We start from the raw sequence: 220,552 nt of genomic DNA on the forward strand, positions 1-220,552 counted from the left end.
CGCCGGCCGGGCTGCCCGCGATGGCGCTCGGCACCGGCTCGGCGGCCGGCCGAACGCGCAGAGCGCCGTGCGCCTGCAGCACTTCTTCGATCACCTCGGCACGGCTGGCCACCCAGAGGCGCAGCTTTTCGTTCCACGCCAGCGGTGGGCCGTTGCGCAGGCTGGCGTAGAAGGGGTAGGGGTCGGCATGCGTCGCGGCCGCGACCGGGTCGAGAGTCGCGTCGGGAGGGGTGGGGCTGTTGTTCCGGTCCATGGCCGCAGTGTGCGATCGGCGGCGCCGCCACACTTCGTCCGCGGCCGAAGTGTCGGATGCCGAGCCGTCTTACGATGAGGCGCATGGACACCCTCGATTCGACCGCCGATTTCCAGCTGGCCCGCGTAGCCGGCGCCATCGCCGAGCCGGCGCGCGCCCGCATGCTCAGCTGCCTGATGGACGGCCACGCACGCACCGCCACCGAACTCGCCACCGTGGCCGAGGTGGCCGCGTCCACCGCGAGCGCGCATCTTGCGCGGCTGAAGGAAGAGCGGCTGGTCGAACTGCTGGTGCAGGGCAAGCACCGCTACTTTCGCCTGGCCAACGACGACGTGGCCGCCGCGCTCGAAAGCCTGATGGTGATCGCCGGCACGCCGCGCGCGGCGGAGTTCAAGCCCAACACGCCGAGCCGCCTGCGCAGCGCGCGCACCTGCTACGACCACATGGCGGGCACGGCCGGCGTCGCACTGCACGACCGGTTGCATGCGCAAGGCTGGCTCAGCGGCTTGCAGAGCGGTTCCTACGAGCTCACGCCCGACGGCGCGATCGCGCTCGAAAGCCTGGGCGTGGAGGTGGACGCGGTGCGCCGCTCGCGCCGGCGCTTCGCCTGTGCCTGCCTCGACTGGAGCGAACGCCGGCCGCACCTGGGCGGCGCGCTCGGGGCCGCGTGGCTGCAGCTGTCGCTGCGGCGCGGATGGGTGCGGCAGGAACTGGACGGCCGCGCGCTCACGCTCACGCCGAAGGCGCAGCGCGAGATGCCGGAGCTTTTCGCCTGAGCGCCGGCAGGGTCCGACTTCAGGCCTTCAGCTTGAGCAGGTAGATCAGCGGGCCGGCCATCGCGGTGTCCAGCTCCAGGAAGCTCTCGAAGTCCTTGCCCGCCATCCAGTACGGGTCCCAGTTGTTGCGCTTGATGGTCTTCGCCCACAGGTCATGCGTGGTCGCGCGGCGCACCGCGTCGAGCAGCACGGCCTTGCGGTAGGGCGGCACCTTCTTGCCGGTCATCACGCCGCGCCAGTTGGCGAGGTCGGCGTCCACGCCCTGCTCGCGCACCGATGCGATGCCCTGGAACGGCTGCTTCGACGACACGCCGATGGCGCGCAGCCGGCCGCTGGCCAGGCTGTCGCTGAATTCGCTGAAGCCCGAGATGCCCGCCACCGCCTTGCCGCTCTCCAACGCCTCCACCACCTGCGCGCCGCCTGGGTGCGGCTGGTAGACCAGCGAGGAGGAAGCGCCCGCCACGCGCGCCAGCATGCCGGCGTACATGTGGTCCACGCCGCCGGCGGAGCCGCCCGCGACCACTGTATTGGCCGCGTCCGTGCGCAGCTGGGCGATCAGGTCCTTCGGCGTCTTGATGGGAGAGTCGGCCTTGACCGCCACCACTTCATAGTCGCTGGTGAGGCGTGCCACCGGCGACACGTTGCTCAGGGTCACGGCCGGCTTCTGCAGCGCCACGGCACCGACCATCACCATGCCGCTGACGAGCAGGGCCTCCGGGTCGGCGTCGTATTTCTCGACGTACTTGGCCAGGCCGATGGTGCCGCCCTTGCCGCCGATGTTCTCGTAGACCACGTTGCCCACCGCGCCCGAGGCCAGCAGCGCGGCGCCGAGCGCGCGGCCGGTCTGGTCCCAGCCGCCGCCTTCGTTCGCGGGAATCACGATGCGCAGCTTGCTGCCCGCCGGTGCGTCGGCCGCCCTGGCGACGCCGGGCCACAGCGCGGCGCCCCCTGTGCCTGCAGCTGCGGCCGATGCCGCGATCCATGCCGAGAAGTTGCGGCGCGAGAGAGTGACGGAAGGCGACTGGGGCATCTTGTTTCCGGTTTTCTGTGGGGAAACCGAATGATGTCCGCGAAAAGCGCCGATCCCGCCCGTGCGCGGGCAGGGACAAACCCGGATGCACGCCGGGCGCCCTTGCTTTACTGGAAGGCCACCTCGGCAAAGCTGCGCAGCTTGCGGCTGTGCAGGCGCGTGGAGCCTTCCTCGCGCAGGATGTCGATGGCCCGCATGCCGATGCGCAGGTGCTGTTCCACCCGTTCGCGATAGAAGTGGTTGGCCATGCCGGGCAGCTTGATCTCGCCGTGCAGCGGCTTGTCGCTCACGCACAGCAAGGTGCCGTAGGGCACGCGGAAGCGGAAGCCGTTGGCCGCGATGGTGGCGCTTTCCATGTCCAGCGCCACCGCGCGGCTCTGGCTGAAGCGGCGCTGCGGCTGGTTGCCGGGCAGCAGCTCCCAGTTGCGGTTGTCGGTGCTGGCCACCGTGCCGGTGCGCATGATCTTCTTGAGGTCGGGGCCCTCGTAGCGCGTGACGTCGGCCACGGCCTTCTCGAGCGCGAGCTGGATCTCCGACAGCGCCGGAATGGGCACCCACAGCGGCAACTCTTCGTCGAGCACGTGGTCCTCGCGCACGTAGGCGTGGGCCAGCACGTAGTCGCCCAGCTGCTGCGTGTTGCGCAGGCCGGCGCAGTGGCCCAGCATCATCCAGGCGTGCGGGCGCAGCACGGCGATGTGGTCGGTGATGGTCTTGGCATTGGCCGGGCCGACGCCGATGTTGACCATGCTGGTGCCGCTGCAGTCCTCGCGCACCAGGTGGTAGGCCGGCATCTGCGGCAGCCGCGGCGGTGCCGTGCCCTGGCTGCCGTCGAGCAGGTGGCCGAAGTTCTGGCTGCCGCCAGCGGCCAGGCCGCGGCGGCGCGTGACCACGTTGCCGGGCTCGATGAAGGCGATGTACTCGCTGTTCTCGTCGGCCATGGCCTCGTGGCCCAGCCGCACGAATTCGTCGATGTAGAACTGGTAGTTGGTGAACAGCACGAAGTTCTGGAACCAGTCGGGCGCGGTGCCGGTGTAGTGGCGAAGGCGGTGCAGCGAGTAGTCCACCCGCGCGGCCGTGAACAGCGACAGCGGTTGCGCCTCGCCGTCGCGCGCCTCGAAGGTGCCGTTGGCAATGCCGTCGTCCATCACGCCCAGGTCGGGCAGGTCGAACACGTCGCGCATGAGGGCGCGGCGCTCGGCGCTCATGGTGCCTTCGATGTGGTCGTTCTCGGCAAACGAGAAGTGGATGGGAATGGGCTGCGTGCTGGTGCCGATCTCCAGCTCGACCTGGTGGTTTTCCAGCAGCAGGCGGAACTGGTCGAAGTAGTAGCGCGAGAACAGGTCGGGCCGCGTCAGCGTGGTCTCGTAGCGGCCGGGGCCGGCCACGAAGCCGTAGCTCAGGCCGGCGTTGGCCGGCGGCGTGTGGCGCGAGACGGTGTGGGTATGCACCCGCACGAAGGGGTAGCAGGCCCGCACCCGGCCCGGCAGCGCCTCGCCGGCAACGAAGCGCAGCATCGATTCGCGAAGATGGGCCAGGCCGCCGTTGTAGATGGCCTTGACCTGTTCGAGTGCGGCGGCGGCATCGGCGAAGCGGGCGGGAGCGACGAAGGTGGGCATGTAGGGCATGGCGTCATTGTGCAATGCTTGTTTGAGGGCGTTGTTCGGGGTGCGCTCACGCCGCCGTCGTGAGCGTTCAGAGCACTTGTTGATCGAGCGGCACAACGGCAGCGCTCGTCGTGCACAGGGCGCCGGGTGCTCCCCGCAGCGAAATAAAGGAGGAGGCCGCAGGCCGGGGGACATTCGCGGAGGGGAGTACCCGGTGGCCTGTGCACGCACCCTGAACGAAAGCACCCAAACCTCAGCCCAGCAAGCACTCCAGCACCTTCGCAAGCATGTCGTTCACATCGACAGCCTGCACAGCCCCGGGCAGCGCCACATCGCCGTGCATCACGAACACCGGCTTGCCCCACTTCAGCCCCATCGCCATCTCCGACAGCGTGCCCATGTTGCCGCCGATGGCCACCAGGCACACGCCGCTGCGCGCGATGATGCCGTTGCGCATCTCGCCCATGCCCGTGGGAATGGCCACGCTGAGCCACTCGTTGGCGTTGCGGTCGTCGTCCTCCGGCAGGATGCCCACGGCGATGCCGCCTGCTTCCACCGCGCCGCGCGAGGCCGCGGCCATCACGCCGCCGCGCCCGCCGCACACCACCGACATGCCCGCGCGGGCCAGCGCATGCGCCACCGCATGGGCGGCCTCGCACTCGGCCGGGCCGCCGTCGCCGGGGCCGATCATCGCCACCGGCTGGCGGTGGCGCGACGGCCCCCGCTGCTTCTGCGCCAGGCGCGCCAGCGCCTCAGTGACCGGCGCCGACAGCACCGCGCTCGCGCCTTCGCGTAAAGACATCACCCACTCCCATCACGATCACACACACCACCATCAGCACCAGCGACAACGCCGCCGCCACCGCGAAATCGGAACCGCCGTCGCCCACCTGCGCCAGCAGCATCAGCGGCAGGATGTTGAGCTGCGTGCCCACCAGCGCCAGCGCCGTGCCGTAGGTGCCCATGGCAATCGCGGCGACCATGCAGGCGTTCGACAGCACCGAAGGCAGCACCTCGGGCACCACCGTGTCCCGGAAGGCGCGGGCTTTCGACGCGCCCAGCGTGCGCGCCGCCTGCGCCGGGCGCAGGTCGAGGTTCGCGAACACCGGGTACAGCGACAGCGCCACGCGCGGGATCAGGTAATAGGCATAGGCGAAGCCCAGGCCCGACACGCTGTAGATCCAGCTGCCCAGGGCCGCCGGGTCCGCGCCCAGCCCCGCGAGCAGCTGCGTCACGAAGCCGGCGCGCCCGAAGGCCAGGATGAAGCCGTAGGCGATCACCAGCCCCGAGAAAGCCAGCGGCAGGCCCAGCAGCGTCATCATCCACTGGCGCCGCGACGCCGGCTGGCGCGCCAGCTCGATCGCGATGCAGGTGCCCACCAGCGCCGACACCGCGCCCGCCGCCAGCCCGAGCGCCAGCGTGTTGCGCAGCGCGCCGAAGAACAGCGGGTTGCCGAACAGCCGCCCGAAGGCGCTGCCGCCTTCGCCGAAGGCCTCGGGCAGCAGCGCCGCCAGCGGCACCGCGAAGAACAGCGCCATGAAGGCCCAGGCGGGCCAGGCGCCAAAGCGTCGCATCACGGCTGACCGATCACTTGCCCAGGGCAGCCTGTGCCCACAGCTTGTCGATCTCGGCCTTGCGCTCCGAGGCCTTCACCACGTCCAGCGGCTTGATCTGCGGCGCGGGCGGCATCTTGGCGGCCACGTCGGCGCTCAGCTGCGTGCCCGGCACGGCCGGCCGCACGAAGCCCTGCGCGAACAGCGACTGGCCGGCCTCGCTCATGATGAAGTTCAGCCACAGCTTGCCGGCGTTCGGGTTCGGGCCGTTCTTCACCAGGCTGATGGCGTAGGGCGCGGCCACGCTGGCTTCCTTCGGAATGACGACTTCCATCGCGTCGCCCATGCCGTCGACGTGCTTGGCCTTCAGGCCGTCGTTCTCGTAGCTGATCCACACGGGAATCTCGCCCTTGAGGAACTTGGCGTAGGGCGTGGTGCCTTCCACGCGCAGCACGTTGCCGGCCGAATGCAGCTTGCCCAGGTAGTCGATGCCGGGCTGCACGTTGTCGACGCTGCCGCCGTTGGCGTAGGCCGCGGCGAAAGTCAGCACCTGGCCGATGCCGGTGGAGCGCGGGTCGAGGTAGACCACCGTGTTCTTGAACTCGGGCTTGAGCAGGTCGGCCCAGCCCGTGGGCACGTTCTTCACCAGCTTCTTGTTGACCAGGAAGGCGATGTTCAGCGTGTGGATGGTGAACCAGCGGCCTTCGGCCTCGCGGAACACGGGCGGCAGCTTGTCGAAGTTGACGGGCTTGAAGGGCGCGACCACGTCCTTCTTCGCGGCGTCGACGGCCGAGGCGGCGAAGTAGTAGGCGGTGTCGGCCTGCGGGCGGCGCCTGGTCTTCTCGAGCGCGACCACGGTGGCGGCGGAACCGATGTCGTTGTAGGTCAGCTCGATCTCGGGGTAGCGCTTCTTGAAGTCGCGGAACAGCGACTTCCAGTTGGCCCATTCGGGGCCGGTGTCGAAGGAGACGCACAGGCCTTCCTTCTGCGCCTCGGCGTACAGCGCCTTCTCGCCCGCATACAGCTCGGGGCCGTCGAAGGCGAAGGCGGTGCGGGCCGCGAGGGTGGCCAGCGGCAGTGCGCCGGCGGCTTGGATCAGTTGTCTGCGTTGCATGGTGGCTCCTTGAGGAAAGGGTTCAGTGGTCGAGTAAACGGATGTGCCCGGGCGCGATGGCGATGGCCTCCACGGCCGGCGCGGGCGATTCGGCAAGGAAGGGCCTGGCCGCGCCCGGCACCTCGAAGTCGTAGCGCGTGAGCGCACCCAGGTAGCGCTGCGCGCGGGTGCTGCCCGCGAGACGGTTCACGGCGTCGGCTGCCGGGTCGGCGCGGATGTGCTCGGGGCGCACCAGCACGTGCACCGCGGTGCCGAAGGCGCGCTGGCCGGTGTCGGCGAAGAGTTCGGCAAAGCCCAGGTCCAGCCGGCCCGGCGCGGCCACCTTGGCGGGCAGGATCGTCGAGAGCCCGACGAACTCGGCCACCGCGCGGCTCGCGGGGTTCTCGTAGATGTCGCGCGGCGTGGCGATCTGCAGCAGCCGGCCGTCCTTGAGCATGGCGACGCGGTCGGCCATGACCAGTGCTTCTTCCTGGTCGTGCGTGACCAGCAGCGTGGTGGCGTTGAAGCGCTGCTGTATGGCGCGGATCTGGTCGCGCAGGTGGCCGCGCACGCTGGCGTCGAGCGCCGACAGCGGCTCGTCGAGCAGCAGGGCGCGCGGGTCGATGGCCAGGGCGCGCGCCAAGGCCACGCGCTGCTGCTGGCCGCCCGAAAGCTGCGCCACGGCGCGCTGCGCAAAGTCGCCCAGCCCCACGATGTCGAGCAGCTCCTGCGCGCGCTGGCGTCGTTCGGTGGCCGCCACCTTGCGCAGCTTGAGCCCGTAGGCCACGTTGTCGAGCACGCTCAGGTGCGGGAACAGCGCGTAGCTCTGGAACACCATGCCGATGTTGCGCTGGTGCACGGGCGTGCGCGACATGTCTTCGCCGTCGAGCGCGATGCGGCCGGTGTGGCCCGTCTCCAGGCCCGACACCAGCTTCAGCAGCGTCGACTTGCCGGAGCCGCTGGGGCCGATCACCGCGACCAGCTCGCCGGTGCGCACGTCGAGCGACACGTCGTGCAGGCCGTGCGTGCTGCCGGGATAGTTGTAGTTGACGTTGTCGAGTAGGAGGCTCATGGCGTATCGGTCAGGCGCGTTGCTTCACGAGGGAAGAGGAAAGAAGCGCCGACGCGCTCGCCAGCACAAGAAGGATCACCGTGGCCGCGCAGGCGAAGCCCGTGGCGCCGTAGAAGGCCTGCAGCAGCACCACGGGGTAGGTGCGGTTCTGGAAGCTCGTGAGCAGGTTCGACACGCCGAACTCGCCCACCGAGATGGCCGCCACCATCACCAGCCCGCTGATCAGGCTCTGGCGCAGGCTCGGCAGCACGATGCCGGTGAACTGCTGCCAGCCCGAGGCGCCGAGCGTGGCCGCCGCCTGCTCGAGCCGGCCGAGGTCGAGGTGGCGCAGGTCGGTCAGCAGCGTGTTGGTGAGGTAGGGCAGGGTGAGGATCGCGTGCGCGGCTATCAGCAGCGGCATCGAGCCCAGCCAGGGCGCGAGATCGGTGTTGAACACGATCATGTAGCCGAAGGCCAGCGTGATGGCCGGCACCGCCACCGGCGTGGCGCTCACGATGCGCGCCGCCAGGCTGCCGCCGCGCTGCGCGCCGTGGTACAGCGCATAGGCCAGCGGCAAGGCCAGCACGGTGTTGATGGCGCAGGCCGACATGGCGACCACGAGGCTGCTGACGAAAGCCTTGCGGAACGAGGTGTCGAGCCACAGGTCGACGTACCACTGTCCGGTGATGCCGGTGGGCAGCAGCGTGTTGGTCCAGTTGCCGCCCACGCTGCCGATCATCAGCAGGGCGATGGGCAGCAGCAGGTACAGGCCGTAGATGAGCGAAATGCCGCGAACCAAGGTTGTCTCCAATGTCATGGACACCCGGCATACTTTCCGGATGCGCTACTGTCAGCGCCGGGCATGCCGCCGCGTTGCCCCGAATTCTAGGAACCGCGTGCGTACTTATGGGTGAAAGTTGGATGACGACACTTGAGCAATCAGAAAGCGTTTTTCACGCAGCTTTCATGAAGCGGAGCGATGCATGAAGCGCGACTGCCCCACCATCCAGGAGCTGCTGGCCTTCGACGCGGTGGCGCGCCACCAGAGCATCACGCTCGCGGCGGGCGCCCTGTGCATCACCGTGAGCGCGGTCAGCAAGCAGATCGCCGGGCTCGAGGCTTTCCTGGGCCGCGAGCTGCTGCAGAAGAACGGACGCGGCGTGCAGCTCACGCCGCAGGGCCGCGTGTACTGGCAGAAGATCTCGGGCGGGCTGCGCGCCATCGAGACCGCGACCTTCGAGGCCCGCTCGGGCGACGCGGGCGCGGGGCTCCTCACGCTGGCCAGCGTGCCCACCTTTCTCACCAAGTGGCTCATTCCGCGGCTGCCCGCCTTCAGCCAGAAGAGCCGCCACGTGATGCTGAGCTTCAGCCGCCACCTGGAGCCCAGCGACGGCATTCCGGCGGGCGTGGACGCCGCCATCCGCTACGGCCCCGACGGCTGGCCCGGCGTGGTGTCCGAGTACATCGCGGGGCGCGAGTTCGTGCTGATCGTGGCGCGCTCGCTGGTCGAGGGGCGCCACCGCATCGCGCAGCCCGCCGACATCACCGGCCACACGCTGCTGCATCACGAAGGCGCGCCCGGCGCGTGGCGGCAATGGGCCGCGCAGCACGGCGTGCCGGAAGTGCAGACGGTGGCGGGGCCGCGCTTCGCGCAGTATTCGGCGCTGATCCAGGCGGCGCTCAACGGACTGGGCATCGGCCTCGTGCCCAGGCTGCTGGTGCAGGAAGAGCTGGCCGAAGGCGCGCTGCTGAGCCCCTGCGGCACGCCGGTGAGCGTGAACCAGGGCCACTACCTCTGCTACCGGCCCGACCGGCTCGACCTGCCGGCCTTCGTGGCGTTCCGCGAATGGCTGCTGGCCGAGGGCGCGGCCTCGCGCGGCGCCGAGGCCGAGGCATGATCCCCGCAACATCCAAGGAGTCGCATCGATGAAAGTCGCAGTCATGGGCGCCGGCGCGGTCGGTTGCTACTACGGCGCCATGCTGGCGCGCGCGGGCCACGAGGTGGTGCTGATCGGCCGGCCCGCGCATGTGGAGGCCGTCAACGCCAACGGGCTGCGGCTGGAGACCCGGGCCTTCGACGAGCAGGTGCGAATGGCCGCGAGCACCGAACCCGGCGCGGTGCAGGGTGCCGACCTGGTGCTGTTCTGCGTCAAATCCACCGACAGCGAATCGGCCGCCGCGCAGATCGGGCCGCACCTGGCGCCGGGCGCGCTTGTGCTCACGCTGCAGAACGGCGTGGACAACGACGAGCGCGTGCGCGCGGTGCTGCCGGCGTCGAACGAAGTGGCCGCCGCCGTCGTCTACGTGGCCACCGGCATGGCCGGCCCCGGCCACGTGAAGCACAACGGCCGCGGCGAGCTGGTGATCGCGCCGTCGCGCCGCAGCGAAGAAGTCGCGCGGCATCTGGCGGCGGCCGGCGTGCCCACGCAGATCTCGGGCAACGTGCGCGGCTCGCTCTGGGCCAAGCTGATCCTCAACTGCGCCTACAACGCGCTCTCGGCCATCACGCAGCTGCCCTACGGCGTGCTCGTGCAAGGCACGGGCGTGAGCGACGTGATCCGCGACGTGGTGGCCGAGTGCCTCGCGGTGGCGAAGGCCGAAGGCGTCGAAGTGCCGGGCGACACCGACGCCGCCCTGCGCGGCATCGCGCAGACCATGCCCGCGCAGTATTCGTCGACCGCTCAGGACCTGGCGCGCGGCAAGCTCAGCGAGATCGACCACCTCAACGGGCTGGTCGTGCGGCGCGGCGAGGCGCTGGGCGTGCCCACGCCGGCCAACCGGGTGCTGTTCGTGCTGGTGAAGCTGCTGGAGGGCAAGCCGCAGCAGGCGGCACAGGCCTGATCAGCCGGGCATCGGCTCGCGCATGGTCACGAACTCTTCGGCGGCCGTGGGGTGGATGCCGATGGTGCTGTCGAACAGCGCCTTCGTCGCGCCCGCGCGCATCGCCACGGCAAAGCCCTGCACCACTTCCCCGGCATCCGCGCCCACCATGTGCAGGCCCACCACGCGGTCGGTGGCCTTGTCGACCACCAGCTTCATGAAGGTGCGCTCGTTGCGGCCCGACAGCGTGTGGCGCAGCGACTTGAACTCGCTCGAGAACACGGTCACTTCGCCGAACTTCGCGCGCGCTTCGATCTCGCCGTAGCCGCAGGTGCCGATGTTCGGGTGCGTGAACACGGCGGTGGGAATGAACTCGTAGTCGAGCCGGCGCTTGCCCTTGCCGAAGAGCTCGTCGACCACCACCATCGCCTCGGCCAGCGCCACCGGCGTGAGCTGCACGCGCGTGGAGACGTCGCCCACCGCGTAGATCGACGGCACCGAGCTGCGGTAGTGCGCATCGACCGCGATCGCGCCTTTCTCGTCGAGCTTCACGCCCGCGGCCTCCAGGCCCAGGCCCTGCGTGTTGGGCACGCGCCCGGTCGCGAAGAGCACCGTGTCGGCCTCGATCTGCTGGCCGCGTGCCAGCGTGACGGTGAGGCCGCCTGCGCCGCGCGCGACGGAAACGGCCTCGCAGTTGAGCCGCAGGTCGACACCCGCCTTGCCCATCTCGCTGGCGAGGAACTGCCGCACGTCGTCGTCGAAGCCGGTGAGCAGGTGCGCGCGGCGATGCAGCTGCGTCACCTTGGCGCCCAGGCCGTTGAAGATGGAGGCGAACTCGCAGGCGATGTAGCCGCCGCCCACCACCAGCAGGCGCCTGGGGAACGGGTCGAGGTCGAACATCGCGTCGGAGGTCACGATGTGCTCGCGGCCCGGAATGTCGGGCACGAAGGGCGTGCCGCCGGTGGCTACCAGCAGGTGGCGCGCCGTGTGGCGCTTGCCGTCGATCTCGACCGTGTGGGCATCGACCAGCTGGGCCCAGCCGGTGACGAGCGTCACGCCGGCGTTCTTCAGCAGCGAGCCGTAGATGCCGTTGAGCCGGCCGATCTCTTTCGCGCGCTGCGACTTGAGATGCGCCCAGTCGAACTGCGGGGCCTGCGGCAGCTTCCAGCCGTAGCCCGCGGCCTCCTCGAAGGATTCGGCGTAGCCGGCCGCGTAGCTGTAGAGCTTCTTGGGTATGCAGCCCACGTTGACGCAGGTGCCGCCGAGATCGGCGGCCTCGGCCAGCCCGACGCGCGCGCCGGTTTGCGCCGCCATGCGCGCGGCGCGCACGCCGCCGCTGCCGCCGCCGATGACGAAGAGATCGAAGTCGAATGTGGGCATGAAAAGCTCCTTGGCCGCCGACTTTAGCGGCCGGTGGATTGGCGGAGCTTTCGGCGGGGCTTCCGGCGCCCCGTGCCCGGAAGAGTCAGCGAGAGTCCGGCGAGGTCCAGAGCCGCTTCAGGTCTTCGCCCTGGCCTTGTTGCTGCTGCGGCGTTGCGGCAGGGCCGCGTTGCTGTTGCTGCTGTATCGCACGAAGCTGCGCTTCCTGGGCCTGGCGCAGTGCGTTCTGCTGCGCCGCCTGCTGGGCCTGCACCTGCTGCTGCATCTGTACGGCGCGCAGTTGCATCTCCTGCTGCTGGCGAAGCTGCAGTTGCTGCTGCTGGACTTGCGCCGCCTGCTGCGCCGCGCGCTGTTGCTGTTGAAGCAGCTGCTGTTGCTGCTGGGCCTGCGCCTGCGCGGCGCGCAGCTGCATTTCCTGTTGCTGGCGCAGGGCCTGCTGTTGCTGCTGCTGGAGCTGCAACTGCATCTGCTGTTGTTGCTGCTGTTGCCGCCAGCGGTCCTGCTCGGCGCGATCGTGCCACTCGCGGCGCTGCTGCCATTCGCGCTGCTGGCGCCATTCCTGGTCGCGGCCCCAATCTTCCTGCTGGCGGAGTTCCTCCTGCTGCTGGCGCCACTCCTGCTCGCGCTGCCAGGCCAGCTGTTGCTCCTGCTGCGCCCTGTAGTCGGGCTCGTAGCGCACCTGCGGCGGCGGCACGGCCACCACCGCCGGTTGCACCAGCAGGCCGGGCGGCTCGAAGTGTGCGGTGCCGGAGTAGCGGTCCTCGTTCCGGTCGCGCTCGGCCACCCAGGCGTCGAAGCCGGCGTTCTGCACCCGCTGGGTCTGCACGACCGCCAGGTCGCGTCCGGACACGGTCGTCTGCTGGCGGTCGGTCAGCAACTGCGAGGCGCCGTTCCTTCCGTACAGCGTGAGCCGGCCCGACGCCACCGCCACCCAGGTGGTGGAAGTGGCGGTGTCCGCGGCAAAGCGGTATTCGCCCGGCGCGGTGATCACAGCCTGCAGGTTGCCGGTGTGGATCTTCAGGCGCTGGCCCGCCAGGCCGTCGCGCACGCGCAGCTGCAGCTCGCCCTGGGTGGTGGTGATGTCCACGAAGTTGCCGTCGAGTCCCGAGAACTCCACCTGCGTCTGGCTGCCCAGCCGCAGCGCCACCGGGCCGATGTAGAACTCGGCGCGCGCGTTGCGGTCGGTCCAGACGCGGTCGCCGACCGACAGCGTGCTGCCTTGCCGGGCCGCCTGCCAGCGGTCCTGGCCGGCGGGCGCGATGCTCACGGTGCCCTGTTGCTGGTTCAGGCGTGCGATCTGGCCCTGTGGGCCGGGCTGGGCGCCGGCCGCGATGCCGGCGCCCAGGAGCGCCAGGCCGAGCAGCCACTGTTGCAGCGGGCGACGAATGCGCCCGGGTGTCTTGCGGTTCATGTGTTTCCTCTGATCCCCGGATGTACGAAGCGGTCCGGTCGCTTGGTTTGCCTGTTTGTAACGCGCGAGAATCCGCTGCCGCTGTCAGCGCCGTCCCCTTGCTTGGTGAAGCGCAGGTGCATTCGGCAACCAGCTGTAAGGAGGGAACAGAGGTGAAGAACGAAAACAACGCGCGCCTTGAGGGCGAAATGTGCTTCCACAAGAGATGGCCGGCGCTGCTGGCGCTGTGCATCGCCGCCACCGCGGCGGTGCCGGCCGCCGCCCAGCTCGCGCGCAAGCCTTCTTACTATCAGCAACAGAACCAGCAGGGCCCGGTCCAGCCGCAGGGGGCGCGTCCGGCGGTGCCGTCGTCGCTGCCGGCGCTGCGCAGCCAGGGCGACTTCGACCAGCTCGCGCGCGTCTACGACGCCGGCACGCCGATGCAGCTGGCTCACGTGCTGTTCGTCGTCGACCTGAAGGCGAAGCCGGCGCCGCGCATGTACTACATCGACACGCCGCGCTACCAGCTGCACGTGCGGTTCCTGCGCGGCACGCGGCTGGCGCCCGACACCGCCAAGCGCGAGATCGATCGCAACTACCTCGTGCCCGACCGCCGCTTCCTGTTCGGCACGCTGAGCTGGCAGCAGAACATCGGCGCCTTCAGCTACGAATTCTGGGAAGGCGACCGGCTCACCGCGCCGCTGCTGCGGCAGGCCGATGCGCAGGTGAAGGCCAGCTTCTTCGCGCCCGTGAAGTTCAAGACCAACTCCACGCTGCACGAGCGAATTGCCATGGAAACCGGCATCGACTATGTGAGCCAGGAGGCGCTGATCCGCGAGCAGCCCTATCTGCCGATGAACGTCGGCACCGCCACCGGCCGCGTGCGCGTGGTGGAAGACGAGTCGGGCATCAACGCACTGCTGCCCGACGACATCGCGGTGCTGCGGCAGGTGCCCCTGAGCCTGCCGCCGGTGGCGGGCGTGCTGACCGAGCGGCCGTCCACGGCGCTGTCGCACGTCAACCTGCTGGCCAAGGGCTGGGGCATTCCGAACGCCTATGTGCGCGACGCGGCGACGGTGCTGAAGGAGCACGCGGGCCAGTGGGTGGCGCTGAAGGTCGCGGCCTCGGGCTACCAAGTGCGCCGCCTCACGGCCGATGAGATCGCGGCGCTGCCGCCGCGCGCGGTGCGCACCGCGTCCGCCGGCGCCACGCCCGGCGGTGCGAAGGCCATCAACCCCGACCTGCGCGAGACCCGCCTGCTGCCGCTGGCCTCGCTGCGCGCCCGCAACAGCGCGCAGTGCGGCACCAAGGCCGCCAACCTCGGCGCCATGCAGGCCGCACGCATTCCGGGCACGTCGGTGCCCGACGGCTTCTGCGTGCCCTTTGCCCACTACGACCGCTTCATGCGTGCCAACGGCCTGGGCGAGCGCATCGCGCGCATGCAGCAGCAACCCGGCTTCGCGAGCGACCCCAAGGTCCGCCAGAAGGCGCTGGCGCAGCTGCGCGACGAGATCGTTCAATGGCCGGTCGATGCGGCCACTGCCGCTTCATGGCGCGCGGCATGGCAGTCGCAATTGGGCGGGGGGGGCGTGTTCGTGCGCAGCTCGTCCAACTCCGAAGACCTGCCCGGCTTCAGCGGCGCGGGGCTCTACACCACCGTGCCCAACGTCAAGACCGGCGACGCGCTCGAGGCCGCGGTCAAGAAGGTCTGGGCTTCGGTCTTCAACCCCGAGGCATGGGAGGCGCGCGGCGCCGCGGGCTTCGGCGCCGAGTCGGTGCTGATGGGCGTGTTCGTGCAGACCGCCATCGACTCCACCAACGCCGGCGTGCTGATCACCCGCGACCCCTTCGACGCGGGGCATGCGCATGTCACCTACATTTCGGCCAAGCGCGGCATCGGCATCCGCGTGGTCGAGGGGCAGCGGGTGGCGGAGCAGGTGATGTATTCGAGCTGGTCCAAGGCCATCCAGGTGCTGAGCCGCTCGGCCGAAGACACGGCGTTGCAGCTCGACAAGGACGGCGGCGTGAAGGAAGTGCCGCTGCAGGCCGGGCGCAACGTGCTGACCGACGAACTGGTGGTGCGCCTGGCCAATGTGGGCGCGGCGGTGAAGCGCACCTTCAACGCGGTCGACCAGGACATCGAATGGGCGACGGTGGGCGACAGGATCGTGCTGCTGCAGGCGCGGCCTTATGTGGAGCGGCGGCGCTGAGACAGGGCCGCGAACCTTCAACCCTTTGCCTTGCCAGCTCAGCACAACGGGTAATAGATAAAAAAACGCCACCCCCAAACCGCGAGCAAGGCAATGGCAATCCAAAGGGAGTAATGTATTTTTCTTTCTCTGATTGACTGGATTGCTGCAAAGACAAAGAGTGGAATTAAAAAGGCGGCAGAGAAAAATCTGGTGCTGATGTCATTGTCAATAGGCAATCCACAAAAAGTCAGCCCGTCGGATTTTGCACTCGGCTCGTCCAACATCCATTCATACTTGTTCATGGGCATGAGAAGCATCAGGGCAATGCAAAATAATGCATACGCCGATACAACTGCCAGGCCTATTCTTTTCATCGTCAGACTTTTTCGAGAAGCATTGAGATATGGTCACGCTGCTCCAGCATTCTGCGCCCATATTCGGAAAATTGCCTGCCTTGGCTCCCAGGGGGGAGCTTTATTGAATCTATAAATTCATTCAACGCACGCTCGATGCCTCGGTTATAGCGAGAGCCTGCGACGATGAATTGTTCATCAGTGAGATTTGAAGTATCGGTGCCTGGGTAGTCGTACAGGATCAGATTTTTCAGATGCAGGGCAACGACGTTCAAATTGAACGTGTCGGTCTCAAGGCACGCAATCAGGTTCATTCGATCGGAGTACGACAACAGTTCGATCGGTATGCCTAGCTCTTTGGAGGCAACCCGCAGCTGGATGCTGACCGCGCCAACCGATGTTTCTTCGGGCGGCTTTCCAAATTTGACGGGTCTGCCAGCCAGTGTTCGCTGCAACGTGCGTCCTTGGAATACCGGTCTTTTAATGCCGTCGGGTTTGCCGCCCACTTCGGCCCAAGCGACGCAGCCGAGCATCGCAGGAGGGATTCGGTATTGCTCCGCCGCATCTTTTATACGGAATTTATTGTAAACGACCCAACCGTCTTTGTACGCTTGCAGATATGCTCGCCCGCCACCCATTTTTTCCGATAATACGCGCCATTTGAAAACGTCCCAACTTTTCCATTTGGGATGATTTGAATTGTCCGGCGCGCAAAACTCCCTGCCGCTCATGTGCCACTCCCTTTTTAATTTGAGGCATCATGGTAGGGGCGCTCGGCTCAGTCTGCTATGTCTCAAGTAGCAGCCTGAGAATTTCTGCACGCTTGAGCATATATTTGCTCATAGGAATGCGGTTCATGCGGGAGCAGGTCGCAAAGGCGGCTCGGCTCTTTATCGTCAATGGAACCGCGCCGGAGTGGACGCAGAGCGCGACGACATTGCTCTACTTGTAGAGCAGCTGCGGCAGCCACAACCCGATCTGCGGCCATGTGTACAGCAGCACGATCGCCAGCACCTGGATGCCCATGAAGGGCAACATGCCCAGGAAGATCTGGTTGAGCGTCACGTGCGGCGGGCTCACGCCCTTCAGGTAGAAGGCCGCCATGGCCACTGGAGGCGACAGGAAGGCCGTCTGCAGGTTCAGCGCCACCAGCAGCCCGAAGAACAGCGGGTCGACGCCGAAGTTGTCGAGCAGCGGGATGAAGATGGGCATGAAGATCACGATGATCTCGGTCCACTCTAGCGGCCAGCCCAGCAGGAAGATGATGACCTGGCTCAGGATCAGGAACTCCACCTTCGTGAGGTTCATGCCCAGCACCCACTCTTCCACCAGCGCCTGCCCGCCCAGCAGCGCGAATGCGGCCGAGAAGATGGCCGAGCCCACGAAGAGCCAGCACACCATGGCCGATGTCTTGGCCGTGAGGAACACCGACTCCTTCAGCACCGTGAGGTTCAGCCGCCGGTAGGCCGCGGCCAGCAGCATGCCGCCGAGCGCGCCCATGGCGGCCGCCTCGGTCGGCGTGGCAAGGCCCAGCACGATGGAGCCCAGCACCGAAAGGATCAGCAGCACCAGCGGGAAGAACGACGCCAGCAGCATCTTGAAGATCTCGAGCCGCGCGAAGCTCAGGAACAGGTAGAACAGCGTGACGATGGCGCCGAAGATCGCGAAGGTGACCCACCACCAGGTGGGCGCGGGGCGCTCGGTGGCGGCTTCGGCGGCACTTTCGGCGGCGCCTCGTGCTGCTTCTGCCGGCTCGGCCAGCGGCGCGGAGGCCGCGGCGGGCTCCGGCGCCTGTTCACCGCCGGGGGGCTCCTGCAGGCCTTCTTCGCGCGGCGGCTCCTGCAGCCCGCCCTCGGACGGCGGTTCCTGCAAGCCGCCCGCGGCGGGTGCGCTGCGCACGGCGCCGATCTCCTCGATGTCGTAGCGCGCCTGCGCCTCCACTGTGGTCACGGCCTTGTAGCTGAAGGCCGCCAGCAGCAGGAAGATCACGCCGGGCATCGCGACGATGCCGAGCTGCTTCAGTACATGCGAGAGCGGCACGCCGGCGTTGCGCCGCCCCTTGACCAAGCCCACCAGCGCATGCGCGGCGGGGCTTTCGGCCAGCCGCTGCGACAGCGGCGGCAGCGGCACCACGCGCTCGGCCTGCGACAGCGGCGGCGCCCACTGCGGCTTGATCCACGCGATGATGATCACGTACAGCACATAGAGCGAAGCCAGCATCAGCCCCGGAAAGAATGCGCCCGCATACAGCTGCACCACCGAGACCCCGGCCGTCGCGCCGTAAACGATCAGCAGCACCGACGGCGGAATCAGGATGCCCAGGCAGCCGCCCGCCGTGATCGCGCCCGCGGCCAGCGGCACGCTGTAGCCCGCGCGCAGCATGGCCGGCAGCGCCAGCAGGCCCATCAGCGTGACCACCGCGCCCACGATGCCGGTGGCCGTCGCGAATATGGTGCAGGTGACCAGCGTCGCCACCGCGAGCGCGCCCGGCAGCCGCGCGAGCGCCAGGTGCAGGCTCTTGAACAGCGATTCGATGAGGTTCGCGCGCTCCACCAGGTAGCCCATGAACACGAACAGCGGCACCGCGATGAGCACGTCGTTGGCCATGGTCTTGAAGGCCGACTGCACCATCAGGTCGAGCGTTCGGTGCCAGTCGCGGTCGTAGGCGAGCCAGGTGAAGATCATGCCCATGCCCATCAGCGTGAACGCCGTGGGAAAGCCCAGCATGATGGCCACGACCACCAGCGACAGCATCAGCAGCCCGAGGTGGCCGTTGGTGATGGTGGGCGCATTGGCCAGCACGGTGCCGGCGCCGATCACGATCAGCGCCATGAACGACAGGCCGAACCAGAGTTCGCGGCGGATCATCGCGCGCCCCCGGTGGCTGTCTGCCCCACCACCACGCGGTCGAGCGCGGCGATGTCCTCGTCTTTCACGTGCACCATTTCCTTGAGCTTCTCGACGTCGACCTCTTCCACGTCCTGCTCGCGCGAAGGCCATGCGCCCTGCCGGATGCACTGCACGCAGCGGATGATCTCGACGATGCCCTGCAGCAGCAGCGTGAAGCCCGCGAGCGGGATGATGTACTTGAAGGGGTACAGCGGCAGCGGCTCGGCCGAGAAGGTCTGCTCGCGGATGGCGAGCGACTCGCCCGCGTAGATCCAGCCGGCCCAGGTGAGCGCGACGATGCCCGGCAGGAAGAACACGATGTACAGCGCCAAGTCGACCGTCGCCTGCGTGCGCGGACGAAAGAAGCCGTAGAGCACGTCGCCGCGCACGTGGCCGTTCTTCGAGAGCGTGTAGGCGCCGGCGGTCATGAACATCGCGCCGTACAGCATGATCTGCGCGTCCAGCACCCAGGCGTGCGGCTTGTTGAGCGCATAGCGCGAGAACACCTCCCAGCTGATGAGCAGCGTGAGCAGCAGCGCGCACCAGGCGAAGGTCTTGCCGATCCATGTGGAGAACCGGTCGACCGCCAGCAGGAAAGATTGCATCGGAACGAACTCCTCGCCGCGACCCGTGCGCGGCATGCGTGCAGGCATGAAAAAGAGGGCGCCGCCCGGGCGCCCTCGCGTCACATGAATCGCATCAGGCCTTCCTGGCCTGTCGTCCGAAATAGTGGTTGTAGGCCATCTTGAAATCGACCGAGTAGTCGTTCTGCCACTGGCCGGCGCGTTCGGCAAAGGCACGCTGCGAGTCGAGCACCTTCTTGAACATCGGGTTCTCGGCCGACTTCTTCGCGATGGTCTTGTCCCATGAGGCGAGCTGCGCGCGCAGCACCGCGTCGGGCGTCTTGTAGAACTTGATGCCGGACTTCTTCAGCTCTTCGTAGTCCTTCGAGTTGCGGTCGATGGCCTTCCAGCTCATGTCGGCGCTGGCCGCCTGCGTGGCGTATTCGATGATGGACTTGAGCTCGGGCGGCAGCGACTTCAGCTTGCTGCCGTTGAACAGCACCTCGAACTGTTCGCCGCTCTGGTGGAAGCTCTGCAGCATGCAGTTCTTCGCCACGTCGGGAAAGCCCAGCACGCGGTCGCTCGATGCGTTGTTGAACTCGGCCGCGTCGATCAGGCCGCGGTCCAGCGCGGGCACGATCTCGCCGCCGGGCAGCGGGTTCACGGCGGCGCCCATGTCGGTGAACACGTCCACGGCCAGGCCCACGGTGCGGAACTTCAGGCCCTTCATGTCCTCGGCCTTGGCCACCGGTTTCTTGAACCAGCCCAGCGGCTGCGTGGGCATGGGGCCGTAGAGGTAGGAGGCCACGTCGAGGTTCAGGCCCTTGTAGATCTCGTCCATCAGCGCCTTGCCGCCACCGTAGGTGTGCCAGGCCAGGATCATGTTGGCGTCCATGCCGTAGCCGGGGCCCGAGCCCCACAGCGCGAGCGCGGAGTTCTTGCCGTACCAGTACGCGACCACGCCGTGGCCGCCGTCGAGCGTGCCCTTGGCCACCGCGTCGAGCAGCTGGAATGCGGGCACCACCGAGCCGGCCGGCAGCACCTCGATCTTCAGGCGGTTGCCCGCCATGTCATTGACCTTCTTGGCGTAGTCCTGCGCGTACTCGTGGAAGATGTCTTTCGCGGGCCAGGTGCTCTGGAAGCGCAAGGATGCGGTCTGGGCCATGCTGACCATCGGCACGGACATGGCACCGGCGGCCACGGCGGCGCCCTTGAGCAGCCCGCGGCGGCGGGGCAGTTTGCTGTCTGTCATTTGTCTCTCTCCAATTGGCTGTTCTGACTGGGGGAACCCAGGCTGCCGTCTTGGAGTTATGGTTTGACAGGCCCAAGCCGCCATCTTTGGCGCACAGGAACACGCAACAAACAGGGTTTTCACGAAGCGGTGAAAAATTCCGGTCATTGAAAACCCGCATTCCAAGGAAGAAAGCAGATGACTGATCCCGTCGAGAACAAGGGCTACGCCGGCGACGTGACGCCCGAGCAGGCCGCGCAATGGATGGCCGGCGGCCAGGCCGTGATGGTCGACGTGCGCACCGACGCCGAGCGCGAGTGGGTCGGCTACGTGCCCGGCGCCGTGCCGCTGGCCTGGAAGCAATGGCCGGGCATGGCGATGAACCCGGCCTTCGACGACGGCGTGCGCGCGGCGGCCGAGGGCGGCAGGAAACTGGTGATGCTGTGCCGCAGCGGCGTGCGCTCCATCGCTGCCGCGAAGCGCGCGACCGAACTGGGCGTGGAGGCATACAACATCCTCGAAGGTTTCGAGGGCAATCCGGACGAGAACGGCCACCGTGGCCTGACCGGCGGCTGGCGCAAGCGCGGGCTGCCCTGGAAGCAGAACTAGGCGTCGGGGAGGGCGCGCACCGCGCCCCACAAGCCGCAAGCGCGATGAGGTAAACCCCGATGGCCGTGCGGCCAGTGCCTCAATACGATTGCGCAGCGGCGCACAATCGATTGTGCGCCCCGCATCGGCTCACTCCCTGCATTCCCTCTTCTCGTCCCCATGAAGCACGCATTGCTCGGCATCGACGTCGGAACCTACAGCAGCAAGGCCACCCTGACGACGTTCGACGGACGCATCCTCAACACCGCCACGATCCCCCACGACATCAGCCTGCCGCACCCCGGGCACGTGGAGCAGGACGCCGACAAGGTCTGGTGGCACGACGTCGGCGCGCTGTGCAGGAAGGTGATGGAAGGCACCGGCCTGAGCGGGCAGGACGTCGCCGCGCTGGCCGTGAGTGCGATCGGCCCCTGCGTGGTGCCGCTGGATGCCCGGATGCGCCCGCTGCGCCCCGCCATCCTGTACGGCGTGGACGTGCGCGCGCAGGCGGAGATCGCCGAGATCGAGGCGGAGTTCGGCGCCGCGGCCATTCGCGAGTTCTCGCTGATGGACCTCACCAGCCAGGCCATCGGGCCGAAGATCCGCTGGCTTCGCAAGCATGAGCCCGATGTCTGGGCGGCAACCGCGCATCTGGCCACGGCCAGCTCCTACCTGGGCTGGCGCCTCACGGGGCAGCATCGCATCGACCGGCACACGGCCAGTCACTACATGCCCCTCTACAACCCCCGCACGGGCATGTGGGACGAGCGCTTCAATCGCGCCTTCGTGCCGTTGCATGCGCTGCCCCGGCCCGCCTGGTCCGACGAGATCGCCGGCGAGATCACCGCGCAGGCCGCGCAAGCCACCGGCCTTTCCGCGGGAACTCCGGTGGCCGTGGGCGCGGTCGACGCATTGAGCGAGGCGATCAGCGTGGGTGCGGTCGCCCCCGGCGACCTGATGGTGATGTATGGAAGCACCACCTTCTTCGTGCTGGTGCAGGACAGCCCGACGCCCGATCCGCGGGTCTGGACTGTGGCGGGCGCCTACGAAGGGCAATTCAACCTGGCCGCCGGCATGAGCACCACGGGCAGCCTGACGCGCTGGTTCAAGGACGAGCTTGCGCGCGACCTCGCCGAGCCCGGTGGCTACGCCGCGCTTTTCGACGGCGCCGCCAATGTGGCGCCGGGCGCTGGCGGATTGCTGGTGCTGCCGTATTTCAGCGGCGAGCGCACGCCCATCAACGACACGCGGGCCAGCGGCGTGATCGCGGGGCTGAGCCTGTCGCATTCCAGGGAGCAGCTTTTCAGGGCCGTGCTGGAAGGGGTGGGCTTCGGTGTGCGCCACAACCTCGAAGCCTTCGCCGACATCGGCGCGAAGGTCGATCGCGTGGTGGCCGTCGGCGGCGGCGCACAAGGCAACACCTGGCTGCAGATCGTCTCCGACATCGCGCAGGTGGAGCAGGAAGTGCCGGCCGTGACCGTCGGCGCGAGCTTCGGCAATGCCTTCCTGGCGGGCTGCGCGGCGGGCCTCGTGCAGCGCGGCGACATCGGCCGGTGGGTCCGGCCCGGGCGTCGCATCGTGCCGGACCCTTCGCGGCGCGCGCTCTACGACGACATGTACGCCCAGTACCGCAAGCTCTACGACGGCACCCGCGACGTGATGCATGCATTGAAATCCATCGCGGCGGGCCAGGCGGATTCGAGGCCGCAATAGCCGGTCGCCAGGGCTGCACCTCCAACGCTCGAAGGCTCCCCGTGGAAGATCCGTCCCAGGCCCGGTGCGATGCCGTGTTCGAGAGCGAACTGGCGCGGCGCGTCGAGCTGGGCATCGAGCCATCGGGCGGCATCAGTTGCCATACCCATGCAACGCCCTCGCCGCTGGAGCGATGGCACTATCACGACGACTATGAACTCCAGCTCGTCCTCCGGACCTCGGGGCGCACCTACGTCGGAAACCATGTCGGAGAGTTCAAGCCGGGGTCCATCGTCCTGATCGGTCCTCGGGTTCCGCACAACCTGGTCTCCCTCGATGCGCCGGCCAGCGGAACGCGCGAGCGCAGCGTCGTGATCCATTTCCCGGGGGACCTGATGCCCAAGGCGGTGGAGCTCTTCCCGGATCTGCACGACGTGGTGTCGCTGCTGGACCGCGACCGCTGCGGAATCGAGTTCATGGATGCTGGCCGTGAACTGCAGGACGGTTTTCGCCTGGTACAAAACACTTTCGGCGTTGCCCGCTTCAGCGCCCTGGCCGAATTGCTGCAATGCCTGGGGCGGTGGCCCAGGTTTCGGTTGCTCTCCTCGACCTCCATTCCGGGCGCACGAGACGAGCGCAAGACCGTCCTGGACCGGCGGGTCGACAAGGTGCTCGAGCTTGTCTATCAAAACTATGCCGACAGCCTGTCGCTGGCCGACGCCAGCCATTGCGCCGGCGTCGGCCTCAACGGCTTCTCCAGGCTGTTCAAGAGGGCGACCGGCAGTACCTTCACCGACTTCCTGATCAGCGTGCGGATCGCCAGGGCCTGCGAGTTGCTGAGCAGGAAAGACCCGCAGGTCTCCAGCATCTGCTACCTGGTGGGCTTCAACAACATTTCCAATTTCAACCGGCACTTCCGGCGACTGAAAGGCATGACGCCGAGCGAATACCGGATGCACATGTCGGGCCGGTTCGGCGGCGCGCAGCGACTCAGGCTTCGACCAGCTCAGGGCGGATCCGGATGACCTCGGCGGGATCGAAGCGGCCCGAATCGATGATCTCGAAGGCCCTTCCGAGCAGGCCCGGGATGTCCTGCCGCACCATGAGCAATGGAAAGCTCAGGCAGGTCGCAAAAGGATCCCAGTCGTAGCTGCCGATGGCGCATTGGCGGACCTCGTCGAGCGGGACGGTCTTGAGAAACCGCACCACGCCCTCCAGCGCGATGGTCGAGTTCACGAACAGCCCGCGCGGCAGGCCTCCCATGCGCTGGCAGAGCGATCGCACCGAGGCTTCCGCCTGGTCCGCTTCGTAGCCGCAGGCATCGATGTCCGCACGGTCCAGGCTGCCGAACGCGTCGGCGATGGCTTCGGAAAATCCCTCGATCCGCTGCACCGTGTTGTGCTCGCCCGGAATGCCGCCCACGAAACAGAAGCGGTCGCGCCGCCCGGCACGCGGCGCCTTCGATCGCTCGATGAGCTTCGCCGTGAGTTCACGCGCGCCCCAACGGTTGTCTGAAACCACCGAAGGCGCGAGCGTGCCCGGCAGGTCGACATTCAGGTGTGCAATGCCGTGGTGCGCGCAGATCCTGCTCACCGCGTCGGGGTCGGAGGCGCCGGTCACCAGCAGGTATTCGACCTGGTAGGAGATCAGGGTGTGTGCCGTCTCTGCTTCCAGCTCCGGGTCGCGCAGCGTGCTGACCACGATGGGATAGAGATGCCGCTCGCGCGCCAGCCGCTCGAAGGTCTGCGACATGGCGCTGAAGAAGCGGTTGTCGTGCATCGGAATGAGCATGCCGATCAGCCCGGAGCGCTTGCGCCGCAGGCCGCTGGCCTGCCGGTTGAGCGTGTATTTCAGGTCTTTCGCGAGTGCGAGGACGCGTGCCGCAGTTTCCTCGCCGATGCGCCGGCTCTTCCAGGTGCCATTGAGGATCGCGCTGACCGTGGATGCGGAAGTCTCGGCAAGCCGAGCCAGATCGTAGATGGTCGGTTCGCGACGGCTCATCGGTGCCGCCCGGCGGGGCGATCGCACGGCGCCCCGGCTGCGGGGGTGGACGATCGGTTGGCGTCAGGCTTCCACTTCATCGATGGAAGTTTACGCGCCCGTGTACAGCGCCGAGCCTGTCGAGCCGCGGCCCGGCACGTGCCCTTGCCGCGTATGCGACGCACGCGCCAGCATGCCTGGACACAAAGTCGCAATAATCCGGCGCATGGCATCCCCCTTCCTCGCTATCGATATCGGCAACACCCGCCTCAAGTGGGCGCTCTACGATGCGGCCCGCCCCGGCGCCGTGTTGCAGGCGCAGGGAGCGGAATTCCTGGACCACATCGAGCGGCTGGCCGACGGCCCGTGGGCCGACCTGCCCGCGCCCGGCGCCATGCTGGGCTGCGTGGTGGCCGGCGACGCGGTGCGCCGCCGCGCCGAGGAGCAGATCGTCGAGCGCTTCGACTGCACGCCGCGCTGGGTCATGCCGAGCGCGGGCGAGGCCGGCATCGTCAACGGCTACGACCACCCGACCCGGCTGGGCGCCGACCGCTTCGTGGCGATGATCGGCGCGCGCCACCGCATGCTGGCCGAGCAGCCGGGCGAGCCGCCGCGGCCGATGGTGGTGGTGCTGATCGGCACGGCCGTGACGGTCGAGGCGATCGATGCCGAAGGCAAGTTCCTCGGCGGCCTGATCCTGCCGGGCCACGGCATCATGCTGCGCGCGCTGGAGTCGGGCACGGCCGGGCTGCATGTGCCGACCGGCGAAGTGCGCGAATTTCCCACCAACACCAGCGACGCGCTCACCAGCGGCGGCACCTACGCCATCGCCGGCGCCGTCGAGCGGATGGTGCAGCACGTGCGCTCGCACTGCGGCGCCGAGCCGGCCTGCTACATGACCGGCGGCGCGGGCTGGAAGATGGCGCCCGTCATGAACGGGCATTTCGAGCTGGTCGAGAGCCTGATCATGGACGGGCTGCTGGTCATCGCTGAAGCACGCGGCTGAGCCTCGCCGGGCTCAGCGGCGCATCAGCGCCTCGCCCATCGCCTGGAACGCGGGCAGCGTCAGCGGGTCGTTCGCGCCGTTGGCCGCCACCGGATGCGCCGCATAGCGCACGATGACCATCTCGGCCTTCGGGTCCACATAGATGCTCTGGCCGTGGATGCCGCGCGCCATGTAGGCGCCATGCGGGTTGTGCGAGACCCACCACATGTCGCGGTAAGACCAGCCCTGCAGCAGCGGGTAGCCGGCCTTGACGAACTTGGCCGGGTCGCCGCCGCGGCGGATGTCTTCCACCACCGCCTTCGGAATGGCCTGCTGGCCGTTGGACGCGCGGCCGTCGTTGCGCATGGTCTCGCCGAAGCGGGCCAGGTCGCGCAGCACGGTGTTCAGGCCGCCGCCGCCCGACTCGGTGCCGATGCGGTCGACCATGAAGTAGGCGTCCTGCTCGGCGCCGATGCGCCGCCAGATCTTCTCGCTCAGCAGGTCGGCCAGCGACTGGTTGCTGGCGCGGCGAAGAATCCAGGCCAGCACCTCGGCGTTGACGGTCTTGTAGGCGAAGGCATCGCCATGCTCGCCTTCCTTCTTCAGCGTGACCAGGAATTCGTAGAACGACTTCGGTCCGGTGTAGTTCTGGCCCTGGGTGAGCATGCCGCCGGCGCGGGCGTAGTCCCAGATCTCGGCCTTGGGGTCGGCGTAGTTCTCGGAGTAGTGCACGCCCACGGTCATGTCCATCACCTGGCGCACGGTGGCGTCGCCGTATGCCGTGTCCTTCAGCTCGGGGATGTATCTGGTGACGGGCGCGGCCGGATCCAGCCTGCCTTCGTCCGCGAGGATGGCGGCCAGCGTGCCCACGAAGGACTTGGTGACCGACATCGCGATGTGCGGACGCTCGGGCGTGAGCGCGCCGAAGTACTTTTCGTAGACCACCTTGCCGCGGTGCATCACGAGGATGCCGTCGGTGTAGGTGCCGGAGATCATCTGGGCGAAGTTGAGCGTCTGGTCGCTGCCCAGGGGTTTGAACGTGACGGCCTCGATCTGGACCGGCGAGGTCCCCGACGGCAGCGGGCTGGCCGCGCCGGCGCCGCGCCACACGTTGACGGTGGGCACGGTCTCGCGCACGTGCGAGAAGCTCCAGCGGGTGCGCGGAAACACGCCGCCGGCCGGGTTGTCGAAGGTGATGAGCTTGTCGGGCGGGGGCGGGAAGCCCTTCATCCAGCCCATCGCGTCGACCGAAGTGGCCGCGGGGTCCGGCAGCGCGGCGGGCGTGGAGGTCTGGGCGGAAGTGGTGTTCACGGCGAGCAGGGTGAATGCAGCGGCAAGCGCCGTGCGAATGAAGACGGACATGTTGTTTGTTGTTCTGGGTGAAGACGGGGGAATCAGCGGCCGCTGAAGCGCGCGGGCCGGCGTTCGACGAAAGAGCGCACGCCTTCGACCGCGTCCTCGCTGTTCGACAGGCGCTTCTGCGTCTCGATGAATTCCGACACCGCCGCCAGCGGACCTTGCTCCACCGCCTTGATCACGTTGAGCCGCGTGGCCACCACCGCCAGCGGCGCCTGCGCCGCGATGCGCTGGGCGATGGCCAGCGCCGCATCGAGCTCCTGCCCGGCCGGCACCACCTTCTGCACGAAGTTGAGGCGATAGGCCTCGGCGCTGTCGAACTCGTCGGCCGTGAGCAGGTGCAGCATCGCGTTGCCCACGCCCGCGCGCTCGGCCATGCGCAGCGTGGCGCCGCCCGTGGCCATGATGCCGCGCTGCACTTCCATCTGCGAGAAGCGGCAGTTGTCTGCCGCCACCACGATGTCCGCGCCCAGCATCAGTTCGATGCCCACCGTGAAGCAGATGCCCTTGACGGCCACCACCATCGGCTTGGTGCGGCGGCGGTAGCCGGGCAGGCCGAAGTCGTGCGGCTCCACCAGGCCGGCGGGAATGGCCTTCTCGCCACGCTTCATGTACTCGGTGACCGCAGGCAGGTCGAGGCCCGCCGTGAAGTGGTCGCCGAACGCATGCAGCACGCCCACGCGCAGGTCCGGGTCGTCGTCGAGCCGGGTGTAGGCCTCGGCCAGCTGCCTGAACATCGGCGGCGTCCAGCCGTTGCGCTTGGCCGGGCGGTTGATGCCGATCAGCAGCACGTGGCCGAGCACCTGGGTGTCGATGCAGCCTTCTGCGGGCGGGGTGGTGGGGGTCGCGGTCATCGGTGTTGTCTCCGTGTTGTCGTTATGGCTGCGCGGCTCAGTACGTGTACACGCCGCGGCCGGTCTTGCGGCCCAGCTGGCCCGCCGCCACCATTTCCTTGAGCAGCGGGCAGGGGCGGTACTTGGAGTCGCCGAACTGCTCGAGGTAGACCTCCATCACCGCCAGGCACACGTCCAGGCCGATCATGTCCGCCAGCGCGAGCGGGCCGATGGGCTGGTTGCAGCCCAGCTTCATGCCGGCGTCGATGTCTTCCGCCGTGGCGATGCCTTCGGCCAGCACGAAGAAAGCCTCGTTGATCATCGGCACCAGGATGCGGTTGACCACGAAGCCCGGCGCGTTCTTCACCGTGATCGGCGACTTGCCCAGGCGCTCGGCCAGTTCCTTCACCGTGTCGTGCGTGGCGTCGCTCGTGAGGTAGCCGCGGATCAGCTCCACCAGCGCCATCATCGGCACCGGGTTGAAGAAGTGCATGCCGATGAAGCGGTCGGCGCGCGAGGTGGCGGCGGCCAGCTGCGTGATCGAGATCGACGAGGTGTTCGAGGCGATGATGACCTCGGGCGCCAGCATCTCGTCGACCTGCTTGAGGATCTTGAGCTTGAGCGCGTGGTTCTCGGTGGCCGCCTCGATGACCAGTTGCGCGCTCTTCAGGTCTTCGTAGCTGGTGGAGCCCTGGATGAGGGCCAGCGCGGCGGTCTTCTGCTCGGTGGTGAGCTTTTCCTTCTTGATGAGGCGGTCGAGGCTGCCCGACACCGTGGCCAGGCCCTTGTCGACCGCCGCCTGGGCGATGTCGACCATCACCACCTTCACGCCGGCCACCGCGCAGGCCTGCGCGATGCCGTTGCCCATTGTTCCGGCGCCGATGATGCCGACAGTCTGGATAGCCATGAGAGAACTCCTTGAAGAAACGAAAAAGTGGGGTGCACGGGGCGGTCGCCGCGGCAGGAACATCGATTGTGAATCAGCCCCACGGCCCCGCCGTTGCCGCGTGTGACACCTGCGCCGCGCGGGTGGCTTACAGTGCTGCGGTTGCTTTTTTCCCCTCTTTTCCCGATCCCCGACCATGACCACCCTCGGCACCCCCCTTTCCCCCTCCGCCACCCGCGTGATGCTGCTCGGCTCCGGTGAACTCGGCAAGGAGGTGCTGATCGCCCTGCAGCGCCTCGGCGTCGAGACCATCGCCGTCGACCGCTACGAGAACGCCCCCGGCCAGCAGGTGGCCCACCATGCCCGCACCATCACCATGAGCGACCCCGAGCAGCTCAAGGCGCTGATCGAGGCCGAGAAGCCCGCGCTGGTGGTGCCCGAGATCGAGGCCATCGCCACGCCCATGCTGCAGCAGCTCGAAGACGCCGGCGTGGTGCGCGTCATTCCCACCGCCCGCGCCGCCCGCCTCACGATGGACCGCGAAGGCATCCGCCGCCTGGCCGCCGAGACGCTGGGCGTGCCCACCAGCCCCTACAAGTTCTGCGACTCGCTGGCCGAGCTGCAGGCCGCCATCGACGAGGGCATCGGCTACCCCTGCATCGTCAAGCCCGTGATGAGCAGCTCCGGCAAGGGCCAGAGCAAGATCGACGGCCCGGCCGACGTGCAGAAGGCCTGGGACTACGCCATGGCCGGCGGCCGCGTGAGCCATGGCCGCGTGATCGTCGAAGGCTTCATCGACTTCGACTACGAGATCACCCTGCTGACCGTGCGCGCCAAGGATGCCTCCGGCGCCTTGGAAACGAAGTTCTGCGACCCCATCGGCCACGTGCAGGTGAGCGGCGACTACGTCGAAAGCTGGCAGCCCCACCCCATGGCCCCCGCCGCGCTGCAGAAGGCGCAGCAGATCGCGCAGGCCGTCACGGCCGACCTGGGCGGCCAGGGCCTGTTCGGCGTGGAGCTGTTCGTGAAGGGCGACGAGGTGTGGTTCAGCGAAGTGAGCCCGCGCCCGCACGACACCGGCATGGTCACCATGGCCACGCAGTGGCAGAACGAATTCGAGCTGCATGCGCGCGCCATCCTCGGCCTGCCGGTGGACACATCGCTCAAGAGCCCGGGCGCCAGCGCGGTGATCTACGGCGGCGTGGACGCCACCGGCATCGCCTTCGACGGCGTGGCCGACGCGCTGCAGGTGCCCGGCAGCGACATCCGCCTGTTCGGCAAGCCGGAGAGCTTCACCAAGCGCCGCATGGGCGTGGCGCTGGTGCACGCGGGCGACACCGACACGGCCCGCAAGCTCGCCAAGGAAGCCGCCTCGCGCGTGAAGCCGCGCAAGGCCTGAGCGGGGCGTAGCCAGTTTCCGCAAGCCGCGCCGCGATGGCGCGGGCATGGTCGGGCGAATCCACCGGAGACACCATGCTGCATCCCCAGGCTCGCGCCTTGCTCGACCTCATCGAGGCGCGCGGCATTCCGCCGACGCACACCCTCTCGCCCGCCGATGCGCGGGCCTTCTACCGCGATCGGCGCACCGCCACCCAGCCGCTGCCGGCCGAAGTGGCCGAGGTGCGCGACCTCGCGGCCGACGGCCCGCACGGCACCATCCCGGTGCGCCTGTACCGGCCGCTGGGTTCGGGCGCCGGCCCGCTGCCGGTGCTGGTGTACTACCACGGCGGCGGCTGGGTCATCGGCGACCTCGACACGCACGACGTGCTGTGCCGCGAACTGGCCAACGGCGCCGGCTGCGCGGTGGTCGCGGTCGACTACCGCATGGCGCCGGAGCACCGCTTTCCCGCCGCCTTCGACGACGCGCTGGCCGCCACCCGCTGGGTGCGCCGCGAGGCCGCGACGCTGGGGCTCGATGCGAGCCGCCTGGCCGTGGGCGGCGACAGCGCGGGCGGCAACCTCGCGGCCGTGGTGGCGATCGCCGCGCGCGATGCGGGGGACCTGTCCATCGCCTTCCAGCTGCTGATCTACCCGGCCACCGACATGCGCCGCGTGCACCCCTCGCACCAGAGCAACGGGCAGGGCTATCTGCTGACCAGCGACACCATGAGCTACTTCCACGACCACTACATCACCGACCCGGCGCACGACGTCGACTGGCGCGCCTCGCCTCTGCTGCACCCCGACCTGTCGAAGCTGCCGCCGGCCCTGGTGATCACCGCCGGCTACGACCCGCTGCGCGACGAAGGCGCCGCGTATGCCGATGCGCTCACCGCCGCCGGCAACCGAGCGGTGTACGTGTGCTTCGAGCGGCAGATCCACGGCTTCGTGCCGATGGGCAAGGTGCTCGACGAGGCCAACACCGCGGTGGCGCTGTGCGCGGGCGAACTGCGCCGCGCCTTTGCCGCGGCGTAGCGATGGCCTAGGGAAAGTCCCCGCGCAAATCGATGCCGCGCAGACGGCCCGCGCCGCTACGATCCAGCCAACAAAGACGCCACCGCAGAGTGGCAGTCCACCGATGCAGGAGACAAACACCATGCAGCGAACGAGGACGCCGCCGCCAGCGCACACCAGCTTGAGCGGCGCCGCACGGCAGGGCGAACGCCTGATGTGGCTCACGCCGCACCGCGTGTTCTATGCCGGCCTGCTCGGCGCCGCCGCCGAGCGCACGATGGGCGGGCACGGCGTGTACGTGTCGCCCGCCGGCGCGCCGCCGAACCGCATCCGCGTGGGTGGCGGCGCATGGCTCACCGGTGAATTCATCGTCGTGCCGCCGCACGTGCCGCACCAGGTGGAGAGCGCGCATCCGCTGATCTTCAACCTGCTGGTCGAGTCGGAGTCGGTCGACCCCGCGCGCCTGCCGGCGTTCATGCAGCACTGCGGCCCGGTCGATTCGCCGGCCTTCGTGCAGCGCGTGCGCGATGCCCACGCGCACCTGCTGGCGGCTTCGGCGCGCGGCATGAACTTCGAGGGCTTCGACTTCGACGCGCTGTTCTTCGGCGAGGCGCTCGCGCCGCGCGCGCTCGATGCGCGCATCCGCAAGGTGGCCGACGCCATCAACGCAGACCCTGCCGCCGCGATGTCGGCCGAGGAGTGCGCGGCCTCGGTGCACCTGTCGTTCTCGCGCTTCCTGCACCTGTTCAAGCAGGAGACCGGCATGGCCTTTCGGGCATTCCGCGCCTGGAAGCGCGCGCGCAGCCTGCTGCGCTACGTGCAGCAGGGCAGCACGCTCACCGACATCGCACTCGACACCGGCTACCCCGACTCCACCCACTTCAGCCATTCGATCCGCCAGGTCTACGGCCTCAAGCCCAGCGACATCGTGGCAGGCTCGCGCCGCCTCGCGCTGCACGACCTGGCCGGCGGGTTCCGGCAGTAGCGCGGGCGACGGGCATGCAGATCCTTCAACTGCTGCTGTCGGGCATTGCGCAAGGCTGCATCTACGGCCTGATCGCGCTGGGCTTCGTGCTGATCTACAAGGCCACGGAGACGGTGAGCTTCGCGCAGGGCGACCTGATGATGCTCGGCGCCTTCGGTGCGTTCGCGGGCATGTCGCTGTTCGGCATGCCGTTCTGGCTGGCGGCCATCCTCGCGGTGGTGGCGATGGCGGCCTTCGGCGTGCTGCTGGAACTGGTGGTGATCCGGCCGATCCTCGGGCAGCCGCAGTTCTCGATCGTCATGCTGACCATCGGCATCGCCTACGTGGCGCGCGGCGTCGTCACCATGGTGCCCGGCATCGGCACCGAGACGCACACGCTGGCCGTGCCCTACAAGGACCAGATCTGGAAGCTGGGCGAGCTGGTGGTCAACCTGGAACAGCTCGCGATCATCATCGCCACCGCCGTGCTGTGCGGCCTGCTGTTCGCGATGTTCCGCTACAGCAAGCTCGGCATCGCGATGCAGGCCTCGTCGCAGAACCAGCTGGCCGCCTACTACATGGGCATTCCGGTGAAGCGGCTCAACGGGCTGGTGTGGGGCCTGGCGGCGGCGGTCGCGGCCATCGCGGGCATGCTGCTCGCGCCCATCACCTTCGTGCACGCCAACATGGGCTTCATCGGGCTGAAGGCCTTTCCGGCGGCGGTGGTGGGCGGCTTCGGCAGCCTGCCGGGCGCGATCGTCGGCGGGCTGGTCATCGGCATCGTCGAGTCCTTCGCGGGCTTCTACCTGCCCGACGGTTTCAAGGACACGGCGCCGTACATCGTGGTGCTGCTGATGCTGATGATCAAGCCGAACGGCCTGTTCGGCGAGAAGCTGCGCAAGAAGGTTTAGATCTCATATGCGCTTCATCTTCAAAACGAGTTACGACCAGGACATCCGCCTCGCGCGGCACGGCGGCCATGTGTTCTGGTACGGCCTGCTCGTTGCGTTCCTCATCGCCGCGCCATGGGTCATCGACGAGTACTGGCTCGCGCAGCTGACCTTCGTGCTGATCTACGGCATCGTCGGGCTGGGGCTGATGCTGCTGGCCGGCTTCACCGGGCAGTTCTCCATCGGGCATGCGGCGTTCCTGGGGGCTGGGGCCTACACGCAGGGCGTGCTGACGAACCTGGGCGTACCGTTTCCGCTGGCGCTGGTGGCTGCCGCAGGGCTGTCGGCGGCTGTGGGCGTAGTGGTCGCGTTGCCGGCGTTGCGCGTGAAGGGCATCTACCTGGGCATTGCGACGCTGTCCTTCGGCTTCATCGTGGAAGAAGTGTTCGCGCGGTGGGAGAGCGTGACGGGCGGCAACGCGGGGCTGCACGTGAAGTCGCCGCAGCTCTTCGGCTGGTCGCTGGGCTCGGGCGACGGCTTCTACTTTCTTTGCCTGGTGGTGGCGGTGCTGGCCACGCTCGGCATCCTGAACCTGCTGCGCTCGCCGACGGGCCGTGCCTTCGTCGCCATCCGCGATTCGGAGATTTCTGCGCAGAGCATGGGCATTCACCTGGCGCGCTACAAGACGATGTCGTTCGCGATCTCGGCCGCGCTCGCGGGGCTGGGCGGCGCGCTGTATGCGCACAAGCTGAGCTTCATTTCGCCCGACCAGTTCAGCATCCTGCAGTCGATCGACCTGCTGCTGATGGTGGTGATCGGCGGGCTCGGCTCGGTGCACGGCGCGTTCCTGGGCGCGATCTTCCTGATTGCGATGCCGCAGCTGATTTCGATCGGCAAGGACTGGCTGCCGGAGGCCATCGGACAGGCGCCGGGGCTGCAGGGGCTGGTGTATGGGCTCGTGCTGATCGCGTTCGTGCTGTTCGAGCCGCTGGGCTTGTACGGGCGCTGGCTGAAGATCCGGACCTGGCTGCAGCTCTTTCCGTTCTACCGCAAGGGGTTGTTCAAGCGGCAGAAGTCGTTCACCAAGTCGGACCGATTGAGATGAGCAGCGGCGACATTCTTCTTTCCGCGAAGGAGCTGAGCGTGCGCTTCGGCGGCGTGCTGGCGGTCAACAAGGTGAGCTTCGACGTGCGGCGCGGCGAGGTGTTCACGCTGATCGGTCCGAACGGTGCGGGCAAGACGACGGTGTTCAACCTGATCAGCCGCATCTACACGCCGACCACGGGCGAGATCACGTGGCATGGCGAGGCGGGCGGCCCGTTGGCGCTGACGCAGCAGGCGCCGCACGCGATTGCGGCGCTGGGCATTGCGCGGACCTTTCAGAACATCGAGTTGTTCGAGCATGCGACGGTGTTGCACAACCTGCTGATCGGCCGGCACACGCATCGGCATACGGGGTTCTGGAGCGAGGTGTTCTTCACGCCTGCGACGCGGCGTGCGGAGATCGCCGCGCGGGAGAAGGCAGAGCAGGTGATCGAGCTGCTGGACCTGCAGCACCATCGCGATTCGATGGTGGCGGGGTTGCCCTATGGCGTTCGCAAGGTCGTCGAGCTTGCACGTGCCTTGTGCACGGAGCCCAAGCTGCTGCTGCTCGACGAGCCGTCGTCGGGGCTCAATGTCGAAGAGACGGCGGACATGGCTTTCTGGATCCAGGACATCCAGCATGAGCTGGGGGTGTCGGTGCTGATGGTCGAGCACGACATGTCGCTTGTTTCCAAGGTGTCCGACCGGGTGCTTGCGATGAACATGGGGGAGGTGCTGGCTACTGGAACGCCCGGTGAGGTGCAGGCTGATCCGCGTGTTGTCGAGGCCTACCTTGGGACTGTGGACGACGTGAGCAGCTTGAGGAGGGTGGCGGCTTGAATGCCTTGTTCGTTGCCTCTTTGGGGACGCCCGGTGTGCGGTGCGGGGCGGGCGCCCCCACTATGCCGGCCCTTCGGGCTCCCTTCCGGTGCTCGCTTTCCGCGGGGTCCCGCCCAAACTCGCTTCGCTCAAACAAGGGCGGGCCCTTATCCGCGGAAAGCTGCGTTCCTCAGCGGCACAGAAGGGGCGCCCGCCCCGCACCGCACACCGGGCTTGGCCGGGGTTGGAAACTACTTGAGCGTGTCCACGGCGTTGGGGCCCCTGTCTCCGGTGGGCCGTTGAGGCACCGCCGAGCAGCGCAGCGGCGGGCGGATCAGGGCTCGCAGCTGTTTGAGCGAAGCGAGTTCTGCGAGACCCCGCCCGTCGCGAGCAGCGCAGGGAAGCCCGAAGGGCCGGTGACGTCGGCCCGCCGGAGACAGGGGCCCCAACGCCGCTCCCCGAACGCAGGAAGACAAAGATGAGCGACACCGTGCTCCAGTTGCTCAACGTCGAAAGCGCCTACGGCCCCATCAAGGCCATCCGAGGCGTGAGCCTGAAAGTAAGGCAGGGCGAGATCGCAACGGTGTTGGGCTCGAACGGCGCAGGCAAGACCACGATCCTGAAGACCATCTCCGGAATCATCGACCCGAGAAAAGGCAGCATCGAATTCCAGGGCAAGGACATCACCGCCAAGGACCCGGCCTACATCGTCCAGCAAGGCCTGAGCCACGTGCCCGAAGGACGCGAAGTGTTTCCGCTGCTGTCGGTGAAGGACAACCTGCTGATGGGCGCCTACACCCGCAAGGACCGCGACGGCGTGGCGCGCGACATGGAAACCGTCTATGCCTACTTTCCCATCCTGCGCGAACGCGCGACGCAGGACGCGGGCCTTCTTTCCGGCGGGCAGCAGCAGATGCTGGCCATCTCGCGCGCCATCATGGCCGCGCCGCATCTCATTCTTCTGGATGAACCCAGCCTCGGCCTGAGCCCCAAGCTGACGAAGGAAATCTTCGAGATCGTCGTGCGCATCAACCGCGAGCGCGGCACCACCATCCTGCTGGTCGAGCAGAACGCCAACATGGCGCTCAATGCGGCCGACCACGGCTACGTGCTGGAGAACGGCCGCATCGTGATGGAAGACTCCTGCGAACGCCTGAGGGAAAAGGAAGACATCAAGGAGTTCTATCTCGGCGTGAAAGACGACGGCGTGCGCGGCGAGCGGCGCTGGAAAAAGAAGAAGACCTGGAGGTAGCTGCCGCCATGCAAGGACTCTGGGACCTCAATACCTTCGAACCGCGCCTCGACGTCGTCGTGCCCGGCGACACCATTCCCGCGATGTTCTGGAATGCCGTCAAGCAGCGCGGCGACACCGTCTGGATGCGGCAGAAAGAGCTCGGCATCTGGCGCAGCTGGAGCTGGCACCAGACCGCCGACGCCGTGCGCGAGATCGCGGCCGGCCTGCAGGCCATCGGCTTTGCGCCCGGCGAGTGCGCCTCCATCCTGTCGAACACCGTCATCGAATGGGTGCTGGCAGACCTGGCCGTGCTCAGCTGCGGCGGCGTGTCCAACGGCATCTACCCGACCGACGCCGCCTCGCAGGTGCACTACCTGTGCGAAGACTCGCGCACCACCGTGCTCTTCGTGGAAGACGACGAGCAGCTCGACAAGGCGCTCGAAGTGCGCGCCGGCCTGCCGGGCCTGCGCCGCATCGTGGTGTTCGACATGGAAGGCCTGCGCGACCTCGACGACCCGGGCGTGATGAGCCTCGATGCGCTGCGCGAACTCGGGCGCGCGCGCCTGTCGGCCGATCCGCGGGCGGTGGAGCGCACCGTGGCCGCCTGCCGGCCCGAAGACCTCGCCATCCTCGTCTATACATCGGGCACCACCGGCAAGCCCAAGGGCGCCATGCACAGCCACGCGGGGCTGGTGTACACCGCGCGCGGCTACAACACGCTCATCGCGCAGGACGAGAAAGACGAGCGCATGTGCTTCCTGCCGCTGTGCCACATCGCCGAGCGCATGGGCGGTGAGTACTTCGCTATGTACACCGGCTCCATCCTCAACTTCGTCGAGAACCCCGAGACCGTGCCGGAGAACGTGCGCGAGATCGCGCCCACCGTGTTCACCGCGGTGCCGCGCGTGTGGGAGAAGTTCTATTCGGGCGTGATGATCGCGCTGAAGGAAGCGAGCCCGCTGCAGCAGGCCGCCTACAGGTGGAGCATCGGCGTGGGTGAAGCCATCGCGGCGAAAGTGCTGGCCGGCGAGCCGGTCGGCGCGGGGCTCAAGCTCAAGTTCAGGCTCGCGCGGCTGCTGGCGCTGGACAACGCGCGCAAGCTCATCGGCATCCATCGCTCGCGCTTTCTCGTGACGGGCGCGGCGCCGATTTCGCCCGAGCTGGTCAAGTGGTACCTGGCGCTCGGCGTGCCGATGCTGGAGGTGTGGGGCATGACGGAGTCCTGCGGCGCTTCCACCGCGGTGCCGGCGACGCGCATCAAGCCCGGCTCCATCGGGCCGGCCACGGGCTACAACGAGGTGCGCATCGACCCGGTCACCGGCGAGATCCTGGTGCGCGGCCCCAATGTCTTCATGGGTTACCTCAACCTGCCGGAGAAAACGGCCGAGACGATCGACGCCGAAGGCTGGCTGCACACGGGCGACGTCGGCGTGATGGACGAGGACGGGTATTTCCGCATCACCGACCGGATGAAAGACATCATCATCACGGCAGGTGGCAAGAACGTCACGCCGAGCGAGCTGGAGAACGAACTCAAGTTCAGCCTCTACATCACCGACGCCGTGGTGATCGGCGACAAGAAGCCCTACCTCACGGTGATCGTCATGATCGACCAGGAGAACGTCGAGAAGTTTGCGCAGGACAACGACGTGCCGTTCAGCAACTACGAGAGCCTGACGCGCACGAAGGAAGTGCTGGACCTAATACAGGGCGAGATCGACCGCGTCAACGCCAAGTTCGCGCGCGTGGAGCAGATCAAGAAATTCTTCCTGCTCGAGACGCAGCTGAGCGCCGAGGACGAGGAGCTCACGCCCACGATGAAGCTCAAGCGCAAGCTGGTGCAGACCAAGTACGCCGAGCGCATAGAAGCCATGTACCGGTGATCCGTTTTTTTCGTCAACCCGAGGAGACAACCGCATGAAGCTCAAGACTCTGACGACGCTGGCCGTGCTGGGCCTGACCGCGACGCTTGCGTCCGCGCAACAGCAGCAGGGCGTGACCAAGGACGAGATCCGCATCGGCACCATCCAGGACCTGTCGGGCCCGCTGGCGGGCTTCGGCAAGCAGGCGCGCAACGGCATGCAGCTGCGCGTGGACGAACTCAACGAGCAGGGCAACGTCAACGGGCGCAAGCTGAAGCTGTTCGTGGAAGATTCGGGCTACGACCCGAAGAAGGCCGTGCTGGCCGCGCAGAAGCTGGTGAACCAGGAAAAGATCTTCATCATGGCCGGCCACATCGGCACGGCGCAGAACATGGCGGCGATGCCGGTGCAGTTCGACAAGAACGTCATCAACTACATGCCCATCACCGCGGCGCGCGAAATGTACGAGCCGCTGAACCGGCTGAAGTATTCGTTCGCCGCCACCTACTACGACCAGATCCGCCTGGCCTTGCCGAAGATGATCAAGGACAAGGGCGCCAAGAAGGTCTGCACCATCTACCAGGACGACGAGTTCGGCCTGGAGGTGCAGCGCGGCGCCGAGGCGGGCCTGAAGGCCGCGGGCATGGAGCTGGCCGAGAAGACTTCGTTCAAGCGCGGCGCCACCGACTTCAGCTCGCAGGTCGCGAAGATGAAGGCCGCCAACTGCGACCTCGTGGTGCTCGGCACCATCATCCGCGAGACCATCGGCACCGTGGGCGAGGCGCGCAAGACCGGCTTCAACCCGACCTTCCTGGGCTCCAGCGCGGCCTACACCGACCTGATCCACAAGCTCGGCGGCAAGGCGATGGACGGCGTCTACGCCACCATGACGGTGCAGAACCCCTACACCGACGAGCAATCGCAGCCGCTGCGCTTCTGGGCCAACAAGTACAAGACCAAGTTCAACGAAGACCCGACCGTGTTCTCGGTGTACGGCTACGTGATCATCGACTCGTTCATCAAGGCCGCGACCAAGGCCGGCCCGAACCTCACGACCGACAGCTTCATCAAGGCGATGGACAGCATCACCTTCGAGCCCGACATGTTCGGCAGCCCGAAGAGCACCTACACGGCCACCAAGCGCCTGGGCAACGACCAGTCACGCTTGTCGCAGATCAAGGACGGCAAGTGGGTGGTGGTCTCGGACTATGTGACACCATGACGGGACCATGCCCACCCATTCCCCCAGTTTCTGGTTGATGAAATCCGAGCCCGACGAGGTCTCGATCGACGATGCGCTCGCCGCGCCCGACGCCACCGTGGCGTGGACCGGCGTGCGCAACTATCAGGCACGCAACTTCATGCGCGACGGCATGAAGGTCGGCGACGGCGTGCTCTTCTATCACTCGAGCTGCCCGGAGCCGGGCATTGCCGGCATCGCGCGGGTGGCCTCGGGCATCAAGCCCGACCCGACGCAGTTCGACCCGAAGTCGCCCTATTACGACGCGGGCGCCAAGCCGGAAGATCCGCGCTGGCTGCTGGTGGACGTGCAGGCGCTGCGCAAGACGCGGCTGCTGGCGCTGCCCGAGCTGCGCGCCAGGCCCGAGCTGGCCGACCTGGTGGTGCTGCGCAAGGGCAACCGGCTGTCGATCACGCCGGTGGAGCCGGTGCACTGGAAGATCATCGAGAAGATGCTGGCCTGAAGGCTCAGCCGATCTTGTTCAGGATCGGGAACAGCTTGCCCAGGCCGTCGGCCATCACCTCGACCGCGAGCGCCGCGAGGATCAGGCCCATCAGCCGCGTCATGATGTTGATGCCGGTCTTGCCGAGCACGCGCGCGATCGGCTGCGCGAGCGAAAACGCCAGGGCGGTCGCCAGCGCCACCACCACGCCGTAGCCCACCAGGATGGCAAGCTCCCACAGGTGCTGCGCCTTGTCGGCGTAGATCACCACGGTGGAAATGGTGGCCGGCCCGGTGAGCAGCGGAATGGTGAGCGGCACCACGGCAATCGACGCGCCCATCGACGCCTTGACCTCGGTGGCGCGCAGCTCTTCGACGTTGGTCTTGCTCTCGGCCGGCTTGGCGTTGAGCATCGACAGCGAACTCATGAGCAGCAGCAGCCCGCCGCCGACCTGGAAGCTCGCGATCGAGATGCCGAAGAACGACAGCAGCTGCAGCCCCAGCAGCGCGCTCACGGCAATGACCACGAACGCGCTGAAGGCCGACATGCGCACCGTGTGGCGGCGCTGCGCGTCGCTGTAGCCCTGGGTGTAGTGGATGAAGAAAGGCACGATGGCCAGCGGGTTGACGATGGCCACCAGCGTGACCAGCGGCTTGATCAGGTCCATCGATGTGCTCATGGCTCAGCGGCCTCCGGTGACGTCGAGCAATGCCATCGTGGTGTAGCTGGCCTCTGCCGACAGCAGCCATAGGATGGCGCCGGCAATCTCGTGGGCGGTGCCGGCGCGCTTCATCGGGATCTGCGGGCCCAGCGCGGCGGCGCGGTCGGGCAGGCCGCCGGAGGCGTGGATCTCGGTGTCGATCACGCCGGGGCGCACCGCGTTCACCCGGATGCCTTCGTCCGCCACTTCCTTGGCCAGGCCGACGGTGAAGGTGTCGATGGCGCCCTTGCTCGCGGCGTAGTCGACGTACTGGCCCGGCGAGCCCAGGCGCGAGGCGCCGCTGGAAACGTTGACGATGGCCCCGCCCGTGCCGCCGTGCCTCGTGCTCATGCGGCGCACGGCCTCGCGCGCGCACAGGAAGCTGCCGATCACGTTGATGCGGAACATGCGCTCCAGGCGCGCCACGCTCATTTCGTCGACGCGGGCCGTCACGTCGACGATGCCCGCGTTGTTCACCAGCGCGGTGAGGCGGCCCAGTTTGGCGTCGACCTGCTCGAACATGGCGAGCACCTGGGCCTCGTCGCCCACGTCGGCCCGCACCGCCATGGCCGTGCCGCCTTCCGCGCGGATGGCGCGCACCACTTCGTCGGCGGCCAGCGAATTGCTGGCGTAGTTGACGGCGACCGCATAGCCGCGCTTCGCGGCGAGCCGCGCGGTGGCGGCGCCGATGCCGCGCCCGCCGCCCGTGATCAAGAGCACCTGGTCCAAAACCTACCTCCTGCAGAGAAACTGCGCGTCAGTTAAAACCGTCGGCTGATTACATCACCGGGGGCATGCGAATGAGCACGAGCAAGACGATCGACTATTACTTTCCTCCGCAGAGCCCGTGGACGTATCTGGGACATTCCCGCTTCGTGGCGATCGCCAAGGCCGCGGGCGCCACGGTGCGGGTGCGGCCCATCGACATGGGCAGCGTGTTCCCGGTGTCGGGCGGGCTGCCGCTGGGCAAGCGGGCACCGCAGCGGCAGGCCTACCGGCTGGTCGAACTCGAGCGCTTCTCGCGCCACCTGGGACTGCCGCTGAATCCGAAGCCGAAGTTCTTTCCGGTCGCCGGGGACGACGCGGCCCGGCTGATCATCGCGGTCGACCTGCACGACGGCACCGACGCCGCCCTGCGCATGTGCGCGGCGGTGTTCGAAGCGGTGTGGGTGCAGGAGCGGAACATCGGCGACCCGAACGTGCTCGAAGCGCTGGTCGCCGAGTGCGGCCTGCCGGCCAAGCGCGCCGAGCAGTCGCAGAGCCAGGCGGTGCAGGAGCGCTACGAGGCCTACACGCAGGAGGCCATCGACATCCAGGTCTTCGGCGCGCCGAGCTACGTGATCGATGGCGAAATATTCTGGGGGCAGGATCGCCTCGACTTCGTCGAACGGGCGCTGCGCGCGTAGCCCGGCGTCCGTTCATTCATTCATTTATCTGTTTCGATTCACCATCCAGGAGTAACAGCACATGGGCCAATTCATCGATCTCACCGCCAAGGACGGCTTCACTTTTCCCGCCTACGTGGCCGAACCCGCGGGCAAGCCGCGCGGCGCGGTGGTCGTGGTGCAGGAGATCTTCGGCGTGAACTCGCACATCCGCTCGGTGGCCGACGGCTATGCGGCCGAGGGCTACCTCGCCGTGGCGCCGTCGACCTTCCATCGCGTCAAGCCGGGCGTGGAGCTGGGCTATTCGGACGATGACATGAAGAACGGCTTCGGCCTGAAGACGGCGGTCGAGGCGTTGCCCGCGCCCGGCGTGCTGCAGGACATCGAGGCGTCGATCGCCTATGCGTCGAAGGCCGGCAAGGTCGGCATCGTCGGCTACTGCTGGGGCGGCCTGCTGGTGTGGCGCGCGGCCGCGCTGCTGCCGGGCCTGTCGGCGGCGGCGCCGTACTACGGCGGCGGCATGACCACGCCGGAAGAAACCGCTCGCCAGCCCAAGGTGCCGGTGCTCGCGCACTTCGGCAACCAGGACCACTGGATTCCGCTGGACACCATCGAGACCTTCAAGAAGGCGCATCCCGAAGTGGAAGTGCATGTGTACCCGGTCGGCCACGGCTTCAACTGCGACCAGCGCGGTTCGTACGACGCGGACGCTGCCAAGCTGGCGCGCGAGCGCACGCTGGCGTTCTTCGCCAAGCATCTCGGCTGAGCGGGTTGCCGCGCTGAATGAAAAAACCCGGCGCTGCCGGGTTTTTCAATGGCTCTTGCGCGGCGTGCTGCCGGGGCCCACGCGGGTCTGCAGGAAGTCGAGCAGCGCGCGCAGCGCGGCGCTGTTGTGGCGCCGCTGCAGGTAGGCGGCCGAAAGCCACATGTCCTTGCGGGCGTAGTCCTGCAGCACCGGCACCAGTTCGCCGTGGTCCAGGTGCGACTGCACCAGGATCGACGGCAGGTAGATGACGCCGAAACCATGCATCGCCACGCGGATGAGCGGCGCGCCTTCGGTGCAGTCCATGCGGCTTTTCACCGGCACGTCGAGCGGCGTGCCGTTGTCGTCGAAGCGCCAGACCGGCTGCTGGCCCAGCAGCGAGAACGTCAGGGCTTCGTGGCTGGAAAGATCGCGCGGATGCTCGGGCTTGCCGTGCTTCTTCCAGTAGACCGGGGAAGCGCAGACCACCATGTTCATGAGCCGCAGCTTGCGCACGATGAGGTTGGCGTCCTCGACCGGACCGCTGCGCAGCTCGACGTCGATGCCTTCCTCGGCGAGGTCGACGGTGCGGTTGGTCAGCTGCAGGCTGATCGTCACGTCGGGGTAGTAGCGCATGAAATCGGCCAGCAGGTTCGGGAATTCGCCGCTGCCCATGCCGTGCGGGGCCGAGATGCGCAGCCGTCCGCTGGGCTGGCTGGCGCGCTCCTGCAGTTCCGACTGGGTGAGCTCGACCATCTCCAGCATCGGCGTGCTGCGCTCCAGCAGCAGCTGGCCGGCGTCGGTGAGGCTCACGGAGCGCGTGGAGCGGTTGAGGAGACGCACGCCGAAGCGGGTTTCCAGCTCGGCCACATACTTGCTGACCGTGGCCTTCGACATGTCGAGCCTCTTGGCTGCCTGGGAAAAGCTGCCGTGGGAGGCGACTTCCCGGAAGGTTCTGATCAGATCGAGACTGTCCATGTGAATGAGCCCATTGTTTCCGTTTTGGGAACGCGATGGTTCGATTCTCCCGGGTTTTTCCTAGCCGGATTGGGCGACACTTCGGTTACACGCCGCCGCTTGACCGAAGGAACCGACATGAAGACCTCGAACATCATTGCCGCAGCAGCCCTGTCGATGCTGGCCGCCGCCGGTGTGCGGGCCCAGGGCTACGCGCCGGTTCAGCCGCTTCAGGCCACGACCAGCCGGGCCGACGTGGCGGCGGGGGCGGACGCCGCGGCGCGCGCCGGCAACATCTATGGCGACGTGGTGCCGGAGCCCCTGCGCTCGCGGCCCGGCGTGCGGGACCGGGCGTCGGTTCGGGCCGAAGCCGTGGCCGCCGCCCATGCGCCGAACCAGAACCTCGACCGCCGCGCCTTCTTCAACAGTGAAGTGCCGCCGCAGATCGGCACCGGGCGTCCGTAGCCACTGGCGTAGAGGCATTTGCAAGGGGCCGGACCGGTGCGAACCGGTCCGGCCTTTTTGCTTGCATGCCTTCATGTCGTCATTGTTTCAATAGAGGAAACACGGTGTCTCTGATTGGCGCGTTTCGGCCATGTGATTCGCCCCGAAACTCGCTGCACAGGCAAGCGACCATGCAAGCCTGGTGGACAAACGATCCAACGAACATCCAGGAGAAATGAATATGAAGACCTCGCAAATCCTCGCAGCTGCCGCCCTGACCCTGTTCGCCGCCGCCGGCGCGCAAGCAGAAACCTACGAAGGCGTGAACACCGCCGTCTCGACCAAGAGCCGTGCCGACGTGAACGCCGAAGCCGTGCGCACCGCATCGGCGCCGAACCAGAACGTGACCCGCGGTTCGCGCGGCCCGGAAACGGTCGCCGTGTCGAAGGACCGTTCGATCGTCCAGGCAGAAGCCGTTCGCACCGCCTACGCTCCCGACCAGAACGTGACCGGCGGCTCGCGCGTCAACAGCAAGGTCATCTCGACCATGCAGCACCCGATGGACGTTCGCGTTCAAGCCCAGCAAGGTGCTGGCGCAACCGCCAAGTAAGACGGACAAGACGGCCGCCCTTCGGGGCCGCCGGATTGAAAAAGGGGCCACGCGCGCAGCGTGGCCCCTTTTTTCATGGGCGCGGCGATCAGCGCGTGCGGGCGAGGTAGCGCTTGCGCCAGAAAATCAGCACCAGCAGCACGGCGATGACGAGCATCGACGTCATCGCGATCCAGAAGCCGTCCGCCTTGTGTACCAGCGGGATGAATTCGAAGTTCATGCCGAAGATGCCCGCGATCAGGTTCAGCGGCAGGAACACGGCGGTCAGCACCGTCAGCACCCGCATGATGTCGTTGGCGCGGTGGCCCTGGACGCTGAAATGCATCTGCACCGCCGTCTCGGCGTTCTGCTCGAGCCGGTGCACGTGGTGCACCACCCGCTCGATGTGCTCGAGCACGTCGCGGCTGCGGATCATGATGAGTTCGCGCTCGCGCTGCTCCGCCTCGCCCTTGGGCACGGGCAGGGTCTCCAGAGAGTCGATCCAGTCCTGCATGGCGGCGCGCTGGTCCTCGCAGATCTCGTCCAGGTGGTGCAGCGACTGGCGTGCCTCCATCAGCGCGCTCCAGTTGGTGAAGCGGCTGCGCGGGTCGATCAGCTCGGTCTGCCAGTGGTCCAGCTGCTTGGTGAGCTCGCGCCGCAGATCCAGGTAGCTGTCGACGATCTGGTTGATGACGCGAAGCATCAGGTCCGAGGGGCTCGTCGGCAGCCGCGCCGAGGTGGAGCGCACGTCGAGCGCGGGGGCGCCCTGGCCGTCGGGCGAGGCGGCGGCCAGCAGGCGGGCGGCGAAGGCGTCGCGCACCGCGCCGTCTTCGGGGTGCACCGACAGCAGCACGCGGTCGAACACGGCAAAGCCGACCGGGCGGGTGTCGACCCGGCGCAGCACCGGCGGGCCGCTGCGGGGTGCTGGCGGCGGCGCCTCGGTCCCCTTGGCGTTGCCGTTGCCGCTGGCCAGGCGCCGGAACACCAGCACGTCGTACTTCGAGGTGTAGTCGTAGTGCGAGGGCAACTGCTCGTTGAGCAGGTCGGCCACGTGCAGGTCGACCAGCTGCGTCAGGCAGAGGGTCTGCAGGATCTGCTGCACTTCGGCCAGCGAGGCCTTGAATTCCTCGCGCGTGAGCGAGATCCAGAGATAGCCGCCGGCGCCGCACGCGCCCGGCACGGCCAGCGGCGCCAGCGCCGCGTGTTCGCTGACCCGCGAACGGTCGATTTCGAAAATGCGCATGCCCGGTGCCGGCGGGCCGTTACTTCTTCAGGAGGCGCGCGGCGTCGAGCGCGAAGTACGTGAGCACGCCGTCGGCGCCGGCGCGCTTGAAGGCCAAGAGGCTTTCGAGCACCACGGCGTCGTGGTCGAGCCAGCCGTTCTGGGCGGCGGCCTTGAGCATGGCGTATTCGCCGCTCACCTGGTAGGCGAAGGTGGGCACGCGGAACTCGTCTTTCACGCGGCGCACGATGTCGAGGTACGGCATGCCGGGCTTCACCATCACCATGTCGGCGCCTTCGGCGATGTCGAGCGCCACTTCGCGCAGTGCTTCGTCGCTGTTGCCGGGGTCCATCTGGTAGACCTTCTTGTTGCTCTTGCCGAGCGTCGAGGCCGAGCCGACGGCGTCGCGGAAGGGGCCGTAGAAGGCGCTGGCGTACTTGGCGCTGTAGGCCATGATGCGCGTGTGGATGTCGCCCCGGGCTTCGAGCGCCTGGCGGACGGCGCCGATGCGGCCGTCCATCATGTCGCTGGGGGCCACGATGTCCACGCCGGCTTGCGATTGCGTGAGTGCCTGCTTCACCAGGAGCTCGACAGTTTCCTCGTTGAGGATGTAGCCGGTGTCGTCGAGCACGCCATCCTGGCCGTGGCTGGTGTAGGGGTCGAGGGCGACATCGGTCATCACGCCCAGTTCCGGGAAGCGCGCCTTGAGGGAGGCGACAACACGTGGAATCAGCCCGTCGGGGTTGAAGGCCTCGCTGCCGTCGGGCGTCTTGAGGCCGGCGTCGATCACCGGGAACAGCGCCATCACCGGAATGCCGGCCTCGGCGCATTGCTCGGCAACCGGCAGCAGCAGGTCGAGGCTCAGGCGATCCACGCCGGGCATCGACGGCACCGCCTCGCGCCGCTTCTCGCCTTCCTGCACGAAGACCGGGTAGATCAGGTCATTGACCGTCAGGGCATGTTCGCGCACCAGATTGCGGGTGAATGCGTCGCGGCGCAGGCGTCGTGGCCGGCCGGCGGGGAACATGGCCAAAGGTAAATTTGATGACTTCATATGCCCAAAATTGTGCCTGAAGCCACCTTTCGCAGTACTGGCGCTGCGGAGCCGGTTGTCTGACAACTACGGTAATTCGTAGGCCGAAGGTTTTCAAATTTTTGGTTTAAATGTCAAAGAAAGTGCCACAGTCGCTTGAAACCTTGTTTCGTCTTTGTTAAATTCTGAGGCGGGCGGCTTGCCGCTCCCCGCTTTTCCTCCCTGAGCGGGTGCCTTGATGTGTGACAGCAAAAGGGCTTCCCAGCCCGACGTGAAGACGTCGGGCTTTTTTTTGCCCGAAGGTCTTCCAGAGCCTTGTTTCAGAGGGGCAAAAGAGGTGCGCCACTAAACTGCCGCCATGCTCTGGGTCAAATCTCTCCACATCGTTTTCATCGCAAGCTGGTTCGCCGGGTTGTTCTACCTGCCGCGTATCTTTGTTAATTTGGCCATGGTGCCGCCGGAGTCGAAGGCCGAGCGCGATCGGCTTCTGCTGATGGCCCGCAAGCTTCTGCGGTTCACGACCTTCCTGGCGGTCCCGGCGCTCGGCTTCGGCCTTTGGCTCTGGCTGGGCTACGGCATCGGACGCGGCCCGGGCAACGGCTGGATGCATGCCAAGCTGGCGCTGGTGCTGGTGGCCATCGGCTATCACCACGGTTGCGGTGTGCTGCTGCGCCGCTTCGTGGCGGGAGAAAACCGGCGCAACGACCGCTGGTTCCGCTGGTTCAACGAACTGCCGGTGCTGCTGCTGCTGGGCATCGTGATCCTGGTGGTGGTCAAGCCGTTCTGACACCGGCAGGCATGGTGGCCATGGTGGAGAAGCCGCACAAGTCCGCCGCGTTGCCGCTGGCGCTCGCTTATGCGGCGCTGATCGTCTACGCCAGCCTGTATCCGTTCGCCGACTGGCGCGACCAGGGCATCGCCCCCTGGGCCTACCTTTGGGCGCCCTGGCCCAAGTACTGGACGGGCTTCGACTTCGCGGTCAATGTCGCGGGCTACGTGCCCTTCGGGTTCCTGTGCGCGCTGGCGGTGCTTCGAACGCGCGGCGGCGCCAGCGCGTGGCGGGTGGTGCTGCGTGCCACGGCGGCCGGCGCGGCCATCGCCTTTTCGATGGAGACGCTGCAGAGCTATCTGCCGGTGCGGATTCCTTCGAACGTGGACCTGGCCCTGAACACGGCGGGCACGGTCGTCGGCGCCGTGCTGGCGGCGGGGCTGGAGCGGCTCGGCGCCATTGCGCACTGGAGCCGCGCGCGGTCGCAGTGGTTCGTCGAGGAATCCCGAGGCGGGCTGGTGCTGCTGGCGCTCTGGCCGTTTGCGCTGCTGTTCCCGGCGGCTGTCACCTTCGGGCTCGGGCAGGTGTTCGAGCGGCTGGAGGTCGCGATCTCCGAGTGGCTGCTCGACACGCCCTTCATCGACTGGCTGCCGCTGCGCCAGTTCGAACTCGAGCCTCTGGTTCCCGCGGTGGAACTGCTGTGCGTGATGCTCGGGGCGCTGGTGCCTTGCCTGCTGGGCTACCTGGTGGCGCGCTCCGTCGTGCAGCGCGCGATCATGCTGCCGCTGATCCTGCTGACCGGCGTGGCGGCCTCGGCGTTGTCGGCGGCGCTGAGCTACGGGCCCACGCACGCCTGGGCCTGGCTGGACCTGCCGGTGCAGGTCGGCATGGCGGCCGCGCTTTTTGCCGGCATGCTGCTGCTGCTGGCGCCGCGCCGGCTGTGCGCGGCCTTGCTGCTCGCCGGGCTGGTGCTGCAGCTCAGCCTGCTCAACCAGGCGCCGGAGAGCGCGTATTTCGCGCAGACCCTGGCCACGTGGGAGCAGGGGCGCTTCATCCGCTTCCATGGACTGGCCCAATGGCTGGGCTGGGCGTGGCCCTTCGCCGTGCTGGCCTACGTGGTGGCGGCGCTCTCGCGGCGAGGGCGCGGCAGCGGCGATGGCGGGCTGGCCGCAAGGGGCGGTCACTAAAATCGGCGGATGCCCAACTCCTCAACCGCCGCGCCGTCCGGCTATTACGGCCGCCACATCTTCTTCTGCCTCAACGAGCGCAAGAACGGCGAGGACTCCTGTGCCTTGCACAACGCGCAAGAGGGCTTCGACCGCTGCAAGGCCAAGGTCAAGGAAGCGGGGCTTTCCGGGCCCGGCAAGGTCCGCGTGAACAAGGCCGGGTGCCTCGACCGCTGCGCGGGCGGGCCGGTCGCGGTGGTGTACCCGGAGGCCGTCTGGTACACCTTCGTCGACGGCGACGACATCGACGAGATCGTCGAATCCCACCTCAAGAACGGCGAAGTCGTCGAGCGGCTGCTGCTGCCGCCCGACATCGGGCGCTGAACTTTCCGCCGCTCCCTCTGCTCGTACTTTGCGCCAATGAATTCCCAGACAGAAAAGATCACCCTCCAGGGCGCCGCCGGCCGCATCGAAGTGCAGCGGGACCAGCCCGCCGAGACGCCGCGCGGCGTTGCCGTCATCGCCCATCCCCATCCGCTTTTCAGCGGCACCATGGACAACAAGGTGGTGCAGACGCTGGCCAGGGCTTTCGTCGCCGGCGGCTGGACCGCGGTGCGCTTCAATTTCCGCGGCGTGGGTGCCAGCGAGGGCGTGCACGACGAGGGGCGCGGCGAATTGGAAGACATGCTGGATGTCGTCCGCCAGCTGGCGCCCGAAGGCCCCTTGGCAATTGCCGGTTTCTCGTTCGGGGCCTTTGTCGCGAGCGGCGCCGTTTCCAGGCTGTGGGCCGCGCGCGACGTGCGGCAGATCGTGCTGGTCGGCACCGCCGCCGCGCGCAATGTGGTGGCGCCGCTGCCGGTCGAGGCGCACGAGCGCGCGCTGGTCATCCATGGCGAGGCCGACGACACCGTGGCCCTGTCCGCCGTGATGGATTGGGCGCGGCCGCAGTCACTTCCCGTCACAGTCATCCCCGGGGGCGGCCATTTCTTTCACGGACAATTGCCGCTGCTCAAAAGTCTTGTTGCCCGCCATCTTCGCGCGGGCGCTGCGTGAAGGCCTTGCAGGCCTGTCTTCGTCTCTCTCCGAACTCCCGATGAATCGTTTCCTTGGTGCGCTTCGCGCGCTGGTCATTACCGCCGCCGCATCCATCAGCCTGATTGCCGCCGCCCAGGTGCCGGCCCCCCCCGAAATTGCCGCCCGCAGCTACCTGCTGCTCGACGTGACCGCGAACCAGATCCTCGCGCAGAAGGACATCGACAGCCCGATCGAGCCGGCGTCTCTGACCAAGTTGATGACGGCCTACGTCGTGTTCGACGCGCTGCGCGCCAAGAAGATTTCGCTGACGCAGACGCTGCCGGTCAGCCCGCGCGCCTGGAAGATGCCCGGCTCGCGCATGTTCATCGACCCCAAGATGCAGGTGCCTGTGGAAGACCTGATCAAGGGGCTGATCGTGCAGTCGGGCAACGACGCCACGGTGGCGCTGGCCGAAGGCGTGGGCGGCACCGTGGAGCACTTCGTCGAAATGATGAACGCCCAGGCCAAGGTGCTGGGCATGAAGAACACGGTCTACAAGAACCCCGAAGGCCTGACGACGCCCGGCCACACCACCACGGCCCGGGACCTGAGCACCCTGGCCACCCACCTGGTGCGTGACTTCCCCGAGGAGGCCAAGTACTACGCCATCAAGAAGTACCGCTACCCGGGTACGCCGTCGACCAACGAAACCAACCGCAACATGCTGTTGTTCCGCGACCCCACCGTCGACGGCCTGAAGACCGGCCATACCGATGCGGCGGGCTACTGCATGATCGCCACCGCCAAGCGCGACTTCCCCAACCTGACCGGCGGCCGCCGCCTGCTGTCGATCGTTCTGGGCGCCTCGAGCGAGACCGTTCGCGCCAACGAGTCGCAGAAGCTGCTGAACTGGGGCTACACGGCCTACGACGCCGTCCGCCTGTTCGACGCCGGCCAGCCGGCCGCCACGCCTGCCGTCTGGAAGGGCAAGGACAACACCCTGAAGCTGGGTCGTCCGGAAGCCATCGTCGTGGCCGTGCCGGCGGGCAGCGCCAGCAAGATCAAGACGCAGGTGTCGCGGCCCGATCCGCTGGTGGCGCCTTTCACCAAGTTCCAGCCGGTCGGCTCGCTCAAGGTGACGCTGGACGACCAGCCCGTGGCTGACGTGCCGCTGGTGGCCCTGGATGCGGTCGAGCAGGCCGGTGTTTTCGGCCGCGCCTGGGATGCCGTGCGGCTCTGGATCAAGTAGCCCGCACATGTAAGAAAGGGCAAGACCGGCCCGCCGGCGGGATGCCCGTGGCGCCTGACCTTGCCGTTTCAAGCCCGTTTGCTATACTCGTGGGCTTTTCGGAATTTTCCGAAGGGTTTCACGTTTTCGTTATTCCCGGCTCCCTTGCCTTGCGTCACGTCAAGCGCCAGGGCGGTTTCACAGCCAAAGCCGGGTCGTTTTGGGACTAATTCATTCATGCCAACCATCAATCAACTGGTGCGTCAGGGTCGAACGGTCGAAAAGATCAATTCGAAGAGCCCTGCCATGCAGAACTCGCCGCAACGTCGCGGTGTCTGCACCCGCGTCTATACCACGACGCCCAAGAAGCCCAACTCGGCGCTTCGTAAAGTTGCCAAGGTCCGTCTGACCAACGGCTTCGAAGTCATCTCCTACATCGGCGGCGAAGGCCACAACCTCCAGGAACACAGCGTCGTGCTGGTTCGCGGCGGTCGTGTCAAGGACTTGCCCGGTGTGCGCTACCACATCGTGCGCGGTTCGCTGGACCTGCAAGGCGTGAAAGACCGCAAGCAGTCGCGTTCCAAGTACGGCGCGAAGCGTCCCAAGAAGGCTTAAGCCTTCCTGTCGTCAAAAACAAACGGTGTTCGGTTACCTTGGCGGGTACATCGAACGAAGTGACCCAGTGTCGGGTCGAGTAAGTGAGAGTTCCAGCTGGCTCTCGCGGTGCCGGAAACGGTGCCAACTGAAGCAAAGAGGTTAAGAAAATGCCACGTCGTCGCGAAGTCCCCAAACGTGAAATCCTGCCGGATCCCAAGTACGGCAATGTCGAGCTGTCCAAATTCATGAACGTGATCATGGAAGGCGGCAAGAAGGCTGTTGCCGAGCGCATCATCTACGGTGCACTCGACTTCATCGAAAAGAAGAACCCGGACAAGGACCCCCTCGAAGCCTTCACCGTTGCCATCAACAACGTGAAGCCGATGGTCGAAGTGAAGTCGCGCCGCGTTGGCGGTGCGAACTACCAAGTGCCGGTCGAAGTCCGTCCCGTCCGCCGCCTCGCCCTGTCGATGCGCTGGATCAAGGAAGCCGCCCGCAAGCGCGGCGAGAAGTCGATGGCCCTGCGTCTGGCCAACGAGCTGATGGAAGCCACGGAAGGCCGTGGCGGTGCCATGAAGAAGCGCGACGAAGTGCACCGCATGGCAGAAGCCAACCGGGCTTTCAGCCACTTCCGCTTCTAAAAATCAAACTTCGCTTGGGCGTTGGGTGTCGGGTTTCGGGCGTTGTGCCCGTGCCCGGGGCCCAGCGCTCAACGCATTTCAACCCGAAAGTAAATCATGTCCCGCAAGACCCCCATCGAGCGCTACCGCAACATCGGCATCTCCGCGCACATCGACGCTGGCAAGACCACGACGACCGAACGTATCCTGTTCTACACCGGTGTGAACCACAAGATCGGTGAAGTGCACGACGGTGCCGCCACGATGGACTGGATGGAGCAAGAGCAAGAGCGCGGTATCACGATCACGTCCGCCGCCACCACCTGCTTCTGGAAGGGCATGGCCGGCAAGTTCGACGAACACCGCATCAACATCATCGACACCCCCGGCCACGTGGACTTCACCATTGAAGTCGAGCGCTCGATGCGCGTGCTGGACGGCGCCGTGATGGTGTACGACGCCGTCGGCGGTGTGCAGCCCCAGTCGGAAACCGTCTGGCGCCAGGCCAACAAGTACAAGGTGCCCCGTCTCGCGTTCGTCAACAAGATGGACCGTACGGGTGCCGACTTCCTGCGCGTTCGCCAGATGATGGTCGATCGCCTGAAGGCCAACCCCGTCGTGATCCAGATCCCGATCGGTGCCGAAGAGCACTTCCAGGGCATCGTCGACCTCGTGAAGATGAAGGCGATCATCTGGGACGAAGACAAGGGCGTGACCTTCCAGTACGGCGAGATTCCCGCCAACCTGGTCGACGTCTGCAACGAATACCGCGAAAAGCTCGTCGAAGCGGCTGCCGAAGCCAGCGAAGAGCTGATGAACAAGTACCTCGAAGGCGGCGAGCTGAGCGAGGAAGAAATCAAGAAGGCCCTGCGCCAGCGCACCATCGCCGGCGAAATCCAGCCGATGCTGTGCGGCTCGGCCTTCAAGAACAAGGGCGTGCAGGCCATGCTCGACGCCGTCGTCGAATACATGCCCTCGCCGCTGGACATCCCGCCGGTGGCCGGCCTGGACGAAGACGAAGCGCCTGTCGTTCGCAAGGCTGACGACAACGAGAAGTTCTCGGCCCTCGCATTCAAGCTGATGACCGACCCGTTCGTGGGCCAGCTGACCTTCGTGCGCGTCTATTCGGGCGTGCTGACCAAGGGCGACAGCGTCTACAACCCGGTGCGCGGCAAGAAGGAACGTATCGGCCGTATCGTGCAGATGCACGCGAACAACCGCGAAGAAGTGAACGAAATCCGCGCCGGCGACATCGCCGCCTGCGTGGGCCTGAAGGAAGTGACCACCGGCGAAACGCTGTGCGATCCCGAAGCCATCGTCACGCTCGAGCGCATGGTGTTCCCGGAATCGGTGATCTCGCAGGCCGTCGAGCCGAAGACCAAGGCCGACCAGGAAAAGATGGGCATCGCGCTGCAGCGCCTTGCACAGGAAGACCCCTCGTTCCGCGTTCGCACGGACGAAGAGTCGGGCCAGACCATCATCGCCGGCATGGGCGAGCTCCACCTTGAAATCATCGTGGACCGCATGAAGCGCGAATTCGGCGTGGAAGCCAACGTCGGCAAGCCGCAAGTGGCCTACCGCGAAACGATCCGCAAGACCGTCGAAGAAGCCGAAGGCAAGTTCGTTCGCCAGTCGGGCGGCAAGGGCCAGTACGGTCACGTGGTCCTGAAGCTCGAGCCGCAGGAAGCTGGCAAGGGCTTCGAGTTCGTCGACGCCATCAAGGGCGGTGTGGTTCCTCGCGAATACATCCCTGCCGTGGAAAAGGGCGTTGTCGAAGCGCTGACGCAAGGCGTGCTGGCGGGCTACCCCGTCGTGGACGTCAAGGTCACGCTGCACTTCGGTTCGTACCACGACGTGGACTCGAACGAAATGGCCTTCAAGATGGCTGCCATCTTCGGCTTCAAGGAAGGCGCACGCAAGGCCAACCCCGTGATCCTCGAGCCGATGATGGCCGTGGAAGTCGAAACGCCTGAAGACTATGCCGGCAATGTGATGGGCGACCTGTCGTCCCGTCGCGGCATGGTGCAGGGCATGGACGACATGGTCGGTGGCGGCAAGGCCATCAAGGCCGAAGTGCCGCTGTCGGAAATGTTCGGCTACTCGACCACGCTGCGTTCGATGTCGCAAGGCCGTGCCACGTACACGATGGAGTTCAAGCACTACGCTGAAGCTCCGCGCAACGTTGCCGAAGCCATCGTGGCCGCTCGCGCCAAGTAAGTTTTTCAAGAATGCGGGGCCGCGCAGTGCGCGGCCCTCGTTGTCTGCGATCCGGTGCCGCCGCGTTCCCGTGCGAGGCGAACCAGCAATCGGGTGCAGACATAAAACCAATACACGGGAACTGCTCTTTCAAGGATTGAAAAATGGCAAAAGGTAAATTCACCCGCACCAAGCCTCACGTCAACGTGGGCACGATCGGTCACGTCGACCACGGCAAGACCACGCTGACGGCTGCGATCGCAACGGTGCTGTCGGCCAAGTTCGGCGGCGAAGCCAAGGCCTACGACCAGATCGACGCTGCGCCTGAAGAAAAGGCCCGCGGCATCACGATCAACACCGCGCACGTCGAGTACGAAACGGCCAACCGCCACTACGCACACGTCGACTGCCCCGGCCACGCCGACTACGTGAAGAACATGATCACCGGCGCTGCCCAGATGGACGGCGCCATCCTGGTGTGCTCGGCCGCCGACGGCCCGATGCCCCAGACCCGTGAACACATCCTGCTGGCTCGCCAGGTGGGCGTGGGCTACATCATCGTGTTCCTGAACAAGTGCGACATGGTCGACGACAAGGAACTGCTCGAGCTGGTCGAAATGGAAGTTCGCGAACTCCTCGACAAGTACGAATTCCCCGGCGACGACACCCCCATCATCCACGGCTCGGCCAAGCTCGCCCTGGAAGGCGACAAGGGCGAACTGGGCGAAGGCGCCATCATGAAGCTGGCCGAAGCCCTGGACACGTACATCCCGACGCCCGAGCGCGCCGTGGACGGCACGTTCCTGATGCCCGTGGAAGACGTGTTCTCGATCTCGGGTCGCGGCACCGTGGTGACCGGCGCTGTCGAGCGCGGCGTGATCAAGGTTGGTGAAGAAATCGAAATCGTGGGCATCCGCCCGACGGTCAAGACCACCTGCACCGGCGTGGAAATGTTCCGCAAGCTGCTGGACCAGGGTCAAGCCGGCGACAACGTGGGCGTGCTGCTGCGCGGCACGAAGCGCGAAGAAGTCGAGCGCGGCCAAGTGCTGTGCAAGCCCGGCTCGATCAAGCCGCACACGCACTTCACCGCCGAGGTGTATGTCCTGTCGAAGGACGAAGGCGGCCGTCACACGCCGTTCTTCAACAACTATCGCCCGCAGTTCTACTTCCGCACGACGGACGTGACCGGCGCGATCGAGCTGCCCAAGGACAAGGAAATGGTCATGCCTGGCGACAACGTCAGCATCACCGTGAAGCTGATCAACCCGATCGCGATGGAAGAAGGCCTGCGTTTCGCCATCCGTGAAGGCGGCCGCACCGTGGGTTCGGGCGTCGTTGCCAAGATCCTCGACATCTAAGCCGGACGCAAAGGAATCACCATGGCAACCAAGCAAAAAATCCGCATCCGCCTGAAGGCGTTCGACTACAAGCTGATCGACCAGTCGGCAGCCGAAATCGTTGACACCGCCAAGCGTACCGGCGCGATCGTCAAGGGTCCTGTGCCCCTGCCGACCCGCATGAAGCGTTTCGACATCCTGCGTTCGCCGCACGTCAACAAGACGTCGCGCGACCAGCTGGAAATCCGCACGCACCAGCGCCTGATGGACATCGTCGACCCGACCGACAAGACCGTGGACGCGCTGATGAAGCTCGACCTGCCGGCCGGCGTGGACGTCGAGATCAAGCTGCAGTAAGAAAAGCACCACACTCGTCGTGTTTTAACAAGGCCCGCCCGCAGAAATGCAGGCGGGCTTTGTGCTTTTCTGCCCAGGTATGGCATCCTCGCGCGGCGGCAACTCCGGCGTATCGACCGGAGGCTGAAACGAGGGCAGCACCAGTCATGAACTACAAGTTCTTTTTTGCGTTTGCGTCGGCATGCGTTGCAGCGGCGTTGCTGGCTGGCTGCGGCGGGGGAGGCGGTGGAGGAGGGGGAGGCGGTGGCGTGGGCGTGTTGCCTTTTCTGCCGCCGGCGAGCGCGGGGCCAGTTACCCTGACGGGCACGGCCACCTACGAATCCGTTCCCAATCCGAACGGCAACCTCGTGTATGCATCCACGTCCGTCAAGCCGGTGCGAGGCGCGTCGCTGGAGGTGGTCGATGCCGCCACTTCCGCGCAACTCGCGGTCGCCACGACCGACGACAACGGTGCGTATTCGGTGAGCGTGCCGGCGAATGCAACCGTGATCGTGCGCGTGAGGGCCCAGTTGACCCGCACCGCACCGGGCGCGGCCTGGGATGTCAGCGTACGCGACAACACCCAGGGCAACGCCTTGTATTCGATGCAGACGGCGGCGTTCTCGTCGGGCACTGCGTCATCGACCCGTGACCTGCGGGCGGCAACCGGCTGGGACGGTTCCAGGTATGCCTCGCAGCGTGTGGCGGCGCCCTTTGCAATCCTCGACACGGTCTACACGGCAATGCAGAAGGTGCTGTCGGTCGCGCCCGCCACGTCTTTCCCATCGTTGCGCGTGTACTGGAGCCCCAACAACGCACCATCGCCCGGCAACCCGGCGCTGGGCCAGATCACCACCACCTACTTCGTCAACGAGAGCACCGGCCGCGAGATCTACGTGCTGGGCAAGGAGGGCGTCGACACCGACGAATTCGACTCGCCGGTGATCGCGCACGAATGGGGGCACTACTACCAGTCGTCCTTCAGCCGCGACGACTCGCCGGGCGGGGAGCATTCGGGCAGCGACCGGGTCGACCGCCGGCTGGCGTTCTCGGAAGGGTGGGGCAATGCCTGGTCGGGCATTGCGCTGGACCGAAGCACCTACGTGGATTCCCGCGGCCCCGGCCAGGCGACCGATTCCATATCGGTGGACCTGAGGGCCGGTCCATCGACCAACCCCGGCTGGTACCGGGAGGTTTCGATCCAGTCCATTCTCTGGAACCTGAACCAGCAGGTCGGATTCAAGCCGATCAACGACGCGATGACGAGCTTCCAGTTCCGAAGCGCGACGCCCGTCACGTCGATCCACCTGTTCTCCTCGGTGTTCAATGCCGTTGCCCCGGGGAGCGCGCCCGCGCTGAAAACCCTGCTCGCGGGGCAGGGCATCACGTCCACCGATGCCTACGGCGTCGGTGAAACGAGCGATGACAGTGCTGCCGCCACGCCGGTTCCCGACGTGCTGCCGTTGTATACGCCCGTAGCGGTCGGCGTTCTGGCGTCCAACGTTGCCTGCATCTCCAACGTGGCAGGTACCGTCAACAAGCTCGGCAATATTTCTTACCTTGCCTTCAGCGTCAACCCATCCCCGAGCCGCGACTACACGATCCAGGTCTCCGGAGGGAGCGGCCTGCCGAACTTCGACCTCTTCAAGGGCGGATTGATCGCGAGAAGCAGCAACAAGGTCAGCCTGGGCGCCGGTGACTACGTTCTTGCGGTGCGCGACGATGCGCCGGTGTCCGGCGCGAACAATCTGCCGCCAAGGTGTTTCTCCGTTCTCGTTCAATAGGAAGGCTCGCCATGAACATCCGCACCCAATCGACGATGGCGCTGGCATGGCTTGCGCTGGCAACGGCGTCGGCGCCAGTCCTGGCCGATGGCATGCCGGGGTCGCGAGGCGCCAGGCAGTCGGCGGCCCAGCCCGTGGTGACCGCGTCCAGAAAGTCCAACGACTCCGGCGTTACGTTGCAGTACCAATTCAGCGGCAATCCCCAGGTGGGCAAGCCGACGGCCATCACCCTGCAGTTCGATGGCGTCGCCAGCCCCGACGGCGCGACCGTGCGCCTGAGCCCGGACGCCGGGCTGACGTTGTCGGGCAGCAACACGCTGACTTTGTCGCCAGGCGCACGTACCAGCGCCACCGTCACGGTGGTGAGCGACCGCGAAGGCATCGCCTATCTGAATGTCTTCATCGCGCAGGGCAATGCGCGCAGCGCCATCTCCATTCCTGTGCAGACCGGCTCGGACGCGCCCTCCATGAAGCCGGCGGGCGAGGTGAAGGCCGTGCCCGGTGGCGAAAAGATCATCTCGCTGCCCGCTCAATAAGCGGGAAACCTGCGCTCGAGGCCCTGAACAAGGGGCCTGAGCGGCCGCTTGCATGGCCTGCGCATCGCGGGCTATAATCGCTGGCTCTGCCCTTGTTGCGTCCGCAAGGCGCCATGCGGGCAGAGATTTATCAACCTTCTTCCGTAGCCGGAGAAATCTGGCAAACGCTGTTGCCAATTGAAGTGGCAGTGGCGGAAGAGGATTTCCATTTTTGGAGAAAACATATGAGTCTGAGCAACTCCCTCGGGTTGCTGGGCCGCAAGGTGGGGATGATGCGTCTCTTCACCGATGACGGGGACGCAGTTCCTGTCACGGTGGTGGATGTGTCCAACAACCGTGTGACCCAGATCAAGTCCCAAGAGACCGATGGCTACGTCGCCCTGCAAGTGACGTTCGGTTCGCGCAAAGCATCGCGCGTGACCAAGCCCGAAGCCGGCCACCTCGCCAAGGCGGGTGTCGAAGCAGGCGAAATCATCCAGGAATTCCGCGTTACCGCCGATACCGCAGGTCAGCACAAGGCTGGCGGCGTGATCGCCGTGAACAGCGTTTTCACCGTGGGCCAGAAGGTGGACGTGCAAGGCACCTCCATCGGCAAGGGCTACGCTGGCACGATCAAGCGTCACAACATGAGCTCGCAACGCGCGTCGCACGGTAACAGCCGTTCGCACAACGTTCCCGGCTCGATCGGTATGGCGCAAGACCCCGGTCGCGTGTTCCCCGGCAAGCGCATGACGGGCCACCTCGGCGACGTCACCCGCACGACGCAAAACCTCGACGTGTTCCGCATCGACGAAGCACGCCAACTGCTGCTCATCAAGGGCGCGATCCCGGGTTCGAAGGGTGGCTTCGTCACCGTGCGTCCCGCCATCAAGGCCAAGCCGCAAGCGGCTGAAGGAGCGAAGTAATGCAACTCGAACTCCTGAACGAGCAAGGCCAGGCCGCGTCGAAGTACGACGCCCCCGAGACCGTGTTCGGCCGTGACTACAACGAAGACTTGGTCCACCAGATCGTCGTTGCATTCCAGGCCAACGCCCGCCAAGGCACGCGCGCCCAGAAGGACCGCGAACAGGTCAAGCACTCGACCAAGAAGCCTTTCAAGCAAAAGGGAACGGGCCGTGCCCGCGCCGGTATGACGTCCTCGCCGCTGTGGCGCGGGGGTGGTCGCATCTTCCCGAACATGCCTGACGAAAACTTCTCGCAGAAGATCAACAAGAAGATGTACCGCGCCGGCATGGCGTCCATCTTCTCGCAACTCGCTCGCGAAGGCCGTCTGGCCGTGGTCGACTCGATCAAGGTCGATTCGCCCAAGACCAAGCCGCTGGCTGCCCGTTTCAAGGCGATGAATCTCGAGTCCGTGCTCGTGATCGCCGAAGAAGTCGACGAAAACCTGTACCTTGCCTCGCGCAATCTGGTGAACGTTCTCGTGGTCGAACCCCGCTACGCCGATCCGGTGTCGCTGGTTCACTACAAGAAGGTGCTGGTCACCAAGGGTGCCGTCGACAAGCTCAAGGAGATGTTCGCATGAGCCGCGTGAACCCTACCGCCGCTGAACGTACGTTCGAAGAAGGCCGCCTGATGGCGGTGCTGGTCGCTCCGATCGTGTCCGAAAAGGCCACGATGGTCGGCGAGAAGTCGAACGCTGTCACTTTCAAGGTGCTGCAAGACGCCACCAAGCCCGAGATCAAGGCCGCTGTCGAACTGATGTTCAAGGTCGAAGTCCAGGGCGTGTCGGTGCTCAACACCAAGGGCAAGACCAAGCGCTTTGGCAAGTCCATCGGCCGCCGCGACAACGTGCGCAAGGCCTATGTGACCCTGAAGCCGGGTCAAGAGCTCAACCTCGTCGGGGAAGGCGCTTAATCATGGCCGTCATCAAGATGAAACCCACTTCGCCGGGCCAACGCGGCGCGGTGAAGATCTCGCGTGACCACCTGTTCAAGGGTGCTCCTCACGCTCCCCTGCTGGAACCCCAGTTCCAGAAGGCCGGCCGTAACAACAACGGTCACATCACGATCCGTCATCGTGGCGGCGGTGCCAAGCACCACTACCGCGTCGTCGACTTCGTGCGCAACAAGGACGGCATCCCGGCCAAGGTCGAACGCATCGAATACGACCCGAACCGTACCGCCCACATCGCTCTGGTCTGCTACGCCGACGGCGAGCGCCGCTACATCATCGCCCCGCGCGGTCTGGAAGCCGGTGCAACGCTGCTGTCGGGCTCCGAAGCGCCGATCCGCGCCGGCAACACCCTGCCGATCCGCAACATCCCGGTCGGCTCGACGATCCACTGCATCGAACTGCAACCCGGCAAGGGCGCGCAGATCGCTCGTTCGGCCGGTACGTCGGCCACGCTGCTGGCCCGTGAAGGCGTCTACGCCCAGGTCCGCATGCGTTCGGGCGAAGTCCGCCGCATTCACATCGAATGCCGCGCGACCATCGGTGAAGTTGCCAACGAAGAACACAGCCTGCGCCAGCTCGGCAAGGCCGGTGTGAAGCGTCACATGGGTATTCGCCCGACCGTTCGCGGCGTGGTGATGAACCCGGTCGACCACCCGCACGGTGGTGGCGAAGGCAAGACTGGCGAAGGCCGCCATCCTGTCGACCCATGGGGCAACCTGACCAAGGGCTATCGCACCCGTAACAACAAGCGCACGCAGGTCTTCATCGTGTCGCGTCGCAAGAAGTAAGGGATAGCCAATGACTCGCTCTCTCAAAAAGGGTCCGTTCGTCGACCACCACCTCGTGGCCAAGGCCGACAAGGCCGTGACGACCAAGGACAAGAAGCCGATCAAGACCTGGTCGCGCCGCTCGATGGTTCTGCCCGAGTTCATCGGTCTGACCATCGCCGTGCACAACGGCAAGCAACACGTGCCCGTGTACATCACCGACCAGATGGTCGGCCACAAGCTCGGCGAATTTGCGCTCACGCGCACGTTCAAGGGGCACCCCGCGGACAAAAAAGTCCAGAAGAAGTAAGGAACGACCATGTCTGAAACACGTGCAGTCCTCCGCGGTGTCCGCCTGTCGGTCGACAAGGGCCGTCTGGTCGCTGACCTGATCCGCGGCAAGAAGGTCGATCAAGCGCTCAACGTTCTGCAATTCACGCAGAAGAAGGCCGCTGTGATCATCAAGAAGGTGCTGGAGTCGGCTATCGCCAACGCCGAGCACAACGACGGTGCCGACATCGACGAGCTGAAGGTCAAGACCATCTACGTCGAGCAAGGTGCAACGCTCAAGCGCTTCACCGCGCGGGCCAAGGGTCGCGGCAATCGCATCAGCAAGCCCACGTGCCATGTGTACGTGACGGTTGGCAACTAAGAAGGCCTGGAAGAAATATGGGACAGAAAATCCACCCAACCGGGTTCCGCCTTGCGGTTACCCGTAACTGGTCCAGCCGCTGGTACGCAAGCGACCGCGATTTCGCGGGCATGCTGGCCGAAGACATCAAGGTTCGCGAATACCTGAAGAAGAAGCTGAAGAACGCTTCGGTGTCGCGCGTCATGATCGAACGTCCCGCCAAGAACGCACGCATCACGATCTACTCGGCACGTCCGGGCGTCGTGATCGGCAAGAAGGGCGAAGACATCGAGAACCTCAAGCGCGAACTGGGCAAGCAGCTCGGCGTGCCGGTTGCGGTCAACATCGAAGAAGTGCGCAAGCCCGAAATCGATGCGCAGCTGATCGCCGACAGCATCACGCAGCAGCTCGAAAAGCGGATCATGTTCCGCCGCGCCATGAAGCGCGCCATGCAGAACGCCATGCGTCTGGGTGCCCTGGGCATCAAGATCATGTCGGCTGGCCGCCTGAACGGCATCGAAATCGCTCGTACCGAGTGGTACCGCGAAGGCCGCGTGCCGCTTCACACCCTGCGCGCCGACATCGACTACGGCACCTCGGAAGCCAAGACCACCTACGGCGTCATCGGCGTCAAGGTCTGGGTCTACAAGGGCGACACGCTGGGTCGTAACGACCTGCCGGCCGTCGAAACGCCGCGTCCCGAAGAAGAACGTCGTCCGCGCGGTCCGCGCCGTGATGGTCGCCCTGGCGACCGTCCGGGTGGCGACCGTCGTGGTCCCGGCCCCCGTGCCGGCGGCCGCGGCCCGATCGGTGGCAACACCGCTCCGGCCGATGGCAGCGACAAGCCCGCAGAAGCAACCGGCGGTGCCGGTGCAGACTCGAAACCCGCCGTTAAGCGCGTCCGCAAAGCCGCGCCCGCTGCAGCAGCGGACGGTGCCAAGACCGAGTAATCGGTCGCTCCCGGGCACGCAAGTGCCTGGGGCCCTCACGGAGTAATAAAACATGCTGCAACCTGCACGCAGAAAGTTCCGCAAGGAACAAAAGGGCCGCAACACCGGCATCGCAACCACGGGTAACTCGGTTGCGTTCGGTGACTTCGGTCTCAAATGCACCGACCGCGGCCGCCTCACGGCGCGCCAGATCGAAGCCGCTCGTCGCGCGATTTCGCGTCACGTGAAGCGCGGTGGCCGTATCTGGATCCGCGTGTTCCCGGACAAGCCGATCTCGACCAAGCCCGCAGAAGTGCGGATGGGTAACGGTAAGGGCAACCCCGAGTACTACGTCGCTGAAATCCAGCCCGGCAAGATCGTGTTCGAGATCGTCGGCGTGCCCGAAGAACTCGCCCGCGAAGCGTTCCGCCTGGCCGCCGCCAAGCTTCCGCTGCGTACGACTTTCGTCGCTCGCCAGCTCGGCGCCTGAGAGGAGAACACTTATGGCAACCCGTAAGAAGAAAGAAACCGCGGCTCCGGCCAAGGTGACGAAGGCCGCAACCCTGCGCACGAAGGACGTCGCAGGCCTGCAAGCCGAAATCAAGGATCTGCAGAAGGCCCATTTCGGCCTGCGCATGCAGAAGGCCACGCAACAGCTGTCGAACACCTCGACGCTGCGCGTGACGCGTCGCGACATCGCACGCGCCAAGACCATTCTTGCGCAGAAGCAGCAAGAAACCCAAGCCGCCAAGTAAGGAGTGAACATGACGGAAGCTAAAAAATCCCTCAAGCGCACCTTGATCGGCAAGGTGGTCAGCGACAAGCGTGCCAAGACCGTGACCGTGCTGGTCGAGCGCCGTGTGAAGCACGAGCTCTACGGCAAGATCGTGGCCAAGACGAGCAAGTACCACGCCCATGACGAAAAGGGCGAGTACAAGCTGGGCGACACCATCGAGATCACGGAAAGCCGTCCGATCTCGAAGACCAAGAACTGGGTCGTGACCCGTCTGGTCGAGAAGGCCGTCCTGGTCTGATCAATCATTGGTGCCCCCTGGGGCAACCAATCCGGAAACGGCCCACAATGTGGGCCGTTTTTCTTTTTCTGGAGCACATCGAATGATCAAAGTCGGCGACACCCTTCCCGCGGCCACCCTGCAGGAATATTCCGAAGTCGAGGGCGAGGGCTGCAACATCGGCCCGAACGCCGTGGACGTGGCCAAGGCTTCGGCTGGCAAGACCATCGCGCTGTTCGCGCTGCCGGGCGCCTTCACGCCCACCTGCTCGGCCAAGCACGTGCCGGGCTACGTGCAGCACTTCGACGACTTCAAGGCTGCCGGCGTGGACGAGATCTGGTGCGTGAGCGTGAACGATGCTTTCGTGATGGGCGCCTGGGCGCGCGACCAGAAGACCGGCGCCAAGGTGCGCATGCTGGCCGACGGCAGCGCCGATTTCGCCAAGGCCACCGGCCTCACGCTCGACCTGACCGGCCGCGGCATGGGTCTGCGCAGCAACCGTTATTCGATGCTCGTGAAGGACGGCAAGGTCGCGACGCTGAACGTCGAAGCGCCCGGCAAGTTCGAAGTGAGCAACGCCGAGACGCTGCTGGCGCAAGCCCGCGGCTGATCCGGCTAGAGATCCACCTTCAGGTAGTGGGCCCCGGCGACGGGGTTGTGATAGTAGGGCGGCACCTCCGCGAAGCCCAGGTCTTCGTAGAGGGCCCGCGCCGACTCCATGTCGTCGAGGGTGTCGAGCAGCACGCAGCCGTAGCCAGAGCTGCGCGCGGCATCGAGGATTGCCTCGGCCAGCTGCCGGCCCAGGCCCAGTCCGCGGAAACCAGGGCGCACGTACAGGCGCTTCATCTCGGCCGCGTTGGCGTAGTCCGCGCTGTCCAGCGGACGCAGCGCGCAGCATCCCGCCACGTGCGCCAGCGTGCCGTCGGCGCGTTTCAGGGTCGGCGCCTGGCGGCCGGCGTCTTCCTTCACGTTGACCGGATCGACCAGCGCCAGCAGCAGCGTGCCGCGCGGCTCGGCATATTCGCCCGGCAGGCCGGCCAGTTCGCCTTCGAAATCCTGGAAGTCGAGGTCGATGCCGAGCGAGTTCGCATAGTCGCGGAAGATCGCGCGTACGGCATCGATCTCGTGCGCCTCCTCGGGCGTCAGCAGGACGACGGCGGGCATGGCCGCCAGCGGCAGTGGGCGTGAAACGGAAAAGCTCATATGCGCAACGAAGAAATCCAGTAAGCCACGCCCGCGCAGAGCGCGAACACCACGAGGGCAAACGCGCGCGAGGCCGCATCGTCGCGGCTCGGTGCGACATTGCCGCCGGCGCCGGCGGCGATCAGCTTGTCGCCCGTCACCATCGGCCGCACCAGCCGGTGCCGCTTGACGACTGCATGGAACAGCACGGCCATCACGTGCAGGCTCGCGAGCGCGATCACGATCCACTTGCCCCAGGCCTTGTGCCAGCTCGTGGCCAGGCTAACCGTCTCGCTCGAGACAAAGCGCGTGAGCGGTCCGGAGGCCGAAATCTCGTCGTCTGCCGTCAGGCCGGTTGCCACCTGGAGCGCGAGGATGGCCAGCACGGCGAAAACCGACAGGGCGCCCAGCGGGTTGTGTCCGATCAGATGGTCCGGATGCGCCTTCCCGCGCAGGTAGGCGACCACGGAGCCCGGCCCGTAGACGAAGGCCGCGAAGCGCGACCAGCGCCCACCGACGAAGCCCCAGGCCAGCCGGAACAGCAGCAGCGCGAGCACCGCGTAGCCCAGGCGGAAGTGCCATTCCATGATGCCGTTCAGGCCGGTGCCGATCAGGCCGATCACGGCAATCGCCAGCGCCCAGTGGAAAAGGCGCGTCGGCAGGTCCCAGACCCGGGTGGCCGTGCCGGTGCCGAAGGCCGTTCGAGGGGCGGCCACGGAGGAGTCGGTCATCGAAGGAGGCGCGGAGGGCGCAATGCTGCGGAAGGCGCAGATTAGCAAAGTCCGGACCCTCATTCGCTTCGGGTTGTTGCTATGAGCCCGGCGCCGGCGCGACCTACACTCGCGCCGCGCCGCGCCAGACGGCGTTTCCCAACGAGGAGCCCCGATGACCCGATTCGCTTCGTTCGCCGTTGCAGCCGCCTGCGCTGCGATGTCCCTGCCCGCCGCGGCCCAGTTCGCCAAGCCCGAGGACGCCATCAAGTACCGCCAGAGCGGGCTGTTCGTGATGAGCCAGCATTTCAGCCGTCTCGGCGCCATGGCCAACGGCCGTGCGCCCTACGACGCCGCCATGGCCGCCGCCAACGCCGAAGTAGTCGCCGACATGGCGAAGCTGCCCTGGGCGGCCTTCGGCCCCGGCACCGAGGGCGGCAAGGCCAGGCCCGACGTGTGGAAGGAAGACGCCAAGTTCAAGGAACGTCAGCAGAAGCTGGTCGAAGAGACCGGCAAGCTGCTGGTCGCAGCCAAGGCCGGCAACATCGACGCGCTGAAGACCCAGTTCGGCCCGACCGCCGCGAGCTGCAAGGCGTGCCACGACAGCTTCCGCAACCAGTAAAAACAAAAGGCGCTCCTCGGAGCGCCTTTTTCTTGTTGCCGGCCGAAGGATCAGGCTTCGGCCAGGAGTTTCTCGATCAGCTTGTGCAGCTCGGCGAAATCGGGCTCGCCCACATAGCGCTTCACGATCTCGCCGCGCTTGTTGACCAGGTAGGTGGTCGGCGTGAGCTTCACGTCGCCCCAGGCCTGCGCCACGCTGCCGGTGTTGTCGATCGCCACCTTGAACGGCAGCTTGCGCGTTTCGGCGAAATTGACGACGTAGCTCGGCGGGTCGTAGCTCATGGCCACTGCCAGCGTGTCGTAGCCCCGGGCCTTGTATTTGTCGTAGGTGGCGATGACCTTGGGCATCTCGCCGACGCAGGTCACGCAGCTCGTGGCCCAGAAGTTGACCAGCGTGACCTTGCCCTTCAGGTCGGCCGTGCTCTTTTTCGTGCCGTCGAGCAGCACGAAGGTCGAGGCCGGGGCGGCGGTGGCGCCGGAGCCGAGGTACACGCCCACGCCGGTGGCCAATGCGATGACGACGGCGGCAGCGGCGATGTATTTTTTCATGGCAGCGTAGAGAGAAGGGCGGCGCGATTCTAGTTCCGCCCGCCCGATCGTGCTTGCGAAGCCCCGCCGGCCCCGGGCGGCTCGATAATCGCTCCCCCATGCCGTCGTCGCCCTTTCCATCTTCCTGGCTTGCGTTGGTCGCGGCGACCCTGCTCGCCGCCTGCAGCCCCACCTTCAACTGGCGCGACGTGCCGCTCGGCGACGCCGGGCTGGTCGCGATGCTGCCCTGCAAGGCCGACAAGGCGAACCGTGCCGTGCCGCTCGGTGCCGAATCGGTGCAGGTCGACATGACGGGCTGCGAAGCCGGCGGCGCGACCTTCGCCATCGCGCACGCTTCGGCCAGCGGGCCGGCCCAGGCCGAAGCCTGGCTCAATGCGTGGCGCACCGCCACCCGCGCCCAGCTCGGCGGCATGCAGGTGACCGAAACCAGCGCCAGCGTGCAGCGCGCGACCGCCGTGCCGCCGCCGCTGCGGCTGGATGCCCGACCGGCGCAGGCCGGCGCGCCTGTGCAGGTGCTGTGGTTCGCCCAATCGCAGAAAGACGGCACCGTGGCGCTCTACCAGGCCACAGTGCTCGGCAAGCCCTCCGCGGCCGATGCCTCGCAAACCTTCTTCGAAGGCCTGCGCCTCCCGTGAAGCGAGGCTGCTATTGTTTTGATAGCCGCGCGTGCCGCTCGCCCTGGGGCGGCACTGTCCGGTTTGCCGCGCTGCCGCGTTGTGTCATATATCTACATCCACTGGGCGCCCCCGCATAATCGGCGCGTCGTCCTCCGTCCCGCATGAACAGCATCCTCATCATCGCCCACTCACCGTTCGCACATGCGCTGCGGCAGTGCGCGCTGCATGTGTTTCCCGATTGCGAGCAGGCCATCGTCGCGCTCGACGTGTTTCCCAACGTGTCGCCCGAAGAAACGCTGGCCGCCGCGCGCATCACGCTCGCGCAGCAGCTGCACGCGCCCCGCGCGCAGGTGCTGGTGCTGGCCGACGTGTTCGGCGCCACGCCCTGCAACGTGGCGCAGAAGCTGGTGGACGGCGTCCGGTCGCGGCTGGTGGCGGGGGTCAATCTCCCGATGCTGCTGCGCGCCGTCACCTACCGGCACGAACCGCTCGAGACTCTGGTGCAACGGGCCCTGGCCGGCGGCACCGCGGGTGTCATGCAGGTGGCGGCGGCCGCTCCCCAGAACCAGGCGAAGAGAAAGCACAGTGATCAAGAAATCCGTGACCATCAGCAATAAGCTGGGCCTGCACGCACGCGCATCGGCCAAGTTGACCAAGCTCGCAGGCAGCTTTCCCTGCGAGGTCTGGCTCTCGCGCGGCGACCGCCGCATCAATGCCAAGAGCATCATGGGCGTCATGATGCTGGCCGCCGGGCTCGGCTCCACCGTGGAGCTCGAAACCAACGGCCCGCAGGAAGAAGAAGCGATGAACGCCATCGTCCACTTGATGGACGACAAGTTCGGCGAAGGAGAATAAGGACTCTCCCATGACCTTCGCAGTCCACGGCCTCCCTGTCGCCCGTGGCATTGCCATCGGGCGCGCTGTGCTGGTGGTGTCGAGCCGCATCGACGTGGCCCACTACTTCATCAAACCCGAAGAGATCGAGACCGAGATCGACCGCGTGCGCACCGCGCGCAACGCGGTGGCCGACGAGCTCACCAAGCTGCAGGCCAACGTGGCCCAGATGGGCCCCAACGACGCGCCGCACGAGCTGGCGGCGCTGCTCGAGGTGCACCAGATGCTACTGCAGGACGAGGCCCTGAGCGGCGGCGTCAAGCACTGGATCAGCGAGCGGCTCTACAACGCCGAATGGGCGCTGACCACGCAGCTGGAAATCATCGCGCGCCAGTTCGACGAGATGGAAGACGCCTACCTGCGCGAACGCAAGGCCGACCTCGAGCAGGTGGTCGAGCGCCTGCTGCACCGCATGAAGGGCACGGCCGCCGTGCTCGCGCCGAGCCCGCCGCGCCGCAAGCGCGCCGCCGCGCCGGTCGACGACAACGACGAGCACGACGACCCCACCGCGGGCGACGGCATCGACGTGCCGCTGGTGCTGATCGCGCACGACCTGTCGCCGGCCGACATGCTGCAGTTCAAGAAGAGCGTGTTCGCCGGCTTCGTGACCGACGTGGGCGGGCGCACCTCGCACACCGCCATCGTCGCGCGCAGCATGGACATCCCGGCCGTGGTGGGCGCGCGCACCGCGAGCCAGCTGGTGCGCCAGGACGACTGGGTCATCATCGACGGCGATGCCGGCGTGGTCATCGTCGACCCCTCGCCGATCATCCTGGCCGAGTACGGCTTCAAGCAGCGCCAGGGCGACCTGGAGCGCGGGCGCCTCGCGCGGCTGCGCCACAAGCCGGCCGTCACGCTCGACGGCCAGCGCGTCGAGCTGCTGGCCAACATCGAGATGCCCGAGGACACCGTGGGCGCCGTCAAGGCCGGCGCGGTGGGCGTCGGGCTGTTCCGCAGCGAATTCCTCTTCATGGGCCGCGAATCTTCGGCCCGCCAGACGCGCCTGCCCGACGAGGAAGAGCAATACCAGGCCTACAAGCGCGCGGTCGAGGGCATGCAGGGCATGCCGGTCACCATCCGCACCATCGACGTGGGCGCCGACAAGCCGCTGGACAGCAAGTCGGCCAACAAGCAGGAGCACCTGAACCCCGCGCTCGGCCTGCGCGCCATACGCTGGAGCCTGGCCGACCCGGCGATGTTCCTCACGCAGCTGCGCGCCATCCTGCGGGCCGCCGCGCACGGCGAGATCCACCTGCTGATTCCCATGCTCGCGCATGCCAGCGAGATCCGCCAGACCATGTCGCTGATCGACTTCGCGCGGGCCGAGCTCGACAACCGCGGCGCGGTGTACGGCCCGGTCAAGCTCGGCGCCATGATCGAGATACCGGCCGCGGCGCTCACGCTGCGCATCTTCCTGAAGCACTTCGACTTCCTGTCGATCGGCACCAACGACCTGATCCAGTACACGCTGGCCATCGACCGTGCCGACGAGTCGGTGGCGCACCTCTACGACCCGGCGCACCCGGCCGTGCTCAAGCTCGTGGCCGACACCATCGCCGAGTGCCGCCGGCAGGGCAAGGGCGTGTCGGTGTGCGGCGAGATGGCAGGCGACGTGGCGTTCACGCGGCTGCTGCTCGGGCTGGGCCTGCGCAGCTTCTCGATGCACCCCTCGCGCATCCTCGCGGTCAAGCAGGAAGTGCTGCGCGCCGACACCGGCAAGCTCGAGGCGTGGGCCAGGGGCGTGCTCGAATCCGACGACCCGGCCGCCGCGCTCGCGGGCTGAGTCTTTTCGTGGCGCGCGGCACCGCGCATTGCCAAGGGACATCGCTCGCATGACTTCGCCTTCGCCTTCGTCCACGCCCGCCGCGCACGCCGCCCACGCCGCCGACGCGGCGCCTGTCGATCCTCCCGGCCACGGCATGCTGCTCGCCTTCACCGGCGGCTTCGTCGACACGCTCGGCTTCGTCGCGCTGTTCGGCCTCTTCACCGCGCACGTCACCGGCAACTTCGTGCTCATCGGCGCGGCGATGGCGGGCGACGGCCATGCGGATGTGGTCGGCAAACTGCTGGCGCTGCCGACCTTCGTCATCGGCGTCGCGGCCACGCGCCTGTTCCAGCTGCAGCGCGAACGGCAAGGGCGCGACACCGCCGCGCCGCTGGTCGCCATCCAGCTCGCGGGCCTCGTGGCCTTCATGCTCGCCGGCGTGGGGGCCGGGCCCTTCGCGCACGGCGGCGGCATGCACGCCATCGGCGTCGGGCTGATGGGCGTGCTGGCGATGTCGGTGCAGAACACCGCCGCGCGCAGCGTGTTCTCGCGCCTGACGCCCAGCACCGTGATGACAGGCAACGTCACGCAACTGGTGATGGACCTGGTCGACATCGCGACGCGCGCGCCCGGCATGGCGGCGGCCGGTGCCCGCTTGCACAAGGCGTGGCCGCCGGTGGCCGCGTTCGCCACCGGCTCACTGGCGGGCGGATTGGGCTACGCGCATACGGGCTTCTGGGCGCTGCTCGCGCCCTGCATCGCGCTCGCGGTGCTACTGCGGCTGCTGCGAAAGCACTAGCGCCGCAATAAAACGAAACACGCCGAAACTGCGGCGAAAGGACTTGCGGCGGCCCCGCAAGCACGATCAGGCCTTCTCTTCCAACCCCTGAAAGAAAGGCCTGCCAAATGAAGCAATCTCTCTCCCTGACCCAGATCATCGCCGTCGGTTCGTTCGCCATGCTCGCGGCGGCCGGTGCCAAGGCTGAAAGCTACGAGGGCGTGCTGCCCGCCGTGTCGGCCAAGAGCCGCGCCGAAGTCAGCGCCGAAGCCGTGCGCACCGCGTCCGCCCCCGACCAGAACGTGGTGCGCGGCTCGCGCGGTCCGGAGACCGTGGCCGTGTCGACCGAGCGCGCCCGCGTCGTCGCCGAAGCCATGCGCACCGCGGCGGCGCCCGACCAGAACGTGTCCTCGGGCTCGCGCGTGAACAGCCAGGTCATCTCGACCATGCAGAACCCCGTGGACGCGCGCGCCTCGGCGGCCAACGCCAAGAGCAGCCGCCTGTAATCCCTCCAATCAACGATGCCCCTTTTTCAGGGACACCGTGGAACCGGCTTTGCCGGGCCACGGGTGTCGCCCCCGGTAGGGGGTTGGCGGCCACACGAAGTGGGCAAGCCTGGGGGCGAGCAAGGAACAATCATGAAGCACTGGATCAAACGTAGTCTCTTCGGTTTTGCCGGCCTCGCGGTGGTGGCCGGCAGCATCGCCGGCTGTGCCGGCCACCGCCACGGCTGGAGCGGCAACAGCGCCGAATTCCGCGCCAAGATGGTCGAACGCGTGGGCAGCAAGCTCGAGCTCGACGCCAACCAGAAACAGAAGCTCACCGTGCTGGCAGAGAAGATGCAGGCGCAGCGTGAAGCCATGCGCGGCGCAGGCGGCTCGGGCGACCCGCGTTCGCAGTTCAAGGCGCTGTTCGCGGGCAACAAGCTCGACCAGGCCGGTGCCGCACGACTCGTCGACGAGAAGACCGCGGCGGTGCGCGCCGGCAGCCCCGAGATCATCGCGGCCGCCGCCGACTTCTACGACAACCTGAACGCCGCGCAGCAGCAGAAGGTGCGCGACTTCATGGAGCGCGGCGGCCGCCGCTGGAACTGAGCATGGGCTCGCTCCCAGTCTTCGCGCACTTCGTGTCGCTTCGCCTTCCCCCTCTCCGGGGGCGATACCTGCGGCCCGGCGAAGCCGGTTCCGCGGTATCCCGCGAACAGGCCTCTGGCGCCGCGGCCGCGGGTGGCGTGCGTGCGCTGCTGCGCCTCGAGGGCGCGGTGGTGCTTGGCGTGGCGCTTGCCGCGTACGCGCAGTACGGGCTGGGCTGGGGCGTGTTCGCGCTCTGGCTGCTGGCGCCCGACCTCGCGATGCTCGGCTACCTTGCCGGGCCGCGCGCGGGCGCGGCGCTGTACAACGCGACGCACTCGTACGTCGGCCCCTCACTTTTGCTCGCGCTCGGCGTGCTCGCGGCTACGCCGTGGGCGGTGGCCGGCGGGTTGATCTGGTTCGCCCACATCGGCTTCGACCGCGCGCTCGGCTACGGGCTCAAGTACGCCGCCGGTTTCGGTCTCACGCATCTCGGCCGCATCGGCCGGGCCGATCCGTGGTGAGCGCGATCGCCGCCCCCGTGATGCGCCCGCGCACCGCGCGCGCATGGATGCTGGCCGAGGCGTTCACGCTCGGTGTCGCGTCGACGGTGCATGCCGGCTACCTCGTGCCGGGCCATGCGCATGCACAGGCGCGCATCGCCGAGGCGGTGATCGCGACGGTGCTGGTGCTGGCTTCGGTCGAGACCTGGCTGCGTCCCGCGCATGCGCGGCGCGCCGCCATCTTCGGCCAGGGCTTCGCGCTGCTGGGCACGCTGGTCGGGCTGGGCACCATCGTGGCCGGCATCGGCCCCGGCTCCACGGGCGACGTGGTCTACCACGCGCTGCTGCTCGCAATTCTGGTGGCGGGCCTGACCTGGGCGGTGCGATGCCGGCGGGTCTGATGGTGAGCGAAGTCATCCGCCACATGCTTGCCAGGAGGCACAATCCCGCCATGCCGCGCATCCTGCTGATCGACGACGACGAACACCTCGCCGCGCCGCTGACCACCTACTTCGCACGCTTCGGCTGCACGCTCGAAAGCGCCGTGCGCCCGAGCGAAGGCCTCGCCAAGCTGCGCGCCGGCCAATACGACGCCGCCATCCTCGACGTCATGCTGCCCGAGATGGACGGCTTCGAGCTGTGCCGCGAGATCCGCAAGGAAAGCGACATCCCCATCGTGATGCTCACCGCGCGCGGCGAAGTGATGGACCGCGTGGTCGGCCTCGAACTGGGCGCCGACGACTACGTGCCCAAGCCCTTCGAGCCGCGCGAGCTGGTGGCGCGCGTGCAGACCATCCTGCGCCGCCAGCGCAGCGCGCCGCCGGCTGCAAGCAGCACGCAGCAGCGCGTGTTCGACGGCCTGTCGATCGACCTCGACCGCCGACAGGTGCTGCGCCACGGCGAGCGCGTGGAGCTCACCGGCACCGAGTTCGAGCTGCTTGCGCTGCTGGCCGGCGAACCGGGCAAGGTCTTCAGCCGCGACGACATCCTCAACCGCCTGCGCGGCCACGAGGCCGAGCTTTACACGCGCGCGGTCGACATCGTGGTGAGCCGCCTGCGCAAGAAGCTGGAGCCGCTGGACTGCATCAAGACGCTGCGCAATGCCGGCTACGCGCTGGCCGTGGCGCGCAGCGAGACTGCATGAGCTTCAACCGCAGGTTCCCCCGCGAGATGCGGCGCCGCATGGAATGCCGCGACGAAGAATGGCGCCAGGAGTGGCACAAGCAGTGGCATGCGCGCTGGAACGAGAAGGTGCAGGGCAAGCGCCGCTGGCGCCGTTCGCTGCGCGTGCGGCTGGTACTGATGTTCGTGCTGCTGGCCATGGTGATGGCGGTGGTCTTCATGGGCGGCATGAAGCGGGCTTTTTCCACCGGCTGGGCCGAGGCCGCCAGGCCGATGCTGACCGACTACACCGACCGCCTGGTCGCCGACATCGGCACGCCGCCGGACCTGGCGCGCGCGCAGGCGCTGGTGGCGCGCCTTCCCATCACCATCCGCATCGTCGGCCCCACGGTCAACTGGGACTCCAACCCCGGCGGCGCGAACAGCCCCGGCGGCTGGATGCACGACCGCGACGACAGGCCCGGCGGCGACAAGTGGTTCATCCGCTCCACCGCCGATGGGCACCGCGTGATCTTCGGCTGGTCGCCCAAGCTCTGGGAGCTGGCGCCGCGCGTCATCGGCTGGGCCACGCTCGGCGTGCTGCTGTCGTGCGTGCTGCTGGCCTATGCCTACGTGAGCCGGCTGCTGCGGCCGCTGATCGACATCCGAGAAGGTGCGCAGCGCTTCGGGCGCGGCGAGTTCTCGCAGCCCATTCCGGTCCGCCGCAACGACGACCTCGGCGATCTCGCGCAGCGCGTCAACACCATGGCCGACGACATCCAGGCCATGCTCGACGCCAAGCGCGGCCTGCTGCTCGCGCTGAGCCACGAGCTGCGCTCGCCGCTCACCCGCGCCCGCCTCAACGCCGAGCTGCTGCCGGCCACGCCCGAAGGCCAGGCCGAGCGCGAGGCGCTGCTGCGCGACCTGAACGAGATGCGCGACCTCATCAGCGACCTGCTCGAAAGCGAACGGCTGGCGAGCCCGCACGTGGCACTGCAGCGCGAGCCGGTCGACCTGGCCGTGCTGATCCGCGAGACCGTGGCCGAGATGCCCGGCGCGCAGCAGGTGCACCTGGACCTGGCCGACGGCCTGCCGCCGCATGCCGTCGACCGCATGCGCATCCGCCTGCTGGTGCGCAACCTGCTGGACAACGCGCTGCGCTACAGCAACGACGCGCCGCGCCCGCCCTGCGTGTCGCTGCGCGCGGTGCTCGACGGCAAGCAGCAGGGCGTCGAGATCGAGGTGCGCGACCACGGCCCCGGCGTCGACGATGCACAGCTGGAGCGGCTCACCGAGCCCTTCTACCGCACCGACGGCGCGCGGGCGCGGGCCACCGGCGGCGTCGGCCTGGGCATGTACCTGTGCCGGCTGATCGCCGAGGCGCACGGCGGCGAACTCATGGTGCGCAACGCCTCGCCGGGGCTGCAGATCATCGTGCGGCTGGTGTAGCGCGCGGCCGCGCCCGGCTGTCGCCTGCGCTACAGGCGGGGCTACGGAGGGCGCGGGGTGCGCGGCTACGATGCGCCTGCGCGCCCACGCCGGCGCCCGGCCCGTCATTCAAGGAGACACCATGAGCAGCCCTCTCACCAACCACCAGGTCCGCCTTGCCAAGCGCCCCGAAGGCGCCGCCACCCGCGAGAACTGGAAGTTCACCACCGAGCCCGTCGGCGAGCCGGCCGAGGGCGGCGTGCTGGTCAAGACGCTGTCGCTGTCGCTCGACCCGGCCATGCGCGGCTGGCTCAACGACGCCAAGAGCTACATACCGCCCGTGGCCATCGACGAGGTGATGCGCGCCGGCGGCGTCGGCCGCGTGGTGGCCTCGAAGAACCCGAAGTTCGCCGTCGGCGACACGGTGTACGGCACGCTCGGCGTGCAGGAATACATCCTCATCGCGCAGGACGACCTCAAGCGCAACGGCCTGGTGAAGATCGACCTGAGCGTCGGCAGCATCACCCAGTGGCTCAACGTGCTGGGCATGCCCGGCATGACCGGCTACTTCGGGCTGATGGACGTGGGCCAGCCGAAGCCGGGCGAGACGGTGGTGGTCTCCGGCGCGGCGGGCGCCGTGGGCCAGACCGTGGGCCAGCTGGCCAAGATCAAGGGCTGCCGCGTGGTCGGCATCGCCGGCGGCGCCGCCAAGTGCGACTGGGTGGTCAAGGAGCTGGGCTTCGACGCCTGCATCGACTACAAGGCCGGCGCGGGCGCTGTGCGCGAAGGCCTCAAGGCGCATTGCCCGAAGGGCGTGGACGTCTACTTCGACAACGTCGGCGGCGAGATCCTCGACATGGTGCTGGCGCGGCTCGCGCGCAAGGCCCGCATCATCATCTGCGGCGCCATCAGCCAGTACAACAACGCCAACAGCATGCCCTCGGCCGGGCCGAAGAACTACCTGAGCCTGCTGGTGAACCGCGCGCGCATGGAGGGCATCGTGGTGTTCGACTACGCCGACCGGTATCACATCGCCATCGCCGAGATGGCCGGCTACCTGAAGGACGGCCGCATGAAAAGCAAGGAAGACGTCGTCAAGGGACTGGACACCTTCCCCGAGTCGCTCAACAAGCTCTTTGCGGGCGAGAACTTCGGCAAGCTGGTGCTGCAGGTCGCCGAAGCCTGATCGACTGACTGATCGACGGGCGGGGGACGCTTCAGTCGTTTTCGGGGCGCATGGGAATGTCGCCCATCGCCTCGTCGTCCCGCAGGCCGCGCGCGGCCTTCAGCAGCTCGATCGACAGGCCGTCGCCCCGGCCTGCGAAGCCCTTGGCGATGCCTTCGAGCACCGTCGACAGGCCGGCTTCGCCGTCGTCGCGGGCATCCATGCTGATGTTCAGAACGCGGGCCGCCATCTGGCGGTAGGTGACGGCGCCCGCGGTTTCCAGTGCGGCGACCAGGTCGAGGTACAGCGCAAGGTTCATGTCGAACACGAGCTTGGGCGTGATCTCGAAATCACCGTTCTTTTCGTTCATGCGTGGCTCCTTTGTTCCTGAGCCGCCACTCTGCCAGAAAACGCGCGGCGCGCCGTCGGACGCAGGCGCATTCAGCGCGCGCGGGTGCCCATCAGCGCGGCCGAGATGATCAGGATCGCCGCGAGCGCGATGCTCCAGGTCAGCGGCCGGCCGGTCACGGCGAGCAGCAGCGCGGTCGAGGCCAGCGGCGTGATGTAGCTCAGGATGCCGATCTGCCGCGCGTCGCCGCGCTTGAGCGCCATGTCCCACAGGAAGAAGGCCGCGCCCAGCGGGCCGAGGCCGCACAGCACCAGCAGCAGCCAGTCGCGGCCCGACAACACGGCCGGTGTTTCCAGCAGGGCATGGCAGGCCAGCGCCAGCAGGCCCGAGACCAGCCCGAACAGGCCGATGGCGGAAGTGGGGAAGGCTGGCACGCGCTTCGTCCACAGCGAGTAGCTGGCCCAGATCACGGCCGAGGCCAGCGCGGGCAGGAAGCCCCAGTACGTGGTTGCCGGCCCGGAGGCCACGGCCCCCCGCGCCCCGAGGATCGCCGCCGCCGCGCCCGCGAACCCCAGCAGCGCCGCCACCACGTGCACCGGCCGCAGCGACATGCCGGTCAGCAGCACCGGCGCGAGCACCACCATGAGCAGCGGCCACAGGTAGTTGACGAGGTTGGCTTCCACCGGCGGCGCGATCCGCAGCGCCATGAACAGCAGGAAGTGATAGCCGAACAGGCCGTAGATGCCCAGCGCCAGCGTGCGCGGCGGCACCTTCCATGCGCTGCGGTCGCGCAGCACCAGCGGCCAGCTCGGCACGCTGCCGACGATCAGCGCGATACCGGTCGTGAGGAACGGGGGCAGGTGCGACAGCGAGGTGCCCAGCGAGGCGAGCGTCGCCCAGAGCGCAATGGCGAGCAGGGCAAAGAATGTGGACGGCATGGCCGGCGAGGCTACGCGATGCGAGCGTCGCGCAATGACGGACTGTCGTCGCGCAACGACGGTTTGCGGCGGGATCGGCGGTGAAATCAGCGGTGAAATCAGCGGCGCAGCGCGGCGGTCAGCGCCGACGGCGAGCGGTAGCCCGTGCGGCGCGCCGTCTCGGCCACGCCCATGCCGCCGAGCCGCAGTTCGCGCGCATGCGCCAGCCGCAGCGAGCGCAGCCAGTGCATCGGGCTCATGCCCTGTTCTTCGCGGCAGCGCTGCGCGAACTGGCTCGCGCTCAGGCAGGCGACATCGGCCAGGTCGGCCACGCCCAGCGGCTCGTGCCAGCGGGCCCGGGCCCAGTCGGCGAGCAGGGGCCAGTCGATGCGGCGACGGCGCGAATCCGAAGACGCCGGCCCGGGGCTCCAGGCCTCCAGCAGCAGCGCGGGGCCGTGCAGCAGGGCCAGCGCCGACGCCTGCGGCTGCCTGATGCATTGCGCCAGGTAGCGCGCCAGCGTGTGCAGTTGCGGCGCGCCGGTCGGTGCGCGCTCGGTGCAGCGCGCCCATGCCGGCTGCGTGGTGTCGAGCACCAGGCACAGGCTGCCGTGCTTGCGCGCGCTGAAGTCGTGCCGCTCGCCCGGGGCGATCACCTGCGCTTGGCCTGCGCCGATGCCGCGGCCCCGGCCCTCCACTTCGATCTCGAGCACGCCGTCCAGGCCGATCAGTACCTGGAAGTGGTCGTGCGCGTGGCTGCCGTGCGAGTGGCCATAGTCGCGCAGGGCGAGTTCATGGCGGGGCTGGTGGGGCGGCTGGGAGGAAGCGGGGGCATGCATGGGCTGCAGCGGATTGTCCGCGCAGCCCCGGCCGTGCCACAAGCGGGATCGATCAGCCCTCGTCGGCGTCGTCCCGCACGGCCTGTCCGTTGACCCGCACGGCCTCGACCACGCGCCCGTTGCCGGTCGCCAGCGGCTGCGTGCGGCCCTCGGCCCGCACCTTGTCGCCCACTTTCAGGCCCAGGCGCGCCATGCCGTCGGGCTTGGTGTGGACGAAGTCGCCGGTGTCCAGCACCACGCCGTTGGCCTCGCCGTGGCGCGCGTAGTTGAAGCGCACCACCTGGCCGTCGATGCTTGCGGCGGCCTCCGACTGGCGCGGGGCCTTGCCGTCGACCGAGGCCAGCCGTTCGAAGCGGTAGACCGTGTGTTGCGCCTCGCCCTTGGGCGAGGGGCCTTCCTCGATGCCTTCGATCACCAGTGCCTGGCCGGACTTCAGGCCGGCGAACGCGGCCGCGGCGTCTTCGTCGTGGCGCTCGAACACGAACTGCGTGGGCACGCCGTCGGTGTCGATCAGCACGCCTTCGATGCCGCCCTTGGGGCTGTAGATCAGATGCTGGAACCGGCCTTCGACCGACCAGACGTCGAGGGTGTCGTGGGGATGTGGCATGGAATGTCCTTTTTGAGTGTGGTTGTGGAACGGAAAACGCGATCAACCGAGCCGCAGCAGCAGCGCCGATGCCGCGCACACGACCAGGAAGGGAATGCTGATGCGATGGAACTCTCGCAGCCCGTGCGGCACCTTGGCCAGCCGCAGGGCGATGAGGTTGGCCAGCGAGCCCAGCACGCAGCCGAAGCCGCCCACGCTCACGCCCGCCGCCAGCGCGGGCAGGTCGTGCACGTAGCGGTCCAGCAGGATGGTGGCCGGCACGTTGCTGATGAACTGCGAGGTGGCGATGGCCGCGAGGTACGCGCGCCAGCCCTCGGCAATCGGCCACTGGCCCACCAGCGACGCCACCGCCGGCAGTTCGGCGAGCTGTCGCAGGTCGACGAACATCAGCGCGATGATGGCGAGCAGCGCCCAGTCGACACCCAGCAGCACGCGGCGCTGGAACAGCAGGTAGGCGACGAACACCACCGCCAGGCCCGCGAGCAGCCAGTGCCGGTCGAGCGCAACGACGAAGCCCACGAACAGCACGCCCGACAGCGCCAGCAGCCTCGGCTGCACCGGCGCGGCCTCGGCCGCCGGCTTGAGCGCGATGGCCGTGCGCGGCACCAGCAGCCAAACGGCCACGAACAGCCAGAACAGCATGACCAGCACGGTGGGCGCCATCATCAGCATGAAGCCGCCGAAGCTCTCGCCGGTGCGGTGCCACAGGTACAGGTTCTGCGGATTGCCGATGGGCGTGAGCGCGGAGCCCGCGTTCACCGCCAGCGCCTGCAGCACCACCAGCCGCGCCAGCGGCAGGTGCGCCTGCGTGGCCAGCACGCGGGTGAGCGGCACCAGCAGGAACAGGCTCACGTCGTTGGTGACCAGCGCCGACAGCAGGGCCGCCGTGGCGGTCAGCAGCAGCGCCAGCTGGCGCAGGTCGGTGGTGCGCGCCAGCAGCCGCTGGGCGGCCGACTGGAGCATGCCGCTCTTCTCCACGCCCTGCGTGATGGCGAGCAGCCCGGCCAGCGCGCCCACGGTCTGCCAGTCGACCAGCTTGAGCCAGTCCATCGGCGCGCGCGGGCGCAAGAAGGCGAACAGCACCGCCACCGCCACCAGCACCCAGAGCAGGCCGTTGCCGCCGCCTTCGTGGGTTGCGGGCGCGTCGGCGCCGGAAGCGGCGGGCGAGGAGGGTGCGAGGGCGGACACGGTGTCTTTGGTCATGGAGCGGTGATGGTCAGTGCGGAGGCGGCCGGCGCGTTCGCCATCGAACGGCGCCGCTCGCGAGTTTCCGGCATCGCGAGCGCGAACAGCGTCAGCGCAGCAGCCGCGATGCCCGCCAGCATCACGAAGGCCGTGCCGTAGCCGGCCAGGTGCGCGACCGTGCCCGCCACCAAGTTGCTGAGCGCCGCGCCCAGCCCCACGCAGGCCGCGCCGATGCCCAGCGCGAAGTTGAAGTGGCCGCTGCCGCGCGTGAGGTCGCCGATCATCAGGGTCAGCATCACGCCGAAGATGCCCGCGCCGATGCCGTCCAGCACCTGCAGCGACAGCAGCGCGGCCGGGCTGTCGGCCAGCAGGTACAGCAGCCCGCGCACCGGCAGCACCGCGAAGCCGGCCAGGAAGATCGGCTTGCGCGGCAGCCGCGGCGCCCAGCGCCCGACCGCCAGGGCGATCGGAATGGTGACCAGCTGCGTGACGATGACCCCGCCCGAAAGCCACAGCGTGGCCGAGGTGCCGGCCTGCGTGCCGACCTTCTGCGCCACCAGCGTGAGCATGGCGGCGTTGGCCAGGTGGAACAGGAAGGCGCAGGTCAGCAGCACGATGAAGCGGCGGTCGTACCAGCGCGCGGTGGAGTGCGGCGCGCCGGCCTCGTCGTGATCGGCATCGGCGCCGCGCGCCAGCTTCGGATCGACGTCGCGCTTGCGGATCAGCATGGCCGCCGCGATGGTCGGCAGCGCCATCGCCACCGCGTAGAAGAACATGGCACGCGGGCCGAACGCGTGGCCCACCCAGCCGGTGCCCAGCGCCCACAGCACCGTGCCCGCCGCCGTGATCGCGGCGTTGCGGCCGACCCGCGCGTCCAGCCCGGCGCGGCCCACCATGCCCAGGCTGACGGCCGCGATGGCGGGCGCCACCAGCGTGCCCGCCGCGCCGATGAGCGACTGGCCCGCCAGGATCACGCCGTAGCCCGGCCAGTGCGCCATGACCACCAGGCACGCCGCGATGAGCGAAATGGCGCCGGCGATCCAGCGCGGCTTGTGGCGCGCGCTGTCGATCAGCGCCCCGGCCGGCGCCTGAACCAGCAGCCCGACCAGCGCCGAGACGAACATCACGGTGCCGATCCGCTGCGGGTCCCAGGCCAGCGTGCCGGCCATGAAGACGATCAGGAACGGGCCGACGCCGCCCTGGATGTCGGGTGCGAAGAAGGCCAGTGCGTCGAGTGCGCGCAGGCTGCGGCGCGAGGGTGCGGCGGTGGTGGTCATGGCGGGCCGGACAGCAAGATCAGGAGGCCGGTACCGGGGCCGGCGGAGCCATCAGCGGCGCGGGCGGCGTGGGGCCCGCGCCCCTCGGACCGCGGGGACCGCCGGGGCCGCGCGGTGCGGGTTCCAGGCCCGGCCCGCCGAAAACTTCGCGCACCGTGTCCGCGGTCGGGCCGAGGCTGGTGGCTTCCAGCGCCGTGCCCTGCGCGCTGCGCGTACCCCAGCCGCGTGCATGGAGCTGTGCGCCGGGTTGCAGCTGCGCGCCGTACATGGCGCCGATGTGCGGGGGAAAGCGCACCGTGGTCTTGTCGGCGAGCACCACGCCGCGCACGTCGCCGCGGTCGGTGTAGAGCAGGCGTTCGATGCGACCGCCGGCCGACAGCGCGACGAGCGCGCCCGGATCGCGCGGCGGCGGCGGGGCCATGCCGGGCGCCGGAGGCTGGTCTGTCAGGCTGCGGCCGTTGGCGACGAGGGCCTGCATGCGCACCACCGGCACGTTGGGCGCGCGCCAGCCGCTGACCTGCACCGTGTCGCCGGGCTTGAGCATCTGCATCACGGCCGCCGAGAGGTGCGGCGGAAATGCGACCTGCGTGCCGTCGCTCAGCAGCAGGCCGTCGGCTTCGCCGTTGGGGTTGATGAGCCACTGCTGCACGCGGCCGCTGGCGACGGTGCCCGCTTCCGGCGCGGCGGGCGGCATGGGGGCGGTGGCGCCGAGCGGCGGCGGGGGCACCGGGCCGCCGGGTGGCGGCGGCACCTGGGCGAAGGCGGCGCTGCTCGCCAGCAGGCAGGCGGCAGCGAGGAAGGTGATGCGATGTGTCATGGATGGCTCCTTGAAGGGTGGATGCCCAAAGACATCTCACACAACGTGCCAGCCCATGAATCCTTTCAAATCAACAACTTGCGAGCATCACGCTGCTTGGCGCCGCATGATCCGGAGACACCGGGTGTCCGGTTTGCGGACACCCGTGGCTCACTCGAGGCCGTACTGCGCCAGTTTTCGGTACAGCAGCTGCCGGTGGATGCCCAGCCGGCGTGCCGTTTCGGCGCGATTGCCCTGCGTCTGCGCCAGCGCGTGCGCGATCAGCAGGCGCTCCAGCCGCTCGACGGCGGCGGGGAGTTCGCCCTCGAGCCAGTCGGCGGGCAGCGTGGCGGGTGCTTCGCCGGGAGCCGGGGCTCCGAGCGCGAGGTCCAGGTCCGCGCCGCCGATCACGCGGTGCCGCACCAGCGCATGGCAGCGCTCCATCACGTTGCGCAGCTCCCGCACGTTGCCCGGCCACGGGTGGCTCAGCAGCCGCTGCGCCGCCTCGGCCGACAGCGCCTTGGACACGGCATCGGGCGCCCCTTGCGCGGCGGCGCGGCGCAGGAAGTGCTCCGCCAGCGGAATGATGTCCGCCAGCCGTTCGCGCAGCGGCGGCATGCGGATCGACAGCACGTCAAGCCGGTACAGCAGGTCTTCCCGGAACCGGCCTTCGCGCACGGCGGCGGCCAGGTCGCGGTGGGTGGCCGCGACCACGCGCACGTCGACCTTCACCGTCCTGTGGCTGCCCAGCGGCGTGACCTCGCCCTCCTGCAGGGCGCGCAGTATCTTGGCCTGCACGTCCAGCGCCATGTCGCCGATCTCGTCGAGCAGCAGCACGCCGCCGTCGGCCGCGCGAAAGCACCCGGGCCGCTCGCCGGTGGCGCCCGTGAAGGCGCCGCGCACATGGCCGAAGAGCTCGCTTTCGAGCAGCTCCTTCGGAATGGCCGAGCAGTTGACGGCCACGAAAGGCTGCCCGGCGCGGGCCGAATGGCGGTGCAGGGCGCGCGCCACCATTTCCTTGCCGGTGCCCGTTTCGCCGAGCACCAGCACCGGCATCGAATTGGCGGCCGCCAGGCCGATGCGCTTGTGCACCTCGCGCATGGCCTGGCTCGGGCCGATCAGATCGCTGTCGTCGTCCGCTGCCGCCGCGGCGGACGGCAGGGCCGCCGTTTGCTGCTGCAGCGCGCGTTCCAGCACCTCGCGCACCGCCTCGCGGCTGATGGGCTTGGCCAGGTGGTCGAAAGCGCCCAGGCGCATCGCCTCGATGGTGTTGCCCGCGCTCGAAAAGGCCGTGAGCACGATCACCGGCGGCAGCCGCGCCAGGCGCGCCTGCAGGGCGGCGAGCGTCTGCAGGCCGTCCATGCCGGGCATGCGGTGGTCGAGGAACACGGCGTCGAAGCGTTCGCGCGACGCCGTCTCGATGGCCTCGGCGCCGCTGGCGACCGGGACCGTTTCATGGCCCAGGCCCTGCAGCGTCTCGGCCAGCGTGTCGCGGAAGGCGTCGTCGTCGTCGACGATCAGGAGATGCGCCATGGAAGCTCCAGTTCGAATCGGGCGCCCGGCGTCAGCGGCACGTGGCGCAGATCGCCGCCGTGCGCCAGCGCCACCTCGCGCGCCAGCGCCAGGCCCAGCCCGGTGCCGTCGGCGCGCCCGGTGGCAAAGGGCTCGAACAGGCTGGCCTGCAGCGATTCGGGCACGCCGGGGCCGTCGTCGTCCACGCGGATGGCCAGCGTGCGCGCGTCGGGCTGCAGGGCCGAAAGCACCACGTGGCCGCCGCGCGGCGCATGGCGCACCGCGTTGTCGAGCAGGTTGTCGACCGCGCGCGCCAGGTGCACCGGGTCGAAGGTGGCGCTGGTGGGCTGGTCGTGATGCAGCGTGACCTGCACGCCGGCGGCATCGGCCTTGGGCGCCACGGCGGCCACGCGCTCGTCGAGCCAGCGGTGCAGCACCACTTCCACCGGCGCCAGCGCCACCGGCTGCACCAGCGCCAGCAGGCTCTGCACCAGGCCGTCGAGCCGGTCGATCTGGCCGACGATGGCCTGCAGCGCGGCGCCCTGCCGCTCGGGCGTGGCGGCCAGGGCGTTCTCGGCCTTCAGCCGCATGGTGGCGATGGGGTTGCGGATCTCGTGGGCGATGCCGCCCGTCATGCGGCCCAGCGCGGCCAGGCGCTGGTCGCGGCTGCGCTGCTGGGCGGCCGCGCGCAGATGCGTGCGGGCCTCCTCGAAGCGCAGCCGGTAGTGGTTGAAGCCGTCGACGATGCGGTCGAGTTCGCGCACGCCGGTGCGGGGGAGTTCGGGCACGGCGCCGCCGTCGGCGTCGGCCTGGGCCAGCCGGCTTTCCAGGCGCTGCACATGGCGCAGCCCGCGCAGCAGGATGAAGCCCAGCCACAGGCCCGAGGCCAGCACCAGCACCAGCAACACGCCCAGGCCGGTGCGCAGGCTGTCCTGCGCGGCCAGCGCGCCGCCGCTGGTGCGGGTCATGGTCCAGGCCGCCAGGTCATTGCGCGGGGTTGCCAGCGGGCAGGCCGAGACGATCAGCGCCTCGCGGCTGCCGCGCACCACGTCGGTCTGCGGCTGCTGCGTGCGCGCCGCGAGCTGCGCCAGCTCGGCGATCAGCGGCTGCTCGGCGGCGGGCACGTCACGCTTGACGCCGCTGCCTTCGTAGGTGGGGTAGGCGTAGGCCAGGTGGCCGCCGCCGGCCTGCCATACGCCGCCCTCGACATGCGGCGCTTCTATCAGCACCAGCTGCAGCAGCACCTGCAGCAGGTCGACCTGCGGCTGGGCGGTCGGGGGGGCGGTGGCCGAGCGGGCATAGCGCGCCGCGATGGACCGGCACGACTGTTCGGTGGCGGTGCGCCCCGCCGCCACCTGCGCGCCCGCGCTGCTGCGGTACAGCGTGAGCATGACCACCGCCAGCGTGGCGCACATGCCGAACAACAGCACCCAGAAAAAGAGCAACTGACCGCGTAGAGATTTCATCTGCCGCAATCGTGCCCTGTTTTCAGGGCGGCGACGCGTCAGCCGTGATCGCGTTCACGCAATTCGCGCTTCAGTACCTTGCCGATCGCGCTGCGCGGCAGTTCGTCGATGAAGCTCAGCCGCGCCAGCCGCTGGGTCTTGCCGAGCTGGTCGTTGGTCCATTGCAGCAGCGCGGCCTCGGTGGTGGCGTCGCCCTCGCGGCGCACCACGAAGGCCACCGGGGTCTCGCCCCACTGCTGCGACGGCACGCCGACCACGGCCGCGTCGGCCACCGCCGCATGGCCGCGCAGCACCGCCTCGAGGTCGCTCGGATAGATGTTGAAGCCGCCGCTGATGATCATGTCCTTCTTGCGGTCGAACAGCGTGAGGAAGCCCTCGGCGTCGAAGCGGCCCACGTCGCCGGTGCGGATGAAGCGCTTGCCGGTGGCGTCGAACCACTCGGCCTCGCGTGTCTTCTCGGGCTGGCGGTGGTAGCCGGTCATCATGCCGGCCGAGTGGCCCACCACCTCGCCGGCCACCTCGGTGTTGCCGCGCGGCAGTTCGTTGCCCTGCTCGTCGATCAGGCGGATGTCGCTGCCCTCGGCGGGGCGGCCCACGGTGTGCAGCTTGGTCGGATTCAGGTGCGCTTCCAGGATGCAGGTGCCGCCGCCTTCGGTCATGCCGTAGAACTCGACCAGCCCGCCGGGCCAGCGCTTGAGCACGTCGGCCTTGAGCGCGGCGCTGAAGGGCGCACTGGTGCTGAACTTGTGGCGGAAGGCGGACAGGTCGTGCTCGTCGAAGCGCGGGTGCGCCATCAGCCGTTGGTACTGCACCGGCACGAGCATGGTGTGCGTCACGCGGCGCTGCGAGGCCAGCTGCAGGTAGCCGAGCGCGTCGAACTTGGGCATCAGCACCACGCAGCCGCCGAAGGCGATGGTGGGGAAGAACACCACCAGCGTGGTGTTGGAGTAGAGCGGCGTCGACAGCAGCGTGACGGTGTCGGGGCTGTACTCGTACTTGGCGCCGCGCTGCACATGGGCCCAGCGCATGCCGTGGCCCTGCACGATGCCCTTGGGCTCGCCGGTGGTGCCCGACGAATAGATGATGTTGAACGCCCACGCGGGCTGCGCCTCCACGGGCGCGGGCTGCGTGCCCGCCGGCGCGAGCCAGCCTTCGAGGCCGCGGCCCACGGCGGAACCGTCGAGCGCGACGCGGGCGATGCCGCCTTCCCTGGCGGGGCCGATCACCTCGGCCGCCGATGCGTCGCTGAACAGGATGCGCGCCTCGGCGTCCTCGATCATGCGGGCCAGGCTGGCCGGCGTGGAGCCGGGCGCCAGCGGTGCCACCGCCACGCCCGCGCGCAGCGCGCCCAGGAACACCGCCGCATAGTTGACCGACGAAGACGCGCATATCGCGATGGCGTCGCCGGGCTCGAGGCCGTCGCGCTGCAGGCTGGCCGCGATGCGGTCCATCAGCGCATCCAGCGCGCGGTAGTCCAGCGTGTGGTGGGCGTCGGCCAGCGCGGCGTTCCCGGGCGTGTGTTGCGCATGGAGACGGACCAGGTCGGCGATGGCGCCGAAGTTGCGTTCCATCGCGGCTTGAACGGCAGGGTGCGTTTGCAAAGTCATTCCTTCTTCTTGACCAACCAAAGGGCAGGATAGCGAAATGTTCACGCTTTCGGCCAGCGCCTTGGCGACCTCGAGCCTGCAGGGCGCAGCCGTCAGCCAGCGCTCAGGATGGGCGGTCCACGATGCCCTCGTCACCATCAGCAAACAGGGAGCTTCTCGTGCACATCATCTGGACGATCCTGATCGGTTTCATCGCGGGGCTGATCGCCCGCGCCGTCCTGCCGGGCAACAACTCGATGGGGTTCATCCTCACGGTCATCCTGGGCATCGCCGGTTCGCTGGTGGCGACCTATGCAGGACAGGCCCTGGGGCTGTACGCTGCGGGCGCGGGCGCCGGCTTCATCGCCTCGGTGATCGGCGCGGCCCTGCTGCTCGGGGTCTGGCATCTCGTGACCCGCTGACAAGGAGTTCCACATGGGTCTACTCGACATCCTCCAGCAGGCCATCGGCGGCAACAGCAGCCCCGAGGCCCACATCGACCAGGTCACGCAGCACGCTTCCACCGGCGAGGTCGGCGCGGGGCTCGCGGCGGCCATGCGCTCCGACCAGACGCCGCCCTTCGGCGACATGGTCGGGCAGCTGTTCGGCCAGTCGTCGCCGCAGCAGCAGGCCGGCGTGCTCAACCAGATCCTGGCCACGCTCGGGCCGGCGGCCGCCTCGGCGCTGGCGGGCGGCGTGCTCGGCCGCATGCTGCAGCCGGGCCAGACGCAGGTCACGCCCGACCAGGCATCGCAGCTGTCACCCGCGCAGGTGACCGAAATCGCCGCGCATGCCGAGCAGCAGCACGCGGGCATCATCGACGAGGTGAGCCAGTTCTATGCGCAGCACTCGGGTCTGATCAAGACGCTGGGCGGCGCGGCGATTGCCATCGCGCTGGCGAAGATGAAAGAGAACGCCACGCGCGGCTGAGGGCCGCGCGGGCTGCCGGCTCACGCCTGGTGAGTCACGGCCTGCTGGGCCGCATGCGCCTGCTGGTCGGCGTGGTAGCTCGACCGCACCATCGCGCCCACGGCGGCGTGGCTGAAGCCCATCTTGTAGGCCTCTTCCTCGAACATCTTGAAGGTGTCGGGGTGCACGTAGCGGCGCACCGGCAGGTGCGAGCCCGACGGCGACAGGTACTGGCCGATGGTCAGCATGTCGATGTCGTGCGCGCGCATGTCGCGCATGACCTGCAGGATTTCCTCGTCGGTCTCGCCCAGGCCGACCATGATGCCGCTCTTGGTCGGCACGCCGGGGTGCAGCGCCTTGAACTTCTTCAGCAGGTTCAGGCTGAACTGGTAGTCGCTGCCGGGACGCGCTTCCTTGTAGAGGCGCGGCGCGGTTTCCAGGTTGTGGTTCATCACGTCCGGCGGCGCGGCCTTGAGGATTTCCAGCGCGCGGTCGTCGCGGCCGCGGAAGTCGGGCACCAGGATCTCGATCTGCGTCATCGGCGAGAGCTCGCGGATGTTCCTGATGCAGTCGACGAAGTGCTGGCTGCCGCCGTCGCGCAGGTCGTCGCGGTCGACGCTGGTGATCACCACGTACTTCAGGCGCAGCTTGGCGATGGTCTTGGCGAGGTTGAGCGGCTCGTCCTTGTCGAGCGGGTCGGGGCGGCCGTGGCCCACGTCGCAGAACGGGCAGCGGCGCGTGCACTTGTCGCCCATGATCATGAAGGTGGCCGTGCCGTTGCCGAAGCATTCGCCGATGTTCGGGCACGAGGCTTCTTCGCACACTGTGTGCAGGTTGCTTTCGCGCAGGATCTGCTTGATCTCGTAGAAGCGCGTGGTCGGGCTGCCGGCCTTGACGCGGATCCAGTCGGGCTTCTTGAGCACCTCGCCGCCCTGCACCACCTTGACGGGGATGCGCGAGAGCTTGGCCGCCGCTTTCTGCTTGGCCAGGGGGTTGTAGTTTTCGGCGCTTTGCGCGTCGCGGACGACTTCTGTGGTGCTCATTGGTATGTCAAGGCGCCAGGAAGGCGCGGAGCTTCTGGCTCAGCACCGTGGCGGCTTCTTCCCATGTGGTTTGAATGCCGATTGTAGAAAGGTCGACCGTTTGCAGCCCCGCGTAGCCGCAAGGGTTGATGCGGGAGAAGGGTTCGAGGTCCATTTCGACGTTGAGCGCCACGCCGTGGTAGGTGGCGTGGCGGCTCACCTTGATGCCCAGCGCGGCGATCTTGCCGAGGCCCCGGAACGGGTCGGCGGCGGGCGGCGGGCCGGCCAGGGCTGAACCAGGCAAAGGCGCTGCTTTCAGCATCGCGTGCGAAAACGGGTCGTCCAGGCGCACGTAGATGCCCGGCGCGCCCGGCACGCGGTGGCCGGTCACGCCGAAGTGGGCGAGGGTGCGCAGCACCGATTCCTCGATGCGGTAGACGTATTCCTTCACGAAATAGCCGGCGCGCCGCAGGTCGATCAGCGGATAGGCCACCACCTGGCCGGGGCCGTGGAAGGTGACCTGGCCGCCGCGGTCGGTCTGCACGACGGGAATGGCGCCGGGGTTCAGGAGGTGGTCCTGCCTGCCGGCAATGCCCTGGGTGAACACCGGCGCGTGCTCGCAGATCCACAACGCGTCGGGCGTCTCGGGCGTGCGCTCGAGCGTGAACTGCTTCATGGCCGCGAAAGTGGTCGCGTAGTCGACGCGGCCCATCGGATGCAGCTCGATGGCGGGAACGGTGGCGGCGGTGTCTGTCATGGCGTGGCCTGCCGCGCGGGCAGCTTGCGGGTCTCGCCGATGGCGAGCGTGAAGAAGGCGTCGTCGGCCACGCCCTGGGCCTTGCGGGCTGCGGCGAGGTCCTTGGGCGGCTGGTCGAGCGCTTCGTCGGTGAGCGAGAAGGTGCCCCAGTGCACGCCCAGGCTGCGCCTGGCGTGCAGTTCGCGGTGGATGCGCACGCTTTCGTCGGGGTTGACGTGCTGGTCCTTCATGAACCAGCGGGGCTCGTAGGCGCCGACGGGCAGCAGCGCGAGGTCGAAGCCGCCGCCCTGCGCGTCGGCCTGGCGCGGCGCGAGACGGGCCTGGATGTCGGCGAAATCCTTCGAGTAGCCGGTGTCGCCGGAATAGAACACGTGCAGCTTCGGCGAAAGCAGCGCGAAGCCGCCCCAGAGCGTCTTCATGCGGTCGCCGAGGCCGCGGGCGCTCCAGTGCTGCGCGGGCGTCAGGAAAACCTGCACCGCGTCGCTGTCAGCGCCAGCGGCGATGCCCGCGCCGTTGCGCTGGACGAGTGCCTGCGCGGAAGGCGTGGCCGGCAGCGTGACGCTGTCCCACCAGTCGAGTTCGACCGCGTTCGTGACGCCGCGCTCCGCGAGCCACGGCTTGATGCCCAGCGGCACGACGAACAGCGGCGGGCCGCCGGCCTGCGCATTCAGCGCCTTCACGCTGTCCTCGTCGAGGTGGTCGTAGTGGTTGTGGCTGATCAGCACGAGGTCGATGCGCGGCAGGTCCTTCAGGGCCACGCCGGGCGGCTGGAAGCGCTTCGGTCCCACGAAAGAGACGGGCGAGGCGCGCTCGCCGAACACCGGATCGGTCAGCACGTTGAGGCTGCCGTTCGCGGTCGGCACCTGCACCAGCACGGTGGCGTGGCCGATGAAGGTGGCGGCGGGCCGGGCCTGTGCGCCGGTGTTCGACGCAATGAAGGCGAGGTCTGGCGCGACCACCGGCGGTGGCGCTTCGGGCGCGGGCGGCAGGCCCTTGAACCACGATGGAATCTGCCAGCCCAGCAGCACGTCGGTGAAGAAATTCTTCGGCTTGAACTCGACGTAGTTGTCCTGGAAGCCGTCGGGCCGGTGGTGTCTGCGGCTGGCGTCGTAGTACGGGTTCGGCGGCGTCGAGCAGGCGGCCAGCAGGCCACCCGCGCAGAGCGCCGCCGCGACGTGCCGCAGGCGGGTCAAAGCACGACCTTGACCTGCGGGTGCGACGACAGCGCGCGGTACAGGTCGTCGAGCTGTTCGCGGCTGGTGGCCGTCACGGTGATGGTCACGCCGAGGTAGTTGCCGGCCTTGCTGTCGCGCAGCTCGACGGTGGTGGCGTCGAAGGTGGGGTCGAAGCGCTCGGCGATCTGCGTGACGGCGTGCACGAAGCCGTCGACCTTGGCGCCCATCACCTTGATCGGGAACTGCGAGGGGTACTCGATCAGCGACTCCTTGCGCGGGTCGGGGATCGAGGTGGTTTCGGTGGTGGTCGTGTTGTCGGTCATGCCGGGACTCCGTGCTTCTGTGCGTTGCGTAGCTTGGCCTCCTGGTAGGCCGCGTACAAGCTCTTGTAGATGGGGCCGGGGCGGCCGTTGCCAATAGCCTTGCCGTCGAGCGTGACCACGGGCAGCAGCTCCTTGCTGGCCGAGGAGATCAGCAGCTCGTCGGCGGCGAACACCTCGTCGCGCGAGATGCGGCGCAGCGTGAAAGGAATGCCATGCTCCTCGCACAGGCGCTCCAGCAGGCCGTAGCGGATGCCGGTCAGCACGAGGTTGTCCCTGGGCGGGCCAGCGAGCACGCCGTCCTTCACGATCCACACATTGCTCGACGAGGCTTCGCTGAGCCATTCGCCGCGGAACATGATGGTCTCGGCCGCGCCGGCTTCCACGCTGATCTGCCGCGCGAGCACGGCACCCAGCAGGCTGGTGCTCTTGATGTGGGCCTTCTGCCAGCGGAAGTCTTCCGCCGTCACGCAGGCCACGCCCTTGGCGCGAATGGCCTCGGAGATGGGCGGCAGCGGGTTCACCATCACGAACACGGTGGGGCGAATGCCGCGCACCATGGCGTGGTCGCGCGGCGCCACGCCGCGTGTCAGCTGAAAGTAAACGGACTGTGGCGCTTCGCCGCCGGGGGCGACCAGGCGCATCACGATCTCGCGCCACTGCGCGAGCGAGAGCGGGTTCTCGATCTGCAGCTCGGCGAGCGAGCGGTCGAGCCGGGCCATGTGCTCCTCGAAACAGAAAGGCTGGCCGAAGTAGACGGGGACGTATTCGTAGATGCCGTCGCCGAAAATGAAGCCGCGGTCCAGGACGCTGATCTTCGCGTCGCGCAGCGCGGTGTACTCGCCATCGAGGTAACAAAGCGTGGCGGGCAGGGCGTCGGTGATAGGGTGCATGCAGGAATTATGGTTGCGTGCGCCGGGTCGGGCTCGCGTCTGGGAATGCAGGAGCGATTTGCATGCGCGACACGTGGGGTGGCGGGATGGGTTGGGTTTTTACTTATAATCAATGGCTTTGTAGAAATTCTGGGTCGTCATCCGGGCTTCATTCAAAATGAAAACAATCGCCCGACAAGACTCGGAGGTCGCTGAAGACCTCGACGCAGAATTCAAGCCGTTGACCGCCGAGGAGGCGCGTGAACTGCGTGCAAAGAACCCTTCGATCTCCCCCTGGCGGGTGGTCGCGGGGCAGTTGGTTGTCGGTCTGCTGGTGGCTCTGGCCATCTGGGGGCTGACGGGGAGGCAAAATCTGGGTTGGTCCGCCGCTTACGGTGCGATCGCGGTGGTCATTCCATCGGCGGTGTTCGCACGGGGGCTGACCGGTCGGTTTTCTTCCCTGAATCCGGGCACCGCGGTGTTCGGGTTCTTCCTGTGGGAAATGGTCAAGATGGCCTTGTCTGTGGCGATGCTGATCGCTGCGCCAAGGCTGATTACGGCGCTGAGCTGGCCAGCAATGCTGGTCGGCCTGGTGGTGACAATGAAGGCGGCCTGGTTGGCGGTGATGTTCTCGCCCCGGCGCCGGAAACAGAGAGACGAGTAACGGAATGGCTGCTGAAAACGCTGCGGAACATAGTCAGACCGCGGGTGAATACATCGTTCACCACTTGACGCACCTGCAAAGCTCCAAGCCTGGAGGTGTGGCTGACTTTACGGTTTTCAATTTCGACTCGCTCTTCTTCTCGATCTCGCTCGGCATCCTGGGCTGCTGGCTGCTGTGGCTTGCCGCCCGCAAGGCCACTTCGGGCGTTCCCGGCCGTTTTCAAGCGGCGGTCGAGCTGCTGGTCGAAATGGTCGACCAGCAGGCCAAGGGCATCGTCCACAACGCCACGAGCCGCAAGTTCGTGGCCCCGCTGGCACTCACGATCTTCGTCTGGATCTTCCTGCTGAACGCGATGGACCTGTTCCCGGTCGATCTGTTCCCGGCCATCTGGGCCAAGATCTTCGGCCTCGCCGGCGAAGACCCGCACCACGCCTACCTGCGCGTCGTGCCCACGGCCGACCTCTCGGTGACGATGGGCATGTCGGTGGCCGTGCTGCTGATCTGCATCTACTACAACATCAAGATCAAGGGCGCTGGCGGCTGGGTGCACGAGCTGTTCACCGCCCCCTTCGGCAACCACTGGGCGCTGTACCCCTTCAACTTCGCCATGCAGATGATCGAGTTCGTCGCCAAGACGGTCTCGCACGGCATGCGGTTGTTCGGCAACATGTACGCCGGTGAACTGATCTTCCTGCTGATCGCCCTGATGGGCGGTGCCTGGTCCATGTCGGCCACCGGCATCGGCCTGGCCATCGGCCACATCATCGCGGGCACGGCCTGGGCCATCTTTCACATCCTGATCATCACGTTGCAAGCCTTCGTGTTCATGATGCTGACGCTGGTCTACATCGGCCAGGCCCACGATCACCACTGATCATCAGTTTTCGTTTCTGTTTTTGTTTTTCTCTTCAACCAAAGTCCTCTAGGAGTCATCATGGAAGTTATTAGCTTTGTTGCACTGGCCGCCGGCCTGATCATCGGTCTGGGCGCTGTTGGCGCATGTATCGGCATCGGCATCATGGGCAGCAAGTACCTCGAGTCGGCCGCACGTCAGCCCGAACTCATGGGTGAACTCCAAACCAAGATGTTCCTGCTGGCTGGTCTGATCGACGCCGCTTTCATTATCGGTACCGGTATCGCCCTGTGGTTCGCAACGGCCAACCCGTTCCTGTCGCAAATCGCCAACCTGCCGAAGTAAGTCTTTCTCGTCGGACCTGCGTCGTCGTTCTCTAGAGCCCCTAGCGAATGGCTTCGATTCAATCCCATAGAGAGGGTGAAAAGTGAGCATTACCGGTACCCTGATCGTTCAGATGATCGTGTTCCTGATCCTGGTCGGGTTCACGATGAAGTACGTGTGGCCGCCGATCGCGAAGGCGTTGGACGACCGCGCTGCGAAGATCGCCGAAGGCCTCGCTGCCGCCGACAAGGCCAAGTCCGAGCTGACCGCCGCCAACAAGCGCGTGGAAGCCGAACTGGGCCAGGCACGCAACGAGTCCGCACAGCGTCTTGCCGACGCCGAACGTCGCGCCCAGGCCATCGTTGAAGAGGCCAAGGCCCGCGCGACCGAGGAAGGCAACAAGATCGTTGCAGCCGCACGCGTCGAAGCCGACCAGCAGGCACTGAAGGCCCGTGAGGCCCTGCGCGAGCAGGTCGCCGCGCTGGCCGTCAAGGGCGCGGAGCAGATTCTGCGCAAGGAAGTGAATGCAGGCGTTCACGCCGATTTGCTCGCCCGTCTGCAGACCGAACTCTGATAGAAGCCATGGCAGAACTCGCCACCATTGCACGCCCCTACGCCGAGGCGCTCTTCAAGGCGTCGTCGTCCGACCTCGCCGGCACCAGCGCCTGGCTCGAAAAGGTTGCCGCCATCGCGGCCAGCCCGGAGCTCAAGCAGTTCGCCGAGAACCCCAAGGCCACGGCCGAACAGGTGATCGGCGTGGTCGCCGGTGCATTCGGTGCACCGCTCGCCGCTCCCGCCCAGAACTTCCTGGGTGCGCTCCTCGAGAACGGACGTTTTTCGGTGCTGCCGGAAATTGCGAAGCAGTTCCGGGCACTGGCCAACGCGAAGAGCGGTTCGTCCGACGCCGTTGTCTACAGCGCCTTCCCGATCGATGCCGCGGCCCTCGCCAACGTGTCGGCCGCGCTCGAAAAGCGTTTCGGTCGCAAGCTCCAGGTCACGGTCCAGCAAGAGCCGGAACTGATCGGTGGCATTCGTGTGGTGGTCGGCGACGAGGTGCTCGACACCTCCGTCAAAGCGCGCCTTGAACAAATGAAAGTTGCGCTGGCGGCCTGACGGTCTCCAGCGCCTTACAAAGAAAGAAGGAAAGAGTCATGCAACTCAATCCCGCAGAAATTTCCGAACTGATCAAGAGCCGCATCGAGGGCCTCGGGGTCAGCGCCAACATCCGCAACGAAGGCACCGTGGTTTCGGTGACTGACGGCATCGTGCGCGTGCACGGCCTGTCGGACGCGATGCAGGGCGAAATGCTCGAATTCCCGCCGAGCGCAGACGGCACGCCGTCGTTCGGCCTCGCACTGAACCTCGAGCGCGACTCCGTCGGCGCCGTGATTCTGGGCGAATACGAGCACATCTCCGAAGGCGACACCGTCAAGTGCACGGGCCGCATCCTGGAAGTGCCGGTCGGCCCCGAGCTCATCGGCCGCGTGGTGAACGCACTGGGCCAGCCGATCGACGGCAAGGGTCCCATCAACGCCAAGATGACCGACGTGATCGAGAAGGTCGCTCCGGGCGTGATCGCACGGAAGTCCGTCGACCAGCCGATGCAGACCGGCCTGAAGTCCGTCGACTCGATGGTGCCCGTCGGCCGCGGCCAGCGCGAGCTGATCATCGGCGACCGCCAGACCGGCAAGACCGCGGTGGCCATCGACGCGATCATCAACCAGAAGGGTCAGAACATGACCTGCGTCTACGTTGCGATCGGTCAGAAGGCTTCGTCGATCAAGAACGTGGTGCGCGCTCTCGAACAAGCCGGCGCGATGGACTACACCATCGTGGTGGCGGCATCGGCTTCCGAATCGGCAGCCATGCAATACGTGTCGGCCTACTCGGGCTGCACGATGGGCGAATACTTCCGCGACCGCGGCCAGGACGCACTGATCGTCTATGACGACCTGTCCAAGCAAGCCGTGGCATACCGCCAGGTCTCGCTGCTGCTGCGCCGCCCGCCAGGCCGCGAAGCCTACCCCGGCGACGTGTTCTATCTCCACAGCCGCCTGCTCGAACGCGCAGCCCGCGTGAACGCCGACTACGTCGAAGCCTTCACCAAGGGTGAAGTCAAGGGCAAGACCGGTTCGCTGACCGCACTGCCGATCATCGAAACGCAAGCCGGCGACGTGTCCGCCTTCGTTCCGACCAACGTGATCTCGATCACCGACGGTCAGATCTTCCTGGAAACCAACCTGTTCAACGCCGGTATCCGCCCCGCCATCAACGCCGGTATCTCGGTGTCGCGCGTGGGTTCGTCGGCTCAGACCAACCTGGTGAAGAACCAGTCCGGCGGTATCCGTACCGACCTGGCGCAGTACCGCGAACTCGCGGCCTTCGCCCAATTCGCATCCGACCTGGACGAAGCCACCCGCAAGCAGCTCGACCGCGGTGCCCGCGTGACCGAACTGCTGAAGCAGACCCAGTACAGCCCGCTGCCCATCTCGCTGATGAGCGCCACGCTGTTCGCGGTGAACAAGGGCTTCATGGACGACATCGACGTCAAGAAGGTGCTCTCGTTCGAACACGGCTTCCACCAGTACCTGAAGTCGAGCCACGCTTCGCTGCTGGAAACGATGGAAAAGCACGGCGCCAAGTGGGACGTCAAGCCCGCCAAGGCCGACGACAGCGACGCCAAGAAGGCACTCAAGAAGACCTGCCAGGACGCCGAAGCCGAACTGCTGGCCGCCGCCACTTCGTTCAAGAAGTCGTTCGCCTGATCGACGCAAGAAGGAGCTCTCATGGCAGCTGGTAAGGAAATCCGCGGCAAGATCAAATCGGTGGAAAACACCAAGAAGATCACCAAGGCCATGGAAATGGTCTCGGTTTCCAAGATGCGCAAGGCGCAGGAACGCATGCGCGCCGCTCGCCCCTACAGCGAAAAGATCCGCAACATCGCGGCCAATCTCGGCAAGGCGAATCCGGAGTACACCCACGCGTTCATGAAGACGACCGAGGCCAAGGGCGTCGGTTTCATCATCGTGACCAGCGACAAGGGCCTGTGCGGCGGCTTGAACACCAACCTGCTGCGTGCAGTGACGGCCAAGCTGCGCGAAGCGCAGTCGGCCGGCAACGTGGTGGAGTCGGTGGCCATCGGCAGCAAGGGCCTGGGTTTCCTGAACCGCATCGGCGCCCGCGTGGTGGCCCATGTGACGCAGCTGGGCGACACGCCGCATCTCGACAAGCTCATCGGGCCGGTCAAGACGCTGCTCGACGCCTATGCGGAAGGCAAGCTGTCGGCCGTGTACCTGTGCTACACGAAGTTCATCAACACCATCAAGCAAGAGCCGATGGTGGAGCAGTTGCTGCCGCTCAAGGCCGAAACGCTGCAGACCGAGTCGGGACACCATTCGTGGGACTACATCTACGAACCCGACGCGCAAAGCGTGATCGACGAGCTGCTGGTGCGCTACGTGGAATCGCTGGTGTACCAGGCCGTGGCCGAGAACATGGCGTCCGAGCATTCGGCGCGCATGGTGGCCATGAAGGCTGCAACGGACAACGCGGGCAACGTGATCAGCGAACTGAAGCTGGTCTACAACAAGACCCGCCAGGCCGGCATCACCAAGGAACTGTCGGAGATCGTGTCCGGCGCTGCAGCCGCCGCGGGCGTTTGATGGTTGGCGGGGCAATGGAACGGGCCACATTGCCTGCCGTGCGCGCTTCGCGTGCACAGTGACTCAAGGCCTTCTTTCAAGGGGACTACGCGCAAATGAAGAAAATTCTTGCTCTGGTGGCGGTTGCTGCCGCTCTGACCGCCTGCTCCAAAAAGGAAGAGGCGCCCGCGCCTGCACCGGCTCCGGCTGCTGCACCCGCGGCGCCCGCTCCCGCCGCCGCAACGCCTGCAGCCCCCGCAGCGGCATCGACGGCTTCGGCCGACCTGCCGCAAGAGTGCAACGACTACCTCGCCAAGGTGCAGACCTGCGTTTCCGCGCAAAGCGGTGCAGCCGCCGACGCGATGAAGGCGAGTCTCGACCAGACCAAGGCCACCTGGGCTTCCATGGGTGCCGACAAGGCTGCGCTGGGTCAGGCCTGCAAGGCCGCCTCGGACGCATTCGCGGCGCAAGCCACGGCAATGAAGTGCTGACCTGAACTGAACTGAACCAATCAAGGGTGCCGGCCCGTCCGGCATTCTTGCAAAAGCGGCCCGTTTCGGCACCAGGACGCTTCTGCAAGAACCTGTCGCAAATTTATTGAGATCCATCCAGAAGGAAACGCCATGGCTGAAGGAAAAATTGTCCAATGTATCGGCGCCGTGGTCGACGTGGAGTTCCCGCGTGACCAGATGCCCAAGGTGTACGACGCCTTGAAATTCGAAGGCAGCGCGCTGACTCTCGAAGTCCAGCAACAGCTCGGCGACGGCGTGGTGCGCACGATTGCACTGGGCTCGTCCGATGGCCTGCGCCGCGGCCTGATCGTCACGAACACCGGCGCACCCATCACGGTGCCCGTCGGCAAGGCCACGCTCGGCCGCATCATGGACGTGCTGGGCGCGCCCATCGACGAACGCGGCCCGGTCGGCCAGGAGCTCACCGCTTCGATCCACCGCAAGGCTCCCGCGTACGACGAACTGTCGCCTTCGCAAGACCTGCTGGAAACCGGCATCAAGGTGATCGACCTGGTGTGCCCGTTCGCCAAGGGCGGCAAGGTGGGTCTGTTCGGTGGCGCCGGCGTGGGCAAGACCGTGAACATGATGGAACTCATCAACAACATCGCCAAGGCTCACTCGGGTCTGTCGGTGTTCGCCGGTGTGGGTGAACGTACCCGCGAAGGCAACGACTTCTATCACGAGATGGCCGACTCCGGCGTCGTGAACCTCGAGAAGCTCGAGGACTCGAAGGTGGCCATGGTCTACGGCCAGATGAACGAACCCCCGGGCAACCGTCTGCGCGTGGCGCTGACCGGCCTGACCATCGCCGAGTCGTTCCGCGACGAAGGCCGTGACGTTCTGTTCTTCGTGGACAACATCTATCGCTACACGCTGGCCGGTACCGAAGTGTCGGCTCTGCTGGGCCGCATGCCTTCCGCCGTGGGCTACCAGCCGACGCTGGCCGAGGAAATGGGCCGCCTGCAGGAGCGGATCACGTCGACCAAGGTCGGCTCGATCACCTCGATCCAGGCCGTTTACGTTCCCGCCGACGACTTGACCGACCCGTCGCCCGCCACCACCTTCGCCCACTTGGACTCGACCGTGGTGCTGTCGCGTGACATCGCTTCGCTCGGTATCTACCCCGCCGTGGACCCGCTGGACTCGACCTCGCGCCAGCTCGACCCGAACGTGGTCGGCGAAGAGCACTACAACGTGGCCCGCGCCGTGCAAGGCACGCTGCAGCGCTACAAGGAACTGCGCGACATCATCGCGATTCTGGGCATGGACGAACTGGCTCCCGACGACAAGCTCGCCGTGGCTCGCGCCCGCAAGATCCAGCGTTTCCTGTCGCAGCCGTTCCACGTGGCCGAAGTGTTCACGGGCTCGCCTGGCAAGTACGTGCCGCTGGCCGAAACCATCCGTGGCTTCAAGATGATCGTGAACGGCGAAGCCGACCACCTGCCGGAACAAGCGTTCTACATGGTGGGCGGCATCGACGAAGCGTTCGAAAAGGCCAAGAAGGTCGCTTAAGAAGGAATCACCATGGCAGGCACCATTCATGTGGACGTGGTCAGCGCGGAAGAGTCGATCTTCTCGGGCGAAGCCAGGTTCGTCGCGCTGCCCGGTGAAGCCGGTGAGCTCGGCATCTACCCGCGCCACACCCCGCTGATCACGCGCATCCGCCCCGGCGCCGTGCGCATCGAAATGGCCGATGGCGGCGAAGAGTTCGTCTTCGTGGCCGGCGGCATTCTCGAAGTGCAGCCCAACGCCGTGACCGTGCTGTCCGACACCGCGATCCGCGGCAAGGACCTCGACGACGAGAAGGCCAACCAGGCCAAGGCCGCGGCCGAGGAAGCACTGAAGAACGCGAAGAGCGACATCGACATCGCGATGGCGCAATCGGAGCTGGCCGTGATGGCCGCCCAGATCGCGGCGCTGCGCAAGTACCGCCAGAAGAAGTAAGTAAGCAAGCAATCAAGGAGCCCCTGGGCTCTCTTCCTGAAAAGCCGCCTCTGGGCGGCTTTTTTTGCGTCCGGCGTTTCCCTAACCAAGTCGACTTTGGTTTGAACTTGGCCGAAGTTCGGCCTTGTCCGGCTGAAGACCTGCACCTAGTATTCGCCTTCGCCCGACAGCCGAAGATTGCGGGCGGCGACTTCAAAAGAAAGAACACGGAGACAAACGCGTGGCACCCTGGAGCGGCATCACCGCCGATGAAATGCGGCTGCTGGAAACGACCTTCTGGTCGGCCGGCGGATCGCGCCATGCCATGGCCGAGCAACTCGGCTTCTCCAAGAGCAAGGCCAATGCGCTCATCGCCGGCCTCGTCGAACAGGGGCTGCTGGCCGAAGCGGGCCTGCAGCGTTCGTCGGGCGGGCGGCGTGCCGAAAACCTCCAGCTGCACTTCTGGCTCGGCGTGCTGGTCGGTATCGACATCGGCGCGACCAGCCTCGGCGTGGCCGTGCTGCGGCCCGACCTCACCGTGCTTGCGCAACATGAAGAGCCCGCCGACGTGCGCGAGGGCCCGGCGGTGGTGCTGGCCCGGGTACGGGTGCTGATGCGCGAATTGCTGGCGCAAGGCGGCCACGCCGCGCGCGACGTGCTCGGCATCGGCATCGGCGTGCCCGGCCCCGTCAACTTCGAGATCGGCCAGCTCGTGAACCCGCCGCTGATGCCCGCGTGGGACAGCTTCTCGATCCGCGACTACCTGCGCGAGGACTACGCCGCGCCCGTCTTCGTCGACAACGACGTGAACCTCATGGCGCTCGGCGAGCTGTGGAGGCTCAAGCGTTCGCTGACCAATTTCCTCGTCATCAAGATCGGGACCGGCATCGGCTGCGGCATCGTCTGCCACGGCGAGGTGTACCGGGGCGCGGCCGGCTCCGCGGGTGACGTGGGCCACATCTGCGTCGACCAGGAGGGGCCGCGCTGCCACTGCGGCAACCTGGGCTGCGTCGAGGCCATGGCCGCCGGCCCCGCGATCACGCGCATGGCCGTGCAGGCGGCCGAGGCCGGCGAAAGCGAACTGCTGGCCGAGTGCCTGCGCGTGCATGGCCGCATCGACGCGATCGACGTCGGCCAGGCCAGCCGCGGCGGCGACACCGCGGCCAACGGCATCATCCAGCGCGCGGGCAGCCTCATCGGCCAGATGCTCGCGTCGGTCGTCAACTTCTTCAATCCGTCGCATGTGTTCATCGGCGGCGGCATCACGCGCATCGGGCCGCTGTTCCTCGCGGCGGTGCGCCAGAGCGTGTACCAGCGCTCGCTCGCGCTCTCCACGCGGCACCTGGAAATCCAGTACACGCCGCTGGGCATGCAGGGCGGACTGATAGGCGCGGGCGTGCTTGCGATGCATGAGACCCTGAAGGTTCGCGGAGTGGCGCCATGAGCAGCAGTACGCCAAGCAACAAGGGCAGCGTCGCCGTCGAGTTCGACGGCGTGATCAAGGCCTTCGGCCCGGTGCAGGTGCTGCACGGCGTGAGCTTAGCGCTCGCGCCCGGCCGCGTGTACGGCCTGCTCGGCGAGAACGGCGCGGGCAAGTCGACGCTGATGAAGATTCTTGCCGGCTACGAGCAGCTCACTGGCGGCACGCTGCGCATCAACGGCCAGCCGCAGCAGTTCGGCAGCTCGCGCGATGCCGAGGCGCTGGGCATCGTGCTGATCCACCAGGAGTTCAACCTCGCGGAAGACCTGAGCGTGGCGCAGAACATCTTCCTGGGCCATGAAAAGAAGAAGGGCTGGCTGCTGGACGACGCCTCGATGGAGCGCGAAGCCGCCGCCGCGCTCGCCGCCGTCGGCCTGAACATCGATCCGCGCACCAAGGTGCGAAAGCTCATCGTCGCCGAGAAGCAGCTCGTCGAGATCGCGAAGGCCATCGCCCGCCGCGCGCGCCTGCTCGTGATGGACGAGCCCACCGCCACGCTCACGCCCGGCGAGACCGAGCGCCTGTTCAAGCTCATCGCGCAGCTGCGCGCCGACGGCGTGACCATCGTCTACATCTCGCACAAGCTCGACGAGGTGGAGCAGGTGACCGACGAGGTGATCGTCATGCGCGACGGCCGCTTCGTCGCGCGCGCGCCCACGCCCGAGGTCACGCGCCAGCAGATGGCCAACCTCATGGTGGGCCGCGAGCTGGCCGACCTGTACCCGCCGCGCGACGTGGTGGTGGCCGCCGATGCGCCCGCCATGCGCGTGCGAAATTTCAATGTGCCCGGCTGGGCGCAAGACGCGAGCTTCGAGGTGCGCCCCGGCGAGATCCTCGGTTTCGCGGGCCTCGTGGGCGCGGGGCGCACCGAGCTCTTCGAAGGCCTGCTCGGCCTTCGCCCCGCGAGCGGCAGCGTCGAGATGCTCGGCAAGCCCGTGCCCGGCGGCAAGGGCTGGCGCAACCCGCGCGACGCGGCGAAGCACGGCCTCACCTATCTGAGCGAAGACCGCAAGGGCAAGGGCCTGCACGTCAACTTCGGCCTGCGGCACAACCTCACGCTGATGGCGCTCGAACGCTATGCGCAGCCCTGGCTCAAGCCCGAAGCCGAACGCGGCGCGCTGGCCGGGGCGGTGAAGGACTACGGCATCCGCACCGGCTCGCTCGAGGTCAAGGCCTCGTCGCTGTCGGGCGGCAACCAGCAGAAGCTCGCGCTCGCCAAGGTGCTGCAGCCGCAGCCGAAGGTGGTGGTGCTCGACGAGCCCACGCGCGGCGTGGACGTGGGCGCCAAGCGCGACATCTATTTCCTGATCCAGCGACTGGCCCGCGAAGGGCTTGCGGTGATCGTCGTCTCGTCGGAACTGATGGAGCTGATCGGCCTGTGCCACCGCGTGGCGGTGATGCGCGCCGGAAAGCTGGTCGCCACGCTCGACGCGGACCATTTGACAGAAGAGGAGCTCATCGCTCATGCCACCGGAACAGCAGACACCACCGCCGCGCACGCTTGAAGCCGCGCAGCAGCAGCACCGCAGCGAGGCAAAGCCGCGCTGGACCGAGCGCCTGCACGGCCTCGGCCCGGTCATCGGCCTGGTGCTGCTTTGCATTGCCGGCACGCTGCTCAACAGCGACTTCGCGACCGTCGACAACGCGATGAACGTGCTCACGCGCACCGCCTTCATCGGCATCATCGCGGTGGGCATGTGCTTCGTGATCATTTCGGGCGGCATCGACCTGTCGGTGGGCTCGATGGCCGCGCTCATCGCGGGCAGCGTGATCATGTTCATCAACTGGGCCGGCCCGGCATCGGGCTCGCCGCTGCTGGCGGTGGTGATGGGCGCTGTGCTGGCCATCGTGCTGGGCGCTGTGTTCGGCCTTGCGCACGGCCTGCTCATCACCAAGGGGCGCATCGAGCCCTTCATCGTGACGCTGGGCACGCTGGGCATCTTCCGCGCGTACCTCACCTACTTTGCCGACGGCGGCGCGCTCACGCTCGACAACGAACTGTCGGACCTCTACGCGCCGGTGTACTACGCCAGCCTCGCGGGCATTCCGGTGCCGGTGTGGGTGTTCGTGATCGTCGCGATCATCGGCGGCGTCATATTGAACCGCACGGCCTACGGGCGCTACGTGCAGGCCATCGGCTCGAACGAGCAGGTGGCGCGCTACGCGGCCGTGGACGTCGACCGCGTGAAGATCATGACCTACGTGCTGCTCGGCGTGTGCGTGGGCATTGCCACGCTGCTCTACGTGCCGCGCCTGGGCTCGGCCTCGCCGACCACCGGCCTGCTGTGGGAGCTGGAAGCCATTGCCGCGGTGATCGTCGGCGGCACCGCGCTCAAGGGCGGCGCGGGCAGCATCACCGGCACGGTGGTGGGCGCGATCCTGCTCTCGGTCATCAGCAACATCCTGAACCTCACCAGCATCATCAGCGTGTACCTGAATGCCGCGGTGCAGGGCTTCGTGATCATCATCGTCGCGTTCCTGCAGCGCGGCCGGCGCTAGTTCCCTTCCCGTTCCGTTCCATCCACCAAGAGGAGACATCCAGCATGACAACTTTCACCAGACGCCTCGCGCTCACGGCCGTTGCCGCCGCAGCCTTCGCCAGCCTGCCCGCGCTCGCCGCAGAGAAGGTCAACCTCGGCGTTTCGATTCCCGCGGCCACGCACAGCTTCATGGGCGGCATCAACTACTGGGCCAACCAGGCGAAGAAGGACCTCGAGAAGGAACACAAGGACCTGAAGATCACCATCAAGACGGCCGCCAACGCGCCCGAGCAGGCCAACCAGCTGCAGGACCTGTCGACGGTGACCAAGATCAACGCGCTGGTCGTGTTCCCGTTCGAATCCGCCGCGCTGACCAAGCCGGTCGCGCAGGTCAAGGCCAAGGGCGCCTACGTGACCGTGGTCGACCGCGGCCTGACCGACACCAGCGCGCAGGACGCCTACGTGGCCGGCGACAACACCGCCTTCGGCAAGATCCCGGCCGAGTACATCGTGAAGCAGCTCAACGGCAAGGGCAACGTGGTGGCGCTGCGCGGCATCGCGACCACGCTCGACAACGAGCGCATGGACGCCTTCAACGCCGTGCTCAAGGGCAGCCCCGACATCAAGCTGCTGGACGCCAAGTACGCCAACTGGAACCGCGACGACGCCTTCAAGGTCACGCAGGACTACCTCACGCGCTTCAAGAACATCGACGCCATCTGGGCCGCCGACGACGACATGGCCGTGGGCGTGCTCAAGGCCATCTCGCAGGCCAAGCGCGACGACATCAAGATCGTGTTCGGCGGCGCCGGCGCGAAGGACATGGTCAAGACCATCATGGACGGCAAGGACCCGCGCATCACGGCCGACGTGAGCTATTCGCCCAAGTTCATCTACGACGCGATCAAGCTCACGGCCGAAGCGCGCCTGAAGGGCGAGAAGCTGCCGGCGACGACGATCATTCCTTCGGTGCTGATCACGAAGGAAAACGCCAAAGAGTTCTACCACCCCAACTCGCCGTTCTGAGGTGATCGAGATCGCTCCACGCAAGCTCCGCTACGCCATGGTCGGCGGCGGCCGCGACGCCTTCATCGGCGCCGTGCACCGCAAGGCCATGGCGCTCGACGGCCAGATCGAGCTCGTGGCGGGGGCGCTGTCGTCGAGCCCCGACAAGGCGCGCGCCTCGGGCCGCGACCTCGGCCTGGCCGACGGCCGCAACCACGGCGACTGGCAGTCGCTGCTGGCCGACGAGCTGAAGCGGCCCGCTGACGAACGCATCGACTTCGTGTCGATCGTCACGCCCAACCACGTGCACTTTCCGGTGGCGCAGGCTTTTGCCGACGCCGGCTTCCACGTGGTGTGCGACAAGCCGCTGGTGCACACGCGCGAGCAGGCCGATGCGCTGGTCGCCACGGTCGCGAAGCGGGGTACGGTGTTCGGCGTCACCTACAACTACACCGGCTACCCGATGGTGCGGCAGGCCCGCGAGATGGTGCGGTCTGGCCAGATCGGCGAAGTGCGCAAGGTCGTCGTCGAATACAACCAGGGCTGGCTTGCCAGCCATGTCGAAGGCGGCACCAACAAGCAGGCCGACTGGCGCACCGACCCCGCGCGCAGCGGCGCGGCCGGGGCCATCGGCGACATCGGCTCGCATGCCGAGAACCTCGTGGCCAGCGTCACCGGCCTGGAGATCGAAAGCCTCTGCGCCGACCTCAGCGCGCTGGTGCCGGGCCGCATGCTCGACGACGACGGCAGCCTGCTGCTGCGCTTCAAGGGCGGCGCGCGCGGCGTGCTGGTGGCCTCGCAGATCAGCACGGGGCTGGAGAACGACCTGCGCCTGCGCATCTCCGGCACGCGGGGCACGCTCGAATGGCACCAGGAGCAGCCCAGCCAGTTGCAGCACCTGCCGCACGACGGACCCAGGCGCGTGCTGACGCGCGGCGCGCCCTGGCTGTGCGAGGCCGCGCAACGCGCGAGCCGGCTGCCGGCGGGGCACCCCGAAGGCTTCATCGAGGCCTTCGCCAACGTGTATGCCGGCGTGGCGGCGGACATCCGCGCCCGGCTCGAAGTGCGGACGGCCGACCCACTGGCCGCCGACTATCCGCGCGTGGAAGACGGCGCGCGCGGCGTGCGCTTCATCGAACGCACGGTGGCTTCCGCGCAAAGCGAATTAAAGTGGACGCCCTGGTAGCGCATGCGCGCTGCCGCGGGCTTCCATGACATCCACCATCACCGACAACACCGGCGCCTCGCGCCCGGCCACGCAGACCTGGCCCGCGGCGCTCTGGCGGCGCTGCATCACGCTGTTCCCGCTGAAGCTGGTGGGCAACACGGTCGCCACGCTCGGCTTCTTCCCGCTGTACTTCTGGATCGCGAAGAACGCGGGCCAGGCCTGGGTGCTGCCGCTCACCGCCTTCGACCGCGCCATCGCCTTCTGGCCGGCGCTGCTGCCGGTGTATCTCTCGCTGTGGGGCTACATCGCGCTGCCGGTGCTGCTGGCCAAGGACATGCGCGAGCTGACGCGCTTCTCCCTCGGCTGCGCGGCGATGACCTTGCTGGCGCTGCTCGTGTTCTGGTTCATGCCCACGGCCATTCCCAATTTCGCGGTCGCCACCACGCCGGGCACTTCGCTGCAGTTCCTGAAGATGGTCGATTCGGCGGGCAATGCCTTTCCGTCGCTGCATGTGTCGTTCTCGGTGTTCGCCTGCGTCATGCTCGCGCGGCAGTTGCGCGATGCGGGCGCGCCGGCGTGGCTGCGCTTCGTCAACGTGGCGTGGGCCGCGGGCATCGTCTATTCGACGATGGCGGTGCGCCAGCATGTGCTGGTCGACGTGCTGGGCGGCCTTGCGCTGGGCGTCGCGCTCGGCGTGGCCACGCGGCAGCGGGAGCCGGCCGCGGCTGCTGCGCATGCGCGTGCGGCGTAGGCCGATCGCGGTATTCCGCCGCCACCGGGCGCGCGGTACAAATCCGGCATCGTCGCCGTCCAGGCGATGCGGAGCCCGCCATGAAGATTCGCCCGTCCGCCGCCGCTGCAGCCTGCCTTGCGGCGGCTGCGATCGCCATGCCCGCGTTCGCGCTCGACTACCCGGCGCGCAAGCCCGGCCTGTGGGAGATCCAGACCGGCGACGGCGGCAAGGGCCAGGGCCACACCATGCAGCAGTGCATCGACGCGGCCAGCGACAAGTCGCTGCGCGAAATGGGCCAGGGCATGGGCAAGGAAATGTGCTCGAAGCAGGAGCTGCGGCTCGACGGCGGCAAGCTGGTGATGGACTCCGTGTGCAAGATCGGCAACACCACCGCCACCTCGCATGCGGTGATGAGCGGCGACTTCAACTCGGCCTACCGCATGGAAAGCAAATCGAGCTACAACCCGCCGCTGATGGGCCGCGCCGAAGGCACCAGCGTGATCGAGGCCCGGTGGGTCGGCCCCTGCAAGGCCGACCAGAAGCCCGGCGACATGGTCATGCCCAACGGCATGAAGATGAACGTCATCGACATGATGAACAACCGGCCCAAGCGGCCCTGACTGGGCCTGCGGGGCAGGCCGGCGGGTAGGCGCCGGCCCACAGCGCTTCGCGGCTGACGTTCGGCGCCGGGCAGCGCCGGCTGCGCCTACGATGGCGTGCCATGCCCGCAACGCAGCAAGAAGATCTCGTCGTCGCCCGGCCCGAGGGCCTGTACTGCCCGCCGGGCGATTTCTACATCGACCCCTGGCGGCCGGTGGCGCGCGCCGTCATCACCCACGCCCATTCGGACCACGCACGCACGGGGCATGGGCACTACCTGGCTCACACCGACAGCGCCGGCACCCTGCGCACGCGGCTGGGCGCCGACATCGACCTGCAGACGCTGCCCTACGGCGAAGCCATCACACACCACGGCGTGCGCGTCTCCCTGCATCCGGCAGGGCACGTGCTGGGCTCGGCGCAGGTGCGGCTCGAGCACGGCGGGCGCGTGTGGGTGGCCTCGGGCGACTACAAGACGGAGCCCGACGGCACCTGCACCCCCTTCGAGCCTGTGCCTTGCGACACCTTCATCACCGAATCCACCTTCGGCCTGCCGATCTACCGCTGGCCCACGCAGGCCGCGCTGTTCGCGGAGATCGACGCATGGTGGCGCGCCAATGCCGAGGCGGGGCGCGCGTCGGTGCTGTTCTGCTATGCCTTCGGCAAGGCGCAGCGCATCCTGCACGGGGTGGACGCGAGCATCGGGCCGATCATGGTGCACGGGGCGGTGGAGCCGCTCAATGCCGTGTACCGCGCGGCGGGCGTGGCGCTGCCGCCGACGCTGCGCGTGAGCGACGAAGGTGTCGACGCGGCGCTGCTCAAGCGCGCGCTGGTGCTGGCCCCGCCGTCGGCGCAGGGCACGCCGTGGATGCGCCGCTTCGGCAACTATGCCGATGCGTTCGCCAGCGGATGGATGCAACTGCGTGGCACGCGCAGGCGGCGCGGCGTGGACCGCGGCTTCGTGATGTCGGATCACGCGGACTGGCCGGGGCTGCAGAAGGCGATCGCCGGCACGGGCGCGCAGCGCGTGTTCGTCACGCATGGCAGCGTGCAGGTGATGGTGCGGTGGCTGACGGAGAACGGGCTGGATGCGCAGGGCTTCAAGACCGAGTACGGCGATGAAGACGACCAGGCGGCACCCGATGGAGCCGCCGACGGCCCCCATCCCGGCCTTCCCCCGGCGGGAGAAGGAGCGAACGCATGAAAGCCTTTGCCGCGCTCTACCGCGAGCTCGACGCCAGCACCTCGAACCTCGCCAAGCAGGCCGCGCTGCAGCGCTACCTGCGCGAGGCCGACGCGGCCGATGCCGCATGGGCCGTGTACTTCCTGGCCGGCGGCAAGCCGCGCCAGCTGGTGCCCACCAAGCTGCTGCGCCTGCTCGCGCAGGAAGCCGCGGGCCTGCCGGAGTGGCTGTTCGACGAAAGCTACGACGCGGTTGGCGACCTCGCGGAAACCATCGCGCTGCTGCTGCCGCCCCCCAGCAGGGCGCATGATCTCGGGCTCGCGGGCTGGGTCGAGCAGCACCTGCTGCCGCTGCGCGATGCGGCGAAGACTTCGCCCGAGCAACTGGCCGACCGCCTGCGCGCGCAGTGGCGCCAGCTCGCGGCCGAAGAGCGGCTGGTGTACTTCAAGCTCATCACCGGCGCGTTCCGCGTGGGCGTGTCGAAGCTGCAGGTCACGCAGGCGCTGGCGGCCGTCGGCGGCATCGACCCCAAGCGCGTCGCGCAGCGGCTCATGGGCTACACGCACATCGGCGCGCGGCCGCATCCGGACGACTACCAGGCGCTCATCGCCCCCGAGTCGGGCATGGAGCAGGTGCAGAAGACCAGCGGGCAGCCGTACCCGTTCTTCCTTGCGCATCCGTTCAACCTGCCGGTGGAGCAGTTCGACGCCGTGCTCGGGCCGCCTTCCGGCTGGATCGTGGAATGGAAGTGGGACGGCATCCGCGCGCAACTGGTCAAGCGTGCGGGCGTGCCATGGGTGTGGTCGCGCGGCGAAGAGCTGGTGACGGAGCGATTCCCCGAACTCGCGGTGCTCGGCGAAGCCTTGCCCGACGGCACCGTGCTCGACGGCGAGATCGCGGTATGGCGCGACGGCAAGGTGCAGCCCTTTGCGGAGCTGCAGAAGCGCATCGGCCGCAAGACGCTCGGCGCCAAGCTGCTGCGCGACATTCCGGTCGTGCTGCTGGCCTACGACCTTCTCGAATGGGAAGGCCAGGACCTGCGCGCGCTGCCGCAGTCGGAACGCCGGGCGCTGCTCGACGAACTGGTCGCGCGCATGCAGCACCCTTCGCTGCTGCCCAGCCCGATGCTCACGGGCGTCGACTGGAACGATCTGTCCACGCAGCGCGAAGCCGCGCGCGCCATGGGTGTCGAAGGCATGATGCTCAAGCGCCGCGACGCGCAGTACGGCGTGGGCCGCACCAAGGACGTCGGCGTGTGGTGGAAGTGGAAGATCGACCCACTGAGCATCGACGCCGTGCTGATCTACGCGCAGCGCGGCCATGGCCGCAGGGCGAGCCTGTACAGCGACTACACCTTCGCTGTGTGGGACGGCCCGCCCGGTCAGGAGGACCGCAGGCTCGTGCCCTTTGCCAAGGCTTACTCGGGCCTCACCGACGCCGAAATGGCGCGCGTGGACGCGATCATCCGCAAGACCACGGTGGAAACCTTCGGCCCGGTGAAGAGCGTGAAGCCGACGCTGGTGTTCGAGCTGGGCTTCGAGGGCATCGCGCGAAGCACGCGCCACAAGAGCGGCATCGCGGTGCGCTTTCCGCGCATGCTGCGGTGGCGGGAAGACAAGCCGGTGGAGGAGGCCGATACCTTGCAGACGCTTGCCGCGTTGCTGCCGGCATGAGCACCAGGCCGGACCCCGAGGATTTTCTCCCTTCCCCCAGCGGGGGAAGGAGCAGGACAAAGGTCAAGGCTGCGCTCGATGTGTGGTTCACCGCGCGCGGCTGGAAGCCTTTCAAGTTCCAGCGCGACGTCTGGAAGGCGATCGCACAAGGCCAGTCCGGCCTGCTGCATGCCACCACCGGCGCGGGCAAGACCTACGCCGTCTGGCTCGGCGCGCTGCAGGCCTTCTCGCAGCCCCGAAAGGAAACAGCCCGCCCCGCGCCCCTGCCGCTCACGGTGCTGTGGCTCACCCCGATGCGCGCGCTCGCGGCCGACACGCTGCGCGCGCTGCAGCAGCCGCTCGAAGCACTGGGCGCCGAGGTGCATCCCTGGAGCACCGGAGCGCGCAGCGGCGACACGTCCTCCAGCGAGCGCAGCGCGCAGAACCAGCGGCTGCCCAGCGTGCTCGTCACCACGCCCGAAAGCCTCTCGCTGTTGCTGGCGCGCGCCGATGCGAGCCAGGTGCTGGGCGGCGTGCGTATGGCGGTGGTCGATGAATGGCACGAGCTGCTCGGCAACAAGCGCGGCGTGCAGGTGCAGCTTGCGCTCGCCCGGCTCAGGCGCTGGAACCCGGGCATCGCTATCTGGGGCATGTCGGCCACGCTGGGCAACCTGCGCGAGGCCATGCACGTGCTGCTGGGCCATGACGAAGGCGTGCTGGTGCAGGGCCAGGTGCCCAAGAAGCTCGTCATCGATTCGCTGCTGCCCGGCCGCGCGGAGCGCTTTCCGTGGGGCGGCCACCTGGGCCTCACGATGCTGCCGCAGGTGATAGAGGAAATCGCCGCGAGCAAGACCACGCTGGTCTTCACCAACACGCGCTCGCAGTCGGAGATCTGGTACCAGGCCCTGCTGGAGGCCCGACCCGACTGGGCGGGCCTGATCGCGCTGCACCACGGCTCGCTCGACCGCGAGGTGCGCGAGTGGGTCGAGCTGGGCCTGAAGAGCGGCGAGCTGAAGGCGGTGGTCTGCACATCGAGCCTCGACCTGGGCGTGGACTTCCTGCCGGTGGAGCGCGTGCTGCAGATCGGCTCGCCCAAGGGCGTGGCGCGGCTGCTGCAGCGCGCGGGGCGCTCGGGCCATGCGCCGGGGCGGCCGTCGCGCATCACGCTCGTGCCCACGCACAGCATCGAGATGGTCGAGGGCGCGGCCGCGCGCGCGGCCATTGCCGAGGGGCACATCGAGTCGCGCCGTTCGCCCGACCAGCCGCTGGACGTGCTGGTGCAGCACCTGGTGACGGTGGCGCTCGGCGGCGGCTTCGTGCCCGACGACCTGTACGCCGAAGTGCGCGGCACGGCCGCCTACGAAGAGCTTTCGCGGGAGAACTGGCAGTGGTGCCTCGACTTCGTCTCGCAGGGCGGCGCTTCGCTCTCGGCCTACCCCGACTACCGCCGCGCCGTGCCCGACGCCGAGGGCGTGTGGCGCGTGCCCGATGCGCGGCTCGCGCGGCGGCACCGCATGAACATCGGCACCATCGTGAGCGACGCGAGCATGTCGGTGCAGTTCGTCGGCGGCGCGAAGATCGGCAGCGTCGAAGAGGGTTTCGTCGCGCGCATGAAGCCCGGCGACTGCTTCCTGTTCGGCGGCCGGCTGCTCGAACTCGTGCGCATCCACGACATGACGGCCTGGGTGCGGCGCGCCAGCGGCAAGCGGCCTGCCGTGCCGCGCTGGAACGGCGGACGCATGCCGCTGTCGAACACGCTGGCCGACGCGGTGGTGCAGCAGCTGGCGCTGGCCGGCGACGGCGCCTACGGCTCGCCCGAGCTGCAATGCGTGCGCCCGCTGCTGGAGATCCAGCAGCAGTGGTCTGCGCTGCCCACGCCGCAGACGCTGCTGGCCGAGACGCTGACCACGCGCGAGGGCTCGCACCTGTTCCTGTATCCGTTCGCCGGGCGGCATGTGCACCTGGGGCTCGCGAGCCTGCTGGCCTGGCGCGTTGCGCAGCATGAGGCGCGCACCTTTTCCATCGCGGTCAACGACTACGGCTTCGAGCTGCTGAGCGCGACCGAGGTCGACTGGCCGACGCTGCTGCCGCAGGTGCTGCGCCTGCCCGAAGGCAGCGGCGAAGGCAATGGCGAGGGTGAAGACGCGCGCGCGGTGTTGCTGCACGAAGTGCTCGCATCGCTCAACGCCGGCGAGCTCGCGCAGCGCCGCTTTCGCGAGATCGCGCGCGTGTCGGGCCTGATTTTCCAGGGCTACCCGGGCGAGAAGCGCAGCAGCAGGCAGCTGCAAGCCTCGTCCTCGCTGTTCTGGGAGGTGTTCCGCAAGTACGACCCCGGCAACCGGCTGCTGCAGCAGGCCGAACAGGAACTGCTCGCGCAGGAGCTCGAGATCGGCCGTCTGCGCGCCAGCCTCACCCGCATGGCCGGGCAGCAGCTGGTGCTCAAGCCGATCGCGCGGCCCACGCCGTTCTCGTTCCCGCTGATGGTCGAGCTGTTCCGCGAAAAGCTGTCGAACGAGAACGTGGCCGACCGCATCGCGCGCATGGTCGAGCAACTGGAGAAAGCCGCGGGCGGCGTGGTGACGGCCGGCGGCATCGATCGCGTGAAGCGCACGATGGCGTTCGGCCAGGAAGGCGCGGGCAAGCCGCCGGCGCCGCGGCGCGAACGCAGGCGGCCTTCACGCCCGCTGCCGCCGCTGTGAGGGCCTGGTGAAAGTCCGTTGCCTAGCCGGCGCCGTGCGCCTTCACCCAGCGCACGATGTCCGCCGCGCTCATGGCGCCGGCCTGCCGCGCGACCTCTCGGCCGCCCTTGAACAGCGCCAGCGTGGGGATGCTGCGGATGTTGAAGCGCGCGCCCAGCGAGCGCACCGCCTCGGTGTCGACCTTGGCCAGCCGCACCTTCGGCTCGAGCTGGGCCGCGGCCTGCTCGTAGCCCGGCGCCATCTGGCGGTACGGACCGCACCACGGCGCCCAGAAGTCGACCAGCACCGGAATCTCGTTGCGCGCGATGTGGCGATCGAAGGTGGCTTCGTCGGGCAGCGCGGTCGAATGGCCGGCGAACAGCGGGCGGTGGCAGCTGCCGCAGTCGGGCGCGCTGCCCAGCTGGTCCGCGCGCACGCGGTTGGTCGTGTGGCAGTGCGGGCAGACGATGTGCAGCGGGGTCGAATCGGTCATGCGCAAGAACTGGGGGCCGCAGGGGCCAATTGCAAGACGCGCGCCGGGCAAGGCGTCTTTTGCGAAACTTGCCGGCCGTGACGCTCGCAGAATCCTCCGAATCGACCACCTCCACCGTCCGCTGGGCCGGTGAACTGCTCCACCTGCTGCCCGAACGGGCGCTGTGGTGGCCCGCCGCGGGCGTGCTCTTCGTGGCCGACCTGCACCTGGGCAAGGCCGCGACCTACCGCGCGCTGGGCCAGCCGGTGCCGGGCGGCACCACGCAGGAGAACCTCGCGCGGCTCGATGCGCTGGTCGCGCGGTGGAGCCCCCGGCGCATCGTGTTCCTGGGCGACTTCCTGCATGCGGCGCAGGCGCGCACGGTGCTCGCCGGCGTGCAGGCCTGGCGCGAAGGCCATGCGGGCATCGCGATGACGCTGGTACGCGGCAACCACGACAGCCGCGCGGGCGACCCGCCCGAAGCGCTGGGCATCGAGGTGGTGGATGAGCCGCACCTGATGGGCCCGTTTGCCTGCTGCCACCATCCGCAGCCGCATGCCACGCATTTCGTGCTCGCGGGGCACCTGCACCCCGTGTGCCGGCTGCATGGGCCGGGGCGCGACAGGGTGCGGCTGCCTTGCTTCGTGAGCGAGGCGGGGCAGGCGGTGCTGCCTGCCTTTGGCGAGTTCACAGGCGGATGGCTGATGGAGCGTGCGCCGGGGCGGCGCTTCCACGCGGTGGGCGGTTCGGCTGTCTGGGCCCTGCCCGCGTCGGAGTGATCTTTGCTCCTTTCCCTTCCGGGGGAAGGTTGGGATGGGGGCAGGCGGCGCTGGTTCTTGCGCGGTGCTTCATCGATTGCCGCTTGCCCCCACCCCGGCCCTCCCCCAGCGGGGGAGGGAGAAAGAAAGCCTCAGAGCACGACCGGATCGTCCGGCAACTCGTTCACGTCGAGTTCGCCTTCGCCCAGCGGAAAGTGCTCCACCAGCAGCGCCGAAATCTCCTCGAGCGCCTGCGTGAGCCCGTCCTCGAAGCGCCCTTCGCGGAAGGCCGCGCTCATGCGCTGCATCATCGCGGTCCACGCCGCGGCGTCGACGCGCGAATGGATGCCCCGGTCCGCCACGATCTCGATCGCATGCTCGGCCAGCAGCAGGTAGATCAGCACGCCGTTGTTGTGCGCGGTATCCCAAACGCGCAGCTTGCCGAACAGCATGACGGCGCGCTCGCGCACCGAGGCGTGGCGCCACAGGTACGACATCGGCAGGCCGGCTTCGATGCAGATGCGGATCTCGCCGCTGTGGCGGCGCTCGCTCGCGGCCACGCGGCCCGTGAGGCGCTGCATGGCCTCGTCGGGCAGGGCGCGGCGAACCTCGGCTTCGTCGATCCAGCGATGGCGCCAGATGCGGCCGAGCTTGGTGAAAAGGGTGGCTTCGGTCGTCATCGTGTTCACCAGTTGCCCGACGCGCCGCCGCCGCCGAAGTTGCCGCCGCCGCCGGAGCTGAAGCCACCGCCTCCGCCGCCACGGCTGAAGCCGCCTCCGCCACCGCCACCCAGACCACCGCCCCAGCCGCCGCCCCCGCCGCCGCCGCCCGGACGTCCGGCGCCGGCGACGAGCGAGAACACCAGCGCGACAAGCGCGGCGATCACCGCGATGGCGATGCTGGCGGTGATGAAGAACACCACCACGCCCACGCCGCCGCCCACGACGATCGTTCCCAGCTTCTTGCCGAGGATGGCGCGCGCGATGGGCGCGCCGACGAACACGCCCACGAACAGGAAGATCGCGAGGTTCTCCCAGTCGAAGCCGCCGCCTCGGCCGGAGTCGCCCGTGTCCTGCACCGGTGCCGGCAGCGGCTCGCCGTCGACCAGCCCGATGATCCGGTCGACCGCCGCGTTCAGGCCACCGGAGAAGTCGTTATTGCGAAAGCGCGGCTTCATCTCCTCGTCGATGATGCGGCTGGCCGCGAGGTCGGGCACAACACCTTCGAGCGTCTTGGCGGGCGCGATGCGCATGCGGCGGTCGTTCTTGGCCACGACCACCAGCAGGCCGTCGCCCACGCCCTTGCGGCCGATCTTCCAGGTGTCGCCCACGCGCTGGGTGTAGCTCTCGATGTCCTCGGGCGCGGTGGTCGGCACCATCAGCACCACGATCTGCGAGCCCTTGCGCTGCTCGAAGGCGGCGAGCTTGGTCTCCAGGCCGCTGCGCTGCGGGCCGTCGAGCGTGCCGGTCTGGTCGATCACGCGCGCGGTGAGCGCGGGCACCGGCAGCAGGCCTTGCGCGAATGCGCCGCCCATCGTCAGCAGCATGAATGCCGCGAGTAGGCGTGCGGCCCATTCCAGAAACACCGCGGAACCGGCTTTGCCGGGCCGCCGGTGTTGCCCCCGGTGAGGGGGAAGGCGCAGTGACACGAAGTGCACGAAGACTGGGGGAGGTTACTTTTTCGGGTTACTGAAATCGACCGTTGGTGGCACGGAGATCTGCGCCTCGTTCTGCACCGTGAAGGTCGGCTTCGGCGCGTAGCTGAAGATCTTTGCGGTGATGTTGGTCGGGAAGCTGCGCGCGAGCACGTTGTACTCCTGCACGGTCTCGATGTAGCGGTTGCGCGCCACGGTGATGCGGTTCTCGGTGCCCTCGAGCGTCACGCGCAGGTCGCGGAAGGCCTGGTTGGCCTTGAGGTCGGGGTAGCGCTCCGACACCACCATGAGCCGCGACAGCGCGGAAGACAGCTCGCCCTGCGCCTGCTGGAACTTGGCGAAGGCTTCGGGGTTGTTCAGCGTTTCCGGCGTGACCTGGATCGAGGTGGCCTTGGCGCGGGCCTCGACCACCTTGGTGAGCGTGTCCTGCTCGAAGGAGGCCTCTCCCTTGACGGTGGCGACGATGTTGGGCACCAGGTCGGCGCGGCGCTGGTACTGGTTGAGCACCTCGCTCCAGGCCGACTTGCTGGCCTCGTCGAGGGACTGGAACTGGTTGTAGCCGCAGCCGCTCAGGGACACGACCGCCGCAAGGATCAGGAACCAGCGCTTCATCATCATTTGCATTACCTCCGCACAAGAGGCGGAAGTTAGCATAGATGCCCCATGGCCCTAGACCCGCTCCACGCCCTCCAGGCCGCGAACCGCGCGGCATTGCCGTTGGCGTCCGCCGCGTTCGGCACCTTGCTGGTCGCAGGCGCGACAGGCGCGCTGGGCGCCGAACTGCTGCGGCGGCTGGCGGGCAGCCACCGGCATGCCCACACCCGCGTGCTGGCGCGCGAGCCGATCCGCGACGGCGTGCGCGGCGTGGAAGCGTGCCTGACCCCGCCGCGCACGAGCACTCCTATCGGTCAATGGCCGCTCACGTCGGCGCACACCGCCATCATCGCGTTCGACCCGCCGCGCCTGTACCACGACCGCGAGCGCGCGCTGTGGGTGCCCGAGCCCGCCGACCTGCCCGAACTCGCCCGCTGGCTGCGCGCCTGCGGCGTGCAGACGCTGGCCATCGTGCAGCCGCACGACCAGGGCCGGCTGCCCGAGGCGCTGAAGCGCGGCCTCGCCAGCCTCGACGAGCAGGCGGTGGTGGCCCACGGTTTCGAGCGCGTGATCCTGGTGCGCTCGGCGCGCAAGCCGGCCGATGCGAAGCTCGCCAACCCCTTCGAGCGGGTGGCCGCGTGGATGCTGTCCATCGTGCGCTTCATGGTGCCGAGCAGCGAACAGCCGGTGCGCGCTTCGAAGGTGGCGGAGCTGGTCGACATCGCGCTGCGCATCGCGCCGCCGGGCGTGCATGTGGCCGCGCCGGAGCTGGTGTGGCAGGCCGCGCAGGGCGACATGCACGCGGTGGCGCGCGCGTGGCTGCAGCCCTAGCCCCGCCCCGGCCTCTGCGGCCTGCTAGCCGAAGCGCAGCGAGCGCAGCCCCACGGTGCGGTCGACCCAGACCACCGCCACCAGCGTGACCACGATGCTCACCGTCGACACGGCCGCTGCGGTCGGGTCGAAGTCCCAGCGCAGGTAGTCGAACAGCTGCAGCGGCAGCGTCGTCATGCCGATGCCCTTGAGCAGCAGCGACATGTTGAACAGGTCGAACGAGATCACGAACGCGAACAGCGCGCCGGTGATGATGCCCGGCTTGACCAGCGGCAGCGTCACGCGAACGAAGGCGCGCCATGGTGACGCACCGAGGCTGCGCGCGGCCTGCTCCAGCGTGCCGTCCTGGTTGTAGAGCGCCGACGCCACGTTGGTGAACACGTACGGCAGCGTGACCAGCACGTGGCCCACCACCAGCCCGAACATCGTGCGCGTGCCGATGCCGCTCGCGTACAGGAAGAACAGCAGCGCGATCGCCGTGAGGATCTCCGGCAGCATGAGCGGAAGCATCAGCATCATGCGCAGCCCCTCGCGCAGCCGCGTGGCATGGCGCACCACGTAGAGCGCGCCGGCCACGCCGATGATGGTGGAGCACACCGTCGCGATGGCCGCCACCTGCAGCGAGGTGCCGATGGCGCGCATGAAGGCTTCGTTGGCGAACAGCGCGCCGAACCAGCGCAGCGAGATCCCCTGCGGCGGGAAGGTGAGGAACTCGCCCGCGTTGAGCGACATCAGCACGATCACCGCGATCGGCAGCAGCAGGAACACGTACACCGCGCCGACGTACGCCAGCCCCATGGCATTGGCCGCGCGCGTGGCCAGGGGAGTGCGCTTGCGGGTCATTGCAGGCCTTTCATGAAGCGCCCGGTGAGGCGGGCGTAGAGCCACACGGCCACCATGCCGCAGGCCGAGAGCACCAGTGCCTGCGCCGCGCCGGCCGGCCACTGGAAGTTGTCGATCAGGTTCTGCACCACCAGCACCGACATCGTCTTGACCTGCGCGCCGCCGAGCATCACGGGCGTGACGTAGGCGCTCAGCGTGAGCACGAACACGAGGATGGTGCCGGCCTGTATGCCGGGCCACGACATCGGAAGCACCAGCCGCCAGAACACCTTCAGCCGCGAAGCGCCGAGCGATCGCGCGGCCTGTTCCAGCGTCGGGTCGATGCTCTGGATCACGCCCACCAGCGGCAGGATCATGAAGGGCAGGAACACATGCACCAGCGCGATCGTCACGCCCAGGCGGTTGTTCATGAGCTGCAGGCCGGTGGTGAGCAGTCCCAGGTCGATCAGCGTGCGGTTGATGACGCCGTTGCCCGACAGCAGGATCAGCCAGCCGAAGCTGCGCACCACCACGCCCACCAGCAAGGGCGACAGCACCAGCACGTACAGCAGGCTGCCCCAGCGGGAGCGCGTGCGCGCGAGGTGGTAGGCGACCGGGTAGCCCAGCAGCAGGCAGATGGGCACCGTGGTGACGCCGAGCAGCAGCGTGTCGGCCAGCACGCCGAGGACGTAGCGGTCGCCCAGCGCGCTGGCGTAGTTGGCTAGCGTGAAGCCGGCGCCGTAGGGCGCGCCCACCGCCGTGGTCCGCAGGCTCATGCCGATGATGTTGAGATAGGGCAGCACCAGGAACACGCCGATCAGCACCAGCGCGGGCGCGATCAGCCAGAACGCGCCGCTACCCGGGCCCCGCTTGCCTGCCTTGCGGGGCTTGCTGCCGTCGCGCTGCGCGGCGGCGCCGGGTGCGTCGGCCGTCATCACCGCGCTCATGGCGCCGCCGCGATGATCCAGGCGTGGCCCGGATCGAAGGCGAAGGCCGCCTGCGCGCCGGCCTCCGCGCGCTGGCCCGGCGAGGTCTGCACCAGCAGGCTCTGGCCGCCGGCGCACTGCACCGTGTGCTCCACCGTGCTGCCGAGGAAATAGGCCGACTGCACCAGCCCCGTGTAGGGTCCGTCGTTGCGCCAGCGGATCGCCTCGGGGCGGATCGTCACGTGCACCGGCTGTCCCGTTGCCAGAGGCTGGTCGTGGCTCGCCGGCACGCTGCCCAGCGCGGTGCTCACGCGGTAGGTCGGGTACGGGCCGGGCTCGTCGGTGAGCCCTTCGACGCGGCCTTCGATGAGGTTCGAGCGGCCGATGAAGCGCGCCACCTCCACGCTGCGCGGGCGCATGTAGATCGCCTCGGGCACGTCGAACTGCAGCAGCCGGCCGCCCAGCATCACGGCCACGCGGTCGGACATCACCATGGCCTCCGACTGGTCGTGCGTGACGTACAGCGTGGTGATGCCTACGCGCTTCTGCAGTTCGCGAATGAACACGCGCATGTCTTCGCGCAGCACGGCGTCCAGGTTGGCGAGCGGCTCGTCGAGCAGCAGCAGCCGCGGCTCCACGACCAGCGCGCGCGCCAGCGCCACGCGCTGCTGCTGGCCGCCGGAGAGCTGGCGCGGGTAGCGCTCGGCCATGGCGGTGAGCTGCACCATCGCGAGCACGTCGTCGATGCGGCGCTTGCACTCGGCCTTGCCGATGCCGCGCATCTCCAGGCCGAACGCCAGGTTGCGCCACACCGTGAGGTGCGGAAACAGCGCGTAGTTCTGGAACACCATGCCGATGTCGCGCTTCTCCGGCGGCAGGTCGGTGATGTCCTCGTCGTTCAGGCGCACGCGGCCTTCGTCGGGAAACTCGAAACCCGCCACGCAGCGCAGCGTGGTGGTCTTGCCGCAGCCGCTCGGGCCCAGCAGCGAGATGAACTCGCCTTCCTCGGTCTTCAGGTCGAGGTGCGCGATGGCCGGCGCCGGCGCGTTGTCGAAGCGCTTGCGCAGGCCGTCGAGCGACACCCTCGTGGTGCGGCGCGCGGGCGCCGTGCGTGCGGGGCTGGCTGCGCTCACTTCATCTCCCGGTTCCAGCGGTCGGTGATGGCCGCCACCTGCGGATTGACCTTGGCCCAGTCGAACTGGAAGATCGACTTCATGCGCTCGCCGCTCACCGGCACGTCCCTGGCGAGATCGGGCGGCAGCTTGGAGCCCATGTGGGTCGGCGAGGTGAAGAATTCCCTGGCCATCATTTCCTGCACGTCGGCGCGCAGGATGAAGTCGAGGTACTTGTAGGCCTCTTCCTTGGCCGGCGCATTCTTCAGCACGTTGAACGACTGCTCGAAGGCCAGCACGCCTTCGGTGGGCAACACCATTTCCACCGGCACGCCTTTTTTCTGCAGCGCCACGATCTCGGGGAAGTCGATCACCGCCACGGTCACGTCGCCGCGCGTGAGCATGGTAGACAGCGTGCCGCTCCAGTCGGCCTGCGTGAACGGCAGCAGCTTCTTGATCTCGGCGAAGGCGCGGTCGATGGCGTCCTGCGAGCCGCCGTAGAGCTTGGCCGTCATCAGCAGGAACAGCATCGCGGCGGTGTTGCCGATCTGGTAGAGGCCGATCTTGCCCTTGAACTCGGGGTTGCTCCACAGGTCCGACCACGACTTGGGCGGCGTCTTCACCAAGTCCTTGCGGTAGCCGATGCCGATGGTCGAGACGATGCCGCGCACGCCGTTGTCGCCGGGGTTGCGCAGGATCGGGTACACGTTCGCGAGGTTGGGCACCTTGGCTGCGGGAATGGGCTCGAAGTAGCCTTCGGCGCGCACCAGGCTTGCGATGTTCTCGTTGACCATCAGGATGCTGTAGGGCGGCTTCTCGACGCCGGCGGCGCGAAGGTTGGCGACGAAGTTCTTGCCCAGGCCCACGTCGAGCGTGGTCTGCACGCCGGCCGTTTTCATGAACATCGGCATCAGGTCGGAGCGCCAGAACTTTTCCCAGCGGCCTCCGTAGGTGTTGACGACGAGGTTCTGCGCGGCGAGCGACATGCAGGGCATGGCCAGCGCGGACATGCCGGCCGCTGCGGCCATGGCTTGCAGGCAGTCGCGGCGGGAGAAGTTTTTCATGATGGAGATCCTGGGGAAGATGGAAGAAGGAGGCGCTGTCAGGGCTGGGCCTGCTTGCGGTAGGCGTAGTTCTTGTCGAGGCGCTCGAGCAGGTAGTGGCCGTAGGTGACGGGGTCGTAGCGCGGCGGATGCTGCGCGTCGGTGCACGTGGGCAGGCACTCGATCAGCGCGTCCATGGCGGGGTCGAGAAAGTACGGCAGCGAGTAGCGGTCGCCGCCCGAGCGGTTGATGACCCGGTGCGGCGTGGACACGAAGCGGTCGTTGGTCCAGCGCGCCAGCATGTCGCCGACGTTGAGCACGTAGGTGTCCGCGATCGGCGGCGCCTCGATCCAGTCGCCGCCGCGCGGCCGCACCTGCAGGCCGCCGGAGTCGTCTTGCGCGAGCAGGGTGATGATTCCGTAGTCGGTGTGCGGCGCCGAGCCCATCTGGTCGTCGTCGACGGGCGGCTGCGGCGGATAGTGCAGCGCGCGCAGGAAGGTGGTGGGGTGCTCGAAGTGGTGGTCGAGCGCATGCGCCTCCAGGCCGAGGCTCATCGCAATCAGACGCACGATGTAGCGCCCGAGCGCGTCCACCTCGCTCACGTACTGCGTCATGGCGGGTTTGAAGCCCGGCAGCCATTCGGGCCACTGGTTGGGGCCCTGCATCGGCAGGCCGGCGAGCAGGCCCTTGTCGTCGGGCGGCAGCTCGTGCATGAGCATCAGCGATTCGCTCATGTTCGGGCGCGTGACCTTGGCGACCGACGAGGTCACGATGGTCGACGAGGCCATGCCCATGTAGCCGCGATGGAAGGCGTTGATCGCGAGCGACTGCTTCTGTTCGAGCGTGGAGGCGTGGAACTCGCGCGAAGCCGCAAAGGCCGCATCGCGCGTGGCGCGGCGCACCGTGTGGCCCGAGATGTAGGCGAAGCCGATGGTGCTCAGCGCCTCGTGCAGCTGCAGGGCGGAAGTCTTGGCGGCGGCGGTGCTCGGGTCGAGGTTGCCGCCGAGATCGACGAGGGGAATGGAGTTCGGCATCGGGCGTCGGGGTTCAGCAGGAAGACGGAGGGCGGATCAGGAAAGAGAAGACGGGGAAGGCTGGCCGCCGCCCAGGCCGCGCCACTTGCGCAGCAGCTCGCGCGAATCCATCACCAGCCCCAGGTGCAGCGACACCATCGCCAGCGCCGCGCCTTCCAGGTGCGCGTCGGTGCCCCGCACCAGGTCGCGCAGCACGATCACGCGGTAGTTGTGGTTGTTGGCGTCGAAGGCGGTGTTGAGCACGCAGCAGTCGGTGAAGCCGCCGTCGAGCACCACCGTCTCGATGCGCTGGTTGCGCAGCAGAAAGTCCAGGTCGGTCGGATAGAACGCCGAGAGCCGGCGCTTGCTGTCCACGCGCATGTCGCCGGGCTCCACGCGCGTGACCCACTCGGTCCACTTGGTGCCTTCGATGGCATGCGCATGGGCGTTCGGAATCTCGCCCACATGCAGCGGGAAGGTGCGCCGCCATGCAGCCGGAATGCCGCGCGTGTCGTCCTCGCCGCCGGGCCGCAGCACCGACCTGACATGCACGATGCGCACGCCCAGCGCGCGCACTTCGTCGTGGAAGCTGTCGATGGGCGCCACCACGTCGCGTGCGCGCGGCGCGGGGCAGGGGCAGTCGGGGTCGTCATCGAGATGGCCCCGGTGCATGTCGATGGAGACCACGGCCGTGGTGGCCGGGTTCAGGTAGTCGGCGAACCGCGCCGCGTCGAGCTCGCGCTCCTCGTTGTAGACCCAGGCCTTCATCGGCGTTCTTCCCGCACATAGGGTTGGCCCAGCGCACCGGGCTCTTCATCGGCGCCGCGCCGGGAGAGCGCGACCCACACCATCACGCCCAGCGTCACCGCATAGGGCGTCATCATCACGAAGTACTGCGGCAGCTGAACGCCGGCGGCGGCCAGCTGCGGAATCAGCGCCTCGATGCAGCCGAAAAGCAGCGCGCCCACCAGCGCCTTCCACGGCGACCAGCGCGCGAAGATCACGAGGCCCACGGCGATCCAGCCGCGCCCGCCGGTCATGCCCGCGATCCACAGCTTGGTGCTGACCACCGAGATGTACGCGCCCGCCAGCCCCACCAGCGCCGAGCCCGCGAGCACCGCCGCGAAGCGCCATGCCGCCACGCGGATGCCGGCGGCGTCGGCGGCCTGCGGGTTCTCGCCCACCGCGCGCAGCCGCAGGCCGGTGGAGGTGCGTGCGAAGAACCAAGCCACCGCGCAGAAGATCGGCAGCGTGAGCCACACCATCGCGTTCTGCTCGAAGAGCCTGCCCACGCCCGGCAGCATCGACAGCGGCCACAGGCCCATCGCGCCGATGCCTTCGGTCGCGTGGTTGGTCCACTCGGCCATCGAGCCGACCAGCGCCGTGAGCCCCTGGCAGAAGAACACCAGCGCGAGCCCTGCAATCACCTGGTTCACGCGCAGCCAGATCACCATCACCGCGAACAGCACCGACACCACGCTGGCCGCGAGCATGGCCAGCACCAGCGACACCGCCGGCTGCCCGATGGCGATCTGTGCGCCGATGCCGGCCAATGCGCCGACCAGCATCAGCCCCTCGGCACCGAGCGCCAGCACGCCCGCGCGCTCGCAGATGATCAGGCCGAGCGCCGCGAGCGCATAGGGCACCGCGAAGTCCGGCGTGCTCGCCAGCCAGTTGAGGACGATGCCGCCGCTCATCGAAAAGCCTCCGCGCCCACGCGGCGCAGCCGGTGGCGGATGAAGAAATCGCTCGACGCCACGCACACCACGATGATGGCCTGTATGAGCTGCACCATCGAGAACGGTACCTGGTAGAACACCTGCAGGCTGCGCCCGGTGACGAACAGCGCCGCCACCAGCAGCGCCACCACCGTGGCCGCCAGCGGGTTGTTGCGCGCGAGGAAGGCAATGAGGATGCCCGAGAAGCCGTAGCCTTGGTAGAAGGCCTGCGTGAGCCTGCCTTCCTGCCCCGCCGCAACGGCGAAGCCCGCGAGCCCGGCCATCGCACCCGACAGCAGCACCGCGCCGTAGATGGTGCGCCGCACCGGCACGCCGTTGGCATGCGCGACGCGCGGGTTGGCGTCGACGAAGCGCAGGTACAGGCCCGCGCGGCTCACGCTCACCAGCCACCACGCGAGCAGCGCGACCACGCCCGCCAGCAGGATCGAGCTGCCCACGCCGCCGCCGAGTTCGGGCAGCCGCTCGAACGCGCGGAACTGCGGCGAATAGGGAAAGTTGTCCTTCGGGTCCTTCCAGCTTCCGTACACCAGGTGCAGCAGGAAGTTGGCCGCCATGTAGTTGAGCATCAGCGTCGAGATGATCTCGTTCACGCCCAGCTTCAGCTTCAGCCACGCCGGGCCCAGCACCCACAGCAGGCCGCAGCCGACGGCCGCGACGAACATGAGCGGCAGGCGCAGGTTCTCGGGGCCGATCTGCCACATCGACACCGCCGTGGCGCCGATGGCGCCCCAGATCATCTGGCCCTCGAGCCCGAGGTTCCAGAAGCGCGCGCGGAACGCGATGGCACCGGCCAGGCCGACGAGGATCATCGGCGCCGCCTGGAACAGCACCGCGCGGAAGTTCTGGCCATCGAGGAAGGTCTGCGTGACGAACTCGTTGGCCAGTTCGTCGGCGGGCACGCCGGCCGCCACCAGGATGGCGGCGGAGATGGCGAAGCCCACCAGCAGCGCCGCCGCGAGGATCAGCGCCTGCCAGCGCCATGCCATGTGCTGGCGGATCTCCAGCGCGTAGCGGCGGTGCGCCAGCGGCTGCGGCGGCTTTGCCGCGACGGTGTTCGGTGCGCTTGCCATGTTTGCGGAGAGGGATGCTTCAGCCATGGTCCACCATCGCCTGCCCTATCGCCTGCCGGTCGGCGGGCTGTGCGAACTCGCCGGCGATGCGCCCGCGCGTCATCACGCCCACGCGGTCGGCGAGCTGCAGCACCTCGTCGAGGTCTTCGCTGATCAGCAGCACCGCAGCGCCGCCGTCGCGCGCGGCGCGCAGCCGCGCGTGCACCTCTGCGCTGGCGCGCACGTCGAGGCCGCGGCTCGGGCTGTGCGCAAGCACCAGCGTCGGCGACTTGCCGAACTCGCGCGCCAGCACCAGCTTCTGCGCATTGCCGCCCGACAGCAGCGCCGCCTTCTGCGCGACGGAGCGCACGCCCTGCACGTCGAAGGCGCGTACCGCCTCCTGCGTGTCTGCCTGGATGCGGCCCCGGCGCAGGCGCCACACGGGTCCGTAGCGGCCGGTGTGCACGCGGCCGATGGCGTAGTTCTCCGCCACCGACAGGCCGCCCGCGAGCGCGAGGCCGTAGCGGTCGGCCGGAATCGCGGCAATGCCGATGCCGCGCCGCGCGGATGCGGCCATCGTCTTCAGGTCGCCGTGGCCTTCGAGCCGGATCTCGCCTTCGGTGGCTTCGCCCGGCAGGCCCATGATGGCGCCCGCCAGTTCGCCTTGCCCGTTGCCGCCCACGCCGGCAAGCCCGTAGATCTCGCCAGCATGCAGTTCGAGGTCGACACCGTCGAGCACCCGCCGGCCTTCGGGCGAAGCAGGCGTGCGCAGCCCGCGCACCGTCAGCCGCACCGGGCCGCGCGATGCGGCCGGGGCCTGGAAGCCCTGCGCGGCGATCGACTCGCCCACCGTGAGCTTCACCAGCTCGGCGGTCGTGGCCTCGGCCGGCTTCAGCGTGGCCACCGTGCGGCCGCCGCGCATCACCGTCACGCGGTCGGCGTACGTTTTCACGTCGGCCATCTTGTGCGTGACCAGCACCACCGCGGCGCCCTTGCGCGCCAGCCCCTGCACGGTCTGCAGCAGGCGCGCGGCTTCCTGGTCGGTCAGCACGGCGGTGGGCTCGTCGAGGATCAGGATGCGCGCGCCCGCCAGCAGCACCTTGAGGATCTCCACGCGCTGCTGCTCGGCGATCGACAGCGCATCGACGCGCTTCGACGGATCGATGTCGAAGCCCAGCTCCGAGGCCTTGTTGCGGATGTCGCGCTCTATTTCGCGCAGCCTTTCGCCGTGGCTCTGGAAGCCGACGGGCGGCGGCGCGGTGAGCAGGATGTTCTGCGCCACGGTGAACGGCCGCACCAGCTTGAAATGCTGGTGGACCATGCCGATGCGCTGCCTGGCCGCATCGCGCGGGCCGGTGAAGCGCACCGCGTTGTCGTCCACCAGCAGCTGGCCCGCCTCGGGCGCATAGAGCCCGGCCGCGATGTTCATGAGCGACGACTTGCCCGCGCCGTTCTCGCCGAGCAGGGCATGCACCTCGCCCCAGCGCGCGGTGAAGTGGGCGTCGGTCAGTGCCGCGAAGCCGTCGAAGGACTTGCGGATGCCGGTGAGTTCCAGCGCATTGGGCATGGCTTACTTCTGCGTGACCACGCCCTTGACGAACCAGTCCATCTTCCAGAGGTCGGCATCGGACAGCACCGCGCCCTTGGCGACGCGCTCCTTGCCGTCGCGGTCGGCGAGCGGGCCGGCGTAGATCTGCTTGCCCTTCATGATCGCGTCGCGCTCGGCGGTGATGAGCGCGGCCTTGTCCTTGGGCACGGCGGGGCCGAAGCCGGCGATGTCGGTGCCGCCGTCCTTCATCTCGATGAAGGCGCCGTACTGGGCTGGCTTCCAGTTGCCGGCCATGATCTTCTTGAGCTCCGGCGTGAGGAAGCGGTCCCACACCCACACCGACGAGCACAGCGTGGCCTTGGGCGCGAACTGGCGCAGGTCGCGGTGGTGGCCGGTGCCGTACACGCCGCGCTCCTGCGCCACGATCTGCGGCGTGGGGCTGTCGACGTGCTGGCCGATCACGTCGGCGCCCTGGTCGATCAATGCCGCGGCTGCCGCGCGTTCCTTCACCGGGTCGTTCCACGCGCCGGTGTAGATCACGTTGACGGTGGCGTTCGGGTTCATCTTCTGCGCGCCGAGCGCGAAGGCGTTGATGGTCCAGTTCACCACGCCGAAGGGGTTGGCCGCGACGAAGCCGAGCTTGCCGGTCTTCGACGCCGCGCCCGCGGCCATGCCGCAGAGGTACTGGCTCTCGTAGGTGCGGCCGTAGAACGACTCGAGGTTGCTGCCATTGGTGGTGCCGGAGCCGTTGAGGAAGGCCACGTCGGGGTACTTGGCGGCCAGGTCCTTGAAGCTGTCGGAGTAACCGAAGGCGGTGCCGATGACGATGTTGGCGCCGCGCTGGATGAACTTCTCCGCGGCGGGCTTGATGGCCGATGCGTCTTCGGGCACGTTCTCGACGAACTGGATTTTCTGGCCGATCTCCTTCTCGATCTTCACGCGGGCTTCGTCGAAGGCCTGCGTCCAGCCGCCGTCGTTCTTGGGGCCGAAGTAGAGCATCGCGATCTTCGGCTTGTCCTTGAGCGTGAAGCCGTCGGCCGCAACGGCGGGCAGCGTGGTGAAGAGCGCGCCGCCGGCTGCGAGGGTCATGGCAAGCCCGAGGACGGGGCCGTGGGAGGGAGTGCGCGGCATGAAGCAACCTTTCGTGGGGAGCATGGGAAGAGAGGAGAAAAAAAGGGGGGGAGGTCGCGTGCGGCTACATCATGAAATTGATGCGGAACACGTTGCCTTCGGGGTCGAGCAGCACCGACTGGTACCAGTTGTAGTAAGTGACGTAGGGTGCCTTCACCAGCGTGGCGCCGGCCTCCAGGGCAACGGGCACCATGCGGTCGACGTCGGCCTGGCTGTCGACGTCGATGTTCAGCAGGAACTTGACGCCGCGCGTGTCGGAGTACTCGCTCAGGTGCAGCAGCTCGTAGGCGTCGAGCGCGTTGAAGCCGAGGCTCGACTTGCCGGTGTCCAGGCCGCGGAAGATGGGGGAGCGGATGGCTTCTATCTCTGTGAAGCCGAACACGCGCTGGTAGAAGCCGCTGAGCGCGACCACGTCTTTGGCGAAGACGTTGACGTAGGAGAGGTGGGCCATGTCTGTGCTTTTTTGATGTGGTGTTTTTCAGGGCGCGTGCACAGGCCGTCGGGTACTCCCCTCCGCGAATGTCTCCCGGCCTGCGGCCTCCTCCTTTATTTCGCTGCGGGGAGTACCCGACGCCCTGCGCACAGGGCACGCTGCTGGTACTCGGCTGATCAACAACTGCTCTGCGTAACGCTCACGACGGCGGGGTGCCTTGCGCAGCGAAATAAAGGAGGAGGCCGCAGGCCGGGGGACATTCGCGGAGCAAGGTACCCCGTCGGCGTGAGCGCGTCCCGAAGAACAGCGGTAAGTCATCTCAAGCCACCACCTTGGTCCCACCAAAGGTCGTCTGCTTGACGAACTTCGACGTCAGGTGGTCTCCGGAGGAAATGGGTGCGTACTTGGCGACCTCGCCGGGCGCGAGGCAGCTCGGCAGGCACTCGACCATCGCGTCGTAGTTCGGCTGGTGGAAGAACACCAGCGACTGGCGGCGGTTGGTGCTCGCCACCTCGAACGGCGGGTTGATCACGCGGTGCAGCGTGGACACCCACTGGTCGTTGGTCCACTGCATCATCAGGTCGGCAATGTTGACGACCAGGCCGCCCTCGACCTGCGGCACGTCGACCCACTGGCCTGCCTTGTTGAACACCTGCAGGCCCTTGTCGTCGGGCAGCACGATGGTGAGGCTGCCGTAGTCGCTGTGCGCGCCCGCGCGCAACTGGCCCGGCAGCGGCTGCTCGCGCTGCGGTGGATAGCTCAGCACGCGGAACATGCTGATGTGCTCGTCGATCTTGTCGTCGAAGAAGGTCTCGGGCAGGGAGAGGCCGAGCGCGAAGATGCGCATCAGCGAGCGCGAGAGATCGCTCATGGCCTCGAAGTAGCCTTCGTAGGCTTCGCGGAAACCGTCGATGGGCGGCCAGCTGTTGGGCTCGAAGTGCGGGCCGGCGGCGGGGCCGCGGTGATAGTCGTCGTCGGGCACGTTCGACGGGCCGATGGAGAACGACTCCTTCAGGTCGCCGGGCGCTGCCTCTTCCAGGCTGTAGGAGAGCCCCTCTTCGCCGACCGCGCTGTAGCCGCGCACCGCGTCTTCGCGCGGCCGGTCGACCTTGCGCTTCTCGGCCAGCGGCATGTCGAAGAACTGGCGCGAGAGCGACGACACGCGCTCTATCAGCTCGGGCGCGATGCCGTGGTTGGTGATGACGAGAAAGCCGATGCTTCGGCAGGCTTCGTCGACTTTTCTCGCAACCGCCGACTTGCCTTCGGCGGTGCCGTCGAAGTAGGGCGCGAGATCGATGATGGGAACGGACAGCAGGGTCATGGCGGCTTCCTCATTCGGTCGGTCATGCAGTCGTGCATGCGTTGGCATGCCTTTCGCCATGCAACGTCTGTGCCAGTTGGACCAAATGGACAAATCGCATTCGCCGCGTCAGCATGGTGCGCAACACTGCGTTGTGCCGCCGGTCGTGACGCAAGGCGATGCACCGTGGCCTTACAGTGGTGCGCCGTTTGAAAACCGATGAACGTGAAGAGAAGAGCGAGGGAAGATGCCGAAGACCAAGGCGCTGGCCGCAGCCAGCAGCAGTACCGACAAACCGGCGCGCAAGCGTGCCAAGCCGGCCGTGCGCAGTGCGTCGGCCGTGAACCGGCGGCTGCGCCAGATCGAGGACAAGCGCAGCGCGATCCTCGGCGCGGCGCTGGGGCTGTTCTCGCGCTTCGGCCTGCACGGCACGTCGATCGACCAAGTGGCGGCGCGTGCCGATGTGTCGAAGAGCAACCTGCTCTATTACTTCGCGAACAAGGAAGAGCTCTACGTCAACGTGCTGCGCGATCTGCTCGCGCTGTGGCTCGAACCTCTGCGCGGCTTCAGCGCCGAGCAGGACCCGGCCGAGGCCATCGGCGGGTACATACGCCGCAAGCTGGTGGTGTCGCGCGACCGGCCCGATGCATCGCGGCTGTTCTGCCTTGAAATGATCCAGGGCGCGCCGCTGCTGCGCGACGAACTGGACCGCGAGCTGCGCTCGCTGGTGGAGAAGAAATCGGAAGTGATCCGCGCCTGGGTCGAGTCCGGCAAGCTGGCGCCGATCGATCCGCACCACCTGATCTTCGCGCTGTGGGCGGTGACGCAGCACTACGCGGATTTCGGCGTGCAGGTGCAGGCGCTGACGGGGCACACGCTGGAAGATGCGGCGTTCTTCGAGGAGACGGTGGAGAACGTTCAGCGCATCGTGCTGCAGGGCATCGCGCCGCGCTGACTCTTGCCTTGCTCCCTCCCCTTCCGGGGAGGAAGCAATTCAGTGCTGCGGCGGCGCCGCGATCTCGTGATAGCGCCGGTCGAAGTAGATCAAGCCCTGCGCCGCGCCGCCGATCGCGATCGCCACGGCCTCGCAGAACAGCACGTCGTGCGTGCCCGCGCTCGTCGCGTGCACCACGCGGCAGTCGAAGGACACGGCCGCATCGTCGAGCATCGGCGAGCCGGTGGTCTTGCGGCTCCAGCGGCCGGCGGCGAAGCGCTCGTCCATCGGCGTCTTGCCGCCGAACAACGCGGACAGCGACTGGTGGCCCGCTGCCAGCACGTTCACGCACAGCACGCCGTTGGCCTTGAACGCCGGGTACACGGAAGCGGACCGGTTCAGGCACACCAGCAGCGTCGGCGGCTCGTCGGTCACGCTGCACACGGCCGATGCGGTGAAGCCGGCGCGGCCCGCCGGGCCGTCGGTGGTGATGATGTTCACCGCCGCGCCCAGCCGCGCCATCGCGTTGCGGTAGTCGGCCTTCTGCAAGCCCGCAGGCAAGCCGGCGGGGTTCGATGACGAAGGGGCGTGGGAGGCCATGGCGTTCAACATGGAGAGTGACTCCTTCAGGCCAGCACGCAGGCTTCGTCGAAGGGCAGCCGCGGCAGGCGGCCGAACACCTTCGACGCATCGCCGTGGCCGAGGTTGATGAGGAAATTGACGGTCCAGTCGGTGCCCTCGAAAAAGGCCGCGTCGACCTTCGCCTTGTCGAAGCCCGACATCGGGCCGGCGTCCAGGCCCACCGCGCGCGCGGCCAGCAGCAGATAGCCGGCCTGCAGGCTCGCGTTGCGGAAGGCGGTCTCGTGGGCGGCCTCGGGGCTGCCGGTGAACCAGCTGCGCGCGTCGGCATGCGGGAACAGCGTGGGCAGCTTGTCGTAGAACTTGCGGTCCCATGCGGCAATGACGGTGACCGGCGCGCTCATGGTCTTGTCGAGGTTGCCCTTGGAGAGCGCGGGCGCCAGGCGCTGCTTGCCTTCGGGCGTGCGCACGAACACGAAGCGCGCGGGCGAGCAGTTGGCCGAGGTCGGGCCCAGGCTCGCGGGCGAATAGATCTGCCGCAGTTGCGCGTCGGTGACGGGCTCGTCGGTCCAGCCGTTGTGGCTGCGTGCGCCGGTGAACAGCAGCGACAGCGCTGCGTCGTCGAGTGTGGATGCAAGAGTGGTCATGCTGGAACTGCGGGTGCGGTGACCCGCGAAAGAAAGTCGAGCAGGCTGCGGTTGAAGGCTTCGGCCTCGGTCACGCTGTGGGCGTGGCCGCCGTGCGGCATGAAGTCGAGCGTGACGTCGCGCAGGCCATCGGCCAGGCGCTGGGAGCAGGTCCAGGGCACGAGTGCGTCGTCCTTGGCCGCAGCCACCAATGCGGGCGCGGCGATGTCGCCCAGGCGTGCGTCGATGTCGAAGGCGCGCAGGGCGGCGATGCGCGCGCGCATGTTGGCCTCGCCGGGAAAATGGGCGAAGGCGTGATCGACTTCGGCGGCCACGCGCTGCGCGTGCTCGGCGGCCCAGGCTGCGGGGTAGAGGAAGATCGGCTGCGCTTCCACGTAGGCGCGCGCACCGCATGCGCCGAGCAGCGCGAGCCGTGCATCGAAGCAGCGCGCCGAATGCGGGTTGGGCTTCGACCATGCGTTGACGAGCACGAGGCTCGCAATGCGCGCGGGTGCATCCAGCGCGAGCTGCAGGCCCACGAGGCCGCCGAGCGCATGGCCCGCGAAGTGGCACCGCGAAGTGTTCGTGGCGTCGAGGATTTCCAGCACGTCCTGCGCCATGTCCTCGATGGCATAGGCAGCGGGCAGCGCGCCGGGGCTGCGGCCCGTGCCGCGCTGGTCGTAGGCGACGACGCGGTGCCCGGCGTCGACCAGCGCGCCGAGCTGCGGCTGCCAGAAACCGGCCGAGCCGCCGAGGCCGGACGACAGCAGCACAGTGGAGGGCGCCTCGGACGGCCCGTGCACCTCGTAGTGCAGCGAAGGCATGCGGCGCCTCAGCCCTTGTTGCCGATGTGCGCGATCGAGGCGATCTCGATCAGTGCATCGGGCTTCACCAGGCCGCACTGGATGCAGTAGCGCGCGGGCTTGGTGCCGGGAAAGAACTCGGCGTACACCGCGTTGATCTTCGCGTAGTCGGCCCAGTCCTTGAGCATGATCTGGTTGAAGGTCACGTCGTCCATGGTGCCGCCGGCGGCCTCGACCACGCCCTTGATGATGGTGAGCACATGCCGGGCCTGCGCACTCGCGTCGCCGACGTGCACCACGTTGTTGTCCTTGTCGAAGGGCAGCGTGCCCGACACGTAGAGCACGCCGTCGGCGAGCGTGCCGGGAACATAGGGGGCGAGCGGCACGCCGGTGCCGGGAGGGATGATGGCTTGCTTGGGCATTGGGGAACTCCTCGATGAAGGTGAATCAGGCGACGGCCGCTTCGGCCGACGCGGGTTGGGAAACGGCTTGCGGCGCGGCAAAGGTGGCGCAGAACTGGTCCACCGTGGAGACCCATCCGAAGAAGGTCTCGACGTTGTAGACCGATGCCTTCTGGATGGCCGGGCCGCCGAGCTCGTGCGTGGCGTCTTCCAGCATCACCGCGAAGTACTCGAGGTGGAAGGCGTCGCGCAGCGTCGACTCCACGCACACGTTGGTCGCGATGCCGGTGAAGGCCAGGTGCCGGATGCCGCGCGCGCGCAGCGTGCTGTCGAGCGTGCTGTTGAAGAAGCCGCTGTAGCGCGTCTTGGGAACCACGATGTCGCCGGCCTGCGGCTTCATCTGGTCGATGAGTTCGTAGTCCCAGCCGCCCTTGGCGAGGAACTTGCCCTGCAGCTCGGGCCTGGCGCGCATGGTCTTGAGCGCGTTCGACTTGTGCCAGTTGGGCGAGCCGGGCCCGCCGGCTTCCACGTAGTCGGCGTCCCAGCCGTTCTGCAGGAACACGACCAGCATGCCCGCCGCGCGCGCTGCGGCAATGGCGCGCACGATGTTGGCGATGGTGCCCTGCGCGCCGGAGATGTCGAAGCCGGCCGAGTCGACATACCCGCCAATGGATGCATAGGCGTTCTGCATGTCGACGACGATCAGCGCCGAATCGCTGGCGTGCATCGCAAGCGGCTCGGGGCGTGCCGGCAGCACCAGCGGTGCGGGTGCGCCGGGCGGGCGCGGCGCGCCGACGGGCGTGGTCGAGGTGAGGGTGGTGTTGCGTGCGGGTGCGCTCACGTGGGTGCTCCTGTTCAGGCCGCGAGGCGCTGGGGCTCGACCTGCGACGGCACGGGGCTCTGCACGTGCGCGCGGCTCTTCATGAGCGGCTGGATGCGCTCGCCGAAGGCTTCCACGCCCTGCACGAAGTCGTCGAAGGTCAGCAGCACGCCTTCGGTGCCGGGCACCTCGGCCACTTCGTCGAGCATGCGCGCGACGCTTGCGTAGGAGCCCACCAGCGTGCCCATGTTGATGTTCACGGCCGAGGTCGGGTCGGCCATCTGACGCACGTTGGTGTCGGCGCCCGACTTGGTGTCGGCCGCGCCCTGCTGGCCCAGCCATGCAATGGCTACGTGGTCGGCGCCGGCCTTGTAGTGCTCCCACTTGGCGCGCGCGGCCTCGTCGGTCTCGTCTGCGATCACCATCATCAGCACGTAGGTGGTGACGTGGCGGCCGGTCTTGGCGGTGGCCTCGATGAGCTTCTGGGCCGCGGGCGCGAAGGCCTTGGGCGTGTTCACGCCCTTGCCGAAGCAGAAGTTGTAGTCGGCGTACCTGGCGGAGAACTCCATGCCCGCGTCGCTCTGGCCGGCGCAGATCACCTTCATGTCGGCCTGCGGTTGCGGGCTCATGCGGCAGTCGTCCATCTTGAAGTGCTCGCCCTTGAAGTCCGACCGGCCGGTGCCCCACAGGTCGCGCAGCACCTGGATGTATTCGCTGAGGTACTGGTAGCGCGTGCCAAAGAACTGGTCGCCGGGCCACATGCCCATCTGCGAGTACTCGGGGCGCTGCCAGCCGGTGACGAGGTTCAGGCCGAAGCGGCCGTTGGAGATGGAGTCGATGGTCGACGACATGCGCGCGACGATGGCCGGCGGCATGACCAGCGATGCGGCCGTGGCAAACAGCTTGATCTTGCTGGTGACGGCCGCGAGGCCGGCCATGAGCGTGAACGACTCCAGGTTGTGGTCCCAGAACTCCGTCTTGCCGCCGAAGCCGCGCAGCTTGATCATGGACAGCGCGAAGTCCACGCCGTAGCGCTCGGCCTTCAGCGTGATCTGCTTGTTGAGCTCGAAGCTGGGCTTGTACTGGGGCGCGTTTTCGGAAAGCAGCCAGCCGTTGTTGCCGATGGGAATGAAGATGCCGACGTTCATGGAAGGACTCCTGTTGCGTGATTGCGCAGCTCCTTGCATGCGGCGTGCCAGTTTGAAAATTTGTTTTAAATCAATGGCTTAGTGGTATTTTCAGGTTTGTGTTTGACCATTTGGTCCAAAACGGAGCAGGCGATTCGCCAGGATTGCGGCACCGCGGTGCGGACCGTGCCAAAGCGGTGCAGTGCCCCCGTCACCGACTGCGCGGCAGAATCACGCCATGCCCAAGACTCCACTCCGCGCCGCCGCGGCCATCGGCGGCACTGCCGACGACGTCGAAGCGGCCTTCTACGAAGCGCTGCAACGCGGCGACATCGATGCACTGATGGCCTGCTGGGCCGACGAGGACGAGGTGTTCTGCGTGCACCCCGGCGGTCCGCGGCTGGTGGGCGCGGTCGCGATCCGCGCGGCCTTCGAGCAGATGTTCGGCAACGGCGCGATCCACGCCACGCCCGCGCGGGTGCGCAAGATCGAATCGCTCGCCAGCGCGGTGCACAACGTGCTGGAGCGCATCGAGGTGCTCACGGCCGAGGGCCCGCGCCACGCTTTCGTGCTGGCCACCAACGTCTATCACAAGACCGCGCAGGGCTGGCGCCTGGTGGCGCACCATGCGAGCCCCGGCAGCGCGCGCGAACCCGACGACGCCAACGATCCGCCCCAGACCCTGCATTGATCGATGCCGTCCTTCGTTCCTTCCGCTCCCCCGTCATCTGCTTCGGACCCTTCCCCCTCGACGGCCATGGGCTACATGGCGCCGCGCTGGCTGCCCGGCGGCAACCTGCAGACGATCTGGCCCGCGCTCTATGCACGCCGCTTCGACGGGCCGGCGCCGGTCTACCGGCGCGAGCGCTGGCAGACGCCCGACGGCGACTTCATCGACGTCGACTTCGTCGATGCGCCCCGGCAGCCGGCGCCGCTGCTGGTGCTGTTCCACGGCCTGGAGGGTTCATCGCGCAGCCATTACGCCGAAGCCTTCGCCGCATTCGCCGCATCGCAGGGCATGGCCTTCGCGGTGCCGCATTTCCGGGGCTGCAGCGGCGAGCTGAACCTGGCGCCGCGCGCCTATCACTCGGGCGACTTCGAGGAGATCGGCTGGATCCTCTCGCGCATGCGCGAGAACCATGCGCGCAAGGGCGGCGGTCCGGTGCTGGCCGCGGGCGTGTCGCTCGGCGGCAATGCGCTGATGCGATGGGCCTCTGAGGCCGGTGAAACGGCTGCCGGCGTGGTGAACGCGGTGGCCTCGGTGTGTGCGCCGCTCGACCTGGCGGCGGGCGGCGAGGCCATCGGCAGGGGCTTCAACAAGCTGGTCTACACGCGCATGTTCCTCGCGACCATGAAGCCCAAGGCCATGGCCAAGCTGGCGCAGTTCCCTGGCCTGTTCGACCGCGACCGCCTGCTGGCCGCGCGCGACCTCTATACCTTCGACGACATCTTCACCGCGCCCCTGCACGGCTTTCGCGATGCCGACGACTACTGGGCCCGGGGCTCGGCCAAGCCGCACCTGGCATCCATCCGCGTGCCCGCGCTGGTGGTGAACGCGCGCAACGACCCTTTCATTCCCGCCAGCAGCCTGCCGCTGCCCGGCGAGGTGGGTGCGCACGTCACGCTGTGGCAGCCCGCGCATGGCGGCCACGTGGGCTTTCCCATGGGGCTGCCGCCGGGGCACGTGCGCGGCATGCCGGAGCGCGTAGGCGGCTGGCTGGCCCGCCACGCCTGACGGCGAGCACAATAGCTTCATGGATGACATCGTCAAACAGGCACTCGCCAAATGGCCCAACGTGCCGCACTGCTACGGCTGGCTCGGTCTGGACGCGCGCGGCAACTGGTACATGCGCGACGACCGCACGCAGGCCGAAGGCCCCTTTCCAGCAGCGAAGGGATCGATGCTCAGGCACGACAAGCTGATCGAGTTCATTCACCGCAACTACGAGCACGACGACGAAGGCCAGTGGTTCTTCCAGAACGGGCCGCAGCGCGTGTACGTGGAACTGGAGGCGGCGCCCCTGGTGTGGCGCGTGGCCGAGCAGGGCGACGGCTTCACCGTCACCGCGCACAACGGGCAGCCCGCCGAGGTGACCGGCTGCCTGCTCGACGAGGATGGCAGGCTCTACCTGTCGTGTTCGGCCGGGCTGGGGCTGGTGCACACGCAGGACGTCGGCATTGCGGCGGAGGCCATCGAACGCGGGCTCTGGACGCCGGAGGAAGTGCGTGCCGCACAACTGCCCGGCCGCTTCGGGCACGTGCTGAGCCCGGCGCAACACCACGCCGAAGCCGCTGCTGCAGCAGAGGCCACCCGCCCATGAAAAAAGCCGGCGCTGGGCCGGCTTCGTTTTTGAGACTAGGGTAAACGCCTAGTTGGCAGCGGGGGCGCCTGCCGCGGGAGCAGGGGCTGCTGCCGCCGCAGGGGCCGCGGGTGCGGCCGCAGCGCCGGCTGCAGCAGCTGCGGGAGCCGCTCCAGCAGCGCCTTCGGCAGCGGGTGCATCGGCGGAGGCGGCCGGAGCCGGGCGATCCGGCACCGGGAACTTGGCGCCGCCGGCGTTGGCCATGTAGACCACGGCACGGCCCACTTCGAGGTCCTCGAAGTCGCCGCCGCCCTGGGCAGGCATGGCGCCCTTGCCCTTCAGGGCGTGTTCGAGAAGCGTGGCGTAGCCCTGTCCGATGCGCGGGCCCCAGGCTGCGGCGTCCTGGAAGTGCGGCGCGCCAGGGATGCCGGGCGAGCCGTGGCAGGTGGCGCACTGGGCCTTGAAGACGGTCTCGCCGGTGGCCAGCGGACGGTTGGCGTCGCGGATCTCGATGGCGCCGACCTTCTTGAGGCGCTCGGCCACTTCGCGGTCGCGCGCTTCCTTGGTCACGCCGTAGAGGGACATGTTGTCGCCCTGCGCGGTGCCCGAGGGCTTGTCGCCCGAGACCACATAGGAAACAAGACCCACGATGATCAGGATCGGGGCGATGAAGGAGAAAAATACCGCGAGAAGCAGCTGCTTCGGGTTCTTGATCGGCCCGGTGTGGGCTTCTTCTGTGGCCTGGTAATGCGGGTCTGCGCTCATTGGCGTCCTCAATATCGGGGGCTCGTCGGGGGGCTTTTCCTAACCAACCGGCGATTATAGAGAGACCCCTTGCCCAAGCGGGCAAGGGACCTACCCTTAGCGGACGCCAAAGTTTCTCAACGCATCAGCCGTTGTTGCCGTCGCGCGTGGCCCAGCCGCCACCCAGCGTCTTGTACAGCGTGACCTGGTTCTGCAACTGCAGCAGCTGCGTGGTCACGGCCGACTGCTGTGCCGAGAACAGCGAGCGCTGCGCGTCGAGGAGGTCGAGCGCGCTGGCGATGCCGTTGCGGTAGCGCAGGTCGGACAGCTTGAAGCGCACCGCCTCCGCGTCGGCCTGCGCACGCAGCGCGCGCACCTGTTCGCCCAGCGTGGCGCGGCCCGCGAGCGCATCGGCCACTTCGCGGAACGCCGTCTGGATCGACTTCTCGTATTGCGCCACCGCGATCTCGCGCCCGGCCTTGGCCGACTCGAGCGTCGCGCGGTTGCTGCCCGCGTTGAAGATCGGCAGCGTCACCGTCGGCGCGAACGACCAGGCCTTGGAGCCGCGGTCGAACAGGCCCGAGAACTCGGTGCTCGCGGTGCCGATGGAGCTGGTCAGCGACACGCGCGGGAAGAAGTTCGCGCGCGCCGCGCCGATGTTGGCGTTGGCCGCTATCAGCTGCTGCTCCGCCGCGCGGATGTCCGGGCGCTCGGCCAGCAGGTCGGAGGGCAGGCCGGCAGGCACGTCGGGCATCGGCTTGATGCCGGCGAGGCCCTTGGCGCCGCCCGCCGTGGCTTCGGCGGGCACCGGCGCGCCCAGCAGCAGGGCGAGGGCGTTCTCGTCCTCCGCGCGGGTGCGCAGTTGCTGCGCATAGGCGGCGCGCGCGCTTTCGAGCTGGCCGTTCGACGCCTGGAAGTCGAGCTCGGAAGACACGCCGTTGTCGAAGCGCAGCTTCGTGAGGCGCACCGACTCTTCGCGCGTGACCAGCGTCTGGCGCGTGATCTCGAGCAGCTCGTCGTCGGCCAGCAGCGTGAGCCAGCCGTTCGCGACCGACGCGATCAGGCTGATCTGCACCGCCTTGCGCGTTTCGTCGGTGGCCAGGTACTGCGCCAGGGCTTGGTCCTTCAGCGCGCGGATGCGGCCGAAGAAGTCGAGCTCCCAGGCCGTGAAGCCGAAGTTGACGCTGTACTGCGAGGCCACGCTGCCCGCGCCGGGCTCGATGCCCTGGTACGGGTTGGGGCCCGAGCGCGAGCCCGAACCCGTCAGGCCCAGCGCCGGGAACAGCGCCGAGCGCTGGATCTGGAACTGCGCGCGCGCCTGCTCGATGTTGAGCACCGACACCCGCAGGTCGCGGTTGTTCGACAGCGCCGTCTGGATCAGGCCCGCCAGGCGCGGGTCGGTGAAGAAGTCCTGCCAGGCCAGGTTGGCCGCGGCCTGTCCGGGCGGCTGCGCCGGGTCGCCCGGGAAGGTGGTCGGCACCGGCGCGGCGGGGCGCTCGTAGGTCGGGATCAGCGAGCAGCCGGCCAGGAGCATTGCCGCTGCCAAGGCTGTTGGAATGAATTTCGTCATTGTCATAGCGACTCCATGGCCGTTCGCGCTGCATGCACGGCGCGGCCTGTTCGGGAAACACCGCGGAACCGGCTCTGCCAGGCCGCTGGTGTTGCCCCCTGCAAGGGGGTGGGCGTAGCGACACGCAGTGCGCGCAGCCTGGGGGTGTGCCCGAGTTCAGTCATGTTTCGGTTCCTCCGTGATGCCGGCTGCTTCCGCATGCCGCTTGTCGGCCTCGCGCTGGCGCGCGCTGCCCTTGAACAGGCTGCGCACCACCACGAAGAACACCGGCACGAAGATCACGGCCAGCGCCGTGCCCGTCACCATGCCGCCCAGCACGCCGGTGCCGATGGCACGCTGGCTGGCCGAGCCGGCGCCCGAGGCGAGCACCAGCGGCAGCACGCCCAGGCCGAAGGCCAGCGAGGTCATCACGATCGGGCGGAAGCGCAGGTGCGCGGCGGCCAGTGCCGATTCGATGACGCCCTTGCCCTGCGCCTGCAGGTCCTTGGCGAACTCGATGATCAGAATCGCGTTCTTCGCGGAGAGGCCGATGATGGTGATCAGCCCCACCTGGAAGTACACGTCGTTCGAATAGGCGCGCAGCATGGTTGCCAGCAGCACGCCCAGCACGCCGAGCGGCACCACCAGGATCACCGACAGCGGGATCGACCAGCTCTCGTACAGCGCGGCCAGGCACAGGAACACCGCCAGGATCGCGAAACCGTACAGCACGATGGCCTGCGAACCCGCGAGCTTTTCTTCGCGCGACTGGCCGGTCCATTCGAAGCCGAAGCCCTGCGGCAGCTGCGAGGCGAGCTTTTCCATCTCGGCCATCGCGGCGCCGGTGCTGTAGCCGGCCGCTGCGTCGCCGCTGATGCGTATCGCGGGGTAGCCGTTGTAGCGCACCGTCTGCGTGGCGCCCGTGACCCACTTGGTGGTCGCGAAGGCCGACAGCGGCACCGGCAGGCCCTGCGTGTTGCTGGCGTTCAGCTTGAGCAGGTCGTCGGGCTGCATGCGCGCCGGCGCATCGGCCTGCACCACCACGCGCTGCAGGCGGCCGCGGTTCGGGAAGTCGTTGATGTAGCTCGAACCCAGCGCGGTCGACAGCGTGGCATTGATCGCGTCGAAGGTCACGCCCAGCGCGTTCGCCTTGTCGCGGTCGATGTCGATCTGCAGTTGCGGCGCGTCTTCCAGGCCGTCAGGGCGCACCTGCGACAGGATCTTGCTCTGCGAGGCCATGCCCAGCAGCTGGTTGCGTGCGTTGATCAGCGCCTCGTGGCCTGCGCCCGAGCGGTCCTGCAGGCGGAAGCTGAAGCCGCTGGCGTTGCCCAGTTCGGGAATGGGCGGCGGGCTGAGCGGGTAGATGAAGGCGTCGCGGATGCCCGACAGCGCACCGAAGGCACGGCCGGCCAGCGCGCTGGCCGAATGGGCCGGGTCCTTGCGTTCGTCCCAGTCCTTCAGCGTCACGAAGGCGAGGCCCGCGTTCTGGCCCTGGCCAGAGAAGCTGAAGCCCATCACGCCGACCATGCTCTGCACTTCGGGCTGCTTCAGGATGAAGCCCTCGACCTGCTGCATGACCGACAGCGCGCGTTCCTGCGTGGCGCCCGGGGGCAGCTGCACGTTCACGATGATGTTGCCCTGGTCTTCCTGCGGCAGGAACGAGCTGGGCAGGCGGGTGTAGGTGAACACCACCGCGGCGATGATCGCGGCGTAGATCACGAGGTAGCGCGCGGCGCGGCGCAGCACGCGGGCGACGAGGCTCTCGTAGCCCTTGGCCGTGCGCGTGAAACCGCGGTTGAACCAGCCGAAGAAGCCGGTCTTCTCGTGGTGGTGTCCTGCTTCGACCGGCTTGAGCAGCGTGGCGCACAGCGCCGGCGTGAGCGACAGCGCCATGAACGCCGAGAAGGCGATCGACGCCACCATCACCGCCGAGAACTGGCGGTAGATGTTGCCGGTGGAGCCCGCGAAGAAAGCGAGCGGCACGAACACCGACACCAGCACCACGGTCACGCCGATGATGGCGCCGGAGATCTGGCGCATGGCCTTGCGCGTGGCTTCGAGCGGCGACAGCCCCTCCTCGCTCATGATGCGCTCGACGTTCTCCACCACCACGATGGCGTCGTCCACCACGATGCCGATCACCAGCACCATGCCGAACATGGTCAGCACGTTGATCGAGAAGCCCAGCGCCAGCAGCGAGGCGAAGGTGCCCAGCAGCGCGATGGGCACCACAATGGTCGGGATGATCGTGTAGCGCCAGTTCTGCAGGAACAGGAACATCACCACGAACACCAGCGCCACGGCTTCCAGCAGCGTCTTGACCACCTCGGTGATCGAGATCTGCACGAAGCGCGAGCTGTCGTACGGAATGGCCCACTTCACGCCCTGCGGGAAGTAGCGCTCGAGTTCGGCCATCTTGGCGCGGATCGCCTTGGCCGACTGCAGCGCGTTGCCGTTGGGCGTGGGCTGCACGCCCACGCCGACCGCCGGCACGCCGTTCAGGCGCGCCGAGGTGGCGTACGACTGGCCGCCGAGTTCGACGCGGGCCACGTCCTTCAGCCGCACGGTCGAGCCGTCGGTGTTGGCGCGCAGCACGATTTCCTTGAACTGGTCGACGTTGGCGAGCTGGCCGTTCACCACCACGGTGGCCGCGATGGCCTGGCCGGGGATGTTGGGCAGGTCGCCGATGGTGCCGGAGGACACCTGCGCGTTCTGTGCGCGGATCGCGTTGTTGACGTCGGTGGCCGACAGGTTGAAGCCCTGCAGCTTGGCCGGGTCGATCCAGATGCGCATCGCGTTCTCGGAGCCGAACAGCTGGGCCTGGCCCACGCCGACCACGCGCTGCAACTCGGGCACCACGTTGCGCGCGGCATAGTCGCCAAGCGCCACCGGGTCGATGTTCGGGTTGTCGGAGGACAGCATCACGAACATCAGGAAGTTGTTGCGCGACTTGTCCACGCGCACGCCCTGCTGCGTCACGGCGGAGGGCAGGCGCGGCGTCGCGCGCGACAGCCGGTTCTGCACGTCCACCTGCGCGAGGTCGTCGTTGGTGCCGGCCTCGAAGCTGATCGTGATGGAGCCGGTGCCGTCGGCCTGGGCCACCGATTCCATGTAGATCATGCCCGGCGAGCCGTTCATTTCACGCTCGATGACGGACAGCACGCTGTCCTCGAGCGTCTGGGCCGAGGCGCCGGGGTAGGCGACGTTGATCACGATGGCGGGAGGCGCCACCGGCGGGTACTGCGAGATCGGCAGCTGGGTGATTGCCACGCCGCCCACCACGAGGATGAACAGTGCGATCACCCACGCGAAGATCGGGCGGTCGATAAAAAATTTGGCCATTTGCGGGCGCGCTCCTGATTACTTCTTCTCGGCCGTGGCCGCCGGTTCGGCGGCGGCAGGCGCCGCCGCAGCCGGCTTGGCCGCTGCGGCGGGGTTCGGCTTGGTCCACGGCACCGCCTTCACGGGCGTGCCCGGCGGCATCATCTGCAGTTTCTGGAAGCCGTCGACCATCACCTGTTCGCCGGCCTTCAGGCCGTCGAGCACCACCCACTGGTTGTCCTTGGCGGCGCTGATCTTCACGTTGCGCTTGGACAGCTTGCCGTCCTTGTCGACCACCGTGACGGTGTCGCCCTGCTGCGTGCGCGTGACCGCCTGCTGCGGCAGCGCGATCGCGTTGGTGGCCTTGGCCTGCTCCAGCCTCACGCGAACGTACAGGCCGGGCAGCAGCTCGCCCTTGGGGTTGGGCACTTCGGCGCGCAGCGTGATCTGGCCGGTGGTCGAGTCGACCGTGAGGTCGGAGAAAAGCAGCTTGCCTTCCTGTGCGTACTCGCTGCCGTCTTCCAGCACCACGCGCACGCTGGCGGCTTCCTCGCCGCCCGCGCGCTTGTACTGGCCGTCGGCCAGCGCGCGGCGCAGCTTCAGCACGTCGGTGGCCGACTGCGTGAAGTTGACGTACACGGGGTTGATCTGCTGCACCACGGCCAGCTCGGTGGCGTCGCCCTGGCCCACCAGCGCGCCTTCGGTCACGAGGGCGCGGCCGATGCGACCGGCGATGGGCGAGGTCACGTCGGCATAGCCGAGGTTGATCTTGGCGGTCTGCACGGCGGCGCGGCCGGAAGCCACGTCGGCTTCGGCGGTTTTCTGCGAGGCCACGGCCGTCGCGTATTCCTGCTTGCTCACGGCGTTGGCCTCGACCAGCGGCTTGTAGCGGTCGGCCAGGGCCTTGGCCTGCACTGCGTTGGCTTCGGCGCGCGCGAGCGTGGCCTGTGCGTTCTGCAGGGAGGCCACCAGCGGCGCGGGGTCGATGCGGAACAGCAGCTGGCCGGCCTTCACGTCGCTGCCTTCGCGGAATTCGCGCTTCAGCAGGATGCCCGAGGCGCGGGCACGGACCTGCGCTACGCGCGAGGCCTCGAGGCGGCCGGGCAGTTCGGTGACGAGGCCGACGTCGCCCGGAGCCGCAACCACCACGCCGACTTCGGGCGCCGGGTGGCCGCCGCCGCCGGGTGCGCCTGCGCCGGCGGGCGCATCGCTCTTGCCACAGCCCGCGAGGACCAGCAGGACAACGGCGGCCACGGTCGCGAGACGCGGCGAAAAGGACGATTGGCGCGAAACATGCAGGAGAGGCATGCGATTCCTTTGAAGCGAAGACGGGAGATGGCGCGTTCTCGGGCGAACCGGAAACCTGTACGGGCAGGCGGGCCATCGGGGAAGCCCGGTAGTTTACATACATTCATGGATGTATAGTGACGGCCGTGCAATGGCCCCACGACCGGGAAAGGGCGTTGCTTTACAAATCAGGAGACTTGGTGGCACGTCGTACGAAGGAAGAAGCAATGGCCACGCGGCATCGGTTGCTCGATGCCGCGGAGCTGCTGTTTCAGGCGCAGGGCGTCTCGCAGACCACGCTGCAGCAGATCGCGCAGCAGGCCGGCGCGACGCGCGGCGCCATCTATTGGCATTTCAAGGACAAGGCCGACTTGTTCAACGCCATGATGGAGCGCGTCATCCTTCCGCTCGAAGCAGGGCCCAGGGCCTCCAGCGCCAGCGGCGTCGACGATCCGCTGGCCGAGATCGAGGAGGGCATGGTCCACGCGCTGACCCTCATGGCCACCGACCCGCAGGTGCGCCGCGTGTTCGACGTGGCGACCCACAAGGTCGAATACACGCACGACATGGCTTCCGTGCAGCAGCGCCACCTCGACGCCCGCAACGCCTGCGTCGCCGATTTCGAAAAGGCCCTGCGGCTGGCCGCCCGCCGTGCGCGCATCAAGCTGCCGGTGCCCGGCGCCATGGCCGCGCAGGGGCTGCATGCGCTCATCAGCGGGCTCATCCAGAACTGGCTGCTCGACCCGGAGGCCTTCGATCTCGTGCCCACGGGAAGGCGCACCTTCAGGGTCTATCTGGCGGGGTTGGGCTTCGGTCCGCTGCTGTCCGCGGCGGTGGTTGCGGACGAAGCCGAAACAGAGGTCGCCTGATAGGCCATAATGTCTGGCTCCGGTGCTTGCCGGAGCCCTCTCTCGCTGTATTTCAACGGATAGAATTCGGCCCTCCGAAGGCTGAGATCCAGGTTCGATTCCTGGCGGCGGGACCACATACCAGACCGGAAGCTCCCAAAAGCTTCCGGTTTTTCTTTTTCCCACCCATGACGGAGTTGACTGATCTGGACGAGGCCAGCCTGGCAGCGCATGCCGCCGAATGGCGGCGGCGCGCGTTGCGCGGCGAGAAAAAGGCGCGCGGCATCGCACATGCCCTCGAAACCGAAATGCGGCGCCGCTCGGGCGACACCATCGCGCCGCAGAATACCGACGACCTCGACACCCGCCCGCTGGCGTTGCGGCAGGCGCCGCGGCCATGGTGGAAGTTCTGGTGAGCCTGCGCTCCGGCCCTCGACGCGCCTCTACGCCATCGTGAAATGCGAGGGCGGGCGCCCCAGCGTCTTGCGGAACATCGTCGAGAACGCGCCCGGGCTGTCGTAGCCCATGTCCAGCGCCACCACCGTCACCGGCTCGCCCGCCGCGAGCCGTGACAGCGCCACCAGCACGCAGGCGCGCTGACGCCACTTGCCGAAAGCCATGCCCGTCTCGAGGCCGAAGCGGCGGTTGAAGGTGCGTTCGCTGACGTTCAACTGCGCCGCCCATGTCGACGGCGCCACGTGGATGCCGGGCCGCCTGAGAAATTCCACGCAGAGCCCCGCCAGCGCCGGGTCGCGCGGCAGCGGCACATGCAGCAGCGGCAAGGCCTCGGCGCGCGCCACCTCGTGCAGCACGAGGCGCATCAGCACACCATCGCGGCCCTGTCGGTCGTATTTGGGCGGCACCTCGATCGCTTCCATCAGCAGCTGGCGCAGCAGCGGCGACACGTTCAGCACCTCGCACTGGTCGCCCTTGCGCGGCACGTCGCGCGGCTCGATGTAGAGGCTGCGCGTGCTCACCCCGAGCATGCGCACCCGGTGCGGCTTGCCGGCCGGGATCCACACGCCGCGCTGCGGCGGCACGACCCAGGCGCCGTCGTCGGTGCCGACCTCCATCACCCCGGTCGCCCCGTAGAGGAACTGCGCGCGCCGGTGGCTGTGCGTGTGCAGCATCGTGCCCGGCGGGTAGTCGGTGCCTATGGCCAACACCGCGCGGGCGATGGCATCCACGGAGTCGAGCGGAATGTTGCGCATCGGGTCGGTAAAAAAAGCGGGTTGGCCGGAACGCGAACATTATTGGCCCACATGCGCAAGCGCGCCAAGCCTCGCCAACCTATCGTGACGGTCTTGTCCTCAATGCCCAGGAGCGTTTCGTGTCGATCCATCTCATGCTTGCCGGCTTCGGTTGCCTGGCAGGCGCCACCACCGTGCTGTTCGGCTTTGGCGGCGGCTTCGTCGTCGTTCCCTTGCTTTACCGTGCGCTGATTGCGGAACACGGCGCGGGCAGCGCCACCGGCCAGTCCGCCATGCACATCGCCGTGGCCACTTCGACCTGCGTGATGATCGTCAGCGCCATGCTCGCCACGCGGCGACACCAGCGCGCGGGCACGCTCGACTGGGCGCAGGTGCGTCCGCTGCTGCGGCCCATCGGCGCAGGCGCCGTGGTGGGAGCTGCGGCGGCCGTTGCGGCCGATGGCGAGTTCGTGCGCTGGGCCTTCATCGCGTACCTCGGCGCGACCATCCTCGATTGCGTGTTCCGCCCTGGTTTTCTCAAGCACACCGCACCCGCCGCAGCACGCCCGCTGTCGGGCCGGGTCGCGAGCTTCGGCAGCTTCGTCATCGGGCTGATCGCCGCGTTCCTCGGCGTGGGCGGCAGCGTCATGACCGTGCCGCTGATGCGCCGCCGGGGCGCCGCCATGACGCATGCCACCGCCATGGCCAACCCGTTGTCGCTGCCTGTTGCGCTGGCCGGCACCGCGACCTACATGGGGCTCGCATGGAACTCGGCCTCGTCGCTGGAAGGGTGGCACATCGGCTACGTGGACGTGCCTGCGTTCGCTGCGCTGGTTGCGGGTTCGCTGGTTGGCGTGCGCATGGCCGCGCCGCTGATCGGCCGCATTCCGGACCGCATCCACACCTGGGTGTACCTGGGCCTGCTGGTGGCGGTGCTGGCGGGCATGGTGCTGCGCTGAGTGTGCATGTCAGCCGAAGCCGATGCTTCGCGCCAAAGCCTTGCAGCGGCCCGCCGAGCCATGACACCATGGCCGCATGCCATACCAACTCCATTACTGGCCCACCATCCAGGGCCGCGGTGAATTCGTGCGGCTCGCGCTCGAGGCGGCCGGCGCCGACTACGTCGACGTGGCGCGGCTGCCCGAGTCGAAAGGCGGTGGAGAGTCCGCGCTGGGCCGCCGCCTCGGGGACGCGGGCAACGCGCGCCCGGCTTTCGCGCCGCCCTTCCTGGTCGACGGCGACATCGTGGTCGGCCAGACCGCCGCGATCCTGCTGTACCTCGGGCCACGGCTGGGCCTGTCGGGCGTGGGCGAGTCCGACGGGCTGTGGACGCACCAACTGCAGCTCACCATTGCCGATGCGGTGGCGGAGGCGCACGACACGCACCATCCCATATCGACCGGCGCCTACTACGAAGACCAGCGCGACGCCGCCATGCAGCGCGCGAAGGCCTTTCGCGAAGAGCGCATCCCCAAGTTCCTCGACTGGTTCGAAGAGGTGCTGCAGCGCAACCCGGCGGGCAGCCTGCACCTGGTCGGCGACACGCTGACCTACGCGGACCTGTCGCTGTTCCAGCTGGTGGATGGCCTGCGCTATGCATTCCCCAAGGCCACGGCGCGCGCGCTGGCTGCAACGCCGGCGGTCGAGAAGCTGCATGGCAACGTCAAGCGCCGCCAGCGGGTGCACGACTACCTGCAGAGCCCGCGGCGCATCGCGTTCAATGAAGACGGGATCTTCAGGCGCTATGCGGAGCTGGACGGCTGACGGCGCCTGAACCTTCAGGCCACGATTGCAGCCGCATCGTTCCACGACGGCAGCAGCACCAGTCCTGCGACTGTCACCGGCTTGCTCTGCGGGCCGAAGAGATACCGTTTCGGCACGATGCCCTCCAGATGGCGCAGCACGTCGGTGCGGTCGTCGATGAAGTGCGTGATGCGCAGGTCGCGGCAGTGATCGGCCTTTTGCGGCCTTTGAAGGCAGAAGCGCAGGTTGGCGGGTGCGATGCCGGTGCGTTCGAAAAAGCGGTGGTGCTGCAGCCACGCACGGCTCTTTGCCTGAACGCTGGGGCCGCACTTCGAGACCAGCCAGACGCGGCCTTCGAACCTTTCGACCAGCGGCGCGACGGCGTCGAACATGCCTTCGTACGGCGGCGTCGCCAGTGCGTCTTGCAGCGAGCCGCCGATGAACGAGGTGTCCGCGCCGCCAGCGCCTTCGGCGGCGATGAGCACCCGGCCGATGTCGATGCCGAGCCGGGGGAGATGAGTGGAGTCTTGCATTTCTGATTCCCTTTGTGTTTGAAGCAGGCGAATCGTAGAAATGAAGCCAATCATCAGGAACTACTGATATTGGATGTGCTATCCATAAAATGGATAGATGGATGTTCCTCGCACCAATCTCGACGCCCTTCAGTCTTTCGCAGTGTTCGCGGACACGCTGAACTTCAGCGAGTCGGCGCGCCTGCTTCACATCAGCCAGCCGGCCCTGCATGCGAAAGTGCGAAAATTGGCCGAACAGCTTGATGCAAGGCTGTACATGCGGATCGGTGGCGCGCTCGAGCTCACCAGTGCGGGTGAGCAGGTCGCACGGCATGCGCGGGAGCTGCTCGCGCTCAACCAACGCTTCGTCAAAGGCCTTGCCGCTGGGCGAGACCAGCCGGTCGTCACGCTGGCTGCGGGCGAGGGGGCTTATCTCTATCTGCTGGGCAAGGCTCTGTCGCAGTTCTCGGGTCCTGGCGCCTCGCCGCACCTGCAATTGCTCACGCGCAACCGGGACGAAGCAATACAGGCGGTGCGGGCCGGACAGGCGCAACTCGGCATTGCGCCCCTGGGCACTGCGCCTGAAGACCTGGCGGCGGTGCGCCTCACGGTCGTGGGCCAGGTACTGGTCGTACCGCGCGCGCATGCCCTGGCTTCACGCAAATCGGTGCGCCTGCGCGACTTGAAGGACGCTCAACTGATCGTGCCGCCGGAAGGGCGGCCGCACCGCGAAATGCTGGGCCGGCTGCTTCAGGCGGAGTCGGTGCCGTGGCAGCCGTCGCTCGAAGCCAATGGCTGGGAACTGATGCTGCGTTTCGCTCAGCTGGGTTTCGGACTTGCCGTGGTCAACGCTTGCTGCCGCATTCCAAAGGGTCTGGTGGCGATTCCGTTGCAGGGCTATCCGCCGCTCGAATATCACATGTTCCACGGTGCCGATCGCCCTCCGACACCGCACGCACAGAGGCTCATGGACGCGCTGCTGACGCATCGAGATCACTGGAAGGCCGCGCCATGACGCCCGAGAGCGCCAGCAAGTTCATCGCCTACGTGCTGCGTCATGCGCCGGAATCGGTCGGCCTGCGGCTCGATGCGGAAGGCTGGGCCGATATCGATGCGCTGGTGGCGGGCGCCGCGGCCGGAGGGCGCGACCTCGCGCGCGCGGACGTCGTGCAGGCGGTCGACTCGGGCACGAAGAAGCGCTATGAGCTGTCCGCCGACGGGCGCCGCATCCGCGCCCTGCAAGGCCATTCGACGCAGCAAGTCAGCCGTGGCTTCGAAGCGTTGGCACCGCCAGCATTGCTTTTTCATGGCACGGCCACTCGTTTTCTCGACGCGATCCGCGCGCATGGTCTCCTGCCGGGAGCCCGGCAGCATGTACATCTGTCGGCCGATGAAGCCACCGCGGTGCAGGTTGGGCGCCGGCATGGCAAAGCGCATGTGCTCGTGGTTGACGCAGGCCGCATGCATGCACTGGGCCACGCCTTTCATTGCGCCGAGAACGGTGTCTGGCTGACGGCGGCCGTGCCGCCGGAGTTTCTGTCGGGCTAGGCGTCTTCCGCCCCGTTGCGAATGCGCAGTGCCAGTTCATACAAGGTATTGCGCGGCGCACCGCTGATTTCCGCGGCCAGCTTCACCGCCGTCTTCACCGGCAGTTCCGCCAGCAACAGCCGCAGCACCCGCTCGCCCTCGGCACCGCCGTCGCCGCTCACCGCCACCGGATGCAGCACCAGCGCGAACTCGCCGCGCGTGCGGTCGCGGTCGGCGCCGAACCAGTCGGGCAGGGTGCTGGCCGCGACGGTCGCGATTTCCTCGAACTGCTTGGTAAGCTCGCGGCCCACGGTGATGCGGCGTTCGCCCAGCGTGGCGAGGGCGCGCGCCAGGCTCTCGATGCGGTGCGGCGCCTCCAGCAGCACCACGGCGCGGGGTTCCTGCGACAGCGCCTGCACCGCGGTGTCGCGCTCGCCGGCCTTGCTCGGCAGGAAGCCGGCGAACACGAAGGCGCTGCTGGCATTGCCGTCGCCGCCGTCGGCCACCAGGCCCGCCGCGCCGACCAGCGTGGTCACGCTGCTGGCCCCGGGCAGCGGCAGCACGCGCTGGCCCGCCGCGCGCACGGCGGCGGCCAGCCGCGCGCCGGGGTCGCTCACGCCGGGCGTGCCGGCGTCGCTGACATAGGCGATGCGCTCGCCCTGCGCAAGCCGCGCGACCACGGCCTGCGCGGCCTCGGCCTCGTTGTGCTGGTGCACCGCGAGCAGCCGCGCGCCGGGGCGGTCGATGCCGTAGGCGCGCAGCAGGCTCTGGGTGTGGCGCGTGTCCTCGCAGGCGATCGCGTCGACCAGCTGCAGCACATGCAGTGCGCGCAAGGTGATGTCGGCCAGGTTGCCGATCGGCGTGGCGACCACGTAGAGGGTGCCTTGCGGATAATGCTGCGCACCCGCGGCGTCGTGCGCGGCCGCGAGGGCGGCGCCGAAAGAAGCAGGGGCGAGTGAAGCCAAGAGGTTTCTCCGTCAGATCGAACAAGAAGATTGCAGGCAGGGAGCCATGAAGACCGACACCACAACGAAGCATCGCGGCGATGCGGCGGAAGACGCCGCGCTCGACCATCTGCAGGACGCCGGCCTGGTGCTGGTCGCGCGCAATTATCGGACGCCCGGGCGCGGCGGCGGCGAGATCGACCTGATCATGCGCGATCCGCGCGACCACACGCTGGTCTTCGTCGAGGTCCGACAGCGCAGCAGCGGCACGCACGGCGGCGCGGGCGGCAGCATCACCGGCCTGAAGCAGCGGCGCATCGTGTTCGCGGCGCGGCACTACCTGAACCAGCTGCGCACGCTGCCGCCGTGCCGCTTCGACGTGGTGCTGGTCGAGGAGAAAATCACCTGGTTGCAGGCGGCCTTCGATGCCGGCTGATACCTCTTTCGCGGGAACTGAAGCCCTCTTGAAGGCTCCACAACTCACACGTCTTGTTTCACAGCCCCCAGTTATCATCCCGCCTCATGCTCGAGCAACGGATTCAGCAGCACTTCATCGATAGTGCCGACCTCAAATACCAGACCGGACCGGTCCTCAGCAAACCCATCTCTCAGGCAATGCAGGCCATCCTGGCCTGCGTGACCAGCGGCGGCAAGGTGCTCGCCTGCGGTGCCGGCGTGTCGGGGCTGCTGGCGGCCCAGTTCGCCGCGCAGTTCGTGGGCCGCTTCGAACGCGAGCGGCCCGAGCTCGGCGCCATCGCGCTGCCCGGCGACACCACCGACCCCAATGCCGACAGCGCCAACGCCATCGACGCCGACCGCTTCGCCCGCCAGGTGCGCGCGCTCGGCCAGGCCGGCGACGTGCTGCTCGCGCTGAGCGCCAGCGGCCAATCGGCCGCAGTGCTCGCGGCCGTGACGGCCGCGCACGAACGCGACATGACCGTGGTCGCGCTGCTGGGCAATGCCGCCTCGGGCGCACCGTCGGCGCCGGGCGCCGGCAGCAGCGGCACCGGCGGCGCCATCGGCCGCGCGCTGCGCGAAACCGACGTCCAGATCAGCGTGCCGCACGAGCGTGCGGCACGCATCCACGAAGTCCATCTGCTCGCGCTGCATTGCCTGTGCGACGGCGTGGATGCCCAGTTACTCGGAGAACAGGAAGTTTCCCCATGACCCTCGCAACCATGAAGACGACACCAGCCCGACGTTTCGCCATCGCGCTCACCCTGGGGGGCGCGCTGGTCGCGGGCCTTTCCGCCTGCGTGCCGCTGGTGGTGGGCGGCGCCGCGGTAGTGGGCGTGGGCATGGTGGCGACCGACCGCCGCAGCTCGGGCGCCCAGCTCGACGACCAGGGCATCGAGCTGCGCGCCGCTGCCCGGGTGCGCGACATCGCCAACGACCAGATGTACGTGAGCGTCACCAGCTACAACCGCCAGGTGCTGCTGACCGGCGCCGTCGGCAGCGACGCCGACCGCCGACGCGTCGAGGACGAGGTGAGCCGCATCGTCAATGTGCGCTCGGTGGTCAACGAGCTGACCGTGGGCAGCTCGAGCACCTTCCAGGACCGCTCGAACGACCTGTACATCACCGGCAAGGTGAAGGCCTCGCTGCTCGACGCCAAGGACATCTTCGCCAACTCGTTCAAGGTGGTGACGGAGCGTGGCGTGGTCTACCTGATGGGCATCGCCACCCGCCGCGAAACCGACCGCGCCACCGAAATCACGCGTGGCGTGACGGGCGTGGTGAAGGTGGTGCGCGTGGTCGAGGTCGTCTCCGAAGCCGACCTGGCCGCCAGCCAGGCGGCGAACCAGGCCGCGGCGCAGCGCGGCGGCCAGGGCCCCGCGCCGGTGACGTCGGCTACGCCGTCGGCGCCTTCGTCGACGGTGGTGCCGGCTTCTTCTTCATCGTCCCGCGTGCCGCTGCCGCCGATGGAGCCGCTGCCGGCCAGCGGCGCGACGACCGCGCCGGTTCGCTGAAAGAAAGTCCCCGAATTGAAAAAGCCCGCTGAGCGGGCTTTTCTTATTTGAGGCGGGTGATGAGGCTGGAAGTGTCCCAGCGCCGCCCGCCAGCCCGCTGCACGTCGGCATAGAACTGGTCGACCAGCGCCGTCACCGGCACCCGCGCGCCGTTGCGCTTGGCTTCGTCGAGCACCAGGCCCAGGTCCTTGCGCATCCAGTCGACCGCGAAGCCGTAGTCGAACTTGCCCTCGATCATGGTCTTTCCGCGGTTTTCCATCTGCCAGCTCTGGGCCGCGCCCTTGCTGATGACGCCCAGCACGGCTTCCATGTCGAGCCCGGCGCGCTGGCCGAAGGCGATGGCTTCGGACAGGCCCTGCACCAGCCCCGCGATGGCGATCTGGTTCACCATCTTCGCGAGCTGGCCGGCACCGCTTTCGCCCAGCAGCGTGACCGCGCGAGAGAACGCCATGGCCACCGGCTTGATGCGCTCGAACACGGCCGCGTCGCCGCCGCACATGACGGTGAGCGCGCCGTTCTGCGCACCGGCCTGGCCGCCCGAGACGGGGGCGTCGATGAAATGCAGGCCCAGCGCCTGTGCCGCCTTCGCCAGCTCGCGCGCCACGTCGGCCGAGGCGGTCGTGTGGTCGACGAATGCCGCGCCCTTCTTCATGCCGGCGAAGGCGCCGTCGTCGCCCAGCACCACCGAGCGCAGGTCGTCGTCGTTGCCGACGCAGCAGAACACGATGTCGGCGCCCGCGGCGGCCTCGCGCGGGGTCGGTGCATGGCGGCCCGGCGCGCCGAATTCGGCGACCCAGGCCTGGGCCTTGGCGGGCGTGCGGTTGTAGACCGTGACGCTGTGGCCGGCCTTGGCCAGGTGGCCGGCCATGGGGCCGCCCATGACGCCGAGGCCCAGGAAGGCGACGGTCTGCGCGGGGACGGATTCGTAGGTGCGGGGGTTGATGCTGCTCATGGGGCGACAGCTTAAAGCCATTCCGCGACCGGTGCGATGACCCAAACCTGTACGTGTACGTACAGGTTTGGGTAGAATGGAGCCATCATGACCACGCCGAACCCCGCCAGGACCATCACCGTGCGCGACGCCGCGGCCCGGCTCGAGGTCACGCCGCGCACGCTCAAGTACTACGAAGAGCTGGGCATCGTGGTGCCGGAACGCAGCGAAGGCGGCTACCGCCTCTACGAGCAAGCCGACCTCGACAAGCTCGCGCGCGTGCTGCGCATGCGTTCGCTGGGCTTCTCGCTCACGGCCATCACCACGATGCTGCAGCAGCCGATGGAAGCGCCGGCCGAAGGCGGCCGTCCGCGCCTGTCGAACGCATCGCTCAAGACCCTGCGCGAAACCTTGACCGGGCAGCTCTCGACGCTCGATGCGCGCGTGGCCCAGGTTCGCCGCGAACTCAAGGAAGCCGCGGCGCTGCAGGCGCAATTGCGGCGCGACCTCGACTACGTGGAGCGCCGCCTTGCCGGCGAGCCGGTGGAAGAAGCGCTGGAGCAGCGCCGCAAGGAGCGGCCGGCGCCATGAGCTCCCCGGCCCTGGCGCGGCCTTCGCGCGGCAATGCCGCGGTCGCGCTGCTGCCCTGGGCCATCGGCCTCGTCACGGCCATCGACTACTTCGACAACGCGCTGTTCGCCTTCTTCGCGAGCTACATTGCCGGCGGCGTCAACGCCTCGCCCGACGAGCTGGTGTGGGCCTCCAGCGCCTATGCGCTGGGCGCGGTGCTGGGCATCCTGCACCAGCATGCGTGGGTCGAGCGGCTGGGCTACCGGCGCTACCTCGCGGTCTGCATGTTCGCCTTCGCGCTGGGCGGCGTGGGTGCCGCGCTTTGCGACAGCTCGATGCAGCTCACGGCCGCGCGCGCGGTGCAGGGCTACTTCGTCGGGCCGATGCTCGGCGCCTGCCGCATCCTGATCCAGATCGGCATCGCGCCCGCGCGACGCGGCCAGGCGCTGAAGGCCTTCATGGTGCTCATCGTGTTCGGCGGCGCGCTGGCGCCCATTGCCGGCGCCTTTCTCGTCACCAACTTCGACTGGCGCTGGCTGTTCGCCAGCACCGCGCCGGTTGCGGTGCTGATCGGCCTGCTGGTGCTCTGGACGCTGCCCGACATCGGCGACGTCGCGCCGCACGAACGCACCGAGCCGCACTACATCGCCTACGTCGTGTTCGCGCTCGCGCAGGCCGCGTTGCAGGTGGTGCTCACGCGCTCGCACTTCGAGCTGTTCACAGGCTCGCCCGCGCTGATCGGACTCACGCTCGCCGGCGTCGCGGGGCTTGCATGGTTCGGCTGGCAGCAGTGGCGGCACCCCGCGCCGCTGGTGCGGCTGCATGCGCTGCGCAATGCGTCGTTCCGCGTGGGGCTTGCGCTCTACGTCGTCTATTACTACCTGTCGACGGGCTTCAGCTACCTGCTGCCGCGCCTGATGGAAGGCGGGCTCGGCTTCACGGTGGGCAATACAGGCTACTTCACCGGCGCCGCCTCGCTCGCCACCGGGCTGCTGGTGTTCGTCTACCTGCGCTATTCGGCGCGGCTGACGCGCAAGAAGTGGCTCATCGTCGCGGGCTTCGGTATCGCGGCGCTGGCGGCGTGGTGGCTGTCGCAGGTCACGCCGCAGGCGGGGCGAGAGGCCCTGCTGGCCCCTCTGCTGCTGCGCGGCCTGCTGATGCTGTTCGTGGTGCTGCCCGTGGCCAACCTCACCTTCAGGCCCTTCGCGGCGGAAGAATTCGCGCACGGCTACCGGCTCAAGAACCTCGTGCGCCAGCTGGCGATTTCATTCGCGACGTCGAGCGTGATCGCGCTGCAGCAGCACCGCTTGGCGCTGCACGAAGTGCGCCTGAGCGAGTCGGCCAACCCCGCGAACGCCGCCTTCATGCAGGCGCTGGAGTCGCTGACCCACGGTTTCGCCGCGGCCGGCCATGCGGCGGGCGAGGCCCATGCAATGGCGCTGGGCACGCTCTGGCGAACGCTCGAGCAACAGGCCACCTTCATGGCTTCGCTCGACGGCTTCACCGCGATGGCGGTCATTGCGCTGGCGGCGGGCGCGTTCGCCGCGTGGCAGAAGACGATCGACTGAGTCGGCGGGCTGCTGTTTCAGACGATCGCGAAATGCTCCGTGCCGGCGGCCAGGTCGGTGCTGCGCGCGCGCTGGCTGTTGAGCTTGATCTGCAGCCGCAGGTCGTTGGCGGAGTCGGCGTTGCGGATCGCGTCCTCGAAGGTGATCGAGTGGCTCTCGAACAGGTCGAACAGCGCCTGGTCGAAGGTCTGCATGCCCAGGTTGCGGCTCTTCTTCATGATCTCCTTGATCTCGCCCACCTCGCCCTTGAAGATCAGGTCGGAAATCAGCGGCGTGTTCAGCAGCACCTCGACCGCCGCCACGCGGCCCAGGCCGTCCTCGGTGGGCACCAGCCGCTGCGACACCAGCGAACGCAGGTTCAGCGACAGGTCCATCAGCAACTGCGCGCGGCGCTCTTCGGGGAAGAAATTGATGATGCGGTCCAGCGCCTGGTTGGCGCTGTTGGCGTGCAGCGTCGCCATGCAAAGGTGGCCGGTCTCGGCGAAGGCCACCGCGTGTTCCATGGTCTCGCGGTCGCGGATCTCGCCCATCAGGATCACGTCGGGCGCCTGGCGCAGCGTGTTCTTCAGCGCGGCTTCCCAGCTGTCGGTGTCGATGCCCACTTCGCGCTGCGTCACCACGCAGTTCTTGTGCGGGTGCACGAATTCCACCGGGTCCTCCACCGTCACGATGTGGCCGAACGAGTTCTCGTTGCGCCAGTCGATCATCGCGGCCAGCGTGGTCGATTTGCCCGAGCCCGTGGCACCCACCAGGATGCACAGGCCGCGCTTGCTCATCGTCACTTCCTTCAGCACCTGGGGCATGCCCAGGCTGTCGATGGTGGGCAGCTTGGCGGGAATGGTCCGCAGCACCATGCCGACCTTGCCCTGCTGCACGAACGCGTTCACGCGGAAGCGGCCGATGCCGGTGGGCGAGATCGCGAAGTTGCACTCCTTGGTGCGCTCGAACTCCGCCGTCTGGCGGTCGTTCATGATCGAGCGCGTGAGCGCCAGCGTGTGCTGCGCGCCCAGCGCCTGCTGCGACACCTTGGTCACCTTGCCGTCGACCTTGATGGCAGGCGGGAAGTCGGCGGTGATGAACAGGTCGCTGCCGGCGCGGCTCACCATGAGCTTGAGCAGGTCGTTGATGAACTGGCTGGCTTGATCGCGTTCCATGAGAGCGCTCCTTGATCTGTTTAGATTGAACCCGCTGGCGGCCGACCGCCGGGCCGCCCCAAGGCGGCCGCGCCTCCCCCCTGGGGGGTGGAGTTACACGCAGCGCAGCGAAGTGAAAAGCCGGGGGGCCTCATGACTAGCCGGGGAAGTTTTCGGGGATCTTGGCCTTGCCGCGGGCTTCCGCAGCCGAGATGGTATTGCGCCGCACCAGATCCGTCAGGTTCTGGTCGAGCGTCTGCATGCCCTGGCCCTGGCCGGTCTGGATGGTGGAGTACATCTGCGCCACCTTGGCCTCGCGGATCAGGTTTCGGATGGCCGGCGTGCCCAGCATGATCTCGTGCGCCGCCACGCGGCCCTGGCCGTCCTTGGTCTTGCACAGCGTCTGCGAGATCACCGCCTGCAGCGACTCCGACAGCATCGCGCGGATCATTTCCTTTTCCTCGCCCGGGAACACGTCGATGATCCGGTCGATGGTCTTGGCGGCCGACGAGGTGTGCAGCGTGCCGAACACCAGGTGGCCCGTTTCGGCCGCGGTCATGGCCAGGCGAATGGTTTCCAGGTCGCGCAGCTCGCCCACCAGGATCGCGTCCGGGTCTTCGCGCAGTGCGGAGCGCAGCGCGTTCGAGAACGACAGCGTCATCGGTCCCACTTCGCGCTGGTTGATCAGGCACTTCTTCGATTCGTGCACGAACTCGATCGGGTCTTCCACCGTGAGGATGTGGCCGTACTCGTTTTCATTGAGGTAGTTGACCATCGCCGCCAGCGTGGTCGACTTGCCCGAGCCCGTGGGACCCGTCACCAGCACCAGCCCGCGCGGCTTGAGCGCCAGTTCACCGAAAATCTTGGGCGCGTTCAGCTGCTCCAGCGTCAGGATCTTCGAGGGAATGGTCCGGAACACCGCCGCCGCGCCGCGTGCCTGGTTGAAGGCGTTGACGCGGAAGCGCGCCAGGCCGTCGATCTCGAACGAAAAGTCGACCTCGAGGAACTCTTCGTAGTGCTTGCGGTGCGTGTCGCTCATGATGTCGTACACCATGGCATGCACGCCCTTGTGGTCGAGCGCGTCGACGTTGATGCGGCGCACGTCGCCGTTCACGCGGATCATGGGCGGCAGGCCCGCGGAAAGATGCAGGTCGGAGGCTTTGTTCTTGACGCTGAATGCCAGCAGTTGGGTGATGTCCACGGGGCTCCTCGAATCGAGTTCGGTGACGTTTTGATACGATTTTGGACGATTATGACGATGATTGGCGACGACCTCCAGCAAGTAAACAACCGGATCGCACAGGCGTGTGTAACGGCCGGCCGCGACCCGGCCGGGGTGCGCTTGCTGGCGGTGTCCAAGACCTTCGGGCCGGAGGCGGTGCGCGAGGCGCATGCGGCAGGCCAGTCGGCCTTCGGCGAGAACTACGTGCAGGAAGGGCTGGACAAGATCGAAGCATTGGCCGACCTGCGCGCCCAGCTCGAATGGCACTGCATCGGCCCCTTGCAGAGCAACAAGACACGGCCCGTGGCGGAGCACTTCGACTGGGTCCACAGCGTCGACCGGCTCAAGATTGCAGAGCGCCTGTCGGCCCAGCGGCCGGCGCACCTGCCGCCGCTGAATGTATGCCTTCAGGTTAATGTGGACGGCGGTGCCAACAAGTCCGGCGTGACGCCCGAAGAGGCACTGCCGCTGGCGCAGGCTGTGGCGGCCTTGCCACAGCTGCGGCTGCGCGGGCTCATGGCGATCCCCGAGCCGGCGCCCGACTTCGCTTCGCAGCGCGAACTGTTCCTGCGGGCGCATGCCATCTTCGAATCGATCCGCGACGCGGGCATCGCGCTCGACACGCTCTCGCTGGGCATGAGCGCCGACCTCGAAGCCGCCATCAGCGCCGGCAGCACGATGGTGCGCGTGGGCACGGCCATCTTCGGCGGCCGGGCGCGCAAGCCCGCCGGCCCCGCCTGAAAGCTCAGATCCCTAGCGGCAGCCGTGCGCTGCTCTTGACCTCTTCCATCACCGCGTAGGTTCGCGTCTCCCGCACGCCGGGCAGTTGCCAGAGGACGGTGCCCGCGAACTCCCGGTAAGCGGCCATGTCGGCCATGCGGGTCTTGAGCAGGTAGTCGAAGCCGCCGGCGACCATGTGGCATTCCATGATCTCGTCGCGCACCTGCACGGCGGCCTTGAACTGGTCGAACACGTTGGGCGTGGTGCGGTCGAGCAGCACCTCGACGAACACGGTGAAGCCGCGCCCCAGCTTCTGCGGATCGAGCCGCGCCTCGTAGCCCTGGATGAAACCGTCGCGCGTCAGGCGCTGCACCCGCGCCAGCACCGCGGTAGGGGACAGCGCCACCGCCTCGGCCAGCTTGAGGTTGGTGATGCGGCCATCCTCCTGAAGAATCTTCAGCAGGCGCAGATCGATGCGGTCCAGGTCGAGCATCGGAGGATTATCCGGCTCGCCCATCGATCACTTGAAGAAAATGCGGCCTGCGAGTGCCGGCCATAGGAGATAGAACCAAGGAAATGCCTTGGCCTACCCATTGCCTACCCTTGCCGCGAAAGCAGGGGCATTTTTTGCCGCCGCTCAGCGCAGCGTGGTGCCCGGTTGTGCCTGGGCCTGCGCCGCGGCCTTGCGGCTGCTGTAGTCCGCGGCGGCCTGGCGGTAGCCCGGCTGCGCTGCATCGGCGCCGGCTTCGCCGTTCTGCTTGGCCGCGAGCCCCGATTGCAGCCACAGCCGCGTGTCGGCCGCCACGGCGGCGCGCGTGTTCGTCGAGACCACGGCCGGCGCCTGCGCGATGGCGTCGGTGTAGCCCTGCGTCGGCGCGGCCTTCAGCCACTGCTGCGCGTCGGCGGCCACCGCGGCGCGGGTGGTGGACGACGTCATCGGCACCGGGCGCGGATCGCCTTCCGCATAGTTGCCGGCAAGGCTGGGCGCGGCGGCTGCGCCGAGCAGGGCCGCGACGGCGGTGGTGGCCAGCAGGCGGGCGGTGGACGAAGGCTTCTTCATGCGTAACTCCTTGATGTGGTTGCTTGTGTGTTGATCGGTGGAGACAACTCTAGGAAGTGGATCCGCCGGATCGATAACCCGTCGATGACGGTTCTGTCATCTGCGCCGCTCACTCGCGCGAGGCGCCCTAACGTCTCTTGCATAACCGCCAGCGCGGCGCGCATAAGCCATGGCGCAACGCGCGGTGGAGGTCTATCGTTGCGGCCACCCGTTCAACCAAGGGATCTCTCATGAGCGAAAAACTCTCCTTCGTCAGCCCTACCGCCAACAGCCCGTGGGGCACCTATCTTTCGCAGGTCGACCGCGTCGTGCCGTACCTCGGCCCGCTGGCCCGCTGGGTCGAAACCTTGAAGCGCCCCAAGCGCGCGCTCATCGTCGACGTGCCCATCGAGATGGACGACGGCACCATCGCCCACTTCGAGGGCTACCGCGTGCAGCACAACATGAGCCGCGGCCCCGGCAAGGGCGGCGTGCGCTTCCACCCCGACGTCACGCTCGAGGAAGTGATGGCCCTGTCGGCCTGGATGACCATCAAGACCGCGGCCGTCAACCTGCCCTACGGCGGCGCCAAGGGCGGCATCCGCGTCGACCCCAAGAAGCTGTCGCTGCAGGAGCTGGAGAAGGTCACGCGCCGCTACACCAGCGAGATCGGCATCATCATCGGCCCGCACACCGACATCCCCGCGCCCGACGTCAACACCAACGCGCAGATCATGGCGTGGATGATGGACACCTACTCGATGAACGTCGGCGGCACGGCCACCGGCGTCGTCACCGGCAAGCCGCTGCACCTGGGCGGCTCGCTCGGCCGCGTCAAGGCCACCGGCCGCGGCGTGTTCGTCACCGGCCGCGAAGCGGCGCGCCGCCTGGGCATGGACCTGCGCGGTGCGCGCATCGCGGTGCAGGGCTTCGGCAACGTGGGCTCGGTCGCTGCCGAACTCTTCGCCGAAGCGGGCGCCAGGATCGTCGCGGTGCAGGACCACACCGGCACCATCGTCAACAGCAACGGCCTCGACCTGGCCAAGCTGATTCCAGTGGCCAACAAGGAAGGCGTGGTCGCCTTCAAGGCCGGCGGCGACATCGTGCCGAACGAAGACTTCTGGAACGTCGCCTGCGACATCCTGATCCCGGCCGCCCTCGAAGGCCAGATCACCGCCGAGCGCGCGCAGAAGACCACCGCCAAGCTGGTGCTCGAAGGCGCCAACGGCCCCACGGTGCCGACCGCGGACGACATCCTCGCCGAGCGCGGCGTGCTGGTGGTGCCCGACGTGATCTGCAACGCCGGCGGCGTGACCGTGAGCTACTTCGAATGGGTGCAGGACTTCTCGTCCTTCTTCTGGGACGAGGACGAGATCAACGTGCGCCTCGACCGCATCATGATGAACGCGCTCAACCAGATCTGGGACACGGCGGACAAGCACAAGATCACGCTGCGCACCGCGACGTACGCGGTGGCCTGCGAGCGCATCCTGATGGCGCGCCAGGAACGCGGCCTGTATCCCTGATCTCCCTGATCGCAGGGCGCCGGTCCTTGTATCCTGCGGACCCATGAGCGGTCCGCCAATTCACCTCGATCCCGCGTTCGTCGCGTCGCCCGATGCCCTTCTCGAATGGCTCCGGTCCGCGGTGACGTGGGACGAGCGCATGCGCGCACGCCAGACCGCCAGCTTCGGCGTGCCCTACGATTATTCGCAGATCGCCTACGAGGCCGTGCCGATCCCCGCCCAGCTCGAAGCGCTGTGCGACCGGATCGAAGCCGCGCTCGGCTTTCGTCCCAACAACTGCCTGCTCAACCGCTATGCCGACGGCGCGTCGTCGATGGGATTTCATTCGGACGCGCTCGACGCACTGGCGCCCGGCACGGGCGTGGCCATCGTGTCCGTCGGCGCTACGCGGTCGATCGCGTATCGCAGCAAGTCCGACAGCAGCGCCCGATTCGACTACCCGCTGCCGCACGGATCGATGCTCTACATGTCGGCGGCCGTACAGCAGGAATGGCTGCACGCGATTCCCAAGGCCGATGGCGCGGGGGAGCGTATCAGCCTGACGTTCCGCGAGATTCTGAAATAGCGCCGCGGGACGCTACGCTCCGGCAATGACTACCCATTCCGCGCAGATCCTTCCTCCCCTTCCCGCGGACAGCGCCGCCCGCCTGCAAGCCCTGATGGCCGGCGGCCGGCGCAAGCTCCTGGGCCTGGTCGGCGCGCCCGGCGCGGGCAAGTCCACGCTCGCTGCGGCGCTGCTTGCGCTGGTGGGCGCCGACCATGCGCAGGTCGTGCCCATGGACGGCTTCCACCTGGCCAACGTCGAGCTGCAGCGGCTCGGCCGCGCCGGCCGCAAGGGCGCGCCCGACACCTTCGACAGCGCCGGCTACGTCGCGCTGCTGCAGCGACTGCGCGAGCAGCGGCCCGACGGCGACATCGTCTATGCGCCGGAATTCCGCCGCGAGATCGAGGAGCCGGTGGCCGGCGCCATCGCGGTGCTGCCGACGACGCAGCTCGTCATCACCGAAGGCAACTACCTGCTGCACGACGCGGGTCCGTGGGCCGGCGCGGCGGCGATGCTCGACGAGGTCTGGTACGTGGACATCGACGACGCGCTGCGCGAAGAGCGGCTGGTGCGGCGCCACCAGCAGTTCGGCCGCAGCCTCGAAGAGGCGCGCGCTTGGGTGGCCGGCACCGACGCGCCCAATGCGCGGCTGATCGCGGCCACGCGGGTGCGCGCGCACCACGTGCTGCCCTGGGGCTGAGTCCGCCAGGAAAACTTTCATGCCGGACAGGGAACGCCGGCGCGCCGGCGCGCTCGAAGCCTTGCCGGCAAATGCGCCGGTTAGCATTCGCCGCTCCATGCCGTCCATGCACCCCATGCACTTCCGTTCTCTTCGCGCACCGATCCTCTTGCTGGGTCTTTCGTCCGCACTCGTACTGGCCGGCTGCGGCGGTGTCGCCCAGCGCAAGGTCAACTACGAACCCGAGGCCTTCGGCTCCACCACCACCCACACCCGCGACTACCAGGCCACCGAGGCCGAGACCTGCGAAGCCGCGCGCCGCGCGCTGCTGAGCCAGGGCTACATGATCACCGCGGCCAACGCCGACCTCGTGACCGGGCGCAAGAGCTTCCAGCCGGCGGCCGAGGTGCATGTGGAGGTCGAGTTCCGCGTGGTCTGCGCGCGCGAGAGCACGCGGGGCGGCGGCAAGGCCAGCAAGAACACCGTGGCCTTCGCGACGGCGCTGCAGGACCGCTACGGCATCAAGAAGGTCAACAACTCGGCCAGCCTCGGCGTGGGCGCGATCGGCTCGCTCTCGCTGCCGTTCTCGGGCAGCGACGACGCCATGGTCAAGGTCGCGAGCGAGACGCTGACAGACGAGCGCTTCTACGACCGCTTCTTCGCGCTGCTCGACCGCTTCCTCGACGGGCCCCAAGACGAGGCCGACGCGCCCCAGGAAGAAAAGCCCGAGAAACCGGCCGCGGGCCCGGTGCCCGCCGAAGGGCCCGCCACCACCTACCCCGTGAACTCGTCGCCGAACCGGGGCTGATGCCGGTCGCCAGATAATAAGATGAGTCTTACAATCCGGGCATGGCTTCGACCTCCCCGGATCCGGCGCAGTGCGCCACGCGTCTTCGCAACTCCGTCGCGCTGCTGTCGCGGCAACTGCGCAGCGGCAGCGCCACGCCCGACGGCCCGAGCGTGGCCAAGCTCAGCGTGCTCGGCCAGTTGCACCGCCATGGCCCCAGCACCCCGACCGCGCTGGCTGCGCTGGAGCGCGTCAAGCCGCAGTCGCTGACGCGGCTGCTGGCCGAGCTCGAAGCAGAAGACTGGATCACGCGCGCGCCGCATGCCAGCGACGGACGCCAGTCGGTGCTGTCGCTCACGCCCGAAGGCACGAAGCGGCTGAAGGCGATCATGCGGTCGCGCGAATCGGCGCTGGCCGAGGCGATCGGCGCCACGCTGGATGCGCAGCAACGCGCCGTGCTGCTGCAGGCCTGCGAACTGATCGACGGCCTCGGCGCCGCGCTGGCCGTCAACGCCGCCGGAGCGACGAAGCCATGAACGCGATGCCGGCGCTGCAGCACTTCGCCGGACTCTGGCGCCACGGCCGCTGGCGTCCCGGCGTGCAGCTGGCCGGTGCGGTGGCACTTGCCTGGATCGTGTCCGTCGCGCTGCGCCTGCCGGAGAGCTTCTGGGCCGTGATGAGCGTGCTGATCGTCATGCGGCCGAGCGCGGGCTCCACGCTCGATGCCGGCTGGGACCGGGTGCGCGGCACCGCGGCCGGCGCGCTCTGCGGCCTGGCGGGTGTCTACCTGCATCACCACGGCGCGCCCGTGCTGCCGGTCACGCTGGCGGTCGTCATGCTGCTGGCCTTTGCCGGCGCGGCGGTGCCGGGCCTGCGCAGCGCGCCGGTGGCGGCGCTGATCATCCTGTCGGCCGGCGGCATCCCCGGCCACTCGGTGTTGCAGGTGGCGCTGCTGCGCATGGTGCAGATCGGCATCGGCGTGGGCGTGGCCCTGGCGGTCTCGACGGTGATGTCCGAATACCACGCGGGCGTGCGCTTCGATGAAGGCTGCGCCGCCTTGCTGCGCGGCATCGCCAGGCGAATGGCGGCTGCTACCCGGCCCGCGGATGCGGAGAGGGAGCGCATCGACACCGGCACGCGCGCGGCGCTGGGGCGGCTGGCCGTGCTGGCCGGCAGCGCCGACCTGGAGGCGCGATGGTGGCGACGCGGCACGGCTGCGGGCAATGCGCGCACCTACCGCGACAGGGCGCGGCTGGCGGCGCGCATTTTCCAGGATGCGGTCGTGCTGGACCGCGTGTTCCGGCTGGAGAAGGGCGACGAAGCGCCGGACTCGTTCCGGCATGACGCGGCGCGAGCGGCCGCCAGGGCCATTGCCGCAATGGCCGACGCACTCGAGGGCAAGTGCGCGCCGCCGGACACCGCGGAACAACTCGAACGCTGCGCGCAAGCGTCGCGCGGCACCCCGTCGAACGCGATGCTGGCCGCGCCGCTGAACCTGCTGCTCGACGACCTCCGGCTCTTCCGTCACACGCTGCAACCCGCCCGCCATCGCCCGTCCGGCGCCAGCTGAGTCTTCGAATCACCCTAGAATCTTCCGGAAATCAATCGTTTCGGAGAGGGACGGGCATGGAAGACCAGACGCAGGACGCGCGCTACGCGCCGCCGCAATCCCATGTGGAAGACGTGCAGCAACCCGGCCAGCCGCAGCCGGGGCAGCTCGCGACGCGCGGCAAGCGCTTCCTGGCTGCAATGGTCGACGGCGGCATCGCGGTCGGCGCGCTGTGGCTGCTGTCGATGTTCACGCCCTACGACATCTGGAGCGACGACGGCCTCGGCCTCTGGACACCCCGCGTGACCGACACCGCCGTCGGCATCGTTCTCTACCTCGCATTGCACGGCTACCTGCTGGCCACGCGCGGCCAGACCATCGGCAAGGCGCTGTTCAAGATCCGCATCGCGCGGCCCGACGGCTCGAAGCCGTCGATCGGCCGCATCCTCGGCTTGCGCGAGAGCCCGCTGTTCCTGGCGAACATCGTGCCGATGCTCGGGCAGATCTTCGTGCTGGTCGACAGCCTCCTCATCTTCCGTGAGTCACGCCGCTGCCTGCACGACCAGATCGCCGATACGGTCGTGCTGCAGGCCTGAGCGTTGGTGCGCCTCGACACCCTCCACACCGCCGAGACTCCGGAAGGCATCGCGCTCTCGCTGCGCCCGGCCGGGCTGTTCGCGCGCGGGCTGGCTTACCTGATCGACTTCGCGATCCGGCTGGGCATCTTCGTCGGCATCTCGATCACGGTCGGCATGCTGGGCAAGATGGGCTTCGGCATCCTGCTGGTCGCCTACTTCTGCCTCGAGTGGTTCTACCCGGTGATCTTCGAGCTCACGCGCGCGGCGGCCACGCCAGGCAAGCGCGTGATGGGCCTGCGCGTGGTGATGGACTCCGGCCTGCCCGTGACGCCCGCCGCCTCGCTCACCCGCAACCTGCTGCGCGCGGCCGACTTCGTGCCTTCCTTCTACGGCGCGGGCATCGTGTCGATGCTGTGGCGGCGCGACAGCAAGCGGCTGGGCGACCTGGCCGCCGGCACGCTGGTGGTGTTCAGCGACCAGGTGAGCCTGCACGGCAGCGTGCCCGCCGCCGAGCCGCAGGCGCCCGCGCGGCCGCTGACCGCGCGCGAGCAGATGGCCGTCGTCTCGTGGGCCGGCCGCGCGACGCGCCTGACGCCCGAGCGTTTCGACGAACTCGCCCGCATCGCGCAACCGGTGCTGGGCCCCGACACCTCCGCGGGCGGCGGTGCCTCCGCGTCGCAGCGCCTGCTGGGCGTGGCGCAGTGGGTGCTGGGCCGGCGCGGCGGCGGCGCAGCCCAAACCAGAGGAGGCACGACGCGATGACGCCGCTGGATTTCGAAGCCGCCTATGCGCCCCTGTGGGCCGAACTCGAAGCCGTCATCGGCGTGGCGGAGACCAAGCGCAAGTTCGACGGCGCGCGGCTCGCCACGCTGTACCGCCGCGTGTGCGAGCACCTCGCGCTGGCGCAGGCCAGGGCTTATCCGATCCACCTCACGCAGCGGCTCGAAAGCCTGACGCAGAGCGCGCACCGGCTGATCTACCGGCAGCACGACTATGGCCTGGCGCGCTTCGCCCGGCTGGCGCTGGTCGACTTTCCCGAAGCCGTGCGGGCGCACCGCGTCTACCTGTGGGTGTCGGCGCTGATGTTCGTGGTGCCGCTGCTGGTGGCGGGCTGGGCCGCCTGGCGCGACCCCGGCTTCATCCTGCACCTGCTGGACGCCGACAACGTGCAGCAGTTCGACGCGATGTACAGCGACGACGCCGACGCCTTCGGCCGCACGCGCAGCGCCGGCGACGACTGGCAGATGTTCGGCTTCTACGTGATGCACAACATCGGCATCGGCTTCCGCTGCTTCGCGGCCGGCATCTTCGCGGGCGTGGGCAGCGCGGCGCTGGTGGTGTTCAACGGCATCCAGATCGGCGCGGTCGGCGGCTACCTGATCGGCGCGGGGCATGCGCAGAACTTCCTCTCCTTCGTCGTCACGCATTCGGCCTTCGAGCTCACGGCCATCGTGCTGGCCGGCGCGGCCGGGCTGCGGCTGGGCTACGCGTGGATCGCGCCCGGGCGCCACACGCGGCTCGAAGCCCTGCGGCTGGCCGCGCGCCACGCGGTGGTGATCGTCTACGGCGTCATCGGGCTGCTGCTGATCGCCGCCGCGGTCGAGGCCTTCTGGTCTTCGGCGCGCTGGATCGCGCCGGCCGTGAAGTACGGCGTGGGCGGCGCCTGCTGGGTGCTGGTGCTGGCGTACCTGGGTTGGCAGGGCCGGCCGCGCGGAGGCGCGGAAGCGGCGCTGGAAAAGGAGCCCGGCCGTGCAGGTTGACGGCCTCGCCATCGCGCTGCGGCCACGCCCCATGGCCGAGGCCGCGGACCTGGGCGCGCAGCTCGTGCGCAGCCATGCACGCTCGGTCTGGCGCACCTTCCTGCCGGTGTACCTGGCCACGGTGCTGCTGGCCTTCTGCACCGTCGAGATCGCGGGCTGGCTGCCGAGCCTGCTGATCTTCTGGCTCAAGCCCTGGCTCGACCGCAGCCTGCTGTTCGTGCATTCGCGCGCGGTGTTCGGCCAGGAGACGCGCTGGGCCGACCTGTGGCAGAACCGCCGCGCCGTATGGGGCGGGCAACTGCTGCGCACGCTGGTGTGGCGGCGGCTGTCGCCCTGGCGCTCGTTCACCCAGGCGATCGACCAGCTCGAAGGCCAGCGCGGCGGCGCACGCAGCAAGCGGCGCGCGCAGTTGCTGCGCGGGCGGCGCGGCGCGGCCACGGGTATGCAGCTGGTGTATGCGAACGTGGAGATGGCGCTCGACATCTGCCTGCTGTCGCTGCTGTTCTGGTTCGCGCCGGAAGGCAGCGCGCGCGAATTGTTCGGCTGGCTCACGCAGTCGGACGCGCCGCTGCAGAGCCTGCTGGCCGCGGGCGCCTACGCCATCGTCGTCGGCGTGCTGGAGCCGTTCTACGTGGGCGCCGGTTTTGCGATGTACCTCAACCGCCGGGTCGAGCTGGAAGCCTGGGACATCGAACAGGAGTTCCGCCGTGGCTTCCGCTGACGTCCGCCGATGGCTGTCCGCTGCCGTGCTGGCCGTGTGCTGCGCGGCGGGCACGGCCTCGGCCGCGACCGATACCGCCCCGACTCGCGAGCAGGTCAGGGCGGCCGCCGACAAGGTGCGCGCCGACCCCAACATGCCCGGCGTCAAGACCGAGAAGAAGCTGCGCTTCAAGGAGCGCGACGACGACGAGGAAGAAGAGCCCGAGAAGAAGACCGACAGCCTCGACTGGCTGCGCGACTTCGTGAGGGCCGTGGCCGAAGGCGCGCGCTGGCTCATCTGGGGGCTGGCCGCGCTGGCGCTGGCCTGGCTGGCGATCCGCATCCACCGCTGGGCGCGGGTGCGTGCCGGCGGCGCGCGGCCCGGCAAGGCGCCGCTGCCCAGCCATGTGGGCAGCCTCGACATCCGGCCCGAGAGCCTGCCCGACGACGTTGGCAATGCCGCCGCGGCGCTCTGGCAGCGCGGCCAGCACCGGCCGGCGCTGTCGCTGCTGTATCGCGGCGCGCTGTCGCGCCTCGTGCATGCGCACGGCGTGCCGGTGCGCGCGGCGAGCACCGAGGGCGAGTGCGTGGCCCTTGCCGCCGGCCGGCTGCAGCCGCAGGCACAGGCCTTCTTCGTGCGGCTGGTGGATGCCTGGCAACTGGCGGCCTACGGCGGGCGCCTGCCTTCCACCGCGCAGGTGCTGGCGATCTGCGGCGAGTTCGACCTGCACCTGCCGGCAGTCGCCGCGCCCGTGCCCGGCTTCGCGCAGGAGGCCGCCGCATGAAGGCCTGGGCGGTCCGCATCGTCGCGGTGCTCGTTCTGGTGCTGGCCGGCGGCTGGCTGGTGTCCGCCACCGAATGGGCGGAGACCGAAGTGCCGACGCCCGCGAGCGAGGAGGTCAGGAAGAACTCCTTCTATGCCGTGCAGTCGCTGCTGCGCCACCTCGGCGCCGAGGTGGTCAGGCGCGAGAACCTGGACGAGCTGCCGCCCGCGCAGGCGCGGCTGGTGCTCGCCTCCAGCTACTGGGACATGTTCCCCGAGCGCGGGCAGCGCCTGCGCCGCTGGGTGGAGCAGGGCGGCCATCTCGTGATGCCGGGCCACCTCGCGAGCGGGGACATGCTGGAGAGCTGGATTCCGCTGGTCCGGGAAAAAACCGTGCGGCCGGACGAGTCCGACGAACCCGTCGCGCCGAAGAAGAAAAAGTCCCGCTCGCAGCGCGATGAACAACGCACCAAGGATGCCGACTGCCGCATGCTGGCCGAACCCGATACCGTGCCCGGGAGCTTTGCGGGTGGGCGGGGCTTTCGCATCTGCACCTGGGCCGAGCCCGTGCAGTTCAGTCCCTCCGACAAGCGGCAGCCGCCGCTGTGGATGGCGCGCGGCGCACGCGGCGCCGAGGCGATCCGCGTGCGCGTCGGCCAGGGCACCGTCACCTTGCTGCCCTCCGGTGTGTGGCACAACCAGAACCTGCTGCGCGGCGACAACGCGCTGTTCGCCGTGGCCGCGCTGCAGCTGCGCACCGGCTCGCAGGTCTGGTTCGTCGCCGAGGAGGCGCGCGAGCCCTTCCTGCGCTGGCTCTGGCACAAGAGCTGGGTGGTCTGGGTCGTGGGCCTGCTGGCGCTGGCCGCCGCGCTCTGGCGTGCGGCCGTGCGCTTCGGCCCGCTCGCGCCTTCGGCCGGCACGCATCGGCGTTCCATGGCCGAGCAGGTGCGCGGCACCGCCGGCTTCCTGCACATGCACGGCGGCGACGCGCTGCATGCGGCGCAGCTGCGCGCACTGAACGAATGCGCCATCCGCCAGCTGCGCGGCTATGCCCACCGCGACGCGTCGGCACGCGCCGACGCCATCGCCAGGGCCACCGGCCTGGAAGCGGCCATGGTCGTGCGGGCGATGGCCGAGCGCGCCCGCAACCCCGGGGCCATGGCCCTCGACCTGGAAGTGCTGGAAACCGCGCGCCGGCGGCTCGATGCCAACGGGCCGTTCGTGCCTTCGCCTCCGTCCGCTTCTTCTTCCCCCTCCACACCCTGAACCGAGAGACGACGCCCATGCAAGCCATCCAACCCGAAGAACTGACGCGCGCGGCCCAGTGGCTGCAGACGCTGCGCGCCGAGGTCGGCCAGGCCGTGGTCGGCCAGCTCGAGGCGGTCGACCAGACGCTGGTGGCGCTGGTCGCGTCGGGCCATGTGCTGATCGAAGGCGTGCCGGGCCTGGGCAAGACGCTGCTCGCGCGCGCGCTCGCGCAGGCCATGACGCTGCGCTATGCGCGCGTGCAGTTCACGCCCGACCTGATGCCCTCGGACATCACCGGCCACGCGGTGCTCGACATCGCCTCGCGCGGCGACGGCAGCCTCGGCACCCTGCGCGTGCACCAGGGGCCGGTGTTCACCAACCTGCTGCTGGCCGACGAAATCAACCGCGCGCCAGCCAAGACCCAGAGCGCGCTGCTCGAAGTCATGCAGGAGTACCAGGTCACGCTCGAAGGCACGGCCATGCCGCTGCCGCGTCCCTTCATGGTGATGGCCACGCAGAACCCGATCGACACCGAAGGCACCTACCCGTTGCCCGAAGCGCAGCTCGACCGCTTCCTGCTGAAGATCGACATCGGCTTTCCCAGCCACAGCGAAGAAAACGCCATCGTGCAGCTCACCACCAACCAGCGCGCCGGCAACCAGTTTCCGCTCGACGCGGTGCGCCCCTGCCTCGACGAGGCGCAGGTGCTCGAGCTGCAGCGGCTGGCCTGCCTGGTGCAGGCCGACGAGCGCGTGATCGACTACGCGGTGCGCATCGCGCGCGCCACGCGCGACTGGCCGGGTCTGTCTTCGGGCGCCGGGCCGCGCGGCACCATGGCGCTGGTGCGCGCCGCCCGCGCCGCCGCGCTGATGGCCGGGCGCGACTTCATCACGCCCGACGACGTGGCGCGCCAGGCGCTGCCCGCGCTGCGCCACCGCGTGATGATCTCGCCCGACGCGCAGCTCGAAGGCGTCAGCGTCGACGCGCTGCTGCGCGCCGCCCGCGACAGCGTCGAAGCCCCGAGGCTCTAGGCCCGCGGATGCGCATGGCTGTTCCGATCCCCGCGCGCGCGGCCGTGCTGGCGCTGGCCGGCCTGGCCGTGGCCGCCGCCGTGGCACTGCCGCTGGGCGCGCCGCTGGTCTACGTGGCGGCGGTCGCGGGCGTGCTGCTCGCGCTGGGGCTCGTGCTCGCGGCGTTCGACCTGTGGCACAGCCTGAGGCTCTGGCGCGCCGCGCCGCTTCGCATCGAGCGCAGCCTGCCGGGCGCGTTCTCCCTCGGCGTGCCGACGGTGCTCACGCTCTCGCTGGTGAATGAAGGCGCGCAGCCTTGGCGGGTGGCAGTGTTCGACGAACTCGACGCGCACTTCAGCTTCGACGGGCTGCCGCAGTCCGTCACCGTGCCCGGGGGCTCGCGCGCCGTGCTTCGCTACACCGCCACGGCCACGCAGCGCGGCGTGGCGCAATTCGGCGCCACCCAGCTGCGCTGGCGCACCCGGCTCGGCTGCTTCGAGGTGCGGCAGACGCTGGGCGAGCCGCGCCGGCTGCGCGTGTATCCCAACTTCGCCGCGCTGGCGCGCTACGCATGGCTGTCGGGCGACCGGCGGCTCGCGCAGATCGGCATCAAGACCTATGCGCAGCGCGGGCTGGGCACCGACTTCCGCCAGCTCGCCGACTACAAGACCGGCGACTCGCTGCGCCACATCGACTGGAAGGCCACGCAGCGCCAGCGCCGCCCCATCGTGCGCGAGTTCCAGGACGACCGCGACCAGTGCGTGCTCTTCCTGCTCGACTGCGGCCGCCGCATGCGCGCGGACGAAGGCGCGCAGGCACAGAGGGCCAACAGTCACTTCGACGAGGCGCTCAACGCGCTGATGCTGTTGAGCTACGTGGCGCTGAAGGAGGGCGACGAAGTCGGCGCCATGACCTTCGGCTGCCCGCCCGAAGAACGGCGCGACTTCGCGCCGCGCAAGGGCACCGCCACGCTCAATGCGCTGATGAACCGGCTGCACGATATCCAGCCCGGCGCCACCCACTCCGACTACCTGCTGGCCGCGCAGGAGCTGCTGCTCACGCAGAAGCGCCGCGCGCTCGTCATCGTGCTGACCAACTTCCGCGACGAAGACGCCACCGAGCTGCGCCCCGCCATCAAGCTGCTGCGCCGCAAGCACCTGGTGCTGGTTGCGAGCCTGCGCGAACGCGTGCTCGGGCGCATCGCCAGCCAGCCGCTGGCGCAGCCGCGCGACGCGGTCGACGTGGCGGCCGCGCACCTGTTCGACCAGTCGAGGCGCGACGCCTTCGCGCGCGTGGTCGGCAACGATCCGCTGTCGGTCGACGTCGAGCCGGCCGACCTGGCGGTGGCGTTGGTGAACCGCTATCACGCTGTCAAAAGGGCTGGCCTTTTGTAGCCATCCCTGTCCAAAATGTTTGCGCTCAGTCAATCGTTCAACTACCAACAGTCAGAGGAGAAGAAACACATGACGGATTTCACCAACGCCAATCCCAACCTCAACCCGAACCCCTATGCAGCGCCCCGCGCTGCCGTGGACGACGTCTACGACGACAACGCGAGCGTGCAGCCCGTGAAGCTCTGGTCCGCCAAGGGCCGCATCGGGCGGGTGCGCTTCCTGGCGTACATGATGTATTCGTACCTGCTGTGCGTCGCGGGAGCCGGCGTGCTGGGCGGCATCATCGGCGCGGCGGGCCTGGGCACGCCTATCGGCATCGGCGTCGTGACCGTGCTGGCCCTGATTCCCTATTTCATCTTCTATGTGCTGGTGGCGATCCAGCGCACGCACGACATGGACTGGTCGGGCTGGATGCTGCTGCTGGGACTGATCCCCCTGGTCGGGCTGATCTGGGTCTTCAAGGGCGGCACCAAGGGCCGCAACCGCTTCGGCGCGCCGCCGCCGCCCAACGGCATCGGCGTCATCATCGGTGCGTGGCTGCTGCCCGTGGTCGCGCTGGTCGGCATCGTGCTGGCCATCGCGATGCCGGCCACCCGCTAACGCACCAGCGTCGACTTGCCGAACAGGCTCTCGATGAGTTCCACGGCCACCTCGGCCGTCTGGTTGCGCACGTCGAGGGCCGGGTTCAGCTCCACCACGTCGAGCGAGCAGAGCCGGCCGGTGTCCGAGATCATTTCCATGCACAGCTGCATCTCGCGGTAGGTCGGCCCGCCGCGCACCCCGGTGCCCACGCCGGGCGCGATGCCGGGGTCGAGGCAGTCGAGGTCGAAGCTCACGTGCAGGTGCGTGTCTTCGTCCACGTCCTGCAGCGCTTCCGTCATGGTGGTGCGCATGCCGTGTTCGTCGATGTGGCGCATGTCGAAAACGTTCAGGCCCAGCGTGCGGATGGCTTCCTTCTCGTCGCTGTCCACGCTGCGGATGCCGATGAAGCGGATGGCCTCGTGCGCCAGTGCCGCGCGCTCGCCGCTCCAGCCGGTGAGCACCGAAGGCCCGTGGCCCAGCAGGCACGACACCGGCATGCCGTGCAGATTGCCGCTGGGGCTGGTGGTCTCGGTGTTGACGTCGGAGTGCGCGTCGAGCCACAGCACGCGCAGCTTCTTGCCGCGCCGGCGCGCATGCCACGCCACCGCGCTGATCGAGCCGATGGCCAGGCAGTGGTCGCCGCCCATCATGAGCGGCACGTGGCCCGCGCCCAGCGCGCTGTCGACGGCGGCGTAGACCGAGCGGTTCCACGTGACCACCTCGTCGAGATGGCGCAGCCCGTTGGCCGGCGGCGCCCACGGCGTGGCGGGGCCGGCGAGGTTGCCGCGGTCGATCACCGCGAAGCCCTGTTTCGCCAGCGCCTCGGGCAGGCCCGCCACGCGCAGCGCATCGGGCCCCATGCCGGCGCCGCGCACGCTGGCGCCGATGTCGGTGGGGGCGCCTATCAGTTCGAGAGTGGTGGTGGTGTTGGTCATGCCGGCTTCCCCAGGTGTTGCCACAGATATGCATAGCCCAGCGCATCCATGAACGCCGATTCCTTGTTGTCCGCGGCCGCGCTGTGGCCGCCTTCCATGTTCTCGTAGAAGCTGCTGTCGTAGCCCAGCGCCAGCATCTTCGCGTGCATCTTGCGCGCATGCACCGGCCCCACGCGGTCGTCGCGCGTCGACGTGGTGAAGAGCGCCGGCGGGTAGGCCTGGCCCGGCTTCGCGTTCTCGTAGGGCGAGAAGGTGCGGATGAACTCCCACTCGTCGGGCTGTTCCGGGTCGCCGTATTCCGCAATCCACGAGGCACCGGCCGACAGCTGCGTATAGCGCCGCATGTCGAGCAGCGCGACCTCGCTCACGATCGCGCCGTAGAGCTGCGGGTACAGCGTGAGCATGTTGCCCATCAGCAGCCCGCCGTTGCTGCCGCCCATTGCGCCCAGGTGGGCGGGCGAGGTGATCTTGCGCGCGATGAGGTCCTCGGACACCGCCGCGAAGTCTTCGCAGGTGCGCAGCCGGTTCTCCTGCAGCGCCGCCTGGTGCCAGCGCGGGCCGTACTCGCCGCCGCCGCGGATGTTGGCGATGACGTACACGCCGCCCCGGTCCAGCCATGCGCGGCCGATGCTGCCGCTGTAGCTGGGCTGCAATGAAATCTCGAAGCCGCCGTAGGCGTACTGCAGCGTGGGGTTCCTGCCGTTGGCCTGCAGGTCCTTGGCGGCGATCTCGAAGTAGGGCACGCGGGTGCCGTCCTTCGACTGCACGAAGTGCTGGCTCACGCGGTAGCGCGAGGCGTCGAAGAACGCCGGGCTGTGCTTCAGCACCTGGGGCTCGCCCTGGCCGATGGTGCCGATGTAGAGCGTGGTCGGCTGCAGGAAGCCGCTCACCGTGAGGAAGTAGTCGTCGTTCTCGTCCTCGTCGATGCCGCCGGCCGCGATGGTCGAGAGCGCTGGCGCGCCGCCCAGGCTCTCGCGCTTCCACGGCCCCTTTCCATCGGCGGGCGGCGTGAGCACCTCGAGGCGGTTCACCACGTCGTGCATCACGTTGAGGATCAGGTGGTTGCGCGTCCACGAGTGGTCGTCCAGCGCGGTGGTGTCGTCGGGCTCGAACAGCACCGTCAGCTCGCGCCTGCCGGCCATGTAGTCGTCGAACTTCGCGGCCAGCAGCGAGCCTGAAGCGTAGGTGCGGCCACCCACCGTCCAGTCCTCGCGCGGCTCGATCAGCATCCACTCGCGCGTGATGTCGGTGTTGGAGTCGTCGGGCACGTCGATCTTCACGAGCTGGCCGTCGGCGCCGCGCAGCCAGGTCTCGCTCTCGTAGAAGTCGATCTGCCGCGTGACGAAGTCGCGCTCGAAGCCGGGCGTGTTGTCGCGCCAGGCACTGACGGACATGTCCTCGTGCAGGCCCTCGTACACCGTCACGGCATCGGCCAGCGGCGTGCCGCGCCGCCATTCCTTCACGATGCGCGGGTAGCTGGAGCTGGTCATCGAGCCGGGGCCGAAGTCGGTGGCCACGTAGAGGTGGTCGATGTCTTTCCAGCCCACGTGGTTCTTGGCCTCGGGCAGCGAGAAGCCGCCTTCGACGAACTGCGCGGTTTCCAGGTCGAACTCGCGCACCACGTCGGCGTCGGCGCCGCCGCGAGACAGCGAGATCAGGCAGCGCCTGTAGTCGGGCTCCAGGCAGTCGGCACCGTGCCAGACCCAGTTCTCGCCGTCGGCCGCGGCCAGCGCGTCGAGGTCGAGCACGGTCTCCCAGGCGGGCTGCGGCTTGCGGTACTCGTCCAGCGTGGTGCGGCGCCAGAGGCCCTTCGGATGGTCCTTGTCGCGCCAGAAGTTGTAGAAGCGCGCACCGATCTTGCGCACCATCGGAATGCGGTCGTCCGAGTCGAGCACCTCGAGGATGCCCTGCTGGAGCGCATCGAAGGCGGGCGACCGCGCATAGGCCTGCACGGTGCGGGCGTTCTGCGCGCGGGCCCAGTCGAGCGGCTTGTCGCCGTCGATGTCTTCGAGCCAGAGATGGTCGTCCTGGGCGTGCTGCGGGGGGAGGCTGGATGTCATGGCCTCAGTGTACGGAGGCTGTGTGAAACGGGCGACGCGAGCAGTCGCGGCCCTGCCCGCCGGCAAGGCACTTTTTCGCTACTTCGGGCAAACCCCTGCCTCCCGAGTGCCTTCCCCCGGTGGAAACACTGAATAACCAGCGGCCCCGGAACGCGGTGCCCGCGCTATCCTGCCAAGCGGCGCACGCCCCACCAAGGAGACACAACACATGAAACACCTGAGCGGACTTGATGCCACTTTCCTGCACCTGGAAACGCCGGAAATGCCGATGCACGTGGGCTCCCTGAACGTGCTCGACCTGCCCAAGGGCTACAAGGGCGACTTCTACGAAGACGCCAAGAACTTCATGGCCAGCCGCATCCACCTGGCCGACGTATTCACGCGCAAGCTCGCGCTGATGCCCTTCGACATGACCAACCCGGTGTGGGTCGAGGACGACGACATCGACCTCGACTACCACGTGCGCCACATCACCCTGCCCAAGCCCGGAACCAACCGGCAGTTGCAGCAATACGTGGCGCGGCTGCATTCCACGCTCATCGACCGCAGCCGGCCGATGTGGGAGTTCTTCATCATCGACGGCTTGAAGAGCGGGCAGGTGGCGCTCTACACCAAGGTGCACCATGCGGGCATCGACGGGCAGGCCGGCGTGGAAGTGGGCAAGGCCATCTTCGACCTGGAGCCCACGGGCCGCGTGGTGAAGCCGCCGCGCTCGCGACCGCGCAGCAGCGGCTACCAGCTGGGCATGGCCGAACTCGCGAGCGCCGCGCTGCGCAACACGGCGCAGCAATACGTGAAGCTCTTCAAGATGGCGCCGGCCATCGCGCGCGCCATCGGCGGCCTGGCCAAGCCCGACGAGAAGGCGGCCGAGAAGAACACGACCGCCGCGCCGAAGAAGTTCAACCTCTTCGCGCCGCGCACCTCGCTCAACGTGTCGATCACCAACCAGCGCACCTTCGCCGGACGCACCATCTCCCTGGCCGAGACCAAGTACATCGCCAAGCACTTCGGCGTGTCGCTCAACGACGTGGTCATGGCCACGGTGGCCGGCGCGCTGCGCCACTACCTGGCCGACAACAACGAGCTGCCGGCCAAGCCGCTGGTGGCCGGCGTGCCGGTGAGCCTGCGCGAGGCCGGCGACCAGACGGCCAACAACCAGGCCAGCATGATCCTGGTGAGCCTGGCCACCGACATCACCGACCCGCTGCAGCGGCTGAAGGCGATCAATGCGTCTTCCACCGCGTCCAAGTCGACCATGAACCGCTTCAAGGCGGTGATCCTCGACGACTTCCCGACCTTCGCCGCGCCCTGGCTGGTGTCGGGCATCGCGTCGATGGTGGGGCGCTCGGGCATCGTCAACCTGCTGCCGCCGGCGGCCAACGTGGCCATCTCCAACGTGGCCGGCGCGCCGTTCCCGATGTACTTTGCCGGCGCGCTCGTGACCTGCTACTACCCGGTGTCGATCGCCAGCCATGGCACGGCGCTGAACGTGACGGTGCAGAGCTACAACGGCCGCATGGACTACGGGCTGATCGCCTGCCGCCGCGCCGTGCCCGACATCACCGAGATCGGCGACTACCTGCTGGCCGAGCACAAGCTGCTGATGGAGCTGACGCAGAAGCACCCGGCCGCCGCGGGCGCCGCGCCCGCGCCGGTGCCTCCGAAGACGGTCGAGGCGCCTGCCGACGAGGCGGCGGCCGCCGCGCCGGTTGCCGCGAAGAAGAAGCCGGCCGCGCGCAAGAAGGCCCCGGTGAAGGTCGCGGCGGCGGGGAAGGCGGTGAAGCCCGTGAAGGCGAAGGCGCCCGCCAAGGCTCCTCCCAAGGCGGTGGCGAAGAAGGCCAAGCCCGCTCCCAAGCCCACGGTCCCCAAGCCGCCGGCGCGCAAGGCCGCTCCGGCCAAGCGTTCCGGCGCTTCGCGGGCCGCGGCGGCATGAAAAGAAAATTGGGGCGGTTGGACTAGTTTTCCGACCGTTCTAGTTTTCCAGGCCTAGGCCTTGCGGAAGAAGATGGGTCCATCGCGAAAGACACCCCGTTTCCTTCGCGAACCTTTCAACTTCAAGGAAACCACACCATGTCCACGCAGACCACCATCGCTTCCGCAGCCGTCCACGTCGTCGGCCAGTACAACGACGCGGGCAAGACCCTGGTCGGCGCCTACCGCACCGGCGTGCATCGCCTGCTGAACGGCGCCGCTTCGCGCTACAGCGACTTCCTGGGCAGCCGCCAGATCCCGATGGTGAGCGAGAAGGTCAAGGCCAACCTGATCGGCGCGCAGGAGAAGGTCAACGGCTTCCTGGCCAACCGCCTGGACATCGACACCAGCCGCATCGTGAACGTGATGGACCGCGTGGCCGCGGGCACCACGACCGGCATCGAAACGGTCGCCGCCCGCGTGGCGCGCGTCGAATCGCCGGTGGCCACCTCGGTCATCAACACGCTGAGCGCCATCAACCAGCCGATCGCCACCGTCTCGGTGCAGATCGCCGACAAGATCGTCGCCGGTACCAGGCAGATCGAAGCCCGTGTGAGCGGCACCGAAGAAGCCGCCAGGCCGGTTCGCACGGTGAAGGCCAAGGCTGCCGTCGCCAAGAAGCCGGTTCGCCGCGCTGCTGCCCGCAAGGCGGCCTGACCCCCGGGGCGCCTCGCGGCGCCCTTTTCATTTTTCCGGCATCTGGAGCACCTGCATGGCGACCCGTCCTGACGAAACCGCAAACGCGAAGAAGAGGGCGGCGCCTGCCAAAAAGAGGGCTCCGGCCGTGAAGAAGAAAGCGCCCGCCGCCAGGAAGCCCGCGGCGCAGCCCGGCAAGGCCGAAGGCCTGCTGCGCGCCGGCCTCAAGGCGCTGGACAACGTGCGCAACGACGTCGCCAAGCGCCAGGCCAACGTGATCGAAGGCCTGCTCGGCATCGGGCAGGGCAAGGTGCCCGGCCTCGGCCTCGACGGCTTCGGCATCCGCAAGTTCGAGGACGTGTTCGACCAGCGCGTCGCCACCGCCCTGCAGCGCCTGGGCATGCCCGGCGCGGACGAAGTGCAGGCCCTGCGCGACGAGGTTGCGCAACTGCGCGAACGCGTGGCGCAGCTCGAAGGCTCCGCCACTGTCGCCACGGCCGCCCCGCGCGCGCGCGGCAAACGCTGAGCGGCCACAACGCAACGCCCCGGTTGTGGCCAGCTCCAACACCACGCGCGACCGCATCCTGCAGGCCAGCCTTGCGCTGTTCAACGCACAGGGCCTCGCGGCCGTGTCGACACACAAGATCGCTGCGGAGCTGGGCATCAGCCCCGGCAACCTGCACTACCACTTCAAGGCCAAGCAGCTCATCGTCGAATGGCTGTTCCGGCGCTTCGAGCAGCGCATGGAAGCGCTGAACGGCTCGTCGGCCTCAATCGCCGCCATCGACGACCTGTGGCTGGCCCTGCACCTGCGCTTCGAGGCCATCGACGAGTACCGCTTCATCTACCGCGACATGGCCTTCCTGGCCGGCGAATACCCCGCGCTCGGCCAGCGCGCGCAGGCGCTGACGGCGCAGAACCTGCTGGCCGCGCAGGCGCTGTGCGAAGGGCTGGTGGCATCGGGCGTGATCGAGACCAGCGCCGAGCAGGCCCGCATCCTGGCGCTGCAGATGGTGTTCACCACCACCTGCTGGCTGTCGTTCGAGCGCCTCGTGCCGGGCCGCGACGCGCTGGCCCAGGCCGACCCCGGCCTGGCAGCCTTCTACACGCTCACGCTGGTTTCTCCGTATGTTTCGAGCGAATCGAGGGCTTACCTCGATTACCTGAGGGGCAAATACCTCGGATAAATGTCGTTGTTGTCCGACGGGGCATTGGCTGCTGCAGCCCCAACTTCGTCCTGAAGAAGATAAAAACCAGCAAGGATCCCTCCACTATGTCCACCGCCACCCACGCCCGAGCCCATGACTCCATCGCGCCGCCGTCGCGCCTGCTGCTGCTTGCCGAAGCCCGCGCGCTGTGGGAAACCGGCGCGGGCATCGCGATGTGGCCGCTGCTGCAGCTCACGCCGCGCGGCGACGGCCATCCGGTGCTGGTGCTGCCCGGGCTGGTGGCGGGCGACGGTTCCACGCTGCTGCTGCGCCGCTACCTCTGCAGCCGCGGCTACGACGCGCACGGCTGGGGCCTGGGCCGCAACCTGGGTCCGCGCGAGGGCGTGGAAGACGGCATGGTCGAATTGCTCAAGACCCTGCACGAGAAGAGCGGCAAGAAGGTCAGCGTGATCGGCTGGAGCCTGGGCGGTGTGTACGCACGGCTGCTGGCTTCTTCCTATGCGCCGATGATCCGCAACGTCATCACGCTGGGCAGCCCGTTTTCGGGCAGCCCGCGCGCCACCAACGCATGGCGGGTGTACGAAGGCGTGAGCGGGCAGAGTTCGCACGACCCGCGCCGCATGAAGTTCGTGCAGCCCACGCCGCCGGTGCCGACGACCTCGATCTTCAGCCGCACCGACGGCGTGGTGGCATGGCGCTGCAGCATCGAGAAGACCGGGCCGCAGTCGGAGAACATCGAAGTGCTGGCCAGCCACCTGGGGCTGGGCGGGCATCCGGCGGTGCTCTATGCGGTGGCTGACCGGCTGGCGCAGCCCGAGGGGCAGTGGAAGCCGTTCAATCGCGGGTTGCTCGGGCCGCTGGTGTATCCGGATCCGGACCGCGACGCCTGACAAGACCTGGCTGGTGGCTGGCCGAGTGGATCGGCGCCGTCAATCGAATTGACTCGTTCGGGAACATCCGAACCCGTCTTCAAAATCCATCCGGTCCGAACTGTGCCGCTGCCACTCGGCCCAGCGCGGCCGATGTCCGGGCTCTAAAGGTCTAGCTCGGCTCGGAGCTTGCTCCTGATACTTTCCATCATCGACTTGTAGTCCGGGTCCAAGATGAAGTCGATCTCCGACTCGGCTGCAGATTCGATCTCCCTCAGGACGTGCTCCTCTTCCGGGGCGAGCCCGAACCGGGCAATCTTGGTGCAGATCTCCATCAGGATGGCCATCTTGGCTTGCGACAGGGTGATGTTCACTTCCTTGTCGAAATCGTACTTGTCGTTCGTCACAGGCTGCCTCTTGTTTGGACGTTGGTGATCTGGGCCGGATTGAGCCGCCATCCGGAAAGAAAGTTGTGCGAAGTATCTGTCATGACGTTCAAGCCCGTGGAGGGGTTGAGATAGTGGATGACAGGATCGCCACGATACGTTCCGCCGATCATCTGCGTGCCCGCACCCTGCACGTGTGCATCGAGGGCCGACTGATAGTTTGCGGCAGCATTCTTGCTCCAAGGATCGTTCACGCCGAAGTCTCTGGCATGTTTGTATTTGGCTGGTAGCTGCTTCTTGTCGTATTGAACCGTGGGCCGGGGCGGCGGTGCCGGGGGTGGAAGGCGTCGAACAACAGTGCCCTGCGCAGGGGGCTCTGGTGGTGGACTCTGCGTCGAAGACTTTCCTCCGACGGGCCGGCCGACGGGTTCGAGGGGAGCGCCGCGAGCGCTTTCCCCGGGTCTTGTCAGAGGCTCGGAACCACGCTTTCCGCCCCCAAGCCCCACGTGTGCAGCGGCCGCATCGAATGCGGCCGCACCGACCTGATTGGCCGCTGCCACCTGCTCCTCGCTTCCTCCGAGAACACGTGTTGCTGCACCGGGCGCACCGAAGATCGGCCCCAGCAGGGCAATGCCCAGCGTATTGCCGAAGCGCAGGTTCTGCTCGCTCAGCCAGGCACTCTCGGCGCCGGACATGCTGTTCTCCCAGCGCGGCCCCGGCGTATAGACGTCCTGCTTCCGTGGCTTGCGGCATCTCCGGCCTGCCTAAAACAATAGTGGCACCATGCACAGCCCGTCACCTGTCTATTCCCGCATAAAGCATGTCGGCTTCCTGGAGTCGATGCGCTCGATGCTCAAGCAGGTCGAGTCGTCACGCCGACCGGGGAGGGCATGGTGGAGACAGGGCTCGACCCACAGCGATGTATGAGCTGGCCATCGTCTCGGTCACCGAGGCGCTGGTTCGCATGTGCCGAGCCGCCATCGGTGTCAAGGCCGACGCCGGGCCGCACGGCCTCTCCGACAAGGTGATGGCGCTCGAAGCCTGAGCGCCGCCGGGCCCTCGGGACTGCTTCTTCAGCTGCCCGCCCACACATCCAGCACATAGCGCTGGTCCGCAATCATCTTGTCCATCCACGCGGCGCTGTCGTGCCCATGCTCGCGCGCCAGGTCGCTCAGCGTGCGCCGCACGTCGGGCTCCATGCGCGAGCCGTCGCCGCACACATAGACCACGGCGCCTGCTTCGAGCAGTTTCCACACATGGGCTGACTGCTCGCGGATCAGGTCCTGCACGTAGACCTTGCGCTCGCCCGCGCGCGAGAACGCGGTGTGCAGCTTCATCACGCCGCGGTGCGCCCAGGCCTGGAGTTCGTCGGCGTAGATGAAGTCCTGCTCCGGATTGCGGCAGCCGAAGAACAGCAGCGCCTCGCCGAGCGCATTGCCGGCTTCTATCTGCGCCGCGCGTTCCTGCAGGAAGCCGCGGAACGGCGCGAGGCCGGTGCCGGGGCCGACCATGATGAGCGGGCGGCTCGCGTTTTCCGGCAGCCTGAAGCCCTCGGCGGTGGTCTCGCGCACCACGCCGTGCACCGTGTCGCCGGCCTCGGCGCGCGCCAGGAAGTTGGAGCACACGCCCTCGAAGGTGCCGATGCCCGACTTGGCCGGGCCGCTCACCACGCCCACTGTCACGCTGCACCTGCCCGGCGTCATCGTCGGCGACGAGGAGATCGAGTAGTAGCGCGGCGACAGCGGCGACAGCATTTCGAGGAACACCGCGAACGGCACCTGGCAGGCGCGGTGCTCTTCCAGCAGGTCGAGCAGCGACTTGCGCTTGTGGAGCACGTCGGCCTTGTATGCGGCCTGCGAAGCCTCGTCGCTGCCCGAGAGGGCCAGCAGCTTGGGCTTGGTGAACGGGCACTCGGTGTAGGCCGCGAGCGTGGCGATCTGCTTTCGCGTGGCCACGTCCTGCAGCTCGACGTAGTCGCCCAGCAGGCGGTCGACCGCGATCACCTGCTCCACCGGCAGCGCTGCCTTGCGGCCCGCGACGGCATGCAGGCGCACATGCGCGGTGCGGTCGAAGCCGAAGCGCGCCATGGCACGCTCGACCTGCGCCGGGCTGTTGCGCGGCACCACGCTCAGGTGGTCGCCGGCGCGGTAGACCAGGCCCTCGGGCAGCATCAGCTCGACGTGGCGGGTGGAGCGGCCGCCTTCTCCATTGCCGCCTTTCTGCAGCTCGCGGTTCTCGATGACCCGCAGCGCCACCGCGCCCAGCGCATCGACGATGGCGTTCTTCTGCGGCGGCGGCAGCTCTTCCAGCGTGTAGAGCGGCTCGCTCTGCGCGGGCGTGTCGGCGCCGGTCTTGATGTCGAAGGCCTTCACCAGCTCGGGCCAGAGCGCGTCGCTCCAGTCCTGGAAGGCGCCGTCCATGTCTTCGCGCGCATCGCCCTCGCCGCGTGGATGCACTCGCGTGGCGCCCAGTGCCTCGAGCCGTTCGTCGATGCGGCGCGGCACGGCCTGGTAGGTGGCGGCCCAGTCGGTGTTGCCGCAGCCGAACACGCTGAAGCGCACGCCGTTGAGCGCGTCGTCGGCCTTGTCGAGCCAGCGGTGGAACTCGGCCGCGTTGTCGGGCGCCACGCCGTTGTAGGAAGCGCAGACGATCGCCACCGCGCCGTTGGCCGGCAGCCGCTCTGCATAGTCGTCGAGCGAGGCCAGTTGGGTGGAGAAGCCGCGCATCTCGCCCGCCTCGGCGAGCTGGCGCGCCAGGTCTTCGGCGGTGCCGAGGTTGGAGCCCTGCAGCACCAGCAGCGAGGTGCCGTGGCGCGCGGCATGCGGCTTGCGCGCCGCGGCGGCCTGAACGGGCTGCACCGGCGCGGCCGCCGCGTCGGTCATGTTGCCGCGCGGGCGCGTGGCCGGGTCGCGCAACAGCGCCTTGATCCTGAAGCCCTCGGGCTTGATGGTGAGCGCTTCCTTGATCTTCAGCTTGTAGCCCGTGTGGTCCACCAGGTTGAAGCGCTGCAGGATCATGCCCAGCGTGAGCACCGCCTCCTGCAGTGCGAACTGGCGCCCGATGCAGGCGCGCTGCCCGTTGCCGAAAGGCTTGAAGGCGTTCACCGGCCGCTCGCGCTCGGCCTCGCGGCTGAAGTTGTCGGGGTCGAACCGGTCGGCGTTCTCGCCCCAGATACCCTTGTCACGATGCAGCGCCAGCGCATGCATGATGACCATGTTGTTCTTCTTGATGGTGTACTGGCCGCCGATCTTCGTGTCTTCCTTGGCGCGCATCGAGATGGCCGGCGCGGTCGGGAACAGGCGCAGCGATTCCTTCAGCACCTGCATCACGTACTGCAGGCGGTTGACCTGCGCGTAGGTGGGCTTCTGCGTGGTGTCGGGGCCGAACACGTTGTCGACCTCGGCCTGGGCCTTGGCCATGGCCTCGGGGTTGTTCAGCAGGAAGTAGATGGCGAACGAGAGCAGGCCGCTGGTGGTTTCATGCCCCGCGATGAGGAATTCGATGCACTCGTCGCGGATCATCTTGTCGGTGAGCTGCTCGCCGCTCTTCTTGTCCACGCCCGCGATCATGTAGCTCAGCAGGTCGGGCTTGGTGGCGATGTCGGCGCCGCTCGCGCGCCGCTCCTCGATGATGTCTTCCACCATCTTGTGCATGTAGCGGATGTCCTTGCGCTGCTGCGCAAGCTCCTTCTTCAGCATCAGCTCTTCGAGCGGCAGGCCGCGGCGGTTCTGCACCGTCTCCAGCGTGCGCACCATCGCATCGACGAAGGGATGGAAGCCTTCGCGGTAGAAGGAGTTGAAGCGATAGCCGAAGCCGCACAGGCCGATGGTGTCGAGCGTGAGCGCGGTCATGTCGCGCACCACGTCCACTTCCTCGTCGAAGTTCAGGCGCTCCCACTTGGTGACCAGTTGCCCGGCGATGTCCAGCATCATCGGGTGGTAGGCCTGCATGGCGCGCTGGCTGAAGTTGGCCAGCAAAATGTTGTGCGGCTTCGACCAGGTTTCTTCGTGCGTGTCCGATGTGAAGAGGCCATGCGACGCGGCGCGCAACCGGCGCAAGGCACCGCGCGTGCTCTTGTCGAAGCGGGCTTCCTCGCACAGCTCGTCGACCAGCGCGGGCGAAGACACCACGATCACCGGCATGCCCGGCATGTCGAGCCAGTAGATGCCGCCGAGGTCTTGCGCGATCTTCCACATGTCGAGCACGGGAGAATCGGAGCCGATCGACAGCAGGTTCCCGACGAAGGGCTTCTTCGCCGGATGCGGGATCGGGTGGAGCGAGTTTTTGCCTGCCATCGTTGTTGTGCCTTCGGGTTGGACCCGCTTCGGATGTCCGGGGTGTAACAACCGGAGTATCCCGACGGCACGGGGGCAGGGAGGACGGGGTTTCCCTTAGCTTCCGGGTTCGTTTCTCGGGTTCATTCAGGGCGCGTTCAGGGCGCGCTCACGCTGACGAGGTACCTTGCTCCGCGAATGTCCCCCGGCCTGCGGCCTCCTCCTTTATTTCGCTGCGCAAGGCACCCCGCCGGCGTGAGCGTTGGACAGAGCGGTCGTTGATCAACTGCGAACCAGCAGCGTGCCCTGTGCACAGGGCACCGGGTGCTCCCCGCAGCGAAATAAAGGAGGAGGGGCGCAGCCCCGGGGGACATTCGCGGAGGGGAGTACCCGGTGGCCTGCGCACACGCCCTGAACCTGAAGCCACTGGGAAGAGTCAGGGCCGAACCATCTTGCACTCAGTACCCTGAGCCAGCTCGTTCCCGGTATAGACCGCGTCAGTGCGAAAACCATAGTTCGTGCCCTCCCAGCCCACCTTCACGGTCTTGCCGTCCACCGGTGCAATGGTGTTCACCACCTGCGGCAGCAGCAACTGATGGTCTTCGCCGCGCATGCGCACCGGTCCCACCACCGAATCGAAAGTCAGGTCTTCGAGTGCATGCGCCACCTTCACCGTGTCCGTGGAGCCTGCCTTGTTGATGGCCGCGGCCAGCAGGCGCGGCGTCATGTCGATGCGCGGCGCGAGGAAGTCCTTGCCCGTCTTGGCCTTGTAGGCCTTGGCCAGCGCGTCCACCTTCGGCGTGTCGGCCTCGCCCGGATGCCATTCGGCCACCCACGTCAACTGCCCCAGCTTCGCCTGCGACACCGCGGTCACCGTGCCCGGCACCGAACCCGCGCTGTGGTTGAAGTAACGCAGGTTGTAGCCCGCGTCGCCCGCGGCCTTCAGCAGCAGCGTCATGTCCTGGCCCCAGTTGCCTGTGATGACCGAGTCGGCTCCGCTCTGCTTCACGTTGGCGATGTACGGCGCGAAGTCCTTCACCCGGCCGATGGGGTGCAGCGTCTCGCCGACGAACTGGATGTCGGGCCGCGCGAGGCCCACCATCTGGCGGCCATAGCTGGCCCACTGCTTGCCGTGCGCATAGTCCTGGTTCAGCAGATAGACCTTCTTCACATCGGGCGTCTTCTTGATGTAGTTGGCCAGCGCCTTCATCTTCATCGCCGTGTTCGCCTCGGTCTGGAAGTGCCAGAAGCTGCAGGCCTTGCCCGTCATCTCCGGGTCGATGGAGGAATGGTTCAGCACGATCAGTTCCTTGCCCGGGTTGCGCTGGTTCCAGCGTGCCACCGACTGCACCAGCGCCGTGACCACCGACGATCCCGAGCCGCCCGTCACGATCGCCTTCGCACCCTGGTCGATGGCCGCCTGCAGCGCGCTCTGGCTTTCCTGCGCCGACAGCTTGCTGTCGAACTGCAGCAGCTGCAGCTTGGTGCCGCCGAGCACGCCGCCCTTGGCGTTGATGTCCTCGATGGCGTACTGCGTGTGCATCAGCATCAGCTCGCCGACATTGGCGAAGGGGCCCGAGAGCGGGTCGATGTAGGCGATCTTGTAGGTCTGCTGCTGCTGCTGGGCATGCGCGGCGCCCGCGATGCAAAGCACAGAGGCAAGGGCGATCCGCGCCAATGGCGCACGGTTGAACTTCATGGTCTGTCTCCGGAGGTTGTTGTCGTCAGGTCTTCGTTCGCAGCCCGATCACGCGGCTGGCCAGCCTGGTGAGCTCGGCCACCACCTCGTCGGGCGACAGGCGTCCGCCCGGCCGGTACCAGCTGTACAGGAAGCCCGGCAGGCTGCAGGCGGCGAGCGCGGTGATCTTGGTCTCGGTGAAGTCGAGGTCGCCGTCGCGCCGCGCTTCTTCGAGCAGCGGGCACAGCAGGTCGTAGAAGTGATGCGCCAGCCTCTTCTGCGCGGCGAGGTATTCGGGCCGGTACACCTGCGGCTCGCGGTAGGCGAAGAAGGCGGCCGGGTGATGCGTGATGGTCGCGCGGATCAGCCGCTCGATGCCTTCGAGCACCTTCTCGCTGGCGCGTCGCGGGTCGGTGGCCGCGAAGTCGAGCGCGGTGAAGCAGTCGACCGCCGGGGCCCACGAGAGCGTCTCGAAGATTTCCTGCTTGTCGCGGAAGTAGTAGTACACGAAAGGCTTGGTCACGCCCAGCGCGCGAACGATCTGCGCCATGGTCGTGTTGGCGTAGCCCTGCGCCGCGAACAGCTGCGCCGCCGCCTGCAGGATGCGCTCGCGCTGCAGGTCGGTGCCTTGCGTGGCGGCGCGCTGCCGGCCGGTGCCCTGCGGCAGGTGCGGCTGCGTGGTCGTTGTCTCGCTCTGGTCTCCAGAGGGTTTTTGCCGTGTCGCGGAAGTTATACCCATGGGTAGGATTGTTCGTGCACCATGCGGCATTGGCAAGCGCCCGCCCTGCATGGGCGGCTATCGATAACCCTGAGAAAGTGACGCCATGGAGACATTGCCCGACCGCCCCCAGCAGCCCCTGCACGAGTACCTGCGCACCCACGCGCGCGAGCGCGGCGCGAGCCCCGCGTGCATCTGGTACGGCCATGCCATGAGCTGGGCCGAGCTCGACCGCGCGAGCGATGCCTTCGCAGCGCGGCTGCAGGCCCTGGGCGTGAAGAAGGGCGAGCCGGTGGTGCTGTTCCTCAACAACTGCCCGCAGTACCTGGTGGCGCACTTCGGCATCCAGAAGATCGGCGCCATCGTCTGCCCGAGCGGCCCGCTCAACAAGGAGCACGAGCTGGCCTACCAGGTCAACGACCTGAAGGCGCGGGTGATCATCGCGGCCGCGCCGTTGCTGCCGGTGGTGCGCAAGGTGCAGCCTGAAAGCGCGCTCGAACATGTGTTCGCGGTGCACTACGCCGACCTGCTGCCCGCGCAGCCCTCGCTCGACCTGCCGGCCGAACTGGCCGCCGAGCACGACGCAGCGCGCACCGTGCCCGAGGGCTGCGAAGACTTCCTCGCCGTGATGAAAGCCGATGCCAGGCCGCAGCCCGTGGCCATCGACATGGACGACGTGGCGCTCATGACCTACACCTCGGGCACCACGGGCCTGCCGAAGGGCGCGATGCTCACTTACGCCAACGCGCTCTTCAAGACGCGCGCGGCGGCCGACTGCAACGGCGTGGGGCCGGCCGACGTGCTGCTGTCCATCGCGCCGCTGTATCACATCGCCGGCATGCTGATGGGCGTGAACGTGCCGGTGCTCAGCGGCGCGGCCTCGGTGCTGCTGCACCGCTTCGACCCGCGCACCGTGCTGCAGGCCATCTCCACGTACAAGGTGAGCTGGTGGTACAGCATCGCGCCGATGAACGTGGCCTGCATGCAGGTGCCGGACATCGCGGCCTTCGACCTGGGCAGCCTGAAGATGAACCCGGTAACCAGCTTCGGCATCACATTCACCGAACCGCTCGCGCAGCAGTGGCGCTCGCATGCGCCCAACTGCACCTCGTTCGAAGCCGCCTACGGCCTGAGCGAGACCCACACCTGCGACACCTACACGCCGCACCATGCGCCGCGCTGGGGCACGCAGGGCATCGCGGTGCCGGGCGTGACCATCCGCATCATCGACACCGACACCCAGGCCGACATGCCGGTGGGCGAGGTCGGCGAGATCGTGCTGACCAGCAAGGGCTCGTTCAAGGGCTACTGGAACAAGCCCGAGGCCACCGCCGCCACGCTGCGCAACGGCTGGGTGCACACCGGCGACATGGGCAAGCTCGACGCCGACGGCTACCTCACCTTCATCGGCCGCTTCAAGGAAATGATCAAGGTCTCGGGCTACAGCGTGTTCCCGGAAGAGGTCGAGACCATCCTCATCAAGCATCCGGCGGTGGCGCAGGCGGCGGTCATCGCGCAGCCCGATGCGGAGAAGGGCGAGGTCGTGAAGGCCTTCATCGTGCGCAAGCCCGGCGCCGCGCTGGAGGCCGACGCGCTCGTGGCCTGGGCGCGCGACAACATGGCGAGCTACAAGGCGCCGCGCGCCGTGAGCTTCATCGACGCACTGCCGACCACCGGCGCCGGCAAGGTGCTGCGCCGGCTGCTCAAAGACAAAAGCTGAGAGGTTCCGTTTGCTGTTTTCCAAAGTTCTGATTGCCAACCGCGGCGAGATCGCCGTGCGGCTGGTGCGCGCGCTGCGCGACCTGGACATCGCCAGCGTGGCGGTGCATGCGCGCGACGACGCGGCGGCGCTGCACGCGCAACTGGCCGACGTGGCGGTGGCGCTCGATGCCACCGGGCCCGCCGCCTATCTCGATGTCGCGGCGCTGATCGCGGTGGCGAAGGCGCAGGGTTGCGATGCGGTGCATCCCGGCTACGGCTTCCTCAGCGAGCGCGCCGACTTCGCACAGGCCTGCGCGGACGCCGGCCTGGTCTTCATCGGCCCCACGCCGGAGCAGCTGGGCCTGTTCGGCGACAAGGCACGCGCGCGCGCGCTGGCCACGCAATGCGATGTGCCGGTGATGCCCGGCAGCGCCGGCGCCGTGACGCTCGCGCAGGCGCAGGCCTTCTTCGCCGAGCAGCATGCGCAGGGCGCTGGCGTGATGGTCAAGGCCATCGGCGGCGGCGGCGGCCGCGGCATGCGCGCGGTGCTCGACGCGCAGGAGCTGCCGCAGGCGCACGCGCGCTGCATGTCGGAGGCCAAGGCCGCCTTCGGCATCGAGGGCGTGTATGTGGAGCGGCTGATGCGCAACGCGCGGCACATCGAGGTGCAGGTGCTGGGCGACGGCAAGGCTGTGGCCAGCCTCGGCGAGCGCGAATGCACGCTGCAGCGGCGCTTCCAGAAGCTGGTGGAAATCGCGCCCAGCCCTTCGCTGCCCGAAGCCTTGCGCGCGCAGGTCACGCAGGCCGCGTTGCGCATGGCCAGGACGGTGGGCTATCGCGGGCTCGGCACCTTCGAGTTCCTGGTCGACGTGGAATCGTCGACGCTGCCCTTCGTCTTCATCGAGGCCAATCCGCGCCTGCAGGTCGAGCACACGGTGACGGAGGCGGTCACGGGGCTGGACCTCGTGCAACTGCAGATTTCGGTGGCGGCAGGCGAGCCGCTCGGCGCACTGGGCGTGGAGGCCGATCGCACGGCGGCGCAGCGCGGCTTTGCGGTGCAGTGGCGCATCAATGCGGAGACGCTCGATGCGCAGGGCAATGCGCGGCCTTCCGGCGGCGCGCTGGCTCGCTTCGACCTGCCCGCGGGGCCGGGCGTGCGCGTCGACACGCACGGCTATGCGGGGCTCGCGCCTTCGCCGCACTACGACACGCTGCTTGCGAAGCTGATCGTGCATTCGCCGTCGCCGCGATTCGCGGATGCGCTGCGGCGCTCGCTGCGCGCGCTGGACGAATGCCACATCGAAGGCATCGCCACCAACCTGTCGCTGCTGCGTGCCATTGCCGCGCGGCCCGAGTTCGCGACGCAGGCGGTGCACACACGTTTCGTCGAGGCGCACCTGGGCGATCTGCTTGCTGCTTCGGCGTTGCTTGAGAAGCAGGCAAGAAAGACCGCCGCCGCGCCTGCAGCCGAAGCCGCCATCGCGGACGACGGCTCGGACGAACTCACGGTGAAGGCGCCGATGCCCGCGCGCCTCGTGCAGTTCGAAGTCGCCGTGGGCGACGTGCTGCCGGCCGGCGCGCAGCTCGGCGTGCTCGAAGCGATGAAGATGGAGCATCTGCTGCACGCACCCGTGGCGGGCCGCGTGGTCGCGTTGCTGGCCGCGCCAGGCGACTACCTCGTCGAAGGCCAGTCGCTGGTGCAGCTCGAAGCCGTCGATGCGCAGGCCGTGGAAGCCGAGGCGCGCGCCGAGCACGACCTCGATGCCATCCGCCCCGACCTGCAGAAGGTCATCGACCGCCATGCGCCCACGCTGGACATCAACCGCCAGGCCGCCGTCGGCAAGCGCCATGCGCAGGGCGGCCGCACCGCGCGCGAGAACATCGCGGACCTGTGCGACACCGCCTCCGACCCCGGCAACTTCATCGAGTACGGCGCGCTCGCCATCGCCGCGCAGACGCGCCGCCGCACGCTGCAAGACCTGATCGCCAACACGCCGGCCGACGGCATGGTCACCGGCCTGGGCAGCGTCAACGCGAAGCAGTTCGGCCCCGAGGCATCGCGCTGCGCGGTGCTGGCCTACGACTACACCGTGCTGGCCGGCACGCAGGGCATGCGCAATCACCACAAGACCGACCGGCTGCTGGCGGTGGCGCACCAGCTGAAGCTGCCGGTCGTGCTGTTCGCCGAAGGCGGCGGCGGGCGGCCGGGCGACACCGACATGCCGATCGTGGCGGGCCTGAACAACCACACCTTCAGCCAGTTCGCGGCGCTGTCGGGCAAGGTGCCGGTGGTCGGCATCGTGCATGGCCGCTGCTTCGCGGGCAACGCGGCGTTGCTGGGCTGCGCCGACGTGATCATCGCCACCAGGGGCAGCAACATCGGGATGAGCGGCCCCGCGATGATCGAAGGCGGCGGTCTCGGCACCTTCGCGCCCGAGCAGATCGGGCCGAGCAGCGTGCAGTCGCGCAACGGCGTGATCGACATCCTGGTGGACGACGAGGCGGCGGCCGTGGCGGCGGCGAAGCAATATCTCTCGTACTTCCAGGGCCCGACCTCCGACTGGCAGTGCGCCGACCCGCGCACGCTGCGCCACGTGGTGCCCGAGAACCGCCTGCGCGTGTACGACGTGCGCGCCGCCATGCGCGGCGTGGCCGACACCGGCTCGCTGCTCGAACTGCGCGCGGGTTTCGGTGCCGGTGTGGTCACCGCGCTGGCGCGCATCGAGGGCCGGCCGGTGGGCCTGATGGCCAACAACCCGCATCACCTGGGCGGCGCGATCGACGTCGAGGCGGCCGACAAGTCCGCGCGCTTCATGCAGCTGTGCAATGCGCACGGGCTTCCGATTGTTTCGTTGTGCGACACGCCCGGCTTCATGGTCGGCCCCGAAATCGAGGCGCGGGCGCAGGTGCGGCACGTGTGCCGCATGTTCATGGTGGCCTCGCATCTGCGCGTGCCGTTCTTCGCGGTGGTGCTGCGCAAGGGCTACGGCCTGGGCGCGCAGGCGATGACGGCGGGCGGCTTCGATGCGCCGGTCTTCACCGTGGCCTGGCCGACCGGCGAGTTCGGCGCAATGGGCCTCGAAGGCGCCGTGCGGCTGGGTTTCCGCAAGGAACTGGCCGCCGTGCCGGAAGGCGACGAGCGCGACGCACTGTTCAAGAAGCTCTTGGCGCAGCAGTACGCCAACGGCGAGGCGATCCACATGGCGCAGACACTGGAGATCGACGCTGTGATCGATCCGGCGGACACGCGCACCTGGCTGGTGCGCGGGCTGGATTCGGCCGCGGGCCGCCACGAAGCCGTCTCGCCCTACGTGGACACCTGGTAACCGCGCGCTAGACCTCGTAACGACCGGGGTAAAGGCGGCTCCGTAAACTGGGCGGCTTTGCGCGCATGGAATTGATTTCACGTTGGCGGGCTCGGTTCTGCGCGGGCGCCGCAACGCATTGGATGGTCGCATGGCTCCTTGCCGCGGTGGGTGCCGGCGTGTGGGCATTGCCATCCGCCGGCCAGCCGCCCCGGCAGCCCGCCGAGGCCCATTGGGTCGCCAGCTGGGCTGCGGCGCCCATGGAGTTCAGCGAGCTCATGGCGAACCCCACCACCGCACCGCTGGCGGGGCCCGGCAAGCACGTGTTTCGCGGCCAGACGCTGCGCCAGCTGGTGCAGCCCGCGCTGGACGGAAGCCGCGTGCGCGTGCGCTTCTCCAACCGCTTCGGCAAGGCGCCGCTGCGCATCGCCGCGGCGAGCGTGGGGCTGGTCACGGGCGGGAACGCGGTGTCTCCGGCCACGCTGGGCCCGCTGCGCTTCGGCGGCCGCGGCAGCCTCACCATCGCGCCGGGCGCGGACGCCTGGAGCGACGGCATCGACCTGAAGGCCGAGGCCGGCCAGACCCTGGCGGTGAGCACCTACCTCGACCAGCCGACGCCCTTCGCGACCATCCACCAGAACGGCCAGGGCACGAGCTGGGTCGTCCCTGGCAACGCCACCGGGACGGCCAAACTGCAAGGCGCGGCGCCGCTGGCGCTCAACCACATCGTGACCGGCCTCGACGTGATGACGAGCCAGCCGGCCCGCATCGTGGTGGCCTTCGGCGACTCCATCACGGCGGGCGGCAACGACGCCAGCGGCGGTTCCTACCCCGTCATGCTCGCCACGCGGCTGCGCGACAGCCCGCAGGTGCCGGCCGGGCTGTCGGTGATCAACATGGGCATCGGCGGCAACCGGCTGCTGCTCGACAGCTCGGGGCCCAGCGGCATGTCGCGCTTCGCGAAGGACGTGCTGGCGCAAAGCGGCGTGACGCACGTGATCGTGCTGATGGGCACCAACGACATCGGCCGCGCAGCGTTCGCCGGCGTGCCCGGGTTCCCGCACATCGCGTCAGAGGCGCCCACTGCCGAGCGCATCACCGAAGGCCTCGAGCAGCTCATCAAGCAGGCGCGCGCCAAGGGCGTGAAGCTGATGATCGGCACCGTGCCGCCGTTCCGGAACACGCCCTACTGGACGCAGGCGACCGAGGCCATGCGCGGCGCGGTCAACACCTGGATCCGCGGCCGGCAGGACGTGGACGGCGTGATCGATTTCGACGCCGTCCTGCGCGACCCCGCCGATCCGCTCGCGCTGAACCCGAAGTACGACAGCGGCGACCACCTGCACCCGAACAAGGCCGGGCATGCGGCGATGGCTTCGGCCGTCGACCTGAAGGAACTGATGGAGTGAATGTGCGCGATTGCGCCGGGAGAATCGCGAAACAGCTCTACATAAGACTTCGTGTCCCGCTTACAGGCGGTTCACATGAGCCCGGCAGCATGAAGGCTCTTCCAACTACTCATGAGGAGTCCTTCATGAAAAAAATCGCATTGGCTCTTTCCATCGGTACGGCTTCGCTTCTGTCCGTGGGCGCTCTGACCGTTCCCACCGCCGCGCAGGCGCAACCCGTGGTCACCGTCCAGGTGGCGCCGCCTCCGCCGCGCTTCGAGCGCGTGCCGCCGCCGCGCCGCGGTTTCGTCTGGGCGCCGGGGCACTATGAATGGCGTGGCGGCCGCCATGTGTGGGTGCGCGGCAACTGGGTGCGCGCCCGTCCGGGCTATGCGTACCGTGCGCCCGAATGGCGCCAGGACGGCGGCCGCTGGGTGTACAACGCCGGCCGCTGGGACCGCGACGGCGACGGGGTGCCCAACCGCTACGACCGCCGGCCGAACAATCCCTACAGGAACTGACCTAGCGGAAGACGACGGTGCGGTGGCCGTTCAGCAGCACCCGGTGCTCGCTGTGCCACTTCACCGCGCGGGCCAGCACCTGGCTCTCGGTGTCGCGGCCGCGCGCCGTCAGGTCTTCCACGGTGTCGGTGTGGTCGGCGCGGGCCACGTCCTGCTCGATGATCGGGCCTTCGTCCAGGTCGGCCGTCACGTAGTGGGCGGTGGCGCCGATCAGCTTAACGCCGCGGTCGTGCGCCTGGTAGTAGGGCTTGGCGCCCTTGAAGCTGGGCAGGAACGAATGGTGGATGTTGATCGCGCGGCCGGCCAGGCTGCGGCACAGGTCGTTGCTCAGGATCTGCATGTAGCGCGCCAGCACCACCAGCTCGGCGCCCTCGGACTCGATGATTTCCAGCTGCTTCGCCTCGGCCTGGGCCTTGGTGGCGGCCGTCACCGGGATGTGGTGGAACGGCACGTTGTAGCTGGCGGCCAGCTGGTAGAAGTCGCGGTGGTTCGAGATGATGGCGCGCACGTCGATGGCGAGCAGGCCGCTCTTCCAGCGGAACAGCAGGTCGTTGAGGCAATGGCCTTCCTTGCTGACTAGCAGCACGGTCTTCATCGGCTCGGCGGCGGCGTGCAGCTGCAGCGTCATGCCGAAGCCGGCGGCGAAGGTCTTCAGCTCTTCGCGCAGCGTGGCTTCGCTGTGGTCGCCGCAGGCGAAGCGCACGCGCATGAAGAACAGGCCGGTGCCGTGGTCGTTGTACTGGGCTGCCTCTTCGATGTTGGCGCCACGCTCGAGCAGAAAGCCCGAGACGGCGTGCACGATGCCTGTCCGGTCGGGGCAGGAGAGGTTCAGGATGTAGGCGGGCGAGGTAGGCGTAGAGGTCGTCATCTGGGTGGAATTGTCGCAGGGGTGCCAGAATCGCGATTTTCCCCGACCCCATAACCCGCAGGAGCGAGACATGGCCTTCCAGGACTTCAACATGGACAACCAGTGGTTGCCCTTCACCCCCAACCGTCATTTCCGCAAGGATCCGCGCGTTTTCGTGGCGGCCGACGGCATGGAATTCACCACCCACGACGGCAAGAAGGTGATCGACGGCATCTCGTCGCTGTGGTGCGTGGGCGCCGGCCACAACAGGAAGCCGATCAACGAGGCGATCAAGAAGCAGCTCGACACGCTCGACTACGCCACCGCCTTCCAGGTCAGCAACGACAGGGCCTTCAAGGCGGCCGAGATGATCGCCTCGCTGGCCCCCGGCGACCTCAACAAGGTGCTGTTCTGCAACTCGGGCTCCGAAGCCGCCGACACCTCCATGAAGGTGGCGCTGGCCTACCACCGCGCGCGCGGCGAAGGCCACCGCAACGTGTTCATCGGCCGCGAGAAGGGCTACCACGGCGTGGGGTTCGGCGGCATGTCGGTGGGCGGCATCCCGGGCAACCGCAAGGTGTTCGGCTCGGCTTTCCTGCCGCGCGTGGACCACATGCGCTTCATCCATGATCCGGTGAACCACGCCTACATCCACAACGAGGAGCCGGTGTGGGCCGAAGACCCGCTGGTCGAGCTCGAGACCCGCATCCTGCCGCTGCACGACCCGAGCAACGTGGCCGCGATCATCGTGGAGCCCGTGGCCGGTTCGGCCGGCTGGTACCTGCCGCCCAAGGGCTACCTCCAGCGCCTGCGCGAGATCTGCGACAAGCACGGCATCCTGCTGATCTTCGACGAGGTCATCACCGGCTTCGGCCGCATGGGCACCAACTTCGCGTCGGACTATTTCGGCGTGGTGCCCGACATGCTGAACTTCGCCAAGTGCGTGACCAACGGCGTCATTCCGCTGGGCGGCGTGATTTGCCGCGACAAGCTCTACGACGCGATGATGAAGACCGACGCGCCCGAGCACGTGGTCGAGTTCTTCCACGGCTACACCTATTCGGGCCATCCGGTGGCCTGCGCCGCGGCCATCGCCACGCTCGACCTGTTCAAGCAGGAGAACCTGTTCGCGCGCGCAGGCGAAATGGGCAAGGTGCTGGGCGATGCATTCCACAGCACATTCAAGGGCCTGCCGAACGTCATCAGCATCCGCAGCCTCGGCCTGGCCGCGGCGGTGGAGCTGGCGCCCATCGCGGGCACGCCGGGCAAGCGCGCCTATGAAATCTTCCTGGACTGCTTCCACAAGGGCGCGCTGGTGCGCCCCGCCGGCGACGTGCTGGTGATCGCGCCGCCGTACATCGTGGAGAAGTCGCACATCGACACGCTCGTGAACACGCTCGCGGACTCGATCAAGGCTCACGCCTGAGGTCTGTCCGCACACGCCGCCGCGGCACCGCGGCGGCGTGACCTCCTCGCTGGCCACCCGTCCTCTTCCTTCGCGGCAACACCCGCGATGCACACGAGGAACCCACCGATAACGGTGGCCAGCAGCACCGGCGAAGGCATGGGTTTGTTCCCGCCACTTCTACCGGTTCTCGGGATACCGGCTGTTTCCTGCCGTCCCTAGCATCCCTCCTCGCAGAACGCCGACCGCGAATCCAATGACGGATTCAAGGCGTGCGAATTCCAGAGAGGAGCAGTCATGCAGCGCGTCTTTTTCCATGCCGGTCTCGTCGAGGCCGGCTGTCGCCGCCGTCGGGTCCCGAGGCTGATCGCACTGGCGTTCGCGGCCTGCGGCTGCGCGTCTTCTTCCATGGCGCTGGCCAACAACGTCGGCGAGAACGCCGCGTGGCAGTTCCAGTCGAGCGCCGACAAGGTCAACCAGGCCGCGGTGCAGGACATGATCCGCAAGCAGAAGAGCGGCTACTACGCCGCGCCGGTCTACAACACGACCATCGGCCGGCAATACAACTGCAACGTCTCGGCCACCTCGACCGGCAACGACGGCAACAACAGCACGGTCGCGAATTCGCCGTCGAACGCGGGCGCGAATTCGAGTGCCTCGGGCAACGACAGCCGCACCGGCGTGGGCACGCTCGGCGGCGCGACGGTGGGCACCTCGCAGGCCAACAGCGGCGCGGTGGGCTCGGCCGTCGTCGGCGGCACCAGCACGCAGGTGCAGGGCGCGGCCAACCAGGCGCTGAACTCGGCACAGGGCAACGCCGGCGCGCAGACGGCCAGCGTGGGCGGCAGCTCGGCATGCGCGTTCGGGGTGCTCAATTGAAAACCGGGGCACGCGACATGCACACGACCAGAACATTCGCACTCGCCGCGGTCGCGGCCGTGGCGCTTGCCGGTTGCGTCTCTGCACCGCAGCAGCGTTTTGCGCCCAACGAGGCGCCCGTGGTGCTCGGCCCCGCCGTGCGCGACAACGTCACGCCGATGGAGGCCGTGCTCGCCTGCTACGCCGACCACATCGCGGCCACGCGCCGCCCGCCCATCGTGGTGGGCGTGGGCGACGTGAAGGACTACACCGGCAAGTACAGCATCAACGAAGGCAATGCCATCACGCAGGGCGGCGCGCTGATGGTGTATTCGGCGCTCGGCAAGCTCGGCGGCGCCGTGAGCATCGCGGAGCGCTTCGACCCGGTGATCGCCGAGCGCGAGCTCGCGTACGCGGACCGCCGCCAACTCGGCGACGGCCGCACGCACCAGCTCGGCGGACCCAACGGCGGGCAGACCGTGCCGTGGATGCCGTATTTCGGCGGCACCATCAACAAGTCCGACTACTTCATCGTCGGCGGCATCACCGAGCTCAACTACAACATCAACTCGGGCGGTGCCGAGTTCGCGGTGAACCAGGTGGGCGTGAAGGCGCGCACCTTCAGCCAGTCGGTGAGCGTGGACCTGCGCATCGTCGACACCAAGTCGCTGATGGTGGTGCGCACGGTGAGCCTCACCAAGCAGTTCAACGGCTACGAAGTGGGCCTGAACGTGTTCCGCTTCTTCGGCAGCAAGCTGTACGACGTGGACATCGGCGCCAAGGGCCAGGAGCCGGTGCAGATGGGCGTGCGCGCCGCGCTCGAAGAAGGCGTGGTGCGGCTCATGGCGGCCGTCACGCAGGTCGACCACCGGCCCTGCATGACGATGCGCCCGGGCGGCGGCGAGGCCATCCCGCTCACGCCCGCCGCCGATCTGCGCAAGGTCGACAACCCGGGCGATGCCACGGTGGGCGGCGCGGCCGTCGCTTCGCCGGTGGTGCAGGGCGGCGTGGCCGTCAACGCGGGCGGCCCGGGCGGCGCCCGCCTCACCGGCACGGCCACGCAGGTGGCGTTCGACTTCGGCGCGACCACGCTCGGCGGCAGCTCGCTCGCGCTGATCGACCAGATCGCGGGCCTGGCCAAGAAGGGCGCGACCGACATCGTGCTGGTGGCGCGCGACACCGAGAACTGGGACGCCCGCAAGCGCGACGAACTGACCGACCAGCGCATTGCCGCCGTCACTTCGGCGCTGGCCAACCGCGGCGTGGCGCCGGGCGCCATCAGCGTCACCTGGCGGCCCGATGCGGCCGACACATCGATCCACCGCGACGGCCCGGGACTGCAGGAGATCGCCAAGCTGCGCATCGGCAGCGTGGCGGTCGGCAGCGCGGCGCCGCGCGCTTCCGCCGACGACGGCGCCACGAAGGGCGACTGAAGACCACTTCATCCAGAGCGACCGACCGCGCCTTGCCGCGCACAGCCCCTCCCATCCGTTTTTTTCCAGCCGAGCCAGAACGCTTCCAACATCCGAGGAGTCACGACATGAAAGCACGCAAGATCCAGAGCCGGGCCGCACGCGCGCCCATGTTCAGCCGCAGCAGCGTCGGCACCGCAGTGGCGATGGCGCTGATAGCCGCCGCTTCCGGTGCGCAGGCCGCAGAAACCACTGTCGGTGCCGCGTACAACGGCAGCGCCAACGGTACGCCGTCGGTGAACGCGGGCAGCAACAACACCGCCAACGTCAACGCCGCGATCACCGGCGCCAGCGTGGGCACCACCTCCACGGGCACGCCGTCCACGCCCAATCCGGTGGCGATGAGCACCAGCGGCAACCTGATCGGCGCGACCGCCACCGGCAACAGCTTTGCCAACGGCATCCAGCCCGCGCCCGGCCTGCCGGTGAACAACGCGGCGACGCTGGGCGTGGCGACCAACAGCGGCGTGATCAACAGCAGCGTCACGGGCAGCAAGCTCGCGGTCGAGTCGAGCACGCTGCAAAGCGGCAGCGTGGTCAACGCCGACAACACCATCTCGGCCACCACCACGCTCAACAGCGGCAGTTCGGTGGTCTCGGGCGCGGCGCCGGTGGGCGCGCCGGCGCAGGCCGGCACCTCGGTGCTGACCTATCCGGCGGGCGCGCAATTGTTCGACGCCAAGGGCAACATCGTCGTGACCTCGCTGCAGTCGGCCACCGGCGCAGGCTCCGGCGCGGTCCTGCTGAACAACACGGTCGACCTGATGCTGACGGCCAACGCCGGCAACACCATCACCACCGCGGCCGCGCTCGAGCGCAACTCGATCGCCGCGGTGCTCAAGGCCAACAGCGCCAGCAACACGGCCGAGATCCAGTCGGGCGGCGCGCCGTCCTTCGCGGGCTCGGCGGTGGTGGCGAACCTTCAGGCCAATGGCAACGGCATCCTCGCGGTCACGCACAGCGCGACCAACACGGGCTCGGTGGTCATGGGCATCGTGAGCGGGGCGCCCGCTGGCGGCGCCAACGTGCTCCAGGGGTCGCTGTCGGTGCAGGGCAACGCCATCTCCAGCGCGGCCACCGGCAACGAGGCGCTCGGCGCCACCGCCGGCGTGGCGGGCAACCGCATCCTGATCGACGACGTGAGCATCGCCGGCACCGGCACGGCCGCCACGGCGGCCAACAACAGCACGCACAACGGCGTGGGCGTGACCAGCAACGTCAACAGCGACCTGGCCATCGTCAACAGCCAGGGCAACATCGGCGTGACCACCTTCGCCCAGACCGTGGGCGCGCGGGTGCTCGCGGGCGTGCAGTCGAGCAAGAGCAGCCAGCTCACGCTCGCGGACAACAGCATCACGGCGGCCGCCACGGGCAACACCGCCTCGAGCGCCATCGCCAGCGGCCAGAACGCGGCGTCGTTCACCGGCACCGCCGCGGTGTCGAACCAGCAGGCCAATTCCGCCGCGGGCGTGTCAGCCTTCGTCATGCCATCGATCATCGCGGCGCAGACCGGCGAGTCGCCCGGCAACGGCCAGACCACCGGCAGCACGGTGACCGTGTCCGACAACACCACGGCCGCCACCGCGCAGGGCAACCAGGTCACGCAGAGCCTGGCGCTGCAGGCGGCTACCGTGGCGCTGGGCAACGGCAACGCGGTGCTCTCGGGCGGCACCGCCACCGACGGGCGCGTGTCGGCAAGCGGCGCGGCCACCCTCACCAACCTGCAGGGCAATTACAACGACGGCGGCGCCGCGGCGCTGAACCTAGGCTCGCAGATTCACCTGACCGCCAACGGCGGCGGCGCGCCGGTGGCGAACAACACGCTGGCGCTGAGCGGCAACCGGCAGGAAGCCGTGGCGCTCGGCAGCGGCGCGTCCAACACGCTGACGCTCACCGGCAATTCGGTGGGCACCGGCGCCGGCATTGCCAGCGTGCAGATGAACGACGCAAGCTCTGGCGTGGGCGCGGGGCTGTCGGATCCGGAGGCGCGCATCGGGGTCGACGGCAACCTCTCGGGCGGCTCGGCCGCGGTCGCCGGCAACCTGCAGCGCGCCATCGCCTACGGCAACTCGGCCACGAACACGCTGGGCGTGAGCGCAGGCAACCTGGCTGCGGCACCGGGTCCGATCCTGCTGGGCGCGGCGGCCTCGACGGTCACTGTCGACTTGGCCAGCGGGCTGCCGTTCAGCAACGCCGCCGGGGCACTGCCGACGGTGCGCGCGGCCTACGGCGTGCTGAACGACCAGTCGGTGCAGGCGACGGTCAACAGCGCGGCCACCGGGCCCAACACCTTCGCGGCGACCGTCAACGGCAACGTGTCGGCCGCCAGCGTCTCGAACAGCGGCAACGCCTTCGTCGGCGCCGCCTACGGCAACGACGCGGCCAGCGGCGTGGCGCTGGGGCTGAACAACGTGAGCGGCTCGAACGCCTCGATCGCGAACGTCACCAACACGCAGGCGGTGGCTGTCACGAACACCAAAATCTCGGCCATCGCGGCCGGCGGCATCGTGGCGCGCACCACCGTGGCAGGCGCGCTCACCAACGGCTCCGTGTCCAGCACGGGCAACACCGCCGAGGCGCTGGCCTACGGCAGCCGCGCCACCGCCAACACGGTGAAGGTGACGGGCAACAACATCGACACGGCGGGCCTCTTGCTGTCGGGCGCGACCTTGGCGGGCAACACGCTCTCCACCACCGCGGCCTTCAGCGTGCAGAGCGCGCAATCGGGCCAGGGCTCGGTGTCGGCGCAGCGCAGCGGCGGGCCCGAAGTACAGGTCGCGGTCGCGGGCGCGGTCAACAACTCGAAGGTGGATGCCAGCGGCAACACCACGCTGGCCGGCGCCACCAGCAACAGCGCCGCCAACGGCGTGAGCGTGAATGCGGTGGGCGTCTCGACCACCACCGCGGTGCAGAACCTGCAGCTCACCAGCGCGACCGTCGCCTCGCTGACAGGGCAGGAGGGCGCGTTCCTCACCAACAAGGACGGCGTGCAGGTGGTGCTGGGCGGGAGCATCCAGGGCTCGCAGGTCACGGTTGACGGCAACACCGCCGGCGGCTCGGCCACCGGCAACGCGGCGGCCAACGGCATCGACGTGAAGGGCAACACCATTGCCGTGGGCAACGGACTGCCGCTGGCCGGCGCGAGCAGCCTCGCCGGTACGGCGGGCGCGGTCGGCGACCATGCCGTCTCGAACATCCAGCTGGTGACGAGCCCGACGATCTCCTCCAGGGTGGCTGCCGCATTCGGCGTGGACACCGCCCCCGGCGCGGCGATCGGCGGCTCCACGCTGAGCGCGTCGGGCAACACCCAGGGCGCGAGGGCCGTGGCCAACACCGGCAGCAACGCCATCGCGCTCGCGGCCACCGATGTCTCCGCCCGCTCGGCGCTGCTGTCGGCGCAGGGCAGCACGGCGGCGGTGGAGTCGCGCTCGTTCCAGCAGGTGTTTGCGCCTGCCTCGGTGTCCGGCTCTTCGGTGAAGCTCTCGAACAACGGCAACACGGCGCTGGGCGTGATCAACGACGTGAGCAACAAGGTGTCCGTCGCGGGCGGTACCTCGGGCGGGATCGGGATTCCCGCGGTCATCACCCAGGGCGCGCTGCCCGGCAACACCATCGCGCTGGGCGACCAGGTGCTGGTGAACCGCCAGTCGGCCGGAACCTCTGTCGCCAGCACCGCCGACACCGCGATCTACAACGAAGACCGCCTGGTGCCCGCCAATGCCGGCCTGAACGGCAGCAGCTTCACGGCATCGGGCAACAGCACCTACTCGGAAGCCTCGGCCAACCGCGCGACCAACGCGGCCTCGCTGGCGGGCGGCGCGTCGCAGTCGGCCAAAGTCGCGGTGCTGAATGCGCAGGACAGCAGCGCTGTCGTGACGGCCAGCGCCAACAACGCGACGAAGCTCACGCTGACCGGCAACAGCGCCCTGGTCGGCAGCAGCGCCACGCTGGACGGCAACAGCACCAGCGCCGCCGCCACCGGCAGCGCGGCCACCAACAGCATCGACGTGAAGAGCGGCGGCGCCATCGCCGGCGGCCTGGCGGCGCTGCCCGCGACCACGACCGGCCCGGCATCGTCGGTGACCGTGTCGGCCGACCAGGCGCTGGCCAACGTGCAGCTGGGGGCGGGCGCCGTGTCGGCCACCGCCACGGGCGTCGTCGGCATCGACACCGCACCGCTGTCGAACGTCGGCACCTCGACGCTGGGCGTGACGAACAACAGCCAGAGCGCGAAGGCGGTGTCGAACACCGCGCTCAACAGCGTGGCGCTGGCGGGTTCGAACGTGGGCGCGCGCTCGGCGCTGCAGTCGACGCAGTCGGGCACCGCGCCGGTGACGGCATCGTCCACGCTGGAACTGTTCGCGCCGGTGGCTTCCTCCGCTTCGACCATCCGCATCTCCGGCAACAGCAACACGGCGCTGGGCGTGATGAACGACGCGGCCAACTCGCTGAGCGTGAGCGCGGTCAACGCCTTGCCGCCGGGCGCGACGGGCTCGGCCTCGCTGAGCGAGACCGGCAGCGCCGACAACCTCGTGGCCAGCGGCGACCATGTGCTGTCGAACCGCCAGTCGGCTTCCTCGACGGTTTCCAGCACCGCCAGCACCTCGATCCACAACGACGACAACAGCGCGCCCGGTACGCAAGGCCTGGCCAATGGCGCGCTCACGATCTCCGGCAACAGCACCTTCGCCGAGGCCTCGGCCAACCGCGCGGCCAACACCGTCACGGTGGCGGGCAGCGGGGCGCAGGGGGCCAGCACCGGCATCGCGAACGTGCAGGGCAGCACGGCGACCGTGACGGCGACGGCCGGCACAGTGGCCAACACCACCCTGGCCGGCGCGGCGCCGCTCAACGGCAGCAGCGTTTCGCTCGACGGCAACACCACGGCCGCTCTGGCGCGCGGCAACTCGGCGACCAACCTGCTCGAATCCGGCGGCGGCAGCGGCTACGGCGTGGCGGCCACGGCGGGCTCGTCCAGCCTCGTCGCGTCCCCGCTGGCGCTCAACGTGGGCGCCAGCGCGGCGATCCTCAACAGCCAGAACAACACGGGCATGGTCACGGCCACCAGCACGGGCACGAGCTACCAGGTGGCGCTCAACGGCACCGGCGCGGGCGTGTCGAACGGCACGGTCGGGGTCACCGGCAACGCGCTGGCGGCGCAGGCCTTCGGCAACAGCGCGACCAACCGCGTAACGCAGACGGCGCTGAACACCGGCACGCCGAGCGCGGCCATCGCCAACTACCAGGTCAACACCGGCGCGGTGACGGCCACGGTGACGAGCGTGAACTTCGGGGTCGGCGTGACGGGCGCGGTGGGCAACAGCACGCTGCGCACCACGGGCAACCAGATCACCGCATCGGCGACTGGCAACTCGTCGGTCTCGACGATCACCGCGCGCTGAAATCGCGCGCCGCCGTCAGGCTGCAAAAGCCGCGGACCTTTCGAGGCCCGCGGCTTTTTTTGCGCTTACTGCGGGCTCGGCTTGGCAGGCCGGCGCAACTCGGCGCAGTAGTCCTGCGGTGGCAGCGCCGGCGTCTGCCAGATGCGGTCGTATTCGCCGGGCACCACGTTCGCCAGCGTGGGCGCGGCCAGCATGCGCACCGTGGCGATCCTGACGTCGTTCGGCAAGTGCTGCGGCACGCCGAGGGTGCGCACCACATGGCCGGATCCGGCGATCAGCAGCACCGTCTTGCCGGGCTGCCGCGCCTTGACGATGGCCTGCGCCATCGCGCGGTCGCGGCCCACCTGGATGCGGGTCATGGGAATGATCTGCGACTCGGGCAAGAGCTTGCAGTGGCCCTCGCGCACCGCGTCCTGCTGGGCGACGTAGGCATCGTTGCCGAGCTGCGCGTCGAGCGAGACGTCCGCCATCGCGTCTTTCATGCGTGCGCGCGGCAGGTTGGCGCCGACCACGGGCACGCCCGCGCGCACGGCGGCCATCACGGCCGGGCCGTAGCTGGCCCAGGGCCAGGCCTTGTCGCTCCAGTCGAGCGCGGCCCGCACCTGGGCTTCGGTGGCGGTGGGTGCCACGTGGGCGGTGCCGCGGCCTTCTTCCGCCATCTCGAGCGCCAGCGCGGCGAGCTGGCCGCGCGCGACCAGCGCCTCGACGGTTTCGCGCTCGATGACGTGGTGCTCGGGCGCGTCGTGCTGCTCGCCGAGCAGCAGGGCGTCGACCGGCAGCAGCGCGGCGACGCGGCGTGCGACGGGGGCGTCGGGCGCGTCGGAGGACAGCGCCGAGCAGCCGGCGAGGGCGGCCGCAACCAGCGTGGCGACGAGGAGAAAGGGAAGGCGGGGAGCCAGCGCTCGCGAGAATCGTGAAAGAGCCATCGCGCCATACTAGGCCTTCGGCGCATGCGCGCCCTGCCGTCCAATCCCGCTACTTCCTGTCCGTCCGTGCCTCTCCCCTTCATCGTCCGCGTGACCGCCACGCTGCTGCTGGCGCTCGCCGCCGCGGGTGTCTGCCTGGCGCTGCACACGCCGCTGCCCTGGATGATCGGCCCGCTGATCGCGGTGTCGCTGGCTTCCATCGCCGGCCTGCCGACCGCCAGCCACACACCGCTGCGCAACGCGGGCCAGTGGACCATCGGCACCGCGCTGGGGCTGTACTTCACGCCGCACGTGGTGTCGCTGGTGGCCGGCGTGTGGTGGGCGATCGCGCTGGCGATCGGCTGGGCGCTGCTGCTGGGCTGGGGCTTCGGGCGCTGGCTGCACGGGGTGCATGCGGCGCGCATGCCGCATGTGCCGGCGAAGCCCATGAGAGCCACGACTTACTTCGCGGGCGCCATCGGCGGCGCCTCCGAGATGACGCTGATGGCCGAGTCGGCCGGCGCGCGCACCGATCTCGTGGCGGCGGCGCACAGCCTGCGGCTGGTGGTGGTGACGGTCACCATCCCGTTCGCGATGCAGTGGAGCGGGCTGCACGGGCTGGAGATCAGTCCGCCCGGCGCGCGCGAGGTGAACCCGGGCGGGCTCGCGCTGCTTGCGGTGGCTACCGGCATCGGCGCACTCGCGATGCGCGCGCTGAAGCGCACCAACCCGTGGTTCATGGGGCCGCTGCTGGTGGCGATGGGCTTCACCGTGGCCGGGCATTCGCTGTCGGCGGTGCCGGCATGGATGTCGAACACGGCGCAGCTGTTGATCGCGGTGAGCCTGGGCGTGCGCTTCAGCCGGGAGTTCCTCCACACGGCGCCGCGCTGGCTAGGCTCGGTGGCGCTCGGCACCTTCGGCATGCTGGCGCTGTGCGGCGCGGTGGCCTGGCTGCTGGCCTGGGCGACCGGGCTGCACCCGGCCACCATGATTTTGGGCACCTCGCCGGGCGGCATCGCAGAGATGTCGATCACGGCCAAGGTACTGCAGCTGGGCGTGCCGGTGGTCACGGCGTTCCAGGTGTGCCGGCTGGTGGCGGTGCTGCTGCTGGTGGGGCCGATGTACCGGTGGATCTACCGCTGAAGAGCGGCTGCCCATGAAAAAAGCGCCCTGAAAGGCGCTTTTTGCTGGGGACAGGAGCGAATCAGTGCACGAGCACCGGCGTGTGGGCCAGCTCGGCATAGCCTTCCAGCGTGTCCTCGACTTCTTCCTGGGTGGGGGTGTTGAGCTGCCAGGCGGCGATCTGCTGCTGGAAAAGCTCGGCCCATGAGCCGTCGAGGTAGACCTCCTTGCCTGAACGCTTGTCCACGATTTCGAAGCCGTGGCGTTCGAGGACCGGCATGTTCGGCTGCGCGGGTTCGTCGCCTTCGGTGGGTTGCACGTGGACGACGACGAAAGACTCCGAGTCATAAAGCATGTTCATGGCGGGCCCCGTAAGGATGTCGATGGCATTCATGGAGAGTACTTAGCAATCAACGCGCCAGTTTCAAGACCCGTTGTCTTTTGTTTACTTTCAACGTCGATATGTGCGTTTTGCCTCAATTTGTGGGGCTCGTGGGTAGGGATTTGCGCAACTGGGCGTCGGCGAAGTTGCCGTTGGGCTCGGTTTGCTTGATCCGCACGGGCAGATAACCGTGGTCCGGCGCCAGCCAGAGCTCCAGCTTGCTGTCGAACTGCTGGCGCGGGCTGCGGGTGAGCTTGCGCGCCCGGTATTCGCCGGCCGGCAGGCTCAGCTGCTCCTCGTCGCCGACCACGAAGACCCAGACGCCCGCGTCGCGCGGACCCACGGTCTGCACCGAAATCTGGGTGCCCGCCGGGTAGCGGCCCGGGTCGCCCGCCAGCAGGCCTCCGAGCTGCATCATGATGCTCAGCCGGTCCTGCGCGCCGGCCAGCAGCGGCACGGAGGGCGCGTTGTTGCTGAACACCACCTGCCCCTGGTCGCGCACGAAATGCGACGCCACCTCGGACTTGCGGCTCTCCGAGTAACGGTCCGGCTCGATGCCCGACGGGCCGATGCGGCCGGTGCTGTGCTGGCTGCGGATGGTGCTGAACAGCACCTTCAGCGTCAGCCGGGCGTCGTAGCGGCTGCCGTCCTGCAGCCAGGTCAGCTCGCCGAACACGCCCTGCATGGGAGACGAGCCGTCTTGCCCGGTGGCCGTGAAGTCGAGCGTCACCGAACCCGGAATGCGCAGCGACTGGGTACCGACGATGTTGCCGGACGCGGGATTCGCAGCGCCGGCGGACGCGCCCGCCGCGCCGTCGCCGGTGCCTGCGCCGCTCCCCGCGGCGGCGGCCGGGGCTTCAGCCGGCGTTGCTCCTGAATCCGTAGCGGGCTGCGCCGTCAGGTCGGGCGTTTCCGGTTCCTTGGGCGCCGCGTTGTCGGCCTGGGGCACGGGCGCCGGTGCCGGCTTGGGCTTCGGCACCGACGGCGCGCGGGCCCGGCGCGGCTTCACCGGGGCCGGCGGCCGGGCTTCAGGCGGCGCTGCGGCGGCCGGCGCGGCCGGCTTTTCGGAAGCGGGCGGCGCGATCACGATCGTGCGCGTGATGAACTTGTTGGCCAGCGGCGAGGGCTCCGGCCCGATGGCCGTCGGCGCCAGCCCGAGCACCAGCAGGTGGATCACCGCCACCAGCAGCGTCAGGGCAGCCAGTACCCGCCATGACGGGCGCCCGGGCAGGCCGGCGGGCAGCGGAGGGGGGGCGACGAGCGTCGGCATCAGAGTGTGGAGTGGGGCGCCGGCGCGGAGGTTCACCGAGACCACCTCGGTACACTGCCGCCCGTCCAACCAGTTTAAGTGGGAGCGGCAGCCGCCCTCACACACCTACCGCATCATGAAACTCGCCACCCTGAAGGACGGCTCGCGCGACGGCCAGCTCGTCGTCGTTTCCCGCGACCTCACGCTCGCCCACTACGCCACCGGCATCGCGAACCGGCTGCAGCAGGTGCTGGACGACTGGGGCTTCATGAGCCCGCAGCTGCAGGACCTGTACGACTCGCTCAACCACGGCCGCGCCCGCCATGCATTTCCGTTCGATCCCTCGATGTGCATGGCCCCGCTGCCGCGCGCCTACCAATGGGCCGACGGTTCGGCCTACCTGAACCACGTCGAGCTGGTGCGCAAGGCGCGCAACGCCGAAGTGCCCGAGAGCTTCTACACCGACCCGCTGATGTACCAGGGCGGCAGCGACGACTTCCTCGGCCCGGTCGACGACATCGTGGTGCCCAGCGAGGCCATGGGCATCGACTTCGAGGCGGAGATCGCCGTCATCACCGGCGACGTGAAGATGGGCACCACGCCCGACCAGGCGCTGGACGGCATCCGCCTGGTGATGCTGGCCAACGACGTGAGCCTGCGCAACCTCATTCCGGCCGAGCTGGCCAAGGGATTCGGCTTCTTCCAGAGCAAGCCCGCCACCGCCTTCAGCCCCGTGGCGGTGACGCTCGACGAGCTCGGCGAAGCCTGGCAGCACGGCCGCGTGCACCTGACGCTGCAAAGCAGCTGGAACGGCCGCAAGGTCGGCATGTGCGACGCCGGCCCGGAGATGACCTTCCACTTCGGCCAGCTCATCGCCCACATCGCCAAGACGCGCAACGTGCGCGCCGGCAGCATCGTCGGCAGCGGCACCGTGAGCAACAAGGGCGTCGAGAAGAAGGACGGCCAGATGGACTGGCCCAAGGGCTATTCGTGCATCGCCGAGAAGCGCTGCATCGAGACCATCCAGGGCGGCGCCCCCGTCACCGAGTTCATGAAGTTCGGCGACACCATCCGCATCGAGATGAAGGGGCTGGACGGCCGCTCGCTGTTCGGCGCGATCGACCAGGAGGTCGTGTCGACCGCCGGGCGTCCGAAGGAGGCGCCGGTGTCGCTGGTGAAGCCGGCCGCCGACGCGCAGCAGGACGAGGCGCCGGAAGAAGCGGCCTCCGAAGACTGACCCGGGCTCGCCCCCTCAGTGCGGCCCCGCGCCGCGCAGCAGCTCCTTCTGCGACCGTATTCCCAGCCGCCGGAACGCCCGGTACTGGTGGGTGCGCACGGTCGTCAGCTCCACGCCGATTTCCCGTGCCGCCTCTTTCGCGGTCTTGCCCGCCATCAGGTGGCCGATGACTTCGCGCTCGCGCAGGCTCAATGTCAGCAGCCGCGAGGCCAGCGCGGGCTCCACGGCTTCGCGCACGGCCATTGCGCTGCGGCCGTGCGCCGCGGTCGCGTCGGCCAGCAGCGCGGCATGCGCTTCGATGCGATGGAAAGCCTCCGCATCGAACTCGGGCTGCGCCAGACTCCGGTAGAAGCTCACCGCCACGCGCTGGCCGGTGGGCAGGAGCAACAGCACCGATGCCCGCTCGCGGATGCCCACGTCCCCGTAGCAGGCCGCGCGGTAGGCCGGGTCGGCCACTTCGTCGGCGCGCTGGTGGCCCAGCCAGAGCTGCGCGCGCTGCGGCAGCTTGCGCGCGGCGAGCCACGCCATGTTCGGATCGAGCAGGTCGAAGCGCTGTGCCACGTAGCGTTCCGACGTGCGCTCGGCCGTGCTGCCGTAGCTGCTCGCGGCCGACACCGCCTCGATGCGCCCCGCCGCGCTGACCGCGAACACGGTGCAGAAGGTGACGGGCATCACGCGCTGCATCGCCTTCAGGTAGCTGGTGGCCAGGTGCGCCGTGCCCACGCCGCCGAGCACGTCGCTGACCACGGCGGCGGCCAGCGCGGTGTCGGTGGGGTGGATGCGCCAGCGTCTCATGGGAAGGGAAAAAGGTCAGGGATTGGGGTAACTACCTCGTACGAAGTTATGACATCGGCAGCCCGCGCGCATCGGGACAATCCCGTCGCATGACGAACTCTCCCGCAGCCGCTCCGGGCGATGCCGCCGGCGGCCCCGTGCCGCCTCCGGCCAGCGCCACCGAACTCCCGCCCTCCGTCGGCGCCTTTCACTACACGCGCTACAAGCCGTGGACGCCGCCGCTCGAGCAGGACGGCGTGGAGCCCGGCCGCCACCCGGTGGTGATCGCCGGCGGCGGGCCGGTGGGCATGGCGCTCGCGCTGGGGCTCGCGAACCACGGCGTGCGCTGCGTGATCCTGGAAGCCGACGACACCGTGTGCGTCGGCAGCCGCGCGGCCTGCATCTCGCGCCGCAGCCTGGAGATCATGGAGCGGCTCGGCGTGCTGCCCGACTTCATGGCCAAGGGCCTGCCGTGGACCGGCGGGCGCAGCTTCTACAAGACGGCCGAGGTGTTCCGCTTCGAGATGCCGCACGACGCGCGGCAGAAGCTGCCGCCGATGATCAACCTCGAGCAGTACTACGCAGAGCACTATCTGCTGGAAGAAATCTTCCGCCGCAACGAGGCGACGCCGGGGCTCATCGACATCCGCTGGGGCACCGAGCTCACCGGCCTCGCGCAGGACGGCGAGGGCGTGACGCTCGACGTGCGCAATGCCGAGGGCAGCTACCGGCTGCACGGCCAGTGGCTCGCGGCCTGCGACGGCGGCCAGAGCTTCGTGCGCAAGGCGATGGGGCTCGCACTGGAGGGAACCGGCTACGAGGGCCGCTACGTCATCATCGACATCGAGCTGCACAGCGGCCATCCCACCGAGCGCCGCGCCTGGTTCGACCCGCCGTGGAACCCCGGCTCGACCGTGCTGATGCACCGCCAGCCCGACGACATCTGGCGCATCGACTACCAGCTGCGCCCCGGCCAGAGCACCGAAGAAGCGCTGCAGCCGGCGGCCGTGGCCGAGTTCGTGCAGCGCCACCTCGACGCCATCGGCGAAGGCCACCTGCCGTGGAAGACGGTGTGGACCTCGGTCTACCGCGCCGGCGCGATGACGCTCGACAGCTACCGCCACGGCCGCGTCGTCTTCGCGGGCAACGCGGCGCATGCGATGCCGATCTTCGGCGTGCGCGGGCTCAACTCGGGCTTCGACGATGCCGACAACCTGGCATGGAAACTGGCCTTCGTGGCCAAGGGGCTGTCCGGCGCGCCGCTGCTCGACAGCTATTCGCAGGAGCGCATCGAGGCTTTCCACGTGAACGCCGAGAACGCGATGCGCAGCACCGAGTTCATGTCGCCGCCGTCGCGCGGCTTCGACCTGCTGCGCGAGGCGGCGCTGTCGCTGTCCGAGGCGCACCGGGGCATCGCGCAGCTGATCAACCCGCGCCAGACGCAGGCCGTGCGCTATGCCGCTTCGCCGCTGTCGAGCCCGGGCGACGAACTGCCGGCGGGCCCGCTGCCGGGCGAGGCGGTGCCGGAGCAGCAGCTCGAGCGCGGCCACCTCACCGACTGGATCGCGCCCACCTTCACCCTGCTGGTGCTGCGCCCCGACGTGGCCGCGCTGCCGGCCGCCGACGTCGTGCGCGCGCAGCAGGGGGCGCTGCCCTTCGTCGTGCGCACCATCGCCAGCCCGGGCATCGCCGGTGTCGACGCGCATGCCTCGGCCGACGTGTTCGAGGCGCTCGGTGCGCAAGACGGCGCGGTCTACCTGCTGCGCCCCGACGGCCACGTGGCCGCGCGCTGGCGGCGGCTGCCGCCCGGCGCCCTGCAACCCGCGCTGGCACTTGCCGCCGCTGCCCTGGAGACCCTTTCAGCATGACCAACCCTGCTCTTCCCCCCGATGCCCGCGACCGCCTCTACGCCGAGTGCGCGCGCGCCATCAGCGAAGCGGGCGCCGAGCGCGAATCGCTGTTCCTGGCGCGGCTCGCGCTGCTGCTGTTCGAGCAGGTCGGCGACGAGGCGCGCTGCCGCGAGGCGCTGTCCGATGCATTGCACGCGCTGCCCGTACCATCGCTGTCCGCTTCCTGATTTACAAACGACTGGAGACTGATCCATGGATCGCCGCACCCTTCTCGCCACGCTCGCCTCCGGCGCCGCAATGGCCGCATCGCCCTTCGCCCGCGCGCAGGAATATCCCGCACAGCTCATCAAGTGGGTCGTGCCCTATCCGGCGGGCGGCGGCACCGACGTGATCGCACGCGTGCTGGCCGAATCCATGCGCCAGACGCTGGGCCAGCAGATCGTGGTCGACAACCGCCCCGGCGCCTCGACCAACATCGGCGCCGACCTGGTCGCCAAGAGCAAGCCCGACGGCTACACCATCCTGTCGGCCGACAACGCCGTGCTGGCCTTCAACGAGCACCTGTTCAGCAAGCTGCCGTTCAACCCCGAAAAAGACTTCACCTACATCGGCGCCATCGGCAAGTTCCCGCTCGCGCTGGTGGTGCACCCGGACTTCCCGGCCAAGACCTTCAAGGAGTTCCTGGCCTACGTGAAGGCCAACCCCGGCAAGGTCAACTACGCCTCGCCCGGCAACGGCTCGCCGCACCACCTGGCCATGGAAATGTTCAAGGTGCGCACCGGCACTTTCATCACCCACATTCCCTACCGCGGCGCCGCGCCGGCCATGGCCGACGTGATGGGCGGGCAGGTGCCTTGCATGTTCCTCGACCTGGCCTCGGGCCTGTCGATCATGCAGAGCAACAAGGTGCGGGTGCTGGCCATCGGCTCGGGCGCGCGCAGCAAGCTGCTGCCCAACGTGCCGACGCTGGCCGAAGTGGGCGTGCCCAACACCGAGGTGTTCGCGTTCCAGGGCATCCTCGGCCCGGCGGGCCTGCCGCCCGCGGTGGTGAACAAGCTCAACGGCGACCTGAACAAGGCCTTCGGCACGCCGGCCGTGCAGAAGCGCTTCGAGGACTTCGGCATGGAAGCGATGCCCGGCACGCCGGCGCAGTTCGCGGCGCTGTCGCGCGCGGAATCGAAGCGCTGGGGCCCGATCATCAAGCAGGCTGGAATCAAGCTCGACTGAACTCGCCAAGGGCTTTTTTTCTCGCGTAACACCGCGGAACCGGCTTCGCCGGGCCGCAGGTGTTGCCCCCGGGTAGGGGGGGCGCAGCGACACGAAGTGCGCGGAGCCTGGGGGCGTTACTTTGTGTATGCCTTGCGCGAGCCGTCCTCGAAGACTTCGTCGTCTCGCTGCAGCTCGCCGTTTTCGTCCCAGGCGCGTTCGCGCGTCACGCGGCCCTTGGCATCGAAGCTCGATTCGGCAATGAGCGTGCCTTTTTCGTTGAAGCGCTGGTGCGTGCCGATCGGCACCTGCCGGCTTCGGCCGACGAGCTGGTAGCGGCCCTGCGCGGCGCGCTGGCCGCTGTCGTAGAACTCGGTGATGTCGACCACGCGGCCATTGCCGTTGCCGCTGTAGGCCGACTTGCTGCTCGGCTGGCCGTTCAGGTAGTAGCTGTCGTCGCCGATGGGCTCGCCCGCGCTGTTCCAGCGCTGGTCGCGCACCAGCGTGCCTTTTTCGGAGAAAGCCTGCTCGCGCTGGCGGATCGAGGCGCGCTCCACCAGCAGGTACACCGTCTCGCGGCGCTTGACGCCTTCTGATGAATAGGCCTGCTCGGTGCGCTGGTTGCCCATGGTCTCGTCGAGCGACGCTGTCTTGCCGTTGTCGTAGAAGCTCTGCGAACGCACCCGCTTGCCCGACAGGTAAGACAGCCGCGAGCGCAGGTTGCCGCGCGCATCGAACAGGTCGACCTGCGACGGGCCGCCGCTGAAGCCGCAGAGCTTGGCGTCGTCGACCACCGGCGCCAGCGTGGGCGCGTCGGCGCAGCGCAATGCCGAGAGCTGGCCGCGTTCGGTGAACTCCACCGAGCTGCCGCTGCCGGTGTCCGGATAGAAGATGACGCGGCGCAGCTTGCCGTCGGGGTAGTAGCTGCGCGCCAGCCCGCGCTCCTGGCCGTCGTCGTAGGTGGCCTCGCGCAGCACCTTGCCGCTGGGCGAGAACTCGCGGGCGCGGCCCTGCAGGTTGCCCTTGGCATTGAGGGTGTGCTCCTTGGCGAGCTTGCCTTTCTCGTAGATGCGCACGAGGCCCATGAAGACGCCGTTCTGCACCTGCTCTTCGCGCTGCAGCTCGCCCGTCTCGCGGGCCTTGCAGCGCAGGATGCCCGTCTGGCCGGCGGTGGTGGCGCCGTTGGCCGGGTTCACGCTGCGACCGTTGAGCTCGCAGTCCTGCTGGGCATGGGCCGCCGAGGCCGCGAGCAGCGGCACGAGGACGGCAAGCCCGGACCCGAGCTGCCTCAGGCGCAGGCGCGGACTTGTCACTTGTCGTAAAGAGTGTCTAGTGAACGGAAGCCCTTGACCTCGATCGGATTGCCGAACGGGTCGCAGAAGAACATCGTCCATTGCTCGCCCGGCTGGCCTTCGAAGCGCACCTGGGGCTTGAGCACGAAGTCGGTGCCGGCGGCTTCGAGGCGCCCGGCCAGTGCCTGCCAGTCGGGCAGGGCGAGCGCGAGGCCGAAGTGCGGCATCGGCACCATCACGTCGCCCACGCGGCCGGTGCGGGTGGTGGCAAAGGGCTCGCCGAGGTGCAGGGAAATCTGGTGGCCGAAGAAGTCGAAGTCGACCCAGGTGTCGGTGCTGCGGCCTTCGGCGCAACCGAGGACATCGCCATAGAAGCGGCGGGCGCCGTCGAGGTCGCGAACGTGGAAGGCAAGGTGGAAGATGCTTTGCATGGTTTCGGATTATGGGCAACGGTGCTGTGAGAATGCCGGACTTTCTTTCATCGTGGAGCAAGCCTTGCGGATACTCCGGATCCTCGCCGCGCGGATGCGCGGCATCTATATGTCGGCGCGGATGCGCGCCGTCGATTTCTCGGCGCCCTCGCGCCTCGTGCAGCGGGCACCGCGCCAGATCCTGGCGGGCGTGTGCTGCGTCTTTACATTCGGCGCCGCCCATGCGGCCTGCCCGCCCTCGGCCATCGCCAGCCTCGAGAAGCCGGGCGTCGGCCTGCGCAACGGCGTCGACCGCGGCATGCTGTGGCGCATCGAGCGCGACGGCCGCACTTCATGGCTCTACGGCACCCTGCACGTGGGACGCGGCGACTGGGTGCGGCCCGGGCCGACCATCCAGAAGGCGCTGACGCAGAGCGACCTGCTCGCGCTGGAGCTCGACTCGCGCGACGAGGCCACCGCCCGCACCATGGCCCAGCCGGCTGACCCGGCGCTGGTGGCCCGGGTACTCAGCGGCGAGCGTGCCCGCCGGCTCGAGCGCCAGAACGCCGAGGCCTGCGTGCCGCCCGGCACCACGTCGAAGCTGCAGCCCATCCTGCAGGTCACGGCGCTGGCCGGCCTGGCGGGCCGCGCCGACGGGCTGTACCCCGAATTCGGCGTGGACGAGACGCTGGCCGTGTCCGCCCGCAACAGCAGCAAGCCGATCGTCGCCCTCGAGAACGCGGCCGACCAGCTGCGCGTGCTGACCGGCGAGTCGGAAGACGAAGAAGGCCAGCAGATCGACGCCGCGCTCGACGAACTGGAGTCGGGCAAGCTGCGCGGCCAGCTCAAGGAACTGGCCGACGTCTGGGCCCGCAGCGACGCGGCCCGGCTCGCGCGCTATGCCGACTGGTGCGACTGCCTCAACACGCCCGCCGAGCAGCGGCTGCTCAAGCGCCTGCTCGACGACCGCAACCCCGGCCTGGCCGACGGCATCGAGCGGCTGCACGCGAGCGGCAAGGGCGTGTTCGCGGCAGTGGGCGCGCTGCACATGATCGGGCCGCAGGGGCTGCCCACGCTGATGGCGTCGCGCGGCTTCACCGTGACGCCGGTACTGACCAGCGCGCAGGAGCAGACGGCGGTGCCGATGCCCGCGCTCGCGGCCCCGTCGCCTGCGCCGAGGGCGCGCGGTGGCAAGGCCGTGAAGGGGCAGCGCGTGCAGAAGGGCCAGAAGGGCGCACCGGCTGCCGCGGCCAAGGGCGGCAGGCCCGCGGCAGCTGCCAAGGCCGCGCCCGCCGCCAAGGGTGCGAAAGCGCCGGCCAAGTCGGCCGGCAAGGCGCCCGCCAAGGCCCCGGCCGCCAAGGGCAAAGTGAGCCGATAATCGCGACCGCCATGCACGCGCTGCGCCTTCCCACCCGCTTCCTCGGCCTCATCGGCCGCTGGGTGCTGCTGTGGTTCGTGCTCTCGCTGGGCGCGGCGGCGGCGTCTCCGCTGGTGCATCCGCAGTCGATGGAACTGGTGTGTTCCGGTGCCGGCCCCGTCAAGGTGGTGGTCCACACCGACGACGGCGCGCGCGAAATGGGCGCCTCGCACATGGACTGCCCGCTTTGCGTGCTGACCGGCGCCCCGCCGCCGGCCATGGTGGCGCCGGCTTTCGATCTCCCCCTTCCGCTGGGCCGCGTGGTCCAGTCGATTCCCGCCGCGCGACTGGCCGCGGCCACCGCCGCGCCCCTGCCGGCGCGCGGCCCCCCGACTTTCTCCTGACGCTCTCGAAGCGATAGCTGCATTCGCGCGCTTGGCGTGCGCACGCGGCTTGTCCGGTTTGACGTTCGATGGAGAAGGCTACTCTTGAAAAAAGCAATCCCGCGCCCTGCCGTTGCTGCTCGGCGCAAGCCCGCAACCCACCTGTGTGGCCGAACGCGAGTTCGACCTTTGACTTTCCCGTTCCAACCCCAAAGGACCCGCGACATGACGAAACCGATGGCCGCCATCACCCTGCGAACCCTCGCCGCCTGCGCCATGCTGGCCGGCACCACCGCCGCGCTGGCGCACGTGACGCTGCCGCCCGGCGGCGCCACCGTCGGCAGCGACTACAACGCCGCCTTCCGCGTCGGCCACGCCTGCGAAGGCGCCAAGGCCACCACCGGGCTGGCCGTGCGCCTGCCCAAGGGCTTCGTGCTGAGCGACGCCCAGGCGCGCAAGGGCTGGAAGCTCGACGTGACGAAAAGCGGCGACGGCGAAGTGCGCTGGACCGCCGAGACCCCCGGCAACGCCTTGCCCGGCAGCGAGCGCTCCGAATTCGTTCTGCGCGGCAAGGTGCCGGCTACGCCGGGCACGCTGTGGTTCAAGGTGCTGCAGACCTGCGACACCGGCGTGGCCGACTGGGCCGAGGTGCCGGCATCGGGCAACTCGACCGCCGGCCTGAAGAGCCCGGCCGCCAAGCTCGTGGTGGTGGCGCAAGGCGTGGCCACTGTCGACGTGCGCGACGGCTGGGTGCGCCAGTCGGTGCCGGGCCAGAGCGGCACCGGCGCCTTCATGAAGCTCACCGCGCCCACCGGCACGAAGCTGGTGAGCATCTCCACGCCCGCGGCCGGCACCGCCGAAGTGCACGAGATGAAGATGGAAGGCGACGTCATGAAGATGCGCGAGCTGCCCGGCGGCCTCGACCTGCCCGCGGGCCAGACCGTCGAGCTCAAGCCCGGCGGCTATCACGTGATGATGATGGACCTCAAGGGTGCGCTGGCCAAGGGCGCGACCGTGCCGATGACGCTGAAGTTCGAGGACGCCAAGGGCGTGAAGACAGCGCTGGACGTGACGCTGCCCGTGGGCGCGCCCGAAGGTGCCGATGCCGCCGGTTCGTCGGCGCACCAGCACAAGCACTGAGCGCCGCGTCGCGGCTACAGCAGCTGGTCGGGCGCGAGCGGGCCGAACAGCTTGAGCATCAGCCGCAGGCTGGCGCTGGTGTCGGGCTCGGTGGTCGCGTCCTTCAGGCCGCTGCCTTCGGGGGCGCGCCACACCAGCGAGCCGTCGGTCAGCTCCACGTGCCATGAGCGCTCGCGCATGCCGCGCTCTATCTGGGCCGATGCGGCGCGCGAGAGCTCGTCGCTGCGGATCAGCAGGGCGATCTCGGTGTTCTGCAATTGGGAGCGCAGGTCGAGGTTCATCGAGCCGACCACCAGCAGCCGGCCGTCCATCACCAGCACCTTCGAGTGCAGCATCGCCCGCGACTGCCCGGTGACGCCACCGCTGCCGGTGCTTCCCGAGGAGCCGAACACGTTGCCGAAGTTCGACTGCTCGCTGCGCAGCTCATAAAGCTCGATGCCCATCTTGAGCAGCGCCTCGCGATGGCGCGCATAGCCCACGTGCGCCACCGGGGCGTCGTTCGAGGCCAGGGAGTTGGTCAGCACCCTGATCTTCACTCCCCGTGCGCGAGCCTCGCCGAAGGCCTTGAGCATGTCTTTCCCGGGTACGAAGTAGGGCGAGATGATGAGCAGGCTGGAGCGCGCCTGGCCGATCATCTGCAGCAGGCCCTCGACCACCGTGTCGCCGTTGGCGGCCAGGTCGGAGGCTGCCTCGAGCGACGCCGCGCCTCGCGAGGCCGCGGGTTTGTCGTCGGGCTGGCTGACCACGAGACCGGGGGCCTTCGCGGTGTCCGGGCCGGAGTCGGCGGGGATCTTGCCGGGCTTGTCGGCCAGCATCACGGCCGGCGCCCAGACGAAATCGGCGGTGCGCAGGTCGAGCGCCTTCTGGTCCCAGGCGCGGGCGCGTTGCTCGGCGGTGGGTGGCGCATCGGCGCTGGGCGGGTCGTCGCGGTCGCGGGTGGCCTGTTCGACCAGCTCCTGGTCGGCCTTCTTCGCGCGCTCGCGCATCGACTGCAATTCCTCGCGCGTGACCAGCGATTGCACGGGGTAGGCGCGCTCGTTGTTCCAGTAGCTGTCGAAGCTGCGCGACAGGTCCTGCACGATCGGGCCGATTGCCAGCACGTCGACATCGACGAAGTTGCCGTTGGCCGCGTTGCCGAAATAGGCGTCGCCCAGGTTGCGGCCGCCCGCCACCCCCATCACGTTGTCGGCCAGGAACAGCTTGTTGTGCATGCGCTGCTGGATGCGCGAGGCGTCGTCGATCGAGTTGACCAGGCGGCTGAAGGTGGAGTCGCGCGAGCCGGCCAGCGGGTTGAAGAGCCGCATCTCGATGTTGGGAATGAAGGCCAGGCCCAGCACCAGTGCGTCGCGGCCGGTGGTGTGGAAGTCGTCGAGCAGCACCCGCACCCGCACGCCGCGCTCGGCGGCGGCGCGCAGGCCCCTGACGAGTCGGCCTGTGCTGGCGTCGGCGTGGATGGCGTAGTACTGGAGGTCGAGCGTCTTCTGGGCGCCTTCGATCAGCGCGAGCCGGCTGCCGTAGGCGGCCTGCGGCCCGCCCAGCAGCAGGAAGCCGGATTCGTAGCGGGCGTTGGCGGCTCGCCGGCGCTGCTGCACGAGGTCGGCCAGCGCGGAGCCGGTGGCCGGCGCGGCGATGGCGGTCGAGACGGGGCGCTCGACGTTCTGCGGCAATTGCGCGCAGGCCCCGAGTATCAGCAGCGCCAGGAGCGCGGTGGACCGACGAAAGAAGGCTTGGAATGAAGAAGGCATGCAGCTTTCCCGGGGCTTGGGGGGCGAAGCCGCATATATAGCCTAGTCCGCGCCCCGCCGGCGTCGGACGGCGGGACGGGCGCGGCGCGGCGGGGAGCGCTTTGGTTCGCGCCGGTCAGCGGCCGGCGCCCAGTTCTTCCTGGCGCTCGAGCGCTGCGAGCAGTTCGTCGTCGATCTTCGCGTGGCGCTCGGCGAGTTCGGTGGCGCGCGAGGAGTCGGTGGCATAGATGGCGCCGCCGTCGAGTTCGAGCATCTCGGTGATGCGCTTCTGTTCCGCTTCCAGGCTTTCGATCTGGGCGGGGAGCGCTTCCAGCTCGCGCTGCTCCTTGTAAGAGAGCTTCTTGCGCGCAGCGGTCGCCTTGGGCGCGACGGGTTCCGCGGGCGCGGCCGGCGCTGCTGGGGCCGGTGCCGCAGCGGGGGCCGCAGCCTGGCGCTGTTCGGCGATCTCTCGCGCACGCTTGGACTGGACCAGCCAATCCTGCACGCTGCCTTCGTACTCGCGCCAGCGGCCGTCGCCTTCATAGGCGATGGTGCTGGTCACCACGTTGTCGAGGAAGGTCCGGTCGTGGCTCACCAGGAACACTGTGCCGTCGTAGTCCTGCAGCAGGTTCTCGAGCAGTTCCAGGGTGTCGATGTCGAGGTCGTTGGTCGGCTCGTCGAGCACCAGCACGTTGGCGGGGCGGGCGAACAGCCGGGCCAGCAGCAGGCGGTTGCGTTCGCCGCCGCTGAGCGAGCGCACGGGAGAGTTGGCGCGCGCCGGGGAGAACAGGAAGTCGGAGAGGTAGCTCTTCACGTGCTTCTTCTGGCTGCCGATCTCGATCCATTCGCTGCCGGGGCTGATGAAGTCTTCCAGCGTGGCGTCGAGGTCGAGCTTGTCACGCATCTGGTCGAAGTACGCCACCTGGAGGTTGGTGCCGCGGCGGATCTTGCCGCTGTCGGGTTCGAGCTCGCCGAGGATCAGCTTCAGCAGGGTGGTCTTGCCCGCGCCGTTGGGGCCGAGCAGGCCGACCTTGTCGCCGCGCAGGATGGTGCCGCTGAAGTTGCGGATGACGGTCTTGGGGCCGAACGACTTGGTGGCCTCTGTGAGTTCCGCCACGATCTTGCCGCTGGACTGGCCCGAGGCCACGTCCATGTTGACGCTGCCCTGCACCTCGCGGCGCGCCGCGCGGCTGGCGCGCAGTTCCTGCAGGCGGGTGATGCGGCTCTGGCTGCGGGTGCGGCGCGCTTCCACGCCCTTGCGGATCCAGATTTCTTCCTGGGCGAGCAGCTTGTCGGCCTTGGCGCTGATCACGGCTTCCTGGGCGAGTTGCTCTTCCTTCTGCACGAGGTACTGCTCGAAGTTGCCGGGATAGGAACCCAGCTTGCCCCGATCCAGCTCGACGATGCGGGTGGCGACACGGTTCAGGAAGCTGCGGTCATGGGTGACGGTGACGACGCTGCCCTTGAAGTCGATCAGCAGTTGTTCGAGCCACTCGATGGAGTCGAGGTCCAGGTGGTTGGTGGGCTCGTCCAGCAGGAGCACGTCGGGCGCGGCCACCAGGGCCTGCGCCAGCGCGACGCGCTTGCGGGTACCGCCGGAGAGAGAGCCGACGCGGGCATTGCGGTCGAGGTGGAGGCGGTGCAGCGTCTCTTCCACGCGCTGCTCCCAGTTCCAGGCGTCGAAGGCTTCAATCTGCGACTGCAGGGCGTCGAGGTCGAGGCCGTCCGCACCGGAGAGGTAGAGATCGCGAATGGCAATGACCGGACCCAGGCCCTGGCTTGCGGCGGTGA

Annotated in this window: 227 protein-coding genes and 1 tRNA gene (2 of these 228 only partly in view); 136 read left to right on the top strand and 92 right to left on the bottom strand. The window is 68.3% G+C overall.

Going from position 1 to position 220,552, the window contains the following annotated elements; genetic code table 11:
* Positions 1 to 253: the start of a cytochrome P450 gene (locus C4F17_RS21040; protein ID WP_106936545.1), read on the bottom strand. The gene continues 917 nt to the left of window position 1, outside the view; only the first 253 of its 1,170 coding nucleotides appear in the window; the start codon lies at positions 251 to 253; its stop codon lies off the left edge, out of view.
* An 83-nt stretch (positions 254 to 336) separates the two neighbouring features.
* Between C4F17_RS21040 and C4F17_RS21045 the strand changes: the two genes are divergently transcribed.
* Complete coding sequence (locus C4F17_RS21045; protein WP_106936546.1) at positions 337 to 1,029, top strand: ArsR/SmtB family transcription factor; 693 nt, start codon at positions 337 to 339, stop codon at positions 1,027 to 1,029.
* Between the two features lie 19 nt (positions 1,030 to 1,048).
* Here C4F17_RS21045 and C4F17_RS21050 read toward each other — a convergent pair whose 3' ends face one another.
* The 7 genes from C4F17_RS21050 to C4F17_RS21080 all read right to left on the bottom strand — a co-directional run bounded on the left by C4F17_RS21050 (position 1,049) and on the right by C4F17_RS21080 (position 8,177).
* A complete protein-coding gene (locus C4F17_RS21050; RefSeq protein WP_172839819.1) occupies positions 1,049 to 2,059 on the bottom strand; it encodes a Bug family tripartite tricarboxylate transporter substrate binding protein in 1,011 nt (336 codons plus the stop codon).
* 107 nt (positions 2,060 to 2,166) lie between these two features.
* A complete protein-coding gene (locus C4F17_RS21055) occupies positions 2,167 to 3,684 on the bottom strand; it encodes an AMP nucleosidase (protein WP_106936547.1) in 1,518 nt (505 codons plus the stop codon).
* Between the two features lie 232 nt (positions 3,685 to 3,916).
* Entirely contained in the window at positions 3,917 to 4,465 is a 549-nt protein-coding gene (locus tag C4F17_RS21060; RefSeq protein ID WP_106936548.1) for a TIGR00725 family protein, read from the bottom strand.
* A complete protein-coding gene (locus tag C4F17_RS21065) occupies positions 4,416 to 5,237 on the bottom strand; it encodes an ABC transporter permease (RefSeq protein WP_106936549.1) in 822 nt (273 codons plus the stop codon). Before C4F17_RS21065 ends, C4F17_RS21060 begins: the two co-directional genes overlap by 50 nt.
* Before the next feature lie 13 nt (positions 5,238 to 5,250).
* Positions 5,251 to 6,330 carry an extracellular solute-binding protein gene (locus C4F17_RS21070; RefSeq protein WP_106936550.1) on the bottom strand — a complete coding sequence of 360 codons (1,080 nt, stop codon included), beginning with the start codon at positions 6,328 to 6,330 and terminating at the stop codon, positions 5,251 to 5,253.
* Between the two features lie 22 nt (positions 6,331 to 6,352).
* A complete protein-coding gene (locus C4F17_RS21075; RefSeq protein ID WP_106936551.1) occupies positions 6,353 to 7,381 on the bottom strand; it encodes an ABC transporter ATP-binding protein in 1,029 nt (342 codons plus the stop codon).
* Between the two features lie 10 nt (positions 7,382 to 7,391).
* On the bottom strand, positions 7,392 to 8,177 hold the full coding sequence (locus C4F17_RS21080; RefSeq protein ID WP_081270425.1) for an ABC transporter permease: 786 nt from the start codon (positions 8,175 to 8,177) through the stop codon (positions 7,392 to 7,394).
* 166 nt (positions 8,178 to 8,343) lie between these two features.
* On the opposite strand from C4F17_RS21080, the gene C4F17_RS21085 reads away from it, so the two are divergent.
* Positions 8,344 to 9,258, top strand: a complete 915-nt coding sequence (locus C4F17_RS21085) for a LysR substrate-binding domain-containing protein (RefSeq protein ID WP_106936552.1) — start codon at positions 8,344 to 8,346, stop codon at positions 9,256 to 9,258.
* Between the two features lie 28 nt (positions 9,259 to 9,286).
* Positions 9,287 to 10,201, top strand: coding sequence for a ketopantoate reductase family protein (locus tag C4F17_RS21090; RefSeq protein ID WP_106936553.1), 915 nt, complete (start codon positions 9,287 to 9,289; stop codon positions 10,199 to 10,201).
* Here C4F17_RS21090 and gorA read toward each other — a convergent pair whose 3' ends face one another.
* Together gorA and C4F17_RS32845 are read right to left on the bottom strand one after the other, a co-directional pair.
* A complete protein-coding gene (gene gorA, locus C4F17_RS21095; protein ID WP_081270422.1) occupies positions 10,202 to 11,560 on the bottom strand; it encodes a glutathione-disulfide reductase in 1,359 nt (452 codons plus the stop codon). It lies immediately after the preceding gene.
* Between the two features lie 85 nt (positions 11,561 to 11,645).
* A complete protein-coding gene (locus C4F17_RS32845) occupies positions 11,646 to 12,971 on the bottom strand; it encodes a hypothetical protein (RefSeq protein ID WP_159053682.1) in 1,326 nt (441 codons plus the stop codon).
* Positions 12,972 to 13,159: 188 nt separating this feature from the next.
* Here C4F17_RS32845 and C4F17_RS21105 point away from each other — a divergent pair, with 188 nt between their 5' ends.
* A complete protein-coding gene (locus C4F17_RS21105) occupies positions 13,160 to 15,160 on the top strand; it encodes a PEP/pyruvate-binding domain-containing protein (RefSeq protein ID WP_106937639.1) in 2,001 nt (666 codons plus the stop codon).
* Between the two features lie 38 nt (positions 15,161 to 15,198).
* On the opposite strand, the gene C4F17_RS21110 is transcribed toward C4F17_RS21105, so the two are convergent.
* The 5 genes from C4F17_RS21110 to C4F17_RS21125 all read right to left on the bottom strand — a co-directional run bounded on the left by C4F17_RS21110 (position 15,199) and on the right by C4F17_RS21125 (position 20,199).
* Positions 15,199 to 15,516 carry a DUF2645 family protein gene (locus tag C4F17_RS21110; protein ID WP_106936554.1) on the bottom strand — a complete coding sequence of 106 codons (318 nt, stop codon included), beginning with the start codon at positions 15,514 to 15,516 and terminating at the stop codon, positions 15,199 to 15,201.
* A gap of 2 nt (positions 15,517 to 15,518) precedes the next feature.
* Entirely contained in the window at positions 15,519 to 16,226 is a 708-nt protein-coding gene (locus tag C4F17_RS32850; protein WP_159053683.1) for a hypothetical protein, read from the bottom strand.
* A gap of 211 nt (positions 16,227 to 16,437) precedes the next feature.
* On the bottom strand, positions 16,438 to 18,363 hold the full coding sequence (locus C4F17_RS21115; protein ID WP_106936555.1) for a TRAP transporter large permease: 1,926 nt from the start codon (positions 18,361 to 18,363) through the stop codon (positions 16,438 to 16,440).
* Positions 18,360 to 18,989 (bottom strand): TRAP transporter small permease subunit, encoded by a 630-nt coding sequence (locus tag C4F17_RS21120; protein ID WP_106937640.1) that lies wholly within the window; start codon positions 18,987 to 18,989, stop codon positions 18,360 to 18,362. Before C4F17_RS21120 ends, C4F17_RS21115 begins: the two co-directional genes overlap by 4 nt.
* A gap of 94 nt (positions 18,990 to 19,083) precedes the next feature.
* A complete protein-coding gene (locus C4F17_RS21125; protein WP_106936556.1) occupies positions 19,084 to 20,199 on the bottom strand; it encodes a TRAP transporter substrate-binding protein in 1,116 nt (371 codons plus the stop codon).
* A 177-nt stretch (positions 20,200 to 20,376) separates the two neighbouring features.
* Between C4F17_RS21125 and C4F17_RS21130 the strand changes: the two genes are divergently transcribed.
* From C4F17_RS21130 to C4F17_RS21140, 3 genes are all read left to right on the top strand, one after another.
* A complete protein-coding gene (locus C4F17_RS21130) occupies positions 20,377 to 20,787 on the top strand; it encodes a rhodanese-like domain-containing protein (protein ID WP_106936557.1) in 411 nt (136 codons plus the stop codon).
* A 159-nt stretch (positions 20,788 to 20,946) separates the two neighbouring features.
* Positions 20,947 to 22,479: an FGGY-family carbohydrate kinase gene (locus C4F17_RS21135; RefSeq protein WP_106936558.1), complete on the top strand. Its 1,533-nt coding sequence runs from the start codon at positions 20,947 to 20,949 to the stop codon at positions 22,477 to 22,479.
* A 41-nt stretch (positions 22,480 to 22,520) separates the two neighbouring features.
* Entirely contained in the window at positions 22,521 to 23,483 is a 963-nt protein-coding gene (locus C4F17_RS21140) for a helix-turn-helix domain-containing protein (protein ID WP_159053684.1), read from the top strand.
* Here C4F17_RS21140 and C4F17_RS21145 read toward each other — a convergent pair.
* Complete coding sequence (locus tag C4F17_RS21145) at positions 23,449 to 24,459, bottom strand: LacI family DNA-binding transcriptional regulator (protein ID WP_106936560.1); 1,011 nt, start codon at positions 24,457 to 24,459, stop codon at positions 23,449 to 23,451. The two genes, C4F17_RS21140 and C4F17_RS21145, sit on opposite strands and share 35 nt — an antisense overlap.
* A gap of 205 nt (positions 24,460 to 24,664) precedes the next feature.
* Here C4F17_RS21145 and C4F17_RS21150 point away from each other — a divergent pair, with 205 nt between their 5' ends.
* Entirely contained in the window at positions 24,665 to 25,444 is a 780-nt protein-coding gene (locus C4F17_RS21150) for a type III pantothenate kinase (protein WP_081270411.1), read from the top strand.
* Between the two features lie 12 nt (positions 25,445 to 25,456).
* Here the strand turns inward: C4F17_RS21150 and C4F17_RS21155 are convergent, their stop codons facing one another.
* From C4F17_RS21155 to C4F17_RS21165, 3 genes are read right to left on the bottom strand one after another with little or no spacing between them, the layout of a single operon-like run.
* Entirely contained in the window at positions 25,457 to 26,785 is a 1,329-nt protein-coding gene (locus C4F17_RS21155) for a serine hydrolase domain-containing protein (RefSeq protein ID WP_106936561.1), read from the bottom strand.
* A 32-nt stretch (positions 26,786 to 26,817) separates the two neighbouring features.
* Entirely contained in the window at positions 26,818 to 27,633 is an 816-nt protein-coding gene (locus tag C4F17_RS21160; protein ID WP_106936562.1) for a crotonase/enoyl-CoA hydratase family protein, read from the bottom strand.
* 37 nt (positions 27,634 to 27,670) lie between these two features.
* Positions 27,671 to 28,519, bottom strand: a complete 849-nt coding sequence (locus C4F17_RS21165; protein ID WP_106936563.1) for a 3-hydroxybutyryl-CoA dehydrogenase — start codon at positions 28,517 to 28,519, stop codon at positions 27,671 to 27,673.
* A gap of 175 nt (positions 28,520 to 28,694) precedes the next feature.
* Between C4F17_RS21165 and purT the strand changes: the two genes are divergently transcribed.
* The 10 genes from purT (at position 28,695) to C4F17_RS21215 (ending at position 39,447) form a co-directional block, all read left to right on the top strand.
* Positions 28,695 to 29,897: a formate-dependent phosphoribosylglycinamide formyltransferase gene (gene purT / locus C4F17_RS21170; RefSeq protein ID WP_106936564.1), complete on the top strand. Its 1,203-nt coding sequence runs from the start codon at positions 28,695 to 28,697 to the stop codon at positions 29,895 to 29,897.
* Between the two features lie 74 nt (positions 29,898 to 29,971).
* Entirely contained in the window at positions 29,972 to 30,913 is a 942-nt protein-coding gene (locus C4F17_RS21175; RefSeq protein ID WP_106937641.1) for an alpha/beta hydrolase, read from the top strand.
* A 121-nt stretch (positions 30,914 to 31,034) separates the two neighbouring features.
* Complete coding sequence (locus C4F17_RS21180) at positions 31,035 to 31,877, top strand: helix-turn-helix domain-containing protein (protein WP_106937642.1); 843 nt, start codon at positions 31,035 to 31,037, stop codon at positions 31,875 to 31,877.
* A 14-nt stretch (positions 31,878 to 31,891) separates the two neighbouring features.
* Positions 31,892 to 32,767 carry a branched-chain amino acid ABC transporter permease gene (locus tag C4F17_RS21185; protein WP_106936565.1) on the top strand — a complete coding sequence of 292 codons (876 nt, stop codon included), beginning with the start codon at positions 31,892 to 31,894 and terminating at the stop codon, positions 32,765 to 32,767.
* Positions 32,768 to 32,774: 7 nt separating this feature from the next.
* Positions 32,775 to 33,851 (top strand): branched-chain amino acid ABC transporter permease, encoded by a 1,077-nt coding sequence (locus tag C4F17_RS21190; RefSeq protein ID WP_081270405.1) that lies wholly within the window; start codon positions 32,775 to 32,777, stop codon positions 33,849 to 33,851.
* Entirely contained in the window at positions 33,848 to 34,669 is an 822-nt protein-coding gene (locus C4F17_RS21195; RefSeq protein ID WP_106936566.1) for an ABC transporter ATP-binding protein, read from the top strand. The genes C4F17_RS21190 and C4F17_RS21195 overlap by 4 nt, the downstream gene beginning before the upstream one ends.
* 457 nt (positions 34,670 to 35,126) lie before the next feature.
* Positions 35,127 to 35,900 carry an ABC transporter ATP-binding protein gene (locus C4F17_RS21200; RefSeq protein WP_106936567.1) on the top strand — a complete coding sequence of 258 codons (774 nt, stop codon included), beginning with the start codon at positions 35,127 to 35,129 and terminating at the stop codon, positions 35,898 to 35,900.
* Between the two features lie 8 nt (positions 35,901 to 35,908).
* A complete protein-coding gene (locus C4F17_RS21205) occupies positions 35,909 to 37,765 on the top strand; it encodes an AMP-dependent synthetase/ligase (RefSeq protein WP_106936568.1) in 1,857 nt (618 codons plus the stop codon).
* 34 nt (positions 37,766 to 37,799) lie between these two features.
* Positions 37,800 to 38,966, top strand: coding sequence for an ABC transporter substrate-binding protein (locus C4F17_RS21210; protein ID WP_106936569.1), 1,167 nt, complete (start codon positions 37,800 to 37,802; stop codon positions 38,964 to 38,966).
* A 7-nt stretch (positions 38,967 to 38,973) separates the two neighbouring features.
* Positions 38,974 to 39,447 (top strand): EVE domain-containing protein, encoded by a 474-nt coding sequence (locus C4F17_RS21215; protein ID WP_106936570.1) that lies wholly within the window; start codon positions 38,974 to 38,976, stop codon positions 39,445 to 39,447.
* Between the two features lie 4 nt (positions 39,448 to 39,451).
* On the opposite strand, the gene C4F17_RS21220 is transcribed toward C4F17_RS21215, so the two are convergent.
* A complete protein-coding gene (locus C4F17_RS21220) occupies positions 39,452 to 40,105 on the bottom strand; it encodes a MarC family protein (protein WP_081270399.1) in 654 nt (217 codons plus the stop codon).
* Between the two features lie 3 nt (positions 40,106 to 40,108).
* On the bottom strand, positions 40,109 to 40,855 hold the full coding sequence (locus C4F17_RS21225) for an SDR family oxidoreductase (RefSeq protein ID WP_106936571.1): 747 nt from the start codon (positions 40,853 to 40,855) through the stop codon (positions 40,109 to 40,111).
* 71 nt (positions 40,856 to 40,926) lie between these two features.
* Between C4F17_RS21225 and C4F17_RS21230 the strand changes: the two genes are divergently transcribed.
* Entirely contained in the window at positions 40,927 to 41,532 is a 606-nt protein-coding gene (locus C4F17_RS21230) for a 2-hydroxychromene-2-carboxylate isomerase (protein WP_106936572.1), read from the top strand.
* 61 nt (positions 41,533 to 41,593) lie between these two features.
* Positions 41,594 to 42,277, top strand: coding sequence for a dienelactone hydrolase family protein (locus tag C4F17_RS21235; RefSeq protein ID WP_106936573.1), 684 nt, complete (start codon positions 41,594 to 41,596; stop codon positions 42,275 to 42,277).
* A 45-nt stretch (positions 42,278 to 42,322) separates the two neighbouring features.
* On the opposite strand, the gene C4F17_RS21240 is transcribed toward C4F17_RS21235, so the two are convergent.
* Entirely contained in the window at positions 42,323 to 43,231 is a 909-nt protein-coding gene (locus C4F17_RS21240; protein ID WP_081270395.1) for a LysR family transcriptional regulator, read from the bottom strand.
* 117 nt (positions 43,232 to 43,348) lie between these two features.
* On the opposite strand from C4F17_RS21240, the gene C4F17_RS21245 reads away from it, so the two are divergent.
* Entirely contained in the window at positions 43,349 to 43,675 is a 327-nt protein-coding gene (locus C4F17_RS21245; RefSeq protein ID WP_106937643.1) for an alpha/beta hydrolase, read from the top strand.
* A gap of 220 nt (positions 43,676 to 43,895) precedes the next feature.
* Positions 43,896 to 44,264, top strand: a complete 369-nt coding sequence (locus C4F17_RS21250; RefSeq protein WP_081270394.1) for a DUF4148 domain-containing protein — start codon at positions 43,896 to 43,898, stop codon at positions 44,262 to 44,264.
* 88 nt (positions 44,265 to 44,352) lie between these two features.
* On the opposite strand, the gene C4F17_RS21255 is transcribed toward C4F17_RS21250, so the two are convergent.
* Both C4F17_RS21255 and hemB read right to left on the bottom strand, forming a co-directional pair.
* Positions 44,353 to 45,486 (bottom strand): magnesium transporter CorA family protein, encoded by a 1,134-nt coding sequence (locus C4F17_RS21255; protein ID WP_081270393.1) that lies wholly within the window; start codon positions 45,484 to 45,486, stop codon positions 44,353 to 44,355.
* 19 nt (positions 45,487 to 45,505) lie between these two features.
* The gene (hemB, locus tag C4F17_RS21260) at positions 45,506 to 46,492 is read right to left on the bottom strand and encodes a porphobilinogen synthase (RefSeq protein WP_106936574.1); all 987 of its coding nucleotides are present in this window, start codon (positions 46,490 to 46,492) and stop codon (positions 45,506 to 45,508) included.
* 364 nt (positions 46,493 to 46,856) lie between these two features.
* Between hemB and C4F17_RS21265 the strand changes: the two genes are divergently transcribed.
* The 23 genes from C4F17_RS21265 (at position 46,857) to C4F17_RS21375 (ending at position 63,927) form a co-directional block, all read left to right on the top strand.
* Positions 46,857 to 47,285 (top strand): CopD family protein, encoded by a 429-nt coding sequence (locus tag C4F17_RS21265; RefSeq protein WP_106936575.1) that lies wholly within the window; start codon positions 46,857 to 46,859, stop codon positions 47,283 to 47,285.
* Positions 47,286 to 47,305: 20 nt separating this feature from the next.
* On the top strand, positions 47,306 to 48,454 hold the full coding sequence (locus tag C4F17_RS21270; protein ID WP_199851980.1) for a VanZ family protein: 1,149 nt from the start codon (positions 47,306 to 47,308) through the stop codon (positions 48,452 to 48,454).
* Between the two features lie 9 nt (positions 48,455 to 48,463).
* Complete coding sequence (locus C4F17_RS21275) at positions 48,464 to 48,817, top strand: (2Fe-2S) ferredoxin domain-containing protein (protein ID WP_081270390.1); 354 nt, start codon at positions 48,464 to 48,466, stop codon at positions 48,815 to 48,817.
* Between the two features lie 36 nt (positions 48,818 to 48,853).
* Positions 48,854 to 49,486, top strand: a complete 633-nt coding sequence (locus C4F17_RS21280) for an alpha/beta hydrolase (protein ID WP_106936576.1) — start codon at positions 48,854 to 48,856, stop codon at positions 49,484 to 49,486.
* A gap of 40 nt (positions 49,487 to 49,526) precedes the next feature.
* Complete coding sequence (locus tag C4F17_RS21285) at positions 49,527 to 50,696, top strand: D-alanyl-D-alanine carboxypeptidase family protein (RefSeq protein ID WP_106937645.1); 1,170 nt, start codon at positions 49,527 to 49,529, stop codon at positions 50,694 to 50,696.
* A 216-nt stretch (positions 50,697 to 50,912) separates the two neighbouring features.
* Entirely contained in the window at positions 50,913 to 51,290 is a 378-nt protein-coding gene (gene rpsL / locus C4F17_RS21290; RefSeq protein WP_013543948.1) for a 30S ribosomal protein S12, read from the top strand.
* A 149-nt stretch (positions 51,291 to 51,439) separates the two neighbouring features.
* A complete protein-coding gene (gene rpsG, locus C4F17_RS21295) occupies positions 51,440 to 51,913 on the top strand; it encodes a 30S ribosomal protein S7 (protein ID WP_007829591.1) in 474 nt (157 codons plus the stop codon).
* A 96-nt stretch (positions 51,914 to 52,009) separates the two neighbouring features.
* Positions 52,010 to 54,109 carry an elongation factor G gene (gene fusA, locus C4F17_RS21300; RefSeq protein WP_081270388.1) on the top strand — a complete coding sequence of 700 codons (2,100 nt, stop codon included), beginning with the start codon at positions 52,010 to 52,012 and terminating at the stop codon, positions 54,107 to 54,109.
* 143 nt (positions 54,110 to 54,252) lie between these two features.
* The gene (gene tuf, locus C4F17_RS21305; RefSeq protein WP_093060175.1) at positions 54,253 to 55,446 is read left to right on the top strand and encodes an elongation factor Tu; all 1,194 of its coding nucleotides are present in this window, start codon (positions 54,253 to 54,255) and stop codon (positions 55,444 to 55,446) included.
* A 21-nt stretch (positions 55,447 to 55,467) separates the two neighbouring features.
* Positions 55,468 to 55,782, top strand: a complete 315-nt coding sequence (gene rpsJ, locus C4F17_RS21310; protein ID WP_007838118.1) for a 30S ribosomal protein S10 — start codon at positions 55,468 to 55,470, stop codon at positions 55,780 to 55,782.
* A 146-nt stretch (positions 55,783 to 55,928) separates the two neighbouring features.
* Positions 55,929 to 57,545, top strand: coding sequence for a hypothetical protein (locus C4F17_RS21315; RefSeq protein ID WP_106936577.1), 1,617 nt, complete (start codon positions 55,929 to 55,931; stop codon positions 57,543 to 57,545).
* Positions 57,546 to 57,556: 11 nt separating this feature from the next.
* Positions 57,557 to 58,081, top strand: coding sequence for a hypothetical protein (locus tag C4F17_RS21320; protein ID WP_106936578.1), 525 nt, complete (start codon positions 57,557 to 57,559; stop codon positions 58,079 to 58,081).
* 224 nt (positions 58,082 to 58,305) lie between these two features.
* Complete coding sequence (gene rplC, locus C4F17_RS21325) at positions 58,306 to 58,986, top strand: 50S ribosomal protein L3 (RefSeq protein WP_081266124.1); 681 nt, start codon at positions 58,306 to 58,308, stop codon at positions 58,984 to 58,986.
* The gene (gene rplD, locus C4F17_RS21330; protein ID WP_081266125.1) at positions 58,986 to 59,606 is read left to right on the top strand and encodes a 50S ribosomal protein L4; all 621 of its coding nucleotides are present in this window, start codon (positions 58,986 to 58,988) and stop codon (positions 59,604 to 59,606) included. The genes rplC and rplD overlap by 1 nt, the downstream gene beginning before the upstream one ends.
* Positions 59,603 to 59,938: a 50S ribosomal protein L23 gene (gene rplW / locus C4F17_RS21335; protein ID WP_007838129.1), complete on the top strand. Its 336-nt coding sequence runs from the start codon at positions 59,603 to 59,605 to the stop codon at positions 59,936 to 59,938. The genes rplD and rplW overlap by 4 nt, the downstream gene beginning before the upstream one ends.
* A 2-nt stretch (positions 59,939 to 59,940) precedes the next feature.
* A complete protein-coding gene (gene rplB, locus C4F17_RS21340; RefSeq protein WP_015867666.1) occupies positions 59,941 to 60,765 on the top strand; it encodes a 50S ribosomal protein L2 in 825 nt (274 codons plus the stop codon).
* Positions 60,766 to 60,775: 10 nt separating this feature from the next.
* The gene (rpsS, locus tag C4F17_RS21345; RefSeq protein ID WP_007838132.1) at positions 60,776 to 61,054 is read left to right on the top strand and encodes a 30S ribosomal protein S19; all 279 of its coding nucleotides are present in this window, start codon (positions 60,776 to 60,778) and stop codon (positions 61,052 to 61,054) included.
* Positions 61,055 to 61,063: 9 nt separating this feature from the next.
* Positions 61,064 to 61,396, top strand: a complete 333-nt coding sequence (gene rplV, locus C4F17_RS21350; RefSeq protein ID WP_007838134.1) for a 50S ribosomal protein L22 — start codon at positions 61,064 to 61,066, stop codon at positions 61,394 to 61,396.
* Positions 61,397 to 61,413: 17 nt separating this feature from the next.
* The gene (gene rpsC / locus C4F17_RS21355; RefSeq protein WP_081266126.1) at positions 61,414 to 62,325 is read left to right on the top strand and encodes a 30S ribosomal protein S3; all 912 of its coding nucleotides are present in this window, start codon (positions 61,414 to 61,416) and stop codon (positions 62,323 to 62,325) included.
* A gap of 52 nt (positions 62,326 to 62,377) precedes the next feature.
* Positions 62,378 to 62,794 (top strand): 50S ribosomal protein L16, encoded by a 417-nt coding sequence (rplP, locus tag C4F17_RS21360; protein ID WP_007838137.1) that lies wholly within the window; start codon positions 62,378 to 62,380, stop codon positions 62,792 to 62,794.
* Positions 62,795 to 62,849: 55 nt separating this feature from the next.
* Positions 62,850 to 63,059, top strand: a complete 210-nt coding sequence (gene rpmC / locus C4F17_RS21365) for a 50S ribosomal protein L29 (protein WP_026284221.1) — start codon at positions 62,850 to 62,852, stop codon at positions 63,057 to 63,059.
* 9 nt (positions 63,060 to 63,068) lie between these two features.
* Entirely contained in the window at positions 63,069 to 63,338 is a 270-nt protein-coding gene (rpsQ, locus tag C4F17_RS21370) for a 30S ribosomal protein S17 (protein WP_015867662.1), read from the top strand.
* 82 nt (positions 63,339 to 63,420) lie between these two features.
* Positions 63,421 to 63,927, top strand: a complete 507-nt coding sequence (locus C4F17_RS21375) for a peroxiredoxin (RefSeq protein ID WP_106936579.1) — start codon at positions 63,421 to 63,423, stop codon at positions 63,925 to 63,927.
* Between the two features lie 5 nt (positions 63,928 to 63,932).
* On the opposite strand, the gene C4F17_RS21380 is transcribed toward C4F17_RS21375, so the two are convergent.
* Entirely contained in the window at positions 63,933 to 64,520 is a 588-nt protein-coding gene (locus C4F17_RS21380; protein WP_106936580.1) for a GNAT family N-acetyltransferase, read from the bottom strand.
* Positions 64,517 to 65,230, bottom strand: coding sequence for a cytochrome b/b6 domain-containing protein (locus C4F17_RS21385; protein WP_106936581.1), 714 nt, complete (start codon positions 65,228 to 65,230; stop codon positions 64,517 to 64,519). Before C4F17_RS21385 ends, C4F17_RS21380 begins: the two co-directional genes overlap by 4 nt.
* Positions 65,231 to 65,384: 154 nt before the next feature.
* On the opposite strand from C4F17_RS21385, the gene C4F17_RS21390 reads away from it, so the two are divergent.
* Positions 65,385 to 65,831 (top strand): c-type cytochrome, encoded by a 447-nt coding sequence (locus C4F17_RS21390; RefSeq protein ID WP_106936582.1) that lies wholly within the window; start codon positions 65,385 to 65,387, stop codon positions 65,829 to 65,831.
* Positions 65,832 to 65,881: 50 nt separating this feature from the next.
* Here C4F17_RS21390 and C4F17_RS21395 read toward each other — a convergent pair whose 3' ends face one another.
* Positions 65,882 to 66,379 carry a TlpA family protein disulfide reductase gene (locus C4F17_RS21395; RefSeq protein WP_106936583.1) on the bottom strand — a complete coding sequence of 166 codons (498 nt, stop codon included), beginning with the start codon at positions 66,377 to 66,379 and terminating at the stop codon, positions 65,882 to 65,884.
* 98 nt (positions 66,380 to 66,477) lie between these two features.
* On the opposite strand from C4F17_RS21395, the gene C4F17_RS21400 reads away from it, so the two are divergent.
* The 12 genes from C4F17_RS21400 to C4F17_RS21455 all read left to right on the top strand — a co-directional run bounded on the left by C4F17_RS21400 (position 66,478) and on the right by C4F17_RS21455 (position 75,721).
* Complete coding sequence (locus C4F17_RS21400; RefSeq protein ID WP_106936584.1) at positions 66,478 to 67,014, top strand: hypothetical protein; 537 nt, start codon at positions 66,478 to 66,480, stop codon at positions 67,012 to 67,014.
* Positions 67,015 to 67,157: 143 nt separating this feature from the next.
* Positions 67,158 to 67,613 carry a PTS sugar transporter subunit IIA gene (locus tag C4F17_RS21405; protein ID WP_106936585.1) on the top strand — a complete coding sequence of 152 codons (456 nt, stop codon included), beginning with the start codon at positions 67,158 to 67,160 and terminating at the stop codon, positions 67,611 to 67,613.
* The gene (locus C4F17_RS21410) at positions 67,582 to 67,851 is read left to right on the top strand and encodes an HPr family phosphocarrier protein (protein ID WP_081266134.1); all 270 of its coding nucleotides are present in this window, start codon (positions 67,582 to 67,584) and stop codon (positions 67,849 to 67,851) included. Before C4F17_RS21405 ends, C4F17_RS21410 begins: the two co-directional genes overlap by 32 nt.
* Positions 67,852 to 67,861: 10 nt before the next feature.
* The gene (ptsP, locus tag C4F17_RS21415) at positions 67,862 to 69,673 is read left to right on the top strand and encodes a phosphoenolpyruvate--protein phosphotransferase (protein ID WP_081266135.1); all 1,812 of its coding nucleotides are present in this window, start codon (positions 67,862 to 67,864) and stop codon (positions 69,671 to 69,673) included.
* A gap of 49 nt (positions 69,674 to 69,722) precedes the next feature.
* Positions 69,723 to 70,454 carry a YoaK family protein gene (locus C4F17_RS21420; protein WP_106936586.1) on the top strand — a complete coding sequence of 244 codons (732 nt, stop codon included), beginning with the start codon at positions 69,723 to 69,725 and terminating at the stop codon, positions 70,452 to 70,454.
* A 107-nt stretch (positions 70,455 to 70,561) separates the two neighbouring features.
* On the top strand, positions 70,562 to 70,939 hold the full coding sequence (locus C4F17_RS21425) for a DUF4148 domain-containing protein (RefSeq protein WP_081266137.1): 378 nt from the start codon (positions 70,562 to 70,564) through the stop codon (positions 70,937 to 70,939).
* A gap of 132 nt (positions 70,940 to 71,071) precedes the next feature.
* Complete coding sequence (locus tag C4F17_RS21430; RefSeq protein ID WP_106936587.1) at positions 71,072 to 71,527, top strand: Spy/CpxP family protein refolding chaperone; 456 nt, start codon at positions 71,072 to 71,074, stop codon at positions 71,525 to 71,527.
* Positions 71,528 to 71,529: 2 nt separating this feature from the next.
* Complete coding sequence (locus tag C4F17_RS21435) at positions 71,530 to 72,027, top strand: DUF4260 domain-containing protein (RefSeq protein ID WP_106936588.1); 498 nt, start codon at positions 71,530 to 71,532, stop codon at positions 72,025 to 72,027.
* Positions 72,024 to 72,407 (top strand): hypothetical protein, encoded by a 384-nt coding sequence (locus C4F17_RS21440; RefSeq protein ID WP_234382266.1) that lies wholly within the window; start codon positions 72,024 to 72,026, stop codon positions 72,405 to 72,407. Before C4F17_RS21435 ends, C4F17_RS21440 begins: the two co-directional genes overlap by 4 nt.
* A 50-nt stretch (positions 72,408 to 72,457) precedes the next feature.
* Positions 72,458 to 73,150, top strand: coding sequence for a response regulator transcription factor (locus tag C4F17_RS21445; RefSeq protein ID WP_172839771.1), 693 nt, complete (start codon positions 72,458 to 72,460; stop codon positions 73,148 to 73,150).
* Between the two features lie 26 nt (positions 73,151 to 73,176).
* A complete protein-coding gene (locus C4F17_RS21450; protein ID WP_106936589.1) occupies positions 73,177 to 74,556 on the top strand; it encodes a HAMP domain-containing sensor histidine kinase in 1,380 nt (459 codons plus the stop codon).
* Positions 74,557 to 74,677: 121 nt separating this feature from the next.
* Positions 74,678 to 75,721, top strand: a complete 1,044-nt coding sequence (locus C4F17_RS21455) for an NADP-dependent oxidoreductase (protein WP_081266142.1) — start codon at positions 74,678 to 74,680, stop codon at positions 75,719 to 75,721.
* A 31-nt stretch (positions 75,722 to 75,752) separates the two neighbouring features.
* Here C4F17_RS21455 and C4F17_RS21460 read toward each other — a convergent pair whose 3' ends face one another.
* The 10 genes from C4F17_RS21460 to C4F17_RS21505 all read right to left on the bottom strand — a co-directional run bounded on the left by C4F17_RS21460 (position 75,753) and on the right by C4F17_RS21505 (position 86,216).
* On the bottom strand, positions 75,753 to 76,070 hold the full coding sequence (locus C4F17_RS21460; protein ID WP_081266143.1) for a hypothetical protein: 318 nt from the start codon (positions 76,068 to 76,070) through the stop codon (positions 75,753 to 75,755).
* Between the two features lie 71 nt (positions 76,071 to 76,141).
* The gene (locus C4F17_RS21465) at positions 76,142 to 76,987 is read right to left on the bottom strand and encodes a DMT family transporter (RefSeq protein WP_081266144.1); all 846 of its coding nucleotides are present in this window, start codon (positions 76,985 to 76,987) and stop codon (positions 76,142 to 76,144) included.
* Positions 76,988 to 77,085: 98 nt separating this feature from the next.
* Complete coding sequence (locus C4F17_RS21470) at positions 77,086 to 77,802, bottom strand: AraC family transcriptional regulator (protein ID WP_106936590.1); 717 nt, start codon at positions 77,800 to 77,802, stop codon at positions 77,086 to 77,088.
* A 52-nt stretch (positions 77,803 to 77,854) separates the two neighbouring features.
* Positions 77,855 to 78,409, bottom strand: coding sequence for a hypothetical protein (locus C4F17_RS21475; protein ID WP_106936591.1), 555 nt, complete (start codon positions 78,407 to 78,409; stop codon positions 77,855 to 77,857).
* A gap of 42 nt (positions 78,410 to 78,451) precedes the next feature.
* Positions 78,452 to 79,612, bottom strand: a complete 1,161-nt coding sequence (locus C4F17_RS21480) for an SLC13 family permease (RefSeq protein WP_106936592.1) — start codon at positions 79,610 to 79,612, stop codon at positions 78,452 to 78,454.
* Entirely contained in the window at positions 79,609 to 80,871 is a 1,263-nt protein-coding gene (locus tag C4F17_RS21485; protein WP_106936593.1) for an MFS transporter, read from the bottom strand. The genes C4F17_RS21480 and C4F17_RS21485 overlap by 4 nt, the downstream gene beginning before the upstream one ends.
* 19 nt (positions 80,872 to 80,890) lie before the next feature.
* On the bottom strand, positions 80,891 to 81,688 hold the full coding sequence (locus tag C4F17_RS21490; protein WP_106936594.1) for a hypothetical protein: 798 nt from the start codon (positions 81,686 to 81,688) through the stop codon (positions 80,891 to 80,893).
* Positions 81,689 to 81,838: 150 nt separating this feature from the next.
* A complete protein-coding gene (locus C4F17_RS21495; protein WP_106936595.1) occupies positions 81,839 to 83,200 on the bottom strand; it encodes a sigma-54-dependent transcriptional regulator in 1,362 nt (453 codons plus the stop codon).
* Positions 83,185 to 84,645 carry a sensor histidine kinase gene (locus C4F17_RS21500; protein ID WP_081266109.1) on the bottom strand — a complete coding sequence of 487 codons (1,461 nt, stop codon included), beginning with the start codon at positions 84,643 to 84,645 and terminating at the stop codon, positions 83,185 to 83,187. The genes C4F17_RS21495 and C4F17_RS21500 overlap by 16 nt, the downstream gene beginning before the upstream one ends.
* A 38-nt stretch (positions 84,646 to 84,683) precedes the next feature.
* Positions 84,684 to 86,216, bottom strand: coding sequence for a class I adenylate-forming enzyme family protein (locus C4F17_RS21505; RefSeq protein WP_106936596.1), 1,533 nt, complete (start codon positions 86,214 to 86,216; stop codon positions 84,684 to 84,686).
* 194 nt (positions 86,217 to 86,410) lie between these two features.
* Here C4F17_RS21505 and C4F17_RS21510 point away from each other — a divergent pair, with 194 nt between their 5' ends.
* On the top strand, positions 86,411 to 86,653 hold the full coding sequence (locus C4F17_RS21510; protein ID WP_081266107.1) for a GlsB/YeaQ/YmgE family stress response membrane protein: 243 nt from the start codon (positions 86,411 to 86,413) through the stop codon (positions 86,651 to 86,653).
* A 13-nt stretch (positions 86,654 to 86,666) separates the two neighbouring features.
* Positions 86,667 to 87,161, top strand: coding sequence for a hypothetical protein (locus C4F17_RS21515; RefSeq protein WP_106936597.1), 495 nt, complete (start codon positions 86,667 to 86,669; stop codon positions 87,159 to 87,161).
* Positions 87,162 to 87,181: 20 nt separating this feature from the next.
* On the opposite strand, the gene lipA is transcribed toward C4F17_RS21515, so the two are convergent.
* Genes lipA through C4F17_RS21540 form a run of 5 tightly spaced genes read right to left on the bottom strand, consistent with a single transcriptional unit; the run spans position 87,182 to position 91,307 of the window.
* Positions 87,182 to 88,183, bottom strand: coding sequence for a lipoyl synthase (lipA, locus tag C4F17_RS21520; RefSeq protein ID WP_106936598.1), 1,002 nt, complete (start codon positions 88,181 to 88,183; stop codon positions 87,182 to 87,184).
* 7 nt (positions 88,184 to 88,190) lie between these two features.
* Positions 88,191 to 88,919, bottom strand: a complete 729-nt coding sequence (gene lipB / locus C4F17_RS21525; protein ID WP_106936599.1) for a lipoyl(octanoyl) transferase LipB — start codon at positions 88,917 to 88,919, stop codon at positions 88,191 to 88,193.
* A complete protein-coding gene (locus C4F17_RS21530; RefSeq protein WP_234382270.1) occupies positions 88,916 to 90,112 on the bottom strand; it encodes an MBL fold metallo-hydrolase in 1,197 nt (398 codons plus the stop codon). The genes lipB and C4F17_RS21530 overlap by 4 nt, the downstream gene beginning before the upstream one ends.
* The gene (locus C4F17_RS21535; protein WP_081266103.1) at positions 90,109 to 90,417 is read right to left on the bottom strand and encodes a YbeD family protein; all 309 of its coding nucleotides are present in this window, start codon (positions 90,415 to 90,417) and stop codon (positions 90,109 to 90,111) included. The genes C4F17_RS21530 and C4F17_RS21535 overlap by 4 nt, the downstream gene beginning before the upstream one ends.
* A complete protein-coding gene (locus C4F17_RS21540) occupies positions 90,414 to 91,307 on the bottom strand; it encodes a D-amino acid aminotransferase (protein ID WP_106936600.1) in 894 nt (297 codons plus the stop codon). Before C4F17_RS21540 ends, C4F17_RS21535 begins: the two co-directional genes overlap by 4 nt.
* A gap of 157 nt (positions 91,308 to 91,464) precedes the next feature.
* On the opposite strand from C4F17_RS21540, the gene C4F17_RS21545 reads away from it, so the two are divergent.
* From C4F17_RS21545 to C4F17_RS21640, 20 genes are all read left to right on the top strand, one after another.
* Positions 91,465 to 91,950 carry an ATP synthase subunit I gene (locus C4F17_RS21545; protein WP_081266101.1) on the top strand — a complete coding sequence of 162 codons (486 nt, stop codon included), beginning with the start codon at positions 91,465 to 91,467 and terminating at the stop codon, positions 91,948 to 91,950.
* A gap of 4 nt (positions 91,951 to 91,954) precedes the next feature.
* Complete coding sequence (gene atpB / locus C4F17_RS21550; RefSeq protein ID WP_081266100.1) at positions 91,955 to 92,824, top strand: F0F1 ATP synthase subunit A; 870 nt, start codon at positions 91,955 to 91,957, stop codon at positions 92,822 to 92,824.
* A 60-nt stretch (positions 92,825 to 92,884) separates the two neighbouring features.
* Positions 92,885 to 93,148 (top strand): F0F1 ATP synthase subunit C, encoded by a 264-nt coding sequence (gene atpE / locus C4F17_RS21555; RefSeq protein WP_019657641.1) that lies wholly within the window; start codon positions 92,885 to 92,887, stop codon positions 93,146 to 93,148.
* A gap of 82 nt (positions 93,149 to 93,230) precedes the next feature.
* A complete protein-coding gene (locus C4F17_RS21560; protein WP_081266099.1) occupies positions 93,231 to 93,701 on the top strand; it encodes a F0F1 ATP synthase subunit B in 471 nt (156 codons plus the stop codon).
* 8 nt (positions 93,702 to 93,709) lie between these two features.
* On the top strand, positions 93,710 to 94,240 hold the full coding sequence (locus C4F17_RS21565) for a F0F1 ATP synthase subunit delta (protein ID WP_081266098.1): 531 nt from the start codon (positions 93,710 to 93,712) through the stop codon (positions 94,238 to 94,240).
* Between the two features lie 38 nt (positions 94,241 to 94,278).
* On the top strand, positions 94,279 to 95,892 hold the full coding sequence (gene atpA, locus C4F17_RS21570; RefSeq protein WP_106936601.1) for a F0F1 ATP synthase subunit alpha: 1,614 nt from the start codon (positions 94,279 to 94,281) through the stop codon (positions 95,890 to 95,892).
* A 21-nt stretch (positions 95,893 to 95,913) separates the two neighbouring features.
* A complete protein-coding gene (gene atpG / locus C4F17_RS21575; protein WP_081266096.1) occupies positions 95,914 to 96,789 on the top strand; it encodes a F0F1 ATP synthase subunit gamma in 876 nt (291 codons plus the stop codon).
* A 95-nt stretch (positions 96,790 to 96,884) separates the two neighbouring features.
* Complete coding sequence (locus C4F17_RS21580) at positions 96,885 to 97,259, top strand: hypothetical protein (protein ID WP_106936602.1); 375 nt, start codon at positions 96,885 to 96,887, stop codon at positions 97,257 to 97,259.
* Between the two features lie 132 nt (positions 97,260 to 97,391).
* On the top strand, positions 97,392 to 98,792 hold the full coding sequence (gene atpD / locus C4F17_RS21585) for a F0F1 ATP synthase subunit beta (protein ID WP_081266094.1): 1,401 nt from the start codon (positions 97,392 to 97,394) through the stop codon (positions 98,790 to 98,792).
* A 12-nt stretch (positions 98,793 to 98,804) separates the two neighbouring features.
* Positions 98,805 to 99,224 (top strand): F0F1 ATP synthase subunit epsilon, encoded by a 420-nt coding sequence (locus C4F17_RS21590; protein ID WP_081266093.1) that lies wholly within the window; start codon positions 98,805 to 98,807, stop codon positions 99,222 to 99,224.
* Between the two features lie 253 nt (positions 99,225 to 99,477).
* Positions 99,478 to 100,647, top strand: coding sequence for an ROK family protein (locus C4F17_RS21595; protein WP_106937648.1), 1,170 nt, complete (start codon positions 99,478 to 99,480; stop codon positions 100,645 to 100,647).
* Positions 100,644 to 102,188, top strand: a complete 1,545-nt coding sequence (locus tag C4F17_RS21600) for a sugar ABC transporter ATP-binding protein (RefSeq protein ID WP_106936603.1) — start codon at positions 100,644 to 100,646, stop codon at positions 102,186 to 102,188. Before C4F17_RS21595 ends, C4F17_RS21600 begins: the two co-directional genes overlap by 4 nt.
* Positions 102,148 to 103,182: an ABC transporter permease gene (locus tag C4F17_RS21605; RefSeq protein ID WP_106936604.1), complete on the top strand. Its 1,035-nt coding sequence runs from the start codon at positions 102,148 to 102,150 to the stop codon at positions 103,180 to 103,182. Before C4F17_RS21600 ends, C4F17_RS21605 begins: the two co-directional genes overlap by 41 nt.
* 44 nt (positions 103,183 to 103,226) lie before the next feature.
* Positions 103,227 to 104,189 carry a substrate-binding domain-containing protein gene (locus C4F17_RS21610; RefSeq protein ID WP_106936605.1) on the top strand — a complete coding sequence of 321 codons (963 nt, stop codon included), beginning with the start codon at positions 103,227 to 103,229 and terminating at the stop codon, positions 104,187 to 104,189.
* Between the two features lie 37 nt (positions 104,190 to 104,226).
* Positions 104,227 to 105,354: a Gfo/Idh/MocA family protein gene (locus tag C4F17_RS21615; protein WP_199851982.1), complete on the top strand. Its 1,128-nt coding sequence runs from the start codon at positions 104,227 to 104,229 to the stop codon at positions 105,352 to 105,354.
* A gap of 25 nt (positions 105,355 to 105,379) precedes the next feature.
* On the top strand, positions 105,380 to 106,087 hold the full coding sequence (locus tag C4F17_RS21620) for a phosphatase PAP2 family protein (protein ID WP_106936607.1): 708 nt from the start codon (positions 105,380 to 105,382) through the stop codon (positions 106,085 to 106,087).
* A gap of 80 nt (positions 106,088 to 106,167) precedes the next feature.
* On the top strand, positions 106,168 to 106,689 hold the full coding sequence (locus C4F17_RS21625) for a DUF3617 domain-containing protein (protein WP_106936608.1): 522 nt from the start codon (positions 106,168 to 106,170) through the stop codon (positions 106,687 to 106,689).
* Positions 106,690 to 106,790: 101 nt separating this feature from the next.
* Entirely contained in the window at positions 106,791 to 107,873 is a 1,083-nt protein-coding gene (locus C4F17_RS21630) for a ligase-associated DNA damage response exonuclease (protein WP_106936609.1), read from the top strand.
* The gene (locus C4F17_RS21635) at positions 107,870 to 109,525 is read left to right on the top strand and encodes an ATP-dependent DNA ligase (protein ID WP_106936610.1); all 1,656 of its coding nucleotides are present in this window, start codon (positions 107,870 to 107,872) and stop codon (positions 109,523 to 109,525) included. Before C4F17_RS21630 ends, C4F17_RS21635 begins: the two co-directional genes overlap by 4 nt.
* Entirely contained in the window at positions 109,522 to 112,203 is a 2,682-nt protein-coding gene (locus tag C4F17_RS21640; protein WP_234382272.1) for a ligase-associated DNA damage response DEXH box helicase, read from the top strand. The genes C4F17_RS21635 and C4F17_RS21640 overlap by 4 nt, the downstream gene beginning before the upstream one ends.
* A gap of 22 nt (positions 112,204 to 112,225) precedes the next feature.
* On the opposite strand, the gene trxC is transcribed toward C4F17_RS21640, so the two are convergent.
* The gene (gene trxC / locus C4F17_RS21645; RefSeq protein ID WP_106936612.1) at positions 112,226 to 112,675 is read right to left on the bottom strand and encodes a thioredoxin TrxC; all 450 of its coding nucleotides are present in this window, start codon (positions 112,673 to 112,675) and stop codon (positions 112,226 to 112,228) included.
* Positions 112,676 to 112,752: 77 nt separating this feature from the next.
* Here trxC and pdeM point away from each other — a divergent pair, with 77 nt between their 5' ends.
* Positions 112,753 to 113,433, top strand: a complete 681-nt coding sequence (gene pdeM / locus C4F17_RS21650; RefSeq protein ID WP_106936613.1) for a ligase-associated DNA damage response endonuclease PdeM — start codon at positions 112,753 to 112,755, stop codon at positions 113,431 to 113,433.
* 131 nt (positions 113,434 to 113,564) lie between these two features.
* Here the strand turns inward: pdeM and C4F17_RS21655 are convergent, their stop codons facing one another.
* From C4F17_RS21655 to C4F17_RS21670, 3 genes are all read right to left on the bottom strand, one after another.
* Positions 113,565 to 114,092, bottom strand: a complete 528-nt coding sequence (locus C4F17_RS21655; protein WP_106937649.1) for a TPM domain-containing protein — start codon at positions 114,090 to 114,092, stop codon at positions 113,565 to 113,567.
* Between the two features lie 5 nt (positions 114,093 to 114,097).
* On the bottom strand, positions 114,098 to 114,958 hold the full coding sequence (locus tag C4F17_RS21660) for a TPM domain-containing protein (protein WP_106936614.1): 861 nt from the start codon (positions 114,956 to 114,958) through the stop codon (positions 114,098 to 114,100).
* 126 nt (positions 114,959 to 115,084) lie between these two features.
* On the bottom strand, positions 115,085 to 115,684 hold the full coding sequence (locus tag C4F17_RS21670; protein ID WP_172839768.1) for a LemA family protein: 600 nt from the start codon (positions 115,682 to 115,684) through the stop codon (positions 115,085 to 115,087).
* A 45-nt stretch (positions 115,685 to 115,729) separates the two neighbouring features.
* Here C4F17_RS21670 and C4F17_RS21675 point away from each other — a divergent pair, with 45 nt between their 5' ends.
* Positions 115,730 to 116,491 (top strand): hypothetical protein, encoded by a 762-nt coding sequence (locus C4F17_RS21675; protein ID WP_106936615.1) that lies wholly within the window; start codon positions 115,730 to 115,732, stop codon positions 116,489 to 116,491.
* Positions 116,492 to 116,515: 24 nt separating this feature from the next.
* Here C4F17_RS21675 and C4F17_RS21680 read toward each other — a convergent pair whose 3' ends face one another.
* From C4F17_RS21680 to C4F17_RS21735, 12 genes are all read right to left on the bottom strand, one after another.
* The gene (locus C4F17_RS21680) at positions 116,516 to 117,334 is read right to left on the bottom strand and encodes an ABC transporter permease (protein ID WP_199851876.1); all 819 of its coding nucleotides are present in this window, start codon (positions 117,332 to 117,334) and stop codon (positions 116,516 to 116,518) included.
* The gene (locus C4F17_RS21685; RefSeq protein WP_234382275.1) at positions 117,331 to 118,260 is read right to left on the bottom strand and encodes an ABC transporter permease; all 930 of its coding nucleotides are present in this window, start codon (positions 118,258 to 118,260) and stop codon (positions 117,331 to 117,333) included. The genes C4F17_RS21680 and C4F17_RS21685 overlap by 4 nt, the downstream gene beginning before the upstream one ends.
* On the bottom strand, positions 118,257 to 119,372 hold the full coding sequence (locus C4F17_RS21690; protein WP_081266080.1) for an ABC transporter ATP-binding protein: 1,116 nt from the start codon (positions 119,370 to 119,372) through the stop codon (positions 118,257 to 118,259). Before C4F17_RS21690 ends, C4F17_RS21685 begins: the two co-directional genes overlap by 4 nt.
* Positions 119,369 to 120,415 carry an ABC transporter substrate-binding protein gene (locus tag C4F17_RS21695; RefSeq protein ID WP_234382278.1) on the bottom strand — a complete coding sequence of 349 codons (1,047 nt, stop codon included), beginning with the start codon at positions 120,413 to 120,415 and terminating at the stop codon, positions 119,369 to 119,371. Before C4F17_RS21695 ends, C4F17_RS21690 begins: the two co-directional genes overlap by 4 nt.
* Positions 120,416 to 120,453: 38 nt before the next feature.
* Positions 120,454 to 121,428, bottom strand: a complete 975-nt coding sequence (locus C4F17_RS21700; protein ID WP_106936616.1) for an isopenicillin N synthase family dioxygenase — start codon at positions 121,426 to 121,428, stop codon at positions 120,454 to 120,456.
* Between the two features lie 36 nt (positions 121,429 to 121,464).
* A complete protein-coding gene (locus C4F17_RS21705; RefSeq protein WP_106936617.1) occupies positions 121,465 to 122,175 on the bottom strand; it encodes a cysteine hydrolase family protein in 711 nt (236 codons plus the stop codon).
* Positions 122,172 to 123,104 carry an ABC transporter permease gene (locus C4F17_RS21710; RefSeq protein WP_081266077.1) on the bottom strand — a complete coding sequence of 311 codons (933 nt, stop codon included), beginning with the start codon at positions 123,102 to 123,104 and terminating at the stop codon, positions 122,172 to 122,174. The genes C4F17_RS21705 and C4F17_RS21710 overlap by 4 nt, the downstream gene beginning before the upstream one ends.
* Positions 123,101 to 124,216: an ABC transporter permease gene (locus C4F17_RS21715; RefSeq protein ID WP_106936618.1), complete on the bottom strand. Its 1,116-nt coding sequence runs from the start codon at positions 124,214 to 124,216 to the stop codon at positions 123,101 to 123,103. Before C4F17_RS21715 ends, C4F17_RS21710 begins: the two co-directional genes overlap by 4 nt.
* Before the next feature lie 19 nt (positions 124,217 to 124,235).
* A complete protein-coding gene (locus C4F17_RS21720; RefSeq protein ID WP_106936619.1) occupies positions 124,236 to 125,762 on the bottom strand; it encodes an ABC transporter ATP-binding protein in 1,527 nt (508 codons plus the stop codon).
* Positions 125,763 to 125,765: 3 nt separating this feature from the next.
* Positions 125,766 to 126,833 carry a BMP family ABC transporter substrate-binding protein gene (locus tag C4F17_RS21725; protein ID WP_234382281.1) on the bottom strand — a complete coding sequence of 356 codons (1,068 nt, stop codon included), beginning with the start codon at positions 126,831 to 126,833 and terminating at the stop codon, positions 125,766 to 125,768.
* A gap of 106 nt (positions 126,834 to 126,939) precedes the next feature.
* A complete protein-coding gene (locus tag C4F17_RS21730; protein ID WP_081266073.1) occupies positions 126,940 to 127,326 on the bottom strand; it encodes a VOC family protein in 387 nt (128 codons plus the stop codon).
* A gap of 301 nt (positions 127,327 to 127,627) precedes the next feature.
* On the bottom strand, positions 127,628 to 128,629 hold the full coding sequence (locus tag C4F17_RS21735; protein ID WP_106936621.1) for an isopenicillin N synthase family dioxygenase: 1,002 nt from the start codon (positions 128,627 to 128,629) through the stop codon (positions 127,628 to 127,630).
* A gap of 226 nt (positions 128,630 to 128,855) precedes the next feature.
* Here C4F17_RS21735 and rutR point away from each other — a divergent pair, with 226 nt between their 5' ends.
* On the top strand, positions 128,856 to 129,563 hold the full coding sequence (gene rutR, locus C4F17_RS21740) for an HTH-type transcriptional regulator RutR (protein WP_106936622.1): 708 nt from the start codon (positions 128,856 to 128,858) through the stop codon (positions 129,561 to 129,563).
* A gap of 39 nt (positions 129,564 to 129,602) precedes the next feature.
* Here the strand turns inward: rutR and rutF are convergent, their stop codons facing one another.
* The 6 genes from rutF to rutA are packed head-to-tail and all read right to left on the bottom strand — an operon-like array spanning position 129,603 to position 133,919.
* Entirely contained in the window at positions 129,603 to 130,154 is a 552-nt protein-coding gene (rutF, locus tag C4F17_RS21745; protein WP_081266070.1) for an NADH-dependent FMN reductase RutF, read from the bottom strand.
* 14 nt (positions 130,155 to 130,168) lie between these two features.
* On the bottom strand, positions 130,169 to 130,768 hold the full coding sequence (locus C4F17_RS21750; RefSeq protein WP_106936623.1) for a malonic semialdehyde reductase: 600 nt from the start codon (positions 130,766 to 130,768) through the stop codon (positions 130,169 to 130,171).
* On the bottom strand, positions 130,765 to 131,571 hold the full coding sequence (gene rutD, locus C4F17_RS21755; RefSeq protein WP_106936624.1) for a pyrimidine utilization protein D: 807 nt from the start codon (positions 131,569 to 131,571) through the stop codon (positions 130,765 to 130,767). The genes C4F17_RS21750 and rutD overlap by 4 nt, the downstream gene beginning before the upstream one ends.
* A gap of 8 nt (positions 131,572 to 131,579) precedes the next feature.
* Positions 131,580 to 131,972 carry a pyrimidine utilization protein C gene (gene rutC / locus C4F17_RS21760; protein WP_081266067.1) on the bottom strand — a complete coding sequence of 131 codons (393 nt, stop codon included), beginning with the start codon at positions 131,970 to 131,972 and terminating at the stop codon, positions 131,580 to 131,582.
* Positions 131,973 to 131,997: 25 nt separating this feature from the next.
* Positions 131,998 to 132,792 carry a pyrimidine utilization protein B gene (rutB, locus tag C4F17_RS21765; protein ID WP_199851878.1) on the bottom strand — a complete coding sequence of 265 codons (795 nt, stop codon included), beginning with the start codon at positions 132,790 to 132,792 and terminating at the stop codon, positions 131,998 to 132,000.
* Positions 132,793 to 132,806: 14 nt separating this feature from the next.
* The gene (gene rutA / locus C4F17_RS21770; RefSeq protein ID WP_106936625.1) at positions 132,807 to 133,919 is read right to left on the bottom strand and encodes a pyrimidine utilization protein A; all 1,113 of its coding nucleotides are present in this window, start codon (positions 133,917 to 133,919) and stop codon (positions 132,807 to 132,809) included.
* 217 nt (positions 133,920 to 134,136) lie between these two features.
* Here rutA and C4F17_RS21775 point away from each other — a divergent pair, with 217 nt between their 5' ends.
* From C4F17_RS21775 to C4F17_RS21785, 3 genes are all read left to right on the top strand, one after another.
* Positions 134,137 to 134,589: a YybH family protein gene (locus tag C4F17_RS21775; RefSeq protein WP_081266065.1), complete on the top strand. Its 453-nt coding sequence runs from the start codon at positions 134,137 to 134,139 to the stop codon at positions 134,587 to 134,589.
* A gap of 66 nt (positions 134,590 to 134,655) precedes the next feature.
* Positions 134,656 to 135,633 (top strand): YheT family hydrolase, encoded by a 978-nt coding sequence (locus tag C4F17_RS21780; RefSeq protein ID WP_106936626.1) that lies wholly within the window; start codon positions 134,656 to 134,658, stop codon positions 135,631 to 135,633.
* 19 nt (positions 135,634 to 135,652) lie between these two features.
* Complete coding sequence (locus C4F17_RS21785; RefSeq protein WP_106936627.1) at positions 135,653 to 136,219, top strand: DUF2946 family protein; 567 nt, start codon at positions 135,653 to 135,655, stop codon at positions 136,217 to 136,219.
* A gap of 48 nt (positions 136,220 to 136,267) precedes the next feature.
* Here the strand turns inward: C4F17_RS21785 and C4F17_RS21790 are convergent, their stop codons facing one another.
* From C4F17_RS21790 to C4F17_RS21805, 4 genes are all read right to left on the bottom strand, one after another.
* Complete coding sequence (locus tag C4F17_RS21790) at positions 136,268 to 136,963, bottom strand: c-type cytochrome (RefSeq protein ID WP_106936628.1); 696 nt, start codon at positions 136,961 to 136,963, stop codon at positions 136,268 to 136,270.
* 124 nt (positions 136,964 to 137,087) lie between these two features.
* A complete protein-coding gene (locus tag C4F17_RS21795; RefSeq protein ID WP_081266061.1) occupies positions 137,088 to 138,512 on the bottom strand; it encodes an efflux transporter outer membrane subunit in 1,425 nt (474 codons plus the stop codon).
* 156 nt (positions 138,513 to 138,668) lie between these two features.
* A complete protein-coding gene (locus C4F17_RS21800; protein WP_081266060.1) occupies positions 138,669 to 141,833 on the bottom strand; it encodes an efflux RND transporter permease subunit in 3,165 nt (1,054 codons plus the stop codon).
* Positions 141,834 to 141,851: 18 nt separating this feature from the next.
* Positions 141,852 to 143,120: an efflux RND transporter periplasmic adaptor subunit gene (locus C4F17_RS21805; RefSeq protein ID WP_081266059.1), complete on the bottom strand. Its 1,269-nt coding sequence runs from the start codon at positions 143,118 to 143,120 to the stop codon at positions 141,852 to 141,854.
* A 179-nt stretch (positions 143,121 to 143,299) separates the two neighbouring features.
* On the opposite strand from C4F17_RS21805, the gene C4F17_RS21810 reads away from it, so the two are divergent.
* The 3 genes from C4F17_RS21810 to C4F17_RS21820 all read left to right on the top strand — a co-directional run bounded on the left by C4F17_RS21810 (position 143,300) and on the right by C4F17_RS21820 (position 144,363).
* Entirely contained in the window at positions 143,300 to 143,968 is a 669-nt protein-coding gene (locus C4F17_RS21810) for a TetR family transcriptional regulator (protein WP_442805193.1), read from the top strand.
* Positions 143,969 to 144,009: 41 nt separating this feature from the next.
* Positions 144,010 to 144,084: transfer RNA gene (locus C4F17_RS21815), tRNA-Arg, on the top strand.
* Between the two features lie 51 nt (positions 144,085 to 144,135).
* Positions 144,136 to 144,363 carry a hypothetical protein gene (locus C4F17_RS21820; protein ID WP_081266057.1) on the top strand — a complete coding sequence of 76 codons (228 nt, stop codon included), beginning with the start codon at positions 144,136 to 144,138 and terminating at the stop codon, positions 144,361 to 144,363.
* Between the two features lie 27 nt (positions 144,364 to 144,390).
* Here C4F17_RS21820 and C4F17_RS21825 read toward each other — a convergent pair whose 3' ends face one another.
* A complete protein-coding gene (locus C4F17_RS21825) occupies positions 144,391 to 145,158 on the bottom strand; it encodes an AraC family transcriptional regulator (RefSeq protein ID WP_106936630.1) in 768 nt (255 codons plus the stop codon).
* A 134-nt stretch (positions 145,159 to 145,292) separates the two neighbouring features.
* Between C4F17_RS21825 and C4F17_RS21830 the strand changes: the two genes are divergently transcribed.
* Positions 145,293 to 146,096, top strand: a complete 804-nt coding sequence (locus C4F17_RS21830) for a sulfite exporter TauE/SafE family protein (RefSeq protein ID WP_106936631.1) — start codon at positions 145,293 to 145,295, stop codon at positions 146,094 to 146,096.
* A gap of 76 nt (positions 146,097 to 146,172) precedes the next feature.
* Positions 146,173 to 146,901, top strand: coding sequence for a glutathione S-transferase (locus C4F17_RS21835; RefSeq protein WP_106936632.1), 729 nt, complete (start codon positions 146,173 to 146,175; stop codon positions 146,899 to 146,901).
* Positions 146,902 to 146,915: 14 nt separating this feature from the next.
* Here the strand turns inward: C4F17_RS21835 and C4F17_RS21840 are convergent, their stop codons facing one another.
* Positions 146,916 to 147,413, bottom strand: coding sequence for a hypothetical protein (locus C4F17_RS21840; protein WP_081266053.1), 498 nt, complete (start codon positions 147,411 to 147,413; stop codon positions 146,916 to 146,918).
* A gap of 97 nt (positions 147,414 to 147,510) precedes the next feature.
* On the opposite strand from C4F17_RS21840, the gene C4F17_RS21845 reads away from it, so the two are divergent.
* Together C4F17_RS21845 and C4F17_RS21850 are read left to right on the top strand one after the other, a co-directional pair.
* A complete protein-coding gene (locus C4F17_RS21845) occupies positions 147,511 to 148,407 on the top strand; it encodes a LysR family transcriptional regulator (protein WP_106936633.1) in 897 nt (298 codons plus the stop codon).
* Positions 148,404 to 148,940, top strand: coding sequence for an RNA 2'-phosphotransferase (locus tag C4F17_RS21850; RefSeq protein ID WP_106936634.1), 537 nt, complete (start codon positions 148,404 to 148,406; stop codon positions 148,938 to 148,940). The genes C4F17_RS21845 and C4F17_RS21850 overlap by 4 nt, the downstream gene beginning before the upstream one ends.
* Here the strand turns inward: C4F17_RS21850 and rsmI are convergent.
* Positions 148,937 to 149,884 carry a 16S rRNA (cytidine(1402)-2'-O)-methyltransferase gene (rsmI, locus tag C4F17_RS21855; RefSeq protein ID WP_106936635.1) on the bottom strand — a complete coding sequence of 316 codons (948 nt, stop codon included), beginning with the start codon at positions 149,882 to 149,884 and terminating at the stop codon, positions 148,937 to 148,939. The two genes, C4F17_RS21850 and rsmI, sit on opposite strands and share 4 nt — an antisense overlap.
* A gap of 46 nt (positions 149,885 to 149,930) precedes the next feature.
* On the opposite strand from rsmI, the gene C4F17_RS21860 reads away from it, so the two are divergent.
* From C4F17_RS21860 to C4F17_RS21870, 3 genes are all read left to right on the top strand, one after another.
* On the top strand, positions 149,931 to 150,299 hold the full coding sequence (locus C4F17_RS21860; RefSeq protein ID WP_081266049.1) for a YraN family protein: 369 nt from the start codon (positions 149,931 to 149,933) through the stop codon (positions 150,297 to 150,299).
* Positions 150,300 to 150,385: 86 nt separating this feature from the next.
* Complete coding sequence (locus C4F17_RS21865) at positions 150,386 to 151,030, top strand: SIS domain-containing protein (protein ID WP_081266048.1); 645 nt, start codon at positions 150,386 to 150,388, stop codon at positions 151,028 to 151,030.
* Complete coding sequence (locus C4F17_RS21870) at positions 151,027 to 151,833, top strand: BON domain-containing protein (protein WP_106936636.1); 807 nt, start codon at positions 151,027 to 151,029, stop codon at positions 151,831 to 151,833. Before C4F17_RS21865 ends, C4F17_RS21870 begins: the two co-directional genes overlap by 4 nt.
* Before the next feature lie 43 nt (positions 151,834 to 151,876).
* On the opposite strand, the gene C4F17_RS21875 is transcribed toward C4F17_RS21870, so the two are convergent.
* On the bottom strand, positions 151,877 to 152,785 hold the full coding sequence (locus C4F17_RS21875; RefSeq protein WP_106936637.1) for an NAD(P)-dependent oxidoreductase: 909 nt from the start codon (positions 152,783 to 152,785) through the stop codon (positions 151,877 to 151,879).
* 87 nt (positions 152,786 to 152,872) lie between these two features.
* Here C4F17_RS21875 and C4F17_RS21880 point away from each other — a divergent pair, with 87 nt between their 5' ends.
* Together C4F17_RS21880 and C4F17_RS21885 are read left to right on the top strand one after the other, a co-directional pair.
* Entirely contained in the window at positions 152,873 to 153,355 is a 483-nt protein-coding gene (locus tag C4F17_RS21880; protein WP_106936638.1) for a MerR family transcriptional regulator, read from the top strand.
* Positions 153,352 to 154,902 carry an MFS transporter gene (locus C4F17_RS21885; protein WP_106936639.1) on the top strand — a complete coding sequence of 517 codons (1,551 nt, stop codon included), beginning with the start codon at positions 153,352 to 153,354 and terminating at the stop codon, positions 154,900 to 154,902. Before C4F17_RS21880 ends, C4F17_RS21885 begins: the two co-directional genes overlap by 4 nt.
* Before the next feature lie 17 nt (positions 154,903 to 154,919).
* Here the strand turns inward: C4F17_RS21885 and C4F17_RS21890 are convergent, their stop codons facing one another.
* Both C4F17_RS21890 and C4F17_RS21895 read right to left on the bottom strand, forming a co-directional pair.
* The gene (locus C4F17_RS21890; RefSeq protein WP_081266043.1) at positions 154,920 to 156,056 is read right to left on the bottom strand and encodes a PilT/PilU family type 4a pilus ATPase; all 1,137 of its coding nucleotides are present in this window, start codon (positions 156,054 to 156,056) and stop codon (positions 154,920 to 154,922) included.
* 136 nt (positions 156,057 to 156,192) lie between these two features.
* The gene (locus C4F17_RS21895; RefSeq protein ID WP_081266042.1) at positions 156,193 to 157,236 is read right to left on the bottom strand and encodes a type IV pilus twitching motility protein PilT; all 1,044 of its coding nucleotides are present in this window, start codon (positions 157,234 to 157,236) and stop codon (positions 156,193 to 156,195) included.
* Between the two features lie 51 nt (positions 157,237 to 157,287).
* On the opposite strand from C4F17_RS21895, the gene C4F17_RS21900 reads away from it, so the two are divergent.
* Complete coding sequence (locus C4F17_RS21900) at positions 157,288 to 157,998, top strand: YggS family pyridoxal phosphate-dependent enzyme (RefSeq protein ID WP_106936640.1); 711 nt, start codon at positions 157,288 to 157,290, stop codon at positions 157,996 to 157,998.
* Positions 157,999 to 158,002: 4 nt separating this feature from the next.
* On the opposite strand, the gene C4F17_RS21905 is transcribed toward C4F17_RS21900, so the two are convergent.
* Positions 158,003 to 158,470 (bottom strand): Lrp/AsnC ligand binding domain-containing protein, encoded by a 468-nt coding sequence (locus tag C4F17_RS21905; protein WP_081266040.1) that lies wholly within the window; start codon positions 158,468 to 158,470, stop codon positions 158,003 to 158,005.
* A 144-nt stretch (positions 158,471 to 158,614) separates the two neighbouring features.
* On the bottom strand, positions 158,615 to 159,037 hold the full coding sequence (locus C4F17_RS21910) for a hypothetical protein (protein ID WP_106936641.1): 423 nt from the start codon (positions 159,035 to 159,037) through the stop codon (positions 158,615 to 158,617).
* A gap of 230 nt (positions 159,038 to 159,267) precedes the next feature.
* Here C4F17_RS21910 and C4F17_RS21915 point away from each other — a divergent pair, with 230 nt between their 5' ends.
* The 15 genes from C4F17_RS21915 to C4F17_RS21985 all read left to right on the top strand — a co-directional run bounded on the left by C4F17_RS21915 (position 159,268) and on the right by C4F17_RS21985 (position 172,153).
* Positions 159,268 to 160,542, top strand: a complete 1,275-nt coding sequence (locus C4F17_RS21915) for a Glu/Leu/Phe/Val family dehydrogenase (RefSeq protein ID WP_081266038.1) — start codon at positions 159,268 to 159,270, stop codon at positions 160,540 to 160,542.
* A 43-nt stretch (positions 160,543 to 160,585) separates the two neighbouring features.
* Entirely contained in the window at positions 160,586 to 161,107 is a 522-nt protein-coding gene (locus C4F17_RS21920) for an alpha-ketoglutarate-dependent dioxygenase AlkB family protein (protein WP_106936642.1), read from the top strand.
* A 25-nt stretch (positions 161,108 to 161,132) separates the two neighbouring features.
* On the top strand, positions 161,133 to 161,786 hold the full coding sequence (locus C4F17_RS21925; RefSeq protein ID WP_106936643.1) for a nucleoside/nucleotide kinase family protein: 654 nt from the start codon (positions 161,133 to 161,135) through the stop codon (positions 161,784 to 161,786).
* A gap of 97 nt (positions 161,787 to 161,883) precedes the next feature.
* A complete protein-coding gene (locus C4F17_RS21930) occupies positions 161,884 to 162,573 on the top strand; it encodes a DUF2242 domain-containing protein (protein WP_106936644.1) in 690 nt (229 codons plus the stop codon).
* A 41-nt stretch (positions 162,574 to 162,614) separates the two neighbouring features.
* Positions 162,615 to 163,088 carry a MarR family winged helix-turn-helix transcriptional regulator gene (locus C4F17_RS21935; protein WP_106936645.1) on the top strand — a complete coding sequence of 158 codons (474 nt, stop codon included), beginning with the start codon at positions 162,615 to 162,617 and terminating at the stop codon, positions 163,086 to 163,088.
* Positions 163,085 to 164,122 carry an FUSC family protein gene (locus C4F17_RS21940; RefSeq protein ID WP_106936646.1) on the top strand — a complete coding sequence of 346 codons (1,038 nt, stop codon included), beginning with the start codon at positions 163,085 to 163,087 and terminating at the stop codon, positions 164,120 to 164,122. Before C4F17_RS21935 ends, C4F17_RS21940 begins: the two co-directional genes overlap by 4 nt.
* 56 nt (positions 164,123 to 164,178) lie before the next feature.
* Positions 164,179 to 164,697, top strand: a complete 519-nt coding sequence (locus tag C4F17_RS21945; RefSeq protein ID WP_081266033.1) for an RDD family protein — start codon at positions 164,179 to 164,181, stop codon at positions 164,695 to 164,697.
* Positions 164,698 to 164,703: 6 nt separating this feature from the next.
* On the top strand, positions 164,704 to 165,441 hold the full coding sequence (locus C4F17_RS21950; RefSeq protein ID WP_106937653.1) for an RDD family protein: 738 nt from the start codon (positions 164,704 to 164,706) through the stop codon (positions 165,439 to 165,441).
* A complete protein-coding gene (locus tag C4F17_RS21955; protein WP_106936647.1) occupies positions 165,438 to 166,439 on the top strand; it encodes a stage II sporulation protein M in 1,002 nt (333 codons plus the stop codon). The genes C4F17_RS21950 and C4F17_RS21955 overlap by 4 nt, the downstream gene beginning before the upstream one ends.
* Positions 166,429 to 167,160: a hypothetical protein gene (locus tag C4F17_RS21960; RefSeq protein WP_081266031.1), complete on the top strand. Its 732-nt coding sequence runs from the start codon at positions 166,429 to 166,431 to the stop codon at positions 167,158 to 167,160. The genes C4F17_RS21955 and C4F17_RS21960 overlap by 11 nt, the downstream gene beginning before the upstream one ends.
* Complete coding sequence (locus C4F17_RS21965; RefSeq protein WP_234382285.1) at positions 167,147 to 167,923, top strand: DUF4129 domain-containing protein; 777 nt, start codon at positions 167,147 to 167,149, stop codon at positions 167,921 to 167,923. Before C4F17_RS21960 ends, C4F17_RS21965 begins: the two co-directional genes overlap by 14 nt.
* Positions 167,920 to 169,167: a DUF4350 domain-containing protein gene (locus C4F17_RS21970; protein ID WP_106936648.1), complete on the top strand. Its 1,248-nt coding sequence runs from the start codon at positions 167,920 to 167,922 to the stop codon at positions 169,165 to 169,167. The genes C4F17_RS21965 and C4F17_RS21970 overlap by 4 nt, the downstream gene beginning before the upstream one ends.
* A 17-nt stretch (positions 169,168 to 169,184) precedes the next feature.
* Positions 169,185 to 170,180: an AAA family ATPase gene (locus tag C4F17_RS21975; RefSeq protein ID WP_106936649.1), complete on the top strand. Its 996-nt coding sequence runs from the start codon at positions 169,185 to 169,187 to the stop codon at positions 170,178 to 170,180.
* A gap of 14 nt (positions 170,181 to 170,194) precedes the next feature.
* Entirely contained in the window at positions 170,195 to 171,553 is a 1,359-nt protein-coding gene (locus C4F17_RS21980; protein WP_234382287.1) for a DUF58 domain-containing protein, read from the top strand.
* Between the two features lie 69 nt (positions 171,554 to 171,622).
* Positions 171,623 to 172,153, top strand: a complete 531-nt coding sequence (locus C4F17_RS21985) for a DUF805 domain-containing protein (protein ID WP_106936651.1) — start codon at positions 171,623 to 171,625, stop codon at positions 172,151 to 172,153.
* On the opposite strand, the gene rocF is transcribed toward C4F17_RS21985, so the two are convergent.
* Both rocF and C4F17_RS21995 read right to left on the bottom strand, forming a co-directional pair.
* Positions 172,150 to 173,070, bottom strand: coding sequence for an arginase (gene rocF / locus C4F17_RS21990; protein WP_106936652.1), 921 nt, complete (start codon positions 173,068 to 173,070; stop codon positions 172,150 to 172,152). The two genes, C4F17_RS21985 and rocF, sit on opposite strands and share 4 nt — an antisense overlap.
* Positions 173,067 to 175,130: a prolyl oligopeptidase family serine peptidase gene (locus C4F17_RS21995; protein WP_106936653.1), complete on the bottom strand. Its 2,064-nt coding sequence runs from the start codon at positions 175,128 to 175,130 to the stop codon at positions 173,067 to 173,069. Before C4F17_RS21995 ends, rocF begins: the two co-directional genes overlap by 4 nt.
* 208 nt (positions 175,131 to 175,338) lie before the next feature.
* Here C4F17_RS21995 and C4F17_RS22000 point away from each other — a divergent pair, with 208 nt between their 5' ends.
* From C4F17_RS22000 to C4F17_RS22020, 5 genes are all read left to right on the top strand, one after another.
* The gene (locus tag C4F17_RS22000; RefSeq protein WP_106936654.1) at positions 175,339 to 177,063 is read left to right on the top strand and encodes a WS/DGAT/MGAT family O-acyltransferase; all 1,725 of its coding nucleotides are present in this window, start codon (positions 175,339 to 175,341) and stop codon (positions 177,061 to 177,063) included.
* Between the two features lie 137 nt (positions 177,064 to 177,200).
* Positions 177,201 to 177,758: a hypothetical protein gene (locus C4F17_RS22005; protein ID WP_106936655.1), complete on the top strand. Its 558-nt coding sequence runs from the start codon at positions 177,201 to 177,203 to the stop codon at positions 177,756 to 177,758.
* A gap of 127 nt (positions 177,759 to 177,885) precedes the next feature.
* Positions 177,886 to 178,263, top strand: a complete 378-nt coding sequence (locus C4F17_RS22010; RefSeq protein ID WP_234382289.1) for a phasin family protein — start codon at positions 177,886 to 177,888, stop codon at positions 178,261 to 178,263.
* Positions 178,264 to 178,288: 25 nt separating this feature from the next.
* Positions 178,289 to 178,924: a TetR/AcrR family transcriptional regulator gene (locus tag C4F17_RS22015; protein ID WP_081269805.1), complete on the top strand. Its 636-nt coding sequence runs from the start codon at positions 178,289 to 178,291 to the stop codon at positions 178,922 to 178,924.
* 86 nt (positions 178,925 to 179,010) lie between these two features.
* Positions 179,011 to 179,796: an esterase/lipase family protein gene (locus C4F17_RS22020; RefSeq protein WP_106936657.1), complete on the top strand. Its 786-nt coding sequence runs from the start codon at positions 179,011 to 179,013 to the stop codon at positions 179,794 to 179,796.
* Positions 179,797 to 179,939: 143 nt separating this feature from the next.
* Here the strand turns inward: C4F17_RS22020 and C4F17_RS22025 are convergent, their stop codons facing one another.
* Both C4F17_RS22025 and C4F17_RS22030 read right to left on the bottom strand, forming a co-directional pair.
* The gene (locus C4F17_RS22025) at positions 179,940 to 180,182 is read right to left on the bottom strand and encodes a hypothetical protein (RefSeq protein ID WP_106936658.1); all 243 of its coding nucleotides are present in this window, start codon (positions 180,180 to 180,182) and stop codon (positions 179,940 to 179,942) included.
* A complete protein-coding gene (locus C4F17_RS22030; protein ID WP_106936659.1) occupies positions 180,179 to 180,856 on the bottom strand; it encodes a colicin D domain-containing protein in 678 nt (225 codons plus the stop codon). The genes C4F17_RS22025 and C4F17_RS22030 overlap by 4 nt, the downstream gene beginning before the upstream one ends.
* Before the next feature lie 224 nt (positions 180,857 to 181,080).
* On the opposite strand from C4F17_RS22030, the gene C4F17_RS33655 reads away from it, so the two are divergent.
* Positions 181,081 to 181,206, top strand: coding sequence for a hypothetical protein (locus C4F17_RS33655; protein WP_267898698.1), 126 nt, complete (start codon positions 181,081 to 181,083; stop codon positions 181,204 to 181,206).
* Between the two features lie 28 nt (positions 181,207 to 181,234).
* Here the strand turns inward: C4F17_RS33655 and C4F17_RS22035 are convergent, their stop codons facing one another.
* From C4F17_RS22035 to C4F17_RS22045, 3 genes are all read right to left on the bottom strand, one after another.
* Complete coding sequence (locus C4F17_RS22035; RefSeq protein WP_106936660.1) at positions 181,235 to 184,456, bottom strand: bifunctional cytochrome P450/NADPH--P450 reductase; 3,222 nt, start codon at positions 184,454 to 184,456, stop codon at positions 181,235 to 181,237.
* Positions 184,457 to 184,871: 415 nt separating this feature from the next.
* Complete coding sequence (locus C4F17_RS22040) at positions 184,872 to 186,134, bottom strand: branched-chain amino acid ABC transporter substrate-binding protein (RefSeq protein ID WP_106936661.1); 1,263 nt, start codon at positions 186,132 to 186,134, stop codon at positions 184,872 to 184,874.
* A gap of 25 nt (positions 186,135 to 186,159) precedes the next feature.
* On the bottom strand, positions 186,160 to 186,852 hold the full coding sequence (locus C4F17_RS22045) for a TetR/AcrR family transcriptional regulator (protein WP_106936662.1): 693 nt from the start codon (positions 186,850 to 186,852) through the stop codon (positions 186,160 to 186,162).
* An 85-nt stretch (positions 186,853 to 186,937) separates the two neighbouring features.
* Here C4F17_RS22045 and C4F17_RS22050 point away from each other — a divergent pair, with 85 nt between their 5' ends.
* The 4 genes from C4F17_RS22050 to C4F17_RS22065 all read left to right on the top strand — a co-directional run bounded on the left by C4F17_RS22050 (position 186,938) and on the right by C4F17_RS22065 (position 193,746).
* Positions 186,938 to 188,551, top strand: coding sequence for an AMP-binding protein (locus tag C4F17_RS22050; protein WP_106936663.1), 1,614 nt, complete (start codon positions 186,938 to 186,940; stop codon positions 188,549 to 188,551).
* Positions 188,552 to 188,564: 13 nt separating this feature from the next.
* Positions 188,565 to 191,858: a carboxyl transferase domain-containing protein gene (locus C4F17_RS22055; protein ID WP_106937655.1), complete on the top strand. Its 3,294-nt coding sequence runs from the start codon at positions 188,565 to 188,567 to the stop codon at positions 191,856 to 191,858.
* Between the two features lie 122 nt (positions 191,859 to 191,980).
* Positions 191,981 to 193,246: an SGNH/GDSL hydrolase family protein gene (locus tag C4F17_RS22060; RefSeq protein ID WP_234382291.1), complete on the top strand. Its 1,266-nt coding sequence runs from the start codon at positions 191,981 to 191,983 to the stop codon at positions 193,244 to 193,246.
* A 125-nt stretch (positions 193,247 to 193,371) separates the two neighbouring features.
* A complete protein-coding gene (locus tag C4F17_RS22065) occupies positions 193,372 to 193,746 on the top strand; it encodes a YXWGXW repeat-containing protein (protein ID WP_081269814.1) in 375 nt (124 codons plus the stop codon).
* Between the two features lies 1 nt (position 193,747).
* Here the strand turns inward: C4F17_RS22065 and purU are convergent, their stop codons facing one another.
* Positions 193,748 to 194,614 carry a formyltetrahydrofolate deformylase gene (gene purU, locus C4F17_RS22070; RefSeq protein WP_081269815.1) on the bottom strand — a complete coding sequence of 289 codons (867 nt, stop codon included), beginning with the start codon at positions 194,612 to 194,614 and terminating at the stop codon, positions 193,748 to 193,750.
* Between the two features lie 70 nt (positions 194,615 to 194,684).
* Here purU and C4F17_RS22075 point away from each other — a divergent pair, with 70 nt between their 5' ends.
* From C4F17_RS22075 to C4F17_RS22090, 4 genes are all read left to right on the top strand, one after another.
* Positions 194,685 to 196,019, top strand: coding sequence for an aminotransferase class III-fold pyridoxal phosphate-dependent enzyme (locus C4F17_RS22075; RefSeq protein WP_081269816.1), 1,335 nt, complete (start codon positions 194,685 to 194,687; stop codon positions 196,017 to 196,019).
* A gap of 276 nt (positions 196,020 to 196,295) precedes the next feature.
* The gene (locus C4F17_RS22080; RefSeq protein ID WP_234382294.1) at positions 196,296 to 196,877 is read left to right on the top strand and encodes a hypothetical protein; all 582 of its coding nucleotides are present in this window, start codon (positions 196,296 to 196,298) and stop codon (positions 196,875 to 196,877) included.
* A 17-nt stretch (positions 196,878 to 196,894) separates the two neighbouring features.
* Entirely contained in the window at positions 196,895 to 198,289 is a 1,395-nt protein-coding gene (locus C4F17_RS22085; protein WP_106936665.1) for a CsgG/HfaB family protein, read from the top strand.
* Positions 198,290 to 198,396: 107 nt separating this feature from the next.
* Positions 198,397 to 203,730: a beta strand repeat-containing protein gene (locus C4F17_RS22090; protein ID WP_106936666.1), complete on the top strand. Its 5,334-nt coding sequence runs from the start codon at positions 198,397 to 198,399 to the stop codon at positions 203,728 to 203,730.
* A gap of 65 nt (positions 203,731 to 203,795) precedes the next feature.
* Here C4F17_RS22090 and C4F17_RS22095 read toward each other — a convergent pair whose 3' ends face one another.
* Positions 203,796 to 204,656: a ChaN family lipoprotein gene (locus C4F17_RS22095; RefSeq protein ID WP_106936667.1), complete on the bottom strand. Its 861-nt coding sequence runs from the start codon at positions 204,654 to 204,656 to the stop codon at positions 203,796 to 203,798.
* 24 nt (positions 204,657 to 204,680) lie between these two features.
* Here C4F17_RS22095 and C4F17_RS22100 point away from each other — a divergent pair, with 24 nt between their 5' ends.
* Complete coding sequence (locus C4F17_RS22100) at positions 204,681 to 205,778, top strand: AbrB family transcriptional regulator (RefSeq protein WP_106936668.1); 1,098 nt, start codon at positions 204,681 to 204,683, stop codon at positions 205,776 to 205,778.
* A gap of 61 nt (positions 205,779 to 205,839) precedes the next feature.
* Here C4F17_RS22100 and C4F17_RS22105 read toward each other — a convergent pair whose 3' ends face one another.
* Together C4F17_RS22105 and C4F17_RS22110 are read right to left on the bottom strand one after the other, a co-directional pair.
* Positions 205,840 to 206,118: a BTH_I0359 family protein gene (locus C4F17_RS22105; RefSeq protein ID WP_172839907.1), complete on the bottom strand. Its 279-nt coding sequence runs from the start codon at positions 206,116 to 206,118 to the stop codon at positions 205,840 to 205,842.
* A 115-nt stretch (positions 206,119 to 206,233) separates the two neighbouring features.
* Complete coding sequence (locus C4F17_RS22110) at positions 206,234 to 207,409, bottom strand: DUF3108 domain-containing protein (protein ID WP_106936670.1); 1,176 nt, start codon at positions 207,407 to 207,409, stop codon at positions 206,234 to 206,236.
* A 115-nt stretch (positions 207,410 to 207,524) separates the two neighbouring features.
* Between C4F17_RS22110 and C4F17_RS22115 the strand changes: the two genes are divergently transcribed.
* Positions 207,525 to 208,625 carry a fumarylacetoacetate hydrolase family protein gene (locus C4F17_RS22115; RefSeq protein ID WP_106936671.1) on the top strand — a complete coding sequence of 367 codons (1,101 nt, stop codon included), beginning with the start codon at positions 207,525 to 207,527 and terminating at the stop codon, positions 208,623 to 208,625.
* 15 nt (positions 208,626 to 208,640) lie between these two features.
* Here C4F17_RS22115 and C4F17_RS33740 read toward each other — a convergent pair whose 3' ends face one another.
* Positions 208,641 to 209,420: a helix-turn-helix transcriptional regulator gene (locus C4F17_RS33740; protein ID WP_106936672.1), complete on the bottom strand. Its 780-nt coding sequence runs from the start codon at positions 209,418 to 209,420 to the stop codon at positions 208,641 to 208,643.
* Between the two features lie 89 nt (positions 209,421 to 209,509).
* On the opposite strand from C4F17_RS33740, the gene C4F17_RS22125 reads away from it, so the two are divergent.
* Genes C4F17_RS22125 through C4F17_RS22135 form a run of 3 tightly spaced genes read left to right on the top strand, consistent with a single transcriptional unit; the run spans position 209,510 to position 212,476 of the window.
* The gene (locus C4F17_RS22125) at positions 209,510 to 211,267 is read left to right on the top strand and encodes an FAD-dependent monooxygenase (RefSeq protein ID WP_106936673.1); all 1,758 of its coding nucleotides are present in this window, start codon (positions 209,510 to 209,512) and stop codon (positions 211,265 to 211,267) included.
* A complete protein-coding gene (locus C4F17_RS22130) occupies positions 211,264 to 211,476 on the top strand; it encodes a DUF2783 domain-containing protein (protein ID WP_081268043.1) in 213 nt (70 codons plus the stop codon). Before C4F17_RS22125 ends, C4F17_RS22130 begins: the two co-directional genes overlap by 4 nt.
* A gap of 25 nt (positions 211,477 to 211,501) precedes the next feature.
* A complete protein-coding gene (locus C4F17_RS22135) occupies positions 211,502 to 212,476 on the top strand; it encodes a Bug family tripartite tricarboxylate transporter substrate binding protein (RefSeq protein WP_106936674.1) in 975 nt (324 codons plus the stop codon).
* Positions 212,477 to 212,592: 116 nt separating this feature from the next.
* Here C4F17_RS22135 and C4F17_RS22140 read toward each other — a convergent pair whose 3' ends face one another.
* Positions 212,593 to 213,768 (bottom strand): toxin-antitoxin system YwqK family antitoxin, encoded by a 1,176-nt coding sequence (locus C4F17_RS22140; protein ID WP_234382296.1) that lies wholly within the window; start codon positions 213,766 to 213,768, stop codon positions 212,593 to 212,595.
* Entirely contained in the window at positions 213,765 to 214,178 is a 414-nt protein-coding gene (locus tag C4F17_RS22145) for a VOC family protein (protein ID WP_081268046.1), read from the bottom strand. Before C4F17_RS22145 ends, C4F17_RS22140 begins: the two co-directional genes overlap by 4 nt.
* Positions 214,179 to 214,242: 64 nt before the next feature.
* Between C4F17_RS22145 and C4F17_RS22150 the strand changes: the two genes are divergently transcribed.
* The 3 genes from C4F17_RS22150 to C4F17_RS33745 all read left to right on the top strand — a co-directional run bounded on the left by C4F17_RS22150 (position 214,243) and on the right by C4F17_RS33745 (position 217,037).
* Positions 214,243 to 215,535 (top strand): TraB/GumN family protein, encoded by a 1,293-nt coding sequence (locus tag C4F17_RS22150; RefSeq protein ID WP_234382297.1) that lies wholly within the window; start codon positions 214,243 to 214,245, stop codon positions 215,533 to 215,535.
* 11 nt (positions 215,536 to 215,546) lie between these two features.
* Entirely contained in the window at positions 215,547 to 215,918 is a 372-nt protein-coding gene (locus C4F17_RS22155) for a DUF2946 family protein (RefSeq protein WP_106936677.1), read from the top strand.
* 204 nt (positions 215,919 to 216,122) lie between these two features.
* On the top strand, positions 216,123 to 217,037 hold the full coding sequence (locus C4F17_RS33745) for a copper chaperone PCu(A)C (RefSeq protein WP_325000938.1): 915 nt from the start codon (positions 216,123 to 216,125) through the stop codon (positions 217,035 to 217,037).
* A 14-nt stretch (positions 217,038 to 217,051) separates the two neighbouring features.
* Here the strand turns inward: C4F17_RS33745 and C4F17_RS22165 are convergent, their stop codons facing one another.
* Both C4F17_RS22165 and C4F17_RS22170 read right to left on the bottom strand, forming a co-directional pair.
* Positions 217,052 to 218,782, bottom strand: a complete 1,731-nt coding sequence (locus tag C4F17_RS22165) for a phospholipase D family protein (RefSeq protein WP_106936678.1) — start codon at positions 218,780 to 218,782, stop codon at positions 217,052 to 217,054.
* Positions 218,783 to 218,897: 115 nt separating this feature from the next.
* On the bottom strand, positions 218,898 to 220,552 hold the 3' portion of the coding sequence (locus C4F17_RS22170; RefSeq protein ID WP_106936679.1) for an ATP-binding cassette domain-containing protein. It continues 250 nt past the right edge of the window; 1,655 of the gene's 1,905 nt are visible here — the last part of the coding sequence; its start codon lies beyond the right edge, outside the window; the stop codon is at positions 218,898 to 218,900.

It is taken from the genome of Variovorax sp. PMC12 (genome assembly GCF_003019815.1).
Classification (GTDB): Bacteria; Pseudomonadota; Gammaproteobacteria; order Burkholderiales; family Burkholderiaceae_C; genus Variovorax.

Coding starts and splice junctions, on each gene's coding strand:
- C4F17_RS21045 (WP_106936546.1), top strand. CDS start 337: ATGGACACCCTCGATTCGACCGCCGATTTCCAGCTGGCCCGCGTAGCC.
- C4F17_RS21050 (WP_172839819.1), bottom strand. CDS start 2,059: ATGCCCCAGTCGCCTTCCGTCACTCTCTCGCGCCGCAACTTCTCGGCA.
- C4F17_RS21055 (WP_106936547.1), bottom strand. CDS start 3,684: ATGCCCTACATGCCCACCTTCGTCGCTCCCGCCCGCTTCGCCGATGCC.
- C4F17_RS21060 (WP_106936548.1), bottom strand. CDS start 4,465: ATGTCTTTACGCGAAGGCGCGAGCGCGGTGCTGTCGGCGCCGGTCACT.
- C4F17_RS21065 (WP_106936549.1), bottom strand. CDS start 5,237: ATGCGACGCTTTGGCGCCTGGCCCGCCTGGGCCTTCATGGCGCTGTTC.
- C4F17_RS21070 (WP_106936550.1), bottom strand. CDS start 6,330: ATGCAACGCAGACAACTGATCCAAGCCGCCGGCGCACTGCCGCTGGCC.
- C4F17_RS21075 (WP_106936551.1), bottom strand. CDS start 7,381: ATGAGCCTCCTACTCGACAACGTCAACTACAACTATCCCGGCAGCACG.
- C4F17_RS21080 (WP_081270425.1), bottom strand. CDS start 8,177: ATGACATTGGAGACAACCTTGGTTCGCGGCATTTCGCTCATCTACGGC.
- C4F17_RS21085 (WP_106936552.1), top strand. CDS start 8,344: ATGAAGCGCGACTGCCCCACCATCCAGGAGCTGCTGGCCTTCGACGCG.
- C4F17_RS21090 (WP_106936553.1), top strand. CDS start 9,287: ATGAAAGTCGCAGTCATGGGCGCCGGCGCGGTCGGTTGCTACTACGGC.
- gorA (WP_081270422.1), bottom strand. CDS start 11,560: ATGCCCACATTCGACTTCGATCTCTTCGTCATCGGCGGCGGCAGCGGC.
- C4F17_RS32845 (WP_159053682.1), bottom strand. CDS start 12,971: ATGAACCGCAAGACACCCGGGCGCATTCGTCGCCCGCTGCAACAGTGG.
- C4F17_RS21105 (WP_106937639.1), top strand. CDS start 13,160: ATGTGCTTCCACAAGAGATGGCCGGCGCTGCTGGCGCTGTGCATCGCC.
- C4F17_RS21110 (WP_106936554.1), bottom strand. CDS start 15,516: ATGAAAAGAATAGGCCTGGCAGTTGTATCGGCGTATGCATTATTTTGC.
- C4F17_RS32850 (WP_159053683.1), bottom strand. CDS start 16,226: ATGAGCGGCAGGGAGTTTTGCGCGCCGGACAATTCAAATCATCCCAAA.
- C4F17_RS21115 (WP_106936555.1), bottom strand. CDS start 18,363: ATGATCCGCCGCGAACTCTGGTTCGGCCTGTCGTTCATGGCGCTGATC.
- C4F17_RS21120 (WP_106937640.1), bottom strand. CDS start 18,989: ATGCAATCTTTCCTGCTGGCGGTCGACCGGTTCTCCACATGGATCGGC.
- C4F17_RS21125 (WP_106936556.1), bottom strand. CDS start 20,199: ATGACAGACAGCAAACTGCCCCGCCGCCGCGGGCTGCTCAAGGGCGCC.
- C4F17_RS21130 (WP_106936557.1), top strand. CDS start 20,377: ATGACTGATCCCGTCGAGAACAAGGGCTACGCCGGCGACGTGACGCCC.
- C4F17_RS21135 (WP_106936558.1), top strand. CDS start 20,947: ATGAAGCACGCATTGCTCGGCATCGACGTCGGAACCTACAGCAGCAAG.
- C4F17_RS21145 (WP_106936560.1), bottom strand. CDS start 24,459: ATGAGCCGTCGCGAACCGACCATCTACGATCTGGCTCGGCTTGCCGAG.
- C4F17_RS21150 (WP_081270411.1), top strand. CDS start 24,665: ATGGCATCCCCCTTCCTCGCTATCGATATCGGCAACACCCGCCTCAAG.
- C4F17_RS21155 (WP_106936561.1), bottom strand. CDS start 26,785: ATGTCCGTCTTCATTCGCACGGCGCTTGCCGCTGCATTCACCCTGCTC.
- C4F17_RS21160 (WP_106936562.1), bottom strand. CDS start 27,633: ATGACCGCGACCCCCACCACCCCGCCCGCAGAAGGCTGCATCGACACC.
- C4F17_RS21165 (WP_106936563.1), bottom strand. CDS start 28,519: ATGGCTATCCAGACTGTCGGCATCATCGGCGCCGGAACAATGGGCAAC.
- purT (WP_106936564.1), top strand. CDS start 28,695: ATGACCACCCTCGGCACCCCCCTTTCCCCCTCCGCCACCCGCGTGATG.
- C4F17_RS21175 (WP_106937641.1), top strand. CDS start 29,972: ATGCTGCATCCCCAGGCTCGCGCCTTGCTCGACCTCATCGAGGCGCGC.
- C4F17_RS21180 (WP_106937642.1), top strand. CDS start 31,035: ATGCAGCGAACGAGGACGCCGCCGCCAGCGCACACCAGCTTGAGCGGC.
- C4F17_RS21185 (WP_106936565.1), top strand. CDS start 31,892: ATGCAGATCCTTCAACTGCTGCTGTCGGGCATTGCGCAAGGCTGCATC.
- C4F17_RS21190 (WP_081270405.1), top strand. CDS start 32,775: ATGCGCTTCATCTTCAAAACGAGTTACGACCAGGACATCCGCCTCGCG.
- C4F17_RS21195 (WP_106936566.1), top strand. CDS start 33,848: ATGAGCAGCGGCGACATTCTTCTTTCCGCGAAGGAGCTGAGCGTGCGC.
- C4F17_RS21200 (WP_106936567.1), top strand. CDS start 35,127: ATGAGCGACACCGTGCTCCAGTTGCTCAACGTCGAAAGCGCCTACGGC.
- C4F17_RS21205 (WP_106936568.1), top strand. CDS start 35,909: ATGCAAGGACTCTGGGACCTCAATACCTTCGAACCGCGCCTCGACGTC.
- C4F17_RS21210 (WP_106936569.1), top strand. CDS start 37,800: ATGAAGCTCAAGACTCTGACGACGCTGGCCGTGCTGGGCCTGACCGCG.
- C4F17_RS21215 (WP_106936570.1), top strand. CDS start 38,974: ATGCCCACCCATTCCCCCAGTTTCTGGTTGATGAAATCCGAGCCCGAC.
- C4F17_RS21220 (WP_081270399.1), bottom strand. CDS start 40,105: ATGAGCACATCGATGGACCTGATCAAGCCGCTGGTCACGCTGGTGGCC.
- C4F17_RS21230 (WP_106936572.1), top strand. CDS start 40,927: ATGAGCACGAGCAAGACGATCGACTATTACTTTCCTCCGCAGAGCCCG.
- C4F17_RS21235 (WP_106936573.1), top strand. CDS start 41,594: ATGGGCCAATTCATCGATCTCACCGCCAAGGACGGCTTCACTTTTCCC.
- C4F17_RS21240 (WP_081270395.1), bottom strand. CDS start 43,231: ATGGACAGTCTCGATCTGATCAGAACCTTCCGGGAAGTCGCCTCCCAC.
- C4F17_RS21245 (WP_106937643.1), top strand. CDS start 43,349: ATGAAGACCTCGAACATCATTGCCGCAGCAGCCCTGTCGATGCTGGCC.
- C4F17_RS21250 (WP_081270394.1), top strand. CDS start 43,896: ATGAAGACCTCGCAAATCCTCGCAGCTGCCGCCCTGACCCTGTTCGCC.
- C4F17_RS21255 (WP_081270393.1), bottom strand. CDS start 45,486: ATGCGCATTTTCGAAATCGACCGTTCGCGGGTCAGCGAACACGCGGCG.
- hemB (WP_106936574.1), bottom strand. CDS start 46,492: ATGTTCCCCGCCGGCCGGCCACGACGCCTGCGCCGCGACGCATTCACC.
- C4F17_RS21265 (WP_106936575.1), top strand. CDS start 46,857: ATGCTCTGGGTCAAATCTCTCCACATCGTTTTCATCGCAAGCTGGTTC.
- C4F17_RS21270 (WP_199851980.1), top strand. CDS start 47,306: ATGGTGGAGAAGCCGCACAAGTCCGCCGCGTTGCCGCTGGCGCTCGCT.
- C4F17_RS21275 (WP_081270390.1), top strand. CDS start 48,464: ATGCCCAACTCCTCAACCGCCGCGCCGTCCGGCTATTACGGCCGCCAC.
- C4F17_RS21280 (WP_106936576.1), top strand. CDS start 48,854: ATGAATTCCCAGACAGAAAAGATCACCCTCCAGGGCGCCGCCGGCCGC.
- C4F17_RS21285 (WP_106937645.1), top strand. CDS start 49,527: ATGAATCGTTTCCTTGGTGCGCTTCGCGCGCTGGTCATTACCGCCGCC.
- rpsL (WP_013543948.1), top strand. CDS start 50,913: ATGCCAACCATCAATCAACTGGTGCGTCAGGGTCGAACGGTCGAAAAG.
- rpsG (WP_007829591.1), top strand. CDS start 51,440: ATGCCACGTCGTCGCGAAGTCCCCAAACGTGAAATCCTGCCGGATCCC.
- fusA (WP_081270388.1), top strand. CDS start 52,010: ATGTCCCGCAAGACCCCCATCGAGCGCTACCGCAACATCGGCATCTCC.
- tuf (WP_093060175.1), top strand. CDS start 54,253: ATGGCAAAAGGTAAATTCACCCGCACCAAGCCTCACGTCAACGTGGGC.
- rpsJ (WP_007838118.1), top strand. CDS start 55,468: ATGGCAACCAAGCAAAAAATCCGCATCCGCCTGAAGGCGTTCGACTAC.
- C4F17_RS21315 (WP_106936577.1), top strand. CDS start 55,929: ATGAACTACAAGTTCTTTTTTGCGTTTGCGTCGGCATGCGTTGCAGCG.
- C4F17_RS21320 (WP_106936578.1), top strand. CDS start 57,557: ATGAACATCCGCACCCAATCGACGATGGCGCTGGCATGGCTTGCGCTG.
- rplC (WP_081266124.1), top strand. CDS start 58,306: ATGAGTCTGAGCAACTCCCTCGGGTTGCTGGGCCGCAAGGTGGGGATG.
- rplD (WP_081266125.1), top strand. CDS start 58,986: ATGCAACTCGAACTCCTGAACGAGCAAGGCCAGGCCGCGTCGAAGTAC.
- rplW (WP_007838129.1), top strand. CDS start 59,603: ATGAGCCGCGTGAACCCTACCGCCGCTGAACGTACGTTCGAAGAAGGC.
- rplB (WP_015867666.1), top strand. CDS start 59,941: ATGGCCGTCATCAAGATGAAACCCACTTCGCCGGGCCAACGCGGCGCG.
- rpsS (WP_007838132.1), top strand. CDS start 60,776: ATGACTCGCTCTCTCAAAAAGGGTCCGTTCGTCGACCACCACCTCGTG.
- rplV (WP_007838134.1), top strand. CDS start 61,064: ATGTCTGAAACACGTGCAGTCCTCCGCGGTGTCCGCCTGTCGGTCGAC.
- rpsC (WP_081266126.1), top strand. CDS start 61,414: ATGGGACAGAAAATCCACCCAACCGGGTTCCGCCTTGCGGTTACCCGT.
- rplP (WP_007838137.1), top strand. CDS start 62,378: ATGCTGCAACCTGCACGCAGAAAGTTCCGCAAGGAACAAAAGGGCCGC.
- rpsQ (WP_015867662.1), top strand. CDS start 63,069: ATGACGGAAGCTAAAAAATCCCTCAAGCGCACCTTGATCGGCAAGGTG.
- C4F17_RS21375 (WP_106936579.1), top strand. CDS start 63,421: ATGATCAAAGTCGGCGACACCCTTCCCGCGGCCACCCTGCAGGAATAT.
- C4F17_RS21380 (WP_106936580.1), bottom strand. CDS start 64,520: ATGAGCTTTTCCGTTTCACGCCCACTGCCGCTGGCGGCCATGCCCGCC.
- C4F17_RS21385 (WP_106936581.1), bottom strand. CDS start 65,230: ATGACCGACTCCTCCGTGGCCGCCCCTCGAACGGCCTTCGGCACCGGC.
- C4F17_RS21390 (WP_106936582.1), top strand. CDS start 65,385: ATGACCCGATTCGCTTCGTTCGCCGTTGCAGCCGCCTGCGCTGCGATG.
- C4F17_RS21395 (WP_106936583.1), bottom strand. CDS start 66,379: ATGAAAAAATACATCGCCGCTGCCGCCGTCGTCATCGCATTGGCCACC.
- C4F17_RS21400 (WP_106936584.1), top strand. CDS start 66,478: ATGCCGTCGTCGCCCTTTCCATCTTCCTGGCTTGCGTTGGTCGCGGCG.
- C4F17_RS21405 (WP_106936585.1), top strand. CDS start 67,158: ATGAACAGCATCCTCATCATCGCCCACTCACCGTTCGCACATGCGCTG.
- ptsP (WP_081266135.1), top strand. CDS start 67,862: ATGACCTTCGCAGTCCACGGCCTCCCTGTCGCCCGTGGCATTGCCATC.
- C4F17_RS21420 (WP_106936586.1), top strand. CDS start 69,723: ATGACTTCGCCTTCGCCTTCGTCCACGCCCGCCGCGCACGCCGCCCAC.
- C4F17_RS21425 (WP_081266137.1), top strand. CDS start 70,562: ATGAAGCAATCTCTCTCCCTGACCCAGATCATCGCCGTCGGTTCGTTC.
- C4F17_RS21430 (WP_106936587.1), top strand. CDS start 71,072: ATGAAGCACTGGATCAAACGTAGTCTCTTCGGTTTTGCCGGCCTCGCG.
- C4F17_RS21435 (WP_106936588.1), top strand. CDS start 71,530: ATGGGCTCGCTCCCAGTCTTCGCGCACTTCGTGTCGCTTCGCCTTCCC.
- C4F17_RS21445 (WP_172839771.1), top strand. CDS start 72,458: ATGCCGCGCATCCTGCTGATCGACGACGACGAACACCTCGCCGCGCCG.
- C4F17_RS21450 (WP_106936589.1), top strand. CDS start 73,177: ATGCGGCGCCGCATGGAATGCCGCGACGAAGAATGGCGCCAGGAGTGG.
- C4F17_RS21455 (WP_081266142.1), top strand. CDS start 74,678: ATGAGCAGCCCTCTCACCAACCACCAGGTCCGCCTTGCCAAGCGCCCC.
- C4F17_RS21460 (WP_081266143.1), bottom strand. CDS start 76,070: ATGAACGAAAAGAACGGTGATTTCGAGATCACGCCCAAGCTCGTGTTC.
- C4F17_RS21465 (WP_081266144.1), bottom strand. CDS start 76,987: ATGCCGTCCACATTCTTTGCCCTGCTCGCCATTGCGCTCTGGGCGACG.
- C4F17_RS21470 (WP_106936590.1), bottom strand. CDS start 77,802: ATGCATGCCCCCGCTTCCTCCCAGCCGCCCCACCAGCCCCGCCATGAA.
- C4F17_RS21475 (WP_106936591.1), bottom strand. CDS start 78,409: ATGCCACATCCCCACGACACCCTCGACGTCTGGTCGGTCGAAGGCCGG.
- C4F17_RS21480 (WP_106936592.1), bottom strand. CDS start 79,612: ATGACCAAAGACACCGTGTCCGCCCTCGCACCCTCCTCGCCCGCCGCT.
- C4F17_RS21485 (WP_106936593.1), bottom strand. CDS start 80,871: ATGACCACCACCGCCGCACCCTCGCGCCGCAGCCTGCGCGCACTCGAC.
- C4F17_RS21490 (WP_106936594.1), bottom strand. CDS start 81,688: ATGACACATCGCATCACCTTCCTCGCTGCCGCCTGCCTGCTGGCGAGC.
- C4F17_RS21495 (WP_106936595.1), bottom strand. CDS start 83,200: ATGGCGCATCTCCTGATCGTCGACGACGACGACGCCTTCCGCGACACG.
- C4F17_RS21500 (WP_081266109.1), bottom strand. CDS start 84,645: ATGAAATCTCTACGCGGTCAGTTGCTCTTTTTCTGGGTGCTGTTGTTC.
- C4F17_RS21505 (WP_106936596.1), bottom strand. CDS start 86,216: ATGGAACGCAACTTCGGCGCCATCGCCGACCTGGTCCGTCTCCATGCG.
- C4F17_RS21515 (WP_106936597.1), top strand. CDS start 86,667: ATGGGTCTACTCGACATCCTCCAGCAGGCCATCGGCGGCAACAGCAGC.
- lipA (WP_106936598.1), bottom strand. CDS start 88,183: ATGAGCACCACAGAAGTCGTCCGCGACGCGCAAAGCGCCGAAAACTAC.
- lipB (WP_106936599.1), bottom strand. CDS start 88,919: ATGACAGACACCGCCGCCACCGTTCCCGCCATCGAGCTGCATCCGATG.
- C4F17_RS21535 (WP_081266103.1), bottom strand. CDS start 90,417: ATGACCGACAACACGACCACCACCGAAACCACCTCGATCCCCGACCCG.
- C4F17_RS21540 (WP_106936600.1), bottom strand. CDS start 91,307: ATGCACCCTATCACCGACGCCCTGCCCGCCACGCTTTGTTACCTCGAT.
- C4F17_RS21545 (WP_081266101.1), top strand. CDS start 91,465: ATGAAAACAATCGCCCGACAAGACTCGGAGGTCGCTGAAGACCTCGAC.
- atpB (WP_081266100.1), top strand. CDS start 91,955: ATGGCTGCTGAAAACGCTGCGGAACATAGTCAGACCGCGGGTGAATAC.
- atpE (WP_019657641.1), top strand. CDS start 92,885: ATGGAAGTTATTAGCTTTGTTGCACTGGCCGCCGGCCTGATCATCGGT.
- C4F17_RS21565 (WP_081266098.1), top strand. CDS start 93,710: ATGGCAGAACTCGCCACCATTGCACGCCCCTACGCCGAGGCGCTCTTC.
- atpA (WP_106936601.1), top strand. CDS start 94,279: ATGCAACTCAATCCCGCAGAAATTTCCGAACTGATCAAGAGCCGCATC.
- atpG (WP_081266096.1), top strand. CDS start 95,914: ATGGCAGCTGGTAAGGAAATCCGCGGCAAGATCAAATCGGTGGAAAAC.
- C4F17_RS21580 (WP_106936602.1), top strand. CDS start 96,885: ATGAAGAAAATTCTTGCTCTGGTGGCGGTTGCTGCCGCTCTGACCGCC.
- atpD (WP_081266094.1), top strand. CDS start 97,392: ATGGCTGAAGGAAAAATTGTCCAATGTATCGGCGCCGTGGTCGACGTG.
- C4F17_RS21590 (WP_081266093.1), top strand. CDS start 98,805: ATGGCAGGCACCATTCATGTGGACGTGGTCAGCGCGGAAGAGTCGATC.
- C4F17_RS21595 (WP_106937648.1), top strand. CDS start 99,478: ATGCGGCTGCTGGAAACGACCTTCTGGTCGGCCGGCGGATCGCGCCAT.
- C4F17_RS21600 (WP_106936603.1), top strand. CDS start 100,644: ATGAGCAGCAGTACGCCAAGCAACAAGGGCAGCGTCGCCGTCGAGTTC.
- C4F17_RS21605 (WP_106936604.1), top strand. CDS start 102,148: ATGCCACCGGAACAGCAGACACCACCGCCGCGCACGCTTGAAGCCGCG.
- C4F17_RS21610 (WP_106936605.1), top strand. CDS start 103,227: ATGACAACTTTCACCAGACGCCTCGCGCTCACGGCCGTTGCCGCCGCA.
- C4F17_RS21615 (WP_199851982.1), top strand. CDS start 104,227: ATGGTCGGCGGCGGCCGCGACGCCTTCATCGGCGCCGTGCACCGCAAG.
- C4F17_RS21620 (WP_106936607.1), top strand. CDS start 105,380: ATGACATCCACCATCACCGACAACACCGGCGCCTCGCGCCCGGCCACG.
- C4F17_RS21625 (WP_106936608.1), top strand. CDS start 106,168: ATGAAGATTCGCCCGTCCGCCGCCGCTGCAGCCTGCCTTGCGGCGGCT.
- C4F17_RS21630 (WP_106936609.1), top strand. CDS start 106,791: ATGCCCGCAACGCAGCAAGAAGATCTCGTCGTCGCCCGGCCCGAGGGC.
- C4F17_RS21635 (WP_106936610.1), top strand. CDS start 107,870: ATGAAAGCCTTTGCCGCGCTCTACCGCGAGCTCGACGCCAGCACCTCG.
- C4F17_RS21640 (WP_234382272.1), top strand. CDS start 109,522: ATGAGCACCAGGCCGGACCCCGAGGATTTTCTCCCTTCCCCCAGCGGG.
- trxC (WP_106936612.1), bottom strand. CDS start 112,675: ATGACCGATTCGACCCCGCTGCACATCGTCTGCCCGCACTGCCACACG.
- C4F17_RS21655 (WP_106937649.1), bottom strand. CDS start 114,092: ATGACGACCGAAGCCACCCTTTTCACCAAGCTCGGCCGCATCTGGCGC.
- C4F17_RS21660 (WP_106936614.1), bottom strand. CDS start 114,958: ATGCTGCTGACGATGGGCGGCGCATTCGCGCAAGGCCTGCTGCCGGTG.
- C4F17_RS21670 (WP_172839768.1), bottom strand. CDS start 115,684: ATGATGATGAAGCGCTGGTTCCTGATCCTTGCGGCGGTCGTGTCCCTG.
- C4F17_RS21675 (WP_106936615.1), top strand. CDS start 115,730: ATGGCCCTAGACCCGCTCCACGCCCTCCAGGCCGCGAACCGCGCGGCA.
- C4F17_RS21680 (WP_199851876.1), bottom strand. CDS start 117,334: ATGACCCGCAAGCGCACTCCCCTGGCCACGCGCGCGGCCAATGCCATG.
- C4F17_RS21685 (WP_234382275.1), bottom strand. CDS start 118,260: ATGAGCGCGGTGATGACGGCCGACGCACCCGGCGCCGCCGCGCAGCGC.
- C4F17_RS21695 (WP_234382278.1), bottom strand. CDS start 120,415: ATGAAAAACTTCTCCCGCCGCGACTGCCTGCAAGCCATGGCCGCAGCG.
- C4F17_RS21700 (WP_106936616.1), bottom strand. CDS start 121,428: ATGCCGAACTCCATTCCCCTCGTCGATCTCGGCGGCAACCTCGACCCG.
- C4F17_RS21705 (WP_106936617.1), bottom strand. CDS start 122,175: ATGAAGGCCTGGGTCTACAACGAGGAGCGCGAGCTCGACGCGGCGCGG.
- C4F17_RS21710 (WP_081266077.1), bottom strand. CDS start 123,104: ATGAGCGGCGGCATCGTCCTCAACTGGCTGGCGAGCACGCCGGACTTC.
- C4F17_RS21715 (WP_106936618.1), bottom strand. CDS start 124,216: ATGGCAAGCGCACCGAACACCGTCGCGGCAAAGCCGCCGCAGCCGCTG.
- C4F17_RS21720 (WP_106936619.1), bottom strand. CDS start 125,762: ATGCCCAATGCGCTGGAACTCACCGGCATCCGCAAGTCCTTCGACGGC.
- C4F17_RS21725 (WP_234382281.1), bottom strand. CDS start 126,833: ATGACCCTCGCAGCCGGCGGCGCGCTCTTCACCACGCTGCCCGCCGTT.
- C4F17_RS21730 (WP_081266073.1), bottom strand. CDS start 127,326: ATGGCCCACCTCTCCTACGTCAACGTCTTCGCCAAAGACGTGGTCGCG.
- C4F17_RS21735 (WP_106936621.1), bottom strand. CDS start 128,629: ATGACCCTGCTGTCCGTTCCCATCATCGATCTCGCGCCCTACTTCGAC.
- rutR (WP_106936622.1), top strand. CDS start 128,856: ATGCCGAAGACCAAGGCGCTGGCCGCAGCCAGCAGCAGTACCGACAAA.
- rutF (WP_081266070.1), bottom strand. CDS start 130,154: ATGTTGAACGCCATGGCCTCCCACGCCCCTTCGTCATCGAACCCCGCC.
- C4F17_RS21750 (WP_106936623.1), bottom strand. CDS start 130,768: ATGACCACTCTTGCATCCACACTCGACGACGCAGCGCTGTCGCTGCTG.
- rutD (WP_106936624.1), bottom strand. CDS start 131,571: ATGCCTTCGCTGCACTACGAGGTGCACGGGCCGTCCGAGGCGCCCTCC.
- rutC (WP_081266067.1), bottom strand. CDS start 131,972: ATGCCCAAGCAAGCCATCATCCCTCCCGGCACCGGCGTGCCGCTCGCC.
- rutA (WP_106936625.1), bottom strand. CDS start 133,919: ATGAACGTCGGCATCTTCATTCCCATCGGCAACAACGGCTGGCTGCTT.
- C4F17_RS21775 (WP_081266065.1), top strand. CDS start 134,137: ATGCCCAAGACTCCACTCCGCGCCGCCGCGGCCATCGGCGGCACTGCC.
- C4F17_RS21780 (WP_106936626.1), top strand. CDS start 134,656: ATGGGCTACATGGCGCCGCGCTGGCTGCCCGGCGGCAACCTGCAGACG.
- C4F17_RS21785 (WP_106936627.1), top strand. CDS start 135,653: ATGGATGACATCGTCAAACAGGCACTCGCCAAATGGCCCAACGTGCCG.
- C4F17_RS21790 (WP_106936628.1), bottom strand. CDS start 136,963: ATGAGCGCAGACCCGCATTACCAGGCCACAGAAGAAGCCCACACCGGG.
- C4F17_RS21795 (WP_081266061.1), bottom strand. CDS start 138,512: ATGACGAAATTCATTCCAACAGCCTTGGCAGCGGCAATGCTCCTGGCC.
- C4F17_RS21800 (WP_081266060.1), bottom strand. CDS start 141,833: ATGGCCAAATTTTTTATCGACCGCCCGATCTTCGCGTGGGTGATCGCA.
- C4F17_RS21805 (WP_081266059.1), bottom strand. CDS start 143,120: ATGCCTCTCCTGCATGTTTCGCGCCAATCGTCCTTTTCGCCGCGTCTC.
- C4F17_RS21820 (WP_081266057.1), top strand. CDS start 144,136: ATGACGGAGTTGACTGATCTGGACGAGGCCAGCCTGGCAGCGCATGCC.
- C4F17_RS21825 (WP_106936630.1), bottom strand. CDS start 145,158: ATGCGCAACATTCCGCTCGACTCCGTGGATGCCATCGCCCGCGCGGTG.
- C4F17_RS21830 (WP_106936631.1), top strand. CDS start 145,293: ATGCTTGCCGGCTTCGGTTGCCTGGCAGGCGCCACCACCGTGCTGTTC.
- C4F17_RS21835 (WP_106936632.1), top strand. CDS start 146,173: ATGCCATACCAACTCCATTACTGGCCCACCATCCAGGGCCGCGGTGAA.
- C4F17_RS21840 (WP_081266053.1), bottom strand. CDS start 147,413: ATGCAAGACTCCACTCATCTCCCCCGGCTCGGCATCGACATCGGCCGG.
- C4F17_RS21845 (WP_106936633.1), top strand. CDS start 147,511: ATGGATGTTCCTCGCACCAATCTCGACGCCCTTCAGTCTTTCGCAGTG.
- C4F17_RS21850 (WP_106936634.1), top strand. CDS start 148,404: ATGACGCCCGAGAGCGCCAGCAAGTTCATCGCCTACGTGCTGCGTCAT.
- C4F17_RS21860 (WP_081266049.1), top strand. CDS start 149,931: ATGAAGACCGACACCACAACGAAGCATCGCGGCGATGCGGCGGAAGAC.
- C4F17_RS21865 (WP_081266048.1), top strand. CDS start 150,386: ATGCTCGAGCAACGGATTCAGCAGCACTTCATCGATAGTGCCGACCTC.
- C4F17_RS21870 (WP_106936636.1), top strand. CDS start 151,027: ATGACCCTCGCAACCATGAAGACGACACCAGCCCGACGTTTCGCCATC.
- C4F17_RS21875 (WP_106936637.1), bottom strand. CDS start 152,785: ATGAGCAGCATCAACCCCCGCACCTACGAATCCGTCCCCGCGCAGACC.
- C4F17_RS21880 (WP_106936638.1), top strand. CDS start 152,873: ATGACCACGCCGAACCCCGCCAGGACCATCACCGTGCGCGACGCCGCG.
- C4F17_RS21885 (WP_106936639.1), top strand. CDS start 153,352: ATGAGCTCCCCGGCCCTGGCGCGGCCTTCGCGCGGCAATGCCGCGGTC.
- C4F17_RS21890 (WP_081266043.1), bottom strand. CDS start 156,056: ATGGAACGCGATCAAGCCAGCCAGTTCATCAACGACCTGCTCAAGCTC.
- C4F17_RS21900 (WP_106936640.1), top strand. CDS start 157,288: ATGACGATGATTGGCGACGACCTCCAGCAAGTAAACAACCGGATCGCA.
- C4F17_RS21905 (WP_081266040.1), bottom strand. CDS start 158,470: ATGCTCGACCTGGACCGCATCGATCTGCGCCTGCTGAAGATTCTTCAG.
- C4F17_RS21910 (WP_106936641.1), bottom strand. CDS start 159,037: ATGAAGAAGCCTTCGTCCACCGCCCGCCTGCTGGCCACCACCGCCGTC.
- C4F17_RS21915 (WP_081266038.1), top strand. CDS start 159,268: ATGAGCGAAAAACTCTCCTTCGTCAGCCCTACCGCCAACAGCCCGTGG.
- C4F17_RS21920 (WP_106936642.1), top strand. CDS start 160,586: ATGAGCGGTCCGCCAATTCACCTCGATCCCGCGTTCGTCGCGTCGCCC.
- C4F17_RS21925 (WP_106936643.1), top strand. CDS start 161,133: ATGACTACCCATTCCGCGCAGATCCTTCCTCCCCTTCCCGCGGACAGC.
- C4F17_RS21930 (WP_106936644.1), top strand. CDS start 161,884: ATGCCGTCCATGCACCCCATGCACTTCCGTTCTCTTCGCGCACCGATC.
- C4F17_RS21935 (WP_106936645.1), top strand. CDS start 162,615: ATGGCTTCGACCTCCCCGGATCCGGCGCAGTGCGCCACGCGTCTTCGC.
- C4F17_RS21940 (WP_106936646.1), top strand. CDS start 163,085: ATGAACGCGATGCCGGCGCTGCAGCACTTCGCCGGACTCTGGCGCCAC.
- C4F17_RS21945 (WP_081266033.1), top strand. CDS start 164,179: ATGGAAGACCAGACGCAGGACGCGCGCTACGCGCCGCCGCAATCCCAT.
- C4F17_RS21955 (WP_106936647.1), top strand. CDS start 165,438: ATGACGCCGCTGGATTTCGAAGCCGCCTATGCGCCCCTGTGGGCCGAA.
- C4F17_RS21970 (WP_106936648.1), top strand. CDS start 167,920: ATGAAGGCCTGGGCGGTCCGCATCGTCGCGGTGCTCGTTCTGGTGCTG.
- C4F17_RS21975 (WP_106936649.1), top strand. CDS start 169,185: ATGCAAGCCATCCAACCCGAAGAACTGACGCGCGCGGCCCAGTGGCTG.
- C4F17_RS21980 (WP_234382287.1), top strand. CDS start 170,195: ATGGCTGTTCCGATCCCCGCGCGCGCGGCCGTGCTGGCGCTGGCCGGC.
- C4F17_RS21985 (WP_106936651.1), top strand. CDS start 171,623: ATGACGGATTTCACCAACGCCAATCCCAACCTCAACCCGAACCCCTAT.
- rocF (WP_106936652.1), bottom strand. CDS start 173,070: ATGACCAACACCACCACCACTCTCGAACTGATAGGCGCCCCCACCGAC.
- C4F17_RS21995 (WP_106936653.1), bottom strand. CDS start 175,130: ATGACATCCAGCCTCCCCCCGCAGCACGCCCAGGACGACCATCTCTGG.
- C4F17_RS22000 (WP_106936654.1), top strand. CDS start 175,339: ATGAAACACCTGAGCGGACTTGATGCCACTTTCCTGCACCTGGAAACG.
- C4F17_RS22005 (WP_106936655.1), top strand. CDS start 177,201: ATGTCCACGCAGACCACCATCGCTTCCGCAGCCGTCCACGTCGTCGGC.
- C4F17_RS22020 (WP_106936657.1), top strand. CDS start 179,011: ATGTCCACCGCCACCCACGCCCGAGCCCATGACTCCATCGCGCCGCCG.
- C4F17_RS22030 (WP_106936659.1), bottom strand. CDS start 180,856: ATGTCCGGCGCCGAGAGTGCCTGGCTGAGCGAGCAGAACCTGCGCTTC.
- C4F17_RS33655 (WP_267898698.1), top strand. CDS start 181,081: ATGTATGAGCTGGCCATCGTCTCGGTCACCGAGGCGCTGGTTCGCATG.
- C4F17_RS22035 (WP_106936660.1), bottom strand. CDS start 184,456: ATGGCAGGCAAAAACTCGCTCCACCCGATCCCGCATCCGGCGAAGAAG.
- C4F17_RS22040 (WP_106936661.1), bottom strand. CDS start 186,134: ATGAAGTTCAACCGTGCGCCATTGGCGCGGATCGCCCTTGCCTCTGTG.
- C4F17_RS22045 (WP_106936662.1), bottom strand. CDS start 186,852: ATGGGTATAACTTCCGCGACACGGCAAAAACCCTCTGGAGACCAGAGC.
- C4F17_RS22050 (WP_106936663.1), top strand. CDS start 186,938: ATGGAGACATTGCCCGACCGCCCCCAGCAGCCCCTGCACGAGTACCTG.
- C4F17_RS22060 (WP_234382291.1), top strand. CDS start 191,981: ATGGTCGCATGGCTCCTTGCCGCGGTGGGTGCCGGCGTGTGGGCATTG.
- C4F17_RS22065 (WP_081269814.1), top strand. CDS start 193,372: ATGAAAAAAATCGCATTGGCTCTTTCCATCGGTACGGCTTCGCTTCTG.
- purU (WP_081269815.1), bottom strand. CDS start 194,614: ATGACGACCTCTACGCCTACCTCGCCCGCCTACATCCTGAACCTCTCC.
- C4F17_RS22075 (WP_081269816.1), top strand. CDS start 194,685: ATGGCCTTCCAGGACTTCAACATGGACAACCAGTGGTTGCCCTTCACC.
- C4F17_RS22080 (WP_234382294.1), top strand. CDS start 196,296: ATGCAGCGCGTCTTTTTCCATGCCGGTCTCGTCGAGGCCGGCTGTCGC.
- C4F17_RS22085 (WP_106936665.1), top strand. CDS start 196,895: ATGCACACGACCAGAACATTCGCACTCGCCGCGGTCGCGGCCGTGGCG.
- C4F17_RS22090 (WP_106936666.1), top strand. CDS start 198,397: ATGAAAGCACGCAAGATCCAGAGCCGGGCCGCACGCGCGCCCATGTTC.
- C4F17_RS22095 (WP_106936667.1), bottom strand. CDS start 204,656: ATGGCTCTTTCACGATTCTCGCGAGCGCTGGCTCCCCGCCTTCCCTTT.
- C4F17_RS22100 (WP_106936668.1), top strand. CDS start 204,681: ATGCGCGCCCTGCCGTCCAATCCCGCTACTTCCTGTCCGTCCGTGCCT.
- C4F17_RS22105 (WP_172839907.1), bottom strand. CDS start 206,118: ATGAACATGCTTTATGACTCGGAGTCTTTCGTCGTCGTCCACGTGCAA.
- C4F17_RS22110 (WP_106936670.1), bottom strand. CDS start 207,409: ATGCCGACGCTCGTCGCCCCCCCTCCGCTGCCCGCCGGCCTGCCCGGG.
- C4F17_RS22115 (WP_106936671.1), top strand. CDS start 207,525: ATGAAACTCGCCACCCTGAAGGACGGCTCGCGCGACGGCCAGCTCGTC.
- C4F17_RS33740 (WP_106936672.1), bottom strand. CDS start 209,420: ATGAGACGCTGGCGCATCCACCCCACCGACACCGCGCTGGCCGCCGCC.
- C4F17_RS22125 (WP_106936673.1), top strand. CDS start 209,510: ATGACGAACTCTCCCGCAGCCGCTCCGGGCGATGCCGCCGGCGGCCCC.
- C4F17_RS22130 (WP_081268043.1), top strand. CDS start 211,264: ATGACCAACCCTGCTCTTCCCCCCGATGCCCGCGACCGCCTCTACGCC.
- C4F17_RS22135 (WP_106936674.1), top strand. CDS start 211,502: ATGGATCGCCGCACCCTTCTCGCCACGCTCGCCTCCGGCGCCGCAATG.
- C4F17_RS22145 (WP_081268046.1), bottom strand. CDS start 214,178: ATGCAAAGCATCTTCCACCTTGCCTTCCACGTTCGCGACCTCGACGGC.
- C4F17_RS22155 (WP_106936677.1), top strand. CDS start 215,547: ATGCACGCGCTGCGCCTTCCCACCCGCTTCCTCGGCCTCATCGGCCGC.
- C4F17_RS33745 (WP_325000938.1), top strand. CDS start 216,123: ATGACGAAACCGATGGCCGCCATCACCCTGCGAACCCTCGCCGCCTGC.
- C4F17_RS22165 (WP_106936678.1), bottom strand. CDS start 218,782: ATGCCTTCTTCATTCCAAGCCTTCTTTCGTCGGTCCACCGCGCTCCTG.